Annotated in this window: 188 protein-coding genes, 1 tRNA gene and 5 pseudogenes (1 of these 194 running past the window's edge); 93 read left to right on the top strand and 101 right to left on the bottom strand. The window is 46.7% G+C overall.

The window, feature by feature from the left end; all coding sequences use genetic code 11:
• Nucleotides 1-1,233 carry the 5' portion of an NAD(P)/FAD-dependent oxidoreductase gene (locus QGP82_RS11425; protein ID WP_499059146.1) on the bottom strand. 72 nt of this gene lie to the left of the window's left edge, so the window shows 1,233 of its 1,305 coding nt (coding positions 1-1,233); the start codon lies at nt 1,231-1,233; the stop codon falls past the left edge of the window.
• Between the two features lie 450 nt (nt 1,234-1,683).
• Here QGP82_RS11425 and petC point away from each other — a divergent pair, with 450 nt between their 5' ends.
• From petC to QGP82_RS11400, 5 genes are all read left to right on the top strand, one after another.
• Complete coding sequence (gene petC / locus QGP82_RS11420; RefSeq protein ID WP_163659287.1) at nt 1,684-2,217, top strand: cytochrome b6-f complex iron-sulfur subunit; 534 nt, start codon at nt 1,684-1,686, stop codon at nt 2,215-2,217.
• 21 nt (nt 2,218-2,238) lie between these two features.
• The gene (locus QGP82_RS11415; RefSeq protein WP_163659286.1) at nt 2,239-3,438 is read left to right on the top strand and encodes a TRC40/GET3/ArsA family transport-energizing ATPase; all 1,200 of its coding nucleotides are present in this window, start codon (nt 2,239-2,241) and stop codon (nt 3,436-3,438) included.
• Nucleotides 3,439-3,452: 14 nt separating this feature from the next.
• Nucleotides 3,453-4,370 carry an ion channel gene (locus QGP82_RS11410; RefSeq protein WP_490793240.1) on the top strand — a complete coding sequence of 306 codons (918 nt, stop codon included), beginning with the start codon at nt 3,453-3,455 and terminating at the stop codon, nt 4,368-4,370.
• A 195-nt stretch (nt 4,371-4,565) separates the two neighbouring features.
• Nucleotides 4,566-5,021 carry a DUF2214 family protein gene (locus tag QGP82_RS11405; RefSeq protein WP_163661605.1) on the top strand — a complete coding sequence of 152 codons (456 nt, stop codon included), beginning with the start codon at nt 4,566-4,568 and terminating at the stop codon, nt 5,019-5,021.
• 91 nt (nt 5,022-5,112) lie between these two features.
• The gene (locus tag QGP82_RS11400) at nt 5,113-5,499 is read left to right on the top strand and encodes a rhodanese-like domain-containing protein (protein ID WP_499059143.1); all 387 of its coding nucleotides are present in this window, start codon (nt 5,113-5,115) and stop codon (nt 5,497-5,499) included.
• A 133-nt stretch (nt 5,500-5,632) separates the two neighbouring features.
• On the opposite strand, the gene QGP82_RS11395 is transcribed toward QGP82_RS11400, so the two are convergent.
• Complete coding sequence (locus QGP82_RS11395; protein ID WP_163659283.1) at nt 5,633-6,337, bottom strand: aldehyde oxygenase (deformylating); 705 nt, start codon at nt 6,335-6,337, stop codon at nt 5,633-5,635.
• Nucleotides 6,338-6,876: 539 nt separating this feature from the next.
• Here QGP82_RS11395 and psbA point away from each other — a divergent pair.
• The 4 genes from psbA (at nt 6,877) to QGP82_RS11375 (ending at nt 10,243) form a co-directional block, all read left to right on the top strand.
• Nucleotides 6,877-7,995, top strand: a complete 1,119-nt coding sequence (gene psbA / locus QGP82_RS11390) for a photosystem II q(b) protein (protein ID WP_163659282.1) — start codon at nt 6,877-6,879, stop codon at nt 7,993-7,995.
• An 87-nt stretch (nt 7,996-8,082) separates the two neighbouring features.
• A complete protein-coding gene (locus QGP82_RS11385) occupies nt 8,083-8,469 on the top strand; it encodes a rhodanese-like domain-containing protein (RefSeq protein ID WP_499059141.1) in 387 nt (128 codons plus the stop codon).
• Nucleotides 8,470-8,520: 51 nt separating this feature from the next.
• A complete protein-coding gene (locus QGP82_RS11380; protein ID WP_163659280.1) occupies nt 8,521-9,519 on the top strand; it encodes a bile acid:sodium symporter in 999 nt (332 codons plus the stop codon).
• A 16-nt stretch (nt 9,520-9,535) separates the two neighbouring features.
• Nucleotides 9,536-10,243, top strand: a complete 708-nt coding sequence (locus QGP82_RS11375; protein ID WP_499059139.1) for a class I SAM-dependent methyltransferase — start codon at nt 9,536-9,538, stop codon at nt 10,241-10,243.
• Nucleotides 10,244-10,296: 53 nt separating this feature from the next.
• Here the strand turns inward: QGP82_RS11375 and feoB are convergent, their stop codons facing one another.
• The 10 genes from feoB to QGP82_RS11325 all read right to left on the bottom strand — a co-directional run bounded on the left by feoB (nt 10,297) and on the right by QGP82_RS11325 (nt 21,502).
• The gene (feoB, locus tag QGP82_RS11370) at nt 10,297-12,132 is read right to left on the bottom strand and encodes a ferrous iron transport protein B (RefSeq protein WP_499059265.1); all 1,836 of its coding nucleotides are present in this window, start codon (nt 12,130-12,132) and stop codon (nt 10,297-10,299) included.
• Nucleotides 12,133-12,196: 64 nt separating this feature from the next.
• Nucleotides 12,197-12,481 (bottom strand): FeoA family protein, encoded by a 285-nt coding sequence (locus QGP82_RS11365; RefSeq protein ID WP_250564639.1) that lies wholly within the window; start codon nt 12,479-12,481, stop codon nt 12,197-12,199.
• A gap of 390 nt (nt 12,482-12,871) precedes the next feature.
• Nucleotides 12,872-13,654, bottom strand: a complete 783-nt coding sequence (locus tag QGP82_RS11360; RefSeq protein WP_163659278.1) for a sulfite exporter TauE/SafE family protein — start codon at nt 13,652-13,654, stop codon at nt 12,872-12,874.
• Nucleotides 13,655-13,687: 33 nt separating this feature from the next.
• On the bottom strand, nt 13,688-14,386 hold the full coding sequence (locus QGP82_RS11355; protein WP_163659277.1) for an MBL fold metallo-hydrolase: 699 nt from the start codon (nt 14,384-14,386) through the stop codon (nt 13,688-13,690).
• Between the two features lie 288 nt (nt 14,387-14,674).
• Nucleotides 14,675-15,790 (bottom strand): NAD(P)H-dependent flavin oxidoreductase, encoded by a 1,116-nt coding sequence (locus tag QGP82_RS11350; protein ID WP_163659276.1) that lies wholly within the window; start codon nt 15,788-15,790, stop codon nt 14,675-14,677.
• A 183-nt stretch (nt 15,791-15,973) separates the two neighbouring features.
• Nucleotides 15,974-18,004 carry a magnesium-protoporphyrin IX monomethyl ester anaerobic oxidative cyclase gene (bchE, locus tag QGP82_RS11345; RefSeq protein ID WP_163659275.1) on the bottom strand — a complete coding sequence of 677 codons (2,031 nt, stop codon included), beginning with the start codon at nt 18,002-18,004 and terminating at the stop codon, nt 15,974-15,976.
• 222 nt (nt 18,005-18,226) lie between these two features.
• Nucleotides 18,227-18,985 (bottom strand): biliverdin-producing heme oxygenase, encoded by a 759-nt coding sequence (locus QGP82_RS11340; protein WP_163659274.1) that lies wholly within the window; start codon nt 18,983-18,985, stop codon nt 18,227-18,229.
• 306 nt (nt 18,986-19,291) lie between these two features.
• Complete coding sequence (locus tag QGP82_RS11335; RefSeq protein WP_163659273.1) at nt 19,292-19,471, bottom strand: hypothetical protein; 180 nt, start codon at nt 19,469-19,471, stop codon at nt 19,292-19,294.
• 125 nt (nt 19,472-19,596) lie between these two features.
• The gene (locus QGP82_RS11330; protein WP_499059135.1) at nt 19,597-20,478 is read right to left on the bottom strand and encodes a hypothetical protein; all 882 of its coding nucleotides are present in this window, start codon (nt 20,476-20,478) and stop codon (nt 19,597-19,599) included.
• A 112-nt stretch (nt 20,479-20,590) separates the two neighbouring features.
• Nucleotides 20,591-21,502 (bottom strand): glycosyltransferase family protein, encoded by a 912-nt coding sequence (locus QGP82_RS11325; RefSeq protein WP_499059133.1) that lies wholly within the window; start codon nt 21,500-21,502, stop codon nt 20,591-20,593.
• A 676-nt stretch (nt 21,503-22,178) separates the two neighbouring features.
• On the opposite strand from QGP82_RS11325, the gene QGP82_RS11320 reads away from it, so the two are divergent.
• From QGP82_RS11320 to QGP82_RS11300, 5 genes are all read left to right on the top strand, one after another.
• Nucleotides 22,179-23,426, top strand: a complete 1,248-nt coding sequence (locus QGP82_RS11320; protein WP_499059131.1) for a response regulator — start codon at nt 22,179-22,181, stop codon at nt 23,424-23,426.
• A 21-nt stretch (nt 23,427-23,447) separates the two neighbouring features.
• Nucleotides 23,448-24,548, top strand: a complete 1,101-nt coding sequence (locus tag QGP82_RS11315) for a chemotaxis protein CheW (protein ID WP_499059129.1) — start codon at nt 23,448-23,450, stop codon at nt 24,546-24,548.
• A gap of 74 nt (nt 24,549-24,622) precedes the next feature.
• On the top strand, nt 24,623-25,981 hold the full coding sequence (locus QGP82_RS11310; protein WP_499059127.1) for a methyl-accepting chemotaxis protein: 1,359 nt from the start codon (nt 24,623-24,625) through the stop codon (nt 25,979-25,981).
• Nucleotides 25,982-26,046: 65 nt separating this feature from the next.
• On the top strand, nt 26,047-28,566 hold the full coding sequence (locus QGP82_RS11305; protein ID WP_499059125.1) for a hybrid sensor histidine kinase/response regulator: 2,520 nt from the start codon (nt 26,047-26,049) through the stop codon (nt 28,564-28,566).
• A 2-nt stretch (nt 28,567-28,568) separates the two neighbouring features.
• Entirely contained in the window at nt 28,569-28,982 is a 414-nt protein-coding gene (locus tag QGP82_RS11300; RefSeq protein WP_163659268.1) for a response regulator, read from the top strand.
• Between the two features lie 853 nt (nt 28,983-29,835).
• Here the strand turns inward: QGP82_RS11300 and QGP82_RS11295 are convergent.
• Nucleotides 29,836-30,213, bottom strand: a complete 378-nt coding sequence (locus tag QGP82_RS11295; protein WP_163701328.1) for a hypothetical protein — start codon at nt 30,211-30,213, stop codon at nt 29,836-29,838.
• Between the two features lie 362 nt (nt 30,214-30,575).
• On the opposite strand from QGP82_RS11295, the gene QGP82_RS11290 reads away from it, so the two are divergent.
• Entirely contained in the window at nt 30,576-31,595 is a 1,020-nt protein-coding gene (locus tag QGP82_RS11290) for a glycosyltransferase (RefSeq protein WP_499059124.1), read from the top strand.
• Nucleotides 31,596-31,711: 116 nt separating this feature from the next.
• Here the strand turns inward: QGP82_RS11290 and QGP82_RS11285 are convergent, their stop codons facing one another.
• Both QGP82_RS11285 and QGP82_RS11280 read right to left on the bottom strand, forming a co-directional pair.
• Nucleotides 31,712-31,789, bottom strand: coding sequence for a hypothetical protein (locus QGP82_RS11285; protein ID WP_348918292.1), 78 nt, complete (start codon nt 31,787-31,789; stop codon nt 31,712-31,714).
• A 26-nt stretch (nt 31,790-31,815) separates the two neighbouring features.
• Nucleotides 31,816-32,083 (bottom strand): annotated as a pseudogene (locus QGP82_RS11280) (type III glutamate--ammonia ligase); the annotation flags it as partial.
• 296 nt (nt 32,084-32,379) lie between these two features.
• Between QGP82_RS11280 and QGP82_RS11275 the strand changes: the two are divergent.
• A complete protein-coding gene (locus tag QGP82_RS11275; RefSeq protein WP_499059122.1) occupies nt 32,380-33,108 on the top strand; it encodes a type 1 glutamine amidotransferase in 729 nt (242 codons plus the stop codon).
• Here the strand turns inward: QGP82_RS11275 and QGP82_RS11270 are convergent.
• The 3 genes and pseudogenes from QGP82_RS11270 to QGP82_RS11260 all read right to left on the bottom strand — a co-directional run bounded on the left by QGP82_RS11270 (nt 33,099) and on the right by QGP82_RS11260 (nt 34,369).
• A complete protein-coding gene (locus QGP82_RS11270; RefSeq protein WP_499059120.1) occupies nt 33,099-33,602 on the bottom strand; it encodes an anthrone oxygenase family protein in 504 nt (167 codons plus the stop codon). The genes QGP82_RS11275 and QGP82_RS11270 overlap by 10 nt on opposite strands.
• A gap of 251 nt (nt 33,603-33,853) precedes the next feature.
• Nucleotides 33,854-34,108 (bottom strand): annotated as a pseudogene (locus QGP82_RS11265) (glutamine synthetase); the annotation flags it as partial.
• Between the two features lie 138 nt (nt 34,109-34,246).
• Nucleotides 34,247-34,369, bottom strand: coding sequence for a hypothetical protein (locus QGP82_RS11260; RefSeq protein WP_499059118.1), 123 nt, complete (start codon nt 34,367-34,369; stop codon nt 34,247-34,249).
• A 143-nt stretch (nt 34,370-34,512) separates the two neighbouring features.
• On the opposite strand from QGP82_RS11260, the gene QGP82_RS11255 reads away from it, so the two are divergent.
• Both QGP82_RS11255 and QGP82_RS11250 read left to right on the top strand, forming a co-directional pair.
• Nucleotides 34,513-34,995, top strand: a complete 483-nt coding sequence (locus QGP82_RS11255; RefSeq protein WP_163666664.1) for a DEP domain-containing protein — start codon at nt 34,513-34,515, stop codon at nt 34,993-34,995.
• A 39-nt stretch (nt 34,996-35,034) separates the two neighbouring features.
• Nucleotides 35,035-35,226 carry a hypothetical protein gene (locus QGP82_RS11250; RefSeq protein ID WP_499059116.1) on the top strand — a complete coding sequence of 64 codons (192 nt, stop codon included), beginning with the start codon at nt 35,035-35,037 and terminating at the stop codon, nt 35,224-35,226.
• A gap of 10 nt (nt 35,227-35,236) precedes the next feature.
• Here the strand turns inward: QGP82_RS11250 and QGP82_RS11245 are convergent, their stop codons facing one another.
• The 11 genes and pseudogenes from QGP82_RS11245 to QGP82_RS11195 form a co-directional block, all read right to left on the bottom strand.
• A complete protein-coding gene (locus QGP82_RS11245) occupies nt 35,237-36,094 on the bottom strand; it encodes a TIM barrel protein (RefSeq protein ID WP_163666662.1) in 858 nt (285 codons plus the stop codon).
• A 28-nt stretch (nt 36,095-36,122) separates the two neighbouring features.
• On the bottom strand, nt 36,123-37,388 hold the full coding sequence (locus QGP82_RS11240; RefSeq protein ID WP_499059112.1) for a M20 family metallo-hydrolase: 1,266 nt from the start codon (nt 37,386-37,388) through the stop codon (nt 36,123-36,125).
• Nucleotides 37,389-37,554: 166 nt separating this feature from the next.
• Nucleotides 37,555-38,160: a heme-binding protein gene (locus QGP82_RS11235; protein WP_499059110.1), complete on the bottom strand. Its 606-nt coding sequence runs from the start codon at nt 38,158-38,160 to the stop codon at nt 37,555-37,557.
• Nucleotides 38,161-38,190: 30 nt separating this feature from the next.
• Nucleotides 38,191-39,594, bottom strand: a complete 1,404-nt coding sequence (locus QGP82_RS11230; protein WP_499059107.1) for an AtzE family amidohydrolase — start codon at nt 39,592-39,594, stop codon at nt 38,191-38,193.
• Nucleotides 39,591-39,809 (bottom strand): DUF4089 domain-containing protein, encoded by a 219-nt coding sequence (locus QGP82_RS11225; RefSeq protein ID WP_163666654.1) that lies wholly within the window; start codon nt 39,807-39,809, stop codon nt 39,591-39,593. The genes QGP82_RS11230 and QGP82_RS11225 overlap by 4 nt, the downstream gene beginning before the upstream one ends.
• 186 nt (nt 39,810-39,995) lie before the next feature.
• The gene (locus QGP82_RS11220; protein WP_499059105.1) at nt 39,996-42,179 is read right to left on the bottom strand and encodes a glycoside hydrolase family 9 protein; all 2,184 of its coding nucleotides are present in this window, start codon (nt 42,177-42,179) and stop codon (nt 39,996-39,998) included.
• Nucleotides 42,180-42,777: 598 nt separating this feature from the next.
• A complete protein-coding gene (locus QGP82_RS11215) occupies nt 42,778-43,638 on the bottom strand; it encodes a sterol desaturase family protein (RefSeq protein ID WP_499059102.1) in 861 nt (286 codons plus the stop codon).
• A gap of 102 nt (nt 43,639-43,740) precedes the next feature.
• Nucleotides 43,741-44,322, bottom strand: a complete 582-nt coding sequence (locus QGP82_RS11210; protein ID WP_163666648.1) for a TetR/AcrR family transcriptional regulator — start codon at nt 44,320-44,322, stop codon at nt 43,741-43,743.
• A 185-nt stretch (nt 44,323-44,507) separates the two neighbouring features.
• Nucleotides 44,508-44,753: a hypothetical protein gene (locus tag QGP82_RS11205; RefSeq protein WP_163666646.1), complete on the bottom strand. Its 246-nt coding sequence runs from the start codon at nt 44,751-44,753 to the stop codon at nt 44,508-44,510.
• 70 nt (nt 44,754-44,823) lie between these two features.
• Complete coding sequence (locus QGP82_RS11200) at nt 44,824-45,003, bottom strand: NblA/ycf18 family protein (RefSeq protein ID WP_163666644.1); 180 nt, start codon at nt 45,001-45,003, stop codon at nt 44,824-44,826.
• Nucleotides 45,004-45,728: 725 nt separating this feature from the next.
• Nucleotides 45,729-46,304 (bottom strand): annotated as a pseudogene (locus QGP82_RS11195) (homogentisate 1,2-dioxygenase); the annotation flags it as partial.
• Here QGP82_RS11195 and QGP82_RS11190 point away from each other — a divergent pair.
• From QGP82_RS11190 to QGP82_RS11170, 5 genes and pseudogenes are all read left to right on the top strand, one after another.
• Entirely contained in the window at nt 46,252-46,449 is a 198-nt protein-coding gene (locus tag QGP82_RS11190) for a hypothetical protein (protein WP_499059271.1), read from the top strand. The pseudogene QGP82_RS11195 and the gene QGP82_RS11190 overlap by 53 nt on opposite strands.
• A gap of 67 nt (nt 46,450-46,516) precedes the next feature.
• On the top strand, nt 46,517-46,849 hold the full coding sequence (locus QGP82_RS11185; RefSeq protein WP_499059098.1) for a hypothetical protein: 333 nt from the start codon (nt 46,517-46,519) through the stop codon (nt 46,847-46,849).
• Between the two features lie 12 nt (nt 46,850-46,861).
• Nucleotides 46,862-47,062: pseudogene (locus QGP82_RS11180) on the top strand (fumarylacetoacetase); the annotation flags it as partial.
• A gap of 66 nt (nt 47,063-47,128) precedes the next feature.
• A complete protein-coding gene (locus tag QGP82_RS11175; RefSeq protein WP_250565499.1) occupies nt 47,129-47,272 on the top strand; it encodes a hypothetical protein in 144 nt (47 codons plus the stop codon).
• 132 nt (nt 47,273-47,404) lie between these two features.
• Nucleotides 47,405-48,538, top strand: coding sequence for a Glu/Leu/Phe/Val family dehydrogenase (locus QGP82_RS11170; protein ID WP_499059095.1), 1,134 nt, complete (start codon nt 47,405-47,407; stop codon nt 48,536-48,538).
• A 113-nt stretch (nt 48,539-48,651) separates the two neighbouring features.
• Here QGP82_RS11170 and QGP82_RS11165 read toward each other — a convergent pair.
• A pseudogene (locus tag QGP82_RS11165) lies at nt 48,652-49,440 on the bottom strand (aminotransferase class I/II-fold pyridoxal phosphate-dependent enzyme); the annotation flags it as partial.
• A gap of 317 nt (nt 49,441-49,757) precedes the next feature.
• On the opposite strand from QGP82_RS11165, the gene QGP82_RS11160 reads away from it, so the two are divergent.
• From QGP82_RS11160 to QGP82_RS11145, 4 genes are read left to right on the top strand one after another with little or no spacing between them, the layout of a single operon-like run.
• Nucleotides 49,758-50,417 carry a thiamine pyrophosphate-binding protein gene (locus QGP82_RS11160; RefSeq protein ID WP_499059093.1) on the top strand — a complete coding sequence of 220 codons (660 nt, stop codon included), beginning with the start codon at nt 49,758-49,760 and terminating at the stop codon, nt 50,415-50,417.
• A 41-nt stretch (nt 50,418-50,458) separates the two neighbouring features.
• Complete coding sequence (locus QGP82_RS11155; protein WP_499059090.1) at nt 50,459-51,142, top strand: 2OG-Fe dioxygenase family protein; 684 nt, start codon at nt 50,459-50,461, stop codon at nt 51,140-51,142.
• 13 nt (nt 51,143-51,155) lie between these two features.
• Entirely contained in the window at nt 51,156-52,439 is a 1,284-nt protein-coding gene (locus tag QGP82_RS11150) for a cysteine desulfurase-like protein (protein WP_499059087.1), read from the top strand.
• Nucleotides 52,440-52,468: 29 nt separating this feature from the next.
• Nucleotides 52,469-53,704, top strand: coding sequence for a threonine ammonia-lyase (locus QGP82_RS11145; RefSeq protein ID WP_499059085.1), 1,236 nt, complete (start codon nt 52,469-52,471; stop codon nt 53,702-53,704).
• Nucleotides 53,705-53,754: 50 nt separating this feature from the next.
• On the opposite strand, the gene QGP82_RS11140 is transcribed toward QGP82_RS11145, so the two are convergent.
• The 15 genes from QGP82_RS11140 to QGP82_RS11070 form a co-directional block, all read right to left on the bottom strand.
• A complete protein-coding gene (locus QGP82_RS11140) occupies nt 53,755-54,378 on the bottom strand; it encodes an RraA family protein (RefSeq protein WP_499059083.1) in 624 nt (207 codons plus the stop codon).
• A 97-nt stretch (nt 54,379-54,475) separates the two neighbouring features.
• A complete protein-coding gene (locus QGP82_RS11135) occupies nt 54,476-57,082 on the bottom strand; it encodes a CHAT domain-containing protein (RefSeq protein WP_499059081.1) in 2,607 nt (868 codons plus the stop codon).
• 25 nt (nt 57,083-57,107) lie between these two features.
• Entirely contained in the window at nt 57,108-59,729 is a 2,622-nt protein-coding gene (locus QGP82_RS11130) for a two-partner secretion domain-containing protein (RefSeq protein ID WP_499059079.1), read from the bottom strand.
• Nucleotides 59,730-59,877: 148 nt separating this feature from the next.
• Nucleotides 59,878-60,876, bottom strand: coding sequence for a cysteine synthase A (gene cysK / locus QGP82_RS11125; protein WP_499059078.1), 999 nt, complete (start codon nt 60,874-60,876; stop codon nt 59,878-59,880).
• A gap of 58 nt (nt 60,877-60,934) precedes the next feature.
• Nucleotides 60,935-61,450, bottom strand: a complete 516-nt coding sequence (locus QGP82_RS11120; RefSeq protein ID WP_499059077.1) for a phenolic acid decarboxylase — start codon at nt 61,448-61,450, stop codon at nt 60,935-60,937.
• Between the two features lie 39 nt (nt 61,451-61,489).
• Nucleotides 61,490-63,193, bottom strand: a complete 1,704-nt coding sequence (locus QGP82_RS11115; RefSeq protein WP_499059075.1) for an HAL/PAL/TAL family ammonia-lyase — start codon at nt 63,191-63,193, stop codon at nt 61,490-61,492.
• A gap of 87 nt (nt 63,194-63,280) precedes the next feature.
• Nucleotides 63,281-63,916: a peroxiredoxin gene (locus QGP82_RS11110; RefSeq protein ID WP_163666625.1), complete on the bottom strand. Its 636-nt coding sequence runs from the start codon at nt 63,914-63,916 to the stop codon at nt 63,281-63,283.
• Nucleotides 63,917-64,245: 329 nt separating this feature from the next.
• Nucleotides 64,246-65,424 (bottom strand): acyl-CoA dehydrogenase family protein, encoded by a 1,179-nt coding sequence (locus tag QGP82_RS11105; protein ID WP_163666623.1) that lies wholly within the window; start codon nt 65,422-65,424, stop codon nt 64,246-64,248.
• Between the two features lie 265 nt (nt 65,425-65,689).
• Nucleotides 65,690-66,037, bottom strand: coding sequence for a peptidoglycan-binding domain-containing protein (locus QGP82_RS11100; RefSeq protein WP_499059071.1), 348 nt, complete (start codon nt 66,035-66,037; stop codon nt 65,690-65,692).
• 438 nt (nt 66,038-66,475) lie between these two features.
• The gene (locus QGP82_RS11095; RefSeq protein ID WP_499059069.1) at nt 66,476-67,213 is read right to left on the bottom strand and encodes a DUF928 domain-containing protein; all 738 of its coding nucleotides are present in this window, start codon (nt 67,211-67,213) and stop codon (nt 66,476-66,478) included.
• Nucleotides 67,214-67,293: 80 nt separating this feature from the next.
• Nucleotides 67,294-69,714 carry a CHASE2 domain-containing protein gene (locus tag QGP82_RS11090; RefSeq protein ID WP_499059067.1) on the bottom strand — a complete coding sequence of 807 codons (2,421 nt, stop codon included), beginning with the start codon at nt 69,712-69,714 and terminating at the stop codon, nt 67,294-67,296.
• Between the two features lie 179 nt (nt 69,715-69,893).
• A complete protein-coding gene (locus QGP82_RS11085) occupies nt 69,894-70,853 on the bottom strand; it encodes a DUF1822 family protein (protein ID WP_499059065.1) in 960 nt (319 codons plus the stop codon).
• Between the two features lie 73 nt (nt 70,854-70,926).
• The gene (locus QGP82_RS11080; RefSeq protein ID WP_163666613.1) at nt 70,927-71,583 is read right to left on the bottom strand and encodes a sigma-70 RNA polymerase sigma factor region 4 domain-containing protein; all 657 of its coding nucleotides are present in this window, start codon (nt 71,581-71,583) and stop codon (nt 70,927-70,929) included.
• 303 nt (nt 71,584-71,886) lie between these two features.
• Entirely contained in the window at nt 71,887-72,243 is a 357-nt protein-coding gene (locus tag QGP82_RS11075) for a response regulator (RefSeq protein ID WP_163701386.1), read from the bottom strand.
• Nucleotides 72,244-73,238: 995 nt separating this feature from the next.
• Nucleotides 73,239-73,583 (bottom strand): DUF1622 domain-containing protein, encoded by a 345-nt coding sequence (locus QGP82_RS11070; RefSeq protein ID WP_163701389.1) that lies wholly within the window; start codon nt 73,581-73,583, stop codon nt 73,239-73,241.
• 70 nt (nt 73,584-73,653) lie between these two features.
• Here QGP82_RS11070 and glgX point away from each other — a divergent pair, with 70 nt between their 5' ends.
• Both glgX and QGP82_RS11060 read left to right on the top strand, forming a co-directional pair.
• Nucleotides 73,654-75,744: a glycogen debranching protein GlgX gene (gene glgX, locus QGP82_RS11065; RefSeq protein ID WP_499059062.1), complete on the top strand. Its 2,091-nt coding sequence runs from the start codon at nt 73,654-73,656 to the stop codon at nt 75,742-75,744.
• Nucleotides 75,745-75,837: 93 nt separating this feature from the next.
• Complete coding sequence (locus QGP82_RS11060) at nt 75,838-77,331, top strand: hypothetical protein (protein ID WP_499059059.1); 1,494 nt, start codon at nt 75,838-75,840, stop codon at nt 77,329-77,331.
• 45 nt (nt 77,332-77,376) lie between these two features.
• Here QGP82_RS11060 and QGP82_RS11055 read toward each other — a convergent pair whose 3' ends face one another.
• The 4 genes from QGP82_RS11055 to QGP82_RS11040 all read right to left on the bottom strand — a co-directional run bounded on the left by QGP82_RS11055 (nt 77,377) and on the right by QGP82_RS11040 (nt 84,562).
• Nucleotides 77,377-78,555, bottom strand: coding sequence for a transaldolase (locus QGP82_RS11055; protein WP_499059057.1), 1,179 nt, complete (start codon nt 78,553-78,555; stop codon nt 77,377-77,379).
• 373 nt (nt 78,556-78,928) lie between these two features.
• Complete coding sequence (locus tag QGP82_RS11050; protein WP_499059055.1) at nt 78,929-80,758, bottom strand: cyclic nucleotide-binding domain-containing protein; 1,830 nt, start codon at nt 80,756-80,758, stop codon at nt 78,929-78,931.
• 184 nt (nt 80,759-80,942) lie between these two features.
• Nucleotides 80,943-82,148, bottom strand: a complete 1,206-nt coding sequence (locus QGP82_RS11045) for an acetate/propionate family kinase (protein WP_499059052.1) — start codon at nt 82,146-82,148, stop codon at nt 80,943-80,945.
• Nucleotides 82,145-84,562 carry a phosphoketolase family protein gene (locus QGP82_RS11040; protein ID WP_499059050.1) on the bottom strand — a complete coding sequence of 806 codons (2,418 nt, stop codon included), beginning with the start codon at nt 84,560-84,562 and terminating at the stop codon, nt 82,145-82,147. The genes QGP82_RS11045 and QGP82_RS11040 overlap by 4 nt, the downstream gene beginning before the upstream one ends.
• A 698-nt stretch (nt 84,563-85,260) precedes the next feature.
• On the opposite strand from QGP82_RS11040, the gene QGP82_RS11035 reads away from it, so the two are divergent.
• From QGP82_RS11035 to QGP82_RS11025, 3 genes are all read left to right on the top strand, one after another.
• Nucleotides 85,261-86,256 (top strand): 2-hydroxyacid dehydrogenase, encoded by a 996-nt coding sequence (locus QGP82_RS11035; protein ID WP_163671127.1) that lies wholly within the window; start codon nt 85,261-85,263, stop codon nt 86,254-86,256.
• A gap of 171 nt (nt 86,257-86,427) precedes the next feature.
• Nucleotides 86,428-87,855: a pyruvate kinase gene (gene pyk, locus QGP82_RS11030; protein WP_163671128.1), complete on the top strand. Its 1,428-nt coding sequence runs from the start codon at nt 86,428-86,430 to the stop codon at nt 87,853-87,855.
• Nucleotides 87,856-88,073: 218 nt separating this feature from the next.
• Entirely contained in the window at nt 88,074-88,508 is a 435-nt protein-coding gene (locus QGP82_RS11025; protein ID WP_163700619.1) for a VOC family protein, read from the top strand.
• Here QGP82_RS11025 and QGP82_RS11020 read toward each other — a convergent pair.
• Both QGP82_RS11020 and QGP82_RS11015 read right to left on the bottom strand, forming a co-directional pair.
• Nucleotides 88,498-89,094, bottom strand: a complete 597-nt coding sequence (locus tag QGP82_RS11020; RefSeq protein ID WP_163700621.1) for an alpha/beta fold hydrolase — start codon at nt 89,092-89,094, stop codon at nt 88,498-88,500. The two genes, QGP82_RS11025 and QGP82_RS11020, sit on opposite strands and share 11 nt — an antisense overlap.
• On the bottom strand, nt 89,084-89,377 hold the full coding sequence (locus QGP82_RS11015) for a DUF3493 domain-containing protein (RefSeq protein WP_163671131.1): 294 nt from the start codon (nt 89,375-89,377) through the stop codon (nt 89,084-89,086). The genes QGP82_RS11020 and QGP82_RS11015 overlap by 11 nt, the downstream gene beginning before the upstream one ends.
• A 209-nt stretch (nt 89,378-89,586) precedes the next feature.
• On the opposite strand from QGP82_RS11015, the gene QGP82_RS11010 reads away from it, so the two are divergent.
• Nucleotides 89,587-89,658: transfer RNA gene (locus QGP82_RS11010), tRNA-Thr, on the top strand.
• A gap of 238 nt (nt 89,659-89,896) precedes the next feature.
• On the opposite strand, the gene QGP82_RS11005 is transcribed toward QGP82_RS11010, so the two are convergent.
• The 19 genes from QGP82_RS11005 to QGP82_RS10915 form a co-directional block, all read right to left on the bottom strand.
• Nucleotides 89,897-90,637: a thioesterase II family protein gene (locus tag QGP82_RS11005; protein ID WP_499059046.1), complete on the bottom strand. Its 741-nt coding sequence runs from the start codon at nt 90,635-90,637 to the stop codon at nt 89,897-89,899.
• A 39-nt stretch (nt 90,638-90,676) separates the two neighbouring features.
• Complete coding sequence (locus QGP82_RS11000) at nt 90,677-93,064, bottom strand: non-ribosomal peptide synthetase (protein WP_499059044.1); 2,388 nt, start codon at nt 93,062-93,064, stop codon at nt 90,677-90,679.
• A 329-nt stretch (nt 93,065-93,393) separates the two neighbouring features.
• Nucleotides 93,394-94,548 carry an acyl-CoA dehydrogenase family protein gene (locus QGP82_RS10995; RefSeq protein WP_250564653.1) on the bottom strand — a complete coding sequence of 385 codons (1,155 nt, stop codon included), beginning with the start codon at nt 94,546-94,548 and terminating at the stop codon, nt 93,394-93,396.
• A gap of 76 nt (nt 94,549-94,624) precedes the next feature.
• Nucleotides 94,625-94,813, bottom strand: coding sequence for a transposase (locus QGP82_RS10990; RefSeq protein ID WP_489670913.1), 189 nt, complete (start codon nt 94,811-94,813; stop codon nt 94,625-94,627).
• Between the two features lie 30 nt (nt 94,814-94,843).
• Nucleotides 94,844-96,214, bottom strand: a complete 1,371-nt coding sequence (locus tag QGP82_RS10985) for a class-III pyridoxal-phosphate-dependent aminotransferase (protein ID WP_163659369.1) — start codon at nt 96,212-96,214, stop codon at nt 94,844-94,846.
• Nucleotides 96,215-96,333: 119 nt separating this feature from the next.
• Nucleotides 96,334-97,848 (bottom strand): thioester reductase domain-containing protein, encoded by a 1,515-nt coding sequence (locus QGP82_RS10980; protein WP_499059042.1) that lies wholly within the window; start codon nt 97,846-97,848, stop codon nt 96,334-96,336.
• A complete protein-coding gene (locus QGP82_RS10975; RefSeq protein ID WP_499059039.1) occupies nt 97,848-102,206 on the bottom strand; it encodes an amino acid adenylation domain-containing protein in 4,359 nt (1,452 codons plus the stop codon). The genes QGP82_RS10980 and QGP82_RS10975 overlap by 1 nt, the downstream gene beginning before the upstream one ends.
• A complete protein-coding gene (locus tag QGP82_RS10970) occupies nt 102,203-108,088 on the bottom strand; it encodes an SDR family NAD(P)-dependent oxidoreductase (RefSeq protein ID WP_499059036.1) in 5,886 nt (1,961 codons plus the stop codon). Before QGP82_RS10970 ends, QGP82_RS10975 begins: the two co-directional genes overlap by 4 nt.
• A 74-nt stretch (nt 108,089-108,162) precedes the next feature.
• Entirely contained in the window at nt 108,163-111,621 is a 3,459-nt protein-coding gene (locus QGP82_RS10965) for a non-ribosomal peptide synthetase (RefSeq protein WP_499059034.1), read from the bottom strand.
• Nucleotides 111,622-111,652: 31 nt separating this feature from the next.
• Entirely contained in the window at nt 111,653-111,904 is a 252-nt protein-coding gene (locus tag QGP82_RS10960; protein ID WP_499059032.1) for an acyl carrier protein, read from the bottom strand.
• Between the two features lie 75 nt (nt 111,905-111,979).
• Nucleotides 111,980-112,864, bottom strand: a complete 885-nt coding sequence (locus QGP82_RS10955) for a 3-hydroxyacyl-CoA dehydrogenase family protein (protein WP_499059029.1) — start codon at nt 112,862-112,864, stop codon at nt 111,980-111,982.
• Nucleotides 112,865-112,963: 99 nt separating this feature from the next.
• On the bottom strand, nt 112,964-118,813 hold the full coding sequence (locus QGP82_RS10950) for a beta-ketoacyl synthase N-terminal-like domain-containing protein (RefSeq protein WP_499059027.1): 5,850 nt from the start codon (nt 118,811-118,813) through the stop codon (nt 112,964-112,966).
• A gap of 140 nt (nt 118,814-118,953) precedes the next feature.
• Nucleotides 118,954-122,502 carry a non-ribosomal peptide synthetase gene (locus QGP82_RS10945; RefSeq protein WP_499059024.1) on the bottom strand — a complete coding sequence of 1,183 codons (3,549 nt, stop codon included), beginning with the start codon at nt 122,500-122,502 and terminating at the stop codon, nt 118,954-118,956.
• A gap of 41 nt (nt 122,503-122,543) precedes the next feature.
• Nucleotides 122,544-124,070 carry a 3-oxoacyl-[acyl-carrier-protein] synthase III C-terminal domain-containing protein gene (locus QGP82_RS10940; RefSeq protein ID WP_499059022.1) on the bottom strand — a complete coding sequence of 509 codons (1,527 nt, stop codon included), beginning with the start codon at nt 124,068-124,070 and terminating at the stop codon, nt 122,544-122,546.
• A 167-nt stretch (nt 124,071-124,237) separates the two neighbouring features.
• Nucleotides 124,238-124,684: a holo-ACP synthase gene (locus tag QGP82_RS10935; protein ID WP_499059021.1), complete on the bottom strand. Its 447-nt coding sequence runs from the start codon at nt 124,682-124,684 to the stop codon at nt 124,238-124,240.
• Between the two features lie 31 nt (nt 124,685-124,715).
• Entirely contained in the window at nt 124,716-126,038 is a 1,323-nt protein-coding gene (locus QGP82_RS10930) for a salicylate synthase (RefSeq protein ID WP_499059020.1), read from the bottom strand.
• 82 nt (nt 126,039-126,120) lie between these two features.
• Complete coding sequence (locus QGP82_RS10925) at nt 126,121-127,689, bottom strand: benzoate-CoA ligase family protein (protein ID WP_499059018.1); 1,569 nt, start codon at nt 127,687-127,689, stop codon at nt 126,121-126,123.
• A gap of 6 nt (nt 127,690-127,695) precedes the next feature.
• Nucleotides 127,696-128,145, bottom strand: a complete 450-nt coding sequence (locus QGP82_RS10920) for a holo-ACP synthase (RefSeq protein ID WP_499059016.1) — start codon at nt 128,143-128,145, stop codon at nt 127,696-127,698.
• A gap of 33 nt (nt 128,146-128,178) precedes the next feature.
• A complete protein-coding gene (locus QGP82_RS10915; protein WP_163659383.1) occupies nt 128,179-128,427 on the bottom strand; it encodes an acyl carrier protein in 249 nt (82 codons plus the stop codon).
• Nucleotides 128,428-129,478: 1,051 nt separating this feature from the next.
• Here QGP82_RS10915 and QGP82_RS10910 point away from each other — a divergent pair.
• The 7 genes from QGP82_RS10910 to QGP82_RS10880 all read left to right on the top strand — a co-directional run bounded on the left by QGP82_RS10910 (nt 129,479) and on the right by QGP82_RS10880 (nt 140,505).
• Nucleotides 129,479-130,483, top strand: coding sequence for a helix-turn-helix domain-containing protein (locus QGP82_RS10910; protein ID WP_499059014.1), 1,005 nt, complete (start codon nt 129,479-129,481; stop codon nt 130,481-130,483).
• A 151-nt stretch (nt 130,484-130,634) separates the two neighbouring features.
• On the top strand, nt 130,635-133,211 hold the full coding sequence (locus tag QGP82_RS10905; RefSeq protein WP_499059012.1) for a TonB-dependent receptor domain-containing protein: 2,577 nt from the start codon (nt 130,635-130,637) through the stop codon (nt 133,209-133,211).
• Nucleotides 133,212-134,405 carry an MFS transporter gene (locus tag QGP82_RS10900; RefSeq protein WP_499059010.1) on the top strand — a complete coding sequence of 398 codons (1,194 nt, stop codon included), beginning with the start codon at nt 133,212-133,214 and terminating at the stop codon, nt 134,403-134,405.
• Nucleotides 134,406-134,537: 132 nt separating this feature from the next.
• A complete protein-coding gene (locus tag QGP82_RS10895; RefSeq protein ID WP_499059008.1) occupies nt 134,538-136,325 on the top strand; it encodes an ABC transporter ATP-binding protein in 1,788 nt (595 codons plus the stop codon).
• A gap of 59 nt (nt 136,326-136,384) precedes the next feature.
• The gene (locus tag QGP82_RS10890) at nt 136,385-137,227 is read left to right on the top strand and encodes a class I SAM-dependent methyltransferase (protein WP_163659388.1); all 843 of its coding nucleotides are present in this window, start codon (nt 136,385-136,387) and stop codon (nt 137,225-137,227) included.
• Nucleotides 137,220-138,965 (top strand): ABC transporter ATP-binding protein, encoded by a 1,746-nt coding sequence (locus QGP82_RS10885; RefSeq protein WP_163659389.1) that lies wholly within the window; start codon nt 137,220-137,222, stop codon nt 138,963-138,965. Before QGP82_RS10890 ends, QGP82_RS10885 begins: the two co-directional genes overlap by 8 nt.
• Before the next feature lie 169 nt (nt 138,966-139,134).
• Nucleotides 139,135-140,505 (top strand): MFS transporter, encoded by a 1,371-nt coding sequence (locus QGP82_RS10880; protein WP_499059006.1) that lies wholly within the window; start codon nt 139,135-139,137, stop codon nt 140,503-140,505.
• A gap of 158 nt (nt 140,506-140,663) precedes the next feature.
• Here the strand turns inward: QGP82_RS10880 and QGP82_RS10875 are convergent, their stop codons facing one another.
• Entirely contained in the window at nt 140,664-141,371 is a 708-nt protein-coding gene (locus QGP82_RS10875) for a Crp/Fnr family transcriptional regulator (RefSeq protein WP_499059004.1), read from the bottom strand.
• 211 nt (nt 141,372-141,582) lie between these two features.
• Between QGP82_RS10875 and QGP82_RS10870 the strand changes: the two genes are divergently transcribed.
• The gene (locus tag QGP82_RS10870) at nt 141,583-143,049 is read left to right on the top strand and encodes an NB-ARC domain-containing protein (RefSeq protein ID WP_499059001.1); all 1,467 of its coding nucleotides are present in this window, start codon (nt 141,583-141,585) and stop codon (nt 143,047-143,049) included.
• A 62-nt stretch (nt 143,050-143,111) separates the two neighbouring features.
• Here QGP82_RS10870 and QGP82_RS10865 read toward each other — a convergent pair whose 3' ends face one another.
• Nucleotides 143,112-143,819, bottom strand: a complete 708-nt coding sequence (locus QGP82_RS10865) for an aspartate/glutamate racemase family protein (RefSeq protein WP_499058999.1) — start codon at nt 143,817-143,819, stop codon at nt 143,112-143,114.
• Nucleotides 143,820-143,907: 88 nt separating this feature from the next.
• On the opposite strand from QGP82_RS10865, the gene QGP82_RS10860 reads away from it, so the two are divergent.
• The 3 genes from QGP82_RS10860 to QGP82_RS10850 all read left to right on the top strand — a co-directional run bounded on the left by QGP82_RS10860 (nt 143,908) and on the right by QGP82_RS10850 (nt 145,649).
• The gene (locus QGP82_RS10860; RefSeq protein ID WP_499058997.1) at nt 143,908-144,816 is read left to right on the top strand and encodes a helix-turn-helix domain-containing protein; all 909 of its coding nucleotides are present in this window, start codon (nt 143,908-143,910) and stop codon (nt 144,814-144,816) included.
• 121 nt (nt 144,817-144,937) lie between these two features.
• Nucleotides 144,938-145,228 (top strand): putative quinol monooxygenase, encoded by a 291-nt coding sequence (locus QGP82_RS10855; protein ID WP_499058996.1) that lies wholly within the window; start codon nt 144,938-144,940, stop codon nt 145,226-145,228.
• Nucleotides 145,229-145,295: 67 nt separating this feature from the next.
• Nucleotides 145,296-145,649 carry an LptA/OstA family protein gene (locus QGP82_RS10850; protein WP_499058994.1) on the top strand — a complete coding sequence of 118 codons (354 nt, stop codon included), beginning with the start codon at nt 145,296-145,298 and terminating at the stop codon, nt 145,647-145,649.
• A 2-nt stretch (nt 145,650-145,651) separates the two neighbouring features.
• Here QGP82_RS10850 and QGP82_RS10845 read toward each other — a convergent pair whose 3' ends face one another.
• On the bottom strand, nt 145,652-146,374 hold the full coding sequence (locus QGP82_RS10845; RefSeq protein WP_499058992.1) for a GNAT family N-acetyltransferase: 723 nt from the start codon (nt 146,372-146,374) through the stop codon (nt 145,652-145,654).
• A 71-nt stretch (nt 146,375-146,445) separates the two neighbouring features.
• On the opposite strand from QGP82_RS10845, the gene QGP82_RS10840 reads away from it, so the two are divergent.
• Nucleotides 146,446-147,051, top strand: coding sequence for a TetR/AcrR family transcriptional regulator (locus QGP82_RS10840; protein WP_163695940.1), 606 nt, complete (start codon nt 146,446-146,448; stop codon nt 147,049-147,051).
• Nucleotides 147,052-147,060: 9 nt separating this feature from the next.
• Here QGP82_RS10840 and QGP82_RS10835 read toward each other — a convergent pair whose 3' ends face one another.
• Nucleotides 147,061-147,933: a LysR family transcriptional regulator gene (locus tag QGP82_RS10835; RefSeq protein ID WP_499058989.1), complete on the bottom strand. Its 873-nt coding sequence runs from the start codon at nt 147,931-147,933 to the stop codon at nt 147,061-147,063.
• Between the two features lie 103 nt (nt 147,934-148,036).
• On the opposite strand from QGP82_RS10835, the gene trpB reads away from it, so the two are divergent.
• The 3 genes from trpB to QGP82_RS10820 all read left to right on the top strand — a co-directional run bounded on the left by trpB (nt 148,037) and on the right by QGP82_RS10820 (nt 151,343).
• Nucleotides 148,037-149,284 (top strand): tryptophan synthase subunit beta, encoded by a 1,248-nt coding sequence (gene trpB / locus QGP82_RS10830; RefSeq protein WP_499058987.1) that lies wholly within the window; start codon nt 148,037-148,039, stop codon nt 149,282-149,284.
• A 211-nt stretch (nt 149,285-149,495) separates the two neighbouring features.
• On the top strand, nt 149,496-150,269 hold the full coding sequence (gene trpA, locus QGP82_RS10825; protein WP_499058984.1) for a tryptophan synthase subunit alpha: 774 nt from the start codon (nt 149,496-149,498) through the stop codon (nt 150,267-150,269).
• A 621-nt stretch (nt 150,270-150,890) separates the two neighbouring features.
• Nucleotides 150,891-151,343, top strand: coding sequence for a phosphate-starvation-inducible PsiE family protein (locus QGP82_RS10820; protein WP_006513708.1), 453 nt, complete (start codon nt 150,891-150,893; stop codon nt 151,341-151,343).
• Nucleotides 151,344-151,480: 137 nt separating this feature from the next.
• On the opposite strand, the gene QGP82_RS10815 is transcribed toward QGP82_RS10820, so the two are convergent.
• Both QGP82_RS10815 and QGP82_RS10810 read right to left on the bottom strand, forming a co-directional pair.
• Nucleotides 151,481-152,497, bottom strand: coding sequence for a DJ-1/PfpI family protein (locus QGP82_RS10815; protein WP_499058982.1), 1,017 nt, complete (start codon nt 152,495-152,497; stop codon nt 151,481-151,483).
• A gap of 77 nt (nt 152,498-152,574) precedes the next feature.
• The gene (locus QGP82_RS10810) at nt 152,575-153,279 is read right to left on the bottom strand and encodes a DUF4184 family protein (protein ID WP_499058981.1); all 705 of its coding nucleotides are present in this window, start codon (nt 153,277-153,279) and stop codon (nt 152,575-152,577) included.
• Between QGP82_RS10810 and QGP82_RS10805 the strand changes: the two genes are divergently transcribed.
• The gene (locus QGP82_RS10805; protein ID WP_499059269.1) at nt 153,201-153,701 is read left to right on the top strand and encodes a hypothetical protein; all 501 of its coding nucleotides are present in this window, start codon (nt 153,201-153,203) and stop codon (nt 153,699-153,701) included. The two genes, QGP82_RS10810 and QGP82_RS10805, sit on opposite strands and share 79 nt — an antisense overlap.
• On the opposite strand, the gene QGP82_RS10800 is transcribed toward QGP82_RS10805, so the two are convergent.
• The gene (locus QGP82_RS10800) at nt 153,698-154,219 is read right to left on the bottom strand and encodes a GNAT family N-acetyltransferase (protein WP_163659404.1); all 522 of its coding nucleotides are present in this window, start codon (nt 154,217-154,219) and stop codon (nt 153,698-153,700) included. The two genes, QGP82_RS10805 and QGP82_RS10800, sit on opposite strands and share 4 nt — an antisense overlap.
• 177 nt (nt 154,220-154,396) lie before the next feature.
• On the opposite strand from QGP82_RS10800, the gene QGP82_RS10795 reads away from it, so the two are divergent.
• Complete coding sequence (locus tag QGP82_RS10795; RefSeq protein WP_499058979.1) at nt 154,397-156,571, top strand: glutamine synthetase III family protein; 2,175 nt, start codon at nt 154,397-154,399, stop codon at nt 156,569-156,571.
• A gap of 91 nt (nt 156,572-156,662) precedes the next feature.
• On the top strand, nt 156,663-156,959 hold the full coding sequence (locus tag QGP82_RS10790) for a hypothetical protein (RefSeq protein ID WP_499058977.1): 297 nt from the start codon (nt 156,663-156,665) through the stop codon (nt 156,957-156,959).
• A 449-nt stretch (nt 156,960-157,408) separates the two neighbouring features.
• Here QGP82_RS10790 and QGP82_RS10785 read toward each other — a convergent pair whose 3' ends face one another.
• Complete coding sequence (locus QGP82_RS10785; protein WP_499059262.1) at nt 157,409-157,990, bottom strand: helix-turn-helix transcriptional regulator; 582 nt, start codon at nt 157,988-157,990, stop codon at nt 157,409-157,411.
• Between the two features lie 230 nt (nt 157,991-158,220).
• Here QGP82_RS10785 and QGP82_RS10780 point away from each other — a divergent pair, with 230 nt between their 5' ends.
• The 7 genes from QGP82_RS10780 (at nt 158,221) to QGP82_RS10750 (ending at nt 165,291) form a co-directional block, all read left to right on the top strand.
• Entirely contained in the window at nt 158,221-159,480 is a 1,260-nt protein-coding gene (locus tag QGP82_RS10780; protein ID WP_499058975.1) for an MFS transporter, read from the top strand.
• Nucleotides 159,481-159,597: 117 nt separating this feature from the next.
• A complete protein-coding gene (locus QGP82_RS10775; RefSeq protein WP_499058973.1) occupies nt 159,598-160,776 on the top strand; it encodes a diaminopropionate ammonia-lyase in 1,179 nt (392 codons plus the stop codon).
• A 146-nt stretch (nt 160,777-160,922) separates the two neighbouring features.
• Complete coding sequence (locus QGP82_RS10770; protein WP_499058970.1) at nt 160,923-161,504, top strand: TetR/AcrR family transcriptional regulator; 582 nt, start codon at nt 160,923-160,925, stop codon at nt 161,502-161,504.
• Nucleotides 161,505-161,637: 133 nt separating this feature from the next.
• A complete protein-coding gene (locus QGP82_RS10765; RefSeq protein ID WP_499058969.1) occupies nt 161,638-162,294 on the top strand; it encodes a peroxiredoxin-like family protein in 657 nt (218 codons plus the stop codon).
• Between the two features lie 263 nt (nt 162,295-162,557).
• Nucleotides 162,558-162,815, top strand: a complete 258-nt coding sequence (locus QGP82_RS10760) for a hypothetical protein (protein ID WP_499058967.1) — start codon at nt 162,558-162,560, stop codon at nt 162,813-162,815.
• A gap of 181 nt (nt 162,816-162,996) precedes the next feature.
• Nucleotides 162,997-163,362: a cyclic nucleotide-binding domain-containing protein gene (locus QGP82_RS10755; protein WP_499058965.1), complete on the top strand. Its 366-nt coding sequence runs from the start codon at nt 162,997-162,999 to the stop codon at nt 163,360-163,362.
• Nucleotides 163,363-163,644: 282 nt separating this feature from the next.
• A complete protein-coding gene (locus QGP82_RS10750) occupies nt 163,645-165,291 on the top strand; it encodes a BamA/TamA family outer membrane protein (RefSeq protein WP_499058963.1) in 1,647 nt (548 codons plus the stop codon).
• 49 nt (nt 165,292-165,340) lie between these two features.
• Here QGP82_RS10750 and QGP82_RS10745 read toward each other — a convergent pair whose 3' ends face one another.
• Nucleotides 165,341-166,342: a YbaY family lipoprotein gene (locus tag QGP82_RS10745; RefSeq protein ID WP_499058961.1), complete on the bottom strand. Its 1,002-nt coding sequence runs from the start codon at nt 166,340-166,342 to the stop codon at nt 165,341-165,343.
• Nucleotides 166,343-167,162: 820 nt separating this feature from the next.
• On the opposite strand from QGP82_RS10745, the gene ptsP reads away from it, so the two are divergent.
• The 3 genes from ptsP to QGP82_RS10730 all read left to right on the top strand — a co-directional run bounded on the left by ptsP (nt 167,163) and on the right by QGP82_RS10730 (nt 172,401).
• Nucleotides 167,163-169,715 carry a phosphoenolpyruvate--protein phosphotransferase gene (gene ptsP / locus QGP82_RS10740; RefSeq protein ID WP_499058959.1) on the top strand — a complete coding sequence of 851 codons (2,553 nt, stop codon included), beginning with the start codon at nt 167,163-167,165 and terminating at the stop codon, nt 169,713-169,715.
• A 140-nt stretch (nt 169,716-169,855) separates the two neighbouring features.
• Nucleotides 169,856-171,745, top strand: a complete 1,890-nt coding sequence (gene ptsG / locus QGP82_RS10735; RefSeq protein WP_499058957.1) for a glucose-specific PTS transporter subunit IIBC — start codon at nt 169,856-169,858, stop codon at nt 171,743-171,745.
• Complete coding sequence (locus QGP82_RS10730) at nt 171,745-172,401, top strand: HAD family hydrolase (RefSeq protein WP_163660417.1); 657 nt, start codon at nt 171,745-171,747, stop codon at nt 172,399-172,401. Before ptsG ends, QGP82_RS10730 begins: the two co-directional genes overlap by 1 nt.
• A gap of 118 nt (nt 172,402-172,519) precedes the next feature.
• Here the strand turns inward: QGP82_RS10730 and QGP82_RS10725 are convergent, their stop codons facing one another.
• The 3 genes from QGP82_RS10725 to QGP82_RS10715 all read right to left on the bottom strand — a co-directional run bounded on the left by QGP82_RS10725 (nt 172,520) and on the right by QGP82_RS10715 (nt 177,312).
• Nucleotides 172,520-173,158 carry a histidine phosphatase family protein gene (locus tag QGP82_RS10725; protein WP_499058955.1) on the bottom strand — a complete coding sequence of 213 codons (639 nt, stop codon included), beginning with the start codon at nt 173,156-173,158 and terminating at the stop codon, nt 172,520-172,522.
• Nucleotides 173,155-175,692, bottom strand: a complete 2,538-nt coding sequence (locus QGP82_RS10720) for a glycogen/starch/alpha-glucan phosphorylase (RefSeq protein WP_499058954.1) — start codon at nt 175,690-175,692, stop codon at nt 173,155-173,157. The genes QGP82_RS10725 and QGP82_RS10720 overlap by 4 nt, the downstream gene beginning before the upstream one ends.
• 543 nt (nt 175,693-176,235) lie before the next feature.
• A complete protein-coding gene (locus tag QGP82_RS10715) occupies nt 176,236-177,312 on the bottom strand; it encodes an AI-2E family transporter (protein ID WP_163661696.1) in 1,077 nt (358 codons plus the stop codon).
• A 105-nt stretch (nt 177,313-177,417) separates the two neighbouring features.
• Here QGP82_RS10715 and QGP82_RS10710 point away from each other — a divergent pair, with 105 nt between their 5' ends.
• The 3 genes from QGP82_RS10710 to QGP82_RS10700 all read left to right on the top strand — a co-directional run bounded on the left by QGP82_RS10710 (nt 177,418) and on the right by QGP82_RS10700 (nt 180,096).
• A complete protein-coding gene (locus QGP82_RS10710) occupies nt 177,418-178,026 on the top strand; it encodes a MarC family protein (protein WP_163660411.1) in 609 nt (202 codons plus the stop codon).
• Nucleotides 178,027-178,226: 200 nt separating this feature from the next.
• Nucleotides 178,227-179,354 (top strand): LuxR C-terminal-related transcriptional regulator, encoded by a 1,128-nt coding sequence (locus tag QGP82_RS10705; protein ID WP_163660409.1) that lies wholly within the window; start codon nt 178,227-178,229, stop codon nt 179,352-179,354.
• A 331-nt stretch (nt 179,355-179,685) separates the two neighbouring features.
• On the top strand, nt 179,686-180,096 hold the full coding sequence (locus tag QGP82_RS10700; RefSeq protein WP_163660407.1) for a hypothetical protein: 411 nt from the start codon (nt 179,686-179,688) through the stop codon (nt 180,094-180,096).
• Between the two features lie 131 nt (nt 180,097-180,227).
• Here QGP82_RS10700 and QGP82_RS10695 read toward each other — a convergent pair whose 3' ends face one another.
• Complete coding sequence (locus tag QGP82_RS10695; RefSeq protein WP_499058950.1) at nt 180,228-180,653, bottom strand: SRPBCC family protein; 426 nt, start codon at nt 180,651-180,653, stop codon at nt 180,228-180,230.
• A 48-nt stretch (nt 180,654-180,701) separates the two neighbouring features.
• Between QGP82_RS10695 and QGP82_RS10690 the strand changes: the two genes are divergently transcribed.
• From QGP82_RS10690 to QGP82_RS10680, 3 genes are all read left to right on the top strand, one after another.
• On the top strand, nt 180,702-181,508 hold the full coding sequence (locus tag QGP82_RS10690) for an AraC family transcriptional regulator (protein ID WP_499058948.1): 807 nt from the start codon (nt 180,702-180,704) through the stop codon (nt 181,506-181,508).
• A 78-nt stretch (nt 181,509-181,586) separates the two neighbouring features.
• On the top strand, nt 181,587-182,789 hold the full coding sequence (locus tag QGP82_RS10685; RefSeq protein WP_499058946.1) for a M28 family peptidase: 1,203 nt from the start codon (nt 181,587-181,589) through the stop codon (nt 182,787-182,789).
• Nucleotides 182,790-182,928: 139 nt separating this feature from the next.
• On the top strand, nt 182,929-183,690 hold the full coding sequence (locus QGP82_RS10680; RefSeq protein ID WP_250565621.1) for an alpha/beta fold hydrolase: 762 nt from the start codon (nt 182,929-182,931) through the stop codon (nt 183,688-183,690).
• A 234-nt stretch (nt 183,691-183,924) separates the two neighbouring features.
• Here the strand turns inward: QGP82_RS10680 and QGP82_RS10675 are convergent, their stop codons facing one another.
• Complete coding sequence (locus QGP82_RS10675; protein ID WP_250564699.1) at nt 183,925-185,109, bottom strand: pyridoxal phosphate-dependent aminotransferase; 1,185 nt, start codon at nt 185,107-185,109, stop codon at nt 183,925-183,927.
• Nucleotides 185,110-185,199: 90 nt separating this feature from the next.
• The gene (locus QGP82_RS10670; protein ID WP_163660398.1) at nt 185,200-185,850 is read right to left on the bottom strand and encodes a Uma2 family endonuclease; all 651 of its coding nucleotides are present in this window, start codon (nt 185,848-185,850) and stop codon (nt 185,200-185,202) included.
• Between the two features lie 317 nt (nt 185,851-186,167).
• Here QGP82_RS10670 and QGP82_RS10665 point away from each other — a divergent pair, with 317 nt between their 5' ends.
• From QGP82_RS10665 to QGP82_RS10645, 5 genes are all read left to right on the top strand, one after another.
• On the top strand, nt 186,168-187,196 hold the full coding sequence (locus QGP82_RS10665) for a glycosyltransferase (protein ID WP_499058943.1): 1,029 nt from the start codon (nt 186,168-186,170) through the stop codon (nt 187,194-187,196).
• Nucleotides 187,197-187,260: 64 nt separating this feature from the next.
• Nucleotides 187,261-187,980 carry a rhomboid family intramembrane serine protease gene (locus QGP82_RS10660; protein ID WP_163660394.1) on the top strand — a complete coding sequence of 240 codons (720 nt, stop codon included), beginning with the start codon at nt 187,261-187,263 and terminating at the stop codon, nt 187,978-187,980.
• A gap of 103 nt (nt 187,981-188,083) precedes the next feature.
• Nucleotides 188,084-189,433, top strand: a complete 1,350-nt coding sequence (locus QGP82_RS10655; RefSeq protein ID WP_499058941.1) for an efflux RND transporter periplasmic adaptor subunit — start codon at nt 188,084-188,086, stop codon at nt 189,431-189,433.
• A 464-nt stretch (nt 189,434-189,897) separates the two neighbouring features.
• Entirely contained in the window at nt 189,898-193,128 is a 3,231-nt protein-coding gene (locus QGP82_RS10650; protein ID WP_499058939.1) for an efflux RND transporter permease subunit, read from the top strand.
• A 37-nt stretch (nt 193,129-193,165) separates the two neighbouring features.
• On the top strand, nt 193,166-193,867 hold the full coding sequence (locus QGP82_RS10645; protein WP_163661692.1) for a response regulator transcription factor: 702 nt from the start codon (nt 193,166-193,168) through the stop codon (nt 193,865-193,867).
• A 131-nt stretch (nt 193,868-193,998) separates the two neighbouring features.
• Here QGP82_RS10645 and QGP82_RS10640 read toward each other — a convergent pair whose 3' ends face one another.
• Complete coding sequence (locus QGP82_RS10640; RefSeq protein WP_499058937.1) at nt 193,999-195,084, bottom strand: M28 family peptidase; 1,086 nt, start codon at nt 195,082-195,084, stop codon at nt 193,999-194,001.
• 249 nt (nt 195,085-195,333) lie between these two features.
• On the opposite strand from QGP82_RS10640, the gene QGP82_RS10635 reads away from it, so the two are divergent.
• Nucleotides 195,334-195,657, top strand: a complete 324-nt coding sequence (locus QGP82_RS10635; protein WP_499058935.1) for a hypothetical protein — start codon at nt 195,334-195,336, stop codon at nt 195,655-195,657.
• Here the strand turns inward: QGP82_RS10635 and QGP82_RS10630 are convergent.
• A complete protein-coding gene (locus QGP82_RS10630) occupies nt 195,604-196,854 on the bottom strand; it encodes a Sll1247 family protein (RefSeq protein WP_499058932.1) in 1,251 nt (416 codons plus the stop codon). The genes QGP82_RS10635 and QGP82_RS10630 overlap by 54 nt on opposite strands.
• 131 nt (nt 196,855-196,985) lie before the next feature.
• Nucleotides 196,986-199,727, bottom strand: a complete 2,742-nt coding sequence (locus QGP82_RS10625; protein WP_499058930.1) for a helix-turn-helix domain-containing protein — start codon at nt 199,725-199,727, stop codon at nt 196,986-196,988.
• Nucleotides 199,728-200,055: 328 nt separating this feature from the next.
• On the opposite strand from QGP82_RS10625, the gene QGP82_RS10620 reads away from it, so the two are divergent.
• The gene (locus tag QGP82_RS10620; RefSeq protein ID WP_163660383.1) at nt 200,056-200,241 is read left to right on the top strand and encodes a hypothetical protein; all 186 of its coding nucleotides are present in this window, start codon (nt 200,056-200,058) and stop codon (nt 200,239-200,241) included.
• A gap of 64 nt (nt 200,242-200,305) precedes the next feature.
• Complete coding sequence (locus QGP82_RS10615) at nt 200,306-200,656, top strand: NfeD family protein (protein WP_163660381.1); 351 nt, start codon at nt 200,306-200,308, stop codon at nt 200,654-200,656.
• 375 nt (nt 200,657-201,031) lie between these two features.
• On the opposite strand, the gene QGP82_RS10610 is transcribed toward QGP82_RS10615, so the two are convergent.
• A complete protein-coding gene (locus tag QGP82_RS10610; protein WP_163699046.1) occupies nt 201,032-202,306 on the bottom strand; it encodes a sensor histidine kinase in 1,275 nt (424 codons plus the stop codon).
• A gap of 20 nt (nt 202,307-202,326) precedes the next feature.
• Nucleotides 202,327-203,010: a response regulator transcription factor gene (locus QGP82_RS10605; protein ID WP_163660375.1), complete on the bottom strand. Its 684-nt coding sequence runs from the start codon at nt 203,008-203,010 to the stop codon at nt 202,327-202,329.
• A 124-nt stretch (nt 203,011-203,134) separates the two neighbouring features.
• Here QGP82_RS10605 and QGP82_RS10600 point away from each other — a divergent pair, with 124 nt between their 5' ends.
• Nucleotides 203,135-203,527 carry a hypothetical protein gene (locus QGP82_RS10600; RefSeq protein WP_250565769.1) on the top strand — a complete coding sequence of 131 codons (393 nt, stop codon included), beginning with the start codon at nt 203,135-203,137 and terminating at the stop codon, nt 203,525-203,527.
• A gap of 71 nt (nt 203,528-203,598) precedes the next feature.
• Here QGP82_RS10600 and QGP82_RS10595 read toward each other — a convergent pair whose 3' ends face one another.
• Nucleotides 203,599-204,024 (bottom strand): hypothetical protein, encoded by a 426-nt coding sequence (locus QGP82_RS10595; protein ID WP_499058925.1) that lies wholly within the window; start codon nt 204,022-204,024, stop codon nt 203,599-203,601.
• Between the two features lie 163 nt (nt 204,025-204,187).
• On the opposite strand from QGP82_RS10595, the gene QGP82_RS10590 reads away from it, so the two are divergent.
• The 4 genes from QGP82_RS10590 to QGP82_RS10575 all read left to right on the top strand — a co-directional run bounded on the left by QGP82_RS10590 (nt 204,188) and on the right by QGP82_RS10575 (nt 208,020).
• The gene (locus QGP82_RS10590) at nt 204,188-204,970 is read left to right on the top strand and encodes a DUF4230 domain-containing protein (RefSeq protein ID WP_163660371.1); all 783 of its coding nucleotides are present in this window, start codon (nt 204,188-204,190) and stop codon (nt 204,968-204,970) included.
• Between the two features lie 136 nt (nt 204,971-205,106).
• On the top strand, nt 205,107-205,901 hold the full coding sequence (locus QGP82_RS10585) for a glutathione S-transferase family protein (RefSeq protein WP_163660369.1): 795 nt from the start codon (nt 205,107-205,109) through the stop codon (nt 205,899-205,901).
• 61 nt (nt 205,902-205,962) lie between these two features.
• The gene (locus QGP82_RS10580) at nt 205,963-207,213 is read left to right on the top strand and encodes an FAD-binding oxidoreductase (RefSeq protein ID WP_499058923.1); all 1,251 of its coding nucleotides are present in this window, start codon (nt 205,963-205,965) and stop codon (nt 207,211-207,213) included.
• A 66-nt stretch (nt 207,214-207,279) separates the two neighbouring features.
• Nucleotides 207,280-208,020: a 2-phosphosulfolactate phosphatase family protein gene (locus QGP82_RS10575; RefSeq protein WP_163660367.1), complete on the top strand. Its 741-nt coding sequence runs from the start codon at nt 207,280-207,282 to the stop codon at nt 208,018-208,020.
• Nucleotides 208,021-208,042: 22 nt separating this feature from the next.
• On the opposite strand, the gene QGP82_RS10570 is transcribed toward QGP82_RS10575, so the two are convergent.
• Nucleotides 208,043-209,002, bottom strand: a complete 960-nt coding sequence (locus QGP82_RS10570) for a Gfo/Idh/MocA family protein (RefSeq protein WP_163660365.1) — start codon at nt 209,000-209,002, stop codon at nt 208,043-208,045.
• A gap of 521 nt (nt 209,003-209,523) precedes the next feature.
• On the opposite strand from QGP82_RS10570, the gene QGP82_RS10565 reads away from it, so the two are divergent.
• Nucleotides 209,524-209,823 (top strand): ferredoxin, encoded by a 300-nt coding sequence (locus tag QGP82_RS10565; RefSeq protein WP_006513757.1) that lies wholly within the window; start codon nt 209,524-209,526, stop codon nt 209,821-209,823.
• 183 nt (nt 209,824-210,006) lie between these two features.
• Here the strand turns inward: QGP82_RS10565 and QGP82_RS10560 are convergent, their stop codons facing one another.
• Entirely contained in the window at nt 210,007-211,728 is a 1,722-nt protein-coding gene (locus QGP82_RS10560; RefSeq protein ID WP_499058921.1) for a SpoIID/LytB domain-containing protein, read from the bottom strand.
• Nucleotides 211,729-212,139: 411 nt separating this feature from the next.
• Between QGP82_RS10560 and QGP82_RS10555 the strand changes: the two genes are divergently transcribed.
• On the top strand, nt 212,140-212,622 hold the full coding sequence (locus tag QGP82_RS10555; protein WP_163660363.1) for a Dps family protein: 483 nt from the start codon (nt 212,140-212,142) through the stop codon (nt 212,620-212,622).
• 311 nt (nt 212,623-212,933) lie between these two features.
• Nucleotides 212,934-214,091, top strand: coding sequence for an aminotransferase class V-fold PLP-dependent enzyme (locus tag QGP82_RS10550; RefSeq protein WP_499058919.1), 1,158 nt, complete (start codon nt 212,934-212,936; stop codon nt 214,089-214,091).
• 8 nt (nt 214,092-214,099) lie between these two features.
• Here QGP82_RS10550 and QGP82_RS10545 read toward each other — a convergent pair whose 3' ends face one another.
• Nucleotides 214,100-214,309, bottom strand: a complete 210-nt coding sequence (locus QGP82_RS10545; RefSeq protein ID WP_163660359.1) for a hypothetical protein — start codon at nt 214,307-214,309, stop codon at nt 214,100-214,102.
• Between the two features lie 164 nt (nt 214,310-214,473).
• On the opposite strand from QGP82_RS10545, the gene QGP82_RS10540 reads away from it, so the two are divergent.
• Entirely contained in the window at nt 214,474-215,157 is a 684-nt protein-coding gene (locus QGP82_RS10540) for a helix-turn-helix domain-containing protein (RefSeq protein ID WP_499058916.1), read from the top strand.
• Here QGP82_RS10540 and QGP82_RS10535 read toward each other — a convergent pair.
• The gene (locus tag QGP82_RS10535; RefSeq protein ID WP_163660355.1) at nt 215,147-215,500 is read right to left on the bottom strand and encodes a CU044_2847 family protein; all 354 of its coding nucleotides are present in this window, start codon (nt 215,498-215,500) and stop codon (nt 215,147-215,149) included. The genes QGP82_RS10540 and QGP82_RS10535 overlap by 11 nt on opposite strands.
• A gap of 437 nt (nt 215,501-215,937) precedes the next feature.
• On the opposite strand from QGP82_RS10535, the gene QGP82_RS10530 reads away from it, so the two are divergent.
• The 6 genes from QGP82_RS10530 to QGP82_RS10505 all read left to right on the top strand — a co-directional run bounded on the left by QGP82_RS10530 (nt 215,938) and on the right by QGP82_RS10505 (nt 221,549).
• Nucleotides 215,938-216,399, top strand: coding sequence for a Fur family transcriptional regulator (locus QGP82_RS10530; protein ID WP_163660353.1), 462 nt, complete (start codon nt 215,938-215,940; stop codon nt 216,397-216,399).
• Between the two features lie 355 nt (nt 216,400-216,754).
• Nucleotides 216,755-217,495 (top strand): alpha/beta fold hydrolase, encoded by a 741-nt coding sequence (locus tag QGP82_RS10525; RefSeq protein ID WP_163660351.1) that lies wholly within the window; start codon nt 216,755-216,757, stop codon nt 217,493-217,495.
• Nucleotides 217,496-217,633: 138 nt separating this feature from the next.
• Nucleotides 217,634-218,209, top strand: coding sequence for a Crp/Fnr family transcriptional regulator (locus QGP82_RS10520; RefSeq protein ID WP_006513766.1), 576 nt, complete (start codon nt 217,634-217,636; stop codon nt 218,207-218,209).
• Nucleotides 218,210-218,437: 228 nt separating this feature from the next.
• Complete coding sequence (locus QGP82_RS10515) at nt 218,438-219,229, top strand: histidine phosphatase family protein (protein WP_499059261.1); 792 nt, start codon at nt 218,438-218,440, stop codon at nt 219,227-219,229.
• 590 nt (nt 219,230-219,819) lie between these two features.
• On the top strand, nt 219,820-220,878 hold the full coding sequence (locus tag QGP82_RS10510) for a Fe(3+) ABC transporter substrate-binding protein (protein WP_499058913.1): 1,059 nt from the start codon (nt 219,820-219,822) through the stop codon (nt 220,876-220,878).
• A 224-nt stretch (nt 220,879-221,102) separates the two neighbouring features.
• Nucleotides 221,103-221,549, top strand: coding sequence for an SRPBCC family protein (locus QGP82_RS10505; protein ID WP_499058911.1), 447 nt, complete (start codon nt 221,103-221,105; stop codon nt 221,547-221,549).
• Nucleotides 221,550-221,615: 66 nt separating this feature from the next.
• On the opposite strand, the gene QGP82_RS10500 is transcribed toward QGP82_RS10505, so the two are convergent.
• From QGP82_RS10500 to dpsA, 3 genes are all read right to left on the bottom strand, one after another.
• Entirely contained in the window at nt 221,616-222,389 is a 774-nt protein-coding gene (locus tag QGP82_RS10500) for a hypothetical protein (protein WP_499058909.1), read from the bottom strand.
• On the bottom strand, nt 222,379-222,963 hold the full coding sequence (locus tag QGP82_RS10495; RefSeq protein WP_499058908.1) for a (2Fe-2S) ferredoxin domain-containing protein: 585 nt from the start codon (nt 222,961-222,963) through the stop codon (nt 222,379-222,381). Before QGP82_RS10495 ends, QGP82_RS10500 begins: the two co-directional genes overlap by 11 nt.
• Nucleotides 222,964-223,328: 365 nt before the next feature.
• Nucleotides 223,329-223,868, bottom strand: coding sequence for a DNA starvation/stress protection protein DpsA (dpsA, locus tag QGP82_RS10490; RefSeq protein WP_499058906.1), 540 nt, complete (start codon nt 223,866-223,868; stop codon nt 223,329-223,331).
• A 516-nt stretch (nt 223,869-224,384) separates the two neighbouring features.
• Here dpsA and QGP82_RS10485 point away from each other — a divergent pair.
• Nucleotides 224,385-224,597 carry an Asr1405/Asl0597 family protein gene (locus tag QGP82_RS10485; RefSeq protein WP_163660339.1) on the top strand — a complete coding sequence of 71 codons (213 nt, stop codon included), beginning with the start codon at nt 224,385-224,387 and terminating at the stop codon, nt 224,595-224,597.
• Between the two features lie 38 nt (nt 224,598-224,635).
• On the opposite strand, the gene QGP82_RS10480 is transcribed toward QGP82_RS10485, so the two are convergent.
• The gene (locus QGP82_RS10480) at nt 224,636-224,818 is read right to left on the bottom strand and encodes a hypothetical protein (RefSeq protein WP_499058903.1); all 183 of its coding nucleotides are present in this window, start codon (nt 224,816-224,818) and stop codon (nt 224,636-224,638) included.
• A gap of 211 nt (nt 224,819-225,029) precedes the next feature.
• Between QGP82_RS10480 and QGP82_RS10475 the strand changes: the two genes are divergently transcribed.
• Complete coding sequence (locus tag QGP82_RS10475) at nt 225,030-226,058, top strand: chlorophyll a/b binding light-harvesting protein (RefSeq protein ID WP_163702333.1); 1,029 nt, start codon at nt 225,030-225,032, stop codon at nt 226,056-226,058.
• 557 nt (nt 226,059-226,615) lie between these two features.
• Here QGP82_RS10475 and QGP82_RS10470 read toward each other — a convergent pair.
• The gene (locus QGP82_RS10470) at nt 226,616-228,280 is read right to left on the bottom strand and encodes an ABC transporter permease (protein WP_499058901.1); all 1,665 of its coding nucleotides are present in this window, start codon (nt 228,278-228,280) and stop codon (nt 226,616-226,618) included.
• Nucleotides 228,281-228,407: 127 nt separating this feature from the next.
• Between QGP82_RS10470 and QGP82_RS10465 the strand changes: the two genes are divergently transcribed.
• Nucleotides 228,408-229,526: a saccharopine dehydrogenase family protein gene (locus QGP82_RS10465; protein WP_499058899.1), complete on the top strand. Its 1,119-nt coding sequence runs from the start codon at nt 228,408-228,410 to the stop codon at nt 229,524-229,526.
• A 74-nt stretch (nt 229,527-229,600) separates the two neighbouring features.
• Here QGP82_RS10465 and QGP82_RS10460 read toward each other — a convergent pair whose 3' ends face one another.
• Complete coding sequence (locus QGP82_RS10460; RefSeq protein WP_499058897.1) at nt 229,601-230,560, bottom strand: S-layer homology domain-containing protein; 960 nt, start codon at nt 230,558-230,560, stop codon at nt 229,601-229,603.
• Nucleotides 230,561-230,686: the final 126 nt, after the last annotated feature.

Raw genomic sequence — 230,686 nt, 5'->3', positions numbered from 1 at the left:
TAATCCCAGTTTTTCAAACCAGGGCATACCAACTCCAGTACGCATTTTGACCATGAAATATTCCTCAAAGGCTGCTTTTACCCATACAACCCATGGGCCACGAACAGCATAGGAGTGTTTCCGTTTGCCAGTTTCTGGGTCAGGCAGAACGGGGGCGGCAATATAGGCAATACCAGTATCGCCAAATTCTGCAAAACACAAAGCATCCAACGTTGGAACTTGGAGAGGACTTTTAATCGCCCCCAACTCAACCGCGATATTGTGGGCAACCGCTGTCGCCATGGCTTCCGACATTTGACCACTTTTAGGTAACCCGATGGGAACACGAGTTTTATCAGGCTGTGCCAGTTTAATGCTGACACCTGCGGCATAAATGTTGGGAAAGTCGGGATGACGCTGGGTGGGTAACGTCGGAATAAATCCCTTGGCATCTCCTAACCCAGGCGCTGCCTGGATAAATTTGGCCCCGCGAAAGGCCGGTAAGACCATCGAGTAGTTAAATGGCAACTGTTGCCCGTCGTCCAGGGTAATGGTGTGTTTATCCACAGCCGTAATGGCCGCATTCTCAATGACCGTAATGCCTTGTTTCTGCATTAAATTGGCGGTCAGCTCTCTCGCATTTTTTACCTTAGAGACACCTAAATGCCCAGCATAGGGCTCTGGTGTGACATAGGTGATGGGCACCTGATCGCGCAATCCTCGACGACGTAATTCATGATCGGCCATCAGAGCAAATTCGTAGGCGGGGCCAAAACACCCTGCCCCCGGAGCTGCGCCCACAACTATTGGCCCTGGATTTTTAAGCAAGTCGAGCCAGGCTTGGTGAGCCGTGAGGCTATGGTCGGGGGTGCAAACAGACTGGGTATAGCCACCATGGGGACCCAAACCTGGAATTTGATCAAAGGCCAGGGATGCCCCAGTTGCGATCGCAACATAATCATACTCAATCGTTTTCTCTCCCTCGACTGTAATAGAACGAGCGTGAGGGTCGAGGGCCGTCACTTTGCCAGATACCCAATTTAAATGATGACGCTGCGCCAGACGCGCTAAATCTAACTGAACATGCTCCAATGGCTTCAGCCCCAAAGCCACCTGAATCAACCCTGGAATAAAGGTGAATTTGGACTCACTGGATATGAGTGTCACCGTATGCTCACTGGGCAGCAAGTGACGTAGCTCATAGGCTATGGGCAACCCAGCCAGACCACCCCCAATAACAACAACGTTTGCCATACCTCAACCCTCTCCTCCCTGATCTAAACCAATCACCCGACGATAAAGTGGGAAATCCCGGTCAGGCTTTATCACTTATCTACTAGATAGTTATATAGATATTATGCAGTAATCCTGATTCTGTCAACTGAATAATTCGGTTTCAAAGTTCCACCGCCTTCCTGAGCCATGGGGCGTTGAGTCTTTCAATCACACCAGGGAAGTCACAACAAAATAGATAAAATAATTTACAATTTCATTACTAATTGGTTATACTACTGATTAGTAAGAAAGGTAAAGAAAATTTGCACTTGCTTGCCACATGACTCGATTGAATGATCGCAATTAACAACCCTGTCTCACTTCAGCCAGGTTGTTACCCTCTGCTTGAGGTTGCCCTCTGCTTGAGGTTGCCCTCTGCTTGAGACGGTCATAGATATGTTGTTCCATTTTATAAGGAGGTTGATCGATATGGATGATGCACTTTCTTTCGAAGTCCCATCACTGTCTCGGCGACAACTACTCAATTTTTTGACAGGGGCAACGGTTGCCGCAACCGCTGGTTCAGCCCTCTACCCTGTCGCTAAGTTTTTCATCCCACCTCGGGAAGTATCTGAGGGAGGTGGGATTCTCGCAAAAGATAAACTGGGCACCCCGATTCCAGCCAGCCAAATCCTTGCTAATCCGCCTGGAACTCGCGCCTTGATTGCAGGGCTGGCCAGCGAACCGACGTATTTGATCGTCCAAGACGATGGTTCCCTGGGGGCTAGAGGTATTGTTGATAACTGTACTCACCTGGGTTGTACCTTCCCCTGGAATCCTGCAGATCAGCAGTTTCAATGTCCCTGCCATGGATCGCTTTACGATCCGGAGGGTAACGTTGTGCGTGGGCCTGCGCCCCTTCCCCTCAAGATAGTTCACGTGGTGGTTAAGGATGATGCCATCTGGATCTACCCCTGGAACGAGACTGACCCCCGTACTAATGAGCAACCCTGGTGGGTGTGATCAACTAAGAGGTTTTTACGAATGCGTATTATTTTGATGACTGGAAAAGGGGGGGTGGGTAAGACATCAGTTGCAGCTGCGACTGCCCTGCGAGCAGCAGAACTGGGATATCGCACACTGGTATTGAGTACCGACCCAGCCCATTCATTAGCGGATAGTTTTGCCCTAGAGTTGTCCCATGATCCAACCCTGATTCGGCCCAATCTGTGGGGGGCTGAACTCGATGCCCTCAGAGAAATGGAGCAGAATTGGGGAGCGGTTCGACGCTACATTACAGACGTGCTCCAGGCCCAGGGGATGGATGGAGTGCAGGCAGAAGAGCTATCAGTCCTGCCTGGAATGGACGAAATTTTTGCCCTAGTGCGGATGAAACGCCATTACGATGCGGGAGATTTTGATGTCCTAATTGTGGACTCAGCCCCTACAGGCACAGCCCTGCGCCTGCTCAGCTTGCCAGAAATTTCTGGCTGGTACATGCGTCGCTTTTACAAGCCTTTCCAGGGCATGGCCAATACCCTGAGCCCTGTGTTTGAGCCCATTTTTAAGCGTATGACGGGGTTCTCTCTCCCTGATCGAGAGGTGATGGATGCCCCCTACGAGTTCTATGAACAAATTGAAGCACTGGAGCGAGTGCTCACGGATAGCACTCAAACTACGGTGCGATTAGTCACAAACCCTGAAAAAATGGTGATTAGCGAGTCACTTCGGGCGCATGCTTACCTGAGTTTATATAATGTGGCAACTGATCTGGTGATCGCCAACCGCATTATTCCTGAACAGGTGAGCGATCCCTTCTTCGCCCGTTGGAAGGAGATGCAACAACAGTATCGCCAGGAAATTCAAGAAGACTTTCAACCGCTACCCATCAAAGAAGTTCCGCTCTACAATGAAGAACTTTGTGGTTTGGCTGCCCTAGAGCGACTGAAAGACACTCTCTATGGTGATGAAGATCCGACCCAGGTTTACTACCGGGAGACCACACTCCGAGTAGTGCAACAGTCTGAGGGGTATTGTCTAGATGTTTATCTACCAAATATTCCCAAAGAGCAAATCCATTTGCATAAGACGGGGGATGAACTCAACATTCGCATTGGTAACCATCGTCGCAATCTAGTTCTTCCACAGGCGTTAGCAGCGTTACAACCAGCAGGCGCTAAATTAGAAGATGATCATCTGATGATTCGTTTTACGAAAAATGCTTCTATTCCCTCTGCTGCGTGATCCTCTAAAGCGTGATGGGGAGGAGGATTGTGCAACTACGCAATATCAGGCGTGTGAACAGGAAGAGATGTCACCTGGTTTCTGCTAAAGGTATTTTGAAATCCCCTGATGCTGACGTTTGGCACACATATTGGCGTGATCCTTACCATTTACTCTTGCTCATTCCCTGGCCAGGGTTTCTGCTATTGATTATAGCGATATACGGGTTGCTCAATGCGGGGTTTGCTCTTATTTACTTGGTTGGGGGAGGGATTGCCAATGCCCAAACCCATGACTTTTGGGATGCATTCTTCTTTAGTGTACAAACCCTGACCTCCATTGGCTACGGTGTAATGTATCCCCAAACTCCCTTTGCGAATGCAGCTGCTGCTGTAGAGGCACTGGTAGGATTGGTGGGATTTGCTTTGGTGACAGGGTTAGCCTTTGCTCGCTTTTCCCAACCCACGGCTCGAGTTATCTTCAGTAACTTTGCTGTGATCACACCCTATAATGGCCTGCCAACCTTAATGTTTCGGGTTGCGAATCAGCGGGGGAATCAGATTGTCGAGGCTCAAATACGGGCATATCTGTTGCGGGATGAGGTGAGTGCGGAGGGACAATTTATGCGACGGCTTTATCCGTTGCGACTATTACGCAGCCAGGCCCCTGCCTTTGCTCTGACATGGACAGCTATTCATCCCATTGATACCGAAAGTCCCCTTAAAGGACAAACTGCGCAATCGCTGGTGCAACTTCGAGCCCAAGTGGTGATTTCCTTAAGTGGTATTGATGAAACGGTTGCTCAAGCTGTCCATGCTCAATACCTGTTTCATAGTGAGGAGATTTTATGGAACTGTCGCCTCATGGATATCATCCATGAAACCCCAGCGGGTGAGTGCTACATCGACTTTACTCACTTTCATGATGTTGTCCCGCTGCAAGCACTGGCTTGATCAGATGTATCGCTGGCCTATTGTCCTCCAACGGTATTCCTCGCCAGGGTGGGGCATTAAGGATGAATGCCTTCCCATTGGTAGGAGCTGTTGAATGAGGCATAACCCAGTGATGCAGGGAAATACAGAGATTTAAGCCTGAGCTAACTTACTAAAAAACTAAAAATAAACCAAAAATAAAGGGGATAGATTTTGATCTGGAAAAGTAGCCTTGTTGCCTATTTGCACTACGCCAGCTTCATGCTGATCTTTGCCGCCCTATCTGTCGAAGGGGTCACTTTGAAAAAAGAGCTAAGTATCAGTGAAACCTGGAAGATAGTCATTGCAGATGGCGTTTATGGAATATCAGCTACAGTTGTACTCATAACAGGTGTGTTGCGGGTTCTCTATTTTAGTAAGGGAGCCGATTATTACCTGAGCAACCCTGTTTTCTATGCAAAAGTTGCCATTTTTGTCGCCATTGGTACCCTCTCGCTGTATCCAACCTTTTCATTTTTAACCTGGATCAAAGACTTACGACAGGGCAATCCGCCAAGTCTGGAACTCTCCAGGGTTAACCAACTGGCCTGGATTATTAAAATCGAGTTGCTGGGGTTTATTCTGATTCCCCTGCTGGCGGCAATGATGGCAAGAGGAGTTAAAGGTTGGTGATTTGCCTATATAACTGATTAATTATATAGTGTATTGGGTCTTCTAAAGCCCAATTAAAATAGAGAGCCTTTAGCCTTCGGAGTATAAAACTATGGCCGTAGCTGAGCAGCTGAGTGGGTTGGTGTTCGAAGCATTCACTCCCCATGAGGTAGAGGAACAATTTAAACGGCACAAAATTGTTCTGATTGATGTTCGTACCCCTCAAGAATATGCGTTCGAGCATATTCCTGGAGCCATGCTATTTCCCATGGCCTCCTTTGACCCAAGGAAACTACCCATACAAGCTGATGAGAAGCCCATCGTGTTGTATTGTGGCTCTGGCAGACGATCGCGACTGATTGCTGAAAAATGTATTGATTCAGAGATTGATAGGATTGCCCATATGGAAGGGGGAATCAGCGCCTGGAAAGAAGCTGGTTTGACGTATGTTTCCATTGATCCAGCGACGGGTGGATATGTGCACAAGCCTCAACAATAGAGAGACCTGCGAGAAGAGAGCCTACATTAGAGGGAGCGTTGTTGAGACACAATGGCTGGCCTGACTCTTAGCACTACTCATAAACTATGCGACACCAACCATCAAAACGGCCTCTACGCTCCCATGGAGAAAATCAGCGTTGTTTAGAGCTGGCCAGACCATGGCTGGCCATGCGTAAAATCTCACGGTTGTTAAAGCCAATTTCCTTGAGTGCCTCACTATAGTGCACCAAAAAGGATTCTATTAGTGTTTGCTTATCCATGCCTACGGTTTGCAGGTCAGCTTCAACCTGATTGAGCATCTGCCAGATCAACGGAAGTACCTGACGATTAGCAGTCTCGAGTTCTGCTTTTACTGTCTCAAAGTGTGCTTTAAGCCAAACTTCTCCGAAGTTGAGATGGTGATACTCATCAGCAACGACTCCTTTCGTCACTTTTTGAGCAAATGCATCGGCAACCGGAATATAGACGTTGTAAGCTGCGATTGCAAAACATTCTATGATCAACGATTGAATCAACAGGCAGGTGGCTATCTTACGGTCGGTTGCCGACGTTTGGAAAGCTTGACATAGGTCAGCAAAAAACTGGTTGGCAAATGCCAAATCAGGAATAACATCCAAATTTCGGCCACAGGCTTCAAAACTTTTACGATGACGCCCTTCCATTTTACCGAGTCGGACTAATTCTTCGGCCTGTTCTGGCAACAGATCTGCCAGGCATAGGAAATTGTCGTAAGCGGCCTGTTCCCCTTCAATAACGATGCCATTAATACGAGTAAAAGCATCGCGATAGGTATCACTATGAAAATCAAGCGTTTGATCGACTGCAGAATAGGGCATATCGGATTCAGATCTCCTTCTTCAGATCAGAAATGGTTAGGTGCCTGGGCCTTGAAATTCACCCATGATATTGCACAGCAGATTAGGTATCATTCTGGCCTACTGAGCCACGGCTTCCCTCAAAGGACTTCAGCCCCTATCAGCGTATGCCTGCATCGATTTCATGGGGGAATGGGCTCAAGCTTTATATAACTATAAAGCGATTAATGAAAATAATCAAGAACTCTTGTTTTTTTTGGAAATATCATGACGGGAGGCATTAGGAGACAGACTGATACAAAAATCAATCGTTTTGTTGATTAAATAGCTATTTGGTTGTATAGTGATTAAGTTGCTCGACATCGTCCTATCACTCACTTAAGGCTTCTTAGTCATTATCGATGCATTTAAGACTAGGTAGTTGAGTCAATAAGGCTGAGGTTACTTGACTTGAGATTAGCTTGCATGTTGCATAGCCCGTGTTTGCGATTTTAGGTCTTTCAAAGTAATCAGTCAGGTAGCTCCGTCAAACTCTCTTGCACATCTTGGAGGTTTAACTGATGAGTACATTAATAGGATATAAGGGATATAAGCGACCATCCACCCCTGATCGTTATACCCTGTGGGAACAATTTTCTGAGTGGGTCACAAGCACACAGAACCGTTTTTATGTTGGCTGGTTTGGTGTGTTGATGATTCCCACCCTTGTGGTTGCAGCCATGGTGTTTGCGATCGCACTTCTCTCAGCACCACCTGTTGACGTAGATGGTATTCGTGAGCCCGTCATGGGATCAATTTTAAGTGGTAACAATCTGATTTCTGCCGCAGTTGTACCAACTTCAGCCGCCATTGGACTTCATTTTTATCCCCTTTGGCAGGCCAGTTCAGCGGCTGAGTGGCTCTATAATGGCGGCCCTTACCAGCTGATTGTGTTCCACTTTTTAATTGGGATCTGGTGTTATCTTGGTCGCCAATGGGAATTGAGCTATCGCTTAGGCATGAGACCCTGGATTGCCGTGGCCTTTTCTGCGCCTGTGGCGGCTGCAACCGCTGTGTTGTTGGTGTATCCCATGGGTCAGGGTAGTTTCTCAGAGGGCATGCCCTTGGGGGTTTCTGGAACCTTCCACTTTATGTTAGCGCTACAGGCCCAGCATAATGTTTTGATGCATCCCCTGCACATGCTGGGAGTAACTGGCATTTTTGGTGGCGCTCTCCTCAGTTCTCTCCATGGCTCCTTGGTTACCGCCAGTTTGGTTAGAGAAACCTCTGAAACAGAGTCTGCCAACGTTGGTTATCGCTTTGGTCAACAGGAAGCCACCTATAATCTGCTTGCCAGTCATGCTGGGTATTTGGGGCGGTTGCTCATTCCTGGTGCCGCCATGCGCAATAGCCGCTCGGTTCATTTTCTGTTAGCCGCTTTACCCACCATCGGCGTCTGGTTTGCTGCCTTAGGTATTAGTGCTATGGCCTTTAATCTCAATGGGTTCAACTTTAATCAGTCCATCTTGGATAGCCAGGGTCGGATCATTCCCAGCTATGCCGATCTGATTAACCGGGCAACCCTGGGGATTCAAGCCATGCATGCTCCCAATGCCCATCACTTTCCTCTGTTGTTAGCGAATGGGGAGGCAACCCCCGTGGCCCTGGAGATGACATCTGCTCTCACAGCTCACAGCTAACCCAACTTGGTCTGTGCGATTGTCTTGTTCTGACTTGATGGCAAGATAATCGCCCAGACCTGGAACACTCTGCCTAAGAAACACTCTATGGTATCCGCATCACCCCCTAAGCCAGCTATTAGTGACGTACCTCCAGAAGACTTTGTTCAATCCCCTAAGGTTTCGAAATTCATTGATGTCAGGAGTCGGCTTGAATACAATCTTTTTCATGCTCCTGATGCCATTAACCTGAGTCTACCGCGCATTCTGATGGCTCAGGTTCCGTTGTTGCGCTACCTAGTACTGCCGCGATGGTTTTGGCAACTTCCCAAGGATGAACCTCTCGCGGTGATTTGTCTGACGGCTCACCGCAGTCCAATGGCTGCTCAGATGTTGGTCAAACTAGGCTTTAGCCAGGTGTTTAATATTACGGGCGGTATGATGGCCTGGCAGAAAGCCGGTTTGCCCACCCACCGAGATCACGTGAAAGAGTAATAGGTCACGGACATACTCGCGAAAACTTGACGAAAAAGGAGAATGATTGTCGTGTGGAAGGTATTAGGGTTCATCCAGAAAAATTTAGTCTGGTCTGTTCCTGTATTTATGATTGCTGGTCTAATCTTTGGGGCTGTCGCTAATCCGACTTCCCTAAAGGCTTTGATCATTCCTCTGACTTTTCTCATGGTCTACCCCATGATGATTAATCTGCAAGTTCAGAAAGTGTTATCGGGAGGAGACTATAAGGTTCAATTACTCACCCAGTTGATTAATTTTGCGGTGATTCCATTCTTTGCCTTTGGCATGGGAAAGCTGTTTTTTGCCGATCAACCCCTGGTGGCCCTGGGGCTTTTGTTGGCCTCCCTGTTGCCCACCAGCGGCATGACCATTTCCTGGACAGGCTTTGCCAAGGGCAATATTAGTGCGGCCATTAAAATGACGGTCATTGGATTAATTTTGGGCTCGGTTGCCACCCCCTTTTATGCCAAGTGGTTAATGGGGGCAGTGGTGGAGATTCCGTTGGCTAGTATTTTTAAGCAAATTGTTATCATTGTTTTCTTACCCATGGTTTTGGGGTTTGTCACCCGGATTACACTGATTCAAATTGTTGGAGCGGATAAATATCAGAAAAACCTTAAGAAGAAATTCCCAGCCTTTTCCACCTTGGGTGTGTTAGGGATCGTTTTTGTCGCGATGGCCCTCAAAGCCAAAGATATTATTGCCAATCCCCTGGTACTGCTTTCGTTTTTGATTCCGCTGGCGATCTTGTATGTTGGGAACTTCCTCTTCAGCACACTCATCGGTAAATTCTTCTTTAAGCGGGGAGATGCGATCGCACTGGTCTACGGTACTGTCATGCGTAACCTATCCATTGCCTTGGCCATTGCCATGACCGCCTTTGGCAACGAACAAGGATCTGAAATTGCCCTGATTATCGCCATGGCCTACATCATCCAGGTACAGGCAGCGGCCTGGTACGTGCGCTTTAGCGACAGAATTTTTGGCCCCGTGCCAGACGCCCAACCCCCGATGCAACAATCGGCTTAGCAAATACTAGGACACTATGAAGTTTTCCCTTTTTGTTCAACTGCAAAAGCAATTGATAGCCTGGGGGATGGCAAAAGCAACTGCGGGCGATCTGCATGCCATCAAAGTAACAGGCTGTGAGCACCATACTAATTTGGGTGATCTCAAGCAGGCGCTTTTGGGGAATCTAGGGGGTACTGTGCTAGAGATTGGCCCCGGTACCGGGGCCAATCTCAGCTATTACTCACCAAGCATTCATTGGCTGGGTGTTGAACCGAATCGGTTTATGCATCCTTATTTGCATGGGGAAGCTAAGCGACAAGGGTTGCAACAGATTAAAATCCATGAAGGAATTGCCGAGCACTTGCCTGCCGAGAGCAATACGATTGATACGGTCGTCAGTACCCATGTGCTCTGTTCAGTCACCCACTTAGGGCAGGCTATTCAAGAAATTAAACGGGTTCTTAAACCGGGGGGGACATTCATTTTCCTGGAACATGTGGCCGCAAAACCCGATACCTGGGCGCGTCATCTTCAGGAATCAATTACTCCGGCTTGGAAAACCCTGTTTGATAACTGTCATCCCAATCGTGAGATCTGGAAAGCTTTAGACGAAGCAGGGTTTGTCCCCATGGACTATGAGCATTTCCAGATTCCATTTCCAATTGTGGGTGATCATATCGTGGGGGTGGCGACCAAGCAATTGAGTTGCAAAGATATCGAAATGACACCCTCAATATCGTAGGTCACTGTCTTTGTAGAGGAAGACTTGTGTAATGTCAAAGTCTTGACAGAGCACTAGTGAAACCCCAACAGTAAAGCACCTTGATAGAAAATAAAACTGGCAACCCAGGCGAGTACGAGCGAAAACCCTAGGGATAAGACGGTGAATTTCCAGGACTTTGACTCATTCTTCAATGTGGCCACGGTTGCTAAACAGGGGGTATAGAGCAAACAAAAAATGCAAAAGCTATATCCCTGAATAAAGGTCAGTTGCTCAGAAAGCACCTGGCCAACGGCGGCATCATTCAATCCGTAGATCACCGCCAATGATCCGACAACCACCTCCTTGGCCACAAAGCCAAAGATTAACGCCAGAGTGAGCTGAGGTTCAATGCCAATGGGACTCATCACGGGACTGAGAAATTGCCCAAGTTGTCCGCCGATGGTGTCTAAACCGGTGGCCCCTTGGGGAAAGTGGGTCACTATCCACACAGCAATACAGCCTAACAGAATGAACCCTGAGGCTCGGGTCAAAAAATCCCTGACTTCAAGCCAGCTTCTCATTAGCACCTGACGCCAGGTGGGAAAGCGATAAGGGGGTAATTCTAAAACAAAGGGCTCGTCATGCTTAAATACCTTTTGGAAAAGTACAGCCGTGATCAAGGCGGCCACAAAACTGAGGAGATAAAGCGAGAAGAGGGCGATCGCACCCCTGCTGTCAGGAAAGACGGCGGCCAGAATAAAAACAAACACCTGTAACCGGGCTGAGCACAACGAAAATGGAATCACCAGCATGGTTAACAGCCGCAGCGGACGCGATCTCATCACCCGAGTGCCCATTAAAGCCGGTACATTGCAGCCAAAACCCAGCATTTGTAGCACAAAACTGCGACCGTCCAGCCCCAGCTTTTCCATAAAGGCGTCCATCAAATAGGCTGAACGAGACAGATAGCCACTATCCTCCAACACTGCCATCAGCATAAAAAACAGCATAATCAGGGGAACAAAAGACACCACCGTGGCGATGCCATTCCAAACCCCGTTAATCACAAAATTCTGAATGATGTTCGGAAAAAAGCTCAGCAGCGGTTCAATCAGGTAAGCCTGGATGCCATCCGTTAGCTGACCCATCACCCCCTGGGCGGGCAAACCCACCGTCCAAATCAACCAAAAGGCCAGGAAGAGGCCGAGAAAAAACAGCGGCAGTCCAAAAATCGGATGCAATAACACCTGATCTAATCGCGCCGTTAGCGTCATGGCTAACTGAGATGGCCGGATCACACTATCGGCTAAGAGCGTCTTAATCTCAGCTGCGGTCGCCATGTCACCATTACCCCAGCGATCATTGTCAGGCCGAACTTGATGCGCTAACAACGGTGCCGTCAATTGCTGGGCAATGGCGGCATAGGCTCTGCCGTAGCCCTGGCCGTACTTAGCACTGATCAGGAGAACCGGTATGCCCAACCGCTGGGCGAGTTTAGCATTGTCAATGCGAATGCCATAGCGCCTGGCTTCATCGGCCATATTGAGGATAGCCAGCGTGGGGTAACCGAGGGTCTGCACCTGCAAGAGCAACCGTATTTGGCGCTCAATTTCAACCGCATTCAGGACAACAGCAATTAAGTCGATCGAAAAGTCGCGAAGAAACTGTCGAACAACGGCCTCATCCTCTGAAAACCCCTTGAGATTATAAATACCCGGTAAGTCGACAAACTCTGTACAGAGGCCACCCAGTTCCACCTGAGCCTGGAGCAACGCCACCGTCATCCCTGGCCAGTTGCCCACAAAGGCAGACGCCCCTGTAATCCGGTTAAAAAAGGTTGACTTACCCGTATTAGGCATGCCGATTAAGGCCACTCGCCTCACACCCTTTTCCGGTTGAATGGTTGTTGTTCTGCCCTGATGAATCATAACTGCACCAAAGAATACTTGAATCAAGTCAGCAAATGCCCACGCGGCAACTGTCAGGTAACTGTCAGGTTCTATGGGAACAGGTTTCAACATTGCGAACAACAATCTGGTCGGCCTCTTTACGGCGAATGGCCACCTCCGTAGTCGCACCGACGCGAATATGGAGGGGACCGCCAAAGCCCACTTTGCGAAGCACTCTCACTGAACTATCCACAATGATTCCTAGCCCAGCCAGACGGTGCACAAAGGCCTGATTATTTTTTCCAGAACTTACTTGATCAACAACGGCCAACTCACCACGCTGTAATTCGGATAACACCATAATCCGTTTAATAGTAATTATTTTCATTAATTATGGCAGAAAAGCGAGTTAAATGATCCGTTACTGAATGGATAAAAATCATTGTGAGAGAACAAATCACACGATTTCCCCTGATTAGGCAAGCAGCGTCATCAGGGGGCTTAGGGGATTGCACAACAAAATAAAGTCCCAGGTTGGGGCTGTCGATGGGTGGATGAATGATGGGGTAACGGGGGAATTATTGAAGCGCAAGCGCCTTAGGGATCAGCATTCCTTAGCAAAGTTGAAGCGCGATCTAAGATCTAATACCAAATCCGAATTCATCAAACCCGATTAAAAATGGAAGGATCTGTAGGGGCATCCCCTGGTGGGTGCCCTTCGATATCGGATGCTATCAGTCAGGATTTTGTATAATCTTGTCACAGAAGCTGCTGCCACCTATCGCTTGATCAGAACAAAAATTGCGACAGCGAGAACAAAATAGCCAAATCCCTTTTGTAATTGCCTGGCATTAATAAATTGAGTCAGGTAGGAGCCTGCAACTGTGCCAATGCCTGCCGCTAAGGTAAAGGAACTTACTAAAGCCCAATCCACACTCACCTGGTTTAAGTAGCCCAAAAAACCTGTCGCTGAATTCGCGGCAATAATTAACAAGGAAGTGCCGATGGCTTCTTTCATGGGAATGCCGCCCAGTAATACTAAGGCGGGGATGATCATGAAACCACCCCCCACACCAACAAATCCAGTGAGTACACCCACGCCGATTCCCTCTACAGGTATCAAGAGCCAATGATGACCCTGGTCCTTGTCCATGGCATTATCGATAGACATTCCGGCATGGGCTAACGCCGATTTCGAATGGCTTTGGCGAATCATTAAAGTACTCGCAATCACCATGACCACGCCAAAACAAATTAGCTGAAAGCTCCCCGTAACAAAAGGTAGACCCGCCATACGAGCCCCTATGTATGCGCCGAGCATTGCGGCTGGTGTAAAAATTACAGCTATCTTCAGGTTGACATTACCCTGACGCCAATGGGGAATAGCCCCCATCAGACTCACAGTGCCCACAATGACGAGACTCATTGCGATCGCACCTTTCGACCCCAAACCCATGACATACACCAGAATAGGCACTGCCAGGATAGAACCGCCACCCCCAATCAGACCCAAACTCAGACCAATGCAGACCGCTAAGAGATGACCAATCAACCAAATCATTAATCAGGAAGTTCCTTTATATCAACAGCAATGTCATGTTGTTACAACAACTTTGCCGCATTGCTCATTGGCGGGAACCGCTTCCATAATTCTTTTAGGATTAGGTAAGTGGAGATTATTCATAAACTGGATGAAGCTGGCCCGATCTTTGCCAACGAACCGGGGATTAAAGCGTTTCTCTTCATCAATCGTAGAGACCGTCTGCCCTTGATAGTCATGGCCTGGATAAACGAGCGTCTCGTCTGGTAACGTAAACAGCCGCTGGGTCACATGGTCGTAGAGTGTACCGGCATCACCACTCTGAAAATCCGTACGCCCACAGCCGCGAATAAATAAGGCATCCCCCGTCAACACATGGGTGCCATTCACCCGATACGACATATGGCTATCTGTGTGACCATGGGTTTCAATTGCTTGAATATTAACATTACCAACCCTCAGGCTCTCTCCATGCTGAAGATAGCGGTTGGCACAGGCTGCATTGGCATTCTGGGGAACAACCCCTTCGCATTCAGTTAACTCTCGCAGCCTACCCGTACCTGTTATATGGTCAGCATGGATATGGGTCTCTAAGCAATATTTCAGTACCAATTCTAATTCAGTCAGGAGTCTATAATCACGGTCTACTTGCTCTAGAACTGGATCAACGAGCGCAGCCTCTCGGGTCACTAAATCTGCAATCAAATAGGTATAGGTCCAAGTTGCTCGATCAAACAACTGACGAAACAGCATTATTTCCTCCTTATTTTGCTTGCAAAAATATTTAAAAAAGCGACGACAACATCCCAGGGCTAGACATCACCAACAACAAACAGGATCGCAAAGACAACTACTAAAGAAAAAAATGCAAGGTAAGCTTGAACCATGTTATTAGCACCGACTTGGTCCAGAGAAATAAACGCATACGATTGATTTTAATAGATCAATCGTATGCGAAAGAATATATCATCATATAGTAATTTAATCAAATATTAAGCATTTAAGGTGTGCGGCAGCGGCAAAGTATCCGGGCAGGGGGCGTCAAGTCAACTGAACGGGTGCCGGTGTCATCAATTCTTGCATGATCTCGGCAACGGACATCATGCGTGTCGCTCTACCCGCATTCGTCCCGGCAAAAATTAACCCGTTTTCAATATCACCCCGAGAGGCTCGATCCAGGGCTCGTATAATGCAATAGGTCTCACGCTTATCCCGAAATTTACAGCTCTTGAGACAATTAGCGAGGCATTTTCCTCGAGGATTGGGGGTGCCGGCCATAATTTTTTCGGCAAAGGGGTTGAGTAAAGCTCGCCCTGGTAACCCCACCGGACTAGGCACTAGCCTCACATCGTCTGGGCTGGCATTGAGATGAAATTCCTTGTAACGAAGGTCAGCGTCACATTCATGGGTGGTGATAAAACGAGTGCCAATTTGCACGCCATCGGCCCCCAGAGCCAGAGCCCGAACGATATCACGTTGGTCCCAAATGCCCCCAGCGGCAATCACAGGCATGGGCGTCTCAAACTCGTCTTTTAGGTAAGCAACCAGTGCGGGAATGACAGCTGTTGCTGCCCACTCAGGATCGTTCAGGGTGTCCTCCGTAGCCCCCAGATGGCCACCCGCTACCTGAGGATCTTCCACAATAAACGCATCGGGCAAGCGGCCTTGCTGCCGTTGCCATTTACGACAAATCAATTTGGCGGCACGAACGCTAGAGACAATGGGGACCAGCGCCACTTCTGGATGATCCTGGGTATAGGCCGGTAATTGCAACGGCAAACCAGCTCCGGCAACAATGACGTTAGCACCGTTCTCAACAGCGGCACGCACCAACAGCTGGTATTCACGGGCGGCCACCATAATATTCACCCCGATAATCCCAGTTGGACTCAGGCGGCGAGCGGTGTTTAATTCATCGATTAAGGCCAATCGACTGGCGGTTAGAAATTGCTGGTGACGCTTTTTAGGATTGGGTTCATCGGCATCGAAATAGGGAGAATTAATTCCTAACCCTGAGGCTGAAATGGTGCCGATCCCCCCTGCGTTGGCAACTGCAGAGGCCAATGAAGCACATGAAATCCGCACACCCATACCCCCCTGAATAATGGGATAACGAGCGATGTATGAACCAATTTGAAGAGAAGGAAATACTGTCATCGGTTTAGTGTTATTGGCGAAGGGATAAGGATTGTATCAGATCCAAACATTGATACTGGAGAGACGTGGAGCCTAAGTAATTTTGGTTCCTATAGGTCATTACCTAGATTACTTAGGCCCAGAGACTACTGGTCTTGCTTTGGCCTCGATGCACCTGATTAATCAGGGCCGATGGGATAGAAATCATGCACGTGAGGCCAAACTAGAAGACTTGACTGATGGGACTGTTGAAACTTCGGGATTCAGGACGATCTCCTCAGATTGGAATGCGTGAATGGTCTGAGCCAGATGCTCCATTGAGCTGCCGTGTGGGCTATAGGCGACTTTTACGGAGTCAATATCTGGCAAGGATTCAGGGGCATCTGTCAAAATCAGCAGCCGGAAAGGTTGGCAGCTATTTTGTTGCTGAACCCGTTGCATAAACTCTGGTAGGGACATATCTGGCAGCGGATCGGAGACGATGACGATGTCAACAACGATGGAGTCTAACAATATCAGCCCAGTTTCACCGTTGGTGGCTTCACTGGCAATTTCGATGCCGGCTTGCGATCGCAAGCCCTTTCGCAAGGCAATGCGAGCCGCTTCATCCCCATCCACAATCACCACTTGCACATCTTCTTCTATGGCATCGTTGGCAGGTTCATTCACCTCCGCTGCGGTGTTGGGTGCGCCACAGGCCGAAACGTCACCAGCAAACTCAACATCTGCCAGCTTGGCCGCCTTAAGCTTAATCATATCTTCAGCAGAGAGAATACGAGATTGATCAAAGCCCAGCTCAATCTCTGCCTGCATTCCCTTACGCTTCACCCGTTTGAGATTATAGAAACGCTGATTAAGGGTGGTTTGCACAAACGCCCACAGACATCCCAACAAATAGCGCCGCTTGAACGGATCACGGGTAAACCAATATTCCAAAAACTTCCAGCCATAGAAGCGGGCATAGTTGCGTAAAACCCCCTTCAGCACCGCTTCCCGCGTCATATTGTCGGGCTTGATAATGGGCGTCACAAAGTTGTAGTGGGAAAAGTCTCGCACTTCGACCTTATCTTCGAGATCTTGAAACAGTTCCGCAAACGGCCAGGGCGTAAACATATTCCAATTGGTCATGTCTGACTTCCAGTCCCGAGTCATGCGGTAAGTTTCTTCAATGGTCTCAGGGGTTTCATTCGAGAGGCCCATAATGAACTGCACCTCCGCCACAATGCCATTGTCACGCAATAGTTTTACTGCCCGTTTATTATCGGCAATGGTGGTTTCCTTACGAAAGACATCGAGGTTCAATTGGGCCGCTGCTTCTGTTCCCAGCGACACATGGACCAGACCAGCTTTCCGATACAGCGGTAGTTCGGCCTCATCTCGCAAGATATCGGTCACCCGAGTATTAATGCCCCAATGAACACCCAGGTTGCGATCTACCAATTCTTCACATAGGCTGACAAATCGAGCCTTACTAATGGTGGGCTCTTCATCGGCCAGGATGAAAAATCCTATATTGTGTTCTTTGACCAGATGCTCAATTTCATCCACAAATAGCTTAGGCTTCCGGGCCCGGTACTTCCGCCAGAACTTCCATTGGCAGCAAAACCGACAGCGAAAAGGACAACCCCTGGCAAAATTAGGCACGGCCACCCGCACATTCAGAGGTGTGTAGATGTACCGGTCCCAATCGAGCAAGGTCCAATCGGGGGAGAGCGTATTCAGATCACGAATCGGCGGATGGGCCGGTGTGACCACCACCTGACCGGCATCATCTAAATAGGCCAGTCCCAAAATTGACTCACGGTCCTGATGGTCTCGGCCCTCGGCAATGGCTCGAACTAAGTTGACACTAATTTCCTCCCCTTCTCCCCGAATGATGTAATCAACCCAGGGTGCTTCTTGCAACACCTCACGGTACATATAGGTGGGATGGATACCGCCCATAATTGCGATCGCATCAGGGCAAACAGATTTAGCAATCCGCAGGGTGTCCTGGGATTTATAAATCATCGGGGTGATCGCTGTGGCCATAACAATATCAGGCTGATGCTCCTGAATGAGAACGGCCAGCGCCTCATCCTCGATGTAGTTAGTCATGGCATCAATAAAGCGGATGTCATCAAAGCCCGCTTGCTTTAAGGCTCCCCCAACGTAGGGCACCCAACTAGGCGGCCAGTTACCCGCAATTTCTGCCCCACCTGAATGGTAGTTGGGTTGAATCATAAGGATACGCATACAGGGTTCTCCTGATATCAAAAGGGTGCAGTGATGGTGAAAGACAAGCAAACCGACTGAGAGAATTGACGAATGGTGTGATCTCTCAAATAGGTATCGAACACGGCGGCAATGTTCCGTAGGTTTGAAGCAAAGATTCCATAGTCCAAGGAGATCCAAGGGCTAAAAAAATCCCCCATAAGGGGGATTGGAGATCCATAAGAGCGGAGGAATTCTGAAAGATTATTCTGCGACTGCCATTTCAGCAGCCTGTTCAGACGAGCGATGGCGATGTTCCGTACTACCCGGCTTATCCTGGCGAGTAATCAGATCAAAAACATGATCGCCGATGGCATCTTTCACCAATGGCTCCAGCTCATGCATGACATTGTGATTGAGCCGAAACGCTAGGTTGGCTTCATCCACAATTTGACGGGCCAGGCTCTTTTCAATCGGTAAGGAATTGAGAGTATTGCGATATTTTTCCTTAAAGGCTCGTCGAGCTTCCACCGTTGGGATCTCTACAAATTCATAGAAGGCTGTCCCCACACCATCTGACAAGCCTAGGGCTGAGCGAGTGATTGCCTTTAAGCTTTGCCCCCCAGAGAGATCACCCATATAACGGACATATGCATGGGCGATTAGCAACGCAGGATTCTGGTCAGATAGCTCCCGAATGCGTTCCACATAACGCTGTCCTTCAGGAGAGGCCGTAATTTGGTTACGCCAATTGTCCCCATAATAGAAGGCGAGATCTTTTTCCAACTGAGGCACCCGATCTAATAAAGGGAAATACATGGAACCCATGACAGAATGTTGAGCATGGCGGCGCATTTCTTCTTCTAAGGCACTATAAACAAAATATAGGTTAGCCATCAATTGACGAAAGGGTTCCCTTTCAACAATCCCTTTGAGAAAACATTTCATAAACGCCGTATTTTCGGCCAGAGTATGAGACTTTTGAGTTCCTTCTCGCAAGCAAGATGCTAAATTATGGTCCATTGTAAATACCTCAAACAGTCAATATTGGTTCAGCGGAGACAATCTTTGTTAAGGAATAAGGCTTGTATAAGATCCCAAAAAAGGATCTGAAGAGACGTTTTATCGCAACTTGTACGACAAAAAGTAAACCTGGTTAAATCCTCATTCCTAAGAACGAGGGGAAGAGAAAAGGCAAGGGACACTATGGGTTGAGTATGTTCAGGAGCTAGGAGCCCTCCTGCTCATCTCTACATGATTGGAGATACCTATTATGTTCCCTTGCCACATAGCTTGATAAGCACATCAAGGTGTGAGTTTCCCGTGCACTCAATCTTGGGACTTGAGAAAGAGATTAGTCAGCCCAGCCTCTGGGGTACGGCCACCAGCACTGCCATCACGCTGCCAGTTATCTTCTTGAAATTTTGTCTGGCCGCCTAATTGCCCTAGGGCAGAATCAGCGGCAGGCACAGCTGCCTTAGCATGCGATGGGTTGACTGGAGGACTCATGGGTCAAATCGTTCTCAAATGGGTTTAACTTTAATTACTCTATAGTTATGAAGTATTTCAACTATATCATTTTTTCAAAACTTTACCTTTTTGAGGTGTTTTCCCTATGGGTGACGATCGTCAAATCATAGTTCTCTAGAGGAGGGGCAGCTCAAGCGCTGGCACCAGTAGCCCAGACCCACCATACTCAAAAGGCCAATTAATACCCCTGGCTCCGGTACCGAAGTCAGGGGCGTAGGTTCTGGAATTGGGTCAATTACCGGCGGTGGTGTGGGGGGCGTAACGGGTGCTACTGGTGGTGGTGTAACGGGTGTTACTGGTGGTGTAACGGGTGTTACTGGTGGTGTAACGGGTGCTACTGGTGGCGGCGTTGGCCGTGGCGGTGCTGGTCTTGGGGGACGTGGGGGGGGAGTGACAACACCGACACCACCAGGCGCAAAGTTAGGACGCTGCCTCAGGAAAAATAGATCATTTGGAGCATTGTCTAGAATGAAATAGCGAAAGGTAACCGTCTGATTAGGATTTACAACGCCCCCCGTAAAGTTCACAAAGTCTCGCACATCCGTAACTTCATCAACCACTGAAAAGGCATTGGAGCGTGGCCTAACACTGGGAATACCTTGGGCAAAGGATAAACCATCTTCCTCAGGGCTAGGCACCCGAAACTGTTCTTGTAGCTCATGGTCAAAAAACACCCAAGGCGTGTTAGTGCGGTTGGTCACCACTGACTCTAGACGAAACCCGATCAACCCCTCCCTACGTAGCCCTTCAATGGATAAGAACAGATCTATATTAGGCCCCGTAACATCTTGAAAAATTCTTAAGGCATCAGACGTTCTTTCTCCCCTTGTAATTCTAAAATCACCTGTAACTTCCCTGAATGTTAGATTTTCTAAAACAAGGGTGGCGGCTTCGGCTGGAGCCGCCCACAGCCCTAACGTTACAAGCAGAGCAACCGTTAGCCCCCGCTTGCGCGGAACATACTGGGAAAAGGCGATGAGAGACATATTTTAAAGGGAAAATTCTGCTTTGCCTTTAGTCTAGCTAAACAGAATCAATTCATGTTGATTTTCCTGATGTCAGCCTTTCTTCCCTGTGTTAAGCAACCCGCCTAACAATTTACCAAGCTATAGGTTGCTTTAGAGAACTTAATGCTTCTTCTAATTTCATAGTCAATCGCTCAATGGTATTGTCCGTACTCAAAACCGGTCGACCATGTTTAATCACCCTGGCTAACGTATCTGCCGCAGACGGGGACAGAAGTTTTGTCGGCTGAGATGACAATATCTGCTGTCCCCACTTAGCCCGCAGCCATCCTGCCTGTAATGACGAGCGCAGTCCCCTCGCATAGTTTGGATAGTCTGGAAGGGGTAACAATCTCTGGGGACGATAGGGCACAGCGATTGAGGCGCACCAGTCTTGCCATTTAAAACTCAGAATTCTGGGGCTGGTAATCACAGGAATCCAAGCCGTTCTGAGAGCATCGGCCACAATCGCCCCATGCATTGCTTCCGCTAGTAAAACATCAATACAGCTAATGGCCTCTAAGACCTGTTCTATGGGCCAACGAGGATCAATGTAACCAATACCCACCTCTTCACATCGGGATTTCCAGATGCCATCGGCAAAATTAGCATGGTGAATATGGGGCATAAACCCATGGGAAAACACTTTTTTGCCGATGGGAGAGAAGCAACGACGCACCAGGATGCCTCCATCTGTAATTGCTTTTTGGCGAGGTAGTTTTAGACGACGGGCCGATAACGGCCCCCGAACGCAGGCAATGTGCCAATGGGGCGGAATTTCGGTCAGAGGCTGTTCATAGCCTGCACCGCTACTAAATATAATCAGACGCTGTGCATGGGCCGTGCGCTCTGGCAATCGATGATTCAATAATGTCCCTGTACCAATAAATTGGGTGGATTCATCATCATCAAAAAAATTTGGTAGGAGTTGAGGCCACAACCACCTATTCAGCTCATCACCAAAATTAGGTTGGCCATCCCGTCGTTGGTAATAAAAGATTTTCATAGGCTATGGCTATTTTCGCATGCTTGATCCCTGTACACTCCCTTGGTTAAGTTTTTTTTAGGTTAAATTATCACACCTACTTTCCATGTTCATCTTTTAATTTAGTGGGCACTTTAACCATATCAAATCAACAATGAGATTAAACATTTTCATCTTAATCTTGTTGTTAACTAATAATTAATATCAAGCTAAATTGATCGCTTGTTCGAATGCTTTACCATATAAATCACTGCCAAAATGGTCGATATGTTCATCAGTTTGTTGACAACATAAGATCATTTTTATCCTCTTCTAGATCCTAGGCGAGAGAAAATTAATGCGTTAGTTTGACGCTGATTAAGTCCTGCGCTTCACCCTTTATAAACCGTGAACAACACGTTTGTTTTTTGGGATTCGCCCCCATCTCCTAAAAGCTTTGGGGGTGGGTCCAGTCTCCTCGGCTTAACTCCTCGAACCGAAATTTGAACGCTCGCCAAATGTCCAAAATCGGAAAAGAAACCCAAATGTCTGATAGCTAATGAGAACCCATTGCTTACTTGGACCGTGCGATTTTTAACTGGCCGCATTGATAGTTATCGTAGATTCACGTACGTAGAGACTCTGATTGCAGATCATGGCAATGGCTACGCCATAAAAAGATTTTAGAATCTTCCAAATTTTCCATAGGAGAGGATTGATGCTTCACTTTAAACCTAAACAGCTAGGCGATTCAATCTTAGAATTGCAACATAGTAATTTTAGTGGAGTTGCCTATGTAGAGCTACTGCCAAATGTTCTTCAGAAGAAACATCCTACTGTTTTAGTGTTGCATAATGGAGAACTTACGTATTGTGGGTTCTCACTACCTGATCCAACGAACTTTTCCAAAGCGCTGGGGCAACAGTTCGATTTAGAAATCATGGCAACGGCTTTACAGCTTGCCCAGAAAAGAATTGATGATCAGACCTCTATACGTAAATATCTAGAACTTTTTATTCGACTTAAGTTATTTGCCTGGGATGATATCGAAAGATATATGCGCAAGCAAGTCATCTTAACCCTAGAACAAATCTTTCCCTACGCTGGCAAGATCGTATTAAATAGGTCTGTTGCCGTGGATCTTACCTATGGAGAAGATTATCATGGATTTACGTGGGATCAACTTGAACTGGAGTTCATGCAGCGACAACAGGTATGGGCGTCCCTAGCGGATGTAATTCCGGCAGCCAATGCCATTCCTTATCAGCTTAACCATAGTCGCCAAACGATCACCGATGATTGGGCCAAGCAACATTTACCCCAATGGATAGATGGTCAGCGCACGCTGTATGATATTGCCCACCACATCAATCTAGATCCCCTGGAACTTGCCCATAAGTATCGCAAACTTGTTCAAATGGACTGGATTACGTTTGAACAAGAGAAGTATTTGGCTACGCTTCAAAAGCCTCAGAAAACAGTTATTAATCAACCTCCGACAACGAATGAGTCGCAGAAAGTTAATGTTAATTATTTAGAAAAGAGTACACATAGTCCCGCCATTCCCACCGCTAACGCAGTCGCTGAGAATCGGCCTACGATTCTCAGTGTTGATGACAGCTTAGTGGTACAAACCATGATTAAACGGGCTATTGGCGAGCAATATAATGTGCTACTGGCGAGCAATGCCATGGATGCTCTTAGCCTATTAAATAAGGAAAAAATCGAACTAATGCTGTTGGATGTAACGATGCCTGACATTGATGGACTAGAACTTTGTCGAACCGTACGCAGCATTGGTCGATTTCGGGATCTGCCAATTGTGATGCTCACTGCTAAAGATGGAATGTTTAATAAAATCAGAGGGCAAATTGTTGGCTCAACCCATTATTTAACCAAACCGGTTGATCGTCCAAAGCTGTTGGAGGTTTTGACAAAGTATGCTCCCATTACGGTGATGTCATAACACTTTTATCGTTAAATAACTATGATGGACAACCAATCCTACTTATTCTTTGAACTTGATGATTTGCAGTATGGCATTGAAACCTCTCAAGTTCGAGAGATTTTGAGACTTCCCGAATTAACACCAATTGCTGATGCACCAGGCGATATTATTGGTATTCTGAATTTTCGAGGCAAAATTCTGCCGATTATGCATCTTGCGAAGCGCTTAGGGCAGGGCAGTCCCCTTTGTCAGCTTAGTGACAGTATTATTGTTATTGAATGGCAAGGTTTGCAGGTTGGTATGGTGGTCAACCAGGTTTATGATGTTCAGTCTTTGTCGCCATCTATCATTGAAGCGGTTCCCACCTATGAGTTGAGGGAGCATGCCCATACGGCATTTGCTGCAGGTATTGCTAAGGTTAATGATAGTCTGATCACATTGTTGAACCCAGAGACATTAATTCGCCAAACGGATGCAGTAGAGACCATAGCCTTAGAGTCTAAACTGGATGATGTCGAGTCTGACGGTACGACGGCTTATCCAAATGAGCAGGTATTTGAAGCCCAACAGATGCCTGTTATCACCAACTTTTTCTCACTGTATTGTCCGAATATTTCGTCAGAGGAACGGCAGATTTTTCGCCAGAGGGCAGATGCCCTCGTCCATTCCCTAGAAAACGCTGGGGCTGATATTAATAAGTTGTTGCCTTTGGCCGTATTCAGATTAGAGGAGGAATACTTTGGCCTAGACCTGCAACGGGTACGGGAATTTATTAATGTTCGCCATGTCAGGGCCATTCCCTGTTGCCCTCCCCACATTATGGGCAACATTAATTTGCGCGGAGAAGTGATGACCTTAATTGATATTCGAGGGGCGTTGAATATCTCTCAGGCAGTGGACGAAGTGCCTAAGGCTGTTGTGATTGAGGTTGATGATATTGCTGCTGGTATAACGGTTGATCAAGTGCTGGATGTAATCTATATTCCCCCATCAGACATTGCTTCTATGCCTGCAGCGTTACCTCAGCATTCTCAAGTATTTTTCCAAGGGGCCACACGCTACCGTGAGAAAAACTTGAGTATTCTTGACCTCCCTAAGCTCTTTTCGGATGGGGGGTTAATTGTTGATCAAGCAGCCTAGCAAGCCCCGGGTGCTACCGACCACTCTCAACGTTCTTGACCAATTTATTTGCAATCTAACTTAGGATCGATCCCATGAGAATTACTGCACAGCTCAAATACAGTATTATCGGACTGGCTGTTTTGACCGCAGGTGTAACCATTTTTGAAAATACTCGAACTCAGGAGGGTGAGTTTGATGGTTCTATGGTAAACAAAGCAGGTATTGTTCGCGGAGCTAGCCAAAGACTTGTTAAACTGGAAATCCATGGTCAACCCAATGATGAGCTAATCGCCACAATCGATACTCATATTGATGGTCTGCTCAACGGTTCTGAAGAGCTGAAGCTGCATAAGCAGAAGGATAAGACGTTTGTCGATGCTATGGAAAAGGTTGATGCCAACTGGGAGGTATTAAAGGCAGGTGTTATTGAATATCGTAGAGATCCCAGTCAAAAGACTCAGTTGATTAAAGACAGTGAAACCTTCTTTGAAGACACTAATAAAGCTGTACAGGCAGCGGAGAACATTACGGTGGCGCACATTAAAGAAGTAGGTAACACGCAGTTGGCGTTTTTTATCTTTGACATTGCGGTACTGGGCTTTATTTTCTGGCTTGTTTTGCGGACAGCGAAACTACTGCAAACCTCGATTGCATCGGTGGCTGACAGGTCTTCAGATATTGCGGCAACGGTTGAAGCGCAGGAACAGGCTGTCACAGAACAGACCTCATCGGTAACCCAAACCACCTCTACCATTGAGGACCTGGGTGCGGCGTCACTCCAGGCGGCTCAAAAGGCGGATACCTCTGCTGACGGTGCCCGTGAAGCCCTGACCCTATCGGAAACTGGAAGCCAGGCGGTGGAAAACACGGTACAGGAGATTGAGGAGCTACAGTCTAAGGTGGGTGCGATCGCAGATCAGATTATGCAGCTGAGTGAACAAACCGACCAGATTTCGATCATTTCAAACCTGGTGGCGGACGTGGCAGACCAAACGAACATGTTAGCCCTAAATGCAGCGGTAGAGGCAGCCCGAGCCGGTGAACAAGGAAAGGGTTTCGCGGTGGTTGCGGGTGAAATTCGAAAGCTGGCAGACCAAAGTCGTGACTCAGCCAGTAAGATTGGTACCCTGGTAGAAGCGATTCAGTCCTCCATTAACAGCACGGTAATGGTGACAGACGAAGGGACGAAAACAGCAAAAGCAGGTATTGAAACCGCAAAAGATACCGCCAATGTCTTTAATCAGATTGCAGAAGCGATTAACGAAGTCTATAACAACTCTCAACAGATCGCCCAAACTGCAAAACGGCAGGCGGTTGGTGTACAGCAGGCTGTCTCTGCGATGAACACCATTAACTTGGGAGCAAAAGAGACCGTTAGTGCAGTGAGTAAAGTACAAGACTCCACCGAAACACTGAAAACGATTGCCAAAGAACTACAGGTCGCAATCTAACCTTCTGTTGTGGGGTAGAGAGATTAATCATCTCACCCCATCTACCCCATTCATCAAGAAATATCATGTTTATCGAAGATGAAGAACTGCGAACGCTCTATCGAGACGCAAGTAAAGACCATTTAGACAACTTAGAAGCTGGGTTTCTACATTTAGAAAAAAATCCAGATGATCTAAATAATCTAAAAAATCTATTGCGGGCTGCCCACTCGTTAAAGGGAGACTCCCGCATGTTAGGTGTCCAGGAAGCGGAAACTTTAACACATCAATTAGAGGAACTCTTAAGTGGTGTCGAAAAAGGGGAACGAGATGTCACGCCTGCCTTCTGTGATTGTCTCTACCAGGGGTTAGACGCCATCCGCAAAATTGCCCATGAGGCCTTTACAGGGGAAGCGTCAAATGTCAGTGTGTTTCATGTGATGGCTCAGCTGATCAATGCTGGAGAAGCCTCTGAGCCAATCACCATTGCCCCTGCTGCTGAGGAGCGGGCCATGCTGGAATGGATGCCCACCAATGCGCCCCCACAGCCTGACTATAACGACTCTGTTGCCGTGATCACGCCTCCTGTCATAGAAGAGGAAGAGACGACCTTAGGCATGGGCGCTAATCTTGAGCACCCTGTCCTCAAACGGCCTACTCCAGACGAAACCAGTGTTGTTATTCCCCCTCCGCCAACCATAGAAGAGGAGACAGCCTTAGAAGAGGAGACGGCCTTAGCCATAGGTGCTGACGACCCCCCTATCTCCAGATCGCTAACTCCAGACGACCCCCAAGAAAGCACTCAGCAGCCATCTCAGTCTGAGACGATGTCACATGAGGGCTATCACATTGACACTATTCGGGTTGAAGCCACTAAGCTTGATACCTTAATGACCCAAGCCAGTGAGTTAGCTGTGACCAAACGACGGATTACTCGTCGGATGGATGATATTGATCAAGTGCTTCTGTTCTGGGAGAACTGGGTTCGTGATAGTTTAAAGCAAAAATTAACGTTGAATAGTCTGGAGAATGCACAATCAACAGACCAAGCCCTAAATTCGATACAGGCCTTACAACAAACCACAGACGAGCGTCTAGATCAACTAGGCGATCTCTTAAAGCAGCTCAGAAATACCTCCTATGAAGACTCTGCCCAGTTAGAGACCCTCTCTAATGATTTAGAATCAGGGATTCTCAAACTGCGCCAGGTGCCATTGTCCAGTATGTTTAACCTTTTCCCTCGTATGGTCAGGGATTTGGCAAGACAGCAGAGAAAGAGCATTAATTTAGTCATTGAGGGAGAAGATATTCAGGCAGATAAACGGATCTTAGAAGAGATGAAGGCACCGTTGAGCCATCTTATCCGTAATGCCATTGACCATGGAATTGAGGCTCCAAGCGAGCGCATTGCCATGGATAAGGTTTCTATGGCTACAATTTGCATCAAGGCTCGACAGCGAAATAATCGCCTTGAAATTGAAGTCATTGATGATGGTCGTGGTCTTAGTTTAGAAAGCATTAAACGTACAGCTCTGCGCCGGGGACTCTATACCGAAGCCCAGTTGGACAAGATGGGCGATGAGGAACTTCAATACTTGATCTTCACGCCTGGATTTTCCACTCGAACGGTTGTCACTGAAATTTCTGGTCGGGGTGTGGGATTAGATGTTGTACGGGTTAATGTGGAGCGCCTGAAGGGAACTATTCAAGTGGATTCCACCCCTGGTCAAGGCTGTACATTTCGATTCACCATCAACACCAGTTTAGCCACAGAATCGGCCTTGATTGTTGAAGCTAACCAGGCATCCTATGCCATTCCTGTTGAATCTATTGAAAACATGATGCGGGTTATCCCCCAGGATATCTTCACCCTTGATGGCAATCCGGCAATTACATTTCGAGAGAATCCATTGTCTGTTGCCTGGTTGACAGATCTGTTGGGATTGCCTGTATCAGTAGCTACCCAACCTCAGCTGAATAGCGTTAACCCATCAGTCCCCTGTGTTGTCCTTAAAGTTGGACCTAGCCAATTAGGCATATTTGTTGATAACCTAATCGATCAACAGGATATTGTGTTGAAGCCCCATAGCAAACTCCTTAAACAAGTACGCAATATTTCTGGCGCAACTATTTTGGGATCAGGGGAAGTCTGTATGGTACTCAGCCCCCAGGACCTGATTAAATCTTCCAGAGGTGAGAAAATCGGCGCTAAGGTTACTGATTGGGAGCCTATAGCGGTTAAACCGAAAGTCCTGCTAGTGGAAGACTCGATTCCGATTCGTACCCAGGTAAGACGGATTCTCGAAGGGGCGGGCTATCAGGTAACAACAGCGGTCGATGGTCTTGATGGCTTCAATAAACTACAAACAGGAGATTCCTATGATGCTGTGGTGTCTGATGTGGAAATGCCCAATCTCAGTGGCCTGGAATTAACGACCCGTATTCGTCAGGAGGCACAATATGAAAAATTGCCCATTATCTTAGTTACAACATTGGCTAAAGATGAAGATAAACAGCGTGGTGCTGACGCTGGAGCCAATGCCTACATCACCAAAGGTGATTTTGACCAAAGTCTACTTCTCACTACTCTTAGGAGTTTAATTTAACCATGGCTAACCCCATTAAAGTTGTTTTAGTTGAAGATTCTGCCATTGCCTTACAAATTCTACAGCGGTTAATCGATTCATCACCCGAGGTAGATGTTGTTGGTACCGCTCAAGATGGCTCTGATGGCTTGAAAGTAATTGCTCAAACAATGCCAGATGTTATCTGTACCGACCTACAGATGCCCAAAATGGATGGTCTAGAGTTTACGAAAAAAGTCATGTCTGAATTTCCTCGACCGATTCTGGTGGTAAGTAATACTGTACACCCAGGCGATGTAGACAATATCTATAACTTAATGCAGGCAGGAGCACTAGACTTTTTTCCAAAGCCCACTTCCGGATCAGCCACAGACTATGAAAGACTTAAAAATTCGTTGATTACTAAAATCAAAGTCTTAGCAAGTAAGAGGGTGTAATCTTGGCTCTGGGTGTTTAGTTTCAGCCTGGTCCCCTGGTTCTTCTAAACAGAAGAATCAGGGGACCAGGCGATTCTAGTCTATGTTCTCTTCCATGGGACTGTTGTTGTGGTAATGTGCAATATAATGTACACACATCTCGGCAGAGAGTTCAGACTCCTGCATTACCCCCCTCAATCCCCCCTTACTAAGGCAAGGCTGTTTCATTGTCTGGACAGAAAATCTGGAGGCATTGAAAGCTTATTTGAGGAAAGGCATGCTCTACATGAAGGTGGGCCAAACAACAATGCGATAACCTGATTAATCGACCCCGCCGTAACCCTTAAGTTAATGCCATTGAGGACAACCTAGTAGGCTGGGTCTTAGGGCGGCCTCCCGGCCCTAACCATGGGGGTTTGGGGAACTCGGAGGGACCCCAAGCAACCGGTTTTGGCTCCCTGCGATCATCTCTCGATTCAGTATGAACGAAGTCATAAGCCTTACAGATTTTCTCTGGTGAGCACGAAACAATCCTGCTCTTGGTAAGGGGGAGTTAGAGGGGGTGAGGCAACCACGAATGCTAGTTTCCAATACTTGTGTGGACACAGTAGCTTGATAAGGGAAACCCTTGGCGACTATTTGAAACCATTGAATATTAAGAGGTTTAGCCACTCTCTCTGAATTAGGGAAGGTTTAATCTGAAAAATGCTGGCTTCGGACAAGTCTGTTAGATCGATGCATTCCCTAGATCAGCAACAGCAAAAATCCAGAACGATTGACAGCCGTTCTGGACATAAACTAATGGAAAGCTATCTGACGCTATGGTAGTTAGGAGCAACCTAATGTAACTTATTTTGCTACCTAGCTTTGATTACTAAACTTGTAGGGCTTGCTCAATCTGGCGTAGCTTAATACGAGCTAGACCTAAATTTGCTTTTTCTCGATCCATCACCATGTAAAAGAAGACACCTTCAAGGGCTTCACAAATGCGAATTAAGTGATACTGATTCTTCAAGCTGATGAGAATATCTTCGATGGGTGATGTGATTCCTAGACCCTCACGGGCTCTGTTTTTAGCCTTAATCACTTCAGAGTTGAGGGCAATTGCTTGCTCTAGCTGCATTGAGGAGAATGTAGCTTCATCTTTACTAACCTGACCTAGGGAAAATCCTGTAGACCAATCTCCAATAGCAGCTCCGATCGCACCATCGACAGATAGTGAGCTTTGAATAGACTCTTTGACGTTATTCATTTTAACCAACAACCTTAGTAACAATAATGTTGATGTTGTACAAGCTGAACATGCTTGAGCTGACCCTAAGATTCCCGAACAAGGCTTAGGTGTTTCATTTGTCTTAGATCTTTCACTCATATTGGTGATGGGACAATAACCCACGCTGGGTTCAAAACCCAGCGCTAATCAAGGGCTGTCTGCTGAAGCGACAACTTGGCTGTGGGGCTCTGGATATAGACCTTTTACCGATCACTCAACCCCTACTCTTCGAGAAGTCTTACGCCTATAGTGGATTTTGATGGGATTAGCCGTGCGACTTTGAGTCCACAGTGGGCTAACTGATAAAATTATCGTAACCATTTACAAATTCCTGGGGAAGTTTGAAGAATTCTGCGTCTGTTGATATTTGCTTTTACATTCCGACGACATTTTGGCCTACTCAGTTACCCTCCTCAAGTGCTGAGAACTGGTCGGGATTTGGGTTAGGGATTTATGCCTGGACTGTACAGACGTATCTCAAACTACGGGAAGCAGGGGTTGCCTGTCGGCTAACTGATCAACTGCCTGAGGAGGGCATTGTTCTCTTTCATGCCAATGCCACTCGGGGAGGGAATATTCGCCCCGGTGCCCATCGGTTGCTTATTTGTTTGAAGGCAGAGGCAACGTTATGCGCTCAGGCCCAATTCCATGTGGTACAAAATCCTTGTGAGGCAGTTGGATGGTTAGGTTGTTATTTCATACCCCATTGGCCGCAACCTGGACTACAGCCTCGTTTGGCAGAGCGAAAAAATCGGTTTGAAACTATTGCATTTTTAGGACATCGCAACAGTTTAGCTGCTGAGCTCATGGAACCAGAGTGGGAGAAACAGCTACAGCAGCGCGGCCTGAACTGGCTACCTGTAATTAATACTAATGTATGGGATAGCCATCAAGCCGTGGATACTCGCTGGAATGATTATCGAAACATTGATGCGATTGTGGCGGTGCGTCAGTTTAATCTGAAGCGTCCTGGCTATCGTCGTAAGCCTGCCACTAAACTTTATAATGCCTGGTTAGCGGGTGTTCCAGCCATAGTGGGTCGAGAGCTGGCCTACCAAACGGTGGGTACTGCTGGTGTGAACTATTTAGAAGCTAACTCTATGGCAGAACTGTTGTCTTGTTTAGATAGACTGCGACAAGATAGCTTACTGCGGGCAAGGATTGTCAAAAAAGGACAAATCCGCTCCATTCACTATACTCCAGAAGTGATTACTCAGCGATGGCAACAGTTTTTGAATGAGGTGGCGATACCAGCTTACCAGGCCTGGTGTAGCTGTTCTGACTGGCGACGTCAGGTGCAATATGGGCAGGCTAGGTTAAGGAATTATGGCGATCGCATCACCCGTCGTCTAAATCTCTAACCAGTCATTTTCTATACCTTTTCAAATGCCAGCCACAGGGTTGTAGAAAGTTAGCGATGCCCAGGGTGGAAAGTGTAGAGCCGAACCCATGACCGTCATCCCATGGGTAACATTAGTTAACACCGTAGGGGCAAAATACCAACCAGGGCAATGGCCTTGGCCACATCCATGGGTGCACCGCCACCCACCGCCACAATGCCGTCAGCTTGATGGTGGTGATAGGCTTCCAACCCAGCTGTTCCATGTAGTTCACCAACGTAGAAATCAGATCAAACTGGCGCATAAGATTGATCTGGTCGTAGCAAGGACGTTCTGCAACATCCTTCTCATCGGCAATCACACTTTTCTACGGAAGCGATCTGGGTAGCTGGCACCAGCTTTGCCCGGGTACCGCCCAACAGGTCAGTATATGAAACCAGAAAAAATTTAATGCCCAGCTCTTTTGCTTTTTCGACCAGTGTTTGCGTTTGCGTCAGCGTTCCTACCATAATCTGAGGATCCATAGGCTATGCTCCCTCAGTAAAACAGCAGGAATAGGCAGCTTTTGTAGCTGTGGCTACCATCTGATGAAGCATCACACTTAATCAAGCTGCTTGACCTATGAATCATAGCGATTACAAGAGTTCAGCCTTGATAAATAGCTGTCGCTTGTCATAACAAATGTAACAATAGTGACTATTCATTTAGTCAACTTGAGGACAGTTTGATATGGGTAATATCGCTAGCATGGCTTTTAGCTAACCGCCTGTTGGCATCAAACTATAGGTTGAAGATTGCGATCTCAATGAAAATTCTAGTTATTCAAAACAGTGTTCGAGATCCCGTTGGCATTTTAGGAGACCATTTAATCTATCAGGGTGCTGAGCTGACCACCTGGCTCCCAGAACAGCAACCCAACTTACCTGAAGGAACGTTTTCAGGGCTAATTATCCTGGGGGGACATATGAATGCCCATGAGGATGACAAGTATCCTCATTTACAGCAGGTGGTTACTCTGATTCATCAATTTCACACTGAGAACAAGCCCATCATGGGAGTGTGTCTGGGGGCTCAGTTAATTGCCCGAGCCTTTGGTTCTCAGGTATATCTCCACAGTACACCAGAATTGGGATTTTCTCCGTTGGCGGTAGTTACAGATGCCGTCACAGAACCCTGGCTAAAAAATTGCCCTGCCAATCTGCACATTATGCAGTGGCACTTCGACACATTTGATCTGCCAGGGCCAGCAACATTGTTAATGACCAACGATATTTGTAAGCATCAGGCCTATCGCATCGGCACCAATATCTATGGGTTTCAGTTTCACCTGGAAGTTACCCCAGAGATTATTGTGGATTGGCTAACGGCGAAAAGTGACTGGATTGATACCCACTATCCCAATCTAGACCAGCAAATACAGAAACAGATAAACATCCATACTGACAATGCCGCCACCTTTGCAGAACAGGTTGCTTACCATTGGCTTACACTGTTTCCTGATGCTGTTTCCAAATGGTGCAGGGTTCAAAGTTGAAAGAGGACAACCATCAACAAGATTGAAGTCAGGCTCGCTAATAGGGTTCGGCTTACGTTCCATTGATTCCAACGAGGTTCAAAGTGCAGACGGGCGGTTCTGAGCGCCGTTCCCTCCATGGCATCGATCTGTAGCATTTGGAGTTTGTTATTTAGCGGGACGTTAATTGTGAATGTGGGTAATTGGACGCCAAGGATATAGAGCAGCGGAGTTACAAGCAACAGCATACGCTGCATGCCATCCAGTTGCCCAATACCCAATCCGGCAGCGACCAACAACGCTACGATTGAACCAACCCAGGTGGCGACAAATATCGGCTGGTTATTTTGGATAACTCCGTCGATCACTTGAAAAGCCCGGATAAACTCCCGATCATTTAACGTTTTAATTCCTGGCATAACGACTGAGGCAAACGCAAAAAGGAAGCCTGCCACGAGAGAACATAACAATGTTGCCAAGAGTAAGATAATTTGGAAGCTAGCTGTGGTTGACATGGGTTGAGTCTCCTAATTTGAGGGGTCGCTATAGTGATATTTCGGAAACTATATAGGGAGATGAAATCGCAACAGAGTAAAAAAATTTTGATAGATGATGCGATCGCGCCACTCCCAGAAATTTCCTCGACAGTTTCAGCTTATGGAAACTGCCGAGGTAGGGCTGTCTATTTCTTGCGGGACTATCACAATCTTGTGGCGGATGGACAGCATCCCTTGGATGGACAGCATATTAGTTTACGAACCCACTCTTAAGGTAGGTAGTAAAGATAGTTTTCTACATCCCAATCACTGGTGGTAGCCAGGAAGCGTATCCACTCATCTCGTTTGTATTCGTCAAAGAGACGATACATTTCACCGGGCAATGCCGACTTAATGACCTCATCATCGGCAAGCCGTTCTAAGGCCTCCCCCAAACACATGGGTAGCTTCTTCAGATAAGGATTCACCATCGAATCCACTGCCCGATATTCAAACCGTCCCGGTGCAGAAACTCTCAGACCACAGGGGGAAAACGGCTTCCAGAGAATCCACTTTCATCTGATTTTGTTGGGCAGTTGGTGAGTCGTTTAAGTCCCCTGTTTCATGGAGAATTTGAAACAGGCATCTACCCCGATGAGTGGTATTAGCGTTCGAGGCTGAGTCTACCCGATGTAACGCGGGAAATGTGTAACGCATGGAAATGCGATCGCACTACCCGCCATCTCAACCTCTAAAGCTTCCACCAAACCATAGCCCACTCCCCTGATCGGCATCACCCAAGTCACTCAGCTACTCTCAGAAAAGTCTTATGAAAAATTCAGTTTTTGGTCAGATGGCACTCAGCCGCTGGCGACATGTTTGTAATCGGGGGGCAACAGTTTTCAGTCTCAGAAACTGTCACTAGATTAATTTTTATAGATTTCCAATTATGACGAGGCCTGATCACATGGTGATAGATAGGAAAGTTGAAGTTGTTGCTGTGGCATACTTGAATCTCAACATTCGCTATAGTGAAGCTGAAGCATTAGTCTCAGCATGGCATAAACAATATCCTCAATATGATTACCAGACATTAGTTCAATGGATTTTGGCTGGGGATGTCACTTATGTTGATGGGCAACTTAAGTTGGCCGCCTACGCAACGTCAGAAGATTTAAAACAACTCGTTATTCAGATGCGAAGTGCGGCTGGAGTTAGTATTAAAGACCGTCGGCATAACCTCACGACGTATCGAAAGTGTTTTGTTGGGTCTGAAGCTGTCCAATGGTTAATGGGTAACTTGGGTCTGACTCTCGATGAAGCTGTACGTGTAGGACAGCGCTTGTTAAAGCGCGGCATTATTCATCACGTTGTCGATGAGCAAGACTTCAAGAACGACTATTTGTTTTATCGCTTTTATGCAGATGAGTAATACTGATGCTTAAGGAAGCACACCCCTAGCGGCTGCACCATGACCACCCTAGTTTCCCTGTTTTTGAGCAATCACTGCAATTGGGCCACTACCCGGTGGTCCTTCATTTCACCGGATGGGGATGCCTCTGCCTTAGCAAAAATATTAACGATAGAGCCAGTTGAATTTCCTCGTGTTGAAATAGAAAATGCTCCTGGTTGGTCTCAAAATGAATTGAGTGTCAGTCTTTAATAGGTGCTTATCACTGCCAATTTGCAAACCGCTGTCGTTGTCGTTGTGCCATCCAACAGGTGATTTCCCACACATCGGCAACGGGCATGTTTGTATACGGTAAGGTCTGCATGTAACCGTCGTAGAGAAACTCTGGCATCATTGTCGTTTGTGCCATACCTCTTATCCGTTGTTTCTCCCAGATTAAACTCCACCATCGTTCATGGGCCGTAAGCGCTTCTTGGTATTCTGGTGCGCGAGGATCAGAAACCTGGGCATGTTGAGGATAACCAACCCGACACTGGATATGCTGCGCCCGTTCAGCACACAGTTCCAAAATAGACCATTCTGTATCAATCAGGCGTTCACAAACAACACACCAGTGGCTAAAGTCACAGGTGAGCTTCATTGAAGGATATTCTTTTAACAGGTCGCGAGTCGTCCAAGGATTGTACAGTGAACGACTGCGATGGGTTTCAAAACTGACGATACAGCCAGAAGTGTGCTCTAATTCCAGGGCACGTCCAAAAAAGTCTACATTTTGCTGCCAGGACCAGGCATCATAACCACACATGGTGGAGACAAACAGCGCTCCCATATCCTGGGCATGGTCAATCACCCATTTCAAGTCACCCAGATGATCGTCGATGCTGCGGTCGGGGCGAGGTATCCACCAGTCTTTGGGGTCGTTCGAATCGCTCCCCGTGGTAGCTTCTGCGATAAAAACCAAATCATTATCCTGAAGCAGCTGCCGGAGTTGTTGTTGTTGCTGCTTGTCTTGTGGAATAGGTCCTTCGATACCGTCAAAGCCGTCGTTGAGGGTTTGTTGCACCAGTAGGTCTAGGTCAGTTGGCCCGGTCCACCATGAGCGTAAGATGAGAAGTTTCACAACAGTCTTGTGTTAAAAAAAGAGATATTTATATCGCCAGCTGTAACAACACTTGCAATAACACATTTGCCCCATTCTCTAAATCTTTAGGAGCTGTGTATTCTTTTACATTATGGCTAATGCCATGGGCGCTAGGAACAAAAACCATAGCTGTAGGAGCCATGGGCGCAATTAACCCGGCGTCATGACCGGCTCCACTGGGCATGGATTTGACCGATAGTCCTAATCCCTCAGCTGTTTTTGTTACTAGGTCAATTATGCCAGTGTCAAAGACAACGGGTTCAAAGCGAGCTAAAGAACGACTGGTAATTTTCAGCCCCTCTGCCTTGGCGATGGCAGCGATTTTAGTATTCATTCGGGCTTCAGCGTCTTTTAGACAGGTTTCATCGGTGTTGCGCAAATCAACGGTGAGGCTAGCTTCTTGGGCAATTACATTGATCAAGCCAGGTTTGACTTGCATGGAACCGACAGTAGCCACTTGATTACCCCCCATGTCCAGGGCAAGATTGCGGGCAGCGATTGCGATCGCACTTGCCCCATAGCCTGCATCATGGCGCAAATGCATCGGCGTAGTACCGGCATGGTTCGACACACCCTTCACGGTGTACTCTTTCCACGACATCCCCTGAACACCAGTCACTGCACCAATCTGGAAACCTTCTAATTCCAGTACTGGCCCCTGCTCGATGTGCAATTCCACAAATGCTTTTACCGGTTGACTACCGCAGGGCACTGTTCCGACATAGCCAATCCGTTCTAAATTTTCGCCAACGGTAGTACCGTCAACTCCCACTGAGGTCAGAGCGTTTTCTACCGGGAAGCCACCGCTAAATACCCAGCTACCCATCATATCGGGCTGAAATCGGGCTCCTTCTTCATTGGTAAAAAAGGCCACTGCGATCGGATGACGGGTTAGAATGTTGTTTTCATTCAGGGTGGCGATGATTTCTAACCCAGCCAGTACCCCCAAATTACCATCGTAACGGCCCCCCGTTGCCACCGTATCGATGTGGGAGCCGGTCATCACTGGAGGGCCAGCTTCTAGACCGGCACGGGTGGCGACAACGTTGCCGATCTGGTCAATGGTGATGGTCAGTCCTAGCTCTCTCATCCAGCTAACAACCAGGTCTCGACCAGCTTTGTCTTCGTCGGTGAGAGCAAGACGACAGACACCGCCATCTGAGATCGCACCAATTTGAGCTAGCTGATCTAACCGTTGGAGAAGACGCTCCTTGTTGATACGTAAATCAGCGAGGGAGAATGAACTTGTAAGAGAAGAGAGCTGAGAAACCATTGTATAAGCTTAGTCCTGACGAATGATCAACATTACTAAATTTGCCTAAATCTTATCGAAGAATTATGGTTATTCAACTTATTGAAGGGGATCTGGAATAACAACCGTAAACTGCTAATCTGGTTTCTGAAAATCTTCAGTTACCTCATTGCCTAAAGCCAGCTCTCTAATTCCGCTCTACCGGAATCTGAATATCACTCCGCTTTAACCCATCTGGAATAAACGGTCCATCATAGAAAAACCGTCGCGGCGGCCCCACCACCTCATACTCCGGATGCGCCGTCAGCCAATCCTGTAACTGCTGTACACCCCGCGTATACACCCCATAGCCATAACCACCCCGCAATCCAATACTTACCACCGTCATCGGCAATATATCCTCCACCCGCACATTCTGCGCCACCTCTTTCGGTACCACATCCAAACTGCGATACAAAAACGAAACTGCCGCATCTCCGTCTGAAATAGCGCCTGTCTGTAGCGTCGCCGTCGGATACCGCGTCTCCACCGGAGCTGTCATCGAAATATCATTGTCGCTAATGTGACGAAACAACGGCGAAAACCCACGAGATGCCGCCTTACCTAAGTCGCCCCGCACCTGCACCGTCGCTGCCCGATAGGCCGGATACTGCTTAATTTCAATCTCACCCTTCGCCGTAGGGGGTGGAAACCCCTCTGGCAAAGGCGCAGATGCGGCCCGATAGCCCCAGACAAACAGCGCTCCTAAGCCAACGATTATCCCAACAATTAGCAGTCCCTGACTTGGTTTCATAATATTGGGGCTAATAACTGAATTAAAGACCTACTCTAGCGCAGATGTCATCGCCAGGGGAGCTTGAGTGATGCCAGCCTGTTCCAGGGCCACCGCTGCGGTAAAGAGAGACTGCTCATCATAGGGACGGGCAATCAGCTGCACACCCACGGGTAACTCTCCAGGTAGGTGAACGGGAACGGAAAGGACTGGTAAACCAATAAATGATAAAGGCTGAGTATAAAATCCTAGATGGGGGCGTACCAAGACCGTCTCACCGTCTAGCTCCATGGTGGTTTGCTCAATGAGAGGAGCTGGGCAGGGTGTTGTTGGTGCTACAATCAGGTCCACGGTTTTGAATAGTTCACGGACCTGGTCTTGATACCAGCGCCGAAAACGTTGGGCTTGAATATACCAGCTACTGGGGATTAATGCCCCTGCTAAAAAGCGATCACACGTCGCTGAATCAAAGTCTTGTGGCTGAGTTTGTAAGCGAGATAAATGCAGCTGACTCCCTTCGCTGGCGGTAATCAAATAGGCTGCAGCTCTGGCTCGTGCGGCTTCTGGGATCGTCACAGTACGGGTGACATTGAGGGCCGTGACGACCTTGTCTAAGGCCTGGGCAACGGTGGGGGCCATGCCTTTGGCAAAGTGATCGGTTGCGATCGCAACCCGCATTCCAGCCATATCGCCTGACAAATCAGGGATAATTCCCGGACGATCCGTACAAATAGGGTCTCGTGCATCTGGGCCTTGCAATATTTGAAAGGCATTGGCAACATCTGCAACAGAACGGCCAAACGGGCCAATATGATCGAGACTGCTAGAGAACAAAAAAGCCCCTGCCCGCGATAACCGACCATAGGTGGGCTTCAGGCCATATACACCACATAAAGCCGCAGGCACCCGAATGGAACCATTCGTGTCAGACCCTAGGGTTAACGGCACTAAACCGGCAGCGACAGCAGCAGCAGATCCACCCGATGACCCGCCCGAGATGCGCGTCAAGTCATGGGGATTTGGGGTGGCACCATAGTGCTCGTTGACCGTGACAAATCCATAGGCATACTCATCCATATTGAGTGCTCCCACCAGAATTGCCCCTGCCGCTTTGAGGCGAGCAACAGCGGTTGCATCCTGGGTGGCTGGTAAATTGGCCTGATTAATTTTGGAACCAGCTAAGGTAACAGTGCCAGCAATGTCAAAGAGATTTTTAACCGCAAAGGGAACACCGGCTAAGGGACCTACCGGTTCTCCTGCTGCCTGTTTACGATCCAGTGTAGCGGCAGCCTCTAATGCTGACGATGCTAGGACTGTCGTAAAACAATTCAAGCGTTCATTCTGGGTTTGAATACGCTCCAGGGTAGCTGTTACCACATCTTGGGCTGTGATTACTCCCCGTTGGAAATGGGCAGTAATTTCTGCGGCGGTTGATGTGATTGCTGATGGGGTCATGGTTCAAACCTTGGCGCAGACTCAAGATTATCAGGTAATGAAAAGTCTAAGACGGGCTGCGCAATGGCCTGAACACGCTCAAAGTTTTCGACCACACTAGCCATCTGTTCTGGCGGAATAGCTAAATTTAACAGCTGTGCTGATTGTCGCACGTAGGTGGCTGCATCAAAAGGACTGTTGAATTGATCGGTTGCTTCTGGAGAGGGTGTGGCCATGGGGGCTGAACAAAAATCATATGTCACCTATTATCTCTTAAATTATACCTGGCAACTCTTATGAATGTTCCATGATACGGAACCAATGCTTTCTCATACGTTTTATCCACAATCAGACTAATCCTTGAGAGACCTTTCTATAGAAAGGTCTCTCAAGGAAAAGAGACTTTTGAATTGTTAATCGATCTAACCAATCATTACTTCTGGCAAAGCAGCGAGTGCTGTATCATTGAGCGGCTCACCACCGTATAGGCTGTATGACCGAGCCACCGCACCCGTGAATCCAGCATTGTAATCAAGGGCAACTTCATTAGTAATATAATTTGTCCGTTCATCAATGTAGCTGTAGTCATTGGGTGAACTGGGTCCGCCAACTAATGCGCCATACAAGATATGTTCGTTAGGAGCGCTACTATTGATGTCAGTTGTGCCTGAAGCACCTCGGTGGTGGGGGTTCAGGGCAAAATCATCACCAAAGCCAACTTGATAGCTGAAGTTGTTGGGATTATTGCCTAAAATATAGTCAACCTGTCCTTGCGCAAAATTGCTGTAACGGTTGTCATAGTCATTGACGGTGTCACTATAAATTCCGGCTAAAAAGGCCGTGTTGGCACTATACCGTAGTGAACCCCATTGATCGAGCCAGGCAAGCCCTCCCTCTGTATAGGTAATTCCATTCCCATTCCGATTACTCCAGTAGTCAAGCCATGTCTCAGCATCGTTGCGATATTGGCTATTTCCGGTCTCCTGTGCGAGTAAAACAGCTGTCCCGTAAGATTTATTATCCCAACTTTGGGTCCATTGTTTATTCACTCCTTTGTAAGAGTCTTTGGCTTTAGATAAATACCCCGATTCGCCAGCTTTTACCAACCAGGCGGCACCCCAGGCAAGTTCATCTTCATAGCCACTCCAGGAATTGTAGTAGTTTGCGGCATCGGGAATAGAGTCAGAGTATTTGCCACGATAGGTATCAGCAAAGTCATAAAGTTGTTTTGCGTTGGTTAACAACTTATCTGCATAGTTAGCATTGGTGGACTTAAAGACGATTGATGCAGCAGCTAAGGCTGCGGCTGTCTCCCCAGCCAAATCAGATCCAGGATTGTTACTATCAACTTTGTAAGCTGGACGCTCCATCGTCATAGATTCTGCTGAACCCCAGTAGGCATGGTCAGTTCCACCATTACCCACCTGTCCCCATAGAGCTGTTGTTCCATTACTGTTGGTCTCATGTGCTTTCAGAAAATAGTCAGTTCCCCATTTAATGGCAGCAAGAACCTCATCCAGTTGACCACTTTTCTCATAAGCCTCACGATATTCAATGACTCCCCAGCTTAGAAGCGTTATTGAAGATGCCATGGGCAATCCAAATTTTACATGGTCTCCTGCATCATAATAGCCACCTGAGAGATCCACTCCAACATCTGCACCATCATTGAGAGCCGAGTCATCTCGCCATGCAATGCGATTCTCTTTTGGTAAATCGCCAGAGCGTTGAGCCTCAATAAACAACAGAGATTTCTGTAAGGATTCACCATAGTTATAATCTCCGCCGTTATCAGGTGGTGAAAGATTCGGGGGGCTAGGTGGAGTTGGAGTTACCTCAGGTATGTCTGGATCAGACTCTGGTGGAGTAACATTCTCATTGTTATCCTCATCGAAAATTGTATCCTCATTCAGGACAAAGTTTGAGGGATCCTTTGGGGAACCGTTTGCATTGAAGCCAATAAAAATTGGCTCACCTGTTGCTATTGTGCTGTTGTAGTCAACATTCTCTATTGTGTAGAGATTACCGTTTTGGCTGATGACCTTACCGCCCCAGATATTAGTGATATCAAAATCTGCTTCAAACTCAAGTTGCCAACCATCAATTGCCGTTGATTCTAAATTTGTTATCTCAAAACCACCTGTAAATCCACTTCCCCAATTGTTTGCAACGGTGAAGTCAATGTCTGCTGGAGCAGAATGTGTAGGAGATGGGGTGGGTTGAGGGTTGGGAGTCGGCGTAGATTCAGGGGTAGGTATCGGTATAGATTCGGGAGTTGGCACAGGAACAGAAACTAATGCAATACTTGAATCATTGAGCTGAACGTTGCTAATGCTTAGATCAACATCACTGGCAGCGTTTGCACTAAACCCAATACTTATGCTGTTGTTTGAGGTTACTTGTTTATTCCAATCTAATGCGCGAACGACATATTTTGAACCTTTGTGACTAACAATTTCTGCATTCCAAAAATTAGAGATCTCAAAATTGCTTTCAAACTCCAATGTCCAACCATCTAGGGGCGTATCACTTGGGTTGCCAATCGTAATGGAACCATTGAAACCGCTATTCCAGCGATCATTCTCTAGGAACTCAACAGAATACATAATTATGAGGGGTTAGATATTGCTACGGCAAAACAGAGTCGTTTCTGACCTATGGGCATGCAAAAACATCAGCCAAGCAGGAGTGTCGACTGGTGAAAAATACATGCGAATTATTTTTGAAAGAACCAACCTTACAGGGCGTCAGTAATGTCTCAACCTTGTGCTGACGAGTATTTTAATTATTCAATAAATAGCCAAGAGAACACGTGGCTTGAAAAACTTGTCAAAACGCACTGCCACTACAATGCGCAACGTTAGTTTCAATCCATCGGCAAGTTGATACACAGTAACAGGCCACACGAGAAGCAAGTGGCGATGCTATAACTCAGCTCTCAAGCGTTTACGTTAAGCCTTATGGAAGATGAGCCTTTGAAATTGTGGACATATCCCACAAACCTATTAACCCTGATTAAATAAAGTGTCAAGCTTTTCTGTTGTTAACGTCAATTTAACATAAATTTTTCAAGGTTGCAAGAATTTCATCCAAATTCTCTTATTCCGGATAGCTTAGGATTTCGATGAGAATTGAAGGTGTTGTCGTTTTTTTGATCACACGAAAATGAATGGAATACCTTATTCTCGCTAGTTACCTATAGTGTTATTTTTTACCATTGGGTTGCCAACCTGGTTTACCAAAGATGTACTTTAAAGCACAGGAAAATCGCTTGCTATGCCTAACATCTTTGATGATTTGCCATAACTCATAGAAGTTAATGACAATTGGATTGACCGACCCGATCTGTTTGGTAAGGCCATAGGTGATTTTCTCAGTCTCAGCTTGGTAAGTGTCAAATAGGTGATCCCAGATAATCAAGATTCCGCCATAGTTTTTGTCAATACACCTCGGACCTACCCCATGATGAACACGATGAACTGATGGTGTATTAAAGATGTTATCTAACCAACCCAGCTTTCCGATTCTTTCAGTGTGAATCCAGGTTTGATAAACAACAACTATCACCAAGGCAATCAGTGTTTGAATAACATCAAAGCCTATTAAAATCATCGGGATGAAGAATATCCATTCAATTAGACTTTCAACCCAGGCTAACCGCAGGGATGTGGTTAGATTATATTCAGGGGATGAATGGTGAACGCTGTGATACGACCACAAAACACGTATCTCATGCTCCCAACGGTGCATCCAATAATAGGTGAAATCTGCCAGAATAAGGGCCATTCCCCAGCTCCACCAGGTTAAGGGTAGCTTCCAGGGAATAAAATATTCAACAGCGAATAGACCTAGCACAAAGACTAGTCCGTAAAAGGTGCGATCTAACAGCAGGCCAACAAAAGCAATGCCGAAGTTCGCAAAAGTCTCTCCCTGATCCCGACGACGCACAAAAGCAATATCCCATACAGCTTCAAGAATGATAGCCACAAAGAAGATGAGATCGATTAATTCCAGAGCTTCAAATATTTCCATAAATCCATCAAAACGGGTGAAATCAATGTCCATTTGGGCTTATCCTCCTTACTCTCTTTAGTTTTTATATCGAGCGCTTGGTTTATTTTGACCGCAAAAAGTTTCTATGGCGCGATGCAACTTATAACGACATATTTACTGTCTACTGGGAGAATGCTTCTCGAAATAGGCAAGCAGCATCTGTGTTAATAGATGAATTTGTTCCTTAAATGAGAAACTGCTATCGTCCTCTAATTGCTCAATCAAAATGCCATTAATGAGGGTCCAAATAAATCGAGCGAGTTTCAGATCGGTGAGGTCTAAAAATTCAGATATCTCCTGCTGACTTCTCTGATCAATTTTTTGAAAGACAGGATTGTCATTAATTTCCGCTATGTCGTGATGTTGATAAAAATCCACCCAAATTGCGGCTTGTTTAATAAAGTGATCCTCATTCTCTACTAAAAGCGTCTCCAGCGCTTGCATGCGATCCAAAAGCGTATGTCCACGCGTGGCTGCTTTAAATAACTGAAACTCCTGCATACTCACTTCTTCCACTAGCTGCTCAAATAAAGCCTGCTTACTAGGGAAATAGTGATACATTGCCCCGGTTGAGATACCTAGCTCCTTGGATAGCTTTCTTGTTGTGACATTGGCATACCCTTCCTCTGCAAACAAATTAAAACATTTGTACAGAATTTCTTTTCGGTATTGCTCAGAGTCAACTATCTTAGGCATGATTTTATATCGAGCGCTCGCTCTATTATATTCACTTCAAAATTTTAGTGTCAAGTGGTGACGTCGAAATTGAATTGGTCTGATCATGTGTCATTTCTAGTTCAATGTACAGGGACACCAGATATTTGAATATCTGGTGTCCCTGTAATCAGAGATCGATATCAAGATAAAGTATCCGTCAGCTTCTAGGCTGGTTCTGGACCATTAAATAGCGACAGTTGGCTAGCCTGATCGCTAGCAATAAGTTCCCAACCTTCACGCAACAGTTTTTGAAACGTGGAAAACCCGCGTGAACCGATGGCCATATGGTCAGGGCTTATAAACTGAGGGAACATCGTGTAAGGACGCCAGGATGTTCCCTGCTCGATGCGCAGATGTAGAATCTTTTCTTGCCCGTTATCCTGGGGTAGCCAGGCCATTTGTTTAATCATGGTAACCTCCTTAACCCAAGGGCTGATCGAGTCACTCGATCAGCCCACTTACACTCCTTTGAGCATGGCTTTATAGCTTCAAGTAACATTCTTTGAACGTGTGCCTGATCCAATTATCTTTCAGCATGAGCTGACGCATGGCTTCAAGCAAATACTCTTGAGCTTGATCGGGGGCAAGGTTTTCAACCTGTTCCCTGAGGACTTTAAGTTGAAATTCTTGCTCTAATGATAGTGTTCCAGGTGTACTCATAAGATCCTCCTTGGGCTCTACAAAAGCCCACGTATACCAGCTATTAATGACTGATTCACATGGTATGGTGTAGAGTCCTTTACAGGAATGTCCCAAAGAATACCTCTCTTAACTAGCGGAGCTGACCTGTTGAAGTTTAACGACTCAGGCTATGTCCAACAGCTGTTAGCGCTCTACGACAAGTGTGAATAGTACTGCCTCAATAGCTATCCAATTTTCAAGGTGACACACTCAAAACGAACGACCCTGAAGCGAAATGAGTATGTTGGCTATCGGGACACGTAGCAGAATCAGAGGTAGGTCAGTCTTTTTTCGTTTCAATATAAATGTTGTAAGACTTTCTATCTCCAAGAAAGAGCAAGCCTGGACAGTGTTTGGGGATTATTTTGATAGACAATGGGTGTCAAGCTTGTGTTTTCTTATATTCATTATAGCAAACATAATTTCCCTACTTTCGCAACAGTACTTTACAGTTGTTGTTGCAGCAACAGGTTGATTTTGAGGCTAAGGGAGCTGCGGCCAAATGATGCACTCGCTCAACCCGGTTTTGACTTCGCTCAACCGTCCAGCTTTGAGAGTTGAGGCTTCGATGGTGAGCTCAGCCGAACCGCGAAGTTGAAACTCGCTCTACGGGTATTTCATTTTCGACCCATCCCCTAAGGCTAAGATGAGGTCTTTTTACGTTATAGGTTTCTGGTTCTCATACTGTCAATGACGTGCTCCCCAACAAAGTTAGGTCCTGCAAACGTTTGATGCACAGATGGAGGTTGATGGATCCGTCCAGTAATGGGTTCAAAGTCTTTGATATTAAAAGCGTAGGGCCATACACTGCCATCCCATCCCACCACGTCTAGGGGATGATGGGTGTAACAATATTGGGTGAGGCTGCTCCTGGCTCTCACTCGCACTTCAAAAACCCCCATTTCATCATGGGTCAATAGTTTCTCCGGTGGTCGAATATCGCGCTCACAGTAGGGAGCTTGTTCTAAAAATTGTCCCTGGGGACTGAGGTATTGCTGCGGTGGCTGGATATGCCCCGAGGCTTCTAGAGATAGATGGATTTGCTCCACTCCCCTTTCTGGTATCAGCCGCCAAAGCACACCCGCTGGAATTATTAGATAGTCTCCTGACCGATAGTGCAGTTCTCCCAGCTGACTTTCCAAACACCCTTTGCCCTGGTGAATAAACAAGAGTTCATCCCCATGGGCAAAGCGGTACCAGTAGGTCATGGGCTCGTTAGGATGGGCAATGGCAAGGGTAACATCAGCATTAGAGAGTAAGGGTAGGAGAGATGCGATCGCACCTCTCCTACCCCACTTACCTTCCCACAGCACTCTCTTTTTTGAAATTCCTCTGGATGCTACACTCACTGACTACATTGCTGTCCTCCAGGGCACTCCAGCAGCTGTCAAGGTCCGTACGGGAGGGCTAACCGCTTCCCCTTAAAGCGACTGCCGGGCTACACCAGCCATTACGCAGCTGGCAAACCTTGCCCAATGGTGATTCGGTTCAGATGCATGGCTTGCTTAACCTAGCGATCGCAGCAGCTTTTGCCTATGGCTATGGGGCCACTGCAGCCGAGATTGCCAGCATTTTACAAATCGATACCCTCAATGATCTAATTTTCTCGGAACACGAGATTATTTGCCATAGCCCCCTCTGGTCAAAGGAATCGGAGCTATCCACAATAGCGGGACATTTACCATTAGACAGCCTTGCCCGTGTACGCAGTCGTTATTTCCTAGGAATTGGTTCCTGTTCTTTCCAAGAACCCTTGGCCGAGCTTTACCGTTTGAAGCTGTTCAACGATCCTGCGTCGGTACCGTCCTATGTCCTCTCTACCTGACACCACCCATGACCCACATCGGACACCTGGGGGTTCCTCTTAGAAATTACCCACCAGGGCAAAAAGCCCATCCAGTTATCCACGGGAGAACAGCGTTTTTTCTTAGCTGACGGTGACGAAATCAGTCTGCGAGGATATTGTGAGACACCAGGTTACAAAAAAATTGGGTTTGGCGAATGTCGGGGACACGTTCTCGCTGCGATCACTCAATAATATTTGCTAGAATAAAAGTACATATGCACTATCTGGAGTTTTTATGATGCAAATTCCCTCTTTTTAGTGAGATCCCTGTTTCTAATTGCTACAGAGGTTTTTCTAACCTTTGTTCAGCTCGACGATTTAGCTGATTACAGCGAGTATGTCTTTAAGGTTAAAGAATCTCGCATGTTGGCCCTGTGGGCACTGGTGAAATATGAAGTCTAAGGATTTCTGCTAAGACATTATGTTTTTTGTCAAAATCAACACAGTATTAAATATTTTCTTCACACTATAGGTATCTCCTAATGTGCTCCGAATACCTTGACAGTGAAATGTCACTTCGGAGGAAATCTGATAATGAAACGTATATTTGAGTTTGGTGACTCTCTAGGGCCAGACAAAGTTGTTCATATTTATGACCACCATAGCGGATTAAAAGCTATTCTCGTGGTAGATAATGTTGCTTGTGGTCCTGCCATGGGAGGTGTTCGCATGGCTCCCAATGTCACTACGGAAGAAGTCTTTCGACTGGCACGAGCCATGACATTTAAGAATGCAGTGGCCAATCTTCCCTATGGTGGTGGGAAAGCGGCCATTCTTGCTAACCCAAAAGTACCTGCAGCCAAAAAAGAAACCTTGATGAGAGCGTTTGGGGTAGCGATCAAAGAAATAACTAGCTACATTCCTGGTCCTGACATGGGCACAGATGAAGCCTGTATGGCCTGGGTGCAGGAGGAAACCGGTAGAGCCATTGGTTTACCATCAGCAATCGGTGGTATTCCCTTAGATGAAATTGGAGCCACGGGCTATGGCCTTAGCGTTGTTGCCGATGTGGCCAGCGAATTTTGTTCTATTGATCTGAGCACAGCCAAGTTTGTGGTTCAAGGGGCTGGTTCAGTAGGGCTGCATACAGCCAGTTTTCTAGCAGCTAGGGGAGCCCTTCTGATCGGCGTAACCGATTCCCAGGGCACCTTGTTTAATCCTGATGGCATCGACATTGATCAACTGACTGAATTAAAACGTCAAGGCAAGAGTGTGCTTGATTATGCTGACGGAGGCAAACTGTCTCGTGATGCTGTCATTGATATTCCTTGTGATATCTGGATTCCTGCGGCTAGACCCGATGTCATTGACGCTGACAACGTCAATCGGCTAAAGACTAAACTGGTTATTCAAGGAGCCAACATTCCATTTACGGCTAAGGCAGAACAAATCTGTCATGACCGCAATATCCTGGTCATCCCTGACTTTATTGCCAATGTGGGTGGTGTGATTTGTGGTGCCGTAGAATATGGCGGCGGTACCAAGGAGATCGCGTTTCAAACCATTGAGGAAAAAATTCGCAAGAACACAACTCTAATGTTGGAAAACGTTGCAAGTACGGGTAAGCTACCTCGACAAATTGCAATTGAGATAGCTGAACAGCGCATACGCAGAGCTACAGCTTATCGCAGTAAGCGCCATGGCCCTGGGTTACAGCTGATTGCGTAGATAACGTTTGGGAAGGGTGTCTTGGGTTTGTTGCAGAATAACGAGTAACGAGTAACAAGTCACAAGTAACAAGTAACGAGCGAAGCCAGTTGCTAAGATATCCTACAGTTACACTAGATTAAGCCAACTTGTTTGCCTATCTTGGTAAATGCGGCAATGCACTGGTCCAGATGCTCACGGCTATGGGCTGCGGAAATCTGCACCCGAATGCGGGCCTTACCCTTAGGTACCACTGGATAGCTAAAACCAATCACATAGATGCCCTCTCTCAGAAGTTCTGCTGCCATAGTTTGAGCTAGATGGGCGTCATAGAGCATGATTGGCACAATGGGATGGGTGCCAGGTGCAATGGCAAATCCCTGTGCTGACATGCACTGCCGAAAATAGCGCGTATTTTCATTTAATCGTTCCCTGAGATTATGGCTCTGTTCAATTAAATCCAGAGCTTTGAGACTGGTGTAGACAATGACCGGGGCTAGGGTATTTGAGAATAGATACGGTCGCGATCGCTGCCTTAAAAGCTCCACCACAGATCGATACCCGGCTGTAAACCCGCCTGAGGCTCCTCCCAGGGCTTTACCCAGAGTGCTGGTGACGATATCCACTCGCCCTATGACACCACAATGCTCAATGGTACCGCGCCCAGTGGGGCCAAAGAATCCGGTAGCATGGCTGTCATCCACCATCACCATGGCATCGTAGCGATCGGCCAGGTTGCAAATCTCCCTGAGCTTAGCCACATCACCATCCATGCTAAACACTCCGTCCGTGGCGATCAGCCGTCGTTTTGCTGCCTGGGAGGTTTGCAGCGCAGTCTCAAGGTCTTTCATGTCACTGTGACCATAGCGATAGCGCTGGGCCTTGCTGAGGCGAATACCATCAATAATGCTGGCATGATTCAGATATCAAGGGTTCTGGTATCTCTTGTAACATGGTCACCACAGTTTTTTATGGGTATCACCTACGCCCGAAAATCTGATGTAGGAAGAATCCAAAAATCAGAAGATAGAAGTCGGAATATAGTCACCGATTGACTTCTGACTTCTGAGCCCTGAATTCTATACCTGGAAAAACGTTTGCTTTCAACGAGTCCTCCATCATATTTTTTTTCTTAACAAAATCCACACATTCTAGTTTGGTTCGTCCATGATCTACATAGAAAAGAGATTAGGATCGACTTAATTCTTTAAATTAAAGTCAAGCCTTTGGGGGAAGTAAGATGCCTCAGTTGGCACCACATATTTTTAATATGTTGCATCAGCAAGGGGTGCAACATGCGTTTGGCATTCCTGGAGATTTTGCCTTAACGCTCTGCGATGCGTTGGCTGAGAGTGAGATTCAACCTATTGTGATGACCCATGAACCCTCGGCTGGCTTTGCAGCTGATGCCTATTCACGCATTCGAGGTTTAGGGCTGGCCGTTGTCACCTATGGTGTGGGTGGTTTGAACATGGTGAACCCCGTGGCGGGAGCCTATGCCGAGAAGTCACCGTTGGTCGTGGGCACGTTTTTGACTGATATTAACTTGGGTCTGTTTAGCGCTCACTTAGAGCCAGCCTATGCCATTTCTGCGACCTCAGAGCATATCTCAGTGAAGCATCACCAATATCCCAATGACGGTGCCTATGCGTCATTGCGGATGATGGCCCATCAAACGGCGGACTTTGTGAAGATTCCTCGTTTGGATTATGCCCAGCTAGCTGAGTTGATGGGCGGTAGGGGGTTTGTGATCAAAACGGGTGAACAACTCTGCCAGGCATTTAATCAGGCGTGTACATCTGAGTCTTTTTGCCTCTTTGATGTGCACCTCGCAGCCGACGATGTTTCTCCAGCCTCGCAACAAATTGCCTCTCTATTCGCCAAAACGTTAAAAGGATAAGAATTTTCAAATCACATCCGCACCTGTGCCAGGAACGACCTATGATTACTCAAACGATATCAAATAGAAAACAATTTAGCTGTCTGAGTAGCTATGCGATTGAAACCATTAGCGATCGCAATCTCAAGACTATCCAACCCTTTTTTGAGAGATTACCAGCCGATCCCTATTTGGAAGGGCATTACCGGTTTCGGCGGTTTTCTCATTTTCAAGAAACAAACAAGCAAATGATGCAGTTGTCCCATGCATTTTTCTATCAGAGCAAGACCTACAATCCCCTATTGGGTAATGTTACGCGAGACTATGAAGAACTGTCTGGTTCACTGGTTCAATCTGATGCATTTCAGCAAACCCTGCTCACATTTTTTGAGTTCTGCAGACAATGTTCACCGTTTCATGAAGTGGGCGTACATCAGATTCGCGTAACCGCAGACCAGAGCGAGACGGGTAATCCTGCCCCCGAGGGCATTCACCATGACGGTGTCGATCTGGTTGGGATTCTTTGCATCGCTCGCCATGGCGTATCAGGCGCTGAAACCCAACTGTCTATTTTAAAAGGATCTGACCCCGTTTTCCGTAAAGTACTTAATCCTGGAGAGCTGCTCGTATTTAATGACCACCAGTTTTTCCACTACACTACCCCAATTGTGCCTGTAGAAGACAGCGGTTACCGCGATGTCTTTGTCTTCACCTGTCCAGATCTTCCCTTTAATCTCCCTGAGTAGAGGAGTATTTCCAGTGTCTCAATCTGTTGTTGTTCCCGCTTCTGACACCGCCACTTTACCCCTAGACTGGATTCGTCCCCAGTTTCCCGCCCTGGCTCAGGTAATGAATGGTAGTCCGATCGCCTTTCTCGATGGTCCCGGTGGCACCCAGGTGCCTCAACGGGTGATGGATGCCATGACAGATTATCTCATCCACAGCAATGCCAATGCCCATGGCGCTTTTATCACCAGTCAGCGTACCGATGAGGTTATAGCAGCGGCCCGTGGGGCCCTGGCTGATTTTTTGGGATGTAACCCTAACGAAATTGTCTTTGGCCCCAATATGACCACCCTCACCTTTGCCATCAGCCGTGCCATTGGCCGTGAGCTCCTTCCAGAGGATGAGATTTTAGTCACCTGTTTAGACCATGATGCCAATGTAGCTCCCTGGTTAGCATTAAGAGAACAGGGTATCATCGTTCACACCGTCGACATACATCCTGAAAACTGCATCCTAGATCTTAAAGATTTAATCAGTAAGCTTAATCACCGTACTCGCCTCTTAGCTATCACCTATGCATCCAATGCGGTGGGTACCCTCAATGATTTGCCAACAATTATTCAACTCGCCCATGATGTTAGAGCCTGGGTTTATGTGGATGCAGTCCACTATGCCGCCCATGGACCCATCGATGTCCAGCAGCTCGACTGTGACTTTTTGGTTTGTTCTCCCTATAAGTTTTTTGGTCCCCATATGGGGGTTTTATATGGCAAACGAGAACACCTGGAGCGGTTGCACCCCTATAAGGTGAGACCAGCCTCAGATGTGATTCCCGATCGATGGGAGACCGGTACCCAGAACCATGAAGGATTAGCCGGTGTGACTGCTGCTATAGAATACCTAGCAGACTTAGGACGGCTTGTGTCTCCCCAGGTGAGCAATCGTCGTGGGGCTGTATTCGCAGCGATGACGGCAATTCGTCACTCTGGAGAACAACTTTGTCAGATATTGATCGAGGGACTGTTACAGCTGCCAGGGATAACAGTGTATGGCATTACTGCACCAGAACAGATACTGTGGCGTTTGCCAACAGTGGCAATTCGCATGACAAAGCATCCCCCAGCAGCTATGGCAAAAACATTAGGAGAACAAGGAATTTTTACGTGGCATGGCAATTTTTATGCGCTAAATTTGACACAACGACTGGGAGTTGAAGATCAAGGTGGACTGTTACGGATTGGTCTAGTGCATTACAACACATTAGCTGAGATCAATCGTCTGTTGGCAGCACTGGCAGACATGGACCTCACTCGATAGTCTTGCCGTAGCTATTGTAGGAACTGCCGATGACCATTACCCTCGATCAAATTCGCCAGGCTGCTCAGCAAATCCACTCAGGCATTGTCCATACCCCTTGTGTCTACTCCACCAAACTCTCACAGCTGACCAAGACAAGAGTGGCATTAAAATTTGAAAATCTTCAGTTTACTGGTTCTTTCAAAGATCGTGGTTCCCTCTACAAACTGCTGTCGCTGTCGACCACACAGCAGCAGCAAGGTGTCGTAGCCATGTCAGCAGGCAACCATGGCCAGGCAGTTGCTTACCATGCCCAACGGTTAGGCATTCCAGCCGTAATTGTCATGCCTCAATTCACTCCTAGTGTCAAAGTTGAACGCACCCAAAGCTTTGGTGCAGAGATACATCTGTATGGCGACACCCTGGATGCAGCTAAAACCCTGGCCCAAAAACTGGCTCAGGAACGTCAGCTTACCTTAATTCATCCCTACGATGATTCGTTTATTATTGCCGGGCAGGGAACTGTTGCCATAGAGATGTTCAAGGATTGTCCTGACCTTGACAGCATCATTGTCCCTATCGGCGGCGGTGGCTTAATTGCTGGGATTGCCATTGCGGCTAAACAGATGCGTCCCAGTATCCACATCATTGGTGTGCAAACTACTCGCTATCCATCCATGTATCAGGCAATTGCTGGCAAACAGCCTTGTTTTGGCTACAGCACAATTGCTGAGGGGATTGCCGTCAAAACCCCAGGTAGTTTGACATTACCCATCGTTCAGAATCTGGTGGATGATATTGTCCTGGTGGAAGAAACAGACATTGAACAGGCGGTTCGACTGCTTTTAGAAGTTGAGAAAACCGTGGTTGAAGGGGCTGGTGCGGTGGGGTTAGCGGCCCTGCTAAAGAGGCATAAACAATTCTCTGGGAAGACAGTGGGTATTGTTCTCAGTGGAGGCAATATTGATTTACTGATTCTTGCTTCAATTTTGCAACGTAGTTTAGTAAGAGATCAGCGTCTAGTGCGGCTACAGGTGAATATTCGCGATATTCCTGGCGCTTTGGCAGCTGTATCTCAGATCATTGCTGAAACCCAGGCCAATATTGTTGGGGTAGAGCACCATCGGATGTTTACCGGTCTACCGGTACAATCTGCAATTTTAGAATTTTCCCTACTGATCCGAGGGCATCAACATCTTGAGCAGATTCTCAATAAGCTAAAATTAGCTGGACATGATGCCCATAGCATTCCCCTGGATGTTGATCTTGCGACTTGTTACGCCTAAAATCTATCACGCTTTAGGACGGTTGAGCTGTGTTCTTTAGTCACGTACAATCACCCCTTAAATCCGATCTCTTGCAAGATTCTCTCAACCTTAGCGCGGTGATTTTTCTCCCATTCTTCTAAAGATTGGGTTGCATCTTTCTCTGCCCGTCGCTTAGCCATATCCCAGATAGTCTCTTGTTGTTTAGCTGGGATAACTGCAATTCCTTCTTCATCAGCAACAACAATATCTCCTGTATCGACCTGTACACCACCGCAAATGATTGTGCTTTGTAAGGAGCCTGACCCTTGTTTTTTACCTGGGATTGGCATTGCCCCGCGAGCAAACACCGGAAACCGTAGCTCACGGACTTCTGCCACATCACGAATCACACCATCAATAACAAAACCAACGATACCTCTTTTTTGAGCTGTGGCACAAACATTACCACCGGATATAGCATAGTCTATGTCTCCGGCTTTTACGACAATTATGGAACCTGGTTCTGCTCGATAGATGGCTGCATGGAGCATCAGGTTATCGCCTGGAGCACAGCTGACAGTATACGCTGGCCCGGCAATTCGGGGGATATGGGGCCACATTTCCCTGATTCCCATATCCATAAACTGTTCACGTCCTAGAAGGGCATCAGCATAGGTTGTTGGAGACAGTTCACTGAATTTTGAAGGGGCCATGGGTTAGATCTGGATAACGATAACTATGTGCTAGGTTTCTAACACATAGTCGTCACAGTCGACGACCTTGAGGGCATTGAGCCTAAGGTATGGAATGTCACAACCAACTACCAATGAGCAGGTAATTGGCCCAAATATAGGGGGTTGTGTATCCGTAGTCGTGAATTAAGGACAACTGTGCCTGACGTACGGCATTAGCAATTGACATTCCTGGTTGAGTCAATAATTCGTAGAAACGGATCATGAATTGGGTGTTGGGTGTATCTTGGGCAATCCATAGGGTTGATAGGACGCTACGGGTGCCTGTTCTAGCCGCTAGGCCAGCCAATCCTAGGACTGCTCGTTTATCCCCCTGGGCGGTTTCACAGGCACTCAGCACAACAAGTTCAAGGGGGTGGACACCGCCTCGACTGCCTAGCCAAATCAGATTGTTTAGGTCTTGGGCTGAAATCTGTTCTTCGTAGGCGACGACATAGGTTTCATCTGGATCAGAGCTAAAAACACCGTGGGTTTTCCAATGGATGGCGGAAAAATTACCTGTTTCTAACTGCTGCTGCAGATTTTGATGGGTAAAAGATTCATTGAGCAACACATTGCTGCTATCTACATATTGGGAAATACCGTCTAGCTCTTCTCTCACCTTAGCAATGGCAGGAAACTGGGTTTGTTTAATTTCCTGAGATAGCTCCACACCCCCCATGAGAACCCGCAGTGATGGATTGACAGTCTCGGGTGTGAATACCTGGAGTCGGGGTGCGATCGCAATCGCATATCCCTTTTCAATCACATACTGTTCGCCATCGTAGAGCACCGCCATGGGAATATTTCGTAAGGGCCCATCCAACACAAATACAAGGGTTTGGATGGACGCCTGGCTCAGGTCCGTTGCCAAGGGCCGAATCAGCCAGTCATAGACGGTCTGGGCATCGGTCAATACTTCAGGTGTTTTACTGGGATTTGCTAAGTTTGCCTGTAAAGCTAGCAGGGTGGTGTCCGCTGTTTCTTTAGCAATCAGTGTCTCCCGGTACAGAGTTTTGCCAGGTAACTGGGCAATCATGGCGATGCGATCGATCAAAATGATTGGATACAGAATGGCAGTCTGGTCATCCTGCACTTGATCCACAGTTCTAGCATCAAGGGTGCAGCCCAGATAGTTTTCCAACTCCGCCAGCTGTAGCTGATCAACCGTCTGGATCGCCTCCTCTAAGGGCTGCGTCTGTTCGTCATGGTCTGAGAGCAACAGCTCAATATATTCACGATAAACGGGCTCCACATGATCGCGAAAGGAGAACTGCACATTTGTATTGACGCTCAGCAAGTTGTTACGAACCTGCTGCAAGCTTCTGATAGCCGATTTATAGCCCTGAATTGCCCCTTGGCGATCGGTTTGCTGTTGTCGTAATCTGCCCAGTTGCCACTCCCAACGGTAGCGAATTTCAGGGGCATCTACGGTTTCTAATGTGAGCAATGCTTGCTGTGTTAGATGCTGGGCATCGGCCCATTGCTCCATGTGTTCATACAGCGTTCCCAACTGCCCCAAGGCATAGGCTTCTGCCCGTTGATCCTTCAGGATACGAGCCTGCTGAATAGCTTTGGATAACAGCTTGGCAATTTCTTTTGGCTGTAGAGTTGTATGAATAACCGAGCTAGAACTCTCTGTGAGAGATGATTGTACTTTCATCAAGCTCTCAGCCAGGTGAATATGGGCATGGATTGCAGAGCGGCTAGCAGGTAATTGCTTCATAGCCTGCTGCACCTGGGGTAATAGCTGTATTGCCTGGGCTATTTGGTTACGCTCAACCCATAATCGGAACAGGTTTAACTGAGCCAATGGAGAGTTATTGGTGTCTATGGCTTGTTGATAGGCTGCTTGGGCAGATTGACTATGTTGCTCTGCCTCTGCCTGACGCCCAATGGTTCCATCGCGATGGGCCAGCAACCATTCTGTATTCCCCAACTCTAAAAAGAGATTACTTGTCTGACTGGGCTGGGTGTTTAATGAGATTCCCTCTTGCAGTAAGCTGAGAGCCGTGTCTAAGTCACCAATTTGTCGCAGCACACTACTTAAGTTGTATAGCCCTGCCGCTTTTAGATCATTGTTGGGCTGTTGCTGAATGCCTTGATAAACAGTTTCTAACAACGTTTTGGCCTGGTGGTTGAGGCCCAGGTATTGCAATACGCGAGCCTGATTGATTTGTGCGATCGCGACCCCTGCTTCATCTCCCGCTTGTCCATAGGTTTGGGCTGCTGATCGCCAATGGGCTAAAGCAACATCGGCATCTCCTTGCAGCCACCGTAGTTTGCCTTGGGTATTAAGAACCTTGGCATAAATCACAGCCTGAGATGCTGAGATTGTCCGTAAATCAACCGGATCAATTAGGCTCAGGCTATCCTGTAAGCTTTGACTAGCCTCATCTAACAGACCCAAATGCTGCTGAGCCAGAGAGAGATAGCTGAGGATAAGGGCCTGTCCCCAAGGATCGGTTTTGAAGGATAGGTTTGCTTGCTGCCACTGTTGAATTGCTTGGGCATAGTGTTCAGCCTCATAATAGGCTAACCCTTTTTTTAGTAATTCTTGAGGAGACGCAGCTGCTAACGAGACATTTGTACGTCCCAGAGCAACATCCATAGCTGTTGGCATAACAGCTGGTGTCACCAAAGTAATCGCAAGGCTTATTAAGCCAATCAATAAACACCATCTCATGTCGTTTTCCCGAGCTTTATGCTTGTTACTTTTGTCTCCAACAGTTGCTATGGGATAGTCCAGGCGGTGACGTAGTTAAGATAACATCACCCGTATCGTTCACAAACCAACTCTCTGCTTCTGTAATCGCAGTAGACTCGGTCCAAGGATAGGGGAATCGTAAATCGTCCAATACCTCAGCATCACTCAGAACATTGCTTCCTAAAGGCGTAATCCCACCTCGACCCGATGTGTAAAACTCTCCTTGGGCGGCGATTGCTGTGGGATCGCAACCCTGGGCAATTAGCTGAGAAGAATCTAACAAACCAGCTGGCAATGAGGTGACTCCCTGCTCAGGTTCAACACTAAGATTGTTGATCTCAATCGTACCACTAATGCCAAATTCGGAGCTTGCTGTAATATCACTCAACGGTGTCCGTCTCGGACGAGGCCTGATGCCAAAAATATTTTGCGCCGTGATATCGACATTTCCTCCCCGCCCTTGAAATGCATTTGCCGTGATGTCGCTGTTTTCTTCAGAGATCGCAATAATAAAGCCTTCTGGGGCATTAATAGAGATGTTGCCGCCATCACCGATTCCGTCTTCTATCCCTGCATTGGTAGACATCAAACTGCCATTCCGTAAGAGCAGAAAATCTTCAATCTGTAAATTAATATTTCCCCCTGTATTGCCGTTAGTTGCTGCAGAGATTTCGCTACCATCTTTCAGAATTGCCGTATTAGCCGTGACTTGAATATCACCCCCCTCGCCCTCGCCCCGACTATCAACGCTAATAGTGCCACCGTCTAGAATTTGCAGAGAATCAGTGATTACTCTGATACTGCCTCCTTCTCCTCTACCGGTATCATTGACAGCGCTAAAGATCCCGCTGGGAGCTCCACCCGCAGATTCACCCTGAATCATCAGGTCATTGGTTTGAACAGTAATCCGACCAGCATCACCAATGCCGGCGGTACTGGCTCGAACAATGGCCCCATCCATGATGGTCAAGGTATCGCTGATCAGAGTGATATCTCCACCTTGACCTTCCGCAGGAGGGGCATTTGGAAACAGGGTTGAACGCTGCACATCGGCCAGAATACCTCCAACTCGCTCATTATCTCCTGGAAAGTCTTTTATAAAGGTGTCCGAGCCATCCAATACGATATCTTGCGCGTCAATGGTAAGCGTTCCAGCGTCGCCAAATCCTGCAGTTGCTACTGAAATATTAGCTCCATTACGAATAGCTACCGTTTCTGCAATAATGGTGAGATTGCCACCGCGCCCCCTGGCTCCAACTTGCAGAGTACTGCCAATAGCACTAGGGAAACCTAGCTCATTCACTCCATCCACAATGACAGCATCACTAACCTGAATATTAATGTCCCCGGCAATGCCGTCACCCACAACAGTGGCACTGTTTGACGCACCATCATTGATGATTAGAGAACCGTTCCTAACAGTAATATCGACACCTCCTGACTCTCCTACTCCTCCTTGGCGAACGACACTATTAAAACCACTGGGTAAAGGAACGCCGTTGCTATCTCTGCCTACACCAGAAACCAAAATCAAGTTTTGGATATCCAATGTGATTTTGCCAGTATTGCCTGCACTAAAGGATGTTGCAACAAGTTGTCCACCATTGATGAGGTGCAGTTCTTGACCCATAATGGTGATATTGCCACCATTACCCGTAGCACCCTGCAAAATCTCGTTGAATAGCTTTCCTTGATCAAGTGTGACCCTGCCGGTAGCATCAATGACAATATCCCCCGCCTGACTGTCTGAGGTACCCGAGAAGAAATCGATGCCAGCCAATAGTCCTGTTCTAACTCCTATCAGGCTGACATCATGACCAGATACAACAATGTCACCGCCATTGTCAGCAGTCACATCAACCCTAGCATCGTTATTCATCGACACATTGCCGCGATCCACTTGACTTGGAAACGTCAGACGAATTTCCTCGTTATCTATGGCTAGTCCAAGGGTTCCAAGACCTGCTAAACCTCCTAGCTCAACCCGTCCCCCTACAGCTGATAATTGTCCCTCTGTGAGAGCAATGTCACCGCCAGCTAAAATAAGGCTTTGAGATGGGTCAACTGCAACAGTCGCAGCACTTGTAATCGGTTGTGGGGTGTCGGTCCAATACGCTAACCCCACTGGCATACTGACGGTTAATAAAGGAAAGTCTCCAGGGTTTGTTGCACTAAAGATTCGCTGATCATCAAATTCAATCGCGTCAGCCGTTGTTGCTAAAAAGGAGCCGCCGATCTCCAGCTGTGCACTGGGTCCCAGAATAATGCCATTGGGATTGAGTAGAAAAAGATTGGCAGTACCGTTGGCTCGAATCAAACCATCAATATTAGAAATAGACTCTCCCGTAACCCTGCCCAAAATAGTCTCTATTTGTAAACCATTATTAAAAATAGCTTGTCCGCCAGTTGGCACAGAAAACTCGCGGAAACTGTGAAATAAATTAGTTCCCCTAACGGTGCCGCCATTAATCGTACAGACATTACAATTTTCGGGTACGTTAGAGGGGATCGGCAATGTAGTATCGGGGGTAACTTGGGCAAGGGTTTGAGGCCCAAACTGCCCCACCAGCAATGGCACAATCGCCACACCACCAACAAGAACCTTTATTATTAAACGATGCATCATGCAAACGCTTACCCCCATCCATTTCATAGTGCACTCAGCGTTGTAACAAAGAGTACAAAAGACAGATTCCAGCTCGAATATTTCTACCCACACAATACACTAAGGACTTAAAGTCCGTAAATTAACAGTATGTGCTTATAGATAAATGTTACGGGCAAGATACGGCTACTGGATTAGTCTTTAATGACACCGGCAATCTTTTTTCAACATGATTAAGGTCTATAAACAAATCGGTGCGTAGATATCTTTCACCAAAACTGGACTGAAGAATAACAATTAACTTGCCAGCATTTTCAGGGCGCTTAGCGACTTGGATTGCTGCTGAGAGCACGGCACCTGTGGCAATGCCCGAGAGTAAACCTTCTTCATGGGCAAGGCGACGACCATATGCGATCGCATCTTCATCTGACACCGTCATCACCTCATCGATCAGGTCGGTGCGCAAGATTGTGGGAATAAAGCCAGCCCCCAGCCCTTGAATTTTGTGGAGACCGGGTTTTCCACCCGATAGCACTGGACTGCGCTCAGGTTCAACGGCGATGGCCTGGAAGCAGGGTTTGCGAGCTTTCATCACTTCGGCGATACCCGAAATCGTCCCCCCTGTTCCTACACCAGCCACGAGGATGTCAACCTGCCCTTCCGTATCTCGCCAAATCTCTTCAGCGGTGGTTGCCCGATGAATCCTGGGGTTAGCAAAATTTTGAAATTGATTTAATAAAAATGCATCTGGCAAGGTTTTCACCAGCACCTGGGCCTGGGCAATGGCCCCCCTCATACCCTCTTCTCTAGGGGTGAGTATAATTTCTGCACCATAGGCCTGCACTAGGGTGAGCCGGTCTAGACTCATGGTTTCTGGCATGGTCAGCATCAGTCGATAACCCTTGGCCGCCGCTACCATGGCTAGGGCAATGCCGGTGTTGCCTGCGGTGGGTTCCACCAAAACAGTTTTTCCGGGTTGAATCTGATCTGCGGCTTCCGCCGCCTGAATCATACTCAAGCCTACTCGATCCTTAACAGAACTGGCTGGGTTCATGCCCTCTAACTTCATCACAATCTGGCCCAGACAGTTTTCTGTCTGGGGAATGGTGTTGAGTTTTACCAGGGGTGTATTCCCAATCAGTTGAGTAATATCTTTTGCAATTCTCATGATCAAAAATCTCTGGTAGGGCGCACTAATGCGCCCCTATACTGATTAACTGTCACGGTCAAGCCACACTTTTAACCTGTGGAAAACTGGCTGGCAGCTCACCGGGCGGACAGTTGATCACATCGTCACGATCGGGACCACAGTCTTCTAAAAAGAAAATCTTGGCAAACTCACAAATAATCATTTTGGGATAGGTGGGTCCCTGCTTACGATAGTGATACATGCGTTCAAGGTGTTCATTTTGATAACAAACGGTCTTTTGGGGATCCTGTTCTATCCATTGGGGTAAGAAAATAGCACCGTGTAATTCTTTTTGGGCGAGATTAATGGTGACGCAAACAATGGTGCCCGTGGGTTCATCCCAGGAGATTTTAAAGGTGTGCTCGGCAATTTTGACAATATCTGCCTGCTGGTCGGTTACCCAGCGACCGGCCACAATGCCGCTATGGATGCGATAAGCAAAGGTGTTTTTATTTTTGACATAAATCTCATACTGCCAGCCATTGTCGTAGGTATAGACCAGATGTTTGCCCACAAGTTCATGGGGCTGATGCATAGATTGATGCAACGTCATGGGTGACCTCCATCGGTATGGTTATAAATTAAAAGAGAGCTAATTTAAACTAGAGATTGTTGGGCCAATGGCAGCTACAATGTGCCCCTCAGCGGCGATGTCAGCGGCAATCAGGGCAATATGTTCATCTAAGGCCTGTTCGTCGTCATTCCAGATGTAAGGATGATCGGCGGAGAGAGATTTTCCAACAACTGTGTGGATAGCTGAATACAGGTGTTGCGATGCAGGGGATAGGTGTTGGGATGCATCATAATGACCCGCAAGCTGATGGGTTCGTAAATCCGCGGCTTGCACTCCAAAAATGAGTGCGATCGCAATATACTGTTGAAAAATCTCAATGGACTGACAGGTCAAATAGGCTGAGCCAAACCCCTGACTATTGAGATTTTGGTTAAATTGTTCAGCATGGGTGGGAAACCGATCAGCCAGAGAATTTCCATAGAAAGTCAACAGGGGCATCATGGAATTTCCAGTGATTTGCAGCCCCTTTAACCCCATATTCACGGGTCGTTGCGGATTGCCCACTAAAGATGCCGGTAGACCATTATTAAATTCTGGCATGGCCAGCATGGCAATTTGTACATCTAAATGCTTAGCCAGCAAACCCAGGTAATAGCGCAGGCTATCCATGGCCGTGCCAATGTATTGGCCCAGAAAATTACCGCCGTGATAGCTTGCTTGCTGGGCCACATCAATTAAAGGATTATCCGTAGCAGAATTAATCTCGGTTTCAATCTGTTCCGTAATCCGTTGAATGCCATCTACAATCGGGCCGGTGTACTGGGGCAAACACCGTAACGAATACCGATCCTGAATCGGTTGTTCCCCACGGTAGTCATGCACACCATCAAGCTCATTCAGAATAAGATCGGACCCTGACAGCAGATCAAGCATATGCTGAGCGGCCCATAGCTGCCCGGTGTGGGGCTTATGGCGATGGATAAAGGGATGAAATGACTGATTGGTCCCTTGTAACCCTTGAATTGCCAGGGCATGCATGCCCATGGATAGGGCCAACAGAATTTTGGCATCATAGGCACAGTTGGCGGCGATGCCCGTCATCATGGCCGTCCCATTCATCATGGCCAATCCCTCTTTGGGCTGCAGATCTAATGGGGGTAGGCCCAATCGTTTAAGGGCTTCAGGCGCTGGCATCGTTTCTCCCTGGAAGTCAACCCTATACTGTTCACTTAACCCGACGAGAGAACCCGCCACATAGGCCAGGGGAGTCAAATCACCGCTAGCCCCAATGGAGCCAAACTCTCTGACATGGGGGGTGACATTGGTATTGAGGAATGTTTCAATGCGCTTGATCAACTCTAAGCGAATGCCAGAGGCTCCATAGAGATGGGAGTTTGCCCTCAGCAACATACCAGCACGCACGTGGGTCTTGGGTAGATTCTGCCCAGCCCCAACCTTATGAAATCTCATCAGATTGTTTTGTAGATCTTGGGCTTGCTTAGGGGAAATGACCACATTGGCCATGCCACCAAAACCGCTGGTGACCCCATAGACCGGTTGTCCAGAACTAACGGCCTGGGCGATATATTCAGCCGAGCCATGTACTCCCTGTAAAACCTGCTCATTATGGCTAATTTGAACTTTGGTATGGTGACGAGCGACCTGTATAACCTGGCGAATGGTCAAAGGCCGTTCGCCGATCACAATTGCTTGTCGGTTAGGGTTGAGCGTTGAACATTCATTAGGATAAGCATGGGGGGGAGCTGTTGGTGTTAGTGTCATAATTAGATGCCAATATAAAAAATGTGGATAATCGGCCCAACGCTGTTTAAGGGGTTTCTCAACAGTATTGGACCGGTGTTCTAGGGACTATTTGTTGGGTTGGGGCGTCATGCGCAGATAGGGCTTAATCTCAGTAACGCCTTTGGGAAACGTCTGCTTGGCAGCCTCGGTAGAGATTGCAGGAGACACAACCACATCCTCACCACTCTCCCAATCCACAGGTGTGGCAACACTGTAGTTATCAGTGAGTTGTAAGGAGTCAAGCACCCGCAGAATTTCGTTGAAATTGCGACCAGTGCTAGGAGGATATGTCAGAGTCAGTCTCAGGGTTTTGTTGGGATCAATGATAAACACAGTCCGTACGGTCACTTTGGCATTAGCCTTAGGGTGGATCATGCCATAGAGATCGGAAACGCTTTTATCCTCATCGGCAATGATGGGATAGTTAATGGTTGTGTTTTGGGTTTCATTGATGTCGCTAATCCAGCCCTGGTGAGAGGCAACCCCATCAACGCTGAGGGCAATCACCTTGGCCCCACGTTGGGCAAAGTCAGGCTTGAGTGTGGCCACTCGGCCCAATTCCGTTGTGCAAACTGGGGTGTAGTCCGCTGGGTGAGAGAATAAGATTACCCAGTTGTTGCCTGCCCAGTCGTAGAAGTTGATTTCACCTTCGGTGGTTTGTTGGGTGAAGTTCGGAACGGTATCGCCAAGTTGTAAAGACATAATAGTAGGCTCCTTAAATGATTTAGAAAGTTGTTGGAAGATAATATGGTTGGCATTTTCAGAAACGGTTAAAAGCTTCTGCTGCTAAGGAGGTGGTCTGGCTAAGATATGAGGCATCTATATATCTAATCGGTGTGCGGGTAAATAACCTACTGTTTTGAGAGGCTTAGCGATATCTGGTTCCCGTTACCAAGGGGAACCGTCAGGGAGGGGTTTGGATAACTGGCGCAAACGATCGAGACCCCTCCGCCTACGGCACCTCCCCTTGGTAACGGGAGGACTCTTGTAGACACTATTGCTTGACTGGGATTTTATTTATGTGCAATTGTCTAACCCCAGCGTGGTTGTTCATCTAAGTTGATACCTAAGCCAATTTTGGCAACAATTTCGTGGGTGAGAGCCGAATTGGCTGGGTGGAACCGTCCAGCTCGGGCATCTCGGAAGAGACGTTCGAGTTCGCTCTTTTTGAACATGCCAAAGCCGCCGGAGAGGTCAAGGGCTCGATCCACAATCTGCCAGGAACTTTCGACGGCATGATATTTGGCGGAGACTAATTTCTCCGGCCACTGGCCTCCATGATCTACGCCATTGGACCAATCTTCAGCAATTTTTTCGATGTGGGGGCCAATGGTGTCTAATTCTAGAATCATATCGGCAATACCATGTTGAATCTCGGCATGGTGAGACATGGGATGTTGTAGAGCAATAGACGTTTTCTTCTTGGCGGCTTCCAGTGTGAGGTCTAAGGCGCGCTGTGCGATCGCATAGTACACATTGGCAAAGCCCATCAAGGCCCAGGCAAAAACGCACAGCACAAAATAGTCAGCACCACCAAAACCAGCTGGCACCACCCTGGACACGTAATTATCTGGAATAAACACGTCCTCTAGAATAGTGTCATCGCTGCGGGTGGCCCTCATCCCCAACACATCCCAGGTCTGTTTGATGCTGTAACCAGCAGTATCACGATGCATAAAAGCATGAACAATTTTGGGATTATCAGGATCGCTGGCATCCATGCCGTGAACACCTAGCCAGTCCCAAACCGGTGTTAGACTGCCAAAGGATTTCCGTCCCTGGAATCGGTAGCCACCCTTAACGTGAGTAGCTGTTGTTGTGGAGTAGAGCAGCGGAACATCATTGCCACTTTCCGCATGCCCGGCGGCAAAGACATCACCCTGCGCCGCTCGCTCTAAAATCCAATCGGTTGAATGGTCACCAGACCGATACAAATCAGCCGCTAGCCCAACCCAATAGTGGTGCATATTCAAACAAACCGCTGTGGCAGGAGCATGGTAAGCAAGACGGCGGGTTTCCTTAGCCATTTCAGCCAGGGTTAACCCTTTGCCACCAAACTCAGGAGGGACTGTCAGTAACAAATAACCTGCGGCTTTTAACTCATCAAAATCTTCTTGACAAAATCGGTTCTCACGATCGTAGGTGGCAGCTCGTTCAGCGCAGCGATTCAGCAGTTCATCATTTAATCGAGGAACAGTTAATGTTGACATGATTAATTCTCCTATTTTCAATTTTTGATTTATCTTTGCCACTTGTTAAACCGTGGCATACTCAAAGGCATCACCTTAAGCAAGCATAGCCAAGCAACCTGAACCTAAGTAATACAATGCTTTCAAGGTTCAGAGAAGCAATTTACGATTGCTAATTTAAGAGATGAGCTGATCTAGACCCTTATTATTTGATGATGTCTGATAGCTAAAGCCATCTGGAGGAGCAGCAATACCAAATTTTGGGGATTATGAGATTTTGGCAAACTTACTTTGCCAGCAGTGTTAGTTTGTCTGCATAGGTGGAGACAGTATATCTAACTCTGTAGAAAAACTGTTTTAAGGCCTCAGGAAAAAGCTGAATGTCAGTTTCCTGACTCCAAAAGGTGAGGGCATACCAGGTTTTAGGGCCCATAAAACCTGTTTCAATGACGCCATATTGATCTTGAAAAGCAATTAAAGCTTGCTGAGTCCGGTTGTCAAATTGGCCTGTTAATCTGCCGTTATATAAACCCAGTTCGTGCAGCTTCCCTTGCAGTTGAATCACCATGGGTCCCTGGTCACCTACATACAGCGTTTCAAGCGGCAGGTCAATGTTCTTACCACCTGCTTTCATAGGTTAGAAACTCCTTCAGTCTCCTGTAATAACAATCTTGTGGGTGATAACGTCATTGCCCAATAAAGCACAGGGCAAAGCAAAATTATACATAGGGCCATCGTTGTAATGGGTCGCAGCCCCTGAGTTTGTTCAAGCGACATTGTAAATTTCTCCAGAAGCGAATGTGCGGTTAAACTAGTGTGTGTTTGGACTCTAGCGCACTGTATTTCAAATCCAGATTGCTTTTGTGTTGTCCATAGGGGTCTCAAGAAATGAGAAGGGGAAATCTGCAAATATCTAAACTGTTTACATAAGTTTATGGATAAGTTGTGATGTCCTTGGGTGGGCACACGATAACGCCCCTATAGAATTGTTTGATTAATTGCATGCCATATCCCAGGGCGTGCACAAGGCAACGCCCCTACAGGGTTATGCATTTTGGTTCGGGATTTTGTATCAGTTTTCTAAGGTGATGACTGGGCCTGAAAAGGGTGCGGTAGAGAGTTCTGTAGCATCGATAGACTGCAATAGCATATTCCAGTTTTCTTGGATTTTTGGGTCTTGGGGAGACTCTTGTAACTGCTCAGCCACTCTCGCTAGGGTGTCGTACCAAATGTTCGGGGCATCTACCTGAATTTGTTGGTCTCGCTCAGGGGTGCTGGCAACTCGTTGCACCGAACCTGTAATCGTTAAGTCGGGTTGGTCATTAATATTGTCGTGGCAATATAGCTGAAAATACCAACGATAGGGCTGATCTTCTGCTAAGGCATACTCCGGTAGTGAGGGAACCGTCACGCTGACAATTCCGGGAGACTCAGGTAAGGTAAAACGAACATGGTAATGGCGCTGCTGTTCTCCGGGCCATAGGAGTAAGGAAAATTCTCCATATCGTACTTGGTCTGCTGCAAACGGATTAAAAAATAAAAACGTGGGCTGGGCAGCTGTGGTCAAAACAGGATTTTCAACAGGAATAAGCGCCCGTAGATCCTCATTAAATGCATGACATAAGGATGTCAGTGGATTTAAGCCACCCCCTGGTGTTGTGCGATTGGGGGGTAGGGGGGTAGAGGGCGGTTCCGGAGGTCGCTGGCTAACGGTTGTCTGATTGATCGATTGAGCTAGGGCTGCTGTTATGGGAAAGTTCCAACTCCCTATTAACAGGCTAGATACGATAACGAGTTTCCAAACAGTCATCTTAAATTCCGGGGGCAACAGAACAGATATAGGCGTATTTCAATTAAATTGCCAGAATCATCTATGGGTTGAAATTCTGATCAGCGATGTTTTTTTGATAGTTCCATCATGAAGGCTACACAGCAGATGGCCAAAAATACGGAAAAAATGGCAGACATAAAGGGGAGCCATAAACCCTGGGTAATCGCTGTCACGGACACTCGTTCTAAGCCCCAGTATAGAGAGATGAGGCCAAAGGTCAATCCTAGGGGGATGATGAGTTTGAACGATAATGGGGGTCGGTTATATAACCAGCTGGTAAATAGGCTGCCAAGGAGGGACCATCCTAAAATCCAAAGACCATCTAAGCAGGGTAGATTTTGCCAATGGGGTAGTTTACCGATCAGCGGTCGTTGGTCTAGAGCGGCACTAAGCAGCTGACTGACCATGTGGCTGTGGACCCAAACACCGGGCATTTCTCCATAGGGAGTATTAACGTTATCCTTGGCGACCGCAGCGGTATAGCCGACTAATACTAGGCGATCGCGCACCATATCTGGGTTCAGCTGTCCTGTTAATACTGAATCGAGGGAGACTGCTTGCCCTGGTTGAGCCGCCCTGTAGTTCAGCATGAGTTGGCTACTGAGACCGTCCAGGTTTTGATAAGCGGCAAACCGACGGGACAGGGGGCGAAGAGTAATGGCACCAAATTGCCAGTGGTTATTCTCGTTAGTTTTTAGTGGTGTAACACCTGCTTGGGATAGGTACCGGTAGGCGAGCTGAAAACTCAAACTATAGGGTGTAGCACAACTGGGGCGGGTGGAAACTAAGGCTGGCGAATAGGAAATCAGATGGCGGCGAACCACATTATTGACTTGTTGCAATGTCAGGGCAGTGGCTACTGCGTTGGGTTGGCCCTGGGAGATTTGTAAAGGAGAGTCCAACAGAAAATCACTAAACCCCACCTGGGAAATCTGCTGCTCGTCTGAGAACTCAGGGGGTGAACCATAATCCTGTCCAGGCATATCGTAGGCGCAGACAGTGAATAGATTAGAATGCTGGCGAAACTGATCGATCAATGCCTGTCGGCCTGTTCCCCTGGGGCGAAATCGATGCATATCAAATGCGATCGCAACTGGCTCAAATTCCTGTAGTACATCCACCGTTTGGGCTAGTACCGCATCTGAGAGGGGATACCCCCCTAATTCATCCAAATCTGTCTCGTTGACCTCCACCAATAAAATGCGAGAATCAATGGTTTCAGCGGGTCGCGATCGCAACAAATGATCGTACGCTGCCAGCTCATAGGGTTGCAACCAACCCAAATGCTGCACAATCAAGACCATGATTGTCACCACCAAACTAAGCCAAACCGGTTGCAACCAGTTAAATCGGTGGGATGCAGTGGGTGCCGCCGGTAGGGCAGCGGGTTTACCCTGCAGCGTATGCCAGTCAGGGGGAGGGGTGAGAAAGTTTTGATAGATGACCGGCAACCAACTGGCACAGGGATACTGATGCTCCAGCCCCTGTAGTCGTTCCCTTGCCTGGCGCGCCGACAAATACAGCGATTCTCCATGGGCAAAGGCTTCTAAAAAGTATTTGAGAAACGCCTCTGCCACCTGATCGATCACAGGTTCTCGCATGACGATCATTTGGGGAATCGATAGCTGCTGCAACGCCTGCACCAGCCCCAATCCATCACAGGAATTAAAAATTGCTAGCTGCAAGCCTTGATCAATGGCTTTGCGCAAGCCATAGCGTAGCTCCGACAGGGTAAGGCTATCGGTGGGGTTAATAAAAATCCGTCCCTGGTCCCGATAGGTCTCGCTATGGCCAGCAAAGAATAAAATATCCCAGGGCGTTTCCCAAAGACGATCGTTTAACTGTTGGCGATCAGGCTCCACTAAAAATGAGACGTCTGCCTGGGGTAACCCAGCCAGTAAACGCTGATCGGCTTCTATATTAATACCGTGGCTATGGCCCAAAATAGCCAAGATTCTGACCGGATGAGATACGGTTGACTTAACAGAAGGACGTACGGCCTCATATTCGGGGGTGCTCAGGGCCATTTCCGCATAGGGATAGCGATCAAAGAAATCCCATTCATGCCAGGGCAGTTTCTGAACATCAACATTCTGAGTGCGAATCAACAACCGAATGGTGTCATCCCGGCTCAGTTCTTCTCGCAAACGCCGATCAATGGGTTGAAAAGACTCAGAATTTAACCAAGTTTGAAAACATTTACACAGTACCTGGGCTGACTGTTGACAATCCACCAGACGCTGATTGATAAATCCTTTGTGAATAATCTTGTGGCCTTTGATCCGTAGCGGCATCCCCAAGGGGCGATAGGCATCCTGCCAGTGGCGATGCAGGTGAGCCAACATCCCTGGATTGGGGGGTAAAAATCCTTTTACTTTTAAGGCATGCGGTTCATTTTCAGCCTGAATTTCCAGGGTTGTCCGAAACCCTGAGGTAGCCAAATCTCCCTCTAACTCTAGAACTACCCACCGTCCAGCCATAGTCTTTTTGGCACCACTGACCTCTAATATAATGGGTCAGTCAAATTCAACCGTGATTGTGCCACGTACATATAAGATTCTTGCCGTTGCTGATGTAGGGGATAAATCGATCTGGTAGTATCGCTCTAAATCAGTATCTTTCAGATTACATCCTGCCGAGACTCAGCAATGGCAGATTTTTAAATAGCAAATTGCTCGGTCAGTATTGACTGATCAAGACTAATTTGGACGGCAAAATTTTCACCCGGTTCAGCACTAAATTGAAACTCTAACCCTTCACTTTGGCGACCTTCTGCTTGCAAAACCGGTGTTTTGGCCTGATCCATCACCATCAAATGTAGAGACGGCGGTAAATGGGCCTGTTGCCCTGCTGGATAAAGCTCCACGGTAATGTCAAAGGCAACACTGTCATCAGCCGGGGCAATACCCACCAAAAATAAGACCTGAGTGCCTGGCGTAAAGGTTAAAAATTTACCTCGTTTAACACCTTTGGCCACTTGCTCCATTAATTCTTGATGCGCCAACGAATTTCTAAAACTATAGGCGGGCATCTGGGTTTGCCAGTCAGCAAAAATCTGTTCGAGACTGGCCCAGCCCTCATCGACTACATTGTCTAACCACTGTAGCAATGCGGATGGCTGCTCCTTTGGAGCTGTCTGCTTCACTACATTGTGAGCCAGGTAAGCGGGGAACTGATCCATGGGCTGTAGTTGCTGGATTGTTACCGGTGTCTCTGACAGTTGAGTCAGAAATCCCAGCAGTGTAGCCTCCGTTAACTCACTATCCAGCTGAACAAAGACATAGCCCACGCGATCTGTCCACACATCTTCCGAGATAGTCCAGGCAGTTTGTTCGGGTAACACTGGGCAACACTCTAAACGACCGACCCCAGTTACCCACAAATCTGCAGCATTACTGAGCACCTGTAATGTAGGATTCCAGCTGATACTTTGTTCCAGGTCAGTCTCTATGGCAAGACAGGTCAGATAAAATCTCACGGTTTGTAAACTCAGGGTGTTGAGATAAACCTGTTTTGCCTTTTGAGGATCGCTGTGATGCTGATAAAATTGCTGGGCTATGTGGTGAAAACGGTCAGTCAGCGGCATCCTAAATTTTGTTGGCTGGCAGTGAGTGGTCATTGTTCTAGGGTTGAGTAGGGGTGATCGCACAGTGGTTGAAAGAAACGGTGAGTGGGGGAGTGGGGGAGTGGGGCTAGTTGGCGTGGGTGGTTAAGTACTCTTTAAATTTGGGGGCAAATTTGGTTAGACAACGTAAGTAGAAGGAGCTGAGGGTGACGACTTTAACCCCTAATTCATCGGAGATTTCTTTCCAGGAATAGCCACCTAAAAATCTGAGGGCGAGATGCTGAAAGTTGGCTGCGGGTTTGTTGCGGATATGGGTTTCCTTAAACAAACCATCGCGATCGTCACGAATGCACTGGATCACTTCTTCAGATAGGGATGGGTTGGATTGCGATCGCAACTCCAGCGACTCCTGTTTATCCAAAGCATCCAAAGTAATGCGCTTGACTTGAGAACGATCCATTCCTTTAGGGGCAACCGGCATAAAATCACGACTCGCCTCAATAAAGAATCGCTTTCTCATCAGAAAATTGGCCCATTGCAGCACTTCTAACTCTGGGTTATAACGGCTAATATCCTCACATAGATAGAGAAACAATTGCTGTTGCGCCTCCGCATAAATATCCTCATACAGGCCATAAAACTGACCTGAATAGGGACGCACTAACTTCTTTGAGCGATATATAGTATCGACCAAACGAGCCAATGCACACTGCCGTTCGGGGGTTTGGGGAGGATGCTGCTGCGCCTCTATAGCCAATTGTTTAAGCTGTTGATCTAAATCCATGCGTCCTATAAGCCCAGAGGATTAGGGAGTAAGACCGACCAAACAAAGCCCTCAGGCCAATGTATCGCCTAGCCTACCTAAAGGCATCTCAAAAATAAAGGTGCTAAATTTTATCGATTTCGAATTATGTTACGAATATTTACATTCGTGCATCCAGGGTGCCCAGATCTGTAGAGAGCGATCGTACCTTTCAGGTGTTCACAATACCTCAAGTTCTTATTGGGTTTGAGGGGTTGAGATCACGCCTTCTATAAGATGGGGTCGTTCATGAATCTGGATATCAGATGCTCCTCATTCGCCACACTACCGTGTGTGAGAACGAACACAAGTCAATAGACTGTTAAACCGGAAAGGCTTGGCAATGAATGCTTGAGCCCCTAAGGAGAGAATTTCTTCTCGAACTTCGTCATTGTCAAGAGCTGTCACAACAATCACAGGAATCTGCACTGCTTGCGCACGGATTTCCTTTAAAACTTCCCTGCCATTTATTTCAGGTAGTCCTAAATCTAGCAATATAAGGTCGAATTTTCCTGATAAAGCTGAAGGTAGAGCTTGATTTCCATCTGATGCTATCTGGGTTTGATAACCTGCTTTTTTCAATCCTTTTGATACAAAGGCTGCGATTCGGGGGTCATCTTCAACAATTAGAATAGTTGCCACAGTACAAACTTTAATTCAGGCCGTCAACCCTGAAGGTTAAAGGCTTTTTTGGTAAAAAGATGTAGGTATAGACTCAGAATTTGCGGAAAAGTGCCAATTATTCGTTTAATAGGACATCTTAGCTGCTGAATGCAACCACTTATAGCACTGCACGTCCGTTCACTCCCTAACCAAGGCTGACGCTGTCCCTTTTCCACAGCCCTGTGGGATACTTGGGGATAAACTGTATAAAATACAATACTTGATCAACATGCATTAAATAACCCCCGATGTACTGAGCACTGGGGGCTACTTTGTTATAGGAATTTGAATAGGCAGTATGCCTGCCATCTATGGCTACAGTACCTAGGGCTAACTTCCTGACACTTACCGACCCAGCCGATGGACACAGGTTTGCCATGGACGGATCTTAGCAACGCAGGGCGGAAAATATTGAGGCAAGTGGCATAGCCAAAGAGAGCCATAGAGCTCATGTTTGTCGTTGAGGACAGATGCCAGGCATGTGCCATATCACAGCATATTGGGCAATGGATCACACAATCCCATCAGACCTGAACAAACCTGAACATTTACCTGAATAAACCTGAACTTTTCGGTATGTTCGCTGCCCTTGAGATTCGCCATAGTAGGGACATCGGCCCGCTAATGTACGCCATTGAACTATTAGCGGGTTTTCCTATGTGTAACATTGGCATTGTCATGCACCCGTCACGTAGGACAACAAGGGAGTAACGTTAGTGGCGACTGCTATGTATTCAATTCATTAAACTTCCAATTTATAAGCTTGAGCTTGAGCCTGCTCTAAACCCTTAGGGTTGGCAGGGGCTCCAGTGGGGATATATCGCTGCTTCAAGTTTTGAGCTAACCACTAGCTAAGTTTTGAGCTAAATGCAGAGCTATTGCCTATGATTCAGCCGAAAAAAGCAACGTGATTAGCGCGGCAGCAAAAACATTCAAAATGCCATCAGCACTAGCTTTGTTGATATATATAAGCTTTAGCCTTTGATCTTGACCTCAGCTTCAATCTCTTTGCTAAGAAAGAAATTTAGGAATGTACGAATCACCGCAATCACGGCTAGCTGGCCCAGGGCCTCAAAGGAGGGAGCAATTGTTGTACCCAGGATATCGGCTCCCAGCTGAAATTCTAACCCCAGGGCTAGCCAGGACCCCAAAGTCAGTCGAATATCGATAAACGGTGGAGTATACAATCGTTTGGGTTGAACGAGCACCAGTCTGAGGCAGGCAATTAGCCCTAGTAAAATGCACAATACTGAAATAGCTTCAAAACCCAATTGAAGTACCCTAACAATTGCGGCCAGTCCAACTTCCAACAGTTCCATAAATTACCCATGATTCTTCTGACGTTTTCCATACCGTACCGCACGCTGCTGATTTAGGTCTGTCATCACCATGGAACTTTATTTCTCACCAGGGCAGAGTTACCCTTTAGGCGCAACGGTTCAACCTGACGGTGTGAACTTTAGTCTTTTCTCCAAAAGTGCTCGCTCTGTAGAGTTGTTACTATTTGATCATGCCAACGACCCACAGCCAGCCCATATCATTTGCCTTGACCCACAACACAATCGAACCTTTTTCTACTGGCATATTTTTGTAGCAAATATCGGTGCTGGGCAAATCTATGCTTACCGAGTCCATGGGCCGTTTGAGCCACAGCGAGGATTGCGCTTTGACGGTCGTAAGGTTTTGCTTGATCCCTATGCCCTAGCCTTGGTGGGTGAAGAGAGGTATAACCGTTCTGCTGCCATTGGCCCTGGAGATAATTGCGCCCATGCCCTTAAGGGAGTGGTGGCCGATCTGACCACCTACGATTGGGAAAATGACGTCCACCCTTGCACCCCCTACTCTGCCACTGTTATTTATGAACTCCATGTGGGAGGCTTTACCCGCAATCCAAATTCCGGAGTCGCTCCCGAAAAGCGTGGCACCTACGCTGGCCTGATGGAAAAAATACCCTACCTCAAGTCCTTAGGTATCACAGCGGTGGAACTGTTACCTATTCATTACTTTGATGCTGAGGATGCTAAACCGGGGCTCACCAACTACTGGGGATACAGCACCCTTGGTTTTTTTGCCCCTCACCGTAGCTACAGTTCTCGTCGCGATCCGCTAGGGCCATTGGATGAGTTTCGCGATATGGTCAAAGCGCTGCACCGAGAAGGCATTGAGGTGATTTTAGATGTTGTCTTTAACCATACGGCGGAGGGGAATCATACAGGACCCACCTTATCATTTCGAGGGTTGGAAAATTCTGTTTACTACATGTTAGAAGAGTCTCCTGAGTATTATCGTAATTACAGTGGTTGCGGTAATACGTTTAAAGGTAATCATCCCATTAGTGGCAGATTGATTTTAGATTGTTTACGCTACTGGGTTGCCGAAATGCATGTGGATGGCTTTCGCTTTGATCTAGCCTCCATATTGACGCGGGATCATATTGGACAACCCCCCGCGGGTGACATCTCATCTACCAATATTTTATGGGTGATTGAATCTGATCCGGCTTTAGCGGGGACAAAGCTGATTGCTGAAGCCTGGGATGCGGCTGGACTTTACCATGTTGGCGAATTTGTAGGCCTGGCAGACTGGTTTGCAGAATGGAATGGGCCATTTCGAGATGATATTCGCCGGTTTGTTAAAAGCGATAATGCAACCGTCAAGCTGTTGGCCGATCGCATTTTAGCCAGTCCCGATATTTACAGCAGACAGGGGATTGATATTAATCGCAGTGTGAATTTTGTCACCTGTCATGATGGATTCACCCTGAATGATTTGGTGTCTTATAACCATAAGCATAATGAAGCCAACGGTGAGAATAACCAGGACGGTGCTAACGATAACCATAGTTGGAACTGTGGTGAGGAAGGACCCACGCAAAACCCACATATAGAGGCATTGCGGATACGGCAGATTAAAAACTTGTTTACCCTCTTGTTACTGTCCCAAGGGACTCCAATGGTGTTAATGGGCGACGAAGTGCGCCGCAGCCAGCTGGGTAACAACAACGCTTACTGTCAGGACAATGGTCTCAGCTGGTTTGATTGGGATGCCGTGGAAAAAGAAGCGGCTTTACTGCGATTTGTCACAGGGCTGATTGACTTTATCCAAACCACTGAGATTTTTAAGCAGGAACAATTGTTAGAGGTGACCTACGGTAGTCAGTCTCCCCATATTGTTTGGCATGGTGTGCGTTTAGGTCAGCCTGATTGGGGTGACAATTCCCACAGTTTGGCGTTTACGCTACGCCACCCCCAGCACGATGAACATCTATATGTGGCGTTCAATGCCTATTGGCAGCCCCTGAGTTTTGAGCTACCGCCCTTAGACAATAACGATTATTGGCACCGCATTATCGATACAGCACTGCCGTCTCCAGAAGATTTTTGTCCCCTGGATGCTGCCCCTATGGTGAAGGATAAAACCTATCGAGTCGAGGCCAGATCTACCATCGTTTTAAGGGTAAAAAATAACGTTGCCATGTAGGGGGGGACTGCGGTACACCCTCCAAGATGTAGGGCAATTCCCTGATTTTATATCCCTGGATTACAGTAATGGATAAGTCGTTAGTCACAACCCATGCAAGAAATCTGGTGGATTTTAATGTTTCGGCTGAGGGCGCAGCTGGCCTTAATCCAGCTGGCTGCGGTTGAACCCTATGGCAGCATTGCCTATGAGTATGAAAAGAATTCATACCCGCTGGCCATGGCCGATGTGCTGTGGGGACAACAATCATCAGGTCTAGCCTTTTTGCAGCAAATTGACGAGCAGGCTACGGAAACCCAGGGTATCGACCTGCTTTCAGGGTTTACCCTCAAAGGTCAGATGCGCAAGTATTTTTACTTTGGTGACCAGCTGGACCCGGCCTATCGACAGCGCATGTGGGATGCCATGTATGAGTTCACCCTGACTGATCCGCTGACGCGCACAGCTGACCCACCGCGAAAATTTTGGTCCCGTTCTAAGGATGACTGCAAAACACCGGTTGATTGTCGCAACACTGACAATTTAAGGGCCATGAGAGAAACCTCGGTGTACCTGATGGCGGAGGAAACCGGCAATGACGCCACCCGGTTGATTTATAAACAACACCTGGACCGCTACGTTTCTACACTGCTGGATATTGGCATGGGGGAATGGGACAGTCCGGTTTACCACGGGTATACCACGGCGGCCTATCTCAACCTGTATGACTTTGCTAAGGACCCTGAGGTTAAACAGCTGGCTAACGATGCCCTAGACTGGCTCTATCGTTCAGCGGCCATTAAGTACTGGCGCGGTAGCTGGAATGGGCCATCTAAACGCACCTATGGTGACAGTGCTGCCCGATTTTTCTGGCTGTATTTTGGCCATGGTCCCGTGCCCGATGAGCTTGAGCGGGACTGGATCTATGGGCTGACCAGTGATTACTTGCCGCCGGATGATGTGGTTGCGATCGCACAGCGTCGATTCTTCAAACCCATTGAACTACAGCGCACCCACCCCCACTACGAAAACTGGAAGCCAGAACTTTATGGACCTGCCTTCTACGAAACCATCTACATCGGCCACAGCTACCAGCTAGGCAGTTTAGCCAGGGGCACCGGCGGCGATTGGAATGGCTTTAGTTTACGGGTGGCTAAGGGCAGCAGCAAGACTGACGAATTTACCGTTAACACCAACCGCCCCCATAGCATTGCCCAATATGAAAACCTGCTGATCTGGCATGGCGCAGAAGCTCCCGAGCTCACTTTCCCCAATGCCCGTGTTGAAACAGTAGATGGCATCACCTTCCTGGCCTGTGACCAAACCTGGATAGCCGTGCACCATTTTGAGCGAGGTTTTGCCATGGAGGTGGGTGAAGCCCAAACCCATGGCAGCTTTACCGCGTTTAAGGAAGCTGTTGCCAAGCAATCTCAGCTGAGTGTAGAAGCCGAGCGGGTGAACTATCGGGATAGTACTGGTAAGCGGGTGGCCATAGTCCCCCAGGTGAATGGTTTACCTGAGGTTTGGCGAGATGGCCAACCCTACGACTGGCAAACCCATAACCGTGAGCTATCCTTTCAACTGCCGTTTCCCAGCGGTCAAAATTAAACAACCCCGCTATTTTTTTAATGGACAGACGTTCCATGGAACGTCTTACACCTTCGCCAACCTAAATGCAGCCCCTAACCCAGAGCCCATCTCTTCAGGCGTAATTTTGCCATCATGATCCAGATCAAGGGCATCAAAGACAGCATCCGCACCCATCCATTCTTCACGGGTAATAAAGCCATCACCGTCCAGATCATAGGCACGAAAAATGTCTTCGGCAGCGTGGCTAACCACCTCGTTCCCCTCAAGCTGAGATAGACGTTCTGCCAATAAGGATTCCAATGACTCCAGGGCCTTAGTAAACCCTTGAATACCTTCGGCTAGTTTTTCTGAAGCCATGCGGTTGGCCCCATGCATTTTTTCGAACGTTTCTTGATCAACTGAGATTTTCTGGATTGTCAGGTCTTTTGCCAGTTCAGGGGAAAGTTTACGCGGTAGCTGGGCCGTAACAGCATCCAATTGTGCCAAAAGCTTGGGTGAAATAGTCAGCAGATCGCACCCTGCTAGCTCCGTTAGCTCATCCGTATTACGGAAGCTAGCCCCCATCACCTCAGTGGTGTAACCAAACTTTTTATAGTAGTTATAAATTTCAGCGACTGACAAAACACCTGGGTCCTCGGCGGGTTCGTAAGCGTCTTTACCGGTCTCTTTTTTATACCAGTCGAGAATGCGACCAACAAAGGGAGAGATGAGTGTCACACCCGCCTCAGCACAGGCAATGGCCTGATGTAAACCAAATAGCAAGGTCAGATTGCAATGGATGCCCTCTTTTTCTAAAATCTCAGCGGCTTTAATGCCCTCCCAGGTAGAGGCAATTTTAATCAAAATTCTCTCACGGGAAATGCCGACACTCTCATATTGGGAAATCAGATCGCGCGCCGTAGCAATTGTCCCCTCAGTATCGTAGGACAATCGAGCATCGACTTCAGTGGACACCCGACCTGGAATAATTTCCAAAATTTTGCGGCCAAAGGCAACCGCCAGACGCTTAAAGGCTAAATTGACAATTTCCTGAGTATTAGCATCAGGACCTGCATCCGCTTTTGCAGTTTGTAATGTTTCGTCAACAATGCCTTGATATTGGGGCATCTGTGCCGCCGCCGTAATCAGGGATGGATTGGTTGTGGCATCTCGCGGTTTAAACTGCTCAATTGCCTGAATATCGCCAGTATCGGCGACTACAACGGTCATTTCACGCAATTGTTCCAGGAGAGTTTGTGCCATAGTTTGCTCCATTTTGTTGGCTGACCATGTCCTTATTGTAATCACCCTCATCCAAAGTGATTGGAGATCTAAAGGCCGCCTATGGAATTAGGCAGATGTCTGCAAACCATGAGCCATAAATATTAAATTTTAATGATTGTTCTCTAAGAGTTTCAACAGCACTAATCGTCTTTGAAGAGATTAAAATCTATGCTGATGATGATAATCCAAGAGTAAGCTTTATAGCTTAAAATTTAGTAGGGTTATCCAAACTGAACTTGCACACATAGAGTTTTAATGACTTCGTTACACAGGGTTTCTTTATAATCATGTCATGGGGTGGTGTCATTGACTCTAATTCTGGCATGAGTTGATCCCATGAATCTACACCACGTTATAGAAATGTTTTGATCAGTACAATCACAAGAAATCCTAGCAGCAAAGAAAGACCGATAAAATAACCTCGACGCATGTAGGCTTCGGGCAGCATCGTCTCTGCTAAAACGGTAAGAATGGCACCGGCTCCAATCGACTCGATAAAGGAGGCTAGGTTTTCGGACGCACCTGCCAAAAGTAAGCTTCCTAAGCCCGCAACAATGCCCTGAATCAGCATAACCGATACCCACATGGTGACAATACGGGTAAACGGGAATCCTTGCTGGCGCATACCATCTGAGCTGGACAGTGCTTCTGGATAGTTAGAGATAAATAGTCCAGCCAGTAGCGTGGCGCTGACGCCACCGCTGACGAGTGTGCCAGCACCAATGGTTAAGGACTCAGGAATGCCGTCTATTAACAGTCCTAACCATATGGCTAAAGGGGCATTGTTATGCTCCCCTAATGAATGAATCATGGCCTGGGCTGAGGGTAGCGTTTCGCCTCCTTGCAAATCATTAAATGCCTGTTGTAACCATGCCGTAGATTGTTTTTGAGAAAAATTTTGCTTTTGTTGTAAATAGCCAGTAATCTCTCCCTGGCGCAGAAATGTCTCAACGGCATGATTCACATTCAGGGACTGTTTTAACAGCTCTTCAAAGTCGGTTTTGCTCAGTTGCCAAAGGCAAACACTACTGTCGGCAACAGCAGTCACCGTATGGCGTGCACCGGTTAAAAAGGAGAGTTCCCCAAAGGCATCCTTGGGATGAAGCCTGATCGCCTTTCGACTAGGACTTTTGGGATCGCTCTGGAGAACATGTCCTGCATGAATGATGTACAGGGTTTGGCCTTCCTCCCCCTGGTAAAAGAATGTTTGCCCAGCTCCAACTCGTCGATATTGCAGACGGCTGGCAATTGCTTCAATATCTTCGCTTAGCAGGTATTGAAAAATGGGTAGTCGTTTAATCTGACGGGCAATTTGGATAAATTCGTTGGCCTTGTTATCGATGGACACAGCATCGGGAATTCGTGCGGCTGTTTGGAGGCAGGTCACTGTTTTTTCAACCCAGGCTTTAATCTCGTTACGGGTGAGATGGTGACGCTGTAGTAGGTATTGGGCAATTTCATCTCCCTGCACTAGATGTTGGGTGGCTTCATTCAGCTCAGGGCAGGTTTCTAGCAGATCTTCGAAGGACTCTCTGGGTAAACTGGCGATTTCACAATCTGTGGTTGCGATCGCAACCGTCCCATGGGGAGCCCCTGTAAAAAACGCCATCCGACTAAAAATGTCCCCTCGTTTCAGCTGGGCAAACGGCTGCATATCCTGGTCAGGATCTAGCAACTGCACGTTTCCACTGTTGAGGATGTATAACGTCTCGCAGGCACTACCCGGCTGATACAGTACGGTATTACTGGAATAGTGGCTAACCAGTAGACATTTAGTCAAGCGCTTTAGGGCGTGGGGTGTTAGCGAACGAAAGATCTCAAGTCGTCTTACTTGTTTTAACAGGTCTTGGAAATGTTGCTCCTGATGATTGGCAATATGGGCAGCAGCCGTCGCTGGCTTTCGCAAAAAGCTGCCATATTTGTTCATAAACTGATTGACCGTTGTAAAAAAGAGACTGCCAATAATACCACCTGTCACCAACTCAACAATAAATCCTTCCTCTACAGCATGGGAGACTAGATCCAGCATCGTTGCTGCTAGTAACGCTCCGGCTCCAAATGCGGTCAGGGCACCGACAACCCGTCCCGAGGGTTGCCAAAAACGAGAGGTCACCGCCCCTAAAGGCATGGATGCCGCACATAGCAAACCAGATTGAAAGGCGCGTATAATCACAGGTTGCATAGGACAACTTCAGATTGACAGACGCGTATAATCACAGGCTGCATAGGACAACTTCAGATTGACAGGCGCGCACAATAATGAAGACCCAGGTTGGGGTTGTCGATGGGTGGATGAGTGATGGGGGAATGGGGTGACTATTTCAGCGCAAGCGCCTAACTTGCCAGTCAAGGCCTAAACCGTTAATCTATGGCTTCTCTTGTTTCAAACAGTGCCAACAATCTTGGGCAATGGTCCAATCCTCTTGGGTGTGAATTACTAAAACACGCACCTTAGAATCAGTAGTGGCAATATCCTGATCGACAGGAGCCTTTTCATTTTTACTAGGATCTAGTGTCAGTCCTAAAAAATCCATCGCCCCACAGGCATCAGCTCTAATCGAGGCATCATGCTCACCAATGCCAGCTGTAAAAACAATAGCATCTACACCGCCTAAACTCATGAGCATTGAACCAAAACAGGCCTTAAGACGATGGAGATAAACATCTCGGGCCAGTTGCGCATGGGAGTCTCCAGCAGCAATTGCCTGTCTAATGTGTCGTAAATCATGGGATATCCCAGAAATACCTTTAAGCCCTGACTCTTTATTAAGCATGTGGTCCAGCTCATCCGCGCCATAGCCTTGTCGCATCAGGTAAATCAAAATGCCGGGATCAACCGCCCCAGAACGGGTACCCATCATCAAACCATCCAGGGGAGTAAAGCCCATGGTGGTATCAATGCTGTGGCCATGGCGAACAGCCGAAAGAGAACCCCCATTGCCTAGATGACAAATAATCAGCCGTAAATCATCATTTCCTAACAGCTGGGCAGCTCGCTGACTACAATATTGATGGCTGATGCCATGAAACCCATAGCGACGGATGCCCTGGTCTACCCAGCCATAAGGGCCTGGATAAATCGCTGCTACATCTGGCATCTGGCTATGGAAGGCCGTATCAAATACAGCTACTTGGGGGACTGCCAGTAACTCCTCCATAAGCTCAATGCCTTCGAGATTGGCCGGATTATGGTTGGGGGCCAGCTGTTTTAGACAATCAATTTCTGCTTTTACTTCAGACGTAACAACGGTGCTAGCTTGGTAGGTCTGACCACCGTGCACAACTCGATGGCCAACCACATCAACCTCTTCCAGGTGCTTGAGAACCTGCGTTGTCCCCTGGCAAAGAGAACCCAGCACCTGAGAGAGAATTTCTCGCCGAGACGTTATGGCCAGTTTCTGTTCTAAAGCCTCACCAGCTTCAGTCTTAACCTCGATCACAGCCTGTTTGGGATACCAATCAATTTGGGCCTCCCAAACAGGTGTAGGAGTATTCTCAGGCAGAGTCTCACCTAGGTCATACAAACAGAGCTTATGACTACTAGAACCGGCGTTGAGAACCAGGATCTTCATGTTGTGTAGGGCCACTTCCATTGAACAATTTCATCTTGGTCCTTACCATGCTCATGGGCATAGGCTAGGGATGCAATGATCTTGTTCTTCATCCGCTCTTTTGCATGGGCTGCAGCCGATCCCAGCTTCGGTACGCGGTTAATCACATCAATCACCAAGTTAAACCGGTCCACCTGGTTATTGATCGCCAGCTCCAGCGGTGTGTTGATATTTCCTTCCTCTTTATAGCCCCGTACATGGATACGTTCTTGCTTAGAACGACGGTATACCAGCTTATGGATCAGCCAGGGATAGCCATGGAAGTTAAAGATCACGGGTTTATCGGGGGTGAATAGGGAGTTGAAATCCCAATCCGATAGACCGTGGGGATGTTCTCCTTCGGACACTAGCCTAAACAGATCCACCACATTGACAAAGCGAATCTTCAGTTCAGGAAACTCTTCTCGCAAAATAGCGGTTGCCGCTAGCGCTTCCATGGTGGGAATATCACCGCAGCTGGCCATTACCACATCAGGTTCATCAGGCTCAGTTCCGCAGTCATCATTGCTAGCCCAATCCCAGATGCCGATGCCCTTAGTGCAATGGGCAATGGCCTCATCCATGGGCAAATACTGCAAATGCTTTTGCTTATCTGAAATGATGACATTGATGTAATCCGTACTGCGGAAGCAGTGATCAGCCACCGACAATAAGCAGTTGGCATCCGGTGGGAAATACAGTCTGACCACATCAGGACTTTTATTGGTCACCAGATCGATATAGCCGGGATCCTGATGGCTAAAGCCGTTATGATCCTGTCGCCAAACCAAGGACGACAACAGAATATTGAGGGACGATACCGACCGTCGCCAGGGCACATGGTTACGACAAATATCTAACCACTTGGCATGTTGATTAAACATGGAATCTACCACATGGGCAAAGGCCTCATAGGTATGGAAAAGGCCATGGCGTCCGGTCAGCAGGTAAGACTCTAGCCAACCCTGCAGCGTATGCTCGCTGAGCATTTCCATCACCCGACCATCGCGGGACAGCTCAGTTCCCCCCTCATCCTCCGGGTAGATATCTGCCATCCAAACCTTTTTGGTGACCTGATAGACATCTTGTAACCGGTTTGATGCGGTTTCATCGGGCCCCATCAATCGGAAGTTATTGGGGTTATCCCGCATGATGTCGCGCATCAAAAAGCCCAGCACTTTAGTGTTTTCAAACTCCTCAGTGCCATGGTGTTCCATCTGAATGGCATAATCACGGAAATCAGGAATTTTTAGGGCCTTACGCAGTAAACCACCGTTAGCATGAGGGTTAGATCCCATGCGGCGACCACCGCTTGGTGCTAACGCCTTAAGTTCAGAGATCAGCGCTCCGTTTTCATCAAATAGCTCTTCAGGTTTATAGCTGCGCATCCATTCTTCTAATCGGCGCAGGTGATCAGGGTTGTCATGCATGCCTCCCATGGGCACCTGGTGAGAACGCCAGAAGTCCTCAACTTTTTTGCCATCAACTTCAGCAGGACCGGTCCATCCCTTGGGGGTGCGTAGCACAATCATGGGCCACCGAGGTCGCTCAATTTTGCCGGATACCCGTGCCTCTCGCTGAACTTCTTTGATTTTCAGCACACATTCTTCCATCACCGAGGCCATCCGCTGATGCATCTCAGCGGGATCTTTCCCTTCCACAAAGTAGGGGGTATAACCATAGCCCCGGAACAAGCATTCCAGCTCTTCATGGGAGATACGGGCCAGAATGGTGGGATTGGCAATCTTGTATCCGTTCAAGTTCAAGATGGGGAGCACAGCGCCATCCCTGGCTGGGTTAATAAATTTATTAGAATGCCAGGCGGTTGCCAGGGGGCCGGTCTCCGCTTCCCCATCACCCACTACACAGGTAACAATCAGATCTGGATTATCCAGCACCGCACCGTAGGCATGGGAGACGCTATAGCCTAGCTCACCCCCTTCATGGATTGATCCCGGCGTTTCTGGAGTGACATGGCTGCCGATATACCCAGGGAACGAAAACTGTTTAAAGAATCGGCCCATGCCTTCAACATCTTCGCCCTTATCTGGGTAGATTTCGGAATAGGTACCTTCCAAGTAAACAGGCCCCAACACACCCGGCGCGCCATGGCCAGGACCGGCCACAAAGATCATGTCCAGATCGTATTTCTTAATCAGCCGGTTGCAATGCACATACGTAAAACTCAGGGCTGGAGATGCTCCCCAATGACCGAGCAAGCGATGCTTAACATGCTCAGGCTGAAGAGGTTTCTTGAGCAATGGGTTGCTACGCAGGTAGATCATGCCCACAGCAAGATAATTACAGGCTCGCCAGTAGGCATCCATGAGACGTAATTCATCTTCCGTAGGCGCAGACAATGGGGAAAAGTTTGGTTGAATGGGAGTTTGAACCATAGTTAATAGTTCCCTCTAACAAAAATCACAGGTTTTTAACTGAAGATACGGTGACAGACTCTTTTTAAGAATTCTCTTAGAGTCACAAATAAGTAGCCTGAAAGGAGTCTTTAACGCAAAGTCTATCTAAGAAGAGTTCTTCATTTACGATGCATGCACCATTGTAGGTTCCAAATTAGAATTGTGCAGATAAGAGGTACAACAAAGTCAACTCTTAATACTTTTAACTTCTTTGCTAGCAACAGCGATTTAACAACTTGCAACTGGCTGCTAAGACCAGTTTAAGCACATGATAAGCGCTATTTAAGTATTTGATAACGTTGCTCTTTCATGACAACATCCCCAGTATCTAGCTACAGTTTCCCATAACCAAATTCTATTTTTTGTCTTTGATAATGAACCATGAGTCTTAGGATTCTTTTAAGATTCCTGGTAAACAGCTGATGAACTTAGAATCCTATTCTCTGTAATTTTCTACTGTGCTAAATATCACTATTTAAACAGTTCATGGTGGAGAGATTTGAAGCTTGCGAAATAATCACATCTGACCAATTTCATTGACCAAGTTCTATAGTTTTATATGAAACACTTAGATAGATACAAGGGATTGTTTTCTAAGAACAATAAAGATTGTATTCAATGCAGACGATTGAACTAGCACTATTTATGATTGTGGCGTCAGGAGGCTGAGACCAACGATGAGAACAGCGTTTTTCAACACTAAGCTCTACGATAAACATTCATTTATTGAGATTAATGAAGATTATAACCATGAGCTCACGTTTTTTGAGCCCCGCCTGACACCCAAAACAGCATCGCTAGCCGCTGGTTTTCCAGCGGTGTGTGTCTTTATTAATGATGAATTGGACGAGGACACGCTGCGTGCGATCGCAGCCACAGGCACCAAACTCATTGCCCTGCGCTGTGCTGGATTTAACAACATCAACCTCAGTGTGGCAGAAGAGCTAGGCATCACAGTCATGCGTGTGCCCGCCTATTCACCCTATGCCGTGGCAGAGCATGCTGTTGGACTGATTATGGCCCTTAATCGTAAACTTTACCGCGCTTACAATCGTGTGCGGGATGATAACTTTTCGTTAGATGGCTTACTGGGCTTTGATCTCCATGGCAAAACCATTGGCATTGTAGGAACAGGTAAAATTGGCCAATGTTTTGCCCAGATTATGAATGGATTTGGCTGTAAGCTCTTAGCCTACGATGTACGGGTCAATCCAGCTTGTGCAGATATCGGTGTGGACTATGTAGAGCTGCCCATATTGCTGACCCGCTCCGACATAATTTCTCTCCACTGCCCATTGTTACCATCCACACACCACTTAATAAACGCTGAATCTATACAGCATTTTAAGCCAGGCTCAATGCTCATCAATACTAGTCGTGGTGGGTTAATTGATACCAACGCCGTGATTGAAGCCATTAAATCAGGGCGGGTAGGGTACTTTGGTATTGATGTTTACGAACGCGAAGGCAGTCTGTTTTTCGAAGACCTGTCTGACACCGTTATCCAGGATGATACCTTTCAGCTGTTGCAGTCTTTTCCTAACGTAGTCATTACAGCCCATCAGGCCTTTTTCACCAAAGAAGCCTTGCGCAACATTGCTCAAGTCACCCTGGCTAACATCAGTGATGTGGAAGCAGGACGGACCAATTCCAACGCAGTGAAGCTCACCTAACATTAACAATCTCTTAACGCCCTCTTGTTAGATTAAATTTCAGCAAACTCACCTAACATTAATAATCTCTTAATGCCCTCTTGTTAGATTAACCTCAGCATTAGTATAGGTTTGACCTATAGTGCTGAGTAAGCATTGGATTTCTCTCTAGCAGTCCTTAAAATACTCTTTATGAAGCCACTTATTCATCGCACTAAAATTGTGGCCACCATGGGTCCTGCCAGTCGGTCTCCAGAGGTGATCAAACAGCTCATGCTCGCCGGCATGAATGTAGCCCGGTTAAATTTTTCCCACGGCACCTATGAAGATCATGCTGAGCAGATTCGTCAACTGCGGGCGGTTTCCGATGAGTTAGAAATGCCCCTGACGCTTTTACAAGATTTACAAGGTCCTAAAATTCGAGTGGGCCAGTTGCCCAACGGCGAGCTAGAACTCCAGCCAGGAAAGAAAATTACCTTTGTGCCCGTATCTGAGGAATCCCCCCAGACAGATGCGATCGCCATTGACTATCCACATCTAGCCGAAGAGGCTACTCCAGGGACTCAAATTTTGTTAGATGACGGGTTGTTGGAAGTACGGGTAGAAACGGTTCAAGGGAATGTAGTACAGTGCAGTGTCATTACCGGTGGCATCCTTAAAAGCCGTAAAGGTGTAAATCTCCCTAGCCTTAATCTGCGGCTACCCTCCTTAACTGAAAAAGATAAGGAAGATTTAGCCTTTGGCATAGAACAAGAGGTGGATATTGTTTCCCTAAGTTTTGTGCGGAGCCCAGAGGATATCAAAAACCTCAAAGCTTTTTTGGCAGCCAAAGCGGTTAATATTCCAGTATTAGCTAAATTAGAAAAACCTCAGGCCATTCAAAACCTGGAAGCAATTATCGATGAATGTGACGCCATCATGGTGGCACGGGGAGATCTCGGTGTAGAAATGAGACCGGAGAAAGTTCCCCTCATTCAAAAACGAATTATTCGCCTATGTAATCGCAGAGGCATTCCCGTCATTACAGCGACCCAGATGTTGGATAGCATGACCCATAGCCCTCGGCCAACCCGTGCCGAAGCTAGCGATGTTGCTAACGCGATCATGGATGGCACCGATGCAGTGATGTTATCAGGAGAGTCTGCTGTTGGTAATTATCCCGTGGAAGCTGTGAAAATGCTGGCGCGGATTGCCACTGATGTGGAACCTGAGATCGATTATCCTAACTTTCCACCCCAAAAGATTGATGCTCCTGCAGCCATTAGTGAAGCTCTTAATGCCATTGATCATGTTTTAGATCTCCAGTGTATTGTTGGTTTTACAGAGACGGGATATACCGCTCGCTTAGCAGCTGCGGAACGTCCCAAAGCTACCGTCGTGGCTTTAACCGCGAATCCTAAGGTTTATCGACAGCTAAACCTTGTATGGGGAGTCCGTCCTGTTTTGTTAGAACAGTTAGACGGTTCTCTTGAAACACTGTTTGAACAAGTTGAAACCTGTTTGTTAGAGAAACACTTTGCAGCCCCTGGAGATCGCATTTTGCTTCTAGGGGGTCTACCGATTAAGGTTTCTGGCTCCACTAACTTTCTCAAAATTCATACTATTGGGTCGGGTGATTAAGGGGACGGCACAAAAATAAAGACCCAGGTTGGGGCTGTCGATGGGTGGATGAGTGATGGGATAATGGGGTGATTATTTAAGCGCAAGCGCTGAAGAAGTTGTGCCCAGATAGACCTGAGCTAATGCCAGACTGCCCTTAGCTCAGGCCTAGATTTCGAGTTCTGAACCCGTTATCAGCCCATGTTTCTATAATAGAAACGTGTTTCACTTATGTAGCTATGGCAAATCTTTTCCACCTAGCATTCCCTGTTAGCAACATTCTCGACACCAAGCGATTTTATGTGGACGGTCTTGGCTGTCAGCCGGGTCGTGAATCTCCCAGTGCGTTAATTATGAACTTTCAGGGCCATCAGCTAGTGGCCCACGTTACCCGAGATCAGCTATCTGACCAAGGAAGTATCTATCCCCGGCACTTTGGCCTAGTTTTCGATACTGAGGCTGACTGGGAAGCTTTAGCAGAACGGGCTAAAGTCCAAAACCTCCCCTTTTACCAACAGCCAAAGTGTCGCTTTAGGGGGACTCCTTTAGAGCACCGCACATTCTTCCTCGAAGATCCATTTCATAATCTGTTGGAATTTAAATACTATTGTCATCCAAGTGCCATCTTTGGTGAGAGTCATCATGCTCAAGTAGGCGAAGTTGCTATGGCTTAATCTTTAGCCCTTGGGCAATGGCCGCTAAACCCCGTTCGTCCCACACCATGCCATCGTGGGTCAGTACGGGTAGTCGTTGGCTTTCACCAATCGGCAAACAACAGTGGTGTGCAGGCAGAACCAACAGATCATAGGCTGTCCATAGCCACAGCGGTCGACAGGTGACTAGCTGTTCCATATCTTGATTTAGCTCCGTTAGAAAGGCACTGCCTGGACGCATTTGTACACATCCTATATTCCACCGAAACCAGGCAAGGGCTGAACCATAGTGAGGCACTGCCACACCAACAAATCGCTGCACTCGCTGCAAACCACCCAAACGCTGTAGGTAGTAACGGCTAGCCAAGCCACCCATGCTAAACCCCACCAGGGAAAATGGTTGCCGCTCTCCCAGGGATGCCCTGATAAAATCATCGAGCTGCTTCGCTTGTTGCTCTATACCGATATCACCGTTATTGGGTTTTATGCTAATGGCATAGACATGCCAACCTTGATTTTCTAAATATGGACGCAACCGTCCAAAAATATTAACGGTATTCCAGAGACCATGGACCAGCACAACCGCTGGTTTGTGATTATGCGTCACGCTTGCCCCGACCCTCTAGCCAAAACAAAAACACAACGATGCCGATGACGCCCATCTGTACAGCTAGATTAGGCAAGGCCGTCTCTACATCCTTACCGGCCATCAGCTGAGTCAAAAATACAAATGCCCCCAACAGCCCGGACGCCCCCACAGCACCATAGATAACCTTACGCATTCCTTTGAAAGGTGACTGCGTCTCCTGAACCAGGCGCTCAAACCGTTCCTGGCTCATGCCTGGTGGTTTGGTGGGGGTGCGATCGCTAGAGCCAGACTTTTTTGCCATGGAGCCTTTATTTAGAGGGGATAAGTACCATTTTTTCAAACTATGTCCCATCTAGCACAGGGGGGCCTGGATTTTTGGAAGATGGACTACGATGATCCCCATAGCAATTGCCTCTCAGGCTCTATCATTCCCCATTGATGAATTTCTGAATTTCTGATGCACCCTGGATGCAGTACCATGATCTACTAGCTAGACTTAGCATTCAACATGCCAACGTGGCTCAGTGGTAGAGCACTCGATTCGTAATCGAGCGGTCGCGGGTTCAAATCCCGCCGTTGGCTTTTAGGCAGCGCAAGCGATACAGATTTTCTGGCAAGGGGTTCAGCGATCGCAATCCGAAAATAACCAAAAATACGTTGGACATTTTTGGGCACTTCTTAGCACTTTTAGACCCTAGATTGAGATAAAAACGGTTGGTATCGGAACATCCGTTTGAGGGCGTGTATATGGACTTTAACTTACGCTCTCTCAGCTCTGTCTTGATTTTGGGGGGCACTACAACTTGCAAGAAGTGTGATTTTATAGGGTTTGGATGAGCTCAGTGAGTTTGGCTAATAATCTCTGGGGAAACATGGGGTGATTGGTAAAAAAGTGATCACCAGGAACGGCCTCTAACGTAAATATGTTCGTGTGTTGTTGCCAAGCGGCCACATCAGTATGATTTGCTATCTCATCTTGTTCTCCCCAAAAACAGGTAATTGGGCAAGCAAGCTGAGCCTTTGGTTGGTATTGATAGGTTTCAAGAAGCGAAAAATCTGCCTTCAACATAGGAAGCATCAATTCCATTAGTTCTGGATTTTTCAAAACGCTCTCAGGTGTGCCATTGTACCCTTGTAGTTCAAGAATAAAATCATCGCTAGACAAGTTATGAATTGATTCTCTATCGGGTGGTAAGTGAGGAGCGCGAGCTGCAGCTGCCCAAAGATGACGCGGAGTAAGCTGAACTGTCTGTTGTGACCATCGAGAAAACTCAAATGCAATCCGTGCCCCCAGGCTATGGCCAAAACAGGCAAACGGAACATCTAAAAAAGGTACTAATTCAGGGCCAAGAGTTTGCAACAGTGAAATAATATCGGTGTAGGGAGTCTCAAACAAGCGTTTTCCGCGTCCAGGTAGTTCAACGGCACACACCTCGACTGTTGATGGTAACAACTCAGGCCAGTCATGAAACACCCTAGCTGAGCCGCCTGCATGGGGAAAGCATAGCAACCTTAATTTAGGAGATGGTTTTGGCTGGGGACAAACGATCCATTTACCCATAGTGCAAAATCTATCGTAATTGTATGCAAAGTTTATAATTTAGCCTGATAAGGCACGACGATCTACTTTGCCATTGGCTGTTAACGGTAACGCGTCCAAAAATTTGAAGTATGATGGCACCATATATGTAGGCAATTTCTGATTTAGAAAATTGCGTAGCTCTTCAATGGCAGGAGAGTACCCCTGGCGAGGAATGACATGGGCTGTGAGCGATTGTTGACTTTGTTGAGTGGTAGTGACGGTCACTAAGGCATTTTTGACCGCTGGATGCTTTGCTAGTGTGGATTCGATTTCTCCGGCTTCAATGCGATAACCCCTCAATTTAATTTGAAAATCAGCTCTACCCAGAAACTCAATATTTCCATCTGGTAAATAGCGGCCTAAATCACCAGTTCGATAAATCTGCTCACCAGTTCGGGGATGTGCAATAAAATTAGCTGCTGTTTTTTCAGGGTTGCGCCAGTAACCCTTGGCTAACTGTACACCAGCACAATACATTTGCCCTGGCACCCACACGGGGCAATCTTCCAGATTATTATTCAAAATATAATATTTTGAATTGGCCATAGGCTTTCCATAGGGAATACTTTTCCAATTGGGATCAATATCCTGGATAAGATAACCAATATTCCAAATTGTGGTTTCAGTAGGGCCGCCAATACTCAGAATATTTAAATCTGGAGATAATGCTTTTAATCGACTGGCAAGAGAAACTGGCAGCCAGTCTCCACCTAAGATAGCTAGACGCAAACTCTGTGGCAATTTTTCAGATTTAATGTCGAGATAATTGACCAACATTTCCATCATGGCAGGTACTGAATTCCACAGGGTTACCCGTTCTTTGGTGAGTAAATCCAGCCAATGTCGAGCAAATTTAGCAGCAGCAGCGTCTGGCATCACAATTGTTCCGCCAGCTGATAACGGACCGAAGATATCATAAACCGATAGATCATGATTGAGGGCGGTGAGCGCTAATATCCGATCTTTAGAACTGACTTGAAATCGTTGGTTAGTATGGATGACTACATTGACCACATTTCGATGGGTAATCATGACACCTTTAGGTAAGCCTGTAGACCCAGACGTGTAGATAACATAGGCAAGATCATCAGGGCCTGGGAGAGATAGCAACTGATGCTCAGTGTTTGGGAACAAATGGATTAGATCAACTGCAAATCGTTGAATGGTTGCTGGCCAAACTACCTTTTCTTCTAACCATGATTGCGTTAATGCAATATTGACACCACTATTTTCCAGCAGATATTGAAATCGTTCCGAAGGTAAGTCAGGATCAATGGGTACGTAAGCAGCGCCAGCAGCTAAAATACCAAGTACTCCAACAATCTGTTCCCAGCCTTTCTCCATAACGATGGCTACGGTATGATCAGAGCAGATACCTAACAATTGATTTAAATAATGACCAACTTGATTGGCACGACGGTATAGAAGGTCGTAAGTAATTGATTGCTTTGAAGTGATAATGGCAATCTGTTGAGGGTTTTGTTTAGCCTGATGCACAAACAAACTATAGAGTGTCTCTTCAGGTAGCGGAGCGGTCGTTAGGTTGGCGGTAACTCTCTGGCTAAGTTGAGCTGCAGGAATCATTGAGCGATTAGTTTCCTGCCACGCAGCTTCCTCATGGGCTAATCGTTGCAGAAATGAACAGTAAGATGTCAATATATCCTGCACCATGTTCGGAAGAAAAAAGTCCGTATCAGCATATAGATTAACTGTCAGTGTTCCATTCTTTTCAAGATGCCGACATTCTAGGCGGACGGGCGCTATTGAAGTGGAGTTATTATTAATAACATTTTCGATATTGGAGACGTCTTCTATGTTGTCTGGCTCAATGACAAAAGAAATAGCTAATATAGATTCTAATTTCTCTAATATCTCCTTAGGTAATAATTTTAACTGCGTAAACGGGGCTACTAATCGATGTTGCAGATCTGATCTTAACTTTGTTGCGATATGTTTAACTCTAGCTTCGAAAGAATCTGGTTGCAAATAATTGATGTCTAACAAGGTGTTAAAAATCTTCTTTTGATTTGGTTGTTTAACGGCATCCTCTTCCGAATTGAGAGTTGTAGATCTCGTTTCAACCAGATTAATTGTAAAGTAAGCGCTTTTACTCCAGGTTGCTAGTACTTCTGTGTAAACTGCTAATAGAACGTCGCCTGGTGATGTATTGGCCTTTAAGGCCTGTTGCTTCAAATGTGCCCAAGTTTTGGCATCGATTTGTTGACTATACTGCGCTAGTTTGATGTCACCTTTATTAAAGGTCTGGGCTAAAGGTAATTCTGGAGTAGGGGGCAGAAGTTCAATAGATTTTTGGCAAAATTCCATCCATTTTTCTTTAGCCTGATGAACATTATTATCAAACTTCTTACTAATAGAGATTGAAGTGAATAGTTTGTCTGTACTCATTCTTTTGAGTTTCTCCCTCTGTCTCCCTCACAGAAACTAAATAAAGCATCGACTATTATCCTCAAAAAGAGCTGATACACAGCATCATTAGCAAAGTTTTTTGAGCTAATGATGCTGCTCAATAATTTGCTCTGTAAAACTGCAAACTCGTTTTCCGTAAGCACTGATTTGAGCACTGTTAGAGCGTGGAATCAAAAGCTTGCGGTGATTTTCATGGATCAAACCCACCTACTTGAAAAACTAGCTGCCTCTCTCCATAGAGGAGTATATACATGATTTAAGCAGCCAGAAAATGAAAAACAAAAAACAAGTTCTGAGAAGATGAAGATCTACACGCCTGAGAGGGTAGAGATAATATTGCGATGAATTTCAGATGTACCTGCATAGATGGTACCTGCTATAGAATCTCGAAAATATCTTTCTAGTTCGTAATCGGTCACATAGCCTCTAGCACCATGGATCTGGATAGCATCCTGACAGGTTTTCATGAAACCTTCGCTGATAAAAACTTTAGAAATTGAAGATTCTAAAAAGGCTTGTTTTCCTTCTTTTTTCAACCATCCTATTTTATACAATATAAGCTTTGCCAGCTCCAATCTCATCTTCATCTCGGCAATTTTATTGGATACACCCTGAAAAGAGCCAATGGGCTGGCCAAACTGCTTACGCTTTTTAGCATAGCTAACACATTGCTCGAAAATCCTTTCCATGGTCCCCACCTGACTGGCAAACAAGAAACTTCGTTCCCAGCTAATGGTGGATTGAAAAATATTGTGTCCCCGGCCTTCTTTGCCTAAACGATGGTTAACGGGCACTTTACAGTCCTTGAAAACGAGTTCTCCCATGGGTGCTGTCCGCAATCCCGATTTTTCCCACTCTTTTTCGATGGTCAATCCAGGCAAATCTTTGTGAATAATAAAGGCAGAAATTCCTTGTTGAGCACCTACCTCTAAATTAGTACGGGCGAATGTAATATAAACGTCGGCAACAGGGGCATTGCTAATAAATGTCTTGGTGCCATTGAGAATGTAGTAATCCCCATGGGGGATAGCCTCAGTTTGCATCTCAAAAGCAGCAGATCCTGAGTTTGGTTCGGTGATGGCATGTCCTCCCATCGATGTGCCCTGGCAAAGGGCTGGCAAATACTGTTGTTTTTGAGCTTCAGTACCAAAATTGGCAATTGAAACAGCACAACTCCAGAGATGGTTGTTAATGGCAAAGACTAGACCATTGTCTTTGCATCCATAGCCCAAACCTTCCAAACCTAATATGGTGGTTAATGGATCCAGACCTTGTCCACCATATTCTTTGGAAATTGGCCATCCTAAAATGCCAAAATCTGCACATTTTTGCCAGCCTGCTTGATTAAAGTGACTGCGTCTATCGTTTTCAATTAAGTCTGCATTTAATTCTTGTTGAGCAAATGTGACGATGGAGCGATAAAAGGAAAGTTGTTCTAGATCCCAGTCGAAACTGATACTCATGTGGGTACCTCTATTGATTGAACTTTTTAAAAATCGAGATTGTCCTCTCGACGGCTACATTGCTTGGATACGGCTACTAAGGTGGCATGCACAAGTTGTAGAGCTGCTGTAATATCAACAGATTAAACATCACGATGATATTGATGGGACGACGACCGGCATTACTCTTGTGAGGCTTGACATATACCTGTTCTAAAATTGGGTGAGACTGATTCCACGGAATCATCTTATCCAGATCAGACACCAAGTCTTCCTTAGGCTTCAGTTTCTGATGATGTGTCTCAAAATCCTTTGTCTAAACTACCTTCCTAATGTCTTCATAGGTCGTTTTCAGAAATTTGACATTTGAGTATCCCGCCATTTCATCAAAGATCTCAAATAAGCTGTCACAAAACTGATCAATTAAGTCAGGAGGGATTGTCAACGCTGGTCTAATTGCGATACTTTTACCAAATCGATTACCTACGGTACATAGAACCTGTTTTTCGCGAAACATCTTACCGCAGGCGATGCCATAAAAGAAATCTCCTTCCATCCAATCAAACAATTTTTGGGCAATTTTTTTCTTTTGCTGCTGGATTGAAACTGATAACATCAACCCCTTTCCCGCCACTTCTAAGGTGTAGTTGCGATGAGTATTCTGGAGTTCTAGCCGTTCTCGAAATTTTGCTTCTGCGGCTTGAATATTGGCTAAATCATAATTTCTCAGGTTTTCCAGGGATGCTAAACCTGCTGCCATTGATAAATTATTCTCTTTGAAGGTTGAGGAATATACCAGGATTTTCTCCATGCTGTCAAACACTTTCTTATAAACCTCTGCGGTATAAACCACAGCCCCAATGGGAACCATGCCGCCACTTAGTCCTTTGGCTAAGGTCATGATATCGGGTGTGACTTGGGACCACTCATAGGCAAATCGTTTTCCTGTGCGTCCCAATCCTGTTTGGACCTCATCATAAATGAGTAATGCGTTGTGTTTTTGGCATAGACGCTTAGCCTCTCTCAAAAATTCATCGCTAGCAATACTGCCGGTTCTTCCTTGGATGGGCTCAACAATAACTCCAGCGATTTCTCGATGGTGATTCTTAAACACCTGGTTGAGAGCATCTATATTATTTAGCTCTAGTTGAAAGTGAGCTTTTTCTACGCCAAAAATCTTCCTGTAGTTAGAGACACCATTAATGGACAAAGACGCTAACGTTAGTCCGTGATATCCACCTGTAAAACTGACGAAACGCTTTTTTCTGGTGAAGTCGATGGCCATCTTCATGGCATATTCAACAGCCTCAGTACCCGAATTGAGAAAAAATACGCGTTCAAATGATGGGTCAGTTAACTCTAAAAGTTCATGACCCAAAATTGCTGCCAGGGTAGGCACATTAATTTGTGTGAGTGATGGAATTGGAGTGTTGATAGCATCTTCCAAAGCGGTAATTAATTCTGGATTTTTCCGCCCCCAGTTCAAGCAGGCAAAGCCTGCTACAAGGTCTAGATACTCTTTGCCATTCTCATCAATAAGAGTATAGGGAGTGCTGTCTACAAATCGGATTTGAGTGGTCCCTACACTATCCCAATATTTGTAATAACAATGGTTAACTTTATTGGCATAGGTCTCGTTGATGGAATGCTCTTTGATAAAGGATTCAACTTTCGTAGCTAGTTTCATGATTATCCTTCCGTTTCAATAAGATAAATGGCAAATGAATATGCGGTGATATTTGGAGTTCGCTGTTTAGATTGGATTCTAAACAAAGTCATCAGCAATACTAGATATTGTTGATCTGCTTAATTCACTGAAATTCTTGCAGGTGGCGCTGGTAAGAAGTCATGGTGAATAAAATAAGATAGTTGCGGATGCAATAGCTGGGAACTCACAGGGGGACAGCTAATTTGAGCTTTAGCAAGTGCATGCACAGCATTTTCAGAGTTAAATTTGACCTGGTTGCTACTACTGCCATGGGCTTGGAGTATGGGGAGTATATTGGCAATGGAACTCGATGATTCGGTAGTGTAGGTTTCAACCTGTTGCGCCCACTGTTCAAAAGCAACTAACTGAATCTGATAGCCAAAGTTGCTTAAGAAATCTGTTAACTGGTGCCAATGGCAGGGATAAGGATTAACTAAGTGGAAACATTGGTGGAGAGAGGAGGGCTGCCTAGATAAGTAAATAATACCTTGACTGACATAGTCCACTGGGGTCATTTCAAGAACTGTATCAATCGCTGGCAGTGCTTTTAGGAGAACAGCACTTTTGAGCGTCAGGGATAGCCAATCTTGTGTGCTACAAACTCCAGTTTGGCTATGGCCTGTAATAGTACCGGGTCGATAAATAGAAACGGGTAAACCCCGCTCACTGGCCAAAGACACCAGTTTTTCGGCCACCCATTTGCTTTGGCTATATCCTCCATAGAGGGTTCCTCCATGATCAAGGGAGTCTTGCTCATATATGACGTGATCGGTAGCTAAGTGAGAAGACAAAAATACACCAATGGTAGAAACATAATGGAGAGGTTTGATTTTATGGATGGTGGCTAATTTTAGAATCTCGCGAGTGCCGTTAACATTGGTAGCTTTTAGAGCCGTATAGGGATAAACAAAATTAACTAAGGCTCCATTGTGATAAATAATATCGATAGCATATGCAAGCTGTTGAAATTGATCTAAAGATAGACCTAGTAAGGGTTCTGCCAGATCTCCAAGCACAGGAATGATTCTGGTCCCTTGTGTTTCTTGCCAAAGTCCATAGGCCTTAAGTTTGGTTTGGAGGCGTTCTTGCCCAGTGTTGAGGTTGGGTGCGCGTACTAAACAATAGATGGTGGCCTGGGTTTGTTCCAGGAGATCATTGAGTAAGTAGGTACCTAGGAATCCTGTTGCTCCAGTTAAGAAAATGGCCATCGGCTCTTTTTGAGCAGGAACAAAGTGAATGGAATCAGGGATATCTTTCAGCTGTGCCATGGCCTCCTGAAGTAGCTGTTCAGTGGTGGTAGCTGTTGCGATCGCATTTCCCTCAGTCCCTTTATTCTCTAAAGCATTGGCAATCACCTGATTGAGGCTAGCCAGGGTTGGTTTCTGATAAAAACTGGATAAATTTAAGGGTGAGGACGGTGACGTGTCAACTGAGCCTTGTCCGAAGAAAGCTAAGATAGCTTGTTTATGTTGTTGTAACTCTGCTTTTAAGTCAGGTGTCAACGCACCTTTAGGCCCCCGAAACCGTAGTTGGCCATTGTCACACCACAATGTTATGCCGATTTGGGAAAATCGTTGTAACAGGTTAGGAATATCAGGATTATGGTTAGCCATTATAATGTGCCTTCCTCCCAGGCATCATGGGTAGTTACAGAACTCAGATCCACTGTCGGCATTGCCTGCTGATTGAGAGCACCCCCTAGCAGGCAATACAAATAGATATGGTGTTCATCGAGAGCAAACAAATGTCGGACCGTTTCAAAATCACAGCTGCCGATCTGACAAAGGCCCATTTCATGGGCAGGCGCAGCTAGCTCCAGCTGCTGACTCATCAATCCGGCTTCCAACAGGCAAAAATCTCGACTTAATTCGCCGTACATGGGTGCAATCGCAGCTAACTGGCCCACCAAAAAGATAGAGAATGCACTTTGATCAAATATCTTCTGATTGTTGAAGGCATACAAGCTTCGGTCAATTTCGGCGTCTGGCGTAATGATCTTTAATTGGTGCTCCAGAGGATGATAATAATAGGTACCTGCTTTTAGACCAGAGATGCGCTCGGGTTTAATGTAAAGGTAGGCCTGGACAGGATAAAGCCCACCGGCAGACCCATAGCGCAACTTAGGCTGACCATTAACTAATAACTGTTGCCAATTACTCAAAAAAAGGCTGAATCGTTCAAACGGTAGTGGGTCTGAACTAAAGGTTCTACAACTGTAGCGGCTGAGATACGTTTGTTTAAGCGTATCGTCTAATTCTGGGGCCACTAGCTTTACACTCCCCCAAGATTCTTGTCGCAGTCCACGCCGTAGATGCTTAAACTGTTGACGCTCTTCTGGATTAAAGATCATCTTAAAATTGCCTGCGAGAGCACCATCGCCGACTGATTGAGGTGCAGACTGCGGCGTTGTTTCCCTAACTAACCGATCATCATAGTCTTTGGCCAACGCCCCTACAGTGGAGAGACTATATAGATCCTTAATCTGTAATCGATATTGGAACTGCTCCTCCATGAGATTAGCAATTCTAGCAATATCAATAGAATTAGCACCCAGATCTAGCAAATTAGCATTAGGTTCGATGGTATCAACCTTGAGCACATTAGCTATCAGTTGGGCAATTTGTTGAGTAAGAGCTGCATCAGCAACATCTTTAGATGTTGAGAGTTGGCTCGATGCCACAGAAGTCTGTTGAGGTTCGGGCAGATGGTTTCGATCAACCTTGCCATTGGCTGTCAGAGGTAAGGTTTCCAAAAAGACGAAGGTTGACGGCACCATATAATCTGGCAGTAGCTCTAGTAGCTGTTGCTTTAAGTGGTCTGGCGTCAGTGTTGGCTGTTCTAAAACAACATAGGCCACTAGTCGTTTAGTTTCTTGAGCATCTCCCTTGAGTAAGACAACCCCTTGCTTGACAGCGGTGAGCTGTTCTAAAGCTGTTTCGATTTCTCCCAACTCAATTCGGTAGCCCTGTACTTTAACCTGGGAATCCGCCCGTCCCAAAAACATGATGGCACCATCGGGAAGGTAATATCCTAAATCTCCAGTATGGTAAAGCCGTTCACCTGTAACCGGATGGTGGATAAAGCTTTGACTTGTTTTTTCTGAATTGCGCCAATATTCCCTGGCCAACCCTACCCCACCAATGTATAAATTACCGGGTACCCACACGGGACATGGAGCCAAATGTTCATTCAAGATATGAAACTGTTGGTTCGCCATAGGTTTCCCATAGGGAATACTTTTCCCATTAGGATCCACCTGATGAATGACATGGAGAATGGACCAGATGGAAACCTCAGTGGCACCGCCTAAACTTACCACCTCTGCCGCAGGGCTGAGGGCCTTAATCTGATCCGGTAACTTTAAGGGAATCCAATCTCCGCTGAGTAGTACAAGGCGTAGGGAATTTAAGGTGACTTCTGGATGAAATTCACTGTATTCCACCAGCATTTGCATCAAGGCGGGTACGGAGTTCCACAAAGTGATCTGATGCTGCTTGATTAATGTTGCCCAGTGGGTCGGTTCTTTGCTGTCGGCAGCCGCAGGAATCACCAATGTGCCTCCCGCTGCTAAGGTACCAAAAATGTCGTAGACCGACAGATCAAAGCTGAGGGAAGAAATGGCCAGAGTTCGGTCCTTAGAACTGATTTGAAATCGCTGATTAATATCGAGAATTGTGTTAACAACAGCACGATGCTCAATGGCAACCCCTTTAGGGATACCTGTAGAGCCAGACGTGTAAATCACATAGGCAAGATCCTTGGGAGTTTGACTGGGCTGGAATTGACTAATTTCAGCATCACTACCAGGCAGGTGCTCTTCAGTTTGATTGACCTCATCTCGACTAATAACAAGTCGTTGCACATCATCTGGCCAATCTAATTGTGAATCTAACTCTGGTTGAGTGAGAACAATGTTGACTGCCCCTTGTTTTAAGATCTGCTGACGTCTTACCTGGGGCCAATTGGGATCAATGGGCACATAGGCTGCACCAGAAACCAGAACAGCGAGGACGGCAACCACTTGTTCCCACCCTTTTTTCATCACCACAGCCACTAGCTGATTAGGAAGAACCTCTAGGTGACGCAGCTGCATTCCCAGACTGTAGGCACGCTTTCCTAATTCCCCATAGGTCAGGGTAATGTCTCCTGCAACCACAGCAATATCTGTGGCTGATGTCTGTAAACGCCTAAGGACTAAACCATGGAGGAAAGACTGGAGAGTGTCTGTTTGAGGACTGCTTGTTTGAGGACCGTCTATTTGAGAGCTTAACAACGGTTGCTCAGTGGCGTTGACCATGGCAATTTGAGCAGCCTGCTGGGGTGGAAACAGCTGTTGCATCAGCTGACGCGGATCAGCTTGCCATAAGCTTTCCTCGGTGGCAAGCGCCTCGACAAAATCACCATAGGCCTGAAACATATCGTCTAACAATCCGGGAGGGAAGACTTCGTCAACTGCATCCCAATTAAGAATCAGGGCTCCTTGTTCCTCAAGCACCTGGTGATCCAGATAAATTTGAGGTGTTTGGCTAAGACTGTAAACAACCTCTCCAAGTTCATAAATTGAGGCACTTTCGGTGTTGGAGCTGTTGGCAAAGCGATCACGATTTAGACTATCGTTGGTGAGGGTACTGGTGTAAACAACCGGCATCAGGGCACCGGAGTAACGCTGTTGGGCATGGGCAATATCCCGTAAAACCTTCATGCCGCTCACATAGCGATGATCCAGATCTTGCCAAAGTTGTTTTTGAATGGCCTTAGCGCGGGTGACAAAAGCGGCCAGACTTGAATTATCAATGGCCAATAAATCTAGTGAGGTAAAGTCCCCTACCAAACGGTTAATATCTTGATGTAGGGGAAGTCGTCGGAACAGGGTAATATTGAGGGTAAATCGGGGTTGTTTACTCCAGGCTGATAAGACTTCGCTGAAGGCGGCAAGGATAATGGCAGAAGGGGTTAGGTTTGCTTGGAATCCTCTTTGTCGAAGTTGTTTCCACTGTTCTGGAGAAATTCTCCGGGTGCGATGGACAAATTTGGGCTGCTTGATAGATCCCAAATTGGTTCCCAACGGTAATTCTGGTGATGGGGGCAGGGTGGCAACCCGATTTTGCCAGTAGGTTTGCGATCGCTGATACACAGCTGATGTTTTTAAGGCAATCTCTGCTAAAACATAATCTCGAAAAGACAACTCCATTGCTGCTTGAGAGGACTGGGGGTTATGGAGATAGTCCACCAATTCTCGTATAATCAGCTCCAAACTCCAAGCATCGGCAATTAACAAGTCAATGCTGATAAACAACCGGGTTTTGGTGGTGTCTAAAAGCGCTGCTCTCACCTCAAATAAGGGCCATGTGTCAGTGGGAAGTAACTGATGCGAAAGGCACTCCCGTAATGCCATCAACTGTTCATGCGCCACCTCTGATGCTGCCGTACGTAAGTCCAGCGTGTCTATCTGGTAATCAGGGACCTGTTCTAAAATTTGCTGGTGGCCATCTGCATTCATCACCGCCCGCATCATTTCATGCTTTTGGATCAGATATTGCCAGGCTTGCTCAAATTTCTTCAGGTCTAAATCCACCACATCAATCTCAGCATAAACATGGGTAGACACATTACTGAGATCAAAGCTATCGTCCCGGCCAATCAAATAGGCCTGTTGGATTTCTGTTAATGGAAAGGATTGATAGCGCTCCGCTGCGCTGGTAACAATTTGCGGTAAAGGTTGGTAAATCTCATTTAAGTCCGGCTGATCGCCTGAGTCTTCATCACTTGGTCGCCGTAGAAATTCGATGATTTCTGCTTTTTGTTCGGTAATATACTGCCGCAATGAGTCCGTCAGACTACCTTTGGGTGCATTACACCGCAAGCGGCCATCCTGAACATAGAGTTGAATATCCTGCGTTCTCAGATCATCTAAAAATTTAGCAATTGGCTGTGTCGTAGGCTGTATCGCAGACTGTGGGGCAGATTTCATAGCTCAATGTCCTCCCGAGCATTACTATCATTACTGAGGGCTGTTGCTGAGGCGGGAGTATTTCGATAGGTCGTATCCAGATATTCTGCAATCCCTGCTACAGTCAGGGCCTCGAATAAGATGGTCATGGGCAGATCAATTTGAAATGTTTGTCGAATCTGGGAAATGACTTGAATACCTACGAGGGAATCCCCTCCCAATTCAAAGAAGTTATCGTCAATGCCTACTCGCGTAACACCCATGACATTTTGCCAAATTGGCACCAGTTTTTTCTCAGTCTCCGTACTTGGTTCTCGGTAAACGGCTTCCAAGTCGGGTCTAGAATACAGCTGGGTGTTCTGACTCGATGCTACCGAGTTCGATAGAGAAGTGTCCGGTAAGTCTTTTAACAAAGCTTGCTTACGCATCCAGTGATCAAGTCTAGGCTGTAGACTTCTGGTAGAAACCACAGCCCGCTTGAGTCCTGGGCTAGCCAAAACAGTTTTAAGGATTTTAATATCTTCCGCTGGGGTAACCGTGAGTTCACCGCTCACCGTGCCACTAGTTGACTGGCTCGGCACTCTCCCATCCCAGTTAACGCTGAGCCAGGGAAAGTGTGTTTGGCGATTCTGTTGGACAAAGTGATCTAAAAATATATTGGCTGCTGAATATGCCGTGAGGCCAACTCCACCAAACAGTGATGCCAATGAAGAAATTAAGAGACAAAAATCTAGGGGTTTGTTCTGTAGAACAGTGTCAAGTACTAGTACCCCTTGAACTTTAACACGAAACTGCTGTTGACAGTCTGTTTCAGTGGCCTCAGCAAAAGGGCGATAGATCTCTAGGGGGTCGGTGGCCGCGGCATGAATCACCCCGTTCAGTTTGCCAAAACGAGTTTCAGCGCTATTGACGGCGGCAGCCATGGCTTCCAGATCAGCGACATCCGCCTGGGCCACCAGAATCTCGGACCCTAATGTCTCAAGGTTTTGCAATTGCAAAATCTTACGAGATGTCGGTTCTTGTTCACTATGATTTTTTAGCCATTCGGCCCACTGTTCCCGTGCTGGGAACTGCGATCGTCCGGTTAACACAAGCTTGGCTTGGACAGTTTCAGCTAAGTACTCGGCAATGACTAACCCTAAACTCCCTAAACCCCCCACAATTAAATAAACTCCCTGGGATGTTAAGGGGAATGTCTGCTCTTCAGTGGATGCTTCTAAAGATAAGGGTGTATGTGCTTCAACCCATCTGTGTCCATGGCGATAGGCCACAATGGGATCAAGAATTGGACTATCCAGCTCAGCAATCAAAGTTGAAATTAGTGAATCGTTGGCTTGAGCATTGACCTCAGATTCTGATAAGTCAATACTGCGACAATAGACATTGGGGACTTCTTGGGGAATCGTCTTGATCGGTCCCAGGATGGTTGTTTTTTCAGGAAGGACTACCTCAGTGCCAATTACTTCATGGAGACCATGGGAAAGCACCGAGATTGGGAATGGCTTGGAAAGTGTTTCTTTTGGGAGGGCCTGGGCCATAAATAATAAACTGTAGAAACCCAAATATTGGGCTTGCTCAGTCCTGGGCCAATCAAGCGGGGTAGGAGGGGTCAACTGCCAGCTGTGTAGTACTTTGGTGGGCATTAACTGGGCCTGTTCCAGATGCTGGAACAGAGACTGGTAGTCTGCCTGAGAGCGGGGATTGAGAATAATGCAATGACTGTCTTGGGTGACTTCAACCTGAAATGTATTTCCTGGCTGGACGAGAATGATTTCATCGCCTCGCTGATTGAGTTGGGAGATAATTTGGTCGCTAATGCCCCTATCATCCTTGAAAATTAACCAGCGTTCAGAAGGCTTTTGGTCAGCTGGACTTGGGGGAGGAAGGAGATGCGATCGCGACCAAGATGGACCATAGAACCAATCAGAAACATGGGGCTTTTTATCCGTCACCTGGCCCCTAGTTACCGGTGTGACAGTCGCAGTTGTTTCAGGTTTGCTAGCCACAGTAAAGGCAGCCGGTTGTGACCCCCCTTCTGTTAGTTCAGCCCTAGCCACAATGATATGCTGTCCTAGATCATCGGACTCAGGCTGGGCACTCACCTGAGCAAAACCATGGTTGGTTAGCGCTTCCTGCCACTGTTGACTGCTTAAAAACGGATTACCGCGACTACGCTGATTGTCCTCCAGGGGATTCATCAGCAACCCAGAGGTAATATCAAAGAACAACAGCGGCGTAGTGATTTCCCAAAGCAGCAAAATTCCCCCTGGTGCCAGTAGAGAATGCATATAATCCAGGGTGTTTTCCAGATTTTTTGCCACATGGAGAACATTGGCCGCAATGATAACATCAAAGCTATGGCGCTCATATCCCTGGGATTCAGGAGCTGTTTCAATGTTCAGCAGTTTATAGTTAACAAACGGATAGTCATTAAACTTCTTCTTTGCCTGCTTTAAAAACCATTGACCAATATCCGTGAAGGTATACTGGCTACGCTCAGGTGGCAAAATGGGCAACAAATCGGTGGTTGCTAGCCCCTGTCCTCCACCCACTTCCAAAATTCTTAACTGGGGGTTATCAGATAATTGAGTAACAATTTGTTCTAAACTTGCCCGCATAACTGCACTGTAGTAGGCAAACAGAGGCATTTCTGGATTGGATGCCTTGCCTTGCTGATAGACTAGGGAATTAAAAATTTCAAGGGGATCTTTTTGCCCAGTGATGATCGCTGATAGATTGTTGCCACATTGTTGAGCTAAGTCGACCATCTGGGGAAATTTAATCCACCGGGCTTTAAAGGTATCTAAAATATCACCTAGGCTATTTTTAGCCTCTGGCATAAACTGACAATATTGCCCATCAACCTGTTGAAGGTGTCCTCGCTCAACTAGAACATCCAGCCAGCGGCAAAATAATTGTTGATAACGGGGGGCAATTTGACCCTCAGCAACCAGCTCGTCAAATGAGTATGTCCGAGCCGTATCTTGCCAAAAACCCAAGGATTGAAATGCAAGATTCAAATAGGAGAGACATACCTGCTCCATAGAGGGAAGATTCTCAACATAAACCTCCCGATCAAATTGAGAGATGCCCTGGTTTGCCTGATCTACCATCGCTGCGGTCAATGGCTGCCATAGCTCCTCTGTAGAAGGGGAACGGAGCTTAGTAGCACTCAACGTAGCCGCATTATTTGTGCTGTCAGTCAACCAATATCGTTTGCGTTCAAAAGGATATGTAGGCAATGGTACCCGGTAACGCTGTTGGTCAGCATAAAAGCTGGCCCAGTTAATCTCCACACCGGAAAGCCAGAGTTTACCTAAGGTTTGCAATAAAAAGGAAACATCGTGATAATTTTCCTGAGGGTGGCGCACGGTTGTTAGGACTAATTGTCCTGCTTGTTTTTCAGGGTGCTGCTTCGCTAATTTACTTAATGTACGACCGGGGCCCACTTCCAATAGAATCTGATGGGGATTCTGACAAAGGTGTTGCAGATTCTCTCCAAACTGTACTGTTTGTCTAACATGGTTTGCCCAATACTGAGGGTCCGTGGCTTCAGCCTCAGTGATCCAAGTTCCCGTTACATTTGATAAATAAGGAATCTGAGGTGCATGGAATGTGACCTTTTGGAGATGCTCTAAAAATGGTTCAACCATGCCAGCCATCATGGGTGAGTGGAACCCATGGGAGGTATGTAACCGACGACTCTGAATTCCCTGAGTTTCCAAGGTTTGTGCCAATGCATCAATCGCCTCTGTAGACCCTGAAACAACACAGGTATTGACGCCATTCACAACCGCAATGACCAGACTCTCATCGGTCATAAACACTGCACTCTCTTCAGCACTCAATGGCACGGATAACATGCTGCCATTGGGTTGTTGTTGCATTAACTGCCCCCGCGCCACTACAAGTGCTAGGGCTTCCTCAAGGGTAAAGACTTCTGCCAGGGTAGCCGCAACATATTCACCAATGCTGTGACCCACCATGGCCTTGGGCTGAATCCCCCAAGTCATCCAGAGTTGGGCCAGGGCATATTCAACGACAAACAGCGCAGGTTGCGCTATCGCCGTTTGCTGTAGTTGTGCTTTAGCGGTTTCTCGACAGTCAGGTTCAGGATAAAGAATGGATCGTAAGTCTACGTTGAGGTGGGACTTTAAGAGAGTTGAACAGTGATCAATCGATTCTCTGAATTGAGCCTCAGACTCGTAAAGATCCCGAGCCATGTTGATATACTGAGCGCCTTGCCCAGAAAACATAAAGACGACCCCAGGAGACTGAAGTTTTCTGCTTCCGGTGAGAACTGGGGGCGCTGTAGGATTCCTCAAAGCCGCAACAGCCTCATCCAAACTCTGGCAGGTTAGCCAGCGACGGTGCTTAAATCCACGACGGCCCACCTGTAGAGTATGGGCTACATCGGTGAGGTTGAGTTGAGGATTCGCCGCTAAATAATTGGCTAAATTGAGGGTTGCTTGTTCCAGTGCAGTTTCGGTTTTAGCCGATAGTGCTAATGTCTGATAAGGTCGGTCAGCGACGCTGTTAGTAACACTATCGGCCATCGTCTTGCTATGGACTTGGGGCGGTGCTTCTTCAATCACCAAATGCACATTGGTGCCACCCACCCCCAGGGAACTCACTCCCGCCCGTCGGGGCGTGCCATTCCTGGTCCAGGGGGTTAACTGATGAGCAACGTAAAAGGGACTGTTGGCAAAATCTATTTTAGGATTGGTTTGTTGGCAGTGAAGACTGGGGGGAATTACCTGATTTTCTAGTGCTAACACTGTTTTAATAACACTGGGCATACCAGCTGCCACCCCTAGATGGCCAAGATTACTTTTGACAGAGCCGATGCTACAAAACCCTTTTTTCTGAGTGCTGGCCCGAAACACATCGCTTAAGGATTGAATTTCAATCGGATCGCCAAGCGTCGTTCCAGTACCGTGGGCCTCAATGTAGGTAATCGTTTCAGGGGCAACCTCAGCCATCTCCAACGCTTCGGCAACGACGGCAGCCTGGCCATCGATACTGGGAGCCGTGTAACCGACCTTTACCGCACCATCGTTGTTAATGGCTGAGCCTCGAATCACGGCTCGGATGGTATCGCCATCCGCTAAAGCGTCTTCTAACCGTTTCAGCACAACCAGACCCAATCCACTGCCAGGCAAAGTTCCTTGAGAGTCTGCTCCAAAGGCTTTGCAATGTCCATCCGACGAGAAAATCCCTCCCTCCTGGTATACGTAACCTCTTCCTTGGGGCAACATTAAATTCACGGCCCCGGCCAGGGCCATATCACATTCACCGTTAAGTAAACTTTGGTTGGCCACATGAATGGCCACCAGCGCAGTGGAGCAGGCAGACTGAACCATCAAGCTGGGTCCCTTGAGGTTCAAGTGGTAAGAAATTTGGGTGGCTAAATAATTTAGGTCATTGCCTAAATAGGTTTCTAACCCACTCAGGGTCATGGGAATTATCTTACTGTGGTTAACCGCTGCGAGATAATTACTGACACTACTGCCTGCAAAAACACCCACTGACCCTGGATCATTGTCACCGGCATAACCTGCGTTTTCCAAGGCTTCCCAAGCACATTCCAACATCAGGCGGACTTCTGGACAGAGCACTTCTGCCTGTTTGGGATTAAAACTAAAAAATGAGGCATCAAACTGGTCAAGTCCCTCTAACAGCGGTTCAGCTCCGACATAGTCTGGGTGTTCTAAAACCTCCGGATCGATGTGCATTTCTGCCGAATCCTGTTTGTCAAAGAAGGTGATGGATTCCACTCCATCCACCAAGTTTTGCCAAAACTGTTCGAGACTATTTGCACCTGGAAAATGTCCTGCCATGCCAATGATAGCGATGGCATTAGCCGTATTAAAATTGTCTGGCTCGATGTTAAGGTCTACCATAGGATTCTCTGACTATTTATCTGAGATGCTGACTCTGAAAGCTGAAGCAGGTTGGCTGAAGCAGGTGGCTGATATTAGCGTCTACGTTTTGTCTGACGACGCTGTTGTAACTGTTTACGATGTTTAGCTCTGGTGAGTTGCCGATGGCCAACGTTGTTATTGTTGGATGAACGGCAGAAGTATTGAGATAATGCTTGGACAGTGGGATACCGAAACATTTCTATCAAAGGAATGTCTTGGTTAAGAATTTCCCGTATCTTGATATGGGTTTGAACCAAGTGAACAGAGTTTCCACCCAGATCAAAAAAGTTGTCGTAAATACCAACTTGGGGAATCTTCAATATGGTTTGAATGATATCGCTGAGTTGTTTTTCAATCTCATCGGTGGGGGCAACATATGCTTGCTTTAAAGGTGATTCACTTAGATCAGGCTGAGGTAATTGGCGTCGGTCAACTTTACCATTGGCCGTTAGGGGTAAGCTATCTAAAAAGATAAAGGTTGATGGCACCATGTATGCTGGCAGCTTTTCAGCTAGGAGCTTTCGTAGCTCTGGAGTCAGCTGGGATTCTGTCTTTGCTGACTGAGCCGTTACGGGATAAGCCACAAGCCGCTTTACTCCTGGTCGCTCCTCTATAGCTGTGACAACGGCAGCGTCAATGGCTGGATGTTGGACTAGGGTGGCTTCAATTTCTCCCAGTTCGATGCGATGACCGTTGATCTTGACTTGGAAGTCTTCCCTTCCTAAAAACTCAATCACCCCATCTGGCAGATAGCGACCGATGTCACCAGTGCAGTAAAGCCGCTCTCCCGTTTGGGGATGGTGGATAAAACTAGCGTCGGTTTTGGTGGGATTATGCCAGTACCCCTTGGCTAACCCGACACCGCCAATGTAGAGCTGTCCTGGAACAAAAAGAGGACAGGTGTTTAGAGCATGATCGAGCACATACATGCGCTGATTGGCCATGGGGTATCCATAGGGAATACTTTTCCACCCAGGGGAAACTTGGGCAATGGGATAAAGAATTGACCAGATGGAGGCTTCTGTAGCACCCCCTAAACTAATGACCTGGGCCTCTGTAAAGGTTGTTCTAATCTGTTCTGGTAATTTCAGAGGTAGCCAATCGCCACTGAGTAAGACCAATCGTAGGGCTGACTGAATCGGTTTTGATGCGGCAGCTGCATATTCGATTAACATCTGCATCAATGCAGGTACCGAATTCCAAAGGGTGACCTGATGCTGGATTATCAGCTCGAGCCAGTGGGCTGGGTCACGATTGGCCTCGGCCTTAGGTAACACTAATGTGCCACCCGCAGCCAAGGTACCAAAGATATCGTAGACGGATAGGTCAAAACTGAGGGATGATAGGGCGAACGTGCGATCGCGTTGACTCACTCCAAACCGCTGATTAATGTCTAAAACAGTATTCACCACACCTTGATGGTCAATGGTTACACCTTTAGGTAATCCTGTGGACCCAGACGTGTAAATAACGTAGGCAATATCTTCAGGACGCTGGACAAATTCCAGAGGGCCTTCTGGGCGTTCATACTTCAGGGTATCGACACAAATACGCGTGGTCGTTGTTGGCCATTTTAGAGTCTGCTCCCACTCAGTCTGGGTCAGTACCAGATCAATGTTGCCTTGTTCCAGGAGATGCCAGCGGCGTTCTTGGGGTAAATTTGGGTCAATGGGCACATAGGCCGCTCCGGAGGTTAAAATTCCCAACACCGCGACAATTTGTTCCCACCCTTTTGCCATGACTACCGCTACCAGATGGTTTGGCTGTGCTCCTAAGCGGCGGAGTTGTTGACCGAGCTGTTGGGCAAGGTCGCTAAGTTCTTGATAGGTCAGGGTGCGATCGCTAGCAATCACCGCAGGCTGGTCGGGCTGGTTAGCCACCCGCTCAAAAAACAAACCATGTAAACATCGACCCCTATCTTCCCCCAAAGAGCTCTCGGTTTGATTAATCGCAGCAATTTGAGCTACTTGAGGTTTGGGTAACAGCCCAGGACTTGTCGCCTGCCAAACCGCTTCCTCTGTTGCCAATCTCTCTAAGAGGTTGCCATAAGCGGCAAACATATCATCTAAAACCCCTTCCGGGAACAACTCCTCAACACAGTCCCAATTGAGAAACAGTTCCCCAGACGGATTGAAAAAAACTTGATGATCGAGATAAACCTGGGGCGTTTGGGTAATCATATAAGTCATCTTACCCATGCCCTTAAGCATATCTCGATTGTAGGTTGTATCTACATCGGTATTGAGGTTATCAGGTAAACCATCAGATGGGCTAACTACAGACTGTTCTCGACTTAAACTTTCGTTGGTCAAGGTACTGGTGAAAATAACAGGGGTTAAGGCTTCAGCCGGACGGTTTTGAATTCTGGCTAACTCTCGTATAACCTTGACTCCACTATAGTAACTGTGATCTAAGTCATCCCAAAACTGTTCTTGAAGTCGCTTGGCACGAGTTTCAAACGATGTCGATGAAGTATTATCTACCGATAGTAAAGTGACTGAAGTAAAATCTCCTACAATTTTATCAACATCAGGATGTAAAGGTAAGCGGTTATAAAGGGTTAGATTAAGCGTAAACTTAGGGTTCTTACTCCAAAGAGTCAAAATTTCTGCAAACGCTGCCAGTAAAATGCCAGAAGGCGTTAAGTTTGCACGATGAGCCCGTTGCTTCAGACGTCGCCAGGTTGTTGCATCCATCTGCTTTTCTCGTCGCACAAAGTGAGGTGAATCAACGGATGCAAGACTTTTCTGTAGGGGAAGTTCTGGGGCTGGGGGTAACGTTATTAGACGCTTTTCCCAATAATCTTTTGAACGTTTATAAAGCGGAAACTTATGGAATTCCAGCTCAGCTAGCACATAATCTCGGAAAGACAACTTCAGAGGCGGTAGCGAACGTCCAGGAGCTCTAACTAAATCTGCCAATTCAGCCAAGAGCAACTCACAACTCCAAGCATCACCAATGAGAACATCAAGACTAAAGCAAAATCTGACCTGATCAGGGTTGAGATAAATAGCTTGAATTTCAAACAGAGGCCATTGTTCCAGCGGAAAAACCTGATGGGACATCTGCTGGCGAATGCTCTCTGATTTCAGAGCAAGTGCTTCAGCACTTGCTCCCCGTAAATCAGTTACCTGAATTTGGTAGTCGGGAACCTCCGAGAGAATTTGCTGTTGTCCATCCTGACGGATGATCATACGCAGCATTTCGTGGCGTTGAATTAACTGTTGCCATGCCTGATTGAGCTGGACCGGCGAAATCCCATCCGTTTCAATTTCAAAGTAGCCATGGGTTGAGATATTGCCTAACTCCAGTCCACCCTGACGACCTATCCAATAGGCTTGTTGAATGTCTGTAAGTGGAAAGGGGTGATAGCGCTGCTCTAAACCAGGCACAATGGCAGGGAATCTTTGCTCAGAAGAGCCCCTTTCTCCTCGCAACCGTCTCTCAAGGAGCTGCTGTTTAGCCAGAGATAATTGAGACTTTTTAGCAACATTTTTTTCTCTTAAAGACATGTAGATCACCTATGGGAAAAGCATCAAAATCTTAATGACCTACTGGGAGACTAGTTTTTCGCTCAATCAACTGGGTCATCGCATTGACTGTTCTGAAATTTTCAAAATCAAGTTCCTCATCTTTGACGGTCAATTGAAACTCTTGCTCAATAAAGAGAACTAACTGCATTGCGAACATGGAGTTAATAAAACCAGTTGCAAAAATGTCTTCATCTTCCTGTAATTGATAATCTTGAAAGTGCTCCGAGAGAAATCCATAGAGCTTTTCTTTTATTTCCTTCATTTTGCCTAACTTAGCTCAGCAACAACAATCTGAATACTTAACTGAAAAACCAAAAATATTTAGTTGAACAATAAATCAACTCAACTTTTGACCTTTCACATAGGTGTAAAACCCGCGATTACTTTTACAACCATGTAATCCAGCATCCACCAATTTTTTTAGCAACGGACAGGGGCGATATTTATCATCATTAAAGCTCTCATACAAAACCTCAATGGAATAGAGAATCGTATCTAGTCCAATTAGGTCTGCTGTCTCTAATGGTCCCATCTTATGGCCAAAACATCCTTTAAATAAGCGATCAATTTCTGAAACAGTAGCAACTTGATCCTGCAAGATAAAAATAGCTTCATTGATGGTCAACATCATGACTCGGTTGGTTACAAATCCAGGAGCATCATTGACCACAATTGAGTCTTTTCCCATCTGATGCAGCAGTGTTTGGGCACTTTGAATGGTTGTTTCGGCGGTATGATAACCTCGAATAACCTCTACCATAGGTTTTATCGGGACAGGATTCATGAAATGCATGCCAATAACTCTCTCTGGTCGCTGAGTGACTGAACCAAATCGAGTGATGGAAATAGCTGATGTATTGGCAGCAAAAACAGCCTCAGGAGGACAAATAGAATCTATTTTCTGATAAATAGTTTGCTTGATATCCCATTTCTCAGTCGCATTTTCGACAACAAATTCAACCCTTTCTAGCTGCTGGTAATCTGTAGAAAAGTGCACCTGATTTAAAACATCTGACGTACTCAACTTAGCGGTAGATTGACGAGTAGAATCTGAGAAAAAGCTCTGTAGTCGGAGATTTTTGCGGATTTCAAGCTCGGCTCGCTCTAAAATCCCATCAGAAATATCAAGTAACGTAACCTGGTGACCTGTTTGAGCCAGACTTTGGGCCAGACCAATGCCCATTGTACCAGCACCAATAACACCAACTGATTTAATTTCCATGACTGTCATTCCAGAACTAAGTGCAGACAAAAAGTAGTGATGCGGATATGAATGAGAAATTATTCCATGAACTATAATTTTCGTTTAACTTAGAGCAGCTCAATCTTGTTGGGCAGCAAGTTGCTCGGCTTCTTGCTCATCTAAAGCTTCTAATTCCTGAATGAGTATATTTTCAATCAGGACCGTTAATTCAGATACAGTAGGACACTCAAACAGGCTACGAACGGGTATCTCAATCTGAAAAATATCGCGTAATTGGTTGATTAAAATATTACCAGTTAGAGAATCACCCCCCAGGGCAAAAAAGCTATCGTGAATGCCCACTTGCTCAAACCCTAGTAATTCTTGAAACTTCTGAGCCAGTTTATTTTCTAAATCACTGCTGGGTGCAACATAAACATTTTTAAGGCCAGCAGGTCTTTGATATTTGGGTTTGAGTGTTTCAATATTTGTGGGCGTTAAACGGGCAAGCTCTTGTTCACCCGTATCCGCTAGGAAATCTTGAGTTGAAATGATGACTTGAGGCTCTGTACTACTTGATAAAATGCGCTCAAAAATCGCTACTCCTTCTGCAGGTGTCATACCAGTTCTGAATGCTTCCTCAGCAGTTGCCTCATACTCTTGCTGGACCGTCACAGCTGTGCCAACCCCCTGCCAAACATCCCAATCAACACTTCTGATAAACCATCCATATCGATAGGTGCCGTAATGGGCAAAACTATCGAAGAAGAAATTTTCAGCGCTGTAATCAACTAGACCAGCTTCGGGCTTTAACGTTCTCAAAGATGAACAGAGTATCCAAAAATCTAACTCGTTATCTTTAAGTAACTGCTCCAAGACTCTAATGCCTTTTACCTTAGGTGCCATATCAACAGCAACAACATCTTGAGTCTTGAGTTGTATAATCCCGCCTCCGCGCACAAAAGCAGCGTGAATTACCCCCTGAATTTGACCAAACTGGGTACAGGCCTGCTCAATGACCGCTTGCATTTGTTCTAGATCGGTCACATCAGCACCCACAGCCATTACTTCTGCACCCAGGCTTTCTAGATGCTGAATTTGACGAATTTTCAGGCTGACACTCTCCTGCTGCCCGTGGGTGGCTAACCAATTTGACCAATTATCACGCTCTGGCAGGGATGAGCGTCCTGTTAGAACCAGTTTGGCCTGGAAGTTTTCGGCTAGATAGGTTGCTAGTGTTAGCCCCACACCTCCTAGTCCACCCGTAATCAGGTAAATGCCTTTCTTTTTTAACCTGGATTGTTTCTTGTTGACTGTCCCCAAATGCATCGATTCAAAGGTTTGCACCCAGCGATGACAACCGCGATACGCAATCATTTGCGTAGAGGAGATGGGATGATTAAATTCCATCAGTAACCGGTCCACCAACTGCTGTTGTTGATAACCCTTTGTAGTAGGTAGGACAAGGTCAATACAACGGCACTGGATGTGAGGATACTCGGTCGGAATAACCTGACAAGGACCTAAAACTAAGGCCTTCTCTGGGCAAATATCTTCTGTTCCGGTTAGACCTTGTAAATTGTTGGAGACAACATTTATTTCCAGAGTGTCTTTGAGATTATGTTCTCCCAGGGCCTGTGCTATAAATAACAGACTGTAAAATCCTAAGGTCTCAGCAACTTCGTGCTCATTTTCTGCATTGACCAGCCATAAATGGATGATTTTTTGAGGTAATAAATTCAGTGCCAACAGCTCATTGAAAAGGGTTTGATAGTCCCCAGGTCGCTGTGGATTAATGGTATAGGTGTGCTGCTTGTCGTGGTCAATATCCCTGGCAAACCCTTCTCCAATTTTAACGACAACCACCCCATGCTCTTCCGGTGTCAACTGCTGGATAATTTGCTCTCCTAACTCACAATCATCCATAAATACTAACCAGCACCCTACACTGGTCTGGGGTGTCCAGGATGGTAGGGGTGATCGCTGCCAGGAAGGGGTATAGAACCAGTCTGACATGTCTGGCTGCTTCTGATCGGAGACAGACTGTTTCCCTGAAGAGACAGCTGGAATATCGTTAAGCTGACTAAAGGCTGGAGGAACCGAGGGCGTTGCTAGGGCAGATGCTTGGGCAACTAAAATATGCTCACCAAACGCAGGAAACTCTGAAAAGGCTTCAACGTTATCAAATCCATGAACAGTCAATAAGTCTTTCCACTGTTGTTTAGATAAGTAAGGATCGCCCATATTACGCTGCCCCGTTGCATCAGCAATCGGCTGCATCAAGACGCCATCCATGATGTCAGCTTCTAAACGAGCTTCTGTAATTTCCCACAACAGGAGTATACCGCCAGGAGCCAGTAATGAACGAGCATACTTCACCGTAGCATCTATATCCTGGGCAACATGAAGGACGTTAAATGCAATCAAAAGATCAAAACTATTGGCCGCATATCCTTGCTCCTGGGGTGATTTTTCAACATCCAAGACTCCGTAATTAATAAAGGAATACTGACTAAACTTCTGTTGTGCAATACTCAAGAAAAAACTGCCAACATCGGTAAACGTATAGTCAGTTTGGGTGGCTGGCAATAGTGGCAATACCTTTTCGGTAGCGCTACCGGTACCCGCCCCTAGCTCTAAAATTCTCAGTTTGTTATTAGCCGGTAGAGCATCCACAATGGTTTGGATGATCGAAACTAGAATTGGCTCGTAATACGACATTGAGGGGTACTCTGGTACGGTATACCCTGCTTCCTGTAGTCGCATGGAGAAGTGAAATTCTAGGGGCTGTCGTTCTCCTGTAAGAATAACTGGCAGATTCATGCCATAAATGTGATAAATATCGTCGATCCATTCTGGCGAGATTACAGCAGCAGACTTAGCTTTAACATCGGCTAAACGATGACTAATTGTTTCAGGTGCCAAAGGCTCTAATTGGCTAAATTGACCTGATTCATCCCGTTGCAGACAGCCGTGAGCAACCAACACATCTAACCACCGTGCTAACAGTTCTCGATAGCGGGGAATAACCCTGGTTTGTTCGAACAGCGCCTCTAATGTGTAAGTTTGCGTAGGTTGTTGAAATGTCCCTAGCTGCCTGAATGCTTGATTCATATAGGCAATGCAGAGATGATCAAGGGCCTGCCTGTAATTTGCATGAGTATGGCTATCTAACGTTTGGACACCATCTAACGCCTTGCCCTGTGCGATGGATACAAGCGATTGCCAAAATTCTGGCGTAGTCAATCGTGACTGTGTAGATGACTCATCTGGAGCATCAACCCAATAGTGCTGACGCTGAAATGGATAGGTAGGTAGGGGAATGCGGTAGCGCTTGTGCTGGGCTGAGATAGCTGACCAATCGATATCAACGCCTGCTAGCCAGAGTTGGGCCACAGTATTAAGAATAAAGGCTTTATCTGATTGGGATTCATAGGCATTACGCAGCGAGGCAAGGGCAATTTTTTCAGAGGCAGCGGCCTGATCTAGGCACTGTAACGCGAGACTACTGAGGGTTTGTCCAGCCCCAATTTCCAAAAGAATTGGCTGTTGCTCTTGCCATAGTGCCTGTACCTGATCGGCAAACTGCACTGGTTGGCAGAGATGCTGTATCCAATAGTCCGGATTTGTAACCTGGTCTGGTGTGATCCAGGTTCCAGTAAGGTTAGAGACGTAGGGAATATTGGGGGGCTGCAAGTTAAACCCCGCAACCAATGTCCTAAATTCTGGCACAATAGCTTCCATCATATGGGAATGGAACGCATGGGAAGACTGTAACCGTCGACAGGCCAGTCCTTGTTCAATTAACTGCGTTTGTAGTTGATCGATGGCGTCTGGTTCTCCGGCAACTACACATTGAGTTGCACCATTCACCGCCGAGAGGGATATTCTCTCATTCAGCAGGGGCTGTACAGCTTCTGCTGAAAGCGGCACTGCTAACATGGCTCCGGGGGGCAGTTGGGCAATCATCTCGGCCCGTTTAGCTACGAGTGTCAGGGCCTCTTCCAGAGATAAGACGCCGGCAAGGGTCGCAGCAACATACTCACCAATGCTATAGCCCACCATGGCACTGGGGTGAATCTCCCAAGATTGCCACAGTTTTGCCAGGGCATACTCAATGACAAAAATAGCAGGTTGGGTTAAGTGAGTTTGGTTGAGTACACTGGTATCTTTGCCATCAGCCTGGCGATCGCGACCCAGCATCTGACGCAAATCAAGTTTAGGCGCTTGAGCGGTAGCGTCGGAGATGACAGCAGGTGTGTCTGTGGACTCAGCGCTTTGGGGTGGAAAAATAATCTCTCTTAAATCTATCCCTAAGAGAGGGTCTAAAATTTGGCAGCAGTTGTCGATCTGTTGGGCAAAGATAGGCTCAATGTGATAAAGCTCTTTAGCCATGTCTTCATAGTGACTGCCCAAGCCTGTAAACATGAAGGCAATCGGGCGTTTTTGAATGGCTTGTTCCGTAGTTAAGATGCGTTTTGGATCCTGTAAAGCTGCGATCGCATCTTCGACTGACCGGGCTATCACTGCTCTCTTATGGGAAAAGTTCTGGCGACCCCGTTGTAATGTGTAGGCAACATCTGCTAGATCAACCTGGGAATGCTGCTGTAGATACTGAATTAAATTTGTTGTACTTTGCTCTAAAGCGGCCTCTGTTTTAGCCGATAGAAGTAGTAACTGCCAGGGACTATCCTCATCAGTCGACTGTTCCCGATCTACCAAAGCACTCTGAGGAGCTTCTTCCAAAACCACATGGGCATTGGTTCCACCAAAGCCAAATGAACTTACCCCTGCACGGCGAGGAGTGCCATTGGTTTTCCATTCCGATAACGTTGTATTAACAAAGAAAGGGCTATTGTCAAAATCAATTTGGGGAGAAGGTGTCTCAAAATTAACGTTCGGAGGGATACATTTACGATCTAAACAGAGCACAGCTTTAATTAACCCTGTGATTCCTGCGGCAGCATCCAAATGACCAATATTGGTTTTAACTGAACCCAAGGCACAATATCCCTTTTTTTCAGTGGCAAATGCATGGGTAAGCGCTGCAATTTCAATGGGATCCCCCAACTTTGTGCCAGAGCCATGGGTTTCCACATAGGTGACAGTTTCTGGCTCTACTTCTGCCATTAGTTGAGCAGACTGAATAACTCGCGACTGAGCCAGTTCGCTGGGAGCGGTGTAGCTCACCTTGACAGCTCCATCATTGTTGGCAGACATGCCCTTGAGCACAGCATAGATATAATCTCCATCGGCCAACGCTTCTGACAACCGTTTGAGCACAACAATTCCCACCCCATTGCCTCCAACGGGACCGTTGGCACGGGCATCAAAGGCCCAACAATGTCCATCGGGGGAAACTCCCTCCGGACATAGGGTCATGGCGTTTTGGGGGGCTTTGATGGAAACCCCAGCTGCCAAGGCCATATCACATTCGCCACTGAGCAGACTTTGATAGGCCAAATTTACAGCTATCAGCGAACTGGAGCAGGCCGTGCCAACGCTGATGCTGGGACCGTTGAGATTTAATTTGTAGGAAACACGTGTGGGTGCGTAGTCTTTATCAGAGGCCAGTAGGATGGGAAAATATCCCATCGTTTGATGCAAATGGTTCGGCAACAGGTTATACAACAGATAGGTGCTTCTACCAACGCCCGCATAGACACCAATGGTGGCCATTTCCTGTTCAGGATCGTAGCCCGCATTTTCCAATGCTTCCCAGGCACATTCTAAAAAGAGGCGATGCTGGGGATCCATGATTTCAGCATCCCTAGGATTGATACCAAAGAAAGAGGCATCAAAGAGATCGATATCCTCCAATATGGCCGCAGCCTTGACTGAGTCGGCTGAAGAGTCTTCTGAGAAAATCGAGACAAATTCTTGTCCTGCCACCAAATTTTGCCAAAAAGCCTCAATGTTACGACTACCAGGAAAGCGACCAGCCAAACCGATGACGGCGACCTCTAAACCATTTTGCTCAACTGCCATGGCATTTTTTATGGGGGTAGATGGAATAATACGGGTTGTGGTTATTACACTTTGGGAAGTGTAGATGGTTGAAGAAGAAGCAAAATATGCGCTTACAAGCACAATTATTAGGACTATTGTTATCGAGTCACCCTTAACAATTAGTTTTGGAATTTGCTTGTCTTGATCTTAATAGCTTTAGCGCGTTGTAGCTGTTGCTTAAGTCTCTGTTTACCTTCACTGAGACTAATCGCTACTTGTTGCTTGTCTAACGGTTTGCTTGTTGGAGAAATCGACGCTGAACGATGCTCGGCCGACAGATAGTCAGCTAACGTATGAATTGTGGGATACTTGAACAAATCGGATAGTGATATTAATTCTACCTCATTGACTAAACATTCTTTTAGTCTATTGAAAACTGCGGTAATCAGTAGTGAATTACCACCAACCTCAAAAAAGTTGTGATCTACTCCTACCTTTTCTATATTTAAGGTGTCTTTCCAGATCTCACAAATTGTTTTTTCAAGTTCATTTTGAGGGGCAATATAGTCAACTGTTAACCCCGACACCATGTCGTTAGGTAATGAGAGTGCCTGACGATCTATTTTGCCGTTAGCTGACAAGGGTAACGCTTCAACAATCACAAACACTGATGGAATCATGTAGTCAGGTAGATGCTCCCTTCCGAACTGCTTGAGTTCATCTACTGCAATGCTCCCATGTGGAACGATATGAGCGACTAACCGCTTTTCATTGAGTTGTTTGCCGACTACGCTGACTAAAGCCCGATTAACGGTCTGATGTTGCCCTAAAACTGCCTCAATTTCTCCTAGCTCGATGCGATAACCCCCTAGTTTTACCTGAAAGTCTTCCCGGCCTAAAAATTCAATATCGCCATCGGGTCGGTAACGACCTAAATCACCTGTACGATAAAGTCGTTCGCCACTGTCTGGATGGGTGATAAAACTAGCATTGGTCTTAGATTCATCTTGCCAGTATCCTTGGGCGAGACCCACACCGCCAATGTAGAGATCTCCTGGTACCCATGTGGGACAAGGTTCTAATCGCTGATTGAGTACGTGGAAGCTCTGATTTGTTAGAGGACGACCATAGGGAATACTTTTCCAGGTTGGCTCTACAGTATGAATGGGGTAGAAAAGAGACCAAATAGAGGCTTCCGTTGCTCCGCCTAAGCTAATAACCTGGACATCAGACACGAGGGTTTGAATGTGAGGTGGTAAGGTGAGGGGAATCCAGTCTCCACTTAACAATACCAAACGTAGGGAGCTGAGTATAGCCGTGTGGTTGCTTGTAGCATCAACCAGCATTTGCATCAGGGCTGGCACAGAATTCCAAAGGGTGATCTGGTGTTGGCTAATTAAATCTATCCAGTGGTCTGGCTCCTTGAGTTGTGAGGCCTGAGGCAGAATAATGGTTCCCCCTGCGGCCAACGTGCCAAAGATGTCGTAAACCGACAGGTCAAAGCTGAGGGATGATAGGGCTAGAATGCGATCGCACGTCCCCACTGAAAACCGCCTATTAATATCTAAAATCGTATTAACTGCACCACGGTGGCTAATTTTGACCCCCTTGGGCGTGCCCGTAGAGCCTGACGTATAGATGAGATAGGCCAGATCATCAATTGTCTGTACCGGTTCAAGCGGTGGCAGTGACTGCCCATAACAGTCTTCACGATTCAACCTATTAAGGTTGATAATATGAATCCCTGTGGGCCAAGAGATTTTTTCATTTAGCCAGGACTGAGTCAGAACAATCTGTGCTCCACTATTGTCCAAAAGATAGGCTCGACGCTGATCAGGCCAGCCAGGATCAATCGGTACATAGGCTGCACCAGCCATCAAAATACCTAGAACAGCAACAATTTGTTCCCATCCTTTTTCCATGGCTACGGCCACCAGCTGGTTAGGTCTAACCCCAATCACTCTGAGACGATGACCGACCTCATGGGCAAGACTATAGAGTTGTTGATAGGTTAGGGTACAGGTTTGGTCAATGACCGCACAGTGTTGAGCTTGCTGACGGACTTGCTTAATAAATAAGGTATGTAACCATTCTGACGTAGTAATACTTGCTTTAGCAATGGAAGCATCACCAATAGCTCTGCTATTGAGTTTATCTCGTTGCGCCAACTGCGGCTGCGGCAGAATCTGTAGACTCGCCTTACCCCAAACAGTTGTGTCAGTAGCTAGTTGCTCTAGCAAGGCACAATAAGCCTCAAACATATCACCAACTAGATTTACAGGGAAAAGCTCCTCAACCACATCCCAGTTAAACGTTAAAGTCCCTTGTTCATCCCAAACTTGAATATCCATCCAAGCTTGAGATGCCTGGGCACTCCCATAAACCAGCTGACCAAAGTGGTTAAACGTAGCCATTTTTTGGCCCAATGCTTCCATGCCTAACGTGCTAGTGAACACAATAGGCATGGCTTTGGGGGTAGTATGCTCCCTCTGGTTTAGCTCTCGAGTGACCCGCACCCCATTAAAATAGCTATGTTCTAGGTCCTGCCATAGCTGTTGTTGAATAGACTGTGCACGTTCACGAAAAGATTTACCTTGGGCATTATCAACAGCCAACAGCGTAACCGAGGTAAAGTTCCCTAGAATCTCACTAATTTGCGAGTGCAACGGTAAACGATTAAAAGAAGCAACATTAATCACAAACTGTAGCTTTTTACTCCATCGCCCCAAGACTTCAGCAAAACTAGCCAACAATATGCCTGTTGCCGTTAAACCAGCTTGTTTTGCCAGCTTTTGTAACTGTTGCCAATCTTGGGACTCTAATCGACTTTCATAACGCTGGCATCGATATTGCTTTAGGTCCTTAGGGTTTTGAGTGAGGGGTAAATCCGGTGGCCCAGGAAAATTATCTAGCCGTGAGAGCCAATAATGACGAGAGCGTTCGTACAAGTTGGTTTGTGATATTTTTTGCTCACCTAAGACAAAATCTCTATAGGATAATTCCAATGCAGGCAGGGCTAGCTCAGGATTTTCATAAAGCTTAAACCACTCGTCAAAGAGGAGAAATAAACTCCATGCATCAAAGATAAGTAAATCATAACTAACATGTAATCGAACTCGCTGTTCTGGTAGTAAGGTTGCCCGAAAATCAAATAGGGGCCATTGATCAGCTGGCAACACTTGATGAGAAAGCTGATCTCGGGTGGTTTTAACGTGAGCATCAACTTGGTCCATCGGTTGTGACCTTAAGTCAATTACCTTAATCTGATAAGCAGGTACGTCCTCTAAGATTTTCTGTTGGCCATCCGACATGACGACGGCTCGTAACATATCATGTCTGCGAATCACCTGATTCAGTGCTTGATTAAGCCTGACGATATCTAGATTGTCACCGTCAATTTCGTAATAACCATGGTTAGAGACACCACCAAGTTCTAACAGACCACTACGGCCAATCCAAAAAGCATGTTGTAAATCTGTTAAAGGAAAAGGCTGATGATGGTCCTGAGGGGCAGGATTCACAGAGGGTAATGCATGGGTAACGGTATCGAGAGTAGCGTTACCCAATAAGTCCAGAATCTCCGACTTCTGCTGTCCTATACGTTTTTTCAATTCTGGGGTAAGTACTCCTTGCGGGGCACGAATATGTAGTTGTGACTTATTATTTTTGTCTATCCATAGCTTTACACCTAATTCAGAAAGCTCCAGTAACATTTGCTGTAAATCCATCGCTTCTCCCCCTGATTGCTCCCTGTTTGAATTATTGAATGTCAAAGAATAATTTCTTGTAAATCTTCTTCAGCATCAGAACTAGAACTCTGAGTAGTTAAATTATTAACAATCAATTGATTCAATATAAATCCTGCTAACAGCGTAATCTCGTCGTTCTGGAATAGCTTGGCTATGGGAACTTGAATGCCCAGATCAAACTCAATTCTTCGCTTGATTTCTAAAGCCATTAAAGAGTCAACTAAATATCTAAGAGATTCATCCGATTCGAGGTGAAGATCAGGATGCTGCAACAATTCCCTGAGGATTTCTAACAGGTAAGTTTCCAAGAGAGGTCTTTGAGCCTTTGATTCAGCAGCTAGAATTTTCTCCCGATAAGGATGGACTTGAGCTTCTTTCTTGCCACTAATTAGAGAAACTGGCTGAGGGGCACACTGCTGAAGGTGCTCAGGTTTCTCTTGCTCTACAACAACTTGCATAGGAGGAGCCGGAGCCGGACCTAGCGCCGTACACCCCCAGCGAATGACCATAGCAGCAGCTGTTGCACCAGCTCCATTACTATAAACTAAGACCAAATCATTTTCGCAAATTTTACCGTCCAGGACCCCATGGTAAAGATTGGCGATGGGATAAACAGGTCCGATATTGGCATAGCGTGGATAAAGATTAATCACACGTTCTGAATTAATGCCCAAGGCTCGGGCACACACCTGGCTGTACCATGGTGTGGGAGTATTAAACGCAAAATAGTCAATCTGCTCTAGGGTGACTCCTGCTGCTTTAATCGCTTCTGTGCAGCAGTCGTGGACAAAATCGACAGCTGTTGCCGCTAACATACTCATATTCTCACCTGTACGAGTGAGATAGCGTGGGTTACCTGCTTGATCAATGACCAATTCGTGGGTATAGGCACCGCAGGTAGATGCCGTATTAACGACTTTACTACCGAGCAATCCCTGACCTGGCTTTAAAGCCTCAACCACAAAAGCCCCCGCACCATCACCCATGGACCAAGCCAGCGTATCCGATGGTTCGACAGCATGGGAGCCAAAGTGAGAAGCGACAACTAACACCTTGGCATATTCCCCTGTCTGAACTAAAGCACAGGCATTCTGTAGAGCGATTAAAGCTCCGGAACAGGTTGAGTCTAAATTCCAGGCAGGAACACTGAGTCCTAACTGATTAGCAAGAGCTACTGCATTGCCCCCACCTGCACCTTTAGAGAAAAGTGAACTAACAACAATCAGATCAATCTGATTTGATGCAAGCTTGCTAGCATCTAAGGCAGCTTTTGCAGCCGCGCACTCTAACATCAGCGAAGACTCATGCTCATCGATGACTCTTCGTTCAACATTGCCTCGAAATGGATCCGATAAATACGGAGCAACAGCCCGAGACCAAATATCCAAATTGTTTAGCGTAGGATTTTCTTGAATAGATTTTCTCACCCGTCGATCACGCGGCTGAGGAATCAGCTCAGGATACTGTTGTCGCCAATAATCATTGGTGCGAATAGTCTTAGGAAAACTCACCGCCAGTGAGCTAATTCCTGATTGATAGACAGTCATGGAACACGTTTACACTCACATAATCACGTTGTCTTTGAACAAATTCATTGAAAAATGGATAGAATCCATGGACTAGACAGGAAAGATGATGACATCAAGCTCTTTGTTCTAATAAGAGTTCATGGTGTTATGGCACATAGCGTAGTCACTCGTATTGAACTTGTTTTTCACCTTGAACTAAGGGCGATCGCACTTGCGATGGCATAAGTCGATGTGTGACTAATACTTAACAACCAAGTTTTAATCCCCAGCTGACGTGCAACGTTCTGAACTTCGCCCTTGAGAACCACTAATGGCTGACCACTGGGCAGTTTCTGAATATCAATGCTTTGCCAAGAATTTTCAGGAACATTATCTCGACCCAGTGCTCTGACGACTGCATTTTTCCCGGCCAAACGACCTGCAAAAAAATGTAAACGGCGAGTACCTACAAATGCATTACGCTGCTCTTGTTCTGTGAAACAATGCTGCTCTAGCGATTTACCTAGCTGATCCCTCAGTAGTTGGAAACGACTAATGTCTACTAGATAAATGCCGTGACTCACCACATTAGAATAATTAGGGTGACCATCAGATAAACTTTGAGAAATTTGCCGTTCGATATCTATCATCATTTCCGGCATTTCCATTGGTAGCACGTGTTATCTAAGGCTTGAGTACTAAATTGGTGAGCATGGTATTCATTTTGTTGACTGACTCGGTATATTCCTTCTCAGGAACTGATTCAGCAACAATTCCGGCACCAGCATTTAAATAAATACGGTCTCCATATTGATAGGCAGAGCGAATTGCGATCGCTAAGTCTGCTCTACCACAACTATCCACCCAGCCAATTCCACCAGCATAGATACCTCTAGGTTGAGACTCTAGGCGATCAATCCATTCCAGGGCTTTACCCTTATTGATACCAGAAACCGTAATACCTGGAAATAAAACCTTCAAAGCATCCCAGAATGTCTTATCTGGTTGCAGCTGACCACCGACCCTGGACGACAGATGTTGTACGCAGCGATATCGCTTAACCTCCATAAAGTTGAAAATCTGAATTGTTCCTGGCAAGCAAATAGCCGTAATTTCATCCTGTGCTAACCAAACAGACAACGCATGTTCTTTAACCTCTTTAGCATCGGTAAACAACTCAGCACTCAATTTTAAATCTTCCTCAAGGGTATTCCCACGTGGCCGAGTTCCAGCTAAAGGATTAGTTGTCACAAAACCATCTTGGCTCACTTCTATCAGTGTTTCAGGGCTAAATCCAACAGCCTGTATATTCTCAAAATCCAGACAGTAAGAACGAGCTGCATTATTAACCTTGGCCCCCACTATATAAGTGCCTAAAACATCTAAATTCCCAGTAAATTCACGCGACCGTGCAATAATCGCCTTATGTAAATGTCCCCCTCGAATAGCATCAATCATTTCACTGACTGACTTTTGATATGTTTCTTGATCGCCACTATCAAGGGTGAGTGATACTGACTCAAGGTTGGGTAGGTCAGCATCAACAAACAGCTGATTTCTAACTTTTTCTAGGGATTGTGTTGTCTTGATTTTTACTCCTTCCTTAGTAAAATGCAATTCGGTTTCAGGAATGAGGAAGTGGCAAAGCGGTTGACTAATTGACTTCGAATATGAAGAGTAGAAACGAGTGATGTCAAAGGCAACATAACCATAGGCTGTCCAATTTTCAAGGGCTAAAGAATTCAGAAGATCCTCAACTTGTTTCAGGGGATCGCTAATGGGTTCCGATTTGGATATATCTAAGCCTTTTAGTGAAACCTCCTGCTGACTTACCGAAACCCTCGCCAATTCACCACCAGCAATACGGGTTTCATCGTTTGCCACATACATGGCGTATTTAGAAAAAATGCCCGCTTGAAGGAGGTTATTTAAGACAACGGTTGGTTCTCTTGTACCGGGAATGAATGTTTCATAATACTTAGTTGAGGGTTTGAATTCTAATACCATGGGAGAACTCCTAATTAGATTTGCACGTCATTTGTCAATGGTTTAAACCTTGTCCTACTGTCAATGACATTCAGTAGAAAAGTTAATGGGAAATGGCGAGTGCTTCATCATTAGCTAACTTATTTTTTAGCTGTTGACGATGGATTTTGCCCGTGGATGTACGAGGTAAGCTATCTAAAAAGTAGATTCGCTTAGGTGTTTTAAAATGTGGTAAGCGTTGTTTAGCAAACTGATAAATGGTTCTTTCTAACTCCAGGGTAGATGATTGTTGAGATTTGAGCCTAATATAGGCAACAACTTCAGTCAATTTTTCACCTTGTTCAGCGGAGGACGTAACAGCTACCTCATGGATTTGTGGATGCTGATGTAAGACATCTTCTATCTCCAATGGCGAAATCCATTGGCCATTTACTTTAAATAGCTCATCTTTGCGCCCAACAAACCAGAAAAATCCGTCACGATCACGCCTATATCGATCTCCAGTTCTCATCGTAGAACCGCTGATTGCCTTACGTGTTTCCTGTAATCGATTCCAATACCCCAACATTAAACTTGGACCACTCACTTGTAACTCGCCAATTTCTCCAATGGAGCAAGGTAATCCATTTTCATCCACAACTTGCACCTCGTATCCCGGCAAAGGTTGTCCAGAACTGCCTGGCTTTGATTTACCTAGCTGATTAGAGAGAAATATATAGAGCAATTCAGTGGTACCAATTCCCTCACAAATCTCTAGATGGTGAGCATCAAGCCACTTCTGCCAAATGCTTTTAGGAAGCTGCTCTGCCGCCGATATACACAGACGCAACGACGACACATTAAAATTAGAGATTTCCTCTATCTCTAATATATTGGCATATACGCTTGGTATTCCGAAGAAAACCGTTGGTCGAAAATATTGAACATCATCAACAATGTCAAAGGCATTGCTAGCATCAGACAAAATTGAGCCAGCACCTACTGTCATAGGTAAATACAGACTATTGCCTAAACCATAGGCAAAAGCCATACTGGCTACGGAATAGATAATATCATCTTGGGTTAACCCAATCGTTTCTTGGCCATAATGCTGGGCACAAAAAAGAAAATTTTGATGGGCATGAATTACGCCCTTAGGACGACCCGTACTACCCGATGTATAAAGCCAGAAGGCCGCCTCATCAGGAGATGTCGATGCATGAACTGTCGATTCTTGCCTTTGTTCAACTATGGATAGAAACGGATTTTTCCCATCCACAAGTAAAACATGACGCAAATAACTCAGCGAGGTAATACTGATCTTTTCTTGCCATGCCTGAGTTGTTAAGAGAACCCTACTTCGAGAATCTTGAAGAATATAGTCCACATCCTCCAAAGAGCAAGCAGGATTGATCGGAACTGGTATGGCTCCCAACCAAATGGCACCCAAAAAGAAAAATATCCACTCAACTCTATTCTCGAGTAGAATGGCCACTCGGTTTTCTTGCTCTATGCCTAGCTCGGACAATACTTGCGCGCTACGTTTTACCAGACTACTAACCTGTGTATAGGTATAAACTGCAGACTTGCTATAAAAGGCAGCCTTGTCACGACAATCTCGATTGAAATTGTTTTCAAGCAAGTAAGCAGCAAGATTAAAAGCATCAGGTAATTTTTGGTAGGTACCTATCATAGAAAACTATTCCCCTGATTTAACTATTCCAATGGCCACCGCATGAACTAAAACGTAAGCTTCTAAATGCCACCAGTTCAGGAACCAACGCTGTATATTGAGTTTCTGCGCGCGAACTCTGGCTTGTCCGTGCAAACAAACTGTTAGTTGTTGCCCGTTAGGATTTGTCTCAATTTCATTCCAATCAATCTCGGCAAGGCCGGTGGCTAGGGCTTTACCGATAGCTTCTTTAGCACCAAAACAGACTGCATAAGCCCAATTAGGATCGCTGGCCAAGCGACAATACTGCAGCTCGTTCAATGTAAATAGAAGGCCAAGACTGCTATCAGCATAACGCTCAATCAATCTGGCGATCCTAGTTGGAGAGACTAAGTCAATACCAAGCCCCTTAACTTCAAAGCATGGATGGTGAGCTAAGAAACAAAAAGGTTTCTCCTTAAGGCATTGTGATTGCACATCTTTTATCCTCTAAAGGATGCAAAAAACTATTTAGCCTGCATCTTGAGCCTTTGCTAAATCGACCAAGGTGCTAACTTCCTCCAACGTCTTATCTTGACGAGTCTCCAACTTAACCCCAACACCGAAATGGCGTTTCAATGCTAGAGAAAACTCAACAACTTCCGTTGAATCTAACTGTAGATCCTTATAAATAAGGGAACTTGGCTTCATCTTATCTGGAGGAATGCCCAATTCACCCAGAATCTCCATGAGAGAATTGATTGTCTGCTGAGTACTCATCTAATTAAACACATCTTAAAAATTGACTAGTTGCTTCGACTTACCGACACACCATATATCAACAACACTTCACCATTCGAATATCTGTCAACATAATTGTTAAGCAGATACTCTAGCACTAAAAAATCAATCAGCTGAAGGACGTACTATTTATTCCTCCTGAACCGTATTACAAACAACCTTGAATAAGAAACGGCCTACAGCACATTAAAGATGCTGGTTGACAACCTTAAACTTATTTGGTTGGGCGAAATAGTTAACTTTCAAAGCCAGGATGTATAACTTGTAAAGAGTGTTATACTTCTAGATCACCCAAAAATGGTGAGGTGACAGTATAGCGTAACTATACTGCGCCAGCACTCTGTTGTCCGATATTCTTTCTATCCTCAAACCTTTTCAACCTTAGAGCAATAAACTCTCTAAAACTGGAAAGCTTTTGAGTAAGTCCTGAAAACATTGCAGTCATCTGAAGATGGAGAAACTGCATCAATACCTACTGATTGATAGCAGTTATTGCGAAAGATTCTCAGAAAAATGACTTACACCTAATTGTTAGCACACTCCTGTGTGATTTTCAACACCTATTTTTTAAAAAGTACGGTTGTTCTCATTTTTCACTGACTTCGTTGCGATCCTTTCAGTGGGTCGGACGCATTGGCAGAACCCTCTTACACAGGTTCAGTACATGAGAATCCGACTATTGCAGTCCTTTCATAGGCACCCTAGAGAGTGAATGTATCTTTAGGGTGAGTTTTGAAAAACCAAAAGGTTTTCCTTTTGGAATGATGAAAAAATCTCAATTTATTAGTTTATTAAATGACTATCCTATTAGTTCATTAAATAACCATACTTTCAATTAATACATATGTACATTCGCTCAAAACTTTGATGTATAAAGGTTATAGCTCTTATGGTCTAGAATTTTTATTATTGAAATTAATTGTCAATAATAAAAAATAATTGTAGGATTCTATAGACGGATTAAAAATGGCAACGCTGTTATGGGGTTGCCATTTTGGCAGGCAAAATAATCTAGCTGGAGGCCTTATGCATGCAAGTGAGCTTTTCTGCTAAAAACGTTGATAATTTATTTGCAGAATGGGGGCAGAAGATTGGTTCGTGTGTGCAGCTAGATTCCACTGATGCAGTGTTAGAGCTATCACCTCGAGTCGGTAAGGGGTATTGGCGACAAATTAGGCTGCGGCCGGGTTTAGAAATATCGATAGAGTATCTTGAGTTTCCCGAGCCTTTTACTGTAGAGGTCTCAAATCAGTTTTACCGAGAGGTAATTGGGTTTAAGTCATCTCTGTCAGGGTATGTTAGAGGCGATTTTTCACCCCTTAAAGATGGGTATCATCTCACTCCGAGACAAAATAGAGTGAGTTTTGCTGCACGCTGCGGGCAGTGGATTGAATATCAGCCACGTCAACCCATCATTCATGTTGAAGTTATTGCTGGAATCTCTACATTAAAAGCCCTAGTGGCTGATCAGACTGATCAAATTTCTGGGGACTTGCAAACTATTTTGCAGGGGCAAAGGGCAACTCCTCTATCAAGAATCCAAACCATGTCTCAAGCTGTATTTCAAGCAGCAGAACAGACTTTAAATTGTCCTTACCAAGGAGTAACACGCCGGTTGTATCTAGAAGGTCGGGCGCTTGAACTCATTGCTCTGCAACTGCCTTTAAATCGTTCGGCAGATAGTTCAACTCAGCTCCAGTCTCCCTTAAAGTCGGATGAAGTTGATCGAATTCATTACGCTAAGGAAGTACTGCTGAGTAATTTGGTAAACCCTCCGTCTTTGATTGAGCTAGCACAGCAGGTTGGACTCAATGATTATAAGTTAAAGCGAGGATTTCGTCAGGTGTTTGGTACTACCGCATTTGGCTGTTTGTATCATCACAGGATGGAGCGAGCAAGAACGTTGCTGGAGGCAAGTTATTCAACGGTGACAGAAGTGGCTCAAGCGGTCGGCTATACCAGTGCGACATCTTTTAGTGCTGCATTTAAGAAAAAATTCGGAATGTCCCCTAGATGCTACAAACTCCGTTCTTAAGTTAGAGTGCGATCCGCTTGCAATAGAAAAAAATCCACCTTGAAGAGGACATAGCCATTGGCATGTCCTACCATCACATCAGCATAGTATTGAGAATAATTTTCATTTTCTGTTTCATACTTTTGCCCCTATTGTGTTGTGAGGAAATAACGTGAGACAACTGTATCTGCTAAAGAGCTTATGTTTAGCTGGTCTATCATGGATTTTTATTTGTTCAACGGCCCATGCTGAATCCGTGGGATTAACGGCAAGGCTAGATGAAGAGTCTTCCACAGTGAGTCTAGTAGATGCTGCGGTAGAAGCTAACGAAGATTGGTTATCTCAGTCGCCCAGGTCTGATATTGAGGTGCCGGTTCAAGTTGAGACTTTAACTCAGATTACAGATGTTCGGCTGGTTCCTACCGACTCGGGTGTCGATTTGTTTTTACGAGCCTCGACAGGGCAACTGTTACCAGTTTCCCCCTCTGTTGTTGGCAATGATTTGATTGCAGATATTCCAAATGCAGTTTTAGTTTTGGCGGATGGTGAACAGTTTCAAGCAGTGGATCTGACGGATGACATTGCCTTGGTCAGTGTTAGCAATCAACCCGACAGTCAGGTGCGGGTAGTTATTTCGGGGGTCAGTGAAGCTCCATTTGCAGATATCACTGTAGAGGAAACAGGACTGTTGTTTAGCGTTGTACAAGCAGCGACGGATAACTTGGCTGAGGAAAATACTCTGCGCATTGTGGTCACAGCGGAGAAAACGTCTGAAGTTGTTCAGGATGTTCCCATTAGTCTAACCGTGCTCACTGAAGATGAACTGGAAGATGGAGACATTACCACCCTTGATGGAATTGCTGGCAATACCCCAAACTTTTCCTCTTTTTCGGCCACTGGCAGCCGTAGTTTTACGTTTTACAGTATGCGTGGTCTATCTAACCAAAACTTTGGCTCTCGGGATCCGGTGGCCTTCTATGTTGATGATGTGCCCTATGACTATGGCAGTTTCCTTGACCTTGATCTGCCTGATCTTCAACAAGTGGAAGTTTTGCGGGGGCCGCAAAACACCCTCTATGGCCGCAGTAGTCAGGCTGGGGTAGTCAATATTATCACTCGCAAACCGACGAATGAATTGTCGTTCAATGGTGCCCTCGGCTACGGTAGCGAAGAAAACCTGGACCTTCAAGCTGGGGTAAGCGGCCCGATTATTGAAGATGAGCTGTTTTATCGACTGTCCGGTAGCTTTGAACGGCGTGATGGCTTTTATGACAACAGCTTTTTAGATGAGGAGTTTGATGAGAAATCAGGGGGGACAGGTCGGGCACAGTTACGGTGGACACCAACGGACGCATGGGACATTTCCATTAATGCATCCTTGGAAGATTATCAAGATGGTGCCTATCCGTTAGTATTGTTGGATGATGATCCCTTTGACATAGAACAGGACTTTAATGGCTTCAGCGATCTCAATACTAATAGTCAATCTTTGAAGGTTGCCTATCTCCAGCCAGATTTCCGAGTGACTTCGATTACCACCCGTCGCTTCTCGGAACAGGACGCTCTGGGGGAAGTTGATCTAACAGTGGCGGATGTACTGCGATCTACCAGCAAGTTGGATTCAACCGTATGGACTCAAGAATTACGCTTGCAATCTCCAGAAGCAGCGGAGCAGCTGCAGTGGATTGTAGGCGGTTACTTTGAGTCTAGAGAGTTTGACAATAATGGCTTTAAGTCGATTTTTGGGGATGATGCGGCAGCGGTTTTGGGGCCAATGACCATTCCGGGATCTAGCAGTATTAATACCGCAGATTCTCGCGATACAACTTGGGCGACATTTGGCCAAGTTAGCTATCGGCCGATTGATCCGTTGAGTCTCACTGTCGGTCTGAGGTACGAGAATACCGACAGTGAGCTTTCACGCTTTGACCAGGTATTTCGTGTTCCAGGTTTTCCTGACACTCCCTTGGCTACATTTGAAGATGTCGATCAAAGTTCTGATGCACTTTTACCACGCTTTGCTATTGACTACCGGTTGAGTCCAGAGGCTACCCTGTATGGCAGCATTTCACGGGGCTACCGTCCGGCTGGTGTCAATGTTTTTGCAGATGGCAGTGAGGCTTCTCTAGTGTTTGATGCTGAGCGCTCCTGGAACTTTGAAGTGGGGGCTAAAACTACTTGGTTTGATGATCGTCTAGGGGTCAATCTCTCTCTTTTTCATAATCCCGTCGACAATTATCAGGTGGCTACATTTAATCCAATCACCTTATTTACTGATAGTGTAAACAATGCCGATGTTAGTATCACGGGTTTGGAATTTGATATAAGGGCAACGCCCCTTGAAGGTTTGGATTTGCTAGCGGGATTAGGTTTGGTTGATGCTGAATTTACCAACTTCACTGACGCCAATACGGGGGTTGATTTTGATGGCAACAGCCTACCCTATGCCCCCGAGTTGACCTACAATGTAGCAGCTCAGTATCGAGCACCGTTTGGATTGTTTGGCCGGTTAGAATTGCAGGGTGTTGGCAAGACATTTTTTGATGAGGCTAATACTTTGAAACAAGATGCCTATGCATTGATAAATGCTCGTCTGGGATATGAATTTGATCAGTATGGGGTGTATCTTTTTGTCAATAATCTTTTTGATACTCGATATATTATTCAAGGCTTTGATATCGGTGGGCAACGGGCAGGTTCCTTTGGTGCTCCAGCAACCTATGGTGTTCAGTTCAAGTCTAATTTCTAAATGAACAGTCACAGACGGGGCCGTAAATTACTCCTCTTGAGCAGTCTGTATATTTCGCAGTACATTCCGCTGATGTTTTTTGTCCAGGCGTTGCCTGTTTTTATGCGCCAACAGGGGGTGTCTTTGGAGTTCATTGGGCTGGTTTATCTGCTAGCGCTGCCTTTGTTGCTGAAGGTGTTTTGGTCTCCCTTAATTGATCGCTATGGCCATACCCGCTGGGGACATTACCGTTTTTGGATTGTTACGTTTCAATTACTGTTAGCGGGTGTGGCTGCCCTCTGTGCATTTGTAAGCTTCCAAACCAATTTTATGTTGTTGTTTGGGTTACTGATGCTTATGGCCACATTAGCTGCTAGCCAAGATATTGCCACAGATGCTTTGGCAGTGAGGCTACTAACTCCAACCGAGAGAGGCTGGGGCAACGGCATCCAAATGACAGGTAATTATTTGGGGGCGATGTTGGGGGGCGGTGCCATGCTGGTTTTACTCAATCAGTGGGGCTGGCGAAATAGTCTGCTTGCCCTGGCATTGATTATAGTAGTTGCACTTTTCCCGATATTGCAATATCGGGAACATTCTTCAAAGGTAGCTCATAAAGCACCTATTTGGATGGATCTGGCCAATTTTTATCGTCGTCCTGGGGTGTGGCGTTGGCTGATGCTACTCACGTTATATCTTATTGGTGGCACCATGGCGGATAGCATGTTTCGCCCCCTTTTGGTGGATATTGGGTTGTCATTGGCTGATATCGGTTGGCTCTTGGGAGTAGTTGGCAATGGCGCTAGCATTGCAGGCGCTGTGATATCAGGATTGCTCGTGGTGCCCATGGGGCGAAAGCGCTCTCTAATCTTTTTTGGGGGAGTACAAATGATTGCTATTTTGACATACCTGTTGCCTGCATCGGGTATTAGTCATCAATTAGTTCTCCATTTTGTCACCATAGTAACTGGTTTTGCTAGTGGTGCTACTTTTACGGTGTCATCCACTGTCATGATGGATAAAAGTCAATTGGCAGCTCCAGGAACAGACTATACGGCTCAAACATCCATTGTTTATCTGGGTAGCTTTATGGCGGCTGGTATGAGTGGTGTAGTTGCTTCAGCAATCGGTTATCAAGGAGTTTTCGGAGTAGGTGTAGCGGTGGCCTTTTTAACGATTCTTCTGATGCGTCGAACGCTAACATTGGCACAATAGTCCATTTTAAAAATACGGTGAAGCAACGGATAAAAGACAAGGGAAAAAATCCGTTTTCAATATAAAAAAATCCGTTTCAAGAATGTTGTATTGCTTGATATTAGCTACGATGGCCGCATTATGAAAAAGCCCATGACTAAGTCACACTTTACTCAGCCACCAACTGGGATTTGGAGCACCATGGCTCCGGTTAAGGGGCGAATTGTTGTTGCGATCGCACTCTCTGCCCTTAGCTCTTGTAGCAGTCTTGCATCGTTATTGACTATTCCCTTCATCACTGCGGAATTACTATCTGTAGCACCGGTGCCAGAGGTCATTTGGCGTTGGGTTGCAGTGGCCGTAGTCTTAGTGCTTATCGCTTTTACATCTCGCAGCTTTGCATTTAGAGTTTCCCACATTGGGGCATTTAACCTTGAGGTGATTTTACGTACCGCACTTGCTGAACATTTGGCCAAAGTTCCCCTGGGATATGTTATTGCCACTGGTTCAGGCGCGATTAAAAAGCTGGTACAAGACGACGTTAAATCTCTTCACGCCTTTGTGGCTGACAGTACTCCGTTAATCGGTCAGGCCTACACCATTCCGATCATATCCTTGATAGCCATGCTAATTGCCGATTGGCGATTAGGGTTGACGACCTTAATGGTGTTACCCGTAGGATTAATCTTTATGCAACTAGCATTGCGAGACTATAAAGATCAGCGAGATGCCTACGATCAAGCCAATGAGTCTATTAATAGTGTAATTATTGAATTTGTTCAGGGTATGCAAGTGGTGCGTACCTTTGACGATGGTAGTAGTTCATTTGCACGATTCCAAACAGCTCTCGATGCCTTTACCCAAAGCCTGCGGGATTGGAATAATAAGACTCAGTTTTCTGCCCGTTTAGGGTCTCTCTTATTTGAACCATTACCTACCCTGGTATTGGTATCTACGGTGGGGACATGGTTGGTCTCCCATGGGAGTTTAACAATACCGAGATTCTTAGTTTTTCTGTTGCTAGCTCCTCGATTGTGTGGTGCGTTTAAACCTATTTTTACCCTTTCTTACCTGATTAATCAGGCCAATGCTGGGGCGTTGCGGATTAGTGCTGTGTTAGCGGAGCCGACGTTGCCTCAACCCATGCAGCCGCAACAGCCTGCGGACTCATCGATCTCCTTCCGCAATGTCACGTTTGCCTATGGCGATGGGGCTCCTGCCTTGCAAAACATATCGCTTCAGTTGCCAGCGGGTAGTGTGACCGCTTTAGTCGGACCATCGGGGGCTGGTAAGACCACCCTGGCTCGTCTGCTCCCTCGATTCTGGGATGTTGATGAGGGAGCTATTGAAATTGGAGGCGTGGATATTCGTCAGATGACCTCGGAGACGCTAATGTCCTGGGTCTCTTTTGTTTTTCAAGATACCTTTTTGTTTCAAGATACTGTTTTCAACAATATTAAACTAGGTCGCCCTGATGCCACTCAAAAAGAAGTAGAAGCAGCGGCTCAAGCGGCCCAGGCCCATGGCTTTATTCTGGATTTACCTCAGGGATATGGCACCTTAGTGGGTGAACGGGGAGGACAGTTGTCGGGGGGGCAGCGTCAGCGCATCACGATCGCCCGCGCTATTCTCCAGGATAATCCTATTGTGGTGTTAGATGAAGCAACAGCCTTTGCCGACCCAGAGAATGAGGCGCTGATTCAAGCTGCGATCGCCGCCCTCACCCGAGATAAAACCTTGATCGTCATTGCCCATCGATTAGCAACCATTGTTCAGGTCGACCAAATTGCTGTCCTTGATCGAGGTCGTTTAATAGAGCTCGGCAAACACAACCAGCTGATTGCGGCCAAGGGCCTTTACAACCAGCTATGGTCGCGTCATCAAGCCGCTCAGAATTGGGGCTTAAACAGACAAAATGACCAATCAGCGCTAGCCCTGTAGGCGACAGCAGCAGCAGTTCTTGAGAATTCTAATGAATCGACACGTGTTATAGAAGTGACATGAGCGCCTATCAACGTGAATCAACTGAAAAATTAACAGGGGTGACCGAAACGTTGTTAATTACCCTGTATGCCCGATATCTTGAAACACAGAGACCCGATAGCTTTTTTCAAGACCTTAAAGCAGTAGAAATCCTAGACAACATTGATTACGACTTCCATAAGTATGCTCAGGGGTGGAAGTCCAAGCTGGGGGTTATCGTTCGGTTACAGGAATTTGATCAGATTATCAGAGAGCGGCTGACTGACAAACCCAATACAACTGTCATTAATTTAGGCTGTGGACTCTGTACAAGATTTGACAGAATCGATAACGGCAGTGTCCGTTGGTATGAAATAGACTTGCCTGACGTGATTGAACTACGGCGTAAGTTTTTTGAAGAAAACGAGCGCTACCAATTTATTGGAAAATCTATTTTAGATTTTTCCTGGATTGATCAAATCCAGCGATTACCTAACCAGCATCTTGTGATTGTCATGGAAGGCGTTTCTTGTTATTTAAGTGAGGCCGATAATCGAGCCCTGATGTCACAAATTTGCACACGCCTATCACCGACAGAGTTCATCTTCGATGTGATTAGCCGCAGAGTATCCAATAATTCAGCTAATCATGACACCGTATCTAAAACAGATGCTGAATTTAAATCAGGGATTGACAACTCCAAAGATCTAGAAAACTGGGAACCTGGCATTACGCTCAAGAGCGAACATTGTTATCTGACCAGGATTGCTGCCCATACTGCTCGTTTACCTTTGTGGGCAAGATACATTGCTCCTATCCTGATCCCTCTCTTTAAACAGGGTGGCCGTATTTTACACTTGCAGATTCATAACAATGCTTAATACATATCGCCGCATGATGCGTGTTGCAGGCTCCCATCAGCGTCAACTGCAAACCACACTTCTATTATCTGTTGGCGCTTCTATTATTCAAGGAATTATCTTTGCACTTTTTTTTCCACTGCTATCGGCCTTAATGGCTTCTCCTGTTGTTGATATGCAGCAGGTTTGGCGGTTACTTGCCCTGTTCAGTTTTCTGGTGATCGTCGAAGGGGCAATTCGCTGGCGAGAGCTGGACTTTGGATGGCTGACCTCCACCGATATGGCCTATGACCTTAGACTGCGGTTGGCAGAGAAGCTACGACAAATGCCATTGGAAGAACTTAATAAACGACAATCAGGGGATCTCAATATTGTCATGAGTGGCAATGTCAGTGAAATTGTTCTCTGGATTGGTAGTTTAGCAACCTTGATTATTCAGACCTTAATTGTACCGCTGATGACGGTACTAGTAACCTTATTTATTGATTGGCGACTGGCGGTTTCACTGTTGCTGACATTTCCCTTGGCCATTCCCATTTATCGCTACACACGGGATTTAGTCAAAAGATCCCTGCGAGATGTTTCTGCCGCTGACGCCGAGGCAGCGTCCCGAATTGTTGAGTATATTCAGGGATTACCCGTTCTTAAATCTACTGGACAAGTGGGAGCAAGCTCACAATTGCTGCAAGCGGCCCTAGAGCGTCAGCGCCAGGCTCAATCTAAAGGAGAGCGGTTGATTACCCTACCTCTAGTGACCATGGCAACATTGGTAGAAGCGGGCATTTTGTTGATCATTAGTTTAGGTATTTTATTTATTTTACAAGGCAGCCTCTCTATTCCTGTTTTGCTTGCCCTAATTGTTATCGCTATGCGATTTACTGAGCCGGTCTCTCAACTAATTGCCTACACCAGCATTCTGGATTTGATGGAAGTTGGCTTAGAACGAGTCGAAACCGTCATGGCTATTCCTGCCTTACCCGTACATACTTCTTCCACTCAGCTGACTCAGTTTGACATTACCTTTGAGCATGTGTCCTTCTGCTATGCCCAGCAGCAAGAGTGGGCTTTGCGAAACATATCTTTTCAATTACCTTCTAAGTCACTGACAGCGTTGGTAGGTCCGTCTGGCAGTGGCAAGACTACCATCACTCGATTAATTAGCCGTTTTGCCGATGTGCAACAGGGTGCTATCCGCATTGGCGGTGTTGATGTGGGCCAGGTAGAGCCCACTCATTTAATGAAATCAATCTCGGTGGTGTTTCAGGATGTATATCTATTTGACGATACGATCCTCAACAATATTCGCATGGCCAAACCCGAGGCCACTGATGGGGAGGTGGAAGCCGCAGCTCGAGCCGCTAACTGTCATGATTTTATTATGAGATTAGCCCATGGTTACGACACCCGCATTGGTGAAATTGGCGGCACCCTATCAGGCGGAGAACGTCAGCGGGTTTCCATTGCCCGGGCGATACTTAAGGATGCTCCCATTGTGCTGTTAGATGAACCCACCTCAGCTTTGGATACGGAAAGTGAGGTGGCTGTTCAAACCGCTATCAATCGTTTGATTGCTGATAAAACTGTCATTGTTATTGCCCATCGTCTATCCACAATTACTAACGCTGATTTGATTTTAGTGTTGGAGGACGGTGAGATTGTGGAACAGGGAACCAGCTGGGAGTTATTAAACCAAAAGGGGCGCTATGCCAACCTATGGAATGCACAGCAGCAATCTCAAAGTTGGAGAATTGCGGCTTAGCAAATATTGTGCTGTTAGTGTTTCTCTTGCAGCAACAGCCTTTTTTTTAGCTTGTGGATCCCCCCCTGGGGGATATAGTAGATGTAATGGCTTAGATGCCCCCATGGGGTATCTAAGGAACGCATTTCAGCACACTTTAAAGAGCTCTAACAACATTTGGATTTTTAGTATGTGGAAACAGCGTCCTCGATGGCTACAGGGGTTGGCTAACCCTGTTTTTGCCAGACTTTATTTAGCTCAAACCATTAATTTGGTGGGGGAATCGCTGACCTGGTTAGGTCTTGCTTTATTAGCGTTTGAGATAGCGGGGGAGAAGTCAGGGACTATTCTGGCGGGAGCCCTCACACTACGGGTATTGGCCTTTGTGTTGTTGGCTCCCATTGCAGGCGCGATCGCAGACCAGATTGATCGTAAACGCCTGATGATCACCACACACTTGATCCGCATGGGCATTGTCTGCTTGCTGCCCTTTATTACCCAGCCCTGGCATATCTATGGGATTGTATTCTTACTGAATGTGTTCTACGCCTTTTTTACCCCTACCTATAAGGCCACAATTCCCTTAGTGACCACCGAAGACGAATGCCCCAAGGCCATTGCCTTATCCAGCGCTACCTATCAATTGTTAGGGGTTTTAGGCCCCGGCCTGGCAGGGAGTATTGCCGCCTGGGTAGGCACACGACAGGTCTTTTTTCTAGATGCCATAACGTTTTTGGTGGCGGCCATTTTAATTGCCACCCTGCCAGGACACCTGCGAGCAGGCAACAATGCATCTGCAAATTTGAGAACAGATGCTAAAGCTGTTGAAACCGTTATTCGCAATATCAAAACCGGAACTCGTTGTTTATTTGCCGATCCTCCCATTCGTTATGCACTGATGCTGCAATTGATTGCTGCGATCGCAGGCGCACAAATTCTTGTGAATACGGTGGGCTATGTCCAGGGCACTCTGCAATTAGGAAAGCTCGAATATGGTTGGGTGATGGCGGCCTTTGGTATTGGTGCCACCATCACCTCCATTGGTTTAGGCAATGCCAAAAAAAAGCACAGCCCCATTTTGTTAACCAGTATTGGTGGAATTTTGATTACCCTGACCCTGATGACGGCCAATCTTACCGGGTTTGGAGTTCTCTTGTTGTTATGGGCTTTGGTCGGTATGGGAACAACCCTGGTTAATGTTCCCACCCAAACCCTCATTGCCAGCCGGGTAGCCAAAGAAGCCCAGGGGCGAGTCTACGGTGCTCAATTTGCTTGGAGCCATTTTTGGTGGGCCTTAGCCTATCCACTGGCAGGCTGGTTAGGTCACTATTCCCCTGACTATCATTTTCTATACAGTAGCCTGATTGGGTCTGTATTTTTGATGGGTATATACCTGTGGTTAAAACCTCAACGTCTCACCCAGCTACAGACTGGACTCTGGCATGAGCACGAACCTATCCATGATGAGCATCATGCTGATAACGGTAGGACTCAGCATCACAGTCACTTACATTTTCATGAAGCGATGAAACCAGGGCTTAGCCATTCATCTCTATCTTGACAGAAACTAACCCGTCATCCACGTCGGTCGACTTGATTGTCTTACTGGGCCGCAAGGAATGCGGTCCATAGAGATGACATGATGCCCGCACAGTATGATTTCACAGGTACTCTCTGATTGGAAAAATTATCTCAAAGAGAGCTTTCACTTTAATTCTATTATTGATTGGGATCAATTTCTCCAGCAGCAAGGGTCTCCAGCTCATCCTGATTGAGAATGACAATCTTACCCCCGCGATCGTATTGAACAATGGCCTCTAGTTTTTTCATTAAGCGAGCACATTCTTCGTAGGTAATACCAATACTGCGAGCCATTTGATAATAGGGCAGCTTAATTCGCAATTGTTCTCCAACATCGGTGATATCTGTGCCATGCTGCCAGACAGAATATTGAATTAACTGGGCCAACCGCACCACAGCTCGCTCTGAGACCAAGCCATGCACCATGGTATGCAACCGTTGCAGTCGCTGATTAAACACCATTAGTATCCGTAGTGCCACTTCTGGTGATTGCTGAATGGTATCGAGGAGATTGGCTTTAGACAGTGTCAATACCTGACAATCTTCCATGGCGATAACGGTGGCTGGGGCCTTAGCATCTCCAAACAGAGCTGGAGCTGCAAAAATATCTCCATTTCTGAGGGTGCGCAGGATTGTTTCCTTACCGGTTGTGGCACTTTTTTGAACTTGCAGCATGCCACTGATCAGGATGTGTAGTTTTTGAGGAAGGATATCTCCCTCATGCAAGACAATTGTCTCACGTTGATAATGCTGAATGTGAGTATGGGGTTGAAGTTGTTCTAGCTCTTTTGGGTCAAGGGCCACAAACAACTGGATCTGGGTGAGTTGAGAAATCGTTGCTTGCATCGGGGTATAGGCGTTTTTGAGCTATATCAAGGGAAAAATGACGAATGGTTGGCAAACTATACTGATTACAGTCTAGGACGAGATGAGATGACTACCCAAGTCGAAATCTAGCCAAGCAATATCTGGCTTAGTGCTTAAAACCAGGGGTATACTCAAACCAGTTATGGACATGGTCACCCACGACTATATGATTTTGGGATAGTTGAGCAGCATGGGGCAGTCGGTACGAGCTTCGGAAAAGGGACTTGCGATCGCAAACCAGGCCCGTCAGCGCCGTGGCTGGACTAAAACGAGTACCGCCCGCTGGTGGCAGGACGCCCACACATCGAGGGCTACTTTACGACGCTTCTGGCGTGGCGAACGCATCCAGCAAGAGGCCTTTATTGCCATCTGTCAGACCGTAGGCCTTGAGCACTGGCAAGAAATTGCCGAAGAGCAGTTGCCGGAGGCTAGCCAGGCTACCCCGTCTAGCCCAACTGTCGTGGATTGGGGAGATGCCCCTGACATTGAGCAATTTTACGGTCGTGATCAGGAACTCCAACAGCTGCAGGAGTGGGTTCTCGAAGACCAGACCAAGCTAGTCAATATTAGCGGCCTGGGTGGTAGCGGAAAAACAACCCTGGCCTTAGCCCTGGCTGAACAGCTACAGCCAGAATTTACAGGCGTCATCTGGCGGTCAGTCGGTTCCCTATTATCCCTCGAAACACTACTCGGAGATCTACTAGATGCTCCCATAGAAACCGTGGATCAGGGGGTAAAACAGCTGCGTAAAAAAATGCAACAGGAACGATGGCTGATCATCCTGGATAACTTCACAGCCTATTTAGATTTTCTCTACCAGATTACCGGCGCTCGTCACCAAAGCTGTGTTCTGGTTATTAGCCACGATCCCTTACCCTCGCAGTTTCAAACGTTAAATCGAGTGCAGTCGTTATCGCTGCCTGGTTTATCTCCTATTGCAGCTGTTCAGCTGTTAGAGAGCTGTGGTTGTGGTGGGCATCCCCATCAGCTCAAGGCCCTTGCTCGTCTTTATGGCCATAATCCCCTGGCCTTAAAATTGATCTCATTGACCATTAAAACAACCTTCGGCGGTCAGCTCACCCAGTTTCTAGAGCAAGGCAGCGTGATCTTAACCAATCCGATCCGGCAACCTTTAATACAACAATTTAACCATCTGACTGGGCTGGAAAAAACAATTGTCTTCTGGCTGGCCATTTGGCAAGAGCCAATTTCCCTATGTCGACTGCAAACACACCTATTAATGTGTGAACCAGGAGCGGTGATTGAGTCCTTATCGAAGTTAGTCGCCGCTGCCCTCATCACCCGACACTTTTTGGCAGATGAACCCGCATTTAGCTTGCAACCCATGGTGATGGCGTTTGTAATTGAAAAATTGGTTCAGAAGATTTTAGAGGAACTTAGTCAGGCGCAGCAACAGGATAGCATTCAACCCTTTCAACTCCTGAGGAGCCATTGTTTGCTACGCCCCGGTACCGACGATATTCTTGGCGATCGCATTCTGAGCGCATTACAATCGGCCTACCGTCAACGGCCTCAGATACCCTCACTGTGCATGGAAAATTGGCTTGGTCTAGCTAAAGCACATTATCCTAACAATGATTATCTTGTGTTTAACCTAACTATCTTGGCAACAATCCTAGACAACAATGACATCTAGGATAACCATGGGGGGACAGGCCCATATCACCCATGTCAGTGACTGTTGTCAATTCGATGCGGCTAATCTATTGCTACCTGTGATAGGGCATATTCAACTGCTTTGGCTGCATGGATAACGGTACTATCAAACAGTTTTACCTCAGTGTCAGTTTGTTGTACAAGCAGACCGATTTCAGTACAGCCCAGAATGATTCCTTCAGCTCCGCGCTTAGCCAGTTCATTGATTATTCGTAGATAGTCCGCTTTGGATTGGGTTTCTATTTTTCCCAGGCAAAGTTCCTGGTAAATAACTTGGTGAACAATCTCGCGGTCATGGTGATTGGGGATTAAAACATTCAGGCTATGGTTATCCCTAAGGCGGCCGCTATAAAAGTCTTGTTCCATGGTAAACGCGGTTCCCAGCAGGCCAACCGTTTGGATATTTTGCTGAAGTAGGGTGGTTGCGATCGCATCACCAATATGCAGCAAAGGAATATCAATGGCAGCCTCCACCTGGGGAGCCACCTTATGCATCGTATTGGTGCAGATCAGTAGAAAATCAGCCCCAGCCGCTTGCACACCCAGTGCGGCTTCTGACAGGATGTTTGCCATTTCGTCCCAATTACCCGCATGTTGTAATTTTTCAATGGGTTCAAAGTCGACACTATACATGGCGATTTTGGCAGAGTGCAATCCGCCCAGGGCCTGTTTTACCCCTTCGTTAATGGCCCGGTAATAGGTCACGGTACTTTCCCAACTCATGCCGCCCAACAAACCAATTGTTTTCATCGCAGTCTCCCTATCATGTGAGCCCCAGTATCACACAATCAAAATGCTTGCTACCATTGTATGCCGTGGATAAGTCCCAGATGCCTGTATGAGCTTAAAGAAATCAACAGCACAGCACTGTGAGAATAATATTCTCTACATTCCCTCTGCTCTACACAGCATGAGAGATATAAAGCTTCTCCTTCACAATCAAGACTCTGCCATCTTTTATAAGGCCCTTGAGCAAGATCTGATCAATGTAGAGTTCCACACCAGCGCTCCCTGCATTGTTTATATCGAAACAGGTACGGAAACAATTACCAACTGCTATAACCATGCTTGCCGAGTGCAACAGCACGAAGCTGTCTTCTTACCCAAAGGGCTAAATCTATATTCAGACTACATCAGTACCGATGGCTCATTAAGGGCCTATTTACTGTTTCTAAGTGACGATGTTGTTACCGATTTTCTAGCGACTGGTACTAGTTTTCCTAAACTATCAAACAGCACAAGCACATTTCTCAAAGTAGACAAAAGCCCGGCAATGGCTCTGTTTTTTGAGTCGTTGATCGCTAGCTACAGGCATTGGCATCATTCTCCCCATATTCTTAAGCTAAAATTATTAGAAATCTTGCACATCATCGACATCAATGATGAGGACCAACAACTACGGTCCAACTTGTCTGTCAACCAACAAGAAAATCCCAAACGCAACATCAAACGCCTGATGGAGAAATATATCATCTCCCATCTTAGTGCAAAAGATTTTGCTGCTTTATCAGGTCGCAGTGTTTCTAGCTTTAATCGGGAGTTTAAGGCCCTCTATGGAACCACACCCAAACAATGGATTATTGAACAACGACTTGCCCACGCTTACACCTTATTGGTCGAGCAACGATGGTCTGTCACGGCTGTCGCCAATGAGGTGGGCTATGACAACATTTCCCACTTTATTACCGCATTTAAGCGGGTTTACCACCAAACACCTCACCAAATAAAAACGGTTGACCCTCACTAAATGCCCAATTAAAACACCCCATTGACCAGAAATCGTTATTTCTGACCCGATGTGAGTAGTCGAGCCTTGAGCATTACTCTACAGTGGCTTTCATAATCTCTAATGTCTCAGGAGAGGAACCATGAGTACGAAAGTGCTAATCGAGTCCACAGTTAAAGCTGGAAGTATGGACACATTGACGCCATTCTTAGCAGCTAACTTACCGAATGTCAGAGGTTTCTCAGGATGCCTGCAAGTGACCGTTTACTTTGATTCAGAGACTCAACGGATGATTTTTGATGAAGAATGGCTCACTATCGAACATCACCAACGATATATCAACGCCATCACCCAAAATGGCGTATTACATAAACTGGCCCATTTTCTTGAATCACCACCAAACATTAAATATTTTGATCGGATGGAGATATAGGGTATAACCTGACTAAGGCAAGCTTGTTTTACGCTAAGTGCTTCACTATTTTGAACGGGAGCTACCCATGATGAAACAAACCAAGCGCTTAAGACTACTCACAGCCGCCTTAGTTTCTTTCGGCCTTGTGTCTACAGCGACAGCCCATGCCCAATCCTCAAAAGGAGCCACACTTACCCTGCAGGCTGACGTTCAAGAAACCAACCCAGAGGCGAATATCATTAACCTGCGTGGCAATGTGCTCTTTGAATATCCCCGTCATCAGCTTGAAGGAACGGCTGAACAAGGCCAGTTTTTTATGACTGAGCAAAGACTGATTCTGGTAGGCAATGCTCAAGTCACCCAGCAGGGGGAAGTGTTAAGAGATAATCAAATTGTCTGTCTGCTAACAACGGGCCAGTGTAGTCCTTCGGGGGAATAACACTAGTGACTACCCTTACCGTGACTAGTGTTCTCCTTGGATGAATTCAGGGTGGCTCGATACTTGGTCACACCGGAGAACGTATGGTTAAAAAATGCGGGATAGAAGGTGGCAAACCGCTCAAAATACTTTTCGTATAGGGCCTGGGCTGGCTCATTACCGCGAATTACCATCACCCCTAGAGAAGAGGCTCCTGCTTCACGGGCACGATTGAAGGCAGCCTGCATGAGGCGATGGCCCAGACCTGACCCTCGATACTCAGGTAATACCGCAACAGTTTCGACAATCATGTCGGCCTGGGGCTTAAGAAAACTATGATCACCTTCCCAGATTTTGAGATAAGCCTGTCGAAAATCTTCAGTTATGGACGGGGTCCAGCCAAGTTTCTCCGCTATCTGTGGTAGTTTATCGATATTTAGCGGACTGTGGGCCGCTGAGATATCAGCAGGTCGAAAAACTGCGCATGCGGCCACAGGTTGACCATTTCTCTCAATTACTAAGAAATCCTGAATCTGTCCCCAATGGGATGCGCCACACTGCAGCATCGATTCTAAAAACTGCAACGGTGATGTACCTGTCGGTTCCAGGATGTCTTCCCAAAAAGACTGTTGAAAAGGCGCTCGTGTAGCTTCTAAATCAATCTGAGCAAGAAAAGACACATCTTGAGGACCTGCTGAGCGCACCACATCATTGCTATTTAGTGGGTCATTTAGTTGCGTATTCATAGGTCCTCTTTTAACCTACATTACGTATGTCATATCTCACATACGATTCGTATGTCAAGTAGGGGGAGCTGATGGCAAACTTGCGATCGCAAAAAAAAGCAGAGACCTCTGCTCGGCTGCTGGCCGCAGCCCGAAAAAGCTTTTTTGAACTTGGCTATGCTGCAACTTCAATGGATAAGCTCTGCGCTAGCGCTGGCGTTACCCGTGGCGCGCTGTACCACAATTTTGGTGGTAAAGATGGTTTGTTTGAGGCCGTTGTGCAGGAGATCAACGATGAAATGGTTGAACGTCTCCTGGCTATGGCGGGGGATGATGCGTCACTGGATACGTTTGTGAGGGTCTGTCGCTCGTATTTGACCTTTGCCCTTGATCCGGAGATCCAGCGAATTGTTTTCCAGGATGCTCCTGCCGTGTTGGGGCAGAGGCTGCGCGATATCGATGCCCAGGGCAGTATTGTGCCCCTGACGGATGCGATCGCTGATCTGATTGATGGAAACATTTTCCCCGATATTGATCCGACAGCTCTGGCGGTTCTCCTCAATGGTGCAATGATCGATGCGGCATTGTGGATTGCCTCCCAACCAGACAAGGCCCACAGTTTAGAGTCTGCTGCCCATGCATTGGAACAACTAATCAGGCAATTGGCCGGTGAGTCGTCACAGAGTTTGTCAGGATAATAGCCTGTTTTATGAATCATTCAAGGCAACATGGAGAAAACGTTCTAACACTGGAGATAGGCTTTCCTGTCTCCAAGCAAGTAGGGTTTCAATCTCAAACGTATGTTCCAAGTGTCGATAGACCACACCCGTGCGCTGTAGTTTTTTTATTGATTCTGGCACCAAGGCAATTCCCATACCGCTGACCACCAGCCCCAATACCGTTTGTAGCAATCTAGCTTCTTGAGTAACTTTGGGAGTAAACCCATGGGTCTCACAAAGACTAAGGACCTGATAGTAGAAACTTTGGCCCATGGTTGGTGGCGGTAAAATAAATGTTTCATCCACTAACAAATTGAGATCAAGAATCTGTTGCTCAGCTAACGGATGATAGTCTGGCAAGGCCACAACTAAAGGTTCCTTGAGCAGTATGTGATAGTTAAACTGTTCTCGCTGTTGTAAGTGCAGAAAACCACAATCAATTTGACCGTTGCTAAGCTGTTCTAGCTGTATCTGAGAGTCCAGCTCACAAAGTCTGATATTGACTAAGGGAAACTGTTGTCTAAATGCTTTAAGGATCTCTGGCAAAGCAGTTTGCATGGCGGCACTGTTAAACCCAATAGCCAGTTGCCCCACCTCACCGCGACTGGCTTGTTGGGCAATATACCTGGCACGCTCCACTTGAGCCATTACCCCATTCACCTCTGGCAGAAACGCTTGCCCTGCATAGGTGAGCTGCAATGGGCGCTTATTGCGGTCAAATAGCCTGACACCCAATTCCTTTTCTAACGCTTGAATCTGTTGACTGAGTGGGGGCTGAGCCATGTTCAGTTGTTCAGCAGCACGACTGAAGTTCAGGGTCTCTGCCACCGCCAGAAAATATCTCAGATGTCGAAGTTCCATAGGGTAATACTATATCTCAAAAATATAGTATTGCTAGTTAATCAATATTGGACATATTAAAAATTTGCCCATAGGGTGGCTATAGACGCTAGAACGCAGAAAAATGATAACTGTTGCCTCCCCACTGTTAAGCCGAAAGGGCTATTACGGTGACTTTGGTGGTCGATTTATTCCTGAGATTTTATACGAAACGTTTGAGTCGTTAACTGTCGCTTACCATGAGGCCCGACAGAACCCTGAGTTCTGGGAGAAATATGTGGCAATTTTATCTAACTACTCCTGTCGGCCCACACCGCTCACCTATGCTGAGGGACTGACCCACTATTTTGGCGGGGCAAAGATCTACATCAAGCGTGAGGATCTAAATCATACGGGGTCCCACAAACTCAATAATGTTCTGGGGCAAATGTTGTTAGCTCAGCGCATGGGTAAACACCGCATTATTGCTGAAACTGGAGCGGGACAGCATGGGGTGGCAACTGCAACCATGGCTGCAAAATTTGGTTTAGAGTGCACCGTTTACATGGGCGCTGAGGATGTTGAACGACAGTATCCAAACGTGTTTTGGATGCGACAGTTAGGGGCTCAGGTTGTGCCAGTCACTAGCGGGACTCAAACCCTCAAGGATGCCATGAATGAAGCGCTGCGAGATTGGTCTGCAAATATGGCAACCACCCATTACCTGATAGGTACCGCCTGTGGTCCCCATCCGTTTCCGGAAATGGTGGCCTGGTTTCAGTCGGTGATTGGCCAGGAGGCGCGATCGCAAATCCTTTCCCAAACCCAACAGCTCCCAAAGGCCGTCTATGCCTGCGTGGGCGGAGGCTCTAATGCCGTCGGTATCTTCAGCGGTTTTCTAGAAGACACCGATGTTGAACTTATCGGTGTCGAAGCAGGAGGGCTGGGAACCCACACACCTCACCATGCTGCTCGGTTGGCCAGTGCCCAGGCATCCATCGGCATTGCCCAAGGGTATAAGACTCAGTTTCTACAAAACTCCGATGGCCAAATGCAAGACACCCATTCTGTTGCCGCCGGATTAGATTATGTGGGTGTTTCACCTGTTCTGGCTAATTTAGCTCAAATAGGACGCATTCGCGTGACATCGGCCCTGGATGCTGAGGTGATTGAGGCCTTGAAATTAACCCTACGAAAAGAGGGGTTGATTCCTGCTCTAGAATCGGCCCATGGATTTGTTCAGGCCTTTAAAGAGGCTGCTAATTACACATCTCAGGATGCCATCATCATTAATCAATCAGGCCGAGGGGATAAGGATATTTTTACTATTGCCGAGGCGTTGCAAGATCCTGATTGGCACAGGTTTTTACGACGAAGAGCAGTTAAAGATTAACCTGCAATCTTGATTGATAACACTCCACGCCCCAGGGTGGGCACAAGGCACCACCCCTACAAGATGATTCACTTTAAATCGGAGATATTGAAAACAGCCCCTAATTAGTGCTGGTTTTTGAACTCTGCGTGGAGTTATGCCCCACAGCCGATCTCTTGATATAGATTTCAGATCTTTTTCCCTTTTCCCTTGCCTTATCCTTCACATAACCATGCATCTCGAAGAATTTATCCGTCAGCAACGACAACAGAAAGACATCTTACTCATGTCCCATACCGTATTGGGCTATCCCTCCTGGGAAGATAATCGCCAAGCCGTAGCAGCCCTGGTCCAGGCTGGCGTTGAGCTGATCGAACTCCAGTTTCCCTTCTCTGAGCCCATTGCCGATGGGCCGATCCTGTTAGCCGCTAATCATGCGGCTATTCAGTCAGGGACATCGATCCACGATTGCTTTCAGTTTGCAGCAGAGGTTGCCCAGCAATATCACCAAACTCGTTTTGTGATCATGACCTATGTCAATATTCTGTTTAAATATGGCATTGATGATTTTGTCAAAACTGCTGCCCAGGGTGGAATTGCTGGATGCATTATTCCTGATTTACCTCCCGAACAAGCAGAACATTATATTCACGCCTGTCGCGACCAGGCATTGGCAACAATCTTTCTAGTTACACCAAAAAACAGCCAGACACGCATACACCAGATCGCCCATGACACCAGCGGATTAATTTACTGCGTCGCACGAAAAGGAGTCACCGGTCGACAGACTCAGTTCTCGACAATGGTTCACCAATATTTACGTCAGGTAAGAGCAACCACTTCACTACCCATGGCAGTGGGGTTTGGCATACGGTCTTCCGATGACGTGCAAAAATTAACTGGCCAGGCAGATATCGCTGTGGTTGGCACCCATGCTGTTGAATGTTTAGCAAAACATGGAGCTATAGGACTTCAAAACTTTATTCAAGGTCTAAGGAATTGCTAATTTGAAATCCTGACCAAGGTTTTGTTAATGCTAACGATTGATTAATTCAACGGATCGACGTTACGGGCAGCTAGAGTCGTTTGATCCAAAGACTCCGATTCCCAATCATTAAATTGGTAATCAACAAAGATCAGTCCTGAGAAGAAGGCAAAAAATAGCCACAGCATCATAGCCTTAAACAGCATTCTTGAACAAAGAATACCGCCCCCGCCTAAACAACATTAACCATACGGACTAGAACTTTAATCGTTTGCACAAATACAGATCTGAGTCCATCTCTACTTAGTCATAAAGTTCATTATCGCTCATCATAATTTTCGTTTTAGATAGACTCAAGTCAATTACAAGTAAATTAATATAGATTTTCATCTATGAATAGAATAATTGAAACCTGCTCAATGGCAAGGTTTTTGGGTGTTGTCAGTCTCTCTGTTATAGCGTAATCTTTGGAAGTCAAAAGATAACTTATCATTCCTTAAATTTGCGTTTAATAGGTAAGGGCTGAATTAGAACTACTCTTTAATGATTGGAAAATGGGTGTATTAGGTCAAATAGTCGGTTATACAAAGATTTCATCAGAGATTTAGACTAAGTTATTCAAAACGTTTAGTCTAAAAAATAATGTTGAAACGGTTTAAGCGATATATTCGCTGGCGTTCTAGTGACGAGGGATTCTCAACCGGGATCGATCAGTTTGAAACCCTCGTCTCAAAATTGCTTTCAATCACCATGTTGATTGTGATTATGGTGATTATGGTCGACCTTATACTGTTTTTGGCGACAGCCCTGTTTAATCCTAGCCCTGAAGGATTTTTTGTTGACACCCTTAAAGATATTTTTGGATTATTTCTAAGTGTATTAATTGCTCTCGAAATCCTTGAAAATATTACGGCTTACCTGAAAAAGCATGTGGTTCAGGTTGAATTGGTAATCGTCACTTCCCTCATTGCTGTAGCTCGCAAAATTATTATTTTAGACCTGGATAAAGTGTCAGGGATCAGTTTGATCGGTCTTGCGATCGCAATCCTATCCCTATCCCTAAGCTACTGGATTATTCACACTATCCATCGTTAAGCTAGAGGCCAATATTATTAGATTTCTCAAGGATTAGAGTCAGAACTAGCCCTATGAGCCATATCAGAGAAATTATCCAAAATGCCATTGATCGACGGCTACGAATCTTTCGGTTTGAGCAAGAGGTCGATGCCTATTCAATGAGGATATTCAAGCTGTAAGGCAGCCACTTCAGCAGTGCTCGTGCCATATAATGTCTCAATCTCTTGTAAAGTGATGTCCAGCGACGCGACAGGTGGGAGATCACTGTGTACCTCAATAGTTCGGCTGCCAGTCTTGTTTGTGCCGTGAACTTTATCGGGGACTATCATGAGGCCACGCCTGGTGGTTACACCTGCATCAGACGTATGTAGCGAGAATGCTTTAGAGCAATACGTGCGTGAATAGGCGTCAGCCACCAGTGACAAGGCGACTTCGTCAACACCTTTAGTGATCGGAATATCAATATCTTCACGAGCCCAGAATGAAAGACCGTTGGCAACAATCGTGAAGATACTTTTAGCACTCAATTTAAACTGTTCGCTGTGGTGCTCTGTTCCCCAGCTTTGAATACCCATCGCCTGGGCAACTAAGGCCGCTTTCCCATGGCCTGCGATCGCATCTACTAAAGCCACGGACACAGGAATCGATGCCGTTACACCAGTGGTGGTGATAATGTTGCCATCGGCGACGTAGCGCGTATTCTGTAGCCATTCAGTTTGAGGAAACTTCTTTTTAAGACTGTTATACGAGAACCAATGGCATACGCTTTTGCGACCATTAAGCAGACCCGCATTGGCTAACACCCAAACACCATCGCATACCCCTAAGATAGTTGCACCTTTCTTGGCCTGGGCATTGACCCACCCGAGTAAAGTTGGATCTTTTCTGCGAATAACGGCAGGAACAATAACATAGTCAGCTCCCTCTGGAAATTGTGAGTCAAACTCTGCAATTGTGGCCTGTGGCTGTAGCTTAAGGGCAGGCAGCATTTGGATCGGCCCTGCTTGGGTTGCGATCGCTAACACTTGTGCAACGCCAGACTCGGCCAGAACCCCATAGGGGATAACGTAATCCGTTAGTTCGGTAGAGCTATTCTCTGCAACAACGGCGACAACCGGTTTTGTTCGGTTAAATCTTGGGGCATATGCAGGAATACCAGATGTCATGGACATGGCTGAGATTGTTGAGATTAATACTATGGGGAACGCAACGTTCTCTGTTAAAACGAACTCCTATACGCCCATTGTAGTCAAGAAACCCTTAAGCGACGTATTCGATAGAAAACAGAAAACAGGCATAGGCCAACAACAAAGCCTGACATTGCCCCCGATGCCGAATTGATAGCAAAAGACTGCAGATCCTGAGACTGATGTACCCAGTTAGCCAGACCCATCAAGCTCAAAGTTGAAAAGCTGAGAATAGTGACTCCAGCCTGCACGGAGCGATTAGCTGTGCTAGGTACTTTGGCAACGCTCAAGTACCAGCTCAGGATAGCTGTTAAACCCATAGCACCACCGCCATATTGAATCCATTTGAATATGGGCAATCCGCCCAGCGGGTAGCGTAAGCCAGCAAATCGCTGTACAAACCACCCCCATTCATGGCTAGTGGCATCTAGGAACGAATGGGTAGCGGCTCCTAACCAGAGACTGACAATAACAAGCCCTAGCCACGATAATGAAACCTGTCGTTTGCATGGTGCCAGACCAAACAGTGTGAGGGTTGATTTCTCCAACCACAGATACCATAAACCAAGGGCAAGCAAACCTTGGGGCACGGCATGGGTAATCAGCCCACTGATGCTGTGGCCGGGGGAATAAATGGGATTTAGATAGAGGAAATATGGCAGGTCTGGAGCCATACAGCCAATAATGAGTGGCGGCAACGGCAATCGCTTTTGGGACAGATACCACAGAGGGGCTGCGACGATTGTATGGGCTGGCGTATAGGGCATTGGTAAGTGGACGTTTTCGTTTTCTATTCTGGCGTTATAACAACTTTGAGCTGGTGGTGGCTACCGTTAAAACTGTCGCAACACTTCTGGTAGAACAAGAGATGCGGGACTATGCTGAACAGGTGCTGGCCCCACCCATGCAAAAGCTGGTGGCCGCAACCCGCGAGCCGTTTGTACAGGAAATTTTGGATCTCGACGTGCCACAGATGGCATTTGGTCGGGTGATCCTGCTGGGGGATGCCGCATTTATTGTGCGACCCCATACGGCGGCGGGTACGTCTAAAGCAGCGGCAAATGCGAAAGCTTGGGAACCAGGGCAACTAGTTGACGCAGAACAGCTGAGCCAACATGGACAGTTTCTAGGCAGACGGTCGCAGTTTACCCATGGTCTGGGTCGATTTCTTCCCCAACATGGGCATTAGCCATCAATAGGATGGAGCGGTGTTTCCAGTAACAGCTGATAAAACGCTAAATCCAGCCAGCGATTGAACTTAAAGCCTGCCTGTTTAATGGTGCCTGCGTGGGTAAATCCCAGTTTTTTGTGAAGAGCGATGCTGCCAGGATTATCAACATCAATGCCACCCACCATCACATGGTACTGCTGCTCAACAGCCGCTGCGATCAGCTGTTGCATTAGGGCATAGCCAATCCCTTGACCACGATGATCCCCATGGACATAGATAGAATGCTCCACTGAGTATTTGAAAGCGGGCCAGGCGCGAAATGTGCCATAGCTGGCAAAACCCAACAAAAAATCATTGTCGTCAACTGCACCAATGACTGGAAAATTACCGTTCTGTTTTGCTGCAAACCAGTGGACCATATTTTCTAACGTGCGGGGTTTATAGTCATAGAGCGCTGTTGAATTGACAATCGCATCGTTGAGGATGGCTAAGATGGCATCGGCATGTGCATCATAGGTACATAAAACAAATCGCACTGGAGGCTCCTCGTCACTAATGACAGATATAACCACATTAGCAAGGCGGGAAGCTGTCCCATTGAGAATATCGGTAACGCTTTAATATCCCGCGTTTCTTGCCATTAATATGTCTGCTATTTACTTCTATGTGGGGCGTTCAGTACCATCAGACAGTTGGTCCCTAAAAAAGTGATTATGAGTGGAAATGCAGGTCGGATTCAAGCCATTAACCAAATTATCCATTGGGAGCCACTGCCCCCCAAAACACCAGCCAGTCTTGAAGAAATGTGGGCAGAGAATGTTTTTAATCTACCCAAAATGAAGGCCACTCTGCCTAAGGCCGTATTTAAGTCAATCAAAAAGACAATTGTTACTGGAGAAAAACTAGATCTCTCCATTGCTGACGCTGTCGCCAATGCAATGAAAGACTGGGCGATTTCTAAAGGGGCACTCTACTATGCCCACGTGTTCTATCCCATGACTAATCTAACGGCTGAAAAGCATGACGGTTTCATCGCGCCCCAGGGTGACGGTACGGTCATTTCAGAATTTTCCGGTAAGTTATTATTCCAGGGTGAGCCAGATGGATCTTCGTTTCCCAATGGTGGTATTCGTGGCACCTTTGAAGCCCGAGGCTATACCGCCTGGGATGTGACTAGTCCAGCCTATATTATCGATACGGACAACGGCGCTACATTGTGCATTCCCACCGTATTTGTCTCTTGGACTGGAGAGGCCCTGGATAAAAAGGTACCGCTTTTGCGCTCTATCGCAGCTATGGACAAAGCGGCTCAGAAGGTTTTGAAACTCCTGGGAAATACCGAAGTTTCTCACGTCAACTCCAGCTGTGGGGCTGAACAAGAATACTTTTTAGTGGACGCTAATTTTGCAAGCCTGCGACCTGATCTTCTCTTAGCTGGGCGGACCCTGTTTGGTAAAGCCCCTGCCAAAGGACAGGAATTTGACGACCACTATTTTGGTGCGATTCCAGAACGGGTGCAGGTGTTTATGCAGGATGTGGAGGAAATCCTTTACAAGTTAGGCATTCCTGCTAAAACTCGCCATAACGAGGTGGCACCAGGACAGTTTGAAATTGCACCATACTTTGAAGCGGCAAATGTGGCTAGCGATCACCAGCAGATGATTATGACGGTGCTGCGTCACACTGCGAAAAAACACGGCTTTGTGTGCTTACTCCATGAGAAACCCTTTGCCGGTATTAATGGCTCTGGTAAACATGTCAACTGGTCCGTTAGTAACGCTACCCAGGGTAACTTGCTTGATCCCGGTGACTCTCCCCACGATAATACTCAGTTTTTGGTGTTCTGCGGTGCTGTGATTCGAGGTGTGCACAAGTATGGACCGTTGATGCGAGCTGCGATCGCAACGGCCAGCAACGACCACCGTCTAGGGGCAAACGAAGCGCCACCAGCGATTATGTCTGTGTATTTAGGCACCCAGCTTGAAGAAGTTTTTGATCAAATCAAAACTGGCTCCATTAGCGACTCCAAAAAGAAAGGGTTAATGGATTTGGGGGTGGATGTGCTGCCGTATTTGACTAAAGATGCTGGCGATCGCAACCGCACCTCTCCCTTTGCCTTTACCGGCAACCGCTTTGAGTTTCGTGCCGTAGGGTCAAGTCAGTCAGTGGCAGGCCCTTTAATTGTTCTGAATACGATGCTGGCCGATTCCCTAGCCTGGGTGGGGAATCGACTGGAAGCTGAACTCACTGGAGGGGCAGAACTCAACACCGCCATTCTGACTGTGCTCAAAGAGATTATGGAACAGCATGACGTAGTTGTTTTTGGTGGCAATGGCTATTCTGAAGAGTGGCACAAAATGGCGGTTGAAGAGCGGGGGCTAGCCAACTTACCGACTACTGCCGATGCGCTGCCCATACTGCAAGAAGAGTATATTAGAGATCTGTTCCAGAAAACAGGGGTACTAACCCCCATTGAGTTAGAAAGTCGTTTTCAGGTGTATGCCGAGCAATATATTCTCTCGATTGAGGTGGAATCTAAATTAGTGGTCGATATGACCAAAACCAAGATTTACCCAGCAGCTGTTGAGTATTTGTCTAAGCTGTCATCGACTATTTCAAGCTTAGAGAATCTGGGCGTTTCCCTTGAAAAAGGGACTGCTCAAAAAATAGCAGAGTTAACCAATGCAATGGTAACCAAGGTTACGCAGTTGAGTGAGGCCCTGGAGAAACATGACTTTAGCAGCACCCATGCACACATGAGCTACTGTGCGTCCACCTTGCGTCCGTTGATGGATGACGTGCGCGAGTATGCGGATGCGCTAGAAGGCGAAATCGCTGATGAATGCTGGCCTTTGCCGACTTATCAGGAGATGCTGTTTATCAAGTAAGTTTGTTCTGTAGTCGCCGGGTGTGGTTTATTTTTGAGGCAAGGAGGGTACCTTGCCTCTTTTTTTATGTGGTTTAATGCTAATAATTGCCATGGATATTGTTACAGAACTCGAAAAATTCGATAGTCAACACACAGATACTCTCGAAACTCTTGCTGTGCGACTTTCACCCGATGCAGCATTAATTCAAACCTTGCTGGAGATTGCCAATGACAATACTCCTAAACTCCAAACAGCAACCACCTGGTTATTAAAGCATTTTCAAGAAAACGGATTTTCTTTTTCTCTTCAGGCTGCCACCAAGGCCGTTATGATCCCGAAAAAACAACGCCTTTTTGTTCTAACTGATACGCAGCAGCATGCCAAGTATTACTTAGAACTACATTAAAGGTTTGAGCTTGGTGATCGATCCAATAGAAGCCGTTAGGAAGCTTTCCATTATATTTTTTTAGCCAATCATCCCAGAACGACCTCTCTATAAATCCCATCCGGGATTCCATGGTTTTCATGGTTTGGCTGTTTGTCAAACTTTTCCGTTTACCCTCCAATACTTGCCACAGATGGATATTACTGGGGACCTTAACATGCTGGAGGTCTTCAACCTTTACGAATTTAGGCATATTTATGTTCAAAAAACAACAAGGTTATTTTGTGCAAGATACAACCTATCGGTTAGTTGACATTGAGCAATCCGGGTGGGCTTTGATCTGTCAAGATAACACTACTTGCCACTATGTAGATCCTGATTGCTTGCAAGAATCATCTAGCACCCTTGGTAGCTGGGCATTTCCCAAAATGATACTTGTCCGTACCCACTAACCCATGGCACAGACTTTTCTACTGGTCTTGGTTCTCATCCAACACAACCCGATAGGCACATCGCCTCGCCCCCGACAAAATGTGTTCCGTCCGTTTCACATCCACGCCTAGAACAGTTTGAAAGATTTCCAGTTCTCGATCACATAATCCAGTACAGGCTTCTGCCGCTGCACAGATAGGGCAGTGGTTTTCCACCAGTAGCATTGAGCCATCATCTTGAGGCAGCACATTAGCCATATACCCCTCACGGGTACGAATATCTGCCAAGGTTTCCAATCGGTCCTGCCAGGAACCTTGCCCATCCATCTGCGCCAGATAAGCCCCCAGCTGTTCACGAGTGCGAATATCCAGTAACCGCTCTAACCCATCTGCCCCAAACGCTTCAGTCACCGAGTGAATCAGACTCAGGGTTAATTCGGCATAGCCTTCAGGAAAAAAGCGATCGGCTGCCGCCGTTAAATGCCAGAGCTTTGCCGGACGCCCCATGGGGCGTGGTTCTTCTTCATAGTCAATTAACTGCTCATCCTGAAGTGCATAGAGATGTTGCCTGACTGCCATGGCCGAAATACCCAGCTGCTCAGCAATGGCATGGGCATCCATGGCTCCCGACTGCTTTAGCAACTGAATAATGGCCCGCCGCGACTGCCGCAACTGCCGCGACTGCCGCGACCGCCGGGGCTCATTTTTTTTGCTTCGCTTTTTTTTGGGTTGTTTTGGGGTCATGGCTACATTCTAAAGAACTTTCTTTACAAAGTCGAGCTGGGTGGCTAGAGTACTTTATAAAGGAAAAACTTTAGAAAGTCGGTCCAGCGGTCGACGATGGAGGCTTTATGGGTACATTCTCCTGGTTGCCCCGACTCAATCCACAGATTTGGATACTCGTCATGGGGCGCTTTCTTTCGCAGGTTGGATCGGGGGCTGTGTTGTTTTACGAGCCCATCTACTTCGTCAATCAGGTGGGGCTATCCCCCACCCAGGTGGGTATTGGTCTGAGTAGTGCAGCCATGGCTAGTGCCGGGGGCTATTTTCTGGCAGGGGCGATGACAGACTCTCTGTTTTGGGGACGTCGTCGTACGCTGTTACTTTCTTGTTTAATTTCTATCGGGGCGGATGGTGTATTTTTGTTGGCCCATGGTTTCCCGTTGCTCATTGTGGCAAATGTGCTGATGGGGTTAGGCGATAGTCTCTATTGGCCTGCCTCAGGGGCAGCGATTACCGATAATTCCAATAATCATCAGCGCGAAGAGGCCTTTGCTGTTTCTGGCTTAGCTGATTCTCTCGGTTCAGGCTTAGGAATTGTTCTGGGGGGATTGCTTTTGACGATGGACAATTCGTATCAGCATTTGTTTATTGCCGATGGCATCACCTTTGCACTCTTTCTGGGGGTGTTGGCAATTGTGTTTAAAGATAAGCGAGATCGCACACACTCTTTCGAAGAAACGCCAGGCCGCAATGCCTGGCGTAAAGCGCTACTAAATCCTGTTTTCTTGGTATTTGCAGCAGCCAATATTTTGTTTACCACCTATGTCAACCTGATGGAAAGCACCATGCCGCTTTACTTTACTAACTTTGTTCACAATGCTTCCAGTACGGCTCCAGAAAATGTGGGTATTTTGTTTTCTGGCTATGTGCTGATAGCGGCTCTGTTCCAGTTACCCATCGTTCGTGCCATGCAACCCTACCGGCGGGTTTCTGTTTTGATGATATCCATGCTGTTGTGGGGGATGGGTTTTCTCTTAGTCTGGTTTGTGGGCATATCTGTTGGGGGACAGGGGGTGCTGATGGTGATGGTAGTGGTGGTATTAGCGATCGCAAATGTCACCTACAATCCATTCTCAGTCGCTTTAGTCACGGAACTCGCCCCTAAAGAATCCCTGGGTATATATCTCTCCTTGAATGCCCAGTGTTGGACTGTTGGGTATTTGGTTGGCCCCTTGATCGGAGGATGGACCCTGGACCAAAATCAAGACATTGCCCATGGACTATGGATAACGGCTGCCTTTAGTACCCTGATTGGGGGACTCATCCTAAAACAACTTGAAAAGTTTCAAGCACACACTGATTCTATTAAATCGTCTTCAAATCTCTAGGAAAAATATTGCTACGTATCGGGTTGTTCGGTTAGCCAAACCAAAATCTTTCTGGCACCAATCAGCTTATGGGAGTGTGACAGTTATCCTATGGGCAAGATTATTAAATGACTAGCCATGAATAAGGATGCCATTGCTTACCAGGTGCAACGCATAACCCAGATACCTGAGCCAACGTTATTTGCATTTGTCAATGGGGAAACGGCTAACCATGTCAATAAATTTCATAGCAGTCTCCCTAATTACACCCCAACCCCCCTGGTCAGGCTGTCCAAACTTGCTAGTCGCCTGGGGATTAGCGAAATTCTTGTCAAGGATGAAAGTCAACGCTTTGATCTAAATGCCTTTAAGGTGCTGGGAGCGAGCTATGGGATCGCAAAATACCTAGGTAAAAGACTAAAGCTCAACAAGGATGAATTGACCTTTAGTCATATAGTTGCCGAAAAATCTAAATACGAGCATATTACTTTTGTCACCGCCACCGACGGCAATCACGGCAGGGCGGTTGCCTGGTCAGCAAACTTATTGGGCTGTAAATCTGTTGTATATCTGCCAAAAGGTGCTTCTCAAGCACGATTAGACGCCATCAGAAAATATGGAGCTGACGCATCCATCACAACGATGAATTACGATGACACAGTGCTCCATGCCGCTCAAAAGGCCCAGGCAGAAGGCTGGATACTTCTACAGGACACCTCTTGGGAAGGATACGAAGCAGTACCCACCCATATCATGCAAGGTTACAGTACCTTAATCACTGAATATTGCCAGCAGCAGCCAGATATCTGGCCCACCCATGTCTTTGTACAGGCAGGGGTAGGGTCTTTAGCTGCGGGTATCCTGGCGCGTCTTTGTGGTTTATCTGACCGTCCTATGCCCAAATTTGTTGTTGTAGAGCCCCAGGGTGCTCCCTGCCTGTTTGCATCAAAGACCCACAATAAACTTTTTAGAGTTCAAGGGGATTTACCCACTATTATGGCAGGCCTGGCCTGTGGAGAACCCAGTCACCTAGGATGGCCCCTATTAAAGTCAGCGGCCAGTGGATTTTTAATGTGTTCCGATGATGTGGCTCGCAGGGGAATGAAGGTTCTGGGCAACCCCTTAACAGGCGATCAGCGCATAATATCTGGAGAATCAGGGGCCGTTACCCTGGGTGCGCTGTTTGAAATTCTTTCAAATACCGACTTTCTTGACATTAAGCAAGCGCTAAATTTAACGTCCGCATCAAAAGTGCTATTGTTCTCCACCGAGGGAGATACTGATCCGGAGGTATATCGAGATATTGTTTGGCGCTAAAGCTCGATTAATAGTTGAGGCCAAGACCTAATGTTTTGCCACCTGAATTTTGCTCAATCCTATGACTTCCATAGGATTGAGATGATTGTTGACCGTTTGGTTTTTAATTTGCTATAATCATTGGTAGTTAGAACATCAGTCCGACCATGGCTCGCTTGCGAGAATTTGACACAGATGCTGTTTTAGATGCTGCAATGCAAACATTTTGGCTGCGCGGCTACGAGGCAACGTCTCTGGTAGATTTGATGGCGGCTACGGGCTTGCAAAAGGGCAGTATCTATAAGGCCTTCAAAGATAAACACTCGTTGTTTATGTTGGCCTTGCGCCGGTACTTAGATCAAAGCAATGATTTGAGCCGTCAGTACTTGGATGATCCCATTTCTCCCAGGGCTGGGGTTTCCGGTTGGCTGCAAGTGATTGTTTCTCTACGGGGAAATGATCAGACGCGGCGGGGATGCTTTATGCTGAATTCTTTGGTGGAGTTAGCGCCCCACGACGAGGCGGTAAAAACGCTATTAGATGAGCATTTGTGCCATGTGCAATTGATGCTGACACGAGCGATCGCAAAAGGGCAATCCCTAGGTGAATTTCGGGCCGACATTCCAGCGGAAGAGCTGAGTTTATTAGTGCTGAACTTGCTTCAGGGTTTAGTAAATCGCTCGAAATGCGCTGTCACTGTTGATGCACTTCAACAGCAAGTGGAGACGTTGCTGAAGCTGCTGATTTAGCCGTGTTCTGATTATGGCCATTTTTTTGCCCTTTTGTTGACCAATTGGTTCCTGTCTTTTGTGATTGTTGAATTGTCATTGTTGACAGGGATCAGCAATGGTGTTGACCTTTACCCGTTCAAGGAGACTCATTATGACGACTCAATCTTCTCTTGCCTCACAGCTTAAAGATTTTCAAACTGGCTTTTTGGGACAAGTCTCTCAAGCAACTGTTGAGACAATGGCTAAAGCAACGTCTGATTTAGAGCAGTCCGGCATTATCAATAACAGTTTGCATGTGGGAGCCCAAGCCCCAGATTTTGAACTGCCTGACCCAACCGGTAAACAGATTAAACTCAGTGCCCTATTGGCGAACGGCCCAGTGGTGTTAAATTTTTATCGTGGTGAGTGGTGCCCATACTGCAACCTGGAAATTCGCGCATATCAACAGTCCTTGCCCGAATTTCAACAGTTGGGGGCACAGGTGGTGGCGATCTCACCGGAGTTGCCAGATAGTTCACTGACAATGCAGGAAAAGCATGCATTGAGTTTTCCTGTGCTGAGCGATGTGGGTAATCGAGTGGCCCGTGATTATGGTTTGGTCTTTACCCTAGATGCATCTTTGCAGCCTCTCTATAAGGGGTTCGGCATTGATATTCCAGCGCACAATGGTGATGACAGCTATGAGTTGCCTGTGCCAGCGACCTATGTTGTGGACTCAATGGGTACGATTCGCTATGCCTATGCGAATGCTGACTACACGCTTCGGGCTGAACCGACGGAGGTGTTAGCTGCGGTGAAAGCCCTTTGATCCATTGGTTGTTGCGGATGCTTAAGGGACTACACAAAACTAAAGACCCCGGTTGGGGCTGTCGATGGGTGATGAGGTAACGGGGTGATTTAACGCAAGCGCCTTAGGGGGCATTAATAATCCCCCCTAAGCATCCGCAGATGCATTAGAGTTTATCGATCGTTTGCATAGATCTTTTGTATAGATCCTATCGATCTTAGTGTTTGTTGTCTTTGTTTGGGTTTCCTAAAATCAAGACAACAAATACTTTAGAGAACGCTATCATGGTTTGGTTTATAATAATTCACTATTCTTCTGAAATTGATGCGGTATCGGCATATGCTTACCCACAGTCAGCGTTAAAAACGTTTTTGCATAAGTTTTGGAAGTTCAGCAAAACCTACGGTGAATATCAAGTACTACCGCCCGGTCGTCGCCGTCAGTTCCTGATTGACAAGAAGCAAAACGAGAAGCCCGCAGAAGACGACCTTGAATCTTATCTGTTTAATGCTTCCAAACAAGACTCAAGACTATTTTATTAGCTCTCTTTACCAGCCATCGCGAATTCAGCCTAGGTTGACACCCCAGGGATATTGACCAGGGTGACAAAAAGACATGAGATCGCAGGCCCACCCAGCACTGTACTATTGTGATCTATAATCAAGACCAACAACCGGCCCTGCACATACAACAGTCACAATCTTCTGGGATCGCAGCAGCACTATGGAAACTCTGAATTTGTTTATTCACCCTGCAGACTTTGTTACTGTTAACGCTGGAGACATTATCTTTGAACAAGATCAAGTCAGTGAGACCATGTATGTGCTGATTGAGGGGGAAGTTGTCATTCAGCGGGACGGTGAAAATATGGTTACCCTTGGTCCTAAAACGATCCTTGGAGAAATGGCGATTCTAGAAAATCGCCCCCATTTTGCCAGTGCGATCGCAAAAACAATCTGCCAGCTGATTCCCATTAGTCAAGAGCGATTTCGATTTCTAGTGGAGCAAACTCCAAATTTTGCCTTTGACATGATGGCAATGATGGCCGAACGCCTGCATCAGATGAACATCAAAGCTATAGAGGCGTAATAGCAGAGCGGTATTGCCAATAAGTTAAGGAATTAATACGATTCTGGCTATGTAGCAAGCATTACAGAGTTTAGTATGCTTGTGTGAAGTAGTATTAGAAACAGTCTTAAACGAAGCTTTAAGATGTGCGGTTTGTTTGCCCTATTAAGCTTTGCAGCACTTTTCTAGTATCTAGGGTGGAGCAATTGACAGATTTTTTTGAGTTCAACGGATATTCCATTAAAATCGAATAGTTAACGCTTGTATTGATTATTAAAACCAAGTAAAGCCATCCTAAAGTTTATGGAAATAAAACTGTTGTCGGCATCCTATCTTCTTCAGCAGCATGGATGGGTCTTATTAATACCGTTAAGCGTTACCAGTAGTTCCCTGCTGCTGACGTTTCCTGGCTGGGCACAAACCAATACGTCGCTTCAAGCTGAGGAATCCCTTGTCAGTTCTCAGGAATTGACTGAACTCGACACCTCCAGCCTGATGGCGGCCCAAGACCAGGAAGAACATCTAGAAGCAACTCCCCATTCAGCCATTAGCCTCAAAAATAATGACCTGACCGTACCAAGCAGCAATGGAGAGGTCATTTCAGACATTCAGGTTCGCTTTGTGAATGGAGACGGTGAACCTATTGAGGGCAATACTAAGGACGAAATTATTACCCGAGAGTTTGACCTGCACTCAGGTGATGTTTATGACTCTGATCTTGCCTTAGAGGGGTTAGAGCGAGTTGATGAGATGTTCATCATTAAACAGGCATCCTTGACCCTCGAACCTGCCGCTGATGATCAAGTGGTGATGGTGGTGACAGTGGATGAGCGAGATTCTTTCTTCTTTAGCTTTGGCAATACCCTGCCACGACCCACTGCACTGCAAGGTCCCTCGCGACCTGCTGTCGTCAACGCTTCCTCTAATAGCGCTAGAGGTTTCTCCGCTGGGGCTCGTTTGGGGTTTACAAACATAGGTGGCAATAATCAAGCCCTGACTTTAGGTGTGGAAGGTGGTGAAAACACCTTGGGTGTGGATGTCGATTTTAGGCAATTTCTCAAAAATGGTTCAGGTTACGGCATCAACTTCGCCAACCAGCGGGGTGTGGAGCCTGAATTTACGGGAGGCGACAGAGAAGTGGAAACCCCCAGCGGTGATGAACCTTGGGTGCATCGCTTGGGTGGTGGCGTTGAGTATTTTCGTCCTCTAGCGTCTGATTTTGATGCGGCTTTAGGTATTTCTTATCAGCGCATTTCTGTGCGAGAGGATGCGTTTTCGGATGATATCGCCTCCGAAGATGAGTTGGGTAACGATCTCACCGTCAGCGATGATGGTCAAGATGATCTGTTAACAGTCAATTTTTCGGGTGTAATTGACCGTCGCAATAGTTCCAAAAATCCAACCAAGGGTTCTAGACTCTTGGTTGGGGCAGACCAATCCATTCCCATCGGGGACGCGGATATCCTATTTACCCGCCTCAGTGCAAACTATACTCAGTTTTTGCCTTTAAATCTTTTTGGTTTTACAGAGGGTCCCCGCACGTTAGTGCTTAATGTTCAAGGGGGTACTATCCTTGGGGATACGCCTCCCTATGATGCATTTAGCCTGGGTGGGTCTAGCTCTGTACGAGGCTATAGCTCCGGTGAGATTGGCACAGGGGAGAGTTTTGTTCAAGCCACCGCCGAATATCGTTTTCCCATGTTTTCCTTTAATGCATTCGACGATGATGTCGATGTTGGAGGAACCTTCTTTTTTGACTATGCCAGTGATTTAGGCAGTGGTGATGATGTTATTGGTGAACCCGCAGAGGCACGGGACAAACCCGGTGATGGCTTTGGCTATGGTCTTGGTATCAGGGCTTTGACATCCATTGGCGCAGTGCGTCTGGAGTTTGGCATCAATGATGAAGGCGATTCCGAGGTGATTTTTAATATTGGCGATCGGTTCTAGAGAACCATCAGGCTGAGACATTGGAATAGTTTCATGGCCAGGGCATCTGTTACAGGTGCCCTGGCGCTTTTTGGGGACTATCACCCAATCGACGCACTTGTGTGCCATCACTGTTGGTGCGGTAGATATAACTTTGGCCTGTGGCCGTATCAAGCACTTCTACTTCCCAACCTTCAGTTAATGCAGCCAGACAGCTTTCAGCGGGACCGCCCAGGCCTAGACAGCCGTCGGACCAGGTTTCACGGCTGTAACGGCTGACTTGGGGTGAAGCAGTTCCGAACTCCTGGCTGAGGGCTGTTGTCACGGCAGTTGCGATCGCATCAGGCAACTGTCCATCGGCCTCTGCGGGTTCAACGGGTTTATCCGTAGCTCCATCTAAAGCAGTCTCTTCAACCGGTTCAACCGTCAGGGCAACAGCCGAGGGAAACCCCTGGGTCATTAACAGACCATCACCGACCGTTTGCCAACGCACCTCATCTTGAACCAGAATTTGGGCCGTAATGCCATATTGGTGGCTGGCTGTAAGATTGTTTGGATCATAGGACAGGTGGAATGGAATTGGCACCTGTTGACCAGTCGTCACAACGGTGTTCTCGGCAACAATGGCGTCACTGTCGAGATCCACTAGCATTGTTTTAACAACAGAACCAGGTTCCAACCCCATGCGTGCCAGGTAGTTCACCGTACCGATGATGGAACCAGCATGAATAGTACCTCCTTCAGACTGATCTTCAGTTTGCACCGCACAGTCTCCTGCACCAGTATCAACAGTCAGGCGTAGGGTTGATCGCCCTTGCTGATTAGCATATTCAATGCCGTTGGGTACCACATTAATATCCGTTAGCGCGTCATTAAGCCAAACCTGATTGAGCTCACGGTTATAGGCGCGCATCAGCACCTGGTCATTGTTCTCATAAACCCTCACTGCCGTACCGCTGGTTTCGCACAGAATCATTGTCATCTCTTTCGCAACCGCTGGTTTATCGGTGAGGGCAACGGCGGCAGTAGCTCCAACAATTATCCCATAGCCAAATTTCCTTAAGACTGTCATTGTTTCTCCCATATAGATACTCACCAATAAATTGTTCAGTTTTTAGGACGATTGTGGGGCCAGACTTAATTATCTATCTCACTGAATCTGTAAGTTTATACCATAGGCTAAATCGTTAACTGTCCCCCTATATAGCCACAGAAAACAACAGCTATACTAGTGAATTTACGATTTGACTATTTGTTATTGAAATGAAGGGTAATCTTGTGAATCCTCTCATATTACATGCTAAAAATATGAGTTTTCTCATGTTATGAATTGAAGCCGTTATTAATTGCAATAACGGTCATTTCTGACATCAAAACATCAACTTATTTATACTTTTTATACACCTGGCCATGGCCAGAATGTGAGTTGTATAAAAATAGGATAAGTTGCTTGCAGTCTGTTGACTGAGATCGATTCTTGCTTTGGAAAAAGCATGTTTTTCTCTAGTCTTATAGGGTATAGCGTGCAATAGTTTTGCTTGTCTATCGTTTCAATAAATAGAAGTCTATGTATGGTCAAGGGCTTTTATAGCAATGGTTTTAAGGTTTTTATAGGGACTTCTAAAACACGACATGTTTGCTGCAAATGTTCTTTGAAACCCCTGTCATAACAGAAAAAACAGGTTTCACCATAGGGCAACGCTACTGAAGAATGTATTGGCAAATACTAAAAAATAGTTAATAACACCGCTTTTTTGACCATCTTGCTTGCTTATTAATCCATAGGTACACCCAATAGGTATGTCCAATAAACACGTCCAACAAATACGTCTAACAAACACGTCCAACAGGTCACTATCCAGTTTTTAATGCTAAAGAGTATTAGCCATACCATGCCCCTAGACACACGCACTCCAGTTCAAACCATTCTGCGCTTAAACGCCCCCCTGTCCGGTTATTTAAGACCCATTGAGTCAGTACCTGATCCAGTCTTTGCCCAAAAGATGGTAGGCGATGGTATCTCGATTGACCCTATCTCTAACATTCTCAGAGCGCCTTGTGACGGTGAGATCATTCAGATTCATCCGTCTAACCATGCGGTTACCCTAAAAACGGCGGCTGGTGTCGAGATTTTAATGCATGTGGGATTGGATACGGTAGAACTACGGGGAGAAGGATTTTCTCCCCAGGTAAAACTGGGTGATCGGGTCACAGCAGGGTATCCTCTGTTGGAGTTTGATATTGATTATGTCGCTCTCCATGCTAAAAGTTTGTTGACTCAAATCGTTGTTACCAATCCTGAGCGCATTGCAGAATTTGTTTTCCAGCAAGGACGGGTAACGGCAGGGCAAGATATTTTCCTGGAGTTGGTGCTGGATGAGGACAGTCAAGAGCAGGCCGTAATCACTGGAGATATCGTCACGTCAGAGCCCATTGTTATCAGCAATCCCCAAGGGCTGCACGCCCGCCCGGCGGCAGTTTTGGTGAACCTGACTAAAAAATATCAGTCCCAGGTGTCTCTGCTGCGAAGTCGTGAACGCGCCAATGCAAAAAGTGTCGTAGCAATTATGGCAATGCAGGTGGCCTATGGAGACCGGGTTACCCTGGAGGCCAGGGGTGCGGATGCGAAGACCGCAATTACGGAACTCACTGAGGCAATAAAAGCCGGACTGGGGGAAGCTGGAGCAGTCCCGGCACCCGCTAGTATCGATCAGTCTGCCCTCAAAGCGCCGCCGCCCCAGCCCAAGTCTGATGACCCCAATATTATTTTGGCAGTGGCGGCTTCCTCAGGGCTAGCGGTGGGCAATACCTATCGGGTGCGTGAACAAACCCTGGCGATTGAAGAGGTGGGAGAATCCCCCAGTAAAGAACGACGAAAGTTGGAGGATGCGATCGCAAAAGCAGCCTTAGAAGTTGAATCCATCCGCGCCAAGGTTCACGGTCAGGGCAATCCGGGTAAAGCGGCTATCTTTGCCGCCCACCAAGAGATTTTGGATGATCCTGAGTTAATGGACATTGCCACCAGTGCCATCAATAAGGGTAAAAGTGCAAGTTTTGCCTGGCAACAAACCTACACAAACCAGGCAAATAAGCTAGCCCAGCTAAAAAACGAGCTATTGGCGGAGCGCGCCAATGACATTCGTGATGTGGGGATGCGAGTGTTACGGATTCTCACAGGCATCGAGGTCACAGAGATCAAGTATCCCCACAATACAATTCTGTTGGCTGAGGATCTCACCCCGTCTGACATGGCTACCCTAGATCGAGAGCGTGTGGTCGGCTTTTGTACCCTGGCGGGTGGAGCTACGTCCCATGTGGCTATTTTGGCACGATCCATGGGTATTCCAGCCATTGCCGGTGTGGAACCCCAGGTTTTGGACTTGGCCGATGGGACCCCAGTGATTTTAGATGGCACAAGCGGCATCCTGCGGTTAAACGCCCCAGCTGCAGACATTGAGTACACCCAAACCCGCATTGCTAACCAAAAGGCCAAACAGGCCGCTGATCTGGAGAACGCGTTTGCACCGGCCATTACCCAGGATGGGCATCAAGTTGAGATTGTTGCTAACATCAGTAGCCTCAAAGATGCCGAGGAAGCTGTCTCCTTAGGGACTGAAGGTGTAGGTCTACTGCGCACCGAATTTATCTTTATGGGGCGACCCCAAGCCCCAACAGAAGATGAACAAACCGGCATTTACCGCAGTATTGCCGAAGTCTTGGGAGTCGATAAACCTATGATTATTCGCACCCTGGATGTTGGGGGTGACAAGCCTCTACCCTACCTGGCCATGGCCCCAGAAGAGAATCCCTTTCTAGGAGAACGAGGCATTCGTCTAGGGTTTGACCAACCTGAACTGCAGCGCACTCAGCTGCGGGCAATTTTGAGGGCAGCATCTGCGGGCAAACTGCGGGTGATGTTTCCCATGATTGGCCGCATCGAAGAACTACGCATGGCCAAAGCCATGTTAGAAGAAGAACGCCAGGCCCTTAATTTGCCTCCCATTGAGGTGGGCATTATGATTGAAGTTCCCTCAGCCGCTGTCATGGCCGAGCAGTTTGCCAAGGAAGTCGATTTCTTCTCCGTGGGTACCAACGACCTCACCCAGTACACCCTGGCGATGGATCGAGGCCATCCAAAATTAGCTCCCTTTGTAGACGGTCTACATCCAGCGGTGTTGAGACTAATCGACCACGCAGTCAAAGGTGCAGGCCGCTATGGCAAATGGGTTGGCGTTTGTGGTGGCATTGGCAGCGATCCTCAAGCCGTGCCTCTCCTCATTGGTCTGGGCGTCAAAGAACTTAGCGTCAGCGTTTCGATGATTCCTACTATTAAGGCCCTGGTACGTTCTCTGAGTTTAGACCAATGTCAGAAACTGGCAGATCGGACATTGGGGTTAGAAACCGCCGCCGAAGTACGTAGTCTGGTGCCATTAGCCAATTCGTAGGGGCACTCCCTGGTGGATGCCCAAAACAAGACCATTAGCCAATTCGTAGGGGCACTCCCTTGTGGATGCCCAAAACAAGACCATTAGCCAATTCGTAGGGGCACTCCCTTGTGGATGCCCAAAACAAGACTCCCAACCCCATGACAACAACAACAGCTCCATCCCCTCTACCAAACCGACAACAATGGCGTGACCAAGCCTTTGGCCTCCTGCAAAAAATGGGAAAGGCTCTCATGCTGCCCGTTTCGGTCCTACCCGTGGCCGGTATTTTGCTAGGTCTAGGTAGCGCTCGCCTGATTGAGATTCAGAAAATTCAGGAGGGTGTTTTAACAAGTGCCAAATTTGGCTGGCTACCTGCCCCCCTGGCGGAGATTATGAAAGCCTCAGGGGATGCCATTTTTGCCAATCTACCCATCCTGTTTGCCGTGGCCGTGGCCATTGGCTACACCGCCAACGATGGTGTCTCTGCCCTGGCTGCCATTGTCGGCTTTGTGGTGTTCCTAGCCTCTTTGGGAGTCTCCTCAATTCTGTTTGCCAACATTGACCCCAGCGTCCTCAAACCCATTATGGGGATTCCCTCTTTAGATACGGGGGTGTTTGGCGGTTTGATTATGGGCTGTGTGGCGGCCTATATGTTCAATCGATTTTTCCGGATTAAGCTGCCCCAATACCTGGGCTTCTTTGCGGGTAAACGATTTGTGCCGATTATTACTGCGATCGCAGCCATTGTCGTCGGCATCCTCATGAGTTTTGTTTGGCCGCCGATTGGTGGTGCCATTAACAGTTTTGCCAACGCCGCTGCGCAAGGGAACAACATTCCAATTACCGTCGCCATCTATGGCTTCATTGAGCGGTTGCTAATTCCCTTTGGCCTGCACCACGTTTGGAATGTTCCCTTCTTCTTCCAGATTGGCTCCTTTACCGATCCCATTACCAATGAGCTCGTTACGGGCGATATCAACCGCTTCTTTGCCGGAGATCCCACAGCCGGTATTCTTGGTGGGGCCTATTGGTTCAAAATGTTTGGTCTCCCAGCAGCGGCCATTGCCATGTGGCACTGTGCTAAGCCCAAAAGGCGCAAAGAAATTGGCGGCATCATGATTTCCGCAGCTTTGACCTCTTTTCTCACCGGCATTACCGAACCTATTGAATTTTCATTTGTCTTTATCGCTCCGGTTTTGTTTTTGCTCCATGCTGTTCTAGCGGGGTTTGCTGACTTACTGTTTGTTATCCTGGGCGGACGCATGGGCTTTACCTTTTCCCATGGGTTTATCGACTTCTTTCTCTTTAATGCTCTAGGCACCAAGGTATGGCTGATTATTGCCTTTGGCCCCCTGTTTGCCGCCCTCTACTATTTCAGTTTCCGATTTGTCATCAAACGGTTTAACCTGATCACACCTGGACGTGAAGAAGACAACGAAGCCATAGTGAGCAACCTACCTCAGGATGCTGCTGCCATGGCAAAAGAACTCACCTTGGCGTTTGGTGGACGGAGCAATATCGAGAATTTAGATGCCTGTATTACCCGTCTGCGTATTGGTGTTAAAGACATGGGCAAAGTCAATATTGCGCGCCTCAAAGCCCTGGGGGCATCAGGGGTGCTACAGGTGGGCAACAATGCCCAGGCAATTTTTGGTCCCCGTTCAGAAAATCTCAAAACAGATATGGTGGAATACCTAAAAACTGCTGGACCTGAGGCAGATGAGGTAGGAGCCCCCATACCAGAAGAGTCAATGGCAGCCGCAACTACCATGGCTGAGGTGACAGCTGATCCCGCCGCTGCCGAAAAATCTCAAGCAATGGTTGCCGCCCTGGGAGGTGCAGACAACATTCGTACAGTAGATCCGGTGGCCATGACTCGATTGCGTGTGGAAATTACGACCCCTGATACTGTTAACGAAGAAGCCCTGCAAGCAGCGGGTGTTGAAGCCATAATGCGAGTTCAAGACCAAGTCTTGCATCTGATCGTAGGGCTAAACGCTGAGCAATATGCTGGAGAAATCAACAAACGTCTTGGAGTGAATGTTTAATGCCTAGACAACAAATGGCCTTCATCTTTGATATGGATGGCACCCTTGTTGATAATATGGCGTTTCATATGCAGGCTTGGCAAAAATTTCTGTCAAGCCTGGGTGTGGAAATGACGGAGGCTGAGGTCCAGCAGCAAACCCACGGCACCATTGAACAATGCATTCGCCGCATTTGTGGTGAAGAACTATCCGATGCTGCTGTTACGACCCTGGCCCATCAGAAAGAAGCCCTTTATCGAGAGCTGTATAAACCCCACCTTCAACCTATCAACGGACTCAGAGAATTTTTACAGATAGCTCAATCGCTTGAAATTACGATGGCGTTGGGAACGTCAGCAATGAAACCCAATATCGATTTAGTACTCGATGGCTTAGATATTGCAGCCTATTTCACTATCTGTGTTGGTGGCGACGATGTCACATTGGGTAAACCTCACCCTGAAACCTTCTTGACCATTGCCCAACAGCTCGATATTGCCCCAAGGTATTGTGTTGTTTTTGAAGACAGTGTGATTGGTATTGAAGCCGCTCAAAATGCAGGCATGAGAGCCGTTGCCTTAACAACGTCAGCGCCAGCATCTGCATTTACTGGTCAGTCAACGGTTGAATACATTATTCAAGATTATTCAGCACTGAACCCTAGACAATTGCTGTAGTCGCTTTCACTAGCCATGCCTGTTTTTTGTTGGAGAACAGGTAGGGACGCCATTGTGCTATCGAGTTAACAATAGCCAATGGCATAGCTGCATGTGTTCCAGATATGAACGAGAATAGTCATGTGCCCGCCCGCTCCCGCAATGCTTTAGGCAAATGATTACGATCGCCCAAACGCTGGAGCATGGGGCCATAGCGCCCAAAGGTAATCACACTGAGCGATGCAACGGGCATTTCGATGCGATCGCGATATCGCCCCAGATCAATCCCCAATAGACTACAAATAATAATCCGAATAGTCGCCTTGTGAGACACCACTAGTACATTGCCCGTTTCGTAGGTCTCCTTAATCTCCGCAATCACAGTATTCGCCCGGCTCGCAATCTGGAGAGATGTCTCTCCCCCCGTGGGTGGATTCCAAGCCGGTTCAGTCATCCAGCGATTGTAGTCTGGGCCATATAGCTGCTTAACCTCATCCTGGCTGCGATCTTCCCAAGCCCCATACTGCAACTCCTTAAGACCCTCCCGCAGCTGCGGCGTCATCCCCAGGGCCTCACACAGGGGTTTGGCCGTCGCCATGGTGCGCTTCATCGGACTGGTAAATACTGCTGTCCAGTCCATGGCTCCATAGGCATCTGCAAATGCCTGGGCCATCTCCATCCCCGCTGGCGTTAGCTCTGGGTTAAGGGCACCACAATAGCCACCAGTCTGGCTGTGGGTTGTTTCACCATGGCGGAGCAAATAAATGCTTAAACTCATGATTGGTCTATCCGTAACCCAGCATCCGCTTGCACGTAATCCTTGAGGGTTAACGGCACCGGCTGCACCTGCCAGATAGTCTCCCCATAGTCACGAATGGACCGATCTGAGGAGAACTTACCCATACGGGCAGTATTTAGGATAGACATGTGAGTCCAGCGGTCAGTGTCGGCATAGGCCTGGCTGACTTGGTCCTGGCAATCAACATAGGCTTGATAATCAGCACATAGAAGATAAGGATCTTGATACAGTAGATTATCAACTAGGGGCATAAACAAGTTTTGGTCGCCTCTAGAAAATACGCCAGAAGAAAGCTGGTGAATGATTTTTTGAAGGTTGGGGTTGCGATCGCAATACTCATTTGGCTTATAGCCTTGGGCCTTCAGCGCCATCACCTCGTCTACCGTCAGACCAAACAAAAAGAAATTCTCTTCGCCAACCTCTTCACGGATCTCCACATTGGCCCCATCTAACGTACCAATGGTCAAAGCTCCATTCATCGAGAACTTCATATTGCCCGTTCCAGATGCCTCTTTGCCCGCCGTAGAAATCTGTTCTGAGAGATCGGCAGCAGGATACACAGGCTGACTATTGGTGACATTGTAGTCAGGCAAAAACACTACCTTTAGACGGCCCGCCACATCAGCATCGTGGTTGACCACCTCGCCCACAGAGGTAATCAACTTAATCATGAGCTTGGCCAAAAAGTAGCCCGGTGCCGCCTTGCCGCCAAAGATAAAGGTGCGGGGAACAATCTCTTGAGCCGGATTCTCCTTAATCCGGTTGTAGAGCGTAATAATGTGCAGCACATTCAAATGTTGCCGCTTATATTCGTGAATCCGTTTGACTTGAATGTCAAACATTGACGTAGGGTCCACCTCAATGCCGGTCAAGTTGAGAATGCGCTGGGCCAATAGTTGTTTATTGGCCAACTTCACCTGTTGCCAGGCGGCACAAAACTCAGGATCATTGACATACGTTTCTAGCTGCCTCAGCTCACCTAACTGTCGCACCCAGCTATGGCCAATTTTGCTGGTGATCAGGTCAGCAAGCTGGGGATTACTCAACACCATCCAACGGCGCGGCGTCACCCCGTTGGTGACGTTGGTGATTTTAGTGGGCCATAGCTCATGAAACTCTCTGAGTACGGTGCTTTTCACTAACTCACTGTGCAGTGCTGCCACCCCGTTAATGGCATAGCTACCCACTGACGCCAGGTTCGCCATCCGCACGTAGCGTTCTCCCGACTCATCAATTAAAGATAGAGCAGCTATTCTACCTACATCATTGGGAAATTGTTGCCGGACCTGCTCTAAAAACCGTTGATTAATCTCATAGATAATTTCTAAATGTCGGGGCAACAACCGACCAAACAATGACAATGACCATTTTTCCAGCGCTTCTGGCAACAGCGTATGGTTGGTATAGGCAAAGGTCCTTTGGGTCACATACCATGCGGTATTCCAAGGCATGGCGTGTTCATCCACCAGTAAACGCATCAGTTCGGCAACGCCCACCGCCGGATGGGTATCATTCAGCTGAGCTGCAAACTTCTCATGGAAGGTTTCTAAACGATTGCCTTCTGCTAAGTGGATACGAATCATATCCTGCAGTGAACAGGACACAAAGAAATACTGCTGCTGGAGTCTCAGCTCCTTACCCTGAACCTGTTCATCGTTGGGGTAAAGTACCTTGGTCAGGTTTTCCGCCGCCGTCTTATCATCGACCGCACCATAGTAATCCCCCTGGTTGAAGCGTTGAAAATCAAACGATTCACTGGCTTCTGCTTTCCATAACCGCAGGGTATTGGCTGTGTTGACGTGGTAGCCCAAAATCGGTGTGTCGTAGGGAATGCCTTTGAGGGTATAGTTTGGCAACCAGCGCACGCACTGTTCCCCCTGGTCGTTGGCATAAAACTCAGTATGGCCGCCAAATTTTACCTCAACAGCGATATCGGCCTGTAAAATCTCCCATGGATTGCCGTACTGTAGCCATTTATCGGTAATTTCCACCTGCCAGCCATCGCGGATTTCCTGGTCAAAAATGCCAAACTCATAGCGAATACCATAGCCAATGGCAGGAATTTCCAAACTGGCCAAGGACTCCATATAACAAGCGGCTAACCGTCCGAGACCACCGTTACCTAAACCGGGTTCTTCCTCCTGCGCAATTAACTCATCTAGATCCAGACCTGACTCTGTCAACGCCCTTTGGATAGGCTCATAGATATCGAGATTGACCAAATTGTTACCCAGGTGAGGGCCAAGCAAAAACTCTGCTGAAAGATAGCAAACGATGCGGACATCTTGTTTGTCGTAGGCTTCGCGGGTTGCCAGCCATCGCTGTAGCAACCGATCTCGCACCGTATAGGCCAGGGCCATGTAGTAATCATTTTTTGTCGCGGTCCCTGGATACTTACCCTGGACATAAAACAAGTTATCGGCCAGGGCACGCCGCAGCGTTTCTATGCTCAGCCCGGTACGGTCGTCTTCTACGTCTACAGTAGGGCAATCTGCAAGATTCTCAACTTTCATCAGTGTTTTACTCCCAGAACATACTTAGCGATATGATTATTCACCTGGCGAGGATAACTAGCCTGGAAACAGTATCGCTTTATGACGGGCTCACTTTGTGACGGGTTCACTTTGTTTTTATTATTTAAAGGAAACGGATTACAGACAATAAGGCTTCTGTACCATCTAATTTTAGCTAGATTACAATAAACTGTATAAATTCATCTGAGAACCGATGAAAACAATCAGAAAACAAAGGCATACACGGGCTCAAAATAGTGTTTTTAGTAGAGGTCTAGTATTTTGTGGCCCACTGTAAATAACTGTTTCATGACTAGGCCCAGGTCTTTACTATCGAGCATCTGAGCCAGGGAATAATGCAAATTGTTAACTTGATCAGTCCCATAAACATCTCTTAATTTAGAGAATTTATCGTAGTGGTTTGTTGATTAACGATTAAAATTCCTGCGGCTATGTTACCGGGGGATCTCTCTAGGAGAATATCACCTCAAAAGCTTTTCTAGTCGTGACTTTGCCAACACTCTGATTGGTGTTAAAACAAGCTCAAGTTTTTGTTACTGCACTGTGGCTTAACAGCTGAGTGTCAGGATTATCTGTACTGCGCAGCATATCCCCAATTCGCTTAACAAAGCTAGCTGTGGGTACGGCCAATAACAATCCCAAGAATCCAGCCACTTTTGCGCCTATTAGTACTGTAATTAGCACGACAGCTGGATTCACCCCCGTCATCCCACCAATTAAACGAGGGGCCACTACATTCTCATTGATCTGGCCCAAAATAATAGCGGCTACTAGCACCTTGAGCCCTAGCCACAGGCTTTGACAAGCAAGTAGCCCACTGACCAATAAAATGGTAATGGTGCCACCAAAGGGAATGACACTGGCAAGGCCGATAACTACGCCAAATAACAAACCGAAGGGAATCTGTAATAGTGTGAATGCCACCGATAACACTGCCCCTAGCAATAACGCAATAATCGATTGACCCGCAAAATAGTTTTGGAGGCTAGGTTGAAGGGCTGCCTGGATGCGATCGCGCCACACCATGGGCAACCAGCTAATCAAACCGCGCCATAGGTCAGGGCCAAAAATCACTAGCAAAATGCACAAAATTAGCGTAATCAGCAGATTGACGGTGCTGCTAATGGTCTCAACCGTCAGACTTATCAGCTGACTGGTTAAGGACTTTAATGCCGTTGATGTTTGTTGGATCAGTTGAGTCGAGAGATCGCTCAAATCCACCGGCAAGTTTTGCATGATGCTCTGATCATCAAGGAATTGAATCTGCTCTTCGATTTTGTTGAGCCAAACCGGCAGACGATTGGCAAATTCAACCAGCTGTTGAAAAATCAGAGGACCTAAAATCAAGCTAATGACACTGACTGCAACCAGTGCCGATATCAGCACCAACGTAATTGCCCAGCCCCTGCCCAGCCCCTTTTTTTCTAAAAAGACGATGGGAAACTCTAGCAAAAAGGCCAGTAGGCTCGCCAGAATCACGATGCTGGTAATGGGCTGAAAATATTGAAAGAGCAGAACTATCAGCCAACCATCTAGAAAAATGAGGGGTAAAATGAGTCCAAACTTGAGCCATCCTGGTAGTTTTTGCTCTAGCAACATATGGGGCACAATAGCTGGAGGTTACAATTAGTCATCATAGCGAACAGCTAATAAACCCTGAAGTAGTGTAGATATCTCACAGGTCTATAGTAACGATAGATTTCTATGCTTCAACATTTTCTTCAGGATGCGGTAACACTATTTGTTGTCATTGACCCGATTGGTCTAGTACCTATTTTTATTGCCATCACGCAAAGGGAGCCCCAGGTTAGCCGCAGACGTATTGCATTGCTTGGGGTAGGCATTTCAACGTTAATTTTGTTAGCGTTCCTTGTCGTTGGCCAATCTCTGTTAGCGGCTTTGGATATCAGCCTGCCAGCCTTCCGAACAGCCGGGGGCATTCTGTTATTAATTGTTGGCCTCCAGATGGTCCTACAGGATTCGGGAGGTCATTCAGCCTCCACGGATCCTGCGTCATCCATTGACCTGGCTGTATTTCCATTGGCAACGCCTCTGATTGCAGGGCCAGGGGGCATTATGTCAGTGGTGTTGTTGACTGACAATACAAAATTTGGCTTTATAGACCAGACAGTGACAGCATTGGCATTGCTGAGTGTACTGTTCATTACCTTTATCGCGTTGCTATGTGCAGACTTGATTCAAAAAGGTCTGGGACGAACGGGCGTTAATGTGGTTACTCGCATTTTAGGGCTATTACTGGCCGCCTTGGCCATGGAAACGATCTTGGCTGGTGTGAAAGGATACTTTGGATAACTGTCATAGCCTGGGATTTTGCTCAGCTGTTTGCTTAGCTGGTGGTGCGATCGCATCCTAATGAGTTGGCCAATAATGGGCTCCAACCTCCATTAGCTTCACCTACACTTGAAAAGAAGTTGCTTTAAACATTTTGCTTGATCGGTGGCTAATATTACCGCCATCACCCTCAATTTCAGCTATATTCAACCCTATTCGGTATGATATCTGCCACAGTGCCCAATCTTACATCCCATACCTTGGATGTTTCACGGCTTTTGTTCGATCTAAAGCGGTGTGGAGATTTAGTCGGCAAATTTACCGGCTGGTTGACCCCCGATGAGATTGCCGTCTGCGTTACCAATGGGCTGATTGAGCAATTTGGCTGTGCATTTACGCGCATTTGGCTGGTGGAGCCCGATCGCCGTACTCTGCGACTAGTGTCCTCATCTGGTCTCTACACTCGTTTAGACGGTGACTTTGCTCGGGTACCCATGGGGGCCTTTAAGGTTGGCAAAATTGCCCAGCACTGCATTCCTTTTTTAAGCAACTGTCTGCCCGATGAAGACTGGGTTAAAGACCGAGAATGGGCCATTGCTAATAATATTCAGGGCTTTGCCGGATTGCCCCTGATGGCAGGTGACCAGGCCATTGGTGTACTCGCGGTTTTCAGTCATCGTCCCATGGCACCTGAGTTTTTAGAGGTCCTACAGATCCTCAGTTTGTCTGTGGCTGGTGCCCTGGCCAGTGCCGTTAACCATCAGGCCTTGTTAAAAACACCGGATGCCGCTCACCTATCGGAGCAGTTAGCCGCTCTGCTTGGGGGCAACCGGCTAAGTCTGTTGGGTACGGAACAACCGTTGGCGTTGCCGATCACCCAGCTATTGCTCCAGATGGCAAATCGGTTGGTCAAGTTGTCTTGTCAATATTGTCGTTTGGTTTACGATACAGATACTGTTGTCCTAGAGGCCATGTTGGCGACCACCCCTGCGCAGCCCCTAAATGAGACAACTCTGATCGAGGTTTTCCAGGATATTTTAGCCACAGGACAAACCCTGGGCGGTGAGTCTCAAATCCAGACAGGAACTGATGTGGCCCAGGTGCGATTGCGGTTACCGCAACAGTTGAGTTCATCCCAGGTGACTACAGCCGCTTCGCCCCTCTCCGAGCGGGAACAAGAGGTGATGCGATTGCTAGCCCAGGGTCATCGCGATCGCGACATTGCAGAACAGCTTTACATCAGTGAGAGAACGGTCAAGTTCCACGCCAAGAACATGTTAGAAAAACTAGGCGTTCGCACCCGCATTCAGGCTGTGTTTGAAGCTACGAAGAATGGTTGGTTGAGCTAACCTGGGTATCTTTTATTCCTGGGACAAAGGTCCTTTATTGTCGCCATTTCTACCCTATGGCTAGCTATGTTTTGGGATTATGTTTTTTGCTCACCATGACTATGGGACTTTGAGGATGCTGAATGTAACAACCAATAAATTTACTACAGATATAAAAGATAGCGTCGGCACTTTATTAAGTAATTAATTGATTAGTTCATATGTACCCTATTGTGATACATTAGTACTTACATTTTCTAGTCCCTATGCCTCATTAAGTTCCCAAGGGATCGGTCATTAGCGCTTAGACATCCCTGGTTTCCATTTGCATTTCTCACATAAGGAGTGAGCTATGACGTTAGCAAAACCTACATCTAGCCCTGCTAGTTTTGATATTTCTGTCGCTGATGCCACAGAGCAGCCTCGTATTGCCCTCGAAAGCAAGCTGAGTAATCTAGCTACCCAAGCCACGGACAGTACTCTTAATCTATGGGTTCAGTATCAGCCGCTGGTCCTTGAGAAAACGCAGGCCGTTTGGCAGCTGCTACGCAATACTCAGCCTATTCAATTGCTTCTAGCCGCAGCCCTAGCCGTACTCACCATTGCTTTGGTCACGTTGACGACTACGTTCAGTGGATTGATTATTTTCGGTCTTAAAATCACTGCTCTGGTTTTGTCCACTGTTGCCGTTGGGCAATGGGTTGTTCGTGGTTTGAGTTGGGCTGATGAAAAACTACCATCAGCCGTAGACACGAATAAATAGGTGTTTAGCTGAGCTAGTGTTGATCAAAAGACGGTGCTTCTAACCCAGTTAGAAGCACCGTTATGACGTGAGTTAGCCCACGTAACACAAAATTTAATACCTGTAAAAAGACTTTGATGATGCAATCTGCATTATTTATAGTTTTCTGCTTTATCTTTTAGATTTAAGGCAAACTGCTCAAAATATGGCGTCAGGTCTGGAATTGAGCGAGTTATTAACGGTGACATCAAACCGCTAAATTTTTCTTCCATATAAAACTCCATAGGGCCATGACTATCACCCGACAAGAGAAATGTACGAGCACCGACAAACAGCCCTAGGGGCATGCCGCCGCGCCAAATCATTTTCTTACCAGGTTCAAATTCTATAACCTTGACAGGAAATACCTGGTCAGGGTTACTTTTTGAGTAGACTTTGAGCTGTTCTCCTAGGGCAATATTACCTTCAATTTTGCCTACGGTCTCGTTCCAGTCAGGGTATTTTGAGCTATCAGTGAGTATGGCCCAGATGGTATCTGCACTGGCATTGATCGTTTTCGTGACGCTATAGGTTTTCATTATCCCTCCTTGTGAAGGCTTACAATATCACTGTTAGAACAAGAGCAGGTGAAAGTATTGTTAACATATAAAACTTACAAACCAAATAGCTACTTGTCGAGCCTGGTTAAACTCTATTGGCAGTTTGAAGTCAATTCAGACTTGAAAACAGTTTATACGGAAAGAGTAATTCCTTCTGGAGAATTGCAACTCATATTTCACTACAGAACCCCATTTAAAGAAATTAGCAAACATAGTCAAAGCCTCATCCAGCCACAATGCTTGATTTGTGGACAGCAAACAGAATACAAGGATGTCATGACAGCACCTGGTTCTGTGGGAATGTTGGCTGTTGTGTTTTATCCTTGTGCCTTTAGAGCTTTTTTCCCAAATCCGGTTAATGAATTTACTAATCAAAGTATTGCTTTAGACAATATCCTCCCAGTGGAAATAAAAGCATTGCAAGAACGTATTATTGAAGCCAATGGGGTTTATGCACGTATTCTGCTAATTGAAAATTTTTTACTTAGCAGACTGTCTATACCCAATGATTTCTCTCTCGCTCAGGAAGCCGTCAACATTATTGTTGGTGAAAATGGGCAAATTGCTGTCAATGAAGTAGCAAGCAAACTAGATATTAGTAAACGACAATTAGAAAGAACATTTTTAAGAAATGTCGGAATATCGCCCAAAAAATTTGGTCGTATTGTCAGATTGAATACCTCTATCAAGCACTTCGAAAGAGCTACATCCCTGACGACACTTACATATGAAGCCGGATATTTTGATCCATCCCATTTAATCCGTGATTTCAGAGAATTTACTGGGTTATCTCCCAAAGCGTTTTTTAGACATCCTTGTCAACTACCAGAATAGATGTCGCATTCTTACAATTCTTTTTAGCAAGCTTGAGATACATTGCAAACATACCATTAACCAACAGAGGGGAATGTTATGCAAAACAAAAACGTATTACTCAAGCGAATTAAACACCACATCAACGAATTATCTATAAATATAGGTGAAAGACCCACCGGCTCCGTTGCAAATCATAGAGCAGAAACTTACATTAAGCGGGTCTTTACTCAAAACAAATTTCAGGTCACATTACAGAAATTTGACTGCCTCGACTGGGAGAAAAACGAAACAACCTTAAACATCGGGGATATTAAAGCTAATGTTGAGCCTTCACCCTATTCATTACCTTGTAACGTTCAAGCTGGTATTGAGGTGGTCAACAACATGTTTCAGCTTGAGCAGGCTGACTTGTCAGGAAAAATCGCTGTTTTATGTGGCGAACTGACCCAAGAACCATTGATGCCAAAGAATTTCAGATTTTATAATTCCGAGCACCATCAACGAATCATTAGCTTACTGGAAGAGAAAGCGCCTGAAGCGATCCTGACAACCAGCTTAAATGACAAACACCTGCTTCCTGTCTTTGAAGATGGTGATTTTGATATTCCATCGGTTGTATTTTCTAAAAATGATATAGATAGGCTTGTAAACAGCAATTTGCCGATTCATTTGAAAGTTAACAGTAAACGAAAAAAGACAACCGGTGCGAATGTTATTGCTAGAAAAGGTCAGGCTGGTCAAAGTAAATTTGTTGTCACGGCCCATTTTGATACTAAGGCAGGAACACCAGGTGCACTTGATAATGCCGTAGGCGTTGCTGTCTTACTTACCCTATCAGAGATGTTAAAAGAGACAATATCAGAACATGTTGAGGTCGAATTAGTCGCGTTTAATGGTGAAGATTACTTCTCTACACCGGGGCAAATAGCCTACCTCGATACATGCAATAGTGAATTTAATCAGATCAAGCTTGCCATCAACTGTGATGGGCTAGGCCTAAAAAATAACAAAACTGCAATATCGCTGATGGAATGTTCCGAAAAACACGCTGAACAAATCGAATCAATCTATCACTCATTTAAAAGTATTCAAGAAATACCCCCTTGGTATCAAGGCGACCATATGCTGTTTGCCTCTGCCAAAGTGCCGACCATTGCCATCACATCTACCGGGATATTTGAGTTGATAGATACGGTTATTCATACCCAGCTCGATACACCAAGCTTAATAGACCCGGAACTAATTCTTGATGTGTGCCTTTTTTTGCAAGAGATTATCAACTTAGAAGGGAAAGAATAAATCTCAACTGCGAGCTGAAAACATGAAACAGTTTTTGGCTCGCAACTATATTGATCAAACTAAGCATTAGTGATTTTGGATATAGATTCTGATGTTCTATCACTGCTCGGGAAACACTATAAGAATTGGCAACACCACAATGGAGTACGTAACATTTGGGCGTGGCGATACTCCGCTGATTATTCTTCCTGGTCTTAGCGATGGGCTACAAACGGTGAAAGGCAATGCCGTTACGTTAGCCCTTTACTATCGACTGTTTGCACAAGACCTTAGAGTCTATGTGTTTAGCCGCAAACAAGACATGGAAGAAGGATATTCCATCAAGGATATGGCGAACAATCTAGATAAGGCCATGGGTATATTGGGGATTGGGCAGGCTTTTATCTTTGGGGTCTCTCAAGGTGGCATGATTGCTCAGCGTTTAGCTATTGATTTTTCAGACAAGGTTTCTAAACTTGTTATAGGCGTATCTGTTGCCAGACAAAATCAAACCATTCAGACTGCTATTGGCAATTGGATAACAATGGCAGAGCATGGTGATTATAGACACCTCATTATCGATACAATGGAAAAAACCTTTACTGAAAACCGGCTCAAAAAGTATAAACCCTTTTATCCAATACTTACAAGAGTAAGCAAGCCAAAGTCTTTTGATAGGTTCCTAAAGCAGGCACATGCCTGTATCAAGCATGATACTTACAGCGAACTACCTTCTATTCAATGCCCTACTTTAGTAATTGGGGGTGATTCAGATAACGTTGTAGGTCTTAACTCCTCTGAAGAAATGGCAGAGCAAATTCGCGATAGCAAATTGATTATCTATAAAGGACTTGGCCACGGAGCGTATGAAGAGGCTAGAGATTTTAACCATCAGGTAAAGTCTTTTTTGCTTCACGGATAAATGAGACAAATCTACCTCTTGGGGGAGTCTTCAAACGGATTTCACGGCCCCTTCGAGTTCCCTTTCTGGAAGTAGTCATGTTATCCCAATTAGGTACACTGAAGTTTCCCATGGACCGAGCCCTGGAACGCTGCTCTAAAACCCACCATATTAGGGTATCCCTAATTACATAGATGGGGTTATAGCGTATATCCTGACTGGTTTTTGCAAAACAGGTAGATCATGAAACTCCAATCATGAAGCTAATTCTTTAATGCCCTTTACCAGTCTATCCACGCCTAAAGATGCATTGTCTAGAGTGAGGCTACCATAGGAAATTCTAACATAACAACCCTGATGCATACCGAATGCCTGCCCTGGGATGACAGCTACTTTATAAGTCTCTACTAACTGTTTAGCCAAATCTAAATCTGATAGATCCGAATTGACTTTTATGAAAAAGTAAAATGCTCCGTTGGGCACAACAATTTGACAATTTTCAGGTAGAGCCTTCAGTTTTTGGAGAATACTCTCTCGAACTTTTGAAATTGCTGATAAATGAGTAAAAAGATACGCTTTATCAGTTTTTAATGCGCCTAGGGCTGCATATTGTGAAATGACTGGAGGACAAATTAAGTTAGTGTCTTGTATTTTTAGAATTGATGGTAATAACTTTTTAGGAATAACCATATACCCAATGCGCCAACTAGCAAATCCATAGGTTTTGGAAAGGCTAAAGAGGGAAATGGTGTGGGGCATACTGTTAGGGAAAGAAGCAGGCGACGTATGTTTTACTTTGCCGTAAGTAAAATATTCATAGGCTTCATCACTAATGTGATAGATGCCTGCATCCTGGCAGATCTGATTAATTTCTCTCAGAATAGACGCATCATAAACGACTCCGGTAGGATTGTTAGGAGAAATTGTAACGATGGCCTTTGTTTTAGATGTGATTGCTTGGCGTAATTTATCTATTTGTGGATGATAGTTGTCATCAGTCTGGACAGGTATAGGATGACAATTGATCATGCCAATTGCCATCTCATGATTAAAGTAATAAGGAGTGTTTAAGATGATTTCGTCTCCAGCATGGGTAATGGCTAATATGGCATTTAAGAATCCCATATTGCTACCAGCACAAACGACAACACAATTATCATGGCCGATATCAATTTGGTTGTCTCGTTGTAATTTCCCTTGGATGCCACTTAATAGTTTGGGAATGCCAATTGTTGCTTGATATTTATGCTCTTGGGGGTGGGCTAGAAAATCTTGAATTGCTTCGATGGAACTATTTGGTGGTGTATATGAAACAACTCCTTGATCTAAAGGAATGGTGCCAGGATTGTTTTTGATCAGTTCTTTGATAAGCGGGATTATCGGAGTCTGTATACTTTGCATTCGAGAGTATACGGTACTAGTCGTTGCAGCCATTTTCATTGAATATTACTTCGCGTATTCCTGATCTCTTGTCAGCAAGTGTATCTCTTGATGCAACGTAGTCCCTATGGGTGATGAAAATCCGTGATTTCACATCACAGATCTCACCCATGCCCGCAAAGCTAGTTCGGCGTCGACCTCATCTTGCCTGGCTGTTGCCAAAAATTCATACAGCTTCACCTTAGGTACCAGCGGAAACGTAGGACTCTCCTCTACTTCCCCATACTCACCATCGCAAAAAGCATAAATGCGCCAAACCTCGCCGTTATACCGCCAAAATTCTGGGACTCCCATGGCAGCATAGAGCTGTAATTTATTAATGTCTGTATGGGTGATGTCCACCTCTACTACTAGATCAGGGGGTGGGTCTTGCTCCAGATCAACATCCCGACCAGCAACCAGGGGTTGATTCTGAATATAGTAAGCATCATCTGGTTCAGCAGATTTATCCAGGGCCTCCCTGTCCAGGGTGGTTGAGCCCATTGTCTTAACCTTCATTCCTAGCTCTACCACTAGAATACGAATAAAAAGCTCAATTAATCGAGCCGAAAACTCGTGAATTTCAAGTGGCATAGTTACTTCCAATGTCCCGCGCATGTAAGTAAAACGAATGTTGCGATCGCGACTCAGCGTATCCCGCAACATCTGGTAACGCTGCCAATCAAGTTCGCGAAACAAAAAACGTTTTTCACCAACAGGCTGTGGCACCGGCTGTGAAATAATCGGGGCAACGCTGACCATAACGGCACATGGAAGCAAAAGAAATAGATTTAAGTATTCTAGCTTTGGAAAAGGTGTGTTGAGAACGTCTCCTCGGCAAAGCCCGTTACCGATTTATCTGGGTAAGGTCTACCTAGCCCCCTTTACATACAGCCCTGCTCAATGATGAGCTTAAGCGAGCGATGCATATTCTTAAAACTAAGCAACGCATTCCCCAACTATTGTTACAACCTATGACGAACCTTTCTAGTCCATATCTTGCTTAGCCCCATTGAGTTTAACTGTGCCACCATTTAAACCTTCTCCATATCCAGAAGCGTCTAAAGGGAGTAATTCCCATGGCCAGACCAAAGATCGTTTTTTATCTACCTCAGCCTTTTTGGCCAACCACCTGGCCAAAGAATGCTAATGATGATTGGCCTGGATTTAGGTTAGAAATTTACGCTTGGACCCTGCAAACCTATCTACGGTTGAAAGATGTGGGGTTTACCTGTGAACTGAGCCAACAACTCCCGAATCAGGGCATTGTTCTGTTTCACAGCAGTGTATTGCAAGGAGCATCATTAAAACCAGGGGCTCGACAACTGTTCATCTGTCTGAAGGCAGATGCCCCACCCCATGTCCATGCACAGCTACATATTGTTCAAAACCCAGTGGAGGCTTCTCCGCGTCGAGTCTTTATGCCCCATTGGCCACAGCCAGGACTACTCCCCCGTGATGCTGAACGGGAAAATCGGTTTGAAACCGTTGCTTTTGTAGGGCATCAAAACAGCCTAGATTCAGAGTTCCAGTCCCCCATTTGGCAAGAACGACTGGCTCAATTAGGGCTACAGTGGCGGTTGGTTTCTAACAGTGGGAACGACGATATCCCCCACGGTAATCAGTGGCACGATTACCGTGAGATTGATGCAATTGTGGCTGTGCGAAGTTTTGATCCCCGGCTGCATTGGCAAACTCAGAATTTTTGTAACAAATCGGCGACAAAACTTTATAATGCATGGTTAGCAGGGATTCCAGCTATTTTAGGCAGGGACAGTGCCTACTGGGCAGAACGTCAAAGTTCCCTTGATTATCTAGAGGCTAATTCCCTCTGGCAGGTGTTAGAACAATTAACCCGTTTGCGGGATAATTCTAACTTACGTCAAGCGATGGTGGCCCATGGGTATCAGCGGGCCCTGGCCTATACGCCCCAGGCCATTACTCAGCGTTGGGTGTCGTTGTTGAACCGGGTGGCGGTGCCTGCCTATGAGTATTGGTGCGGACAACCAGAATTACAACAAACAATAGGGTTGTTGAGATCGCAATCCCCCTCTCTTCCAAATCGTCTGCAACGACAAGCGAAAAAACTTTTGCGTCGATCTTCATAAACTAGGGCTGTCCTGTCTACAGGTAGCTGATATCTTGTAAGCAAGTGGTATCTCTTGGTGCAGCGTGGTCCCTATTCGTGATGAAAACCCGGTTCAGATTACGCCCTACGTAACCTACGGACTAATCACCCTCAACGTTTTCGTCTTTCTCTACGAACTCACGCTGTCGTCCCCCATGGAACTGACCGCCTTCTTCCACACATGGGCCGTAGTTCCAGAGCAGCTAACCGTCAGTTTCTTTGGTGATGGGAGCATCCCGTTTGACATCTACGAATGGTCCACCCTATTCACTAGCCAATTTATCCATGCCGGTCCCCTACATCTGGCTGGCAACATGCTGTACCTATGGATTTTTGGCAATAACGTAGAAGAACAGCTGGGGCGGGCTCGCTATCTGTTGCTCTATCTGGGTTGTGGTGCCCTGGCAGCCTTGACCCAATGGTACTTTGGTATGTTTTCTGACATTCCGTCCTTGGGAGCCAGCGGTGCGATCGCAGGTGTGATGGGAGCCTATATTTTCAAATTTCCCACGGTTCGGATCGTAACAATTGTGCCTCTGGGATTCCTGTTCTTGCCCTTCAGAATTCCAGCCATATTCTATTTAGGCATCTGGTTTCTACAGCAAGCGGCCTATGGTGTTGCCAGTCTCAGTATCCCCACTAATGTTGGCATGGCAGATGGGGGTATTGCCTACTGGGCCCATGCAGGCGGATTTGTATTTGGGGCTATCTTGGGACCAGCCCTGGGGTTATTCAGTTCTAACGAAGAGACTCAGCAAGGGTAGAACCGACTATCATCTTTCTGTGAGATTTCTCTGTAACACTGCATAGCAAGGTTTTGAAGCATTGAGCTGATACCTATCACGCAGTGTTACAGAGGTTTTGGAGATGTCCTCGGACTTTGATTCAGCGACCTTAGCTCGTCCTGGGAAGTATGAGAAAGAGCATAATTGGCGAGATCACTGGCTCCCATGGTTGGTGATAGGTATTCTGGCTGGGGGTGGATTGGTTTGGTTTATCAATCGAGAAAGCAGCGCAGTAATCGCCCCAGAGACTGTTGCCCAAGGGCCACCGCCACGACCAGTGGAAGTAACAAGATTAACGACGGGAGAGGGTATCCGATCAATTGAACTCATCGGTCAAGTTGAGGCGAGAACCAGTGCGACGGTGCGATCTCAAACCCCAGGCGTTGTACAACAAATTTTGGTTGAGCCGGGAGACCCGATCAGCGTCGGTGCAACCATTGCAGTCCTCGATGACTCTGACCAACGCCTAGCCCTTTCCCAAGCCCAGGCGACTCTCGCCTCTGAGCGTAGCAATCTAGCCGAGTTAGAAGTCGGCACCCGGCCCGAGATTATTGAACAACGCCGAGCCCTATTGCAGTCAGCTCAGGCCAGGGAAGCAGAAGCTTTAGACAATCTACAGCGAACGCAAGAATTAGTAACTGTGGGCGGTCTACCTCAGCGATCGTTAATTGAAGCTCGAACTGCTGTTGCTGATGCCCAGGCATCGCGCTTAGAAGCCGCCGCTGTCCTCGCCGAAGCCACCGCAGGCCCTACCGCCGAAGAAATTGCGGCCCAGCGTGCCATTGTCACCGCTAGTCAGACCGCTGTGGATCAAACCCATCTCGAAGTTAGTCGCACACAAATTCAGGCAACCACGGCTGGAACTGTTGAGGAGCGCATGGCTAATGTAGGAGACTACTTGGAGATCGGCGATCCAATTCTGTCGATGGTTGACCGCTCTGACCTGGATATTTTTCTCGAAATTCCCGAGGATCTTGCGGGTCAAATTACGCCAGGGTTAACTGTTGAACTCACCTCCCGTGCTTTACCTGAGTGGCAGGGGCAAGGTGCGATCGCAGGTATCATCCCCACCGCTGATGAAGCCTCACGACGCCAGCGAGTCCGGCTTCAGCTAGCCAATCCGCCCACCGGATTGCTGCCCGGTATGGCCATCCAAGGCACCTTAGAGCTGGCAAGCAATACCTCCGGCTTTATCCTTTCCCGTGATGCCCTTGTGCAGAGAGCTGAAGAATGGATTGTCTTTGCAGTTACTGACGACCAAGCCCAAGCCATTGAAGTTGAAATTGTTGCTGATATGGGGACATCTGTGGCGGTTACGTCTGATCAGCTTGAAGAGGGTCAATCAATTGTTGTGCGAGGTTCTGAGGGGTTACAGGATGGGGCAACGGTAAATGTTACGGATGAGCGATCGGCGGGTGAAGAGGGTGGGTAGGTGTTATTTGTTCCTTGTTATTGGTTATTGAGTCTTTGTTATTGGTTATTGGGTCTTTGTTATTGGGTCTTTGTTATTGGTTGTTTAGATCATTGCGTAGAATGCTGATGAGGAACTTCAAGATGTTGCTTGGGGTCCCTCCGAGTTCCCCAAACCCCCTGGTTAGGGCCGGGACGCCGCCCTAAGACCCAACGTACTAGGCCTTCCAAATAGCATTAAGTTGGGGGTTACGGCTAGGGCGACTATAAATGTTCTGGATCAATTTCTGCAGAAATTTCAAGTCATGAAGTTGTTTCTTAGCGACGCCTAACCCCCCTACCCATGTATCCTCCACCAGCCCCCAATAACCAATAACCAAACCAAACCAAACCCAAAATGCCCCAATCCACCCCCCCACCCCCAATAACCAATAACAAACTCACCTCCAATATTCTCGCCTAATATCCACCCCCCCACCCCAAATCATGAACCCCATCAAAACCGCCGTCCGCTGGCGACACGGAACCGCCGTTCTCTTTTGCCTAATTGCCCTATTTGGCACCTTGGCATTATTCAGATTACCGTTAGAACTACAACCGGGCGGAGATCGCCCCGAGATTACCATTACCACACCCTATCCAGGGGCCAGCCCTACTGAAGTGGAAGAACTGGTCACACGTCCCATCGAAGAACGTATGGAGGAAGTCGAGGGGATTCAAGAAATCACTAGCATTAACCGCCTGGGTTTGAGCATCATCAGTCTTGAATTTGAGTGGGATGTGGATGTTGACGGGCGATTTGTGGATGTGTTGAGTAAGCTCCAGCAGGTTGGTTCCCTGCCCCCTGAGGCGGATGAATCGGATGTTGAAGTGGTGAGCAGTAGCAGCAGTCCGATGATGTGGGTGATCCTGACGCCTAAGGAGGGTTTTACGTCGGATGATTATCACTACCGCGATTTAGTTGATGACGTCGTGATCCCCCGGTTTCGCCAGGTAGAAGGGGTGGGGCAATTTCAGATTTCGGGCGGACGAGAGCGTGAGGTTGAGGTTGTTGTTGATCCGCGTGCCCTGGCCGATCGTAATCTCACCATTGAAGATGTGGTGGCAACACTGCGGGAGAATAATCGAGATATTCGCAGTGGTCCCTTGGTGGTGGGGCGGCGAGAATATCGTGTGCGCACGGTCAGTCGTTCCAATGATGTTGCACAGTTGGAAACGTTTGTCCTGCGGCGAGATCCTTCTGGAACGGTCTATTTGGGAGATGTGGCCCGAGCACAATTTGGACGTAGGATTCGCGACCGGGCGTTGATTCGAGATGGAGAGCCTACGGTTGCCGTGGGCATCATTCGTCAGGTGGGCGGAAATGTTCCCGAAATCTCTCAAGGGATTCGCACAGCTCTAGTTGAACTCGAAGAGCGCTTTGATCGTGAAGGTGAGGGCATCGTATTTGATATCCCCTATGACGAAAATGACTACATTAACGATTCTATCTCCTTTGTTCGAGGCAACTTGGTTATCGGGGCTATGCTGGCATCCCTGGTGTTGCTGCTGTTTCTAGGGTCGCTGCGTACAGTGGCGGTAATTGCGATTACCATTCCCACCACCTTAATTGCGGTGTTTATGGTGTTTGCGGCCCTGGGGCGCTCGCTCAACGTGATCAGTCTGGCCGGATTAGCCTTTGCTGTGGGGATGGTGGTGGACAATGCCATTGTGGTGCTTGAGAGCGTATTCACTCACATGCAGCAGCAAAAGTCACCTGTGCAGGCGGCGATTGACGGCACTCAAGAGGTTGCTGGGGCTATGCTGGCCTCAACGCTAACAACAATTGCGGTATTTGCTCCCATTGTGTTGGTCACAGGAGAAGCCGGACAGCTTTTCTTTGACATCGGCATGGCGTTATCGGCGTCTGTTCTGTTTTCACTCTTTGCTGCTTTGACGCTAGTGCCCATGCTGTCGGGTCTATTTCTCAACCAGGCTGAAGCTCAGCAAATGCTGCTGGACCCGGTGTATCGACAGGGAAACTGGTTTGAACGGATGGTGGCGAGAACATCTGGTGTGTTTCGGCGATGGCAAGGTCGACTGGAACGAGGTTTGCTAGCAACCGTTGGTTGGTCATTGGGGGCAGGTCGTCAGGGTCGACGTCTGGTGGTCTTGGCTATTCCGATGGGCTTGCTTGTGGTGACAACCCGTTTGTTACCGGCAGCGGATTATTTGCCGGAAGGCAACCGTAACTTGGTGCTTTGGCTGGCTGCCCCTTTCCCTGGAACAAGTATTCCAGAGGCGGTTGCCCTTTCCGAAGAACCCCGTCAGTTTGCCAGTGAACAACCGGGGGTGTTTCGCACCCTTTATGTGCATCGCCCAGGATTACAAGCGATCGCAGCTTTCCTTGAGCCAGATGAGGCTACGGGTAGAAACTTAGACAGCATGGTGAATCGAATGCGAGCGGCCAGTGTCAACTATCCTGGCTATCGGTTTCTGGTGCCACGGCGGGTGCCCATATTTCGTGATCCGGGTAAAGAGTTTGAAGTCCAGATTATTGGGGCAGATCTAGATCAGCTGAATCAACTCCAACAAGATGTTAGTAATCAGTTGCGATCGCTCCCTGGCATCCAAAACGTCCGCTCAGACTTTGTCACTGGTGCACCAGAACTGCAGGTAATCCCCAATCGAGAACGGCTGGCTGAAGCAGGATTGTCTGAACTAGAGCTGGGAACGCTGGTCGAGGCAGCCCTTGGTGGTGTACGCGCCTCCGAATTTTCGGATGGACGTCGCGAGCTCGATGTGACCGTGGAGCTGCAGGATGCATTTGTGGAATCACCAGAGCAACTGCGGCAGCTAGCGATTTTCAGTGACAGCGGCTTTCAACTACAGCTGGATGATGTGGCCGATGTGGTGGAAACTACAGGGCCTGATGTCATCAACCATGTAGATCTGGAGCGGTCTGTGACGCTAACGGTCAGCGTGGCACGGGAAGCTCCCCTGGGTGCTCTATTGGAACAAGCTGAGCAGGAAATTCTGGAACCATTGCGAGCGTCTTTGCCCGCAGGCTATCGAGCGGAACTAGCCGGGTCTGCCGATGTGTTGACAGAAACTCTGTTGCAGCTAGGAAAGGCGTTTCTACTCTCTTTGGTGATCACCTATTTGTTATTGGTGGCGCTGTATCGGTCGTTGATTTATCCCATGGTGATTATGGTGACGGTTCCCATGGGGATGACGGGGGCTGTCTTAAGTTTGGTGGTCGCTAATCTGATTCCGGGTGTTGTTGTGCCCCTCGATATGATTACTGGATTAGGATTTGTGATTCTCACAGGGGTTGTTGTCAACAATGCGATTCTCCTGGTGGATCGTGCTCTGCAACTCCAAGACATGGAATGTTGTGGGTTGGATGAGGCGCTTTACCACGCAGTACGCGACCGATTGCGACCTATCTTTATGTCGGCTGGCACGAGTGTGCTAGGCATGTTGCCGCTGGCTGTTTTTCCCGGTAAAGGAGCAGAGCTTTACCAGGGGCTAGGGATTGCATTAACTGGTGGTCTGGCTCTTTCAACATTCCTAACGCCAACGGTGGTTCCAGCCATTATGCGTCTGTTGAGTGATATGACTTACCGAAAATCTCGACAACTCAAGGCTGATCTCAGTGTTGACCATGCCGACTTGGGATCAGAACCCGTGCTGGCAGGTATGGCAGGCCATGTTAATCGCTCTGAAGGGGAGTGAGATTATGCCAATGATTGACGTAAACTATCCTAAATCCATGGCAATTCAGATTTTAGTAGCCTCTAACCATTCGTCTTTAACAACGCTAATAACAACTGAATTACGCTACGAAGGCTATCAATTGAAGATAGTGGACGATGGTATCTCCGCCTTGATGTCACTGCGTGAGCAGCAACCTGATTTAGCAATTTTAGATCTTGCGTTGTCACGGCCATCAGGATTAGAAATTTGTCGGCGCTTACGATCAACTCAGCAAGCACTGCCGATTATTTTGCTGGATGAGGGTAGTGTTAATCATTGTGCGATCGCATTTGACTCCGGTGCAGATGACTACATGCGATGGCCTGCCAGCATTGAAGAACTGGTTGCTCGCATTCGGCTACACCTCAGACGTTACGGTCATGGCAGACGAGATATTCTTAACTTCCAGGACTTAAAAATTGATTTGAGAACCTGGGAAGTCTATCGTGGAGACCGTTTGATCAAACTAACACCCAAGGAATTTAGCTTGTTGGTCTATCTGATTTCACACCCACGACAGGTATTATCATGCGATCGCATCATCCAAGAAGTCTGGGGCTATGACTTTGGTGGGGAAACCAATATCTTGCACGTTTACATTCGCTACCTGCGATTAAAGCTAGAAGCCAATCGTGAAAGTCGCTTAATTCACACTATACGAGGTGCAGGCTATGTTCTGAGAGAAGCCTTTTCTTCTCGATCTATGTTAGTTCAATGACCATATCTACTTTCGGACACATTCAAAGAATATCCGACTTCAAACCAGGAACGTACAATATGTTTAAACAAATCACGGATAACAACAGTCTTCTAAGTGAGTTTTAGGAGACTGTTGCTAACGCACCTTTTTTAACTCCCCGTTTCTTTGTGTCGCTTGAGCAACAAACCACCGACCCCCAGAGTCGCAAACCCCAACAGACTCATCGGCTCTGGTACCGATTCAGCATCTACCCGATCAATAAATTCATCAAAGATTAGTGTGTAATTTCGCGTGCGCTCCTCAATCAAACCAGGGAAAATTGTATTGATAAACTTTCGATTATCAGTGGCCGGGTCATGCCAAGTGCGCCCATTAGGTACCCTAGGATCAGAAGTCTGAGTAAAGCCATCTTGATCGCCAATGTCCCAGTTCGTCGCCTCAGCTGCCAACACGGGCATCAAAAAATCAAACGATTCTAAATCACTGCAGCAGCCGGTCCCCTTTGGATAGAAGGCATTGAACCCTGGATTACTTTCTGCCGCAATGTCATTTTCGGCGGCAATTTCAAGGGCAAGATCTCGATACTTGAACCACGAAGGTTTTTCTGTGGCCCCCCGTCCCGCATTGAAGTACATCTTATCGCCTACTATCAAACTATCGAGGTTGGCCATCAGTAACGTATCGTCAATCTCTTGCTTACTCAGGCTGTCAGCATAAAAATTTGAGCCAACTAACCCAATTTCTTCAGCTCCAAAGAAAATAAATTTGATTGTGTTGTTAGTTTCTGGTTCCAGACGTTGCGCCAGTTCTAGCAAAACACCAACCCCTGAAGCATTGTCGTTAACGCCTTCCAGATTGGTACGATCTAGCGTAGCGCTGCTGGGAGCATTGTCGTAGTGAGCCCCTAACAGAATTTGCTGACCCGAGGTGCCAGTGCGCTCAGCCAAAATATTATAAGAAGTTAGCGTCTCACCTTGCCATTCATAGGTAAATGGCTGCAAGGTAGGCTTATACCCAAATCCCTTGAGCTGCTGCACAAGATAGTCAACCGTTTCGGCTTCCTTTTGGGTACCTACACTCCGTCCTTTTAAATTTTCAGCCAGATAGTTGATGGTCTCAACGGCAGTCTCGCCAAAGCCAAAGGATGCCGCCTGAACAGACGATGATAAAAATGGCTGAGCAGCGATGCCCAATAATATCCAGGAAAAAGCTGTTTTTTCAATCTTGATAGACACAATAGAAACCTTCAGTGGGGGTTGAGAAGATTGTTGAACATTAATCTGAGCGATTGCTCACGCCAAAAAAGTTAGCGAAGTACCCCTGCCAGTAAATGTTGTGACTGATACGTATCCTTGGACATTTCACAGGATTTTCATCAAAAGAGCTATATATGAACTTCAGATGATGCTTGGGGTTAAGAAATATTGCCCATGAGACGATGCTTACCCTAATACCCTATGGACAAATGATTTTCTGGGGGCAGCGTGGTCCCTATTCGTGACGAAAATCCGGTTCAGATTACGCCCTATGTAACCTACGGGCCCATCACCCCCAACGTTTTAGGCTTTCTCTACGAACTCACGCCATTGTCATCCATGGAGCTGACAGCCTTCTTCAGCACATGGACTTTAGTTCCAGAACAGCTGGATCGGGCTCGATATCTATTGCTCTATCTGGGTTACAGTGTCCTGGCAGCCTTAACCCAAGGGTACTTTGGTATGTTTTCTGACGTTCCGTCCTTATCTAGAAAGAGCTTAAGCGACAGTGTGTCTAGCCTTAGGTACGTAATTAACCCAGGGGGCATTTAAGGCAAGCGCTACATTCATGTATTCAAAGGACTGTACCAACCAACCAATGGAATCCAGTGAAGATGATTCCCACTTGTGGAACAAAATGCCAAAGCGGTCTTCGAACCAAGAACGCACCGTACGCTTAAACAGGACGATCTTTAACAGAACTGCCGTTAGTGCCTGATGGCCTACGGTCTTGATCAGATGCTTAAACTGACCAATGTCAGGATGCTCCAATGTATTACACACCAGTATTTTTAACAGCCGACTGCACATGTATGTAATCGATGCATCGGTGATGGGTGCTGTGTCTGTCCCCAAACTCTCAACTAATGTAGTCCTAACTGAACTGCTAAACCGATTATTTTTAAACCGTGAGTTAGCCTCCACAAAGGGCTCCATCACATACCCATGGAAATGCGTCAGAAAGTCCTCGCGCTTCTGACGAGAACGATAAAACTCATCAAACTGACAAGCCTGCTTTAAGTAGCTACCGTCTCGCCCGGGGAGAAATGCCCAAATTGCATTTCTGAGGTCATCATCGGACAATCTTGTGGGATTAACTGGATTTAGCCCTTGCTGATAATCGTGCCAATAGTTATTGAGACGTTTGTTGAAATGCTGGGCTTGGTGCTTGCGCTGTAGCTGAATACTTTTACGATGATGTAGCGGAATATCGCGGGTAACGGCTGCTGACTCATAAATAAAGAAGTAATCCTTGAAACAACTGGCAAAAGATGTGCAGTCTTCTTCCTGGGGAAGATCGCATAGCAAATGCATCTGACGCTGTAGAGGAACATACAGACTGCCATTTTTTACATAGGCATCCATAGCGTTTACCAGTTGCCTAACACGCCTGTCTCTTGGACGTTTCTCAGGGACGGCACTGGCCCTGAGGATCAATGTTCTCAGAGCAGAATGACGACTAGTATCCATGCGCCATATATTGCCAATTGTATAGAAGCACCGATTAATCACATAGGGCAGAATTTTATTAGCCTCGGGAGATTCCAAGATATGCAACAGTGCATGGCGCACTGAGTTAGAATCCAGCTCTGGGAGAGTAACACTTGCTTTGAAAAGAAGGCCGTAAAATGCATCAATTGCCTGCTGGGCATCTTCTATTCTTGAAAGCTGACGAACATAGCCGTAAACCTCACGCTCCGCCCTGGTGGCCGGTCGGCTAGCAAAAAATTCACCGTTGTTGGAATACATTGAACGTCAGGTCTCCGTTAGACCTGTCCTAGTGAGCTTAAGTATGTATTAGCGCAATTTATACGAAAATTCTAGTGCTTCTCAGTAATTCTCGAAGGATTGTTCAGGGTTTGTAACATCCCAAGTAATATTCACTCAACGACTACACCTCCAAGCCTTTGCACTGTATACAGTTCGTCGTCTGAGAACCCTTGTTTTGTGTAAAATTTACAGTCCTGGTATTGATCTAGATCACTGACAGTTTCCCAAATCTGTAAAATCTCTTGGGTCTTAAGGCTCCAAATACTTATGTTAGAAGGATTTTGGCATAGAAGCTGTTGTCCATCATCACTGATAAACAGGGTATCGGGCAATTCCGGTAAAGTAATCAGCTCTATTAGAGACATAATATCATTCCAAACCCAAACCGTGTGATCTATGTCACACACTGCTAGATATCTTCCATTTTTACTAAAGGTAGCCTGGTAAGGCTGGCTGGCATTAATCTCCAATTCTTGGACTTTGAAATCGATTGAATCTTCTGCCATAGTCTGATCAGTGACTGTAAAGGAGCGAACTACGACCTTAGATAGGCGTTTATGGGAATCATCATTTGACATCGCTTCAATCACACTCAGCTGATCCCCCATCCATTGAAACGCTAAGAAATCTCCGTAGGGGTTTAAGGGCAGTGGAGCCTCAGCCATGGTGTAGGTATTATGTGATGCATTGTAGTGCCAAACCAGTATTGAATTGTTGTTGTCATAGCCTGCTAAAATTCTGCCATCTGGACTAAATGCCAAATGTCTCACAATATCATTGGCATCACACAGCGGTTCGCTTATTTTTTCACCCAATATTAAATTCCAAAGCTGAATTTCTCGATTACCCAAGCCAATTGCAAGTAAATGAGCTTTCAGGTCAATACTGCAAATAGCGGCAACGCCAGATACATCACTATAAGACTGTTCTTTACGGGTAAGTGTGTCCCAAATTAGAATGCTCTGGTCGATTAAGACCACAATTAGCGTATTGCTATCTGTAATCACTATTTGCTGAATGGGGATACCCAGATCATCACACCAGGCCAAAATAAATCGATTGTTAACCCATTGATAAACCTGCAAAAATCCCTGCGAATCGCCAATGACCATCGCTGCTCTACTAGGATGTAGTGCGATCTCAAAAGATTCGTATACTCCCGTCATTAAGACGGCCTCTCGAAATTGGCATCCTTTAAAATCTAGGCCCTGTAATCCAGGTGCTCTGAGATCAGCATGCCATAGGGTTAGGTTAGCCCAACTCACATCGACGAGCGATAGTCTCATGTGGACAGCTAAATTAAATAGGCTACCGGCTGCATAGCTACAAGAGGATGCAGGCAATGTAGTAAGCTGACTGATCAGGCGACCAAATTTAGCATGTAAATCTTCTGGCGACAACCGATGCCTAAGCGTATTGACCATAGGCACCAAAAGATAGTTTTTAAGGATTTTCTGCTGCTCTACAGAGGCAGTTGGTAGAGACAACGGGTAAGTGTGGAAAAGCTTTAGGTTTTCTACATTTAACTCTTGCAGAAATATCTCTCTTAACTTTTGGAGTAAATAAAGGCCCAAGTATGGTGGAGTAATCTGATAGATACCATCGGTTTCTGAAAAGTACTCTAAAAGATGCCGACGATGTAGCATACTCCACGCCTGCATCAACTGATCTTGCGAAAATTTATTTATTATTGGCCATTTTTGTACATCATTCCAGGATAGGGGATTAAAGGCAAATAGATAGAGTAATTTTTGTTCTATTTCTGATAACTCATCTGTCAAACTCTCAAAGTATTTAAATAGAGAAGGTGGAAACGATGAGAGAACAGTCGTAAACTGCTCAATCTGGTTAATAGAATAAAATGATTGCAAGGCCTCAATACTCTTATGTAAAAGCTCAGGACTTCCTCCACATAGCTTGACAAGCTGCCTCCAGTGAATCTCATTTTGAGATAGTGAGTTGCTGAGATGTGGATATTCTTCATTTATAAAAGTACTTGCTTCGTCAAATGAGAAGCCTTTCAAGGTCTCTATAGTAACGCGCCTATTGATCTCAGCAGGGCGAATAGCGCTAACCCATAGTATGGCACTTTGGTGATTGATAGCCGTTGTTATTTCTTTATAGAAGATCTCCTGTTTGAGATCTTCTATAAAGCGCTCAGTCTGATCAATAATTATTAGATATGGGGCCTGGTGGAGTACTTGGAGTAGCTGCTGACGCATTTGATGCTCTGATACAGCCGTCTTATTTGCAGATTCGTTGGTTAAATCCAATAAACCAAGAGCAGATAATTCTTGGTAACACGTTCGCCAGGTAGCAGCTTCGTGGGTTGAATGATAAACGACCTGCGCAAAATGATTCCTTAGTTCTGAGCCCAAAGATTCAATCAGGTAACTTTTTCCAATACCCTTAGCTCCAGTCAAAAGAAGTACCCGACACCCTGACTTGAGGGTATCAACCAAGCGAGGTATTAATTCATTTCTATAAACACCATTAGAATTGTTTTCAGGAATTATCTTAAGGTCCAGATTAGAAGTGTTTGAGACAGAGCTTTGTTGATTACTATCTCTACTTAAGTCTAGATCTTCTCGATAAAGACGCTCTATAATCCCTCTAAATCTCGATTTATTAATATTTTCATTGGGCCACACCCGTCTCAGAAGCCGCCATAGTTGATATCCGTATACAGCACGTAGGGTACTTGAGCCATATTGCATCTGAATTGCCATTTCATCGTATGAAAGGCCTTCATAAGTCCAGCGGATAATATCTTTCTCAATCTTATTTAGATGTCGATCAGCATATTCAAAAACACAGCGATCGACATAGGCTAAGACATCCTTTAGCTCCAAAGTAGACTCCTTGACTGTAAAGTAGACACACACAACCCTTGTATATCCAGGAGTCTAACGTAAGTCATATGACTTTTTAAACGTCTACATGACTTTTTACTATGACATTATGACTTTTTTACCAAAGCATTTGTACTGACTTCTGTAGTACGTCATGGAAAGTCATTCATTTCCACCTGACTTTTTATGATTAGGGACACTAAGAGGCTTTAAAACAACTGACAACTCTCAAGACTTTAGAGGTTTCAACTTAGACTTTCTCTTTGGCAAGATAAGACTACAAAGCACCAAACGATGTAAGTGCTGATATTAAGTGAGGGATTGTATTATGCCACTAGACATGTTGCTTGGTTTAAGCTTAAGCGGGGTACTGATTTTGCTGTTTAACCAATCGCCGCAGCCTAAATCCGATAAACCTGCTAGAAAAACAATTGCAACCGTAGTACTTTCTGGTTCCAGCGGAGAAATTGAAATTATCAAAGACTCCCAAGGTACTAACTCTAACAAGTCTTAGAAGCTAGCGTTGCTGCAGCTTTTATGTATAGGAACTGTATGCCATAGTTAAGGGGGACACTAATATGTCTATCCGCCCATTTTGGAAAAAAGTCTTTAGCCTTGACACCACTACACCTCCTTCTGAAGCCTTAGGCTTTTTGAAAGTCCAGGGCAGAGTGATTGAGTTAATTGAGCCTGGTTCTGTTGGTCGAGTGCAACTGCAGGGAGTATCTTGGTTGGCGCGTTGTGCTGATGCGTTACGTTATCCTTTACCGGTAGATACTCCCGTGCAGGTCATTGATCGTAATGGTTTGGTTTTGTTGATCAAGCCAGTTCTGCCTCTGCCTGTTGTCAATTTTCCATTATCAGAGCCAGACTCGGTACGTTATCTCACCCGACAACTATCTACCCCGAGCGCGCGCGCAGCTGCTTAATCATTGAGAGATGTAGAGAGAGTTCTACATCTCTCAATGATCTCTGTTTGTAATGACTGTTAGAGGTGTTTATGCGAAAAATTCATCATCACCCGTATTGGTACTATTTGCTGGGCAAGTTGCTTCAGGGGTTTCTGTTGTTAACCTATGTTTTTTTTGCCGTCTGTCTGTTGTTGGCTGTTTTTTTGAATGTGGCCATCGGCTGGACAGTCCTCGTTATGGGTTTCCCATGGTTGCTAAAACTGGCACTAATATTTGGTTTTGGCATAGGCATACTGTCACTACTTGAAGCATTGTCATAGCTTGTGTGAGCGTGCCCAAATCAGCGGCACGCTTGAAGTCAATGTCCGTATTGCTGACGCAGACCTGTGGGGGCTAATTGAGTGGCAATTGAACTTGAAAATTACTGCCTTTGCCCACAGTGCTTGTTGCCGTAATCTGTCCATTGTGGGCACGCACCACCTGTTGAGCAATTGATAGACCGAGGCCAAATCCGCCTGTGTGTCGCGATCGCGCTGCATCAACCCGATAAAATCGCTCAAAAATTTGGAGTAAATCTGCTTCTGGAATACCAACACCATCATCTTCAACCTGAATCAGCACATGATTGGCCTGAACTTGAAGACGCAGCTGAACCATACCGTCATCTTTGGTGTACTTAAATGCATTGTCTAAAAGATTGGTCAGGGCTCGGCGCAGGAGCTGTGCATTCACTTTGACCGTAGCGGTATGGTTTGGGATGTCGTGAACAAATGTGCGATTTCGTCGGAAAGCTTGGGTACGACCATAGTCCACCAGAGGCTTGAGCAGGTCTCCAACACTAATCTGTTCAATCAGCGCAGCTCCATTAATTGGCCCCTCATGGCGGGCTAAAAACAAAAGATCCTCAATGAGGCCCCCCATTGCCTTAGCCGCAGTTTCGATCTCTTTTACACATTCCTCTTGAGACCCTGACTCAAGATTAGGGATAAGGGCAACCTGAGCATTACTGAGGATGGCCGCCAATGGATTACGTAATTCGTGAGAGGCATCAGCTGTGAATCTTTGCAGGCGCTCATAAGATTGTCGAATAGGCTGCATCGCGATGCCGCCTAAAATCCATCCGGTTAAGCCAATAATGCCAAGGGTCACAGGGACACCCAGGGTCAAAATCACAAGCGTTCGGTTTAAATCAGCCTGTAGGGGATTTAGTGGGGTGGCTGCTTGGATATATCCGACAACACGTTTGTTATATCTAATTGGGACGGTCAGTTGACGAATCGCCTGCTGCGAAGGAGCAACACCATTGATATAAATTGTCTCAAAGCGTTTTTTGGGCTCCATCACCGGCTTCAGGTCATGGGTGGAGCCAACAAACTGAATTAATTTCCAGTTGCGGTTGTACCAACGGACGTAAAGTAATTCATTCTGGGGAGATAGGGAATTCTCTCCCACCAGTGTGGTGCCTTTGGCCAACAGCCAGTCTCCCTGATCGGGACGGTAGTAGGTGCGATTATCAATGTCCTTAACTGTCAAGTACAACTTCTCATCAAAGTCCTGGAGCTTATCGTCAGCTTCGAGGGTGTAAACCACACCGGTAAACGCAATCAAAATACTCCCCATGGAAAGGGCAAACCAATAAGCCAGATTAAGACGACTGCGATTGAACATTGCGACAGGTGTGGAACCCTTTAAGAAATTTTTTCAGGAATTTTAAGACGATAGCCCATACCGTAAACGGTCTCCAGCCAGCTTTTGGCATCTAATTCGTCCAACCGCTGCCGCAGTCGCCAGATCAGGGCTGTTACGGCATTACTTTCTGGTTCAGTACCCCAGGTCCATAGCGTTTGTTCGATATTATCGCGGGTGATCACCTGGCCTGAACGTCGCATCAAGTATTCCATCAAATGAAATTCGCGACTGGAAAGACGAATGCGTGTCTGCTGGCGCTCCAGGATCAGGGTGGAAATATGGAGACGCAGATCACCCAGGCTCAGTAGATCGCCATGCCATTGGGGGGAGCGGCGACCCAACGCTCGCACCCTGGCTAACAGTTCTGGAATGTCTACAGGCTTTACCAAGTAGTCATCAGCTCCAGCATCCAAACCCACCACCTTATCTGCCGTTGTATCCTTAGCTGTCAGCATCAACACAGGAGATGCTTTACCCAATGCTCTGTACTGTTGGCATAAAGACACGCCGCTAACCACAGGCAGCATCCAGTCTAAAATCAACAGATCATAGTCCCTATTGTTGATCAACCATTGAGCCTCTTGAGAATCTTCCACACCATCGACTAAGTGACCTGATTCGGATAAGGCGATGCACAGCGGTCGTAGTTGGGCGGGGTCATCTTCAACCAGCAGGATAATCATGGGGGATACCCAATACGGGCCAATAAAGTTTACCGCTCCTTAGTATGGGCAGAGAATATAACAGAAATATGATGTCGCTCATTGCTGGGTATGATCGGTGCATTAGGCGTTAAACATCATCACCTTGCGAAAGCTGTCTCAACTATTGAATTGGAGAGTATTACGGCTGTGGCTATCGCTGCTAGTGTTAGGGGGTGCTTTTTGGACCATCGGGCAGCTGATGACGCTCAGAATTCTGGGGCGTACCTATGACACATCACGCTATGTGATTACAGGTGTGCAGCCTGAAGAAGACATTTCAAAAGAGGCGATCAGGGTCATTCGGGTGGAGATTTGTAATGAAGCTGGCACCTCTGAGGCCAGGGTTATTTTTAATGATCTCGGCGATCGCAAACTACAGTTTGATCTGACTGTGCCTGGGGAGATTGAGGGTGCGATCGCAAAAGAAATCAACATCCCCCAACAAGCAATCAGCAAACTAGTTCAATACAAGGTCCGTGATCCATGCTCAATGTGATTAGGCTTGATTTATGTTTCGCAAAAGCTATCACAGGGCATGGGAGAGAATTATCACATCATCAGTCTGGATCAAAGACCAGGCCTCTCGGCTCGAAAGACTTTAGTGATTTCTGCATTCATCAGAGCAATTTGAGGATCACTCTGAATGGCTTCAAAATATTTGGCAGCTAAGGGCGTAGATGAATTTTCATTGGGTTTTAACATCAACCGCCCTTTCTCTAGAAAAATGGCCGCTGTCTCTTCGGGGTTTTCGGGCGGTTCCTTGGTACTGGTAAATTCATCAATCTGGACGATGAACTGGGAAATGGGACGTAGCCAGCTAAACGCATCGTCACTGATCACCAGTTGAAAGAATTCACCTTTATTTTTAATGGGGCCATTGACCTGTTCGTAGCGTACACGCTCTGACTCTAAAAGCAGCTTATGGAGCTTCAGTAGATTGTTGCGAAAGCGTTTAAGACGCTGTTGATTGGTCTCGGATGAAGAAGCGGTCATGGAATCAGCAAAATAGGGCGGTCCTATTCACATTATCGTGTTTACCTAGGTTGTATGGAACCATACATGCATGTGAATTAGGACATTTAATACAACTGGTCGCATTGAACGTTCATTCTTCGCAACTGACGTTAGAATCATCCCTAGCGTTCTAGGCGGTATCATGTTTACTCGTCCCTCCCGCATTACTAATCGCAGTCGCGTTCGTAAAACGGATAAGCAGAAGGATAAACAAACCAATCCCAACCCGCAGCAGCAGCCAGGAGTGTGGCGGGTTTTGTCAATGCTATCGATGGTGGTCTTTGGTGGCGGCTTAGTGGTGGCCTCGGTGGCAGGTTATGGCCTGTGGCGTACTGGGGATCAGTTTATGGATGGTGTGAAGCTAATGTTCACGCCGAAACCACCGGAGGATACGGTGGATACGCGCACCCTGATCGTTGAGCAAATTCAGGGGGCTAGCGAACTGACGACGGCTATCTTTTCCATGGAGGCAGTGGTGCCCACGGAAAGCAACCGGACAGTCGGTAACTATGTGATTGGTCAAACTAACTTGTTATACATTGCCCACGGAGAAGTCCGTGCAGGCATCGATCTTGGGGCGATCAGCGAAGAAAATGTACAGGTGATCAATGATTCTGAAGACTTGCCACCGAGCCTGATTTTGACCCTGCCAGCGCCTAAAGTTCTGGATAGTAAGTTAGATGTCACTCGCTCAAAAGTATATGAGTACGACCGTGGTTTCTTGAGCTTAGGTCCGGATCGTGCCCCGGAACTCCAGGCCTTAGCGCAGCAGGAAGCCCTTAAGCAAATTCGTCAAGGAGCCTGTGATGAGGGGATCTTGACCATGGCCAGTGAACGGGCTGAACTGACTATGCGGCAACTAATTGAGCCCCTGGGGTATGAAAATTTGACGGTGAACGTGGCTGAACCCACAGGGTGTTCTTAAGGGAGTTTTGAGCTTTGGGTGCTGAGTTGTGAGTTACAACATTATCAACTCAATGCCTTACACTGCTTTGCTGTTACTGTTTTATGTCAGCATTTTTACTTGAGGCCAGTAGGTTCAATTCAAAACTCTCCCCAAAATGATAGAGCTACATCAGTTTGAAGCGTCTCACTATTGTGAAAAGGTCCGGCTGCTTCTGGATTATAAGCAACTGCCCTATAAAACTGTTGAAGTGATGCCTGGGGTGGGGCAGGTGGAGCTGTATCGGCTGTCAGGACAACGTCAGGTACCGGTGATTAAGGATGGAGCAACGGTAATAGCAGATTCTACTGCGATCGCAACCTACCTGGATGAAACCTATCCCGAACGGCCCGTCTTACCAGCTGACGGAGCCATGCGCGGTCTGTGTTTAATGCTAGAAGACTGGGCCGATGAATCCATGGGCCCTAATGCCCGCAAGGCCATGATTGGAGCCTTTAACCAACATCCCAGCTTTCGGACAGCGCTGCTGCCTGCGTCCACCCCCGATGTCCTAAAAGGTCTAGTCAGCGCTGTGCCCGGAGACTTACTTAACCTGCTAGGTACAGGTGTAGGCTTTGGCCCTGATGACATTAAAGCCGCCACCTTGAGTCTGAAACAGGCGCTATCATCAATCTGCATCGTCTTGTCAGAACACCCCTACCTGGTAGGCATTCAGCCCACCCTGGCGGACTTTGCCGTCGCTGGCATTTCCATGTATCTCAAGTTTCCAGACCAGCGCTACATTGATTTACCCGAAGGACTTTGTGGCAAAGGTGTGCCAGGATTGGCGGACGAGCCGGACTATGAGCGGTTTTGGACCTGGCGCGATCAGCTCTATGCCGACTACCGTAAGGTGCGCTCTGACCCCCCCAAAAATTCTGGCAGTGGCCCCGTAAAAATCGGCATTGATTAGACCGACTCCCCACGCTCCAACCAGTAACCGATAAAATGGAAAGCGCAGTCAGCGCATCACCATGAGCCCCGTAGTCAATAAATTTGAATCCTTGCTTGGTCCCGACCAGGTAATGTCTTGGTCCAATCTCGGCAATCATCGATTTGAGACAAATAATGATCTCAGGATTGTTTTTCCTGAGTCCATTGAACAGCTATCGGCGGTTGTGCGCACCTGCTACGAACAGCGCCTGCGTATAGTGACCTGTGGCCAACGTACCAAGCTGCATTGGGGTTGTCACCACAAGCTGAATAATGCCGATGTGGTCATTAGTACCGCTAAGTTGAATCGCCTGGTGGATCATTGGGTAGATGACTTTACCATGCGGGGGGAAGCGGGAATAGCTTTTGCCGATTTGCAGGCTAAATTACAGCCTCAGAACCAATTTTGGCCAGTAGACCCCCTCTATGCTGATCAGGCGACGTTGGGGGGCATTGTAGCGACTGCTGATGGCGGTTCTCTGCGACAGCGCTATGGCAGCGTGCGGGATACGGTGATCGGTGTGCAGTTTGTGCGCTATGACGGTGAGGTGGTGAAAGCCGGTGGCCGAGTGGTCAAAAATGTGGCTGGTTATGACTTGATGAAGCTGATGACCGGGGCCTATGGCACGTTGGGCATTCTCAGCCAGTTGACCCTCAGGCTATATCCCATGGCGGTTCAATCCCAGACCGTTGTGCTATCGGGACCCGCTGAGGCGATCGCTGAAGCGGCCTTACAAACTCGGCTACAGGGCATTACGTCCAGCGCCATGGATCTTATTGGTACAGACAATGGTGTTCGCTTAGCAGGTCGATTTCAAGGTATTCCTGCCGGTGTCGAGGAGCAAGTAGAACGGTTTGAAACAATTGCTAAAACAGCCGGACTGACGAGTAAGCCTGCCGAAGATAGTTCATTCTGGTCCTCCCTGGCACTACAGCTGGGCAGTCCAACCAAAGTATTATGCAAGATCGGGGTGTTGCCCACCCATCTAGTCCCTTTACTGCAGCTGTTAGAAACGTTCCCCTCAAGCTGGCTCGCTCGGTTGCATAATGCCAGTGGGTTGGGGTTAATTGCGCTGTCTGCCGATGCCCACGATGTCGCTGGTACCCTAGAAACATTGCGATCGCACTGCACCGCCCACAAAGGCTATCTCACAATTTTGCAAGCACCTCCATCCCTAACCATAGAGCCCTGGGGCTATACCGGGAATGCTATGGACATGATGAAAGCCATCAAACAGCAGTTCGATCCCCATGGAATATTAAATCCAGGACGATTTGTCGGAGGGATTTGATAAGCACATACATTTTTTGAGTACGTTCCCGCATAGAATAGTCAGGTCTGTCCGCTCTTAATTTTTGTGAAATTATTCGTTTACCACACACCAGAAGAGACGCCAGTTGATACCCTGCCTGCCTGTGCGATCTCAATTGATGTCCTCAGGGCAACTACCACCATGGCAGCCGCATTTGCAGCAGGTGCTGAAGCCATCGAGGTGTTTAGTGATTTAGATAAGTTGGTGAAAGCTAGCGAACAATGGCCCTCTGAGAAACGTATTCTTGCGGGAGAACGTGGTGGTCAGCGAGTAGATGGATTCGACATGGGCAATTCCCCTCGCGATCATGATCCCGAGCGTACGGCGGGTCGGCGCTTGTTTATGAGTACCACCAACGGCACCCGCTGTCTGCAACGAATTCAAGCTGCACCGTTAGTCATGACCGCTGCCCTAACCACGCGCCAGGCCGTCGTGGACAAACTCCTGCGTAAGCAAGAGCAACCTGAATCTGTCTGGTTGGTGGGTTCTGGCTGGGAAGGCACGTACTCCTTAGAAGATACCGTATGTGCTGGAGCGATTATCCATGCACTGATGGAAAAAACAGGCCAAAGCTTTGTGGAATGCACGGGCAACGACTCCGCTGTTGCAGCCGTAGGCCTCTATGAGCAATGGCAACACCGCATGCTAGACCTGATGCATGTGGCAACCCATGGTCAACGTTTGCTGCGTTTGAATAACACAGCCGATCTTGAATATTGCGCTCAGATGGACGTGGAGACCATAGTGCCAGAACAAGAGAGCCCAGGAGTTTTGGTTAATCGCTAATGGATTGCTTAGGTCTTAGACCTTACAGCATGATTCGCTGCCCTGACTCTGCCGCCTGTTGCAATGCTGCGGCAATTCGTAAGGAGTATAAACTCTCCTCAGGTTGCACATAGAGAGGTTTCCCCTCGGTCAAGTGCTCCATTATCCAATGGGTATCTTTTTGAAATAACCCTTGACGCGGGGCAGCCACAATTGGCTGTTCCCCAGTCTTTGTCACTAAACAGCCATGGTTGCCATTAAATATTAGACAGCCCAAGTCTCCTCTCACTTCTATGTAGCGGCTACGACGCCATAGACCTTCTCCCTTGCCATAGGTGAGTTCTGCTAAAGTGCCATTGTGAAAGCGGAGTTGAGCGCTATATAAACACCTGCGAAAGTAACCTGAGTTTGGTTGCACGCTCCCCTGACAGGTGACGTGTGCCACCGAGCCTAATAAATCCGTTAAGCGTTGAATGCGAGACAGAGCTGCCATCAGCGGAAAACCCAGCAATTCCGAGCAATAGCTCCATTTATCAGGCGCGGGATCCTTAGGAGCCAAGGTGCGATAGTTCACATAGTGGGGGGTACCCACCGCAGCGATATGCTGCTTCATGGCTAAATGCAACCCGCCAATCAATTCAATATGTTCGACATGCAGCAGTCGCTTACGCTCGCGGGCGAGGGACACCAGCTGTGTGGCATGTTCTACATTTAACGCCAGCGGATATTCAACGACAACATGTTTGTTGTGCTCTAAAGCCTGATTTACCAGGTTTCCATGCTCTGTATTGACGGTGCAAATAAATACCAGGTCTAACTGTTGACTATGCCATAGCTCCTCAATACGGCTAGCTGTTACCTGTTGTTCTGTCCCAAAACGCTGAGCTCGCTCAAAATTGCGGCTAGCAACAGCCACTAAATGAACCTGTGGAATGTCCCTAAGGGCCTCAACACGCTTACGCGCGGCAAAGCCAGTGCCAATGATGGCAGCGTAAATAACCATTGATACGTGAAGGTTAGGCAACGACGTTCTACAAAAAGAGAAGTCGTTATTTGAGTAGGTTGAACTAATTTTGTGAAAGGTTAATTAGACTACAAAGACCGTCATATTATGGACACCCTTTGTAGTAAAAGAAACCCAGACTAAATGGAGATTAACTATCAACAATATACAGATAAAATGGACTATAAGTTTTTTTAATGAAAAGATTAATTAATGATAACTTGATCAAGGTGTATGCAGCGCTTTGCCAGTGCTGATAAAGCGCTGCATTTATTGTCTGAAGAGCTTTTTGGCAATATTGACGAGTATTCTCATTAGAAGAAGTATAAGTAAAACCATGGCAAAAGCCACGATTCGATTACGAATACCATTCAGCCATCTTTGAGAAAAGTACCACAGCATTCTGGTTTTCTCGTAGTATCAGAAATGATGTTGATCTGATAGATTCCTTACTAAACACTTTATGGGAACTATTGAGAGTTGACAGGATTACAATCACTGCAATAGTAGAGGATACTAGCATGGCAACCTTTAAGGTTACTCTGGTCAATGAGGCTGAAGGTCTAAACACCACTATCGACGTAGCTGATGACGAGTATATTCTCGACGCAGCTGAAGAGCAGGGTATTGATCTTCCTTACTCCTGCCGCGCAGGTGCTTGCTCCACTTGTGCTGGTAAGATTACTGCTGGAAGCATCGACCAGTCTGACCAGTCTTTCTTGGATGATGATCAGATCGAAGCTGGCTACGTGCTAACTTGCGTTTGCTATCCCACTTCCGACTGCACTATCGAGACTCACCAGGAAGAGGCTCTTTACTAAGCCCCATCTTGTTTGTTGTCTATTGACGGATGGTCTGAACGTTGTTCTAGCCGTTGGTAAAGACTAAAAATGCAGGCTCCCTGTTAACCAGGGGGCCTGCATTTTTATTGCCGCCATGACAAGTCGTGTAGAACACTAATATTTTTAGATTCATCTCCCTGAGGATCAGCAACGCCCAAATTGCTAAGGCAGTGAAAATGCCGGGTCTTGTGTTGCTGGGGCGGTGTCTACCGCAGTATTTGTTGCTGGCGTTGGGATCGTTGTTGCTGGTTCATTCCAAAACACAATGTCGTTGCTAATGGGCAGTAGTTGAGTATTGGGGTAATAAAACTGCAAAATGCGTTGGTAAGGCCAGCCGTTTTCGCCTAGGCGATAAGATCCCGTCTGACTCATGCCTACTCCGTGGCCAAAGCCACCCCCCACAAAGGTATAGCCCTTAAGTACGGGAGGCGTTGGCTGCGTGGTTGGTGTGCTATTGGCAGTCTCCCCAGAGGTTGTTGTTGCTCCAGCATTATTCGTTTGCTCTTCATCCGTAGTCTCCTCATACAGAGGTTCCAGGTAAAAGAGCTGACTACGGGGTGGGATCAACGCGCTGACAACTTCGTTTTTATGGAGTTCAAAGTCACCGATGTCGGTGTTGACTAGAACGGTTTGGACGCGGCCTGTACTAGCACGTTCCGTCACGGTGAGGCCAGTAACAGCTTTAAGGCTGGCCATGGGATTCTGGCGGTTGGTCAGGTATTGTTTAACACCCGTGGTGATTTCTTCCAAGGTGCCGGAGCGCTGCCAACGGAAAGTGGGCCAGTCGTCTTCGTTAAAGCGGCTTTGTAGGTTGATAAAAGATCGAAAGTTGTTTTCGTCTGATAGGGGACGAGCGGCGAGATCCCAGCTGGTGGCCAGGGAGTCAATCACCGGTTGCAGATAGGGACGATCTGCCCCATTCCAGACATCGCTAAAACGGGCGGTTATGCCGCCTGTAGTTGAGGAGTAGAGCGCGTCAATCAGTTCGCCGTTGTGGGTTAGCACCTGACCCTGGGTCACTGCGATCGCACGATCTGCCCGGGCCACCGTACCGCTCAACCCGCGATACACCTGGCATTGGGTGTCAGCACAAAGTTCATAATTATCGATGGCAAACCGTCGCAGATTTCGCAAAGCATAGGTTCTGGCTAACACCGCCTGGGCTTCCACCGCAGACTGGGGTGCGCTGGGACCGATCTCATGGGGCACCACACCCCGCAGATAGAGTTCTATGGGCACCTGGTTAACTAAGGTGTAGTCGCCATAGGCATTGGGCTGAATCTTGAAGTCCCCCCCAAATAGTTTTTTAGCCCCACCGTTTTCAGCTATCTGGACACGGCGATTGGCACTGGTGATTCTAAAGCTGTGACGATGGTAGCGATAGCCGTTGGCAATGAATGCCGCCCGAGGCGATTCGGTGAGTACACGGCTATCTATAAAGGTATTGGTATGGCCTGCCCCATGCAGACTCTCTAAGAGCAAGCGACGCAGCAGGGGCGTATTGTAGTCTTCTCGCTTCGCCCACACCTGCCAAGAACTCGGTTGTGCAACTTCTGCAGCAATGCCCTTTGCTATCCACTGATTTGCACTTTCTTCGGCACTTTCAAAGCTACGGTGGCTACTGAGCACCACCCATTCTTGTAAAACAGGTTGGGGTAAAGGGTTAGCCCCTACCGCCAACGTCAGCTCCTGGGTGGTAATTGTCTGGGGTTGGCCACCGGTTTCAAAGGTCACCGTTAGGGTATCGCCATTTAGGGGGGTGAGGACAAGCTGATCGTCCCGCTCTTCTCCAAACCGCTGCACCAGACCGATTTGAATTTCGGGATTGAGCGGTGCTTGGGCTAGACCACGGCTGGGAATTACAGTCAGAAAACCGACAGCCATAACTATGGCGTGTTTGCCTAAGGACCGCTTCACTATCTGCCAATGTGCCAATGCCATTTGCCCAAATGTAATAATCCCTCAAACCATAGCCCAAACCTCGATCAACTGTGTTGGTAATTTGTCTGAGTTTTATATCTAACTGATGTTGCCATGCAGTGGTGTTTTTACATTGACTGTAGTCAATAAAAAAATATTGCAAGTCGAAGTCGTTATGAGTATGATTAAGAAGACCACAAAATACAGTCAGGCAAGGTTTCAATATCTATAATTGCTGCGCTGCACTATATTGTTTGGCCAAGCAGGTTATTGAACGTTGTGCATGTCTAAGGCTAGAGTGCTCTTGCAAAAGCAGCTGCCCATTTCAACTTGGACATCGTTTAAGACCCACCACTCACTATCAGGAGACTAGTCATGTCCACGTCAACTCTCCCTATTAACATTGGTATCAGTGACGATCAGCGTCAGGCGATCGCAGATGGTCTATCTCGCACCCTGGCTGATACGTACACGCTCTATCTCAAGACCCATAATTTTCATTGGAATGTGACTGGCCCTATGTTCCAGACACTTCATCTCATGTTTGAAGGGCAGTATAACGAACTGGCGCTGGCGGTGGATGCGATCGCAGAGCGTATTCGTGCCCTCGGTTTTCCTGCCCCTGGCACCTACAGTGAATATGCCAAACTCAGTTCTATTAGTGAGACTGAGGGGGTTCCCAAGGCAGAAGAGATGATCGCTCTGTTGGTTGAAGGCCAGGAGGCGGTTGCTCGCACGGCCCGTGAAGTGTTTGCGATCGCAGATGAGGCCAACGATGAGCCGACGGCTGATTTGTTGACCCAGCGGCTACAGATTCACGAGAAAAATGCGTGGATGCTACGCAGTTTGTTGCAGTAATCAATACCTGTTACTCGTGGGACTAGTCTCCGAGTAACAGGTATAACCAAGTACTTGTGTCCCCCCAACGTTGGCGAAGCCTATCCCTGTGACTAGGGGGACGACAGGGGGGTAGAACACTATTAGCCGAGTCTCCTCTGCCCACAGAACCTTTCTTAAGGGAGAGTGTGATCAGGCTTTTTTATTATAAGAACAAACGCCACCTGACTAATATCCTCCACCTGCCGAACACTCCTAACTTCGTGGGCCAGTGGCGATCGCAACGGTGAATATGATGACAAGATCAGGTAGTTTTCTATTGAATTTAGGATATGGCAAACTTCACGATTAACGCTCTCATCGATCGATCTAATTATCCAAGCCTTAACGATTCTGTCTATCTCAACCAGGCTTCATTAGGGCTCATTGGTCAGCCCGCTGTACAGTCAATGCACGACTTTCTTGATAAGATTGCCCGCCATGGCAATCTCAGAATGACCGATGAGGAAGAGGTGGGATTCTTTGAGTCGTTACGTCAGCGCGGTGCAAGACTCTTGAATTGTAGTCCTGATCGGCTGGCAATTATAGCCAGCGCTAGTGAATTGCTCGGTCAACTTCCCTTTTTGATTCGCCCAACATCCGGTAGTTGCATTGTTGCCGTATCAACAGATTTTCCAGCCATCACTCGCCCTTGGATTCGATATGCGGAAGAGCATGATTGCGCTCTTCGTTTTGTTGATGACATTGCAACCGAGAATCTTACAGATGGCCTGATCGATAACATCGATAGTCGTACCGCCGTTGTAGCCATCAGCTCTGTTCAGTTTTCCACTGGAACCATGGTTGATATTCCCCGGTTACGCGAAGCCTGTGGGCGTGTGGATGCAAGGCTCGTGGTCGATGTCACCCAAGCAGCAGGAATTCTGAAGATAGATTCACAGCATTGGCAGGCTGATGCTGTTGTTACCAGTGGCTATAAGTGGTTGGGGGGGCATGGTGGTGTTGCGATCGCAACCGTTGCTCCCGGTTTGCTTGAGCAAGATACACCGCTTCCAGGCTGGATGGGAACAACCAATCCGTTTGATTTTGACGCCACAACGTTAACGTTTGCCACCGGCGCACGACGCTTTACACAGTCGACGATGTCCTACATTTCGATGGTGGGCCTCACAACGGCGCTTGAAAATTTAATGACGTTGAGCGCAGGTCAACGTGAGGCCCACTCACGTCGTCTTGCCCACAGGTTAATCCAGGGAACCCAGACATACGGATGGACACCATTTCGAGCATTGGAGACTCCGTCGGCTTCTCCCCATATCGTCACGCTTGCTCACTCAAAATTCGATGTGGAGAGAGCAAGAGACGCCTTACGTCGTAACCGAATCGTTTGTGGCACGCGCAATGGTCGCATTAGGATTTCGCTTGCGCCGTATAACAATAGTGTTGATATTGATGCGTTGATCGATGTGTTGGCGACCCTTGAAAGCTGAAGACTCTATCAGTCTTCACCGCCTTCACCCCCTTCGTCGTCGCCATCGTCGTCGTCGTCGTCGTCTCCTTCACCGCCTTCACCGCCCTCAGGGGCCACGTCTTCAATGTCAGCAGGCTCTGTAGCTTCACCGCCTTCACCCCCACCACAAGCCGTACCAAGGGTGGCAATCATACCGACGGTTAGAAAAAGTTCTAGGGGCTTCAATCGCTTCTTCATAAGTCACCTACTATTAAAAAAATATTTTAATAAATAAAACTAATCATGAGCTTATATTTATCGATATTACATGTCAATATGGAGTCGACGACTCATGCCTGGCCCTATTCCTAGCAGGTTCTGGTTAAGCGGTACAATCCCATAACGCTTCATACCGCATGTCAATGTCCAACGCATCTAACCACGGTGATCCCTCAGCCAGCGAGCAGGCTCTGCAAACTATGATGCAGCAAGCTAATATTCCTAGCCAGCGGGCACTGGCCGAAAAAGCAAAGGTCTCTCGCTGGCAGGTACAACAGCTGAGGCAGGGAAATATTGACACCATGCGGGTGACTGCTTTGAAAAAGCTAGCAGCAGCTCTTGAATGCTCTCTTGCTGAGCTGTTTCAGGCATTTGACCCCGAACAGTTTACGGCAGAAATCATAGCTGCTTCCATTGGGGAGAGCACCAGTGACGAAGTTGCCCGATTGCGCCAGGAATATGCTCGTTTAGAGCAACGGTTAGAACAACAAAGCCAGTATCTACAGGAGCAATTCCAAGCGGATTCGCTGCAGGTGCTGGAATCTTGGCTGACTTATTGGCCCACAGCGGCAAAAGCCGCCACCGAGCATGACGGCTTTGATGCTAAAAAACTATTGCCTTTGGTCAAACCCGTGGAACGATTGCTGGAAAGCTGGGGGGTGACTGTTATCGGCACAGTGGGCCAACAGCTTTCCTATGATCCACAACAGCATCAATTGGTCAGGGGCATGGCCAACCCCGAAGACCTGGTACGTGTTAGCCATGTAGGATATCGCCATGGCGGTAATTTACTGCAACGGGTTAAAGTGGTGCCGCTTAATCCTTAAATGAGCATTCAACGGTAATTTGTAGATTGGCCTCGGCACTGCCCTCTGTGATATAGGGAATGCCCGATGATCCTGCTATTTTCAGACCAAACTCAAGGTTGACCTTATCGACATTACCACTGCCTAATTCTTTAAAGGCGTTTAAGACATAACGGGTGTACTGGGTAATGGTGTTTTTGACGGTTGGTAACTGGCGCTGAATGCCTGAGGAAAATGCTCCTTTAGACACCCGTCCTGGTTCCGATTCATCAGTAGGGGGGGCGCTGGGGATATCGTTACGATCGGCCGCTTCAATGTAAATGGTCGTTCCGTCTTCGAGAATAATAGGCGCTAGTTGAGACATGAATAGACGTCCTGTGACGTGTAGATGCTGTTCTTTCTATGCCCATTTTCTAAGAGTTACTACCGTTGATATATGCAACCCCTCGGCATGCTTTGGATTTGCCCCCTCCCTCACTATTGAAAATCTATATTATTTATGTGACGTGGGATACGAGAAGCCGTCAGCGATCTTTAATAGAAACTATCGTTAACTGTCTGGGCATTGAATTATGGTTATCGCAATGCTGATTTTTTGTAGAAGGCGTTAGATTAGTCGATAAACTAGGTATTTAATAGGCATTTTCGGCAATTGCGCTAGCTATTTAACATAAAAAACTTGACCAATCTAGGTCCTCTAAATAAGAATGAGTATCAATCTTGTTAATGCGAACTAGTCCATGGCGGAGTGCATAGCCCAAATAGCGTGGCTCAGGCGAAGCCTTTCCAAAGGAGAATCCCATGTCTTTCTATTCTGATGATGTATGGAAAGCCGAGCTTAATGCCCGAGGCTACCGCTCTACGCCTCAGCGTCAGAAGATTCTCAGTATTTTTCAGACCCTAAGTCAAGGCAATCATCTGAGTGCTGAGGATCTTCACGATGTTCTTAGAGAAGATGGCGAACGCATTAGTCTGTCAACGGTATATAGGACGTTGCATCTATTGGTGTATATGGGTTTATTGAGGGAATTAGAATTGGCTGAAGGACATAAGCATTACGAACTCAACCGCCCTCTGCGGGATCACCATCACCATTTGGTGTGTGTTCAATGTGGTCAAACCCTGGAATTTCAGGAAAATAATATTGATCGGATTGGTCAAGGACAGGCAGATAGCTCTGGCTACCATGTTTTAGATTGTCAGCTAATGCTCTACGGTGTCTGCCCTAGCTGTAAATCACGGGGCAAGGTCTCCTGTGGGTAGCCTAACTAATTGGAAGAATTCTTAATAATTCTGTCATCACACTTAATTCAGTAAGCTGAAGCCTTTTTCTCCAAGCGCTTCAGCTTTTTTATTATTCAGCTATCGAGATCTATTCCTATTTATCCAAAAGTGATTTATACTAACTTCGAAGCTTATTGAAATCTATAATCAATAAGCTGGTGGGCTTGGGAGGTTTCAATGTGGCCATGATTGGTTTGTTTCTAGTGGGGGCAAACGTTTGCCACTAGTTGCTTATTTCAGAAATAACGTTGAGAAGTGACGTTGTCGTCATCCAGGTTGTTTTACCAAATATCAAAACCCGTTAATCAGATTGTTGCGTTAATCATTATTGTCTATGTCTTACTTTCCCTCTGCGTTGTGGTTGACGGTTAGTCCTAATCTCAAGAGATTTGACCAGAGATTATTGTGTCGTCTGTCAAAGCGAGTTTCCATCGCTCGCTGGGAATATATTCAAACGGCTGATGAGCCCTGTTGTTTAGAGGTGGCCATCAGTTTGTTGCATGACTATTTGCATAAGAATTTTGTACATACCAAGCAGCCGATAGATTTAATAGGACATGGTTTGAGTGGCGTTGTGGGCTGGCTTTATGCCCAGCGATATCCAGAACATGTTAGATCATTGACGCTGTTGTCTGTGGCAGCTAGTCCAGGGGTTAATTGGCACGCACACTACTATGCTTTGCGACAGTTGTTACCCTGTAGTCGTGAAATTGTGTTGGCCCAGATGGCGCGAATGTTGTTTGGTCAACGCAGTTGTGATATCACCCGCGTATTGGTCGAAATGCTGCAACAAGATTTAGATTCAGGGCTCGCTATCCATTCTTTGGTGAAGTGTCAAGATATTGAGTCAACCCAGATTCAGCCTCCATTGTTGGTATGTCAAGGGGGTAATGATGCCGTTGTGAATGGTTCGGAACGTTGGCAGTCGTTGCTGAAGCCCAGCGATCGCATATGGACCTGTCCTGAAGGCCATCATTTCTTTCACTTTGATCAGCCGCGTTTAGTCGAATCCACCATCCTGCACCATTGGCAACAGGTAGAACAGTTAAGCCGTGCTGCTGTATTAAATCACTAGTGTTGCTGGTTCTTGGGAGGGTCTAATCTGAAAAATACTGATGTAGGACAATCTTGCTAGATCGATTCATCCTTTAAATCAGCAACGGAGATTACTAACTTTCTAGCTATATCCCATGTTGTAAACACTCTATTCACTATGTCTTCAACGCTGTTACAACCCAATTATCGTTTTAAGCGTCGCGATCGCATCTCTGTTGACACGTGTACACTTTGGCAAGTGCGCTCTGGGTTAGTGCGTACGGTCACCTGGAGTGAAGAGGGTGAAATTGTTGTTCTGGGTTTATGGAGCCCAGGCAGTGTTATTGGCGTTCCCATCAGTCAAGTGGAACCCTGTGAATTACAGTGTTTGAGTGCCGTTGAACTGATTCGACTACCCCTAGATTATCCCCTCACAATTGATATGCTGCTCAAGCATACGGCCCAGGTTAATCGCTTATTACAAATTATGCACTGCCGCCAGGTACAAGATCGATTGCTGCAGTTTACCTGTTGGTTAGCAGAGAATTTTGGTCAACCCACGAGCCATGGCCGGTTGATCACTATCAGATTAACCCATCAAGAAATTGCTGAAACCATTGGTACTTCAAGAGTTACCATCACCCGATTTATTAAACAACTGGAGGCCACTGGGCTTATGCGCTGGTCTGGTAGAGAACGATTTGTCAGCAATAAAGCCCTTAAGGCTCACCACAGAGAATTGATGATTGCCTAAACATCATCATAAAGAGGTCCCATAAGGTCCGTAACGCGTTAGTGCCTGTGTTGATTGTCGTCAGCACAGGTTTTTTCTCCTGTAATGCTGGAGTAATTTTTTAGGTGTGTTGACAACAGAATCGGCAGCTAATCGATATTTTAATGGATGTCAACATTTTTATTTGACATCCACTCTCAATAGTGTAATTAATCTGTAATGACTGCTTTAAACAGATGGAGAGTGATGATGAGACAACCCAAAGCTGTTGAGTTATTTTTAACCCTTGGTCTTACAGTGGCTCTTGTGGGCTGTGGTGGTGGAACGACGACTGGTGACACTGCTGATACAGCGACCGATGCACCCGTCGCTGAGATTGCTGAAGGCGGAGAAGGCGGAGAAGGCGGAGAAGGTGGAGAAGGTGGAGAAGGTGGAGAAGGTGGAGAAGGCGGTGCTGACTACAGTGCTGGAGAGCAGGCCAATGCTGATTTTCAGGACCAACTAACTGGCGCGGATTTATTGGCTGCACTGCAAGAAGGCGGTCATGTGATCTATTTCCGACATGCTCAAACAGAGCGTGACTATGCGGATCAGGCTGATCCCAACATGGACCTCAACGACTGTGAAACCCAGCGTAAACTCAACGATGTGGGTATACAGCAGTCAAAGGATATTGGCGCGGCCTTTGAAGAAAAAGCAATTCCAGTGGGTGATGTCATCTCCAGTGACTACTGCCGGGCATGGCAGACAGCGGATTTAGCCTTTGGTCGCCATGAGAAGAATTCCAAGCTAAACTTCCTGCCTTTTGAGGAATACACCGATGCTCAGGTGGAAGAAATGCAGGATAACGTGATGCCACTGCTGACAGCGGTACCTGAGGCTGGGCAAAACACGGTCATTGTTGGTCATGACGATATTTTTGAAGCTGCAACGGGTATCTATCCGGCCCCCCAAGGGTTAGCCTATGTGCTCACCCCCGATGGTGCTGGAAGTTTTGAACTGGTTGCCAATATGCTGCCTGAAGAATGGGCCGATCTATAATCTCCCTTTTAACCCATTAACTTTCCTTAACGCACACATGTGGTCCGATGGAGTCGTTTTCTCCATCGGATTTTCTGCCTAGAACATTGATATTGGTTATCAACTATATATTCTATAGAAAATAGATTAGTTAAACTTATTATGATTACTACCTGGCTTAACGTGTGTCTAAAGCTGGTGAAATTACCATAAACAAAGGATTTATCGCTTACAGAAGCGATAAATCCGCTTAAATGCGTGTTCAGTTTATTAGCTATTGATGTCAATAAGCTTCTGTGGGATAATCCTTTGGCATCTGTGAAATTACTGAAAGTGGGAGTCAATAACTACGTTCATGCTCAGTAATGGAGCGCTTAGATATATCGCCAGCCCGATATTTAAGCACGACAAGGATGGCTACTGATACAAGCGGGATTTGTATCGTTGCTCACCTTAGTCTCAGTGAGCAGAAATTGATGATTTTTGCAACCAGTTTGTTTTTGGGTTTTCATCTGTTAAAAGTAATCACCATGCAGAATGATAATTAATCCTAATAAACGATGCGTATTGATGGCGTTGTTCGCCTGTAGTCACCAGAAGGATCGGAATCTATGAAATTTTCACGGCGTTCTCTTTTGATTAGCGGTGCTGGTTCAACAGCAGCGTTTGCAGCAACTCAGGTGTTTGCCCCTAAGCGGGGTGTTGCGCAAACGGGTGAAGTAAACCTGTATTCTTCTCGCCATTACAACACCGATGACACGCTCTACAAGGAGTTTACTGAGCGCACAGGGATTCGGGTTAATTTGTTAGAAGGTAAGGCTGATGAGCTGTTAGAGCGTCTTAAGGCAGAAGGCGATCGCAGCCCAGCTGATGTGTTTATGACCGTGGATGCAGGCCGGCTCTGGCGAGCTGATCAAGAGGGTGTCTTTGCACCCGTATCTTCCACCATTCTAGAAGAGCGTATTCCTGAGAGTCTACGTCACCCTGATGGCCATTGGTTTGGTGTCAGCAAGCGGGCACGGGTACTGATGTACAACAAAGATTTAGTCGATCCCTCTGATCTATCTACCTATGAAGCCCTGGCAGATTCTCGCTGGCGTGGCAAGATTTTGACCCGCTCTTCCAGCAACATCTACAGTCAGTCTTTGACGGCGTCTATGGTTTCTGTCCATGGTGCAGCAGATGCTGAAGATTGGGCGACCGGACTGGTGGCTAATTTTGCACGTCAACCTGAGGGTAATGATCGGGCCCAAATTGAAGCGGCAGCCGCTGGCATCGGGGCAATTGCGATCGCAAACACGTACTATCTGCCCCGCTACGCCAAGGACAGCGATCCCGCTAAGCAAGAGATTTTCAAGAAGATCGGTGTGTTCTTCCCCAACCAGGGTGAAAATGAGCGGGGGACCCATGTCAACATTAGCGGTGCTGGTGTGGTTAAGTCTGCGCCCAACCGTGAGAATGCCGTTAAATTCTTGGAATATCTTGCCAGCGATAATGCCCAGGCATTCTTTGCCCAGGGCAACAATGAGTACCCCGTTGTTGAAGGAATTCCTGTGGATCCTGTTGTGGGTGAATTTGGCACCTTTAATGCCGATACCCTCAATGTGAATCAGCTCGGCGAGAATCAGTCTGAAGCTGTGCGCATTATGGACCGTGTAGGTTGGGTATAAAGGTTATAGGCTTTCATCAGATTGGTCCGGACCACTGGGTTCGGGCCAAAGTTTCCCTTCTCGCCAAGCTCCTCGATATGTCACAGGGCATATCGAGGAGCTTAGTGGGTCATGTCAGCAATTAAGAACGCTGCATGGCAAACAGAATCTAAGGGTTTAAATGTCGATGTGAGAGGCTTGATTACACTTGAGATGCTGCTTGAAGTGCCATCATCTCTATTGAAATGACCTCAATTACCGTCACTCGTAAAATTCTGGCTCCGGTATCCGTCGTGTTTAATGCGGTTGCTGATCCTAGCCAATTTGCCCAAGCAATCTCTGGGGAAACCAAAGTTGAATTTTTGTCAGAGAACAAATTAGGCGTGGGCACCCGGTTCCGTCAGTCGCGGGTACTTAATGATAAAGAGACAACGATGGAATTTGAGGTGACTGAATCCGTCCAAAATGAGCAGGTCCGAATTATTAACGAGACCAATGGCACAGTGTGGGATTCTATCTTCATCATCATTCCCTCTGGTCAGTTCAGCACATTAATCATTCAAATGGAGGCCATCAGCAAAAAATTGTTTCCTAAACTGCTTTTGCCCATAATGATGCCGCTATTTATCAAAAAAGCGTTGGAAAAAGATCTAGATGATTTAAAGTCATTTTGTGAGCAAAAGCTATCCTAGTCCTGGACAGGATTAGCCTCCATCTATGGACTGCCACTTGTGGACTGCCACTTGTGGACTACCACTCTATGGACTGCCACCCTGTGGGCTATCCCCTAATGTCTGTAACTCTTGCTGGGTAATGATGCGCGGCGTAATAATATAGATCGCTGTCCTTAATCCTTCCCCAAACACATTCAGGTACTTAATCTCAGCTTTATCGGGTAAACGCATCTCAAAAATTCTGTGGTTACGCACATCAGAATCATCGTTTCCCTCATAGGGGGTTAACTCATAGCCCTGAGCTTCTAATCTGTTTGTGATGTCTTGCACAGCGTCTATATAGTTTTGACCTTCAGCTGTGCGACAGTTTTCTAAGCCATAACAGCCTGCCTGTGAACCTGCCAGGTGGGGAAAATCATTGCCAAATTGAAATGCAATCCCAGCCTCTGGCTCACTATTTTCAGGGTCTAGTTCATCCTCATCAGAAAGCTCAATCGGTTGTTCTACCGCTTCAGGCTCTTCCAAATCTTCTAAAGCGTCTTCAATAATCGACAGATCCTCCATTGCCGACCCATTATCGGGTACCTGGAGCAGGGGAGGGGGCTCAACAGGTTCAGGCTCTTGTACGGTGGGCGCTTCAGGTTGAAGTGGAGGATCGGACTGGGGGATTATCGGTAGAGTCGTAATGGCGATCGCACCACTGTCCTCAATCACCTCCTCCGGGTCAGACTCTACGGAGATTGACCACCATTGGGGCATGGGCAACAGCAGCAGCCCCCCGTGGAGAAACACCGATAACAGCACTAATGCTCCCAATCCCCCAGGCAAACGCAATGGCAAAGAGGGTTTAACCAACATTACTCTGCTGCTGAAAATGCTCAGCAATCACCCCAGGTATCTGGCCAGGTTTGACTTTCGTATAGCGCTGCTTTTGGGGCATAACCACCATATTCGGACCCGCTTTGCACTTATCCATACAGCCCGTCAGCTTAACGTCAACTGAGTCGGTTAAACCATAATGTGCGAGGGTGGATTCTACTTCACGGCAGACCTGAGACGCCCCCCGTTTCCGACAACTGGACTTCTGACAAATTAAGATCTTTGGCTTCTTCTGTTTAGCCTTAGGCGGTGGTGTTGAAGCTACCGAGTTTGCGGGAGGAGTCACGACATCCGAAGGCTTAACCCGAATGACTTCTTTTGCCTTTAGTTTAGGCTCACCGGTTTCTTGATCAATGGACCGATCACCGATCACCCGAATCCAGTCACCGACCTGCAGGTAGCGAAACAGCATCAACCGTACAGATTTAGGTAGCTTAACCGCATACTGATCATCAGCTCCATGCAGGCTTAAGTACTTAAACGGAGACTTACTCCCCGCCATAAACCCTTCAAAACGGCCTTCCAGACAGAATATTTGTTTCTCTTTTGCCATGCCAGTCTGCGTAGCTTACTACGGCTAGTCTAACTCAGATCCCCATGCTTATTGAGACTAGTTCCTTCAAAATTAGCCAAATTAAATCTAGGACAAACTCCCATTAGTAAAGGCTATTGAATACTGACATACCCGAGCGATCTGCAAGGTAGTGGTGAAAACCCTAGTGAATAAAAGCATATGGCTGCTTAGAAAACATTGATAGCTATTGACATGCTGGCTATGTGTAGAAAAATGTCCCAGCTTCTTGACACTTATTTTCATTTGCTGTTCAATTGGAACTGGGAATATTTTTCAAATGGAAACCATTAAAAAACCTCCCCTTAGGGGAGGTCGGTCTTTGTTTGGGTTGTTTCTAGGGTTAGCTAGTTGTTGATAACAACTAAAGTATCATTGGCCAAGAAATGATTGAGGTGATAAGCGCGTTCTTCTGTCTTTAGCAGGATCGTTTCATACAAATAACGGGTGGCGCGATCCCCCACGCTCTCAGCTTGGGCAGCCTGGCGACGTAGAACTGTAATTATTGCCTGTTCTCCTGCCAAATCGTTTTCGATCATTTGGCGACAGCGATAGATGCCATCAGGTTCTGGGGTAAAGCAGCACAGCTCAGCTAGTTTGCTAAAGCTGGCAGCCGGTACTCCACCCAGTCCATCTAAGCGCTCACCAATGTCGTGAACATGGCCTTTTACCTGGTCATAACTTTCTTCAAAATAGTTGTGTGCCTGGTAAAACTCGGCCCCTTCTACGACAAAGTGATGTTTTTGGTACTGAATGTACATTGCCTGAAAACTGGCTAAGAGGATATTCAGACCTTCACATACAGGCGCTGTGATGGATTGTTCTAGTGCGATCGCGTTCTCTGTAACTTCACCAAAGGGGGTAACTAGTGCGGATAAGCTAACCATGTATGACTCCTTGAAAGGATTTAAGCGTGATGTCAAAGCTCGACTGAGCTGATTATTGCAGCATAGTTGAATTGTTCGTATTCCCTATGTTAGCTCACCAAAACCAACTAAAAGCACTGGTATGTATGGGCTTTACTCTTATTACGTGAGATGTATTCGCAATAGTAGCTCCCCATAATCAATGACAGACTAGGGAGTTGACCCACTTTTATCACTACCCACGTTTCATTGTTTTTTCTACTGATGCAATTAGCTTCTAGTTATTTTGTTACGACCTATTAGAAAGTAATAACGATTAATGACTGAATTTCTATTTTATTTATTGAGTACTTATCTGTCTTAGAAGAGTTGGTCGGCGTTTGACTTGAAATCTTTTAGAAATGAGGCTTATAAGCGTTTTATATATTGCTGTTGCCAATGGTTGCCAGGACCACTTTTTAAAGTTCAATGACATGGGTTCAATGGTTCGTCATGTCTTGGTAACTCCAGTCCCTATCAAATTTATTGAGTAGTTCTATGGTTGAAATTGATTGTTGTGAGCGGTGGGAAGCCTATTTTCGATTAAAGGAGTTGGGCATTACCTGTGATTGTAAGAGTTACCAACCCCTCAGAGTTCATGTTGTGTCAGCGAACGAAGCAATCCAGGTGTGGTGTGTGACCAATCGTTTGGCTCAGTCACGACAAAGTCTTGCAACTTGGTTAGAAAGCTGTCTAACTCTGGTGCAATAGTCCAATTAACTATCGGTGTTGCTGATCCCCAGGAGGATTTAATCTAAAAAAGATTGACTTAGGGCAAATTTACTAGCTCGATAATCCCCTAAATCAGCAACAGCTAAATATCCTCTCAATCTGGATGGCATTTGCCATCCTTTTTTATTGGGAATTTCTCTTTTTATAAAACAGGAAAATCGATCTAAAAGCTTGACTTTTATAAGCTCTAATCCTTGCATGTCATCTAATTAAATGTTTCTTAGATCACTATTATTAAGAATAGATCTCATTAGTTGCTAAAAGAAGCTTTATGGGACAAGCTAGTCTCAGCCATTGAAAATAATTTAGTTAGCAGATTGTTTTCAATCAGGATTTGTTGTTGCACCGTGACATCTATCTCCCTAGGCAACAACATAACTATCGTAGTTATTCGGAGACATCATCACTATTATGCAAGCGTATGGTGAATCAAGTCCGACTTACGACTGGTGGGCGGGTAACTCTCGCTTTGCTGATAAGTCTGGACTGTTTATATCAGCTCATGTGGCTCAAGCAGCCCTCATTACATTTTGGGCCGGTGCCTTTACCCTGTTTGAGCTATCGACCTATAATTCCTCTTTGCCCATGGGGGAACAGGGGTTAATTTTGTTGCCCCATCTTGCCAGCCTGGGGCTAGGTGTCAGCGATGGCATTATGGTTGATACGTACCCTGCTTTTGTTGTTGGCGCTGTGCACCTGGTTTCTTCTGCTGTACTGGCTGCCGGTGCCCTGTTCCATTTAGTTAAAGGTGAAGAAGACTTAAGCAAAGCTTCCGGTAGAGCCAAGAAATTCCATTTTAGTTGGGAAGATCCTAAGAAGCTGGGCTTCATCTTAGGGCATCATCTGCTGTTTTTAGGTATGGGTGCCATTCTATTGGTCCTATGGGCGACAAAATGGCATGGTCTTTATGATCCAGCTTTGGGTGAGGTTCGTTTGGTTACCAATCCCACATTAGATATTGCCACCATCTATGGCTACCAAACTCATTTTGCTAGCATTGATAACTTGGAAGACTTGGTGGGAGGCCATGCCTTCGTTGGCACCCTGTTAATTCTGGGTGGAATCTGGCATATTCTTGTACCTCCCCTCGGTTGGGCCAAGAGAGTACTCTCTTTCTCAGGGGAAGCTATCCTTTCCTACTCTTTAGGGGGGATTGCCCTGGCCGCATTCGTTGCTGCCTATTTCTGCGCCGTTAATACTCTGGCCTATCCCGTTGAATTTTATGGCCCCGTATTAGACACAAAGCTTGGGGTGTCTCCGTATTTTGCAGACACTATTCAACTACCCTTGGATGCCCATACGGCTCGGTGTTGGCTGGCTAATACCCACTTTTTCTTAGGGTTCTTCTTTCTACAGGGCCATCTATGGCATGCACTACGGGCAATTGGCTTTGACTTTAAACGAGTCAACAAGGCTCTAGATAGTATTGCCCAGGCCTAACGCTCTTAAATTTCCGACAGTTTAAGGGCTCATTAAGAAATTCTCCTCTCTCAACTTGGCCTGTACTTAGCAGTACAGGCTTTTTTGTTGAAATGGATCTTAATTGCCCCTATTGATTTTTATTTTTATTTACGGGAAACGTAGTATATGTGCCGTTTAGAGCGTCTAAACTTTTTGACTCCCATGGACGAGCGGGAATGCCTACGCCACTGCTCGTATCTAGATTTATAACACCAAAGCCAGGATAGTCTGAGCCCCCAGGCAGAGACTGCTATAAAGCAAACAATAAACAGCCAACCATGCCAGTTCATAAATTAAGATGCCTTAAGGGAGCATTTTTGCGTCAATGTAACGCATTTACTTGACCACCATTCTTCTCACTTATGATAACGGATCTCAATAAAATCACAAACTTAAGCGTGACATTCCCCCAATTGCTTTTACAAAAAGCAAACTGGCTCAGGTGAGCTATCCCCAGCCAGTTTGCTGGATAGCTGGGATGGCATCGTGGCCAGCCACGTTAGTCAGCTAGTAAGAATGGTCGTTACACCCTCAATCTATCTCTCGCGGGCAATACGCCAGCTCAACAAGATAACGGGTAACAACCCCACCAGCAAAATCATTAATGCTGGAGCCGATGCTTCCACTAGACGTTCATCAGAGGCATATTGATAGACTCTGACTGCCAGGGTGTCAAAGTTAAAGGGGCGCATAACCAGGGTGGCTGGTAGCTCTTTCATGACGTCTACAAACACCAACATAATGGCTGTTAGTAAACTGCTGGCCATGAGGGGGGTGTGGATTTTGACCAGGGTTTGACTAGGAGCACAGCCCAGGCTACGGGCAGCGTCATCTATGGTGGGGCGAATTTTGGCCAGACCTGATTCAACGGTCCCTAAGGCCACAGCAAGAAATCTGACTAAATAGGCAAAGATTAGGGCCACAATTGTGCCACTCAGAATTAATCCCATTGAATGTCCTGTACTGGCTTCTACCCAGGCTGCCAGTCCCTTATCGAGTTTGACAATGGGAATCAAAATGCCCACAGCAATGACTGCACCGGGGACAGCATATCCCATGGAGGCCAGACGCACCCCAAGACTGACAGTGCGTTGTTTACTCAAACGTTCGCCATAGGCTAAAACTAGAGCGACGATAACACCTATCCCAGCGGTGAGTCCTGACAAAATTAGGCTATGACGAGCCAGCTCAAAGAAGCGATTATCCAGGGTCTCATCCAGATGGGTGAGGGTCATGTGGGCCAGTAACCCACCGGGTAACAGTAACCCTAGGGTAATTAGCAGTCCGCAGGCTAAGGTTGCTCCCCAGGCGCGAATGCCTTTTAGATGGTAGGGTTGAGGTCGCTGAACACTGTTTTTTGCCTGATAATATTTTGCCTGTCGTCGCGACCAGCGTTCTAGAATAATCAGCACAAAAATGAAGACCATCAACATGGCAGACAGTTGGGCAGCGGCCACTTGGGCACCCATGCCAAACCAGGTGCGATAAATGCCAGTGGTAAAGGTGGCGACACCAAAATAGTCAACAGTGCCAAAATCGCTCAGGGTTTCCATTAATGCCAGCGATAGTCCTGCCATAATCGCTGGGCGCGCTAAGGGTAAGGCCACTTTAAAAAAACTGCGCCAGGGGCTACACCCCATGGAACGACTGGCTTCTAAGGTGCATACTGACTGTTCTAGAAAGGCTACCCGTGCCAGCATATACACGTAGGGATAGAGGGTGAAGCTAAACATGACAATGGCCCCACCCACCGAACGCACGTCGGGAAACCAATAATCGGTGACAGACTGCCAGCCAAATTGCGATCGCAACCAAATTTGCACCGGGCCATAATAATCCAGCCAGTCCGTATAGGTGTAGGCCAGCAGATAGGCCGGTGCAGCCAGCGGCAATAGCAGACCCCATTCAAATAAACGACCGCCTGGGAAACGACACATGGTTACCAACCAAGCCGTCGAAATGCCTAAAAACAGCACCCCAGCCCCCACCCCCACCATCAAGACCAGAGAATGGGTAATGTACTGGGTCAGTACTGTTGAAGCCAGGTGACTAAAGACCCCCTCACTATGGGAAAACACACTGCCCAGGACCACTAGAATAGGAGATGCCACTAACATGGCAATTAGCCACACTGTAATGATCCAGCCATTAATCGCAGGCAGATAATCACGAGATGCTTTGGGGGTGACGGGCAAAGTCATAAAGAATGAGGTCAACGTGTAGTTGGTTTATTGTCAGCTACAGCCGGTCTTTGCAGCAACTACAGGTTGTCAATAGTGAAGGTGTGAACGGAGGATAAGCTTGGCATAGCGTTGGGATAACTGGTTTATGGCACAGCGAGTTTTGATTATCGGCGGCAGTGGCCGCATTGGTCGGAGCGTGGCTGCTGATTTGTTGCGTCATACCGATGTGGAAATGACCCTAACGGGCAGACGTGCTCAGGCTGCGTTTAGTCTGGAGCCACGCCAGCGATATCAATCTCTGCACCTGGAAGACAAAGTGCGGGTGAGGGATGCGATTTCATCTCACGATTTAGTCATCCACTGTGCGGGACCATTTCGCCCACGAGATTTCCATATTTTGTCCCAATGTATTGAGCAAAAAGTTCCCTACATTGATGTTGCCGATAGCCCTGATTACGTTAGCAAGGCATTGGCATTTAGGGAGGTTGCCAAAGTGGCCGGTGTGACCTGCATTGTCAGCACTGGGGTGTTTCCCGGCATCTCTAATAGTATGGTGCGTCAGGGTATTGAGCAATTAGAAAAAGCTCAGCATGCTCATCTCAGCTATTTGGTGGCTGGGTCGGGTGGAGCAGGTGTAACCGTTATGCGCACCACATTTATCGAGTTGCAAACTCCCTTTGCAGCCAAAGTTAACGGTCAGCAACGCTTGATTCAACCCTACAGTGAGCGAGAAGTTTTACCCTTCCCTGCTCCCTATAACCAAGGGGCCGGCGTGTATTGGTTTAATACGGTTGAAGCCCTTACCCTGGCCCAATCCTTTCCTCAATTAAATACCGTAATCACTAAATTTGGCTCCCTGCCTGACATCTATAATCACCTGACCAGTTTAATGACTCTGATGCCATCTACCTGGCTAAAACAACCTGCCATAACAGAATTTCTCTCTCAGGTGAGTTATGCCATGACACAAGTCACCGATCGCTTCAGTGGTACAGGCATTGCCATGCGTTTGGCTCTCCGTGGGCAATCTCATGGACAAGCCGCCACCTACCTGGCTACGACGACCCATCCAGATACAGCTGCTGCTGCTGGGTATGGCACCGGCAGCGTAGCTCAGTTAATTTTATCAGGGCAACTCTCTCTCCCAGGTGTATGGCCAGTGGAACGAGCGCTGCCAACGTCTCTCTTCAAAGAAACATTGGCAGAACGGGGGGTAACGGTGGTTCACAGCACCCTCTGTCTAGATGAAAATCTGTCTAGATGAAAACTGTCGTGCCAAAACCATTCATTAGATAATCTTGCACTCAAACGTGCTGACTGGTATCACTACTCAGTTCATTAATCATCATCGTCGTCATCGTCGTCGTCGTCGTCGTCATCATCGTCATCGTCGTCGTCATCGTCGTCGTCATCATCACCGCCGTCGTTGCTGCTATCGTTATCAATATCAACCGAGTTATCTATCTCAATATCGTTGTTAATCGAGATAAAAATATCGAGGAAGTCGTCGGCCACATACTCATTACGAACATATTCAATAATTCCCAAGCTGGCCATGGCCTGATGGATAAAACCACAGGCTTCGGAACGACTCACTACTTGGGAAAGGTTGAGACGACTACGATTGGGGTAATTAACGATAATGCCACGCTCAGTCAGTGCTGCAATGATGAGGCGGTATTCCGTGGGAATAGTATCAGCGTCTTCATAGATACTGAGAATCTCCGTCACGGTCTTCCCCGAAATAATTTCGGTGTAGCCTAAACCACGGGCTAAAGAAACCAAAACATCTAATCGTGTCAGTCGTCGTTCTGGATTAGCAACAACATCATCTAGATCGATAAAGCCCATGGAATAGGCCTTTTGAATAGCATTATAGGCCCAGTAGCTGCGAGAAATGCCAGAAATAGACGAGACTTGGCGCACTTGCCTCACATCAAAGGCTTTGTTAACTAACGCCGAGAACTGAGCATGGGTCAATCCATTGGTAGGCATAAACATGCCATTGGGAAACCCTTCGATAATGCTACGTTCACTTAAGGGGTAAATAAAGCTTGATGCCCAATAATTTTGACGAAGATCTGTAAAACTAGTTTGCCGAACAACACTGCGACGAATCACCTGTGTCCTTTGAGTTTGAGCAAGCAATTCTGAATCATTGTCTGACGTTACTACCTGTGCATCACGGGTGTTTGCTTGCACCGTGCTGGAGAAAACGCAGAGAGAGAGTACTGTTAGACAGGAAATGCCTAGGCCTGTGATGTTGCGTACAAGTCCTAAACGTTTAGAAGTATCCATGTTTAATTTCCTTTAGATTCAGATAAATTAAAAACAATTTCACACATCGAATGTTCAGCCATCCCCGATTTTATTTGTACTGATATCAGCCCGTATCTATTGATACTCTAACCGTGGGTTACCTTT

Source organism: Leptothoe sp. LEGE 181152 (assembly GCF_032906605.1).
Lineage (GTDB): Bacteria > Cyanobacteriota > Cyanobacteriia > Phormidesmidales > Phormidesmidaceae > Leptothoe > Leptothoe turfae.
Note: the sequence above shows the minus strand (reverse complement) of the source record. Positions and strands in the feature narration are given on the sequence as shown.

Excerpts from the sequence above, each read along its gene's own strand:
- QGP82_RS10810 (WP_499058981.1), bottom strand. The coding sequence starts at position 153,279 with ATGCCCTATACGCCAGCCCATACAATCGTCGCAGCCCCTCTGTGGTAT.
- QGP82_RS10585 (WP_163660369.1), top strand. The coding sequence starts at position 205,107 with ATGATAGAGCTACATCAGTTTGAAGCGTCTCACTATTGTGAAAAGGTC.
- QGP82_RS10785 (WP_499059262.1), bottom strand. The coding sequence starts at position 157,990 with ATGGATGCCCATGCCATTGCTGAGCAGCTGGGTATTTCGGCCATGGCA.
- QGP82_RS10595 (WP_499058925.1), bottom strand. The coding sequence starts at position 204,024 with ATGACCGCTTCTTCATCCGAGACCAATCAACAGCGTCTTAAACGCTTT.
- QGP82_RS11040 (WP_499059050.1), bottom strand. The coding sequence starts at position 84,562 with ATGGTTCAAACTCCCATTCAACCAAACTTTTCCCCATTGTCTGCGCCT.
- QGP82_RS10940 (WP_499059022.1), bottom strand. The coding sequence starts at position 124,070 with ATGACTGTCTATCAATCAGGAATTAGCTCACTGGCGGTGAGTTTTCCT.
- QGP82_RS10665 (WP_499058943.1), top strand. The coding sequence starts at position 186,168 with ATGGCCAGACCAAAGATCGTTTTTTATCTACCTCAGCCTTTTTGGCCA.
- QGP82_RS11015 (WP_163671131.1), bottom strand. The coding sequence starts at position 89,377 with ATGGCAAAAAAGTCTGGCTCTAGCGATCGCACCCCCACCAAACCACCA.
- QGP82_RS11055 (WP_499059057.1), bottom strand. The coding sequence starts at position 78,555 with ATGGCACAAACTCTCCTGGAACAATTGCGTGAAATGACCGTTGTAGTC.
- QGP82_RS10975 (WP_499059039.1), bottom strand. The coding sequence starts at position 102,206 with ATGAAATCTGCCCCACAGTCTGCGATACAGCCTACGACACAGCCAATT.
- QGP82_RS10875 (WP_499059004.1), bottom strand. The coding sequence starts at position 141,371 with ATGCAAGCAACGATTTCTCAACTCACCCAGATCCAGTTGTTTGTGGCC.
- QGP82_RS10610 (WP_163699046.1), bottom strand. The coding sequence starts at position 202,306 with ATGTTCAATCGCAGTCGTCTTAATCTGGCTTATTGGTTTGCCCTTTCC.
- QGP82_RS11045 (WP_499059052.1), bottom strand. The coding sequence starts at position 82,148 with ATGAAGATCCTGGTTCTCAACGCCGGTTCTAGTAGTCATAAGCTCTGT.
- trpA (WP_499058984.1), top strand. The coding sequence starts at position 149,496 with ATGCATCTCGAAGAATTTATCCGTCAGCAACGACAACAGAAAGACATC.
- cysK (WP_499059078.1), bottom strand. The coding sequence starts at position 60,876 with ATGAGAATTGCAAAAGATATTACTCAACTGATTGGGAATACACCCCTG.
- QGP82_RS10985 (WP_163659369.1), bottom strand. The coding sequence starts at position 96,214 with ATGAAACTAGCTACGAAAGTTGAATCCTTTATCAAAGAGCATTCCATC.
- QGP82_RS10730 (WP_163660417.1), top strand. The coding sequence starts at position 171,745 with ATGCCTAGACAACAAATGGCCTTCATCTTTGATATGGATGGCACCCTT.
- QGP82_RS11130 (WP_499059079.1), bottom strand. The coding sequence starts at position 59,729 with ATGATGCATCGTTTAATAATAAAGGTTCTTGTTGGTGGTGTGGCGATT.
- QGP82_RS10620 (WP_163660383.1), top strand. The coding sequence starts at position 200,056 with ATGCCACTAGACATGTTGCTTGGTTTAAGCTTAAGCGGGGTACTGATT.
- QGP82_RS10815 (WP_499058982.1), bottom strand. The coding sequence starts at position 152,497 with ATGTCCATGACATCTGGTATTCCTGCATATGCCCCAAGATTTAACCGA.
- QGP82_RS11235 (WP_499059110.1), bottom strand. The coding sequence starts at position 38,160 with ATGAAACCAAGTCAGGGACTGCTAATTGTTGGGATAATCGTTGGCTTA.
- QGP82_RS10645 (WP_163661692.1), top strand. The coding sequence starts at position 193,166 with ATGGCAATTCAGATTTTAGTAGCCTCTAACCATTCGTCTTTAACAACG.
- QGP82_RS10700 (WP_163660407.1), top strand. The coding sequence starts at position 179,686 with ATGACGTTAGCAAAACCTACATCTAGCCCTGCTAGTTTTGATATTTCT.
- QGP82_RS10515 (WP_499059261.1), top strand. The coding sequence starts at position 218,438 with ATGAGACAACCCAAAGCTGTTGAGTTATTTTTAACCCTTGGTCTTACA.
- QGP82_RS10850 (WP_499058994.1), top strand. The coding sequence starts at position 145,296 with ATGATGAAACAAACCAAGCGCTTAAGACTACTCACAGCCGCCTTAGTT.
- QGP82_RS10790 (WP_499058977.1), top strand. The coding sequence starts at position 156,663 with ATGGATATTGTTACAGAACTCGAAAAATTCGATAGTCAACACACAGAT.
- QGP82_RS10780 (WP_499058975.1), top strand. The coding sequence starts at position 158,221 with ATGGGTACATTCTCCTGGTTGCCCCGACTCAATCCACAGATTTGGATA.
- QGP82_RS11100 (WP_499059071.1), bottom strand. The coding sequence starts at position 66,037 with ATGAAAGCAGGTGGTAAGAACATTGACCTGCCGCTTGAAACGCTGTAT.
- QGP82_RS11325 (WP_499059133.1), bottom strand. The coding sequence starts at position 21,502 with ATGAAAATCTTTTATTACCAACGACGGGATGGCCAACCTAATTTTGGT.
- QGP82_RS11025 (WP_163700619.1), top strand. The coding sequence starts at position 88,074 with ATGGCAAATCTTTTCCACCTAGCATTCCCTGTTAGCAACATTCTCGAC.
- QGP82_RS11095 (WP_499059069.1), bottom strand. The coding sequence starts at position 67,213 with ATGACTGTTTGGAAACTCGTTATCGTATCTAGCCTGTTAATAGGGAGT.
- QGP82_RS11085 (WP_499059065.1), bottom strand. The coding sequence starts at position 70,853 with ATGACCACTCACTGCCAGCCAACAAAATTTAGGATGCCGCTGACTGAC.
- QGP82_RS10885 (WP_163659389.1), top strand. The coding sequence starts at position 137,220 with ATGCTTAATACATATCGCCGCATGATGCGTGTTGCAGGCTCCCATCAG.
- QGP82_RS11105 (WP_163666623.1), bottom strand. The coding sequence starts at position 65,424 with ATGTCAACATTAACTGTTCCTCGATTAAATGATGAACTGCTGAATCGC.
- QGP82_RS11115 (WP_499059075.1), bottom strand. The coding sequence starts at position 63,193 with ATGACACTAACACCAACAGCTCCCCCCCATGCTTATCCTAATGAATGT.
- QGP82_RS10865 (WP_499058999.1), bottom strand. The coding sequence starts at position 143,819 with ATGAAAACAATTGGTTTGTTGGGCGGCATGAGTTGGGAAAGTACCGTG.
- QGP82_RS10505 (WP_499058911.1), top strand. The coding sequence starts at position 221,103 with ATGACCTCAATTACCGTCACTCGTAAAATTCTGGCTCCGGTATCCGTC.
- QGP82_RS10900 (WP_499059010.1), top strand. The coding sequence starts at position 133,212 with ATGAACAGTCACAGACGGGGCCGTAAATTACTCCTCTTGAGCAGTCTG.
- QGP82_RS10590 (WP_163660371.1), top strand. The coding sequence starts at position 204,188 with ATGTTTACTCGTCCCTCCCGCATTACTAATCGCAGTCGCGTTCGTAAA.
- QGP82_RS11140 (WP_499059083.1), bottom strand. The coding sequence starts at position 54,378 with ATGGCCCCTTCAAAATTCAGTGAACTGTCTCCAACAACCTATGCTGAT.
- QGP82_RS10705 (WP_163660409.1), top strand. The coding sequence starts at position 178,227 with ATGATATCTGCCACAGTGCCCAATCTTACATCCCATACCTTGGATGTT.
- QGP82_RS11215 (WP_499059102.1), bottom strand. The coding sequence starts at position 43,638 with ATGGACATTGATTTCACCCGTTTTGATGGATTTATGGAAATATTTGAA.
- QGP82_RS10760 (WP_499058967.1), top strand. The coding sequence starts at position 162,558 with ATGGTTTGGTTTATAATAATTCACTATTCTTCTGAAATTGATGCGGTA.
- QGP82_RS10965 (WP_499059034.1), bottom strand. The coding sequence starts at position 111,621 with ATGTCTTTAAGAGAAAAAAATGTTGCTAAAAAGTCTCAATTATCTCTG.
- QGP82_RS10755 (WP_499058965.1), top strand. The coding sequence starts at position 162,997 with ATGGAAACTCTGAATTTGTTTATTCACCCTGCAGACTTTGTTACTGTT.
- QGP82_RS10775 (WP_499058973.1), top strand. The coding sequence starts at position 159,598 with ATGAATAAGGATGCCATTGCTTACCAGGTGCAACGCATAACCCAGATA.
- QGP82_RS11340 (WP_163659274.1), bottom strand. The coding sequence starts at position 18,985 with ATGGACCATAATTTAGCATCTTGCTTGCGAGAAGGAACTCAAAAGTCT.
- QGP82_RS11110 (WP_163666625.1), bottom strand. The coding sequence starts at position 63,916 with ATGTCTTTACAACTTGGCGATACCGTTCCGAACTTCACCCAACAAACC.
- QGP82_RS11315 (WP_499059129.1), top strand. The coding sequence starts at position 23,448 with ATGATGGACAACCAATCCTACTTATTCTTTGAACTTGATGATTTGCAG.
- QGP82_RS10605 (WP_163660375.1), bottom strand. The coding sequence starts at position 203,010 with ATGATTATCCTGCTGGTTGAAGATGACCCCGCCCAACTACGACCGCTG.
- QGP82_RS11275 (WP_499059122.1), top strand. The coding sequence starts at position 32,380 with ATGAAAATTCTAGTTATTCAAAACAGTGTTCGAGATCCCGTTGGCATT.
- QGP82_RS10770 (WP_499058970.1), top strand. The coding sequence starts at position 160,923 with ATGGCTCGCTTGCGAGAATTTGACACAGATGCTGTTTTAGATGCTGCA.
- QGP82_RS10845 (WP_499058992.1), bottom strand. The coding sequence starts at position 146,374 with ATGAATACGCAACTAAATGACCCACTAAATAGCAATGATGTGGTGCGC.
- pyk (WP_163671128.1), top strand. The coding sequence starts at position 86,428 with ATGAAGCCACTTATTCATCGCACTAAAATTGTGGCCACCATGGGTCCT.
- QGP82_RS10535 (WP_163660355.1), bottom strand. The coding sequence starts at position 215,500 with ATGTCTCAACTAGCGCCTATTATTCTCGAAGACGGAACGACCATTTAC.
- QGP82_RS10520 (WP_006513766.1), top strand. The coding sequence starts at position 217,634 with ATGTCTTCAACGCTGTTACAACCCAATTATCGTTTTAAGCGTCGCGAT.
- QGP82_RS10960 (WP_499059032.1), bottom strand. The coding sequence starts at position 111,904 with ATGAAGGAAATAAAAGAAAAGCTCTATGGATTTCTCTCGGAGCACTTT.
- QGP82_RS11145 (WP_499059085.1), top strand. The coding sequence starts at position 52,469 with ATGACCATTACCCTCGATCAAATTCGCCAGGCTGCTCAGCAAATCCAC.
- QGP82_RS11365 (WP_250564639.1), bottom strand. The coding sequence starts at position 12,481 with ATGAAAATAATTACTATTAAACGGATTATGGTGTTATCCGAATTACAG.
- QGP82_RS10460 (WP_499058897.1), bottom strand. The coding sequence starts at position 230,560 with ATGGATACTTCTAAACGTTTAGGACTTGTACGCAACATCACAGGCCTA.
- QGP82_RS10855 (WP_499058996.1), top strand. The coding sequence starts at position 144,938 with ATGAGTACGAAAGTGCTAATCGAGTCCACAGTTAAAGCTGGAAGTATG.
- QGP82_RS11360 (WP_163659278.1), bottom strand. The coding sequence starts at position 13,654 with ATGATTTGGTTGATTGGTCATCTCTTAGCGGTCTGCATTGGTCTGAGT.
- QGP82_RS10870 (WP_499059001.1), top strand. The coding sequence starts at position 141,583 with ATGGGGCAGTCGGTACGAGCTTCGGAAAAGGGACTTGCGATCGCAAAC.
- psbA (WP_163659282.1), top strand. The coding sequence starts at position 6,877 with ATGAGTACATTAATAGGATATAAGGGATATAAGCGACCATCCACCCCT.
- QGP82_RS10670 (WP_163660398.1), bottom strand. The coding sequence starts at position 185,850 with ATGGTCAGCGTTGCCCCGATTATTTCACAGCCGGTGCCACAGCCTGTT.
- QGP82_RS10895 (WP_499059008.1), top strand. The coding sequence starts at position 134,538 with ATGACTAAGTCACACTTTACTCAGCCACCAACTGGGATTTGGAGCACC.
- QGP82_RS10570 (WP_163660365.1), bottom strand. The coding sequence starts at position 209,002 with ATGGTTATTTACGCTGCCATCATTGGCACTGGCTTTGCCGCGCGTAAG.
- QGP82_RS11415 (WP_163659286.1), top strand. The coding sequence starts at position 2,239 with ATGCGTATTATTTTGATGACTGGAAAAGGGGGGGTGGGTAAGACATCA.
- QGP82_RS10925 (WP_499059018.1), bottom strand. The coding sequence starts at position 127,689 with ATGATAGGTACCTACCAAAAATTACCTGATGCTTTTAATCTTGCTGCT.
- QGP82_RS10720 (WP_499058954.1), bottom strand. The coding sequence starts at position 175,692 with ATGAAAGTTGAGAATCTTGCAGATTGCCCTACTGTAGACGTAGAAGAC.
- QGP82_RS10545 (WP_163660359.1), bottom strand. The coding sequence starts at position 214,309 with ATGAAGAAGCGATTGAAGCCCCTAGAACTTTTTCTAACCGTCGGTATG.
- petC (WP_163659287.1), top strand. The coding sequence starts at position 1,684 with ATGGATGATGCACTTTCTTTCGAAGTCCCATCACTGTCTCGGCGACAA.
- QGP82_RS10695 (WP_499058950.1), bottom strand. The coding sequence starts at position 180,653 with ATGAAAACCTATAGCGTCACGAAAACGATCAATGCCAGTGCAGATACC.
- QGP82_RS10745 (WP_499058961.1), bottom strand. The coding sequence starts at position 166,342 with ATGACAGTCTTAAGGAAATTTGGCTATGGGATAATTGTTGGAGCTACT.
- bchE (WP_163659275.1), bottom strand. The coding sequence starts at position 18,004 with ATGCGTATCCTTATGATTCAACCCAACTACCATTCAGGTGGGGCAGAA.
- QGP82_RS11385 (WP_499059141.1), top strand. The coding sequence starts at position 8,083 with ATGGTATCCGCATCACCCCCTAAGCCAGCTATTAGTGACGTACCTCCA.
- QGP82_RS11270 (WP_499059120.1), bottom strand. The coding sequence starts at position 33,602 with ATGTCAACCACAGCTAGCTTCCAAATTATCTTACTCTTGGCAACATTG.
- QGP82_RS10945 (WP_499059024.1), bottom strand. The coding sequence starts at position 122,502 with ATGGATTTACAGCAAATGTTACTGGAGCTTTCTGAATTAGGTGTAAAG.
- QGP82_RS10685 (WP_499058946.1), top strand. The coding sequence starts at position 181,587 with ATGCAAAACAAAAACGTATTACTCAAGCGAATTAAACACCACATCAAC.
- QGP82_RS10980 (WP_499059042.1), bottom strand. The coding sequence starts at position 97,848 with ATGGCTAACCATAATCCTGATATTCCTAACCTGTTACAACGATTTTCC.
- QGP82_RS11205 (WP_163666646.1), bottom strand. The coding sequence starts at position 44,753 with ATGATTAAACAAATGGCCTGGCTACCCCAGGATAACGGGCAAGAAAAG.
- dpsA (WP_499058906.1), bottom strand. The coding sequence starts at position 223,868 with ATGGTTAGCTTATCCGCACTAGTTACCCCCTTTGGTGAAGTTACAGAG.
- QGP82_RS11330 (WP_499059135.1), bottom strand. The coding sequence starts at position 20,478 with ATGTCTCTCATCGCCTTTTCCCAGTATGTTCCGCGCAAGCGGGGGCTA.
- QGP82_RS10970 (WP_499059036.1), bottom strand. The coding sequence starts at position 108,088 with ATGGTAGACCTTAACATCGAGCCAGACAATTTTAATACGGCTAATGCC.
- QGP82_RS11320 (WP_499059131.1), top strand. The coding sequence starts at position 22,179 with ATGCTTCACTTTAAACCTAAACAGCTAGGCGATTCAATCTTAGAATTG.
- QGP82_RS11300 (WP_163659268.1), top strand. The coding sequence starts at position 28,569 with ATGGCTAACCCCATTAAAGTTGTTTTAGTTGAAGATTCTGCCATTGCC.
- QGP82_RS11070 (WP_163701389.1), bottom strand. The coding sequence starts at position 73,583 with ATGGAACTGTTGGAAGTTGGACTGGCCGCAATTGTTAGGGTACTTCAA.
- QGP82_RS10560 (WP_499058921.1), bottom strand. The coding sequence starts at position 211,728 with ATGGCTGTCGGTTTTCTGACTGTAATTCCCAGCCGTGGTCTAGCCCAA.
- QGP82_RS11225 (WP_163666654.1), bottom strand. The coding sequence starts at position 39,809 with ATGGCCACACCCTCTCCAGAAGCAACCGATCAATTCAACAGTCCTTTT.
- QGP82_RS10480 (WP_499058903.1), bottom strand. The coding sequence starts at position 224,818 with ATGCAAGGATTAGAGCTTATAAAAGTCAAGCTTTTAGATCGATTTTCC.
- QGP82_RS11060 (WP_499059059.1), top strand. The coding sequence starts at position 75,838 with ATGCAAGAAATCTGGTGGATTTTAATGTTTCGGCTGAGGGCGCAGCTG.
- QGP82_RS11395 (WP_163659283.1), bottom strand. The coding sequence starts at position 6,337 with ATGCCCTATTCTGCAGTCGATCAAACGCTTGATTTTCATAGTGATACC.
- QGP82_RS10540 (WP_499058916.1), top strand. The coding sequence starts at position 214,474 with ATGTCCAACGCATCTAACCACGGTGATCCCTCAGCCAGCGAGCAGGCT.
- QGP82_RS11350 (WP_163659276.1), bottom strand. The coding sequence starts at position 15,790 with ATGACAGTATTTCCTTCTCTTCAAATTGGTTCATACATCGCTCGTTAT.
- QGP82_RS10550 (WP_499058919.1), top strand. The coding sequence starts at position 212,934 with ATGGCAAACTTCACGATTAACGCTCTCATCGATCGATCTAATTATCCA.
- QGP82_RS11410 (WP_490793240.1), top strand. The coding sequence starts at position 3,453 with ATGGGGAGGAGGATTGTGCAACTACGCAATATCAGGCGTGTGAACAGG.
- QGP82_RS10935 (WP_499059021.1), bottom strand. The coding sequence starts at position 124,684 with ATGATGATAGATATCGAACGGCAAATTTCTCAAAGTTTATCTGATGGT.
- QGP82_RS10615 (WP_163660381.1), top strand. The coding sequence starts at position 200,306 with ATGTCTATCCGCCCATTTTGGAAAAAAGTCTTTAGCCTTGACACCACT.
- QGP82_RS11240 (WP_499059112.1), bottom strand. The coding sequence starts at position 37,388 with ATGGTTTCTCAGCTCTCTTCTCTTACAAGTTCATTCTCCCTCGCTGAT.
- QGP82_RS10750 (WP_499058963.1), top strand. The coding sequence starts at position 163,645 with ATGGAAATAAAACTGTTGTCGGCATCCTATCTTCTTCAGCAGCATGGA.
- QGP82_RS11050 (WP_499059055.1), bottom strand. The coding sequence starts at position 80,758 with ATGCAACCTGTGATTATACGCGCCTTTCAATCTGGTTTGCTATGTGCG.
- QGP82_RS11230 (WP_499059107.1), bottom strand. The coding sequence starts at position 39,594 with ATGACCCCATCAGCAATCACATCAACCGCCGCAGAAATTACTGCCCAT.
- QGP82_RS11170 (WP_499059095.1), top strand. The coding sequence starts at position 47,405 with ATGAAACGTATATTTGAGTTTGGTGACTCTCTAGGGCCAGACAAAGTT.
- QGP82_RS10470 (WP_499058901.1), bottom strand. The coding sequence starts at position 228,280 with ATGACTTTGCCCGTCACCCCCAAAGCATCTCGTGATTATCTGCCTGCG.
- QGP82_RS11310 (WP_499059127.1), top strand. The coding sequence starts at position 24,623 with ATGAGAATTACTGCACAGCTCAAATACAGTATTATCGGACTGGCTGTT.
- QGP82_RS10950 (WP_499059027.1), bottom strand. The coding sequence starts at position 118,813 with ATGGCAGTTGAGCAAAATGGTTTAGAGGTCGCCGTCATCGGTTTGGCT.
- QGP82_RS10465 (WP_499058899.1), top strand. The coding sequence starts at position 228,408 with ATGGCACAGCGAGTTTTGATTATCGGCGGCAGTGGCCGCATTGGTCGG.
- QGP82_RS11160 (WP_499059093.1), top strand. The coding sequence starts at position 49,758 with ATGCCTCAGTTGGCACCACATATTTTTAATATGTTGCATCAGCAAGGG.
- QGP82_RS10525 (WP_163660351.1), top strand. The coding sequence starts at position 216,755 with ATGTCTTACTTTCCCTCTGCGTTGTGGTTGACGGTTAGTCCTAATCTC.
- QGP82_RS10630 (WP_499058932.1), bottom strand. The coding sequence starts at position 196,854 with ATGTATTCCAACAACGGTGAATTTTTTGCTAGCCGACCGGCCACCAGG.
- QGP82_RS11155 (WP_499059090.1), top strand. The coding sequence starts at position 50,459 with ATGATTACTCAAACGATATCAAATAGAAAACAATTTAGCTGTCTGAGT.
- QGP82_RS11185 (WP_499059098.1), top strand. The coding sequence starts at position 46,517 with ATGCATGGCTTGCTTAACCTAGCGATCGCAGCAGCTTTTGCCTATGGC.
- QGP82_RS10495 (WP_499058908.1), bottom strand. The coding sequence starts at position 222,963 with ATGGCAAAAGAGAAACAAATATTCTGTCTGGAAGGCCGTTTTGAAGGG.
- QGP82_RS10485 (WP_163660339.1), top strand. The coding sequence starts at position 224,385 with ATGGTTGAAATTGATTGTTGTGAGCGGTGGGAAGCCTATTTTCGATTA.
- QGP82_RS10765 (WP_499058969.1), top strand. The coding sequence starts at position 161,638 with ATGACGACTCAATCTTCTCTTGCCTCACAGCTTAAAGATTTTCAAACT.
- QGP82_RS10675 (WP_250564699.1), bottom strand. The coding sequence starts at position 185,109 with ATGAAAATGGCTGCAACGACTAGTACCGTATACTCTCGAATGCAAAGT.
- QGP82_RS10565 (WP_006513757.1), top strand. The coding sequence starts at position 209,524 with ATGGCAACCTTTAAGGTTACTCTGGTCAATGAGGCTGAAGGTCTAAAC.
- QGP82_RS10655 (WP_499058941.1), top strand. The coding sequence starts at position 188,084 with ATGTCCTCGGACTTTGATTCAGCGACCTTAGCTCGTCCTGGGAAGTAT.
- QGP82_RS10995 (WP_250564653.1), bottom strand. The coding sequence starts at position 94,548 with ATGAGTATCAGTTTCGACTGGGATCTAGAACAACTTTCCTTTTATCGC.
- QGP82_RS11335 (WP_163659273.1), bottom strand. The coding sequence starts at position 19,471 with ATGAGTCCTCCAGTCAACCCATCGCATGCTAAGGCAGCTGTGCCTGCC.
- QGP82_RS10725 (WP_499058955.1), bottom strand. The coding sequence starts at position 173,158 with ATGAGTTTAAGCATTTATTTGCTCCGCCATGGTGAAACAACCCACAGC.
- QGP82_RS10475 (WP_163702333.1), top strand. The coding sequence starts at position 225,030 with ATGCAAGCGTATGGTGAATCAAGTCCGACTTACGACTGGTGGGCGGGT.
- feoB (WP_499059265.1), bottom strand. The coding sequence starts at position 12,132 with ATGATTCATCAGGGCAGAACAACAACCATTCAACCGGAAAAGGGTGTG.
- QGP82_RS10715 (WP_163661696.1), bottom strand. The coding sequence starts at position 177,312 with ATGTTGCTAGAGCAAAAACTACCAGGATGGCTCAAGTTTGGACTCATT.
- QGP82_RS10580 (WP_499058923.1), top strand. The coding sequence starts at position 205,963 with ATGAGCCCCGTAGTCAATAAATTTGAATCCTTGCTTGGTCCCGACCAG.
- QGP82_RS11035 (WP_163671127.1), top strand. The coding sequence starts at position 85,261 with ATGAGAACAGCGTTTTTCAACACTAAGCTCTACGATAAACATTCATTT.
- QGP82_RS11135 (WP_499059081.1), bottom strand. The coding sequence starts at position 57,082 with ATGAGATGGTGTTTATTGATTGGCTTAATAAGCCTTGCGATTACTTTG.
- QGP82_RS11120 (WP_499059077.1), bottom strand. The coding sequence starts at position 61,450 with ATGACGTTGCATCAATCTATGCATCAGCCCCATGAACTTGTGGGCAAA.
- QGP82_RS10680 (WP_250565621.1), top strand. The coding sequence starts at position 182,929 with ATGGAGTACGTAACATTTGGGCGTGGCGATACTCCGCTGATTATTCTT.
- QGP82_RS10510 (WP_499058913.1), top strand. The coding sequence starts at position 219,820 with ATGAAATTTTCACGGCGTTCTCTTTTGATTAGCGGTGCTGGTTCAACA.
- QGP82_RS10880 (WP_499059006.1), top strand. The coding sequence starts at position 139,135 with ATGTGGAAACAGCGTCCTCGATGGCTACAGGGGTTGGCTAACCCTGTT.
- trpB (WP_499058987.1), top strand. The coding sequence starts at position 148,037 with ATGATAACTGTTGCCTCCCCACTGTTAAGCCGAAAGGGCTATTACGGT.
- QGP82_RS10915 (WP_163659383.1), bottom strand. The coding sequence starts at position 128,427 with ATGAGTACTCAGCAGACAATCAATTCTCTCATGGAGATTCTGGGTGAA.
- QGP82_RS10500 (WP_499058909.1), bottom strand. The coding sequence starts at position 222,389 with ATGTTGGTTAAACCCTCTTTGCCATTGCGTTTGCCTGGGGGATTGGGA.
- QGP82_RS11210 (WP_163666648.1), bottom strand. The coding sequence starts at position 44,322 with ATGCCTAAGATAGTTGACTCTGAGCAATACCGAAAAGAAATTCTGTAC.
- QGP82_RS10910 (WP_499059014.1), top strand. The coding sequence starts at position 129,479 with ATGCAAGTGAGCTTTTCTGCTAAAAACGTTGATAATTTATTTGCAGAA.
- QGP82_RS11190 (WP_499059271.1), top strand. The coding sequence starts at position 46,252 with ATGGCAAGGGTAACATCAGCATTAGAGAGTAAGGGTAGGAGAGATGCG.
- QGP82_RS10710 (WP_163660411.1), top strand. The coding sequence starts at position 177,418 with ATGCTTCAACATTTTCTTCAGGATGCGGTAACACTATTTGTTGTCATT.
- QGP82_RS11080 (WP_163666613.1), bottom strand. The coding sequence starts at position 71,583 with ATGGATTTAGATCAACAGCTTAAACAATTGGCTATAGAGGCGCAGCAG.
- QGP82_RS11005 (WP_499059046.1), bottom strand. The coding sequence starts at position 90,637 with ATGGGTAAATGGATCGTTTGTCCCCAGCCAAAACCATCTCCTAAATTA.
- QGP82_RS11250 (WP_499059116.1), top strand. The coding sequence starts at position 35,035 with ATGACCACCCTAGTTTCCCTGTTTTTGAGCAATCACTGCAATTGGGCC.
- ptsG (WP_499058957.1), top strand. The coding sequence starts at position 169,856 with ATGACAACAACAACAGCTCCATCCCCTCTACCAAACCGACAACAATGG.
- QGP82_RS10930 (WP_499059020.1), bottom strand. The coding sequence starts at position 126,038 with ATGGTATTAGAATTCAAACCCTCAACTAAGTATTATGAAACATTCATT.
- QGP82_RS10835 (WP_499058989.1), bottom strand. The coding sequence starts at position 147,933 with ATGGAACTTCGACATCTGAGATATTTTCTGGCGGTGGCAGAGACCCTG.
- QGP82_RS11355 (WP_163659277.1), bottom strand. The coding sequence starts at position 14,386 with ATGCTGTTTCGTCAGTTGTTTGATCGAGCAACTTGGACCTATACCTAT.
- QGP82_RS11255 (WP_163666664.1), top strand. The coding sequence starts at position 34,513 with ATGACGAGGCCTGATCACATGGTGATAGATAGGAAAGTTGAAGTTGTT.
- QGP82_RS11000 (WP_499059044.1), bottom strand. The coding sequence starts at position 93,064 with ATGAGTACAGACAAACTATTCACTTCAATCTCTATTAGTAAGAAGTTT.
- QGP82_RS11400 (WP_499059143.1), top strand. The coding sequence starts at position 5,113 with ATGGCCGTAGCTGAGCAGCTGAGTGGGTTGGTGTTCGAAGCATTCACT.
- QGP82_RS11090 (WP_499059067.1), bottom strand. The coding sequence starts at position 69,714 with ATGGCTGGACGGTGGGTAGTTCTAGAGTTAGAGGGAGATTTGGCTACC.
- QGP82_RS10955 (WP_499059029.1), bottom strand. The coding sequence starts at position 112,864 with ATGGAAATTAAATCAGTTGGTGTTATTGGTGCTGGTACAATGGGCATT.
- glgX (WP_499059062.1), top strand. The coding sequence starts at position 73,654 with ATGGAACTTTATTTCTCACCAGGGCAGAGTTACCCTTTAGGCGCAACG.
- QGP82_RS10890 (WP_163659388.1), top strand. The coding sequence starts at position 136,385 with ATGAGCGCCTATCAACGTGAATCAACTGAAAAATTAACAGGGGTGACC.
- ptsP (WP_499058959.1), top strand. The coding sequence starts at position 167,163 with ATGCCCCTAGACACACGCACTCCAGTTCAAACCATTCTGCGCTTAAAC.
- QGP82_RS10795 (WP_499058979.1), top strand. The coding sequence starts at position 154,397 with ATGAGTGGAAATGCAGGTCGGATTCAAGCCATTAACCAAATTATCCAT.
- QGP82_RS10530 (WP_163660353.1), top strand. The coding sequence starts at position 215,938 with ATGTCTTTCTATTCTGATGATGTATGGAAAGCCGAGCTTAATGCCCGA.
- QGP82_RS10820 (WP_006513708.1), top strand. The coding sequence starts at position 150,891 with ATGTTGAAACGGTTTAAGCGATATATTCGCTGGCGTTCTAGTGACGAG.
- QGP82_RS11220 (WP_499059105.1), bottom strand. The coding sequence starts at position 42,179 with ATGTATTCTGTTGAGTTCCTAGAGAATGATCGCTGGAATAGCGGTTTC.
- QGP82_RS10555 (WP_163660363.1), top strand. The coding sequence starts at position 212,140 with ATGTCCACGTCAACTCTCCCTATTAACATTGGTATCAGTGACGATCAG.
- QGP82_RS11375 (WP_499059139.1), top strand. The coding sequence starts at position 9,536 with ATGAAGTTTTCCCTTTTTGTTCAACTGCAAAAGCAATTGATAGCCTGG.
- QGP82_RS10840 (WP_163695940.1), top strand. The coding sequence starts at position 146,446 with ATGGCAAACTTGCGATCGCAAAAAAAAGCAGAGACCTCTGCTCGGCTG.
- QGP82_RS11295 (WP_163701328.1), bottom strand. The coding sequence starts at position 30,213 with ATGAATAACGTCAAAGAGTCTATTCAAAGCTCACTATCTGTCGATGGT.
- QGP82_RS11200 (WP_163666644.1), bottom strand. The coding sequence starts at position 45,003 with ATGAGTACACCTGGAACACTATCATTAGAGCAAGAATTTCAACTTAAA.
- QGP82_RS10860 (WP_499058997.1), top strand. The coding sequence starts at position 143,908 with ATGAGCTTAAAGAAATCAACAGCACAGCACTGTGAGAATAATATTCTC.
- QGP82_RS11305 (WP_499059125.1), top strand. The coding sequence starts at position 26,047 with ATGTTTATCGAAGATGAAGAACTGCGAACGCTCTATCGAGACGCAAGT.
- QGP82_RS10650 (WP_499058939.1), top strand. The coding sequence starts at position 189,898 with ATGAACCCCATCAAAACCGCCGTCCGCTGGCGACACGGAACCGCCGTT.